This window comes from Knoellia locipacati (genome assembly GCF_007992835.1).
Classification (GTDB): Bacteria; Actinomycetota; Actinomycetes; order Actinomycetales; family Dermatophilaceae; genus Knoellia; species Knoellia locipacati.
Genome location: NZ_BKBA01000003.1, coordinates 733,173 through 932,241, shown reverse-complemented (window position 1 = coordinate 932,241; position 199,069 = coordinate 733,173). Strand labels below are relative to the sequence as shown.

Annotated in this window: 195 protein-coding genes and 1 riboswitch (1 of these 196 running past the window's edge); of the genes, 103 read left to right on the top strand and 92 right to left on the bottom strand. The window is 71.8% G+C overall.

Annotated features, from left to right (window positions below; all coding sequences use genetic code 11):
• Nucleotides 1-44 precede the first annotated feature (44 nt).
• From KLO01_RS05990 to KLO01_RS05970, 5 genes are all read right to left on the bottom strand, one after another.
• Entirely contained in the window at nucleotides 45-380 is a 336-nt protein-coding gene (locus KLO01_RS05990; RefSeq protein ID WP_147063013.1) for a histone-like nucleoid-structuring protein Lsr2, read from the bottom strand.
• A 42-nt stretch (nucleotides 381-422) separates the two neighbouring features.
• On the bottom strand, nucleotides 423-593 hold the full coding sequence (locus KLO01_RS05985; RefSeq protein WP_186827925.1) for a lysyl-tRNA synthetase: 171 nt from the start codon (nucleotides 591-593) through the stop codon (nucleotides 423-425).
• Between the two features lie 2 nt (nucleotides 594-595).
• Nucleotides 596-2,104 carry a lysine--tRNA ligase gene (lysS, locus tag KLO01_RS05980; protein ID WP_147063011.1) on the bottom strand — a complete coding sequence of 503 codons (1,509 nt, stop codon included), beginning with the start codon at nucleotides 2,102-2,104 and terminating at the stop codon, nucleotides 596-598.
• A gap of 81 nt (nucleotides 2,105-2,185) precedes the next feature.
• Nucleotides 2,186-2,716 (bottom strand): OsmC family protein, encoded by a 531-nt coding sequence (locus KLO01_RS05975; RefSeq protein ID WP_246136072.1) that lies wholly within the window; start codon nucleotides 2,714-2,716, stop codon nucleotides 2,186-2,188.
• A 50-nt stretch (nucleotides 2,717-2,766) separates the two neighbouring features.
• On the bottom strand, nucleotides 2,767-3,504 hold the full coding sequence (locus tag KLO01_RS05970) for an AIM24 family protein (RefSeq protein ID WP_147063010.1): 738 nt from the start codon (nucleotides 3,502-3,504) through the stop codon (nucleotides 2,767-2,769).
• 118 nt (nucleotides 3,505-3,622) lie between these two features.
• Here KLO01_RS05970 and KLO01_RS05965 point away from each other — a divergent pair, with 118 nt between their 5' ends.
• Nucleotides 3,623-4,120 carry a hypothetical protein gene (locus KLO01_RS05965; protein WP_147063008.1) on the top strand — a complete coding sequence of 166 codons (498 nt, stop codon included), beginning with the start codon at nucleotides 3,623-3,625 and terminating at the stop codon, nucleotides 4,118-4,120.
• Nucleotides 4,121-4,357: 237 nt separating this feature from the next.
• Here the strand turns inward: KLO01_RS05965 and KLO01_RS05960 are convergent, their stop codons facing one another.
• Both KLO01_RS05960 and KLO01_RS05955 read right to left on the bottom strand, forming a co-directional pair.
• On the bottom strand, nucleotides 4,358-4,870 hold the full coding sequence (locus KLO01_RS05960; protein WP_147063006.1) for a helix-turn-helix domain-containing protein: 513 nt from the start codon (nucleotides 4,868-4,870) through the stop codon (nucleotides 4,358-4,360).
• A gap of 96 nt (nucleotides 4,871-4,966) precedes the next feature.
• On the bottom strand, nucleotides 4,967-5,707 hold the full coding sequence (locus KLO01_RS05955; RefSeq protein ID WP_147063004.1) for a GntR family transcriptional regulator: 741 nt from the start codon (nucleotides 5,705-5,707) through the stop codon (nucleotides 4,967-4,969).
• 89 nt (nucleotides 5,708-5,796) lie between these two features.
• Here KLO01_RS05955 and KLO01_RS05950 point away from each other — a divergent pair, with 89 nt between their 5' ends.
• Genes KLO01_RS05950 through KLO01_RS05915 form a run of 8 tightly spaced genes read left to right on the top strand, consistent with a single transcriptional unit; the run spans nucleotide 5,797 to nucleotide 15,006 of the window.
• Nucleotides 5,797-6,825, top strand: a complete 1,029-nt coding sequence (locus KLO01_RS05950) for a Gfo/Idh/MocA family protein (RefSeq protein ID WP_147063003.1) — start codon at nucleotides 5,797-5,799, stop codon at nucleotides 6,823-6,825.
• Nucleotides 6,822-7,745 (top strand): TIM barrel protein, encoded by a 924-nt coding sequence (locus tag KLO01_RS05945; RefSeq protein ID WP_147063001.1) that lies wholly within the window; start codon nucleotides 6,822-6,824, stop codon nucleotides 7,743-7,745. The genes KLO01_RS05950 and KLO01_RS05945 overlap by 4 nt, the downstream gene beginning before the upstream one ends.
• Nucleotides 7,738-8,703, top strand: a complete 966-nt coding sequence (gene iolC / locus KLO01_RS05940; RefSeq protein WP_147062999.1) for a 5-dehydro-2-deoxygluconokinase — start codon at nucleotides 7,738-7,740, stop codon at nucleotides 8,701-8,703. The genes KLO01_RS05945 and iolC overlap by 8 nt, the downstream gene beginning before the upstream one ends.
• The gene (locus KLO01_RS05935; protein ID WP_147062997.1) at nucleotides 8,700-9,581 is read left to right on the top strand and encodes a Cgl0159 family (beta/alpha)8-fold protein; all 882 of its coding nucleotides are present in this window, start codon (nucleotides 8,700-8,702) and stop codon (nucleotides 9,579-9,581) included. Before iolC ends, KLO01_RS05935 begins: the two co-directional genes overlap by 4 nt.
• Nucleotides 9,578-10,501: a 5-deoxy-glucuronate isomerase gene (iolB, locus tag KLO01_RS05930; RefSeq protein ID WP_147062995.1), complete on the top strand. Its 924-nt coding sequence runs from the start codon at nucleotides 9,578-9,580 to the stop codon at nucleotides 10,499-10,501. The genes KLO01_RS05935 and iolB overlap by 4 nt, the downstream gene beginning before the upstream one ends.
• Nucleotides 10,494-12,437, top strand: a complete 1,944-nt coding sequence (gene iolD / locus KLO01_RS05925) for a 3D-(3,5/4)-trihydroxycyclohexane-1,2-dione acylhydrolase (decyclizing) (RefSeq protein WP_147062993.1) — start codon at nucleotides 10,494-10,496, stop codon at nucleotides 12,435-12,437. The genes iolB and iolD overlap by 8 nt, the downstream gene beginning before the upstream one ends.
• Nucleotides 12,434-13,507, top strand: a complete 1,074-nt coding sequence (locus KLO01_RS05920) for a Gfo/Idh/MocA family protein (RefSeq protein WP_147062991.1) — start codon at nucleotides 12,434-12,436, stop codon at nucleotides 13,505-13,507. The genes iolD and KLO01_RS05920 overlap by 4 nt, the downstream gene beginning before the upstream one ends.
• A complete protein-coding gene (locus KLO01_RS05915) occupies nucleotides 13,504-15,006 on the top strand; it encodes a CoA-acylating methylmalonate-semialdehyde dehydrogenase (protein ID WP_147062989.1) in 1,503 nt (500 codons plus the stop codon). Before KLO01_RS05920 ends, KLO01_RS05915 begins: the two co-directional genes overlap by 4 nt.
• A 95-nt stretch (nucleotides 15,007-15,101) precedes the next feature.
• Here KLO01_RS05915 and KLO01_RS05910 read toward each other — a convergent pair whose 3' ends face one another.
• From KLO01_RS05910 to KLO01_RS05855, 12 genes are all read right to left on the bottom strand, one after another.
• A complete protein-coding gene (locus KLO01_RS05910; RefSeq protein ID WP_147062988.1) occupies nucleotides 15,102-15,599 on the bottom strand; it encodes a DUF427 domain-containing protein in 498 nt (165 codons plus the stop codon).
• Nucleotides 15,596-15,940: a monovalent cation/H(+) antiporter subunit G gene (mnhG, locus tag KLO01_RS05905; protein ID WP_147062986.1), complete on the bottom strand. Its 345-nt coding sequence runs from the start codon at nucleotides 15,938-15,940 to the stop codon at nucleotides 15,596-15,598. Before mnhG ends, KLO01_RS05910 begins: the two co-directional genes overlap by 4 nt.
• Complete coding sequence (locus KLO01_RS05900; protein WP_147062984.1) at nucleotides 15,937-16,230, bottom strand: MrpF/PhaF family protein; 294 nt, start codon at nucleotides 16,228-16,230, stop codon at nucleotides 15,937-15,939. Before KLO01_RS05900 ends, mnhG begins: the two co-directional genes overlap by 4 nt.
• Nucleotides 16,227-16,754, bottom strand: coding sequence for a Na+/H+ antiporter subunit E (locus tag KLO01_RS05895; protein WP_147062982.1), 528 nt, complete (start codon nucleotides 16,752-16,754; stop codon nucleotides 16,227-16,229). The genes KLO01_RS05900 and KLO01_RS05895 overlap by 4 nt, the downstream gene beginning before the upstream one ends.
• Nucleotides 16,751-18,355, bottom strand: coding sequence for a Na+/H+ antiporter subunit D (locus KLO01_RS05890; RefSeq protein ID WP_147062980.1), 1,605 nt, complete (start codon nucleotides 18,353-18,355; stop codon nucleotides 16,751-16,753). Before KLO01_RS05890 ends, KLO01_RS05895 begins: the two co-directional genes overlap by 4 nt.
• Nucleotides 18,352-19,053 (bottom strand): Na(+)/H(+) antiporter subunit C, encoded by a 702-nt coding sequence (locus KLO01_RS05885; RefSeq protein ID WP_147062978.1) that lies wholly within the window; start codon nucleotides 19,051-19,053, stop codon nucleotides 18,352-18,354. Before KLO01_RS05885 ends, KLO01_RS05890 begins: the two co-directional genes overlap by 4 nt.
• Nucleotides 19,053-21,911 carry a Na+/H+ antiporter subunit A gene (locus KLO01_RS05880; RefSeq protein WP_147062976.1) on the bottom strand — a complete coding sequence of 953 codons (2,859 nt, stop codon included), beginning with the start codon at nucleotides 21,909-21,911 and terminating at the stop codon, nucleotides 19,053-19,055. Before KLO01_RS05880 ends, KLO01_RS05885 begins: the two co-directional genes overlap by 1 nt.
• A gap of 232 nt (nucleotides 21,912-22,143) precedes the next feature.
• Nucleotides 22,144-23,166, bottom strand: a complete 1,023-nt coding sequence (locus tag KLO01_RS05875) for a ribonucleotide-diphosphate reductase subunit beta (protein WP_222611926.1) — start codon at nucleotides 23,164-23,166, stop codon at nucleotides 22,144-22,146.
• Nucleotides 23,163-25,544, bottom strand: a complete 2,382-nt coding sequence (locus KLO01_RS05870; protein WP_147062973.1) for a ribonucleoside-diphosphate reductase subunit alpha — start codon at nucleotides 25,542-25,544, stop codon at nucleotides 23,163-23,165. Before KLO01_RS05870 ends, KLO01_RS05875 begins: the two co-directional genes overlap by 4 nt.
• Before the next feature lie 163 nt (nucleotides 25,545-25,707).
• Nucleotides 25,708-25,916, bottom strand: a riboswitch (cobalamin riboswitch).
• Between the two features lie 161 nt (nucleotides 25,917-26,077).
• Nucleotides 26,078-27,379 (bottom strand): fatty acid desaturase family protein, encoded by a 1,302-nt coding sequence (locus tag KLO01_RS05865; RefSeq protein WP_147062971.1) that lies wholly within the window; start codon nucleotides 27,377-27,379, stop codon nucleotides 26,078-26,080.
• Between the two features lie 28 nt (nucleotides 27,380-27,407).
• Nucleotides 27,408-28,520 carry a ferredoxin reductase gene (locus KLO01_RS05860; protein WP_147062969.1) on the bottom strand — a complete coding sequence of 371 codons (1,113 nt, stop codon included), beginning with the start codon at nucleotides 28,518-28,520 and terminating at the stop codon, nucleotides 27,408-27,410.
• A gap of 56 nt (nucleotides 28,521-28,576) precedes the next feature.
• Nucleotides 28,577-29,476: an alpha/beta fold hydrolase gene (locus KLO01_RS05855; RefSeq protein ID WP_186827924.1), complete on the bottom strand. Its 900-nt coding sequence runs from the start codon at nucleotides 29,474-29,476 to the stop codon at nucleotides 28,577-28,579.
• Nucleotides 29,477-29,546: 70 nt separating this feature from the next.
• Here KLO01_RS05855 and KLO01_RS05850 point away from each other — a divergent pair, with 70 nt between their 5' ends.
• On the top strand, nucleotides 29,547-29,873 hold the full coding sequence (locus KLO01_RS05850; protein ID WP_147062967.1) for a hypothetical protein: 327 nt from the start codon (nucleotides 29,547-29,549) through the stop codon (nucleotides 29,871-29,873).
• Nucleotides 29,874-29,972: 99 nt separating this feature from the next.
• Here the strand turns inward: KLO01_RS05850 and KLO01_RS05845 are convergent, their stop codons facing one another.
• The 11 genes from KLO01_RS05845 to KLO01_RS05795 form a co-directional block, all read right to left on the bottom strand.
• Nucleotides 29,973-31,532, bottom strand: a complete 1,560-nt coding sequence (locus tag KLO01_RS05845) for an ABC transporter ATP-binding protein (protein ID WP_147062965.1) — start codon at nucleotides 31,530-31,532, stop codon at nucleotides 29,973-29,975.
• A gap of 2 nt (nucleotides 31,533-31,534) precedes the next feature.
• Nucleotides 31,535-32,524 carry an ABC transporter permease gene (locus tag KLO01_RS05840; protein ID WP_246136071.1) on the bottom strand — a complete coding sequence of 330 codons (990 nt, stop codon included), beginning with the start codon at nucleotides 32,522-32,524 and terminating at the stop codon, nucleotides 31,535-31,537.
• 1 nt (nucleotide 32,525) lies between these two features.
• Complete coding sequence (locus KLO01_RS05835) at nucleotides 32,526-33,731, bottom strand: ABC transporter permease (protein ID WP_147062962.1); 1,206 nt, start codon at nucleotides 33,729-33,731, stop codon at nucleotides 32,526-32,528.
• A 171-nt stretch (nucleotides 33,732-33,902) separates the two neighbouring features.
• Nucleotides 33,903-34,952 (bottom strand): BMP family lipoprotein, encoded by a 1,050-nt coding sequence (locus KLO01_RS05830; RefSeq protein WP_147062960.1) that lies wholly within the window; start codon nucleotides 34,950-34,952, stop codon nucleotides 33,903-33,905.
• 160 nt (nucleotides 34,953-35,112) lie between these two features.
• Nucleotides 35,113-35,604, bottom strand: coding sequence for a cupin domain-containing protein (locus KLO01_RS05825; protein WP_147062958.1), 492 nt, complete (start codon nucleotides 35,602-35,604; stop codon nucleotides 35,113-35,115).
• Between the two features lie 3 nt (nucleotides 35,605-35,607).
• Nucleotides 35,608-37,029 carry an amidohydrolase family protein gene (locus KLO01_RS05820; RefSeq protein WP_147062956.1) on the bottom strand — a complete coding sequence of 474 codons (1,422 nt, stop codon included), beginning with the start codon at nucleotides 37,027-37,029 and terminating at the stop codon, nucleotides 35,608-35,610.
• On the bottom strand, nucleotides 37,026-37,811 hold the full coding sequence (locus KLO01_RS05815) for an S-methyl-5'-thioinosine phosphorylase (RefSeq protein WP_147062954.1): 786 nt from the start codon (nucleotides 37,809-37,811) through the stop codon (nucleotides 37,026-37,028). The genes KLO01_RS05820 and KLO01_RS05815 overlap by 4 nt, the downstream gene beginning before the upstream one ends.
• Before the next feature lie 10 nt (nucleotides 37,812-37,821).
• Nucleotides 37,822-38,922 (bottom strand): ABC transporter ATP-binding protein, encoded by a 1,101-nt coding sequence (locus tag KLO01_RS05810; protein ID WP_147062952.1) that lies wholly within the window; start codon nucleotides 38,920-38,922, stop codon nucleotides 37,822-37,824.
• On the bottom strand, nucleotides 38,919-39,791 hold the full coding sequence (locus KLO01_RS05805) for an ABC transporter permease (RefSeq protein WP_147062950.1): 873 nt from the start codon (nucleotides 39,789-39,791) through the stop codon (nucleotides 38,919-38,921). The genes KLO01_RS05810 and KLO01_RS05805 overlap by 4 nt, the downstream gene beginning before the upstream one ends.
• Nucleotides 39,788-40,684 (bottom strand): ABC transporter permease, encoded by an 897-nt coding sequence (locus KLO01_RS05800; protein ID WP_246136070.1) that lies wholly within the window; start codon nucleotides 40,682-40,684, stop codon nucleotides 39,788-39,790. The genes KLO01_RS05805 and KLO01_RS05800 overlap by 4 nt, the downstream gene beginning before the upstream one ends.
• Nucleotides 40,677-41,825: an ABC transporter substrate-binding protein gene (locus tag KLO01_RS05795; RefSeq protein WP_246136069.1), complete on the bottom strand. Its 1,149-nt coding sequence runs from the start codon at nucleotides 41,823-41,825 to the stop codon at nucleotides 40,677-40,679. Before KLO01_RS05795 ends, KLO01_RS05800 begins: the two co-directional genes overlap by 8 nt.
• Before the next feature lie 191 nt (nucleotides 41,826-42,016).
• Here KLO01_RS05795 and KLO01_RS05790 point away from each other — a divergent pair, with 191 nt between their 5' ends.
• Both KLO01_RS05790 and bglX read left to right on the top strand, forming a co-directional pair.
• Nucleotides 42,017-43,549 carry a gamma-glutamyltransferase gene (locus KLO01_RS05790; RefSeq protein ID WP_246136068.1) on the top strand — a complete coding sequence of 511 codons (1,533 nt, stop codon included), beginning with the start codon at nucleotides 42,017-42,019 and terminating at the stop codon, nucleotides 43,547-43,549.
• 140 nt (nucleotides 43,550-43,689) lie between these two features.
• Nucleotides 43,690-46,017 carry a beta-glucosidase BglX gene (gene bglX, locus KLO01_RS05785; protein WP_222611925.1) on the top strand — a complete coding sequence of 776 codons (2,328 nt, stop codon included), beginning with the start codon at nucleotides 43,690-43,692 and terminating at the stop codon, nucleotides 46,015-46,017.
• A gap of 205 nt (nucleotides 46,018-46,222) precedes the next feature.
• Here bglX and KLO01_RS05780 read toward each other — a convergent pair whose 3' ends face one another.
• Together KLO01_RS05780 and KLO01_RS05775 are read right to left on the bottom strand one after the other, a co-directional pair.
• The gene (locus KLO01_RS05780; RefSeq protein ID WP_147062945.1) at nucleotides 46,223-47,599 is read right to left on the bottom strand and encodes an MATE family efflux transporter; all 1,377 of its coding nucleotides are present in this window, start codon (nucleotides 47,597-47,599) and stop codon (nucleotides 46,223-46,225) included.
• Nucleotides 47,600-47,622: 23 nt separating this feature from the next.
• Complete coding sequence (locus tag KLO01_RS05775) at nucleotides 47,623-48,246, bottom strand: TetR/AcrR family transcriptional regulator (protein WP_147062943.1); 624 nt, start codon at nucleotides 48,244-48,246, stop codon at nucleotides 47,623-47,625.
• A 121-nt stretch (nucleotides 48,247-48,367) separates the two neighbouring features.
• Here KLO01_RS05775 and KLO01_RS05770 point away from each other — a divergent pair, with 121 nt between their 5' ends.
• Nucleotides 48,368-49,012, top strand: coding sequence for an NADPH-dependent F420 reductase (locus tag KLO01_RS05770; RefSeq protein WP_147062941.1), 645 nt, complete (start codon nucleotides 48,368-48,370; stop codon nucleotides 49,010-49,012).
• A gap of 69 nt (nucleotides 49,013-49,081) precedes the next feature.
• The gene (locus KLO01_RS05765; RefSeq protein WP_246136067.1) at nucleotides 49,082-50,812 is read left to right on the top strand and encodes an amidohydrolase family protein; all 1,731 of its coding nucleotides are present in this window, start codon (nucleotides 49,082-49,084) and stop codon (nucleotides 50,810-50,812) included.
• A 33-nt stretch (nucleotides 50,813-50,845) separates the two neighbouring features.
• Here the strand turns inward: KLO01_RS05765 and KLO01_RS05760 are convergent, their stop codons facing one another.
• Nucleotides 50,846-51,175 (bottom strand): DUF202 domain-containing protein, encoded by a 330-nt coding sequence (locus tag KLO01_RS05760; protein ID WP_147062939.1) that lies wholly within the window; start codon nucleotides 51,173-51,175, stop codon nucleotides 50,846-50,848.
• Nucleotides 51,176-51,177: 2 nt separating this feature from the next.
• Nucleotides 51,178-51,525, bottom strand: coding sequence for a YidH family protein (locus KLO01_RS05755; RefSeq protein WP_147062937.1), 348 nt, complete (start codon nucleotides 51,523-51,525; stop codon nucleotides 51,178-51,180).
• Between the two features lie 70 nt (nucleotides 51,526-51,595).
• On the opposite strand from KLO01_RS05755, the gene KLO01_RS05750 reads away from it, so the two are divergent.
• On the top strand, nucleotides 51,596-51,871 hold the full coding sequence (locus KLO01_RS05750; protein WP_147062935.1) for a DUF2277 domain-containing protein: 276 nt from the start codon (nucleotides 51,596-51,598) through the stop codon (nucleotides 51,869-51,871).
• A 13-nt stretch (nucleotides 51,872-51,884) separates the two neighbouring features.
• On the opposite strand, the gene KLO01_RS05745 is transcribed toward KLO01_RS05750, so the two are convergent.
• The gene (locus tag KLO01_RS05745; protein WP_147062933.1) at nucleotides 51,885-52,670 is read right to left on the bottom strand and encodes a thioesterase family protein; all 786 of its coding nucleotides are present in this window, start codon (nucleotides 52,668-52,670) and stop codon (nucleotides 51,885-51,887) included.
• Nucleotides 52,671-53,118: 448 nt separating this feature from the next.
• Here KLO01_RS05745 and dnaB point away from each other — a divergent pair, with 448 nt between their 5' ends.
• From dnaB to KLO01_RS05730, 3 genes are all read left to right on the top strand, one after another.
• Nucleotides 53,119-54,492, top strand: coding sequence for a replicative DNA helicase (dnaB, locus tag KLO01_RS05740; RefSeq protein ID WP_147062931.1), 1,374 nt, complete (start codon nucleotides 53,119-53,121; stop codon nucleotides 54,490-54,492).
• A 10-nt stretch (nucleotides 54,493-54,502) separates the two neighbouring features.
• Complete coding sequence (locus KLO01_RS05735) at nucleotides 54,503-54,838, top strand: hypothetical protein (protein ID WP_147062929.1); 336 nt, start codon at nucleotides 54,503-54,505, stop codon at nucleotides 54,836-54,838.
• Nucleotides 54,839-55,068: 230 nt separating this feature from the next.
• Entirely contained in the window at nucleotides 55,069-55,563 is a 495-nt protein-coding gene (locus tag KLO01_RS05730) for a M23 family metallopeptidase (RefSeq protein ID WP_147062927.1), read from the top strand.
• Nucleotides 55,564-55,636: 73 nt separating this feature from the next.
• Here KLO01_RS05730 and KLO01_RS05725 read toward each other — a convergent pair whose 3' ends face one another.
• The 3 genes from KLO01_RS05725 to KLO01_RS05715 all read right to left on the bottom strand — a co-directional run bounded on the left by KLO01_RS05725 (nucleotide 55,637) and on the right by KLO01_RS05715 (nucleotide 57,549).
• A complete protein-coding gene (locus KLO01_RS05725) occupies nucleotides 55,637-56,236 on the bottom strand; it encodes a GNAT family protein (protein ID WP_147062925.1) in 600 nt (199 codons plus the stop codon).
• An 8-nt stretch (nucleotides 56,237-56,244) separates the two neighbouring features.
• Complete coding sequence (locus KLO01_RS05720; RefSeq protein WP_147062923.1) at nucleotides 56,245-56,967, bottom strand: 4a-hydroxytetrahydrobiopterin dehydratase; 723 nt, start codon at nucleotides 56,965-56,967, stop codon at nucleotides 56,245-56,247.
• Between the two features lie 138 nt (nucleotides 56,968-57,105).
• Entirely contained in the window at nucleotides 57,106-57,549 is a 444-nt protein-coding gene (locus KLO01_RS05715; RefSeq protein ID WP_147062921.1) for a phage tail protein, read from the bottom strand.
• Between the two features lie 124 nt (nucleotides 57,550-57,673).
• Between KLO01_RS05715 and KLO01_RS05710 the strand changes: the two genes are divergently transcribed.
• The 9 genes from KLO01_RS05710 (at nucleotide 57,674) to eda (ending at nucleotide 64,769) form a co-directional block, all read left to right on the top strand.
• Nucleotides 57,674-58,156: a hypothetical protein gene (locus KLO01_RS05710; RefSeq protein WP_147062920.1), complete on the top strand. Its 483-nt coding sequence runs from the start codon at nucleotides 57,674-57,676 to the stop codon at nucleotides 58,154-58,156.
• A gap of 40 nt (nucleotides 58,157-58,196) precedes the next feature.
• Complete coding sequence (locus tag KLO01_RS05705) at nucleotides 58,197-58,667, top strand: META domain-containing protein (RefSeq protein WP_147062918.1); 471 nt, start codon at nucleotides 58,197-58,199, stop codon at nucleotides 58,665-58,667.
• A 54-nt stretch (nucleotides 58,668-58,721) separates the two neighbouring features.
• Nucleotides 58,722-59,057, top strand: a complete 336-nt coding sequence (locus KLO01_RS05700) for a YnfA family protein (protein WP_147062916.1) — start codon at nucleotides 58,722-58,724, stop codon at nucleotides 59,055-59,057.
• Nucleotides 59,058-59,095: 38 nt separating this feature from the next.
• Nucleotides 59,096-59,317, top strand: a complete 222-nt coding sequence (locus KLO01_RS05695; RefSeq protein WP_147062914.1) for a hypervirulence associated TUDOR domain-containing protein — start codon at nucleotides 59,096-59,098, stop codon at nucleotides 59,315-59,317.
• Between the two features lie 3 nt (nucleotides 59,318-59,320).
• Entirely contained in the window at nucleotides 59,321-60,160 is an 840-nt protein-coding gene (locus KLO01_RS05690) for an Fpg/Nei family DNA glycosylase (RefSeq protein ID WP_147062912.1), read from the top strand.
• A gap of 43 nt (nucleotides 60,161-60,203) precedes the next feature.
• On the top strand, nucleotides 60,204-60,707 hold the full coding sequence (locus KLO01_RS05685; protein WP_186827922.1) for a 2'-5' RNA ligase family protein: 504 nt from the start codon (nucleotides 60,204-60,206) through the stop codon (nucleotides 60,705-60,707).
• Nucleotides 60,708-60,748: 41 nt separating this feature from the next.
• Nucleotides 60,749-62,026 (top strand): AAA family ATPase, encoded by a 1,278-nt coding sequence (locus KLO01_RS05680; protein WP_147062908.1) that lies wholly within the window; start codon nucleotides 60,749-60,751, stop codon nucleotides 62,024-62,026.
• Nucleotides 62,027-62,178: 152 nt separating this feature from the next.
• Complete coding sequence (gene edd / locus KLO01_RS05675) at nucleotides 62,179-64,101, top strand: phosphogluconate dehydratase (protein ID WP_147062907.1); 1,923 nt, start codon at nucleotides 62,179-62,181, stop codon at nucleotides 64,099-64,101.
• Nucleotides 64,098-64,769: a bifunctional 4-hydroxy-2-oxoglutarate aldolase/2-dehydro-3-deoxy-phosphogluconate aldolase gene (eda, locus tag KLO01_RS05670; RefSeq protein WP_147062905.1), complete on the top strand. Its 672-nt coding sequence runs from the start codon at nucleotides 64,098-64,100 to the stop codon at nucleotides 64,767-64,769. The genes edd and eda overlap by 4 nt, the downstream gene beginning before the upstream one ends.
• 126 nt (nucleotides 64,770-64,895) lie before the next feature.
• Here eda and KLO01_RS05665 read toward each other — a convergent pair whose 3' ends face one another.
• The 4 genes from KLO01_RS05665 to gntA all read right to left on the bottom strand — a co-directional run bounded on the left by KLO01_RS05665 (nucleotide 64,896) and on the right by gntA (nucleotide 67,304).
• Nucleotides 64,896-65,381 (bottom strand): DUF421 domain-containing protein, encoded by a 486-nt coding sequence (locus KLO01_RS05665; protein WP_147062903.1) that lies wholly within the window; start codon nucleotides 65,379-65,381, stop codon nucleotides 64,896-64,898.
• Nucleotides 65,381-65,902 carry a hypothetical protein gene (locus KLO01_RS05660; RefSeq protein ID WP_147062901.1) on the bottom strand — a complete coding sequence of 174 codons (522 nt, stop codon included), beginning with the start codon at nucleotides 65,900-65,902 and terminating at the stop codon, nucleotides 65,381-65,383. The genes KLO01_RS05665 and KLO01_RS05660 overlap by 1 nt, the downstream gene beginning before the upstream one ends.
• Before the next feature lie 68 nt (nucleotides 65,903-65,970).
• A complete protein-coding gene (locus KLO01_RS05655) occupies nucleotides 65,971-66,588 on the bottom strand; it encodes a DUF1989 domain-containing protein (RefSeq protein WP_147062899.1) in 618 nt (205 codons plus the stop codon).
• A 5-nt stretch (nucleotides 66,589-66,593) separates the two neighbouring features.
• Nucleotides 66,594-67,304, bottom strand: a complete 711-nt coding sequence (gene gntA / locus KLO01_RS05650; protein ID WP_147062896.1) for a guanitoxin biosynthesis heme-dependent pre-guanitoxin N-hydroxylase GntA — start codon at nucleotides 67,302-67,304, stop codon at nucleotides 66,594-66,596.
• A gap of 125 nt (nucleotides 67,305-67,429) precedes the next feature.
• Between gntA and KLO01_RS05645 the strand changes: the two genes are divergently transcribed.
• From KLO01_RS05645 to KLO01_RS05635, 3 genes are read left to right on the top strand one after another with little or no spacing between them, the layout of a single operon-like run.
• Nucleotides 67,430-68,203 (top strand): (Fe-S)-binding protein, encoded by a 774-nt coding sequence (locus KLO01_RS05645; RefSeq protein ID WP_186827921.1) that lies wholly within the window; start codon nucleotides 67,430-67,432, stop codon nucleotides 68,201-68,203.
• Nucleotides 68,200-69,714, top strand: coding sequence for a LutB/LldF family L-lactate oxidation iron-sulfur protein (locus KLO01_RS05640; RefSeq protein WP_147062895.1), 1,515 nt, complete (start codon nucleotides 68,200-68,202; stop codon nucleotides 69,712-69,714). The genes KLO01_RS05645 and KLO01_RS05640 overlap by 4 nt, the downstream gene beginning before the upstream one ends.
• Complete coding sequence (locus tag KLO01_RS05635) at nucleotides 69,711-70,367, top strand: LutC/YkgG family protein (RefSeq protein ID WP_147062893.1); 657 nt, start codon at nucleotides 69,711-69,713, stop codon at nucleotides 70,365-70,367. Before KLO01_RS05640 ends, KLO01_RS05635 begins: the two co-directional genes overlap by 4 nt.
• Before the next feature lie 18 nt (nucleotides 70,368-70,385).
• Here the strand turns inward: KLO01_RS05635 and KLO01_RS05630 are convergent, their stop codons facing one another.
• Nucleotides 70,386-70,760 (bottom strand): PH domain-containing protein, encoded by a 375-nt coding sequence (locus KLO01_RS05630; protein WP_147062891.1) that lies wholly within the window; start codon nucleotides 70,758-70,760, stop codon nucleotides 70,386-70,388.
• A 407-nt stretch (nucleotides 70,761-71,167) separates the two neighbouring features.
• Here KLO01_RS05630 and KLO01_RS05625 point away from each other — a divergent pair, with 407 nt between their 5' ends.
• From KLO01_RS05625 to KLO01_RS05615, 3 genes are all read left to right on the top strand, one after another.
• A complete protein-coding gene (locus KLO01_RS05625) occupies nucleotides 71,168-72,028 on the top strand; it encodes a pyruvate, water dikinase regulatory protein (protein ID WP_147062889.1) in 861 nt (286 codons plus the stop codon).
• 38 nt (nucleotides 72,029-72,066) lie between these two features.
• Nucleotides 72,067-74,475: a phosphoenolpyruvate synthase gene (ppsA, locus tag KLO01_RS05620; RefSeq protein WP_147062887.1), complete on the top strand. Its 2,409-nt coding sequence runs from the start codon at nucleotides 72,067-72,069 to the stop codon at nucleotides 74,473-74,475.
• A 105-nt stretch (nucleotides 74,476-74,580) separates the two neighbouring features.
• Nucleotides 74,581-75,126 (top strand): glycine cleavage system transcriptional repressor, encoded by a 546-nt coding sequence (locus KLO01_RS05615; RefSeq protein ID WP_147062885.1) that lies wholly within the window; start codon nucleotides 74,581-74,583, stop codon nucleotides 75,124-75,126.
• Between the two features lie 40 nt (nucleotides 75,127-75,166).
• Here KLO01_RS05615 and KLO01_RS05610 read toward each other — a convergent pair whose 3' ends face one another.
• Entirely contained in the window at nucleotides 75,167-75,760 is a 594-nt protein-coding gene (locus KLO01_RS05610; RefSeq protein WP_147062883.1) for a TetR/AcrR family transcriptional regulator, read from the bottom strand.
• Nucleotides 75,761-75,903: 143 nt separating this feature from the next.
• Here KLO01_RS05610 and KLO01_RS05605 point away from each other — a divergent pair, with 143 nt between their 5' ends.
• Entirely contained in the window at nucleotides 75,904-77,340 is a 1,437-nt protein-coding gene (locus tag KLO01_RS05605; protein WP_147062881.1) for an MFS transporter, read from the top strand.
• 119 nt (nucleotides 77,341-77,459) lie between these two features.
• On the opposite strand, the gene KLO01_RS05600 is transcribed toward KLO01_RS05605, so the two are convergent.
• On the bottom strand, nucleotides 77,460-77,942 hold the full coding sequence (locus tag KLO01_RS05600) for a hypothetical protein (protein ID WP_147062879.1): 483 nt from the start codon (nucleotides 77,940-77,942) through the stop codon (nucleotides 77,460-77,462).
• A 104-nt stretch (nucleotides 77,943-78,046) separates the two neighbouring features.
• Between KLO01_RS05600 and KLO01_RS05595 the strand changes: the two genes are divergently transcribed.
• The 10 genes from KLO01_RS05595 (at nucleotide 78,047) to KLO01_RS05550 (ending at nucleotide 86,854) form a co-directional block, all read left to right on the top strand.
• Nucleotides 78,047-78,982, top strand: coding sequence for an amidohydrolase family protein (locus KLO01_RS05595; RefSeq protein WP_147062877.1), 936 nt, complete (start codon nucleotides 78,047-78,049; stop codon nucleotides 78,980-78,982).
• Between the two features lie 73 nt (nucleotides 78,983-79,055).
• On the top strand, nucleotides 79,056-79,598 hold the full coding sequence (locus KLO01_RS05590) for a hypothetical protein (RefSeq protein WP_147062875.1): 543 nt from the start codon (nucleotides 79,056-79,058) through the stop codon (nucleotides 79,596-79,598).
• Nucleotides 79,595-80,023, top strand: coding sequence for a hypothetical protein (locus KLO01_RS05585; protein ID WP_147062874.1), 429 nt, complete (start codon nucleotides 79,595-79,597; stop codon nucleotides 80,021-80,023). The genes KLO01_RS05590 and KLO01_RS05585 overlap by 4 nt, the downstream gene beginning before the upstream one ends.
• Before the next feature lie 10 nt (nucleotides 80,024-80,033).
• Nucleotides 80,034-81,119 (top strand): acyl-CoA dehydrogenase family protein, encoded by a 1,086-nt coding sequence (locus tag KLO01_RS05580; protein ID WP_246136066.1) that lies wholly within the window; start codon nucleotides 80,034-80,036, stop codon nucleotides 81,117-81,119.
• A 77-nt stretch (nucleotides 81,120-81,196) separates the two neighbouring features.
• The gene (locus KLO01_RS05575; protein ID WP_246136065.1) at nucleotides 81,197-82,474 is read left to right on the top strand and encodes a bifunctional PIG-L family deacetylase/class I SAM-dependent methyltransferase; all 1,278 of its coding nucleotides are present in this window, start codon (nucleotides 81,197-81,199) and stop codon (nucleotides 82,472-82,474) included.
• On the top strand, nucleotides 82,471-83,169 hold the full coding sequence (locus tag KLO01_RS05570) for a glycosyltransferase family 2 protein (RefSeq protein ID WP_246136064.1): 699 nt from the start codon (nucleotides 82,471-82,473) through the stop codon (nucleotides 83,167-83,169). Before KLO01_RS05575 ends, KLO01_RS05570 begins: the two co-directional genes overlap by 4 nt.
• Nucleotides 83,169-84,254, top strand: a complete 1,086-nt coding sequence (locus KLO01_RS05565) for a glycosyltransferase (protein WP_147062869.1) — start codon at nucleotides 83,169-83,171, stop codon at nucleotides 84,252-84,254. The genes KLO01_RS05570 and KLO01_RS05565 overlap by 1 nt, the downstream gene beginning before the upstream one ends.
• A complete protein-coding gene (locus tag KLO01_RS05560) occupies nucleotides 84,251-85,297 on the top strand; it encodes a glycosyltransferase (protein ID WP_147062867.1) in 1,047 nt (348 codons plus the stop codon). Before KLO01_RS05565 ends, KLO01_RS05560 begins: the two co-directional genes overlap by 4 nt.
• Nucleotides 85,290-86,150 (top strand): glycosyltransferase family 2 protein, encoded by an 861-nt coding sequence (locus KLO01_RS05555; RefSeq protein WP_147062865.1) that lies wholly within the window; start codon nucleotides 85,290-85,292, stop codon nucleotides 86,148-86,150. The genes KLO01_RS05560 and KLO01_RS05555 overlap by 8 nt, the downstream gene beginning before the upstream one ends.
• On the top strand, nucleotides 86,147-86,854 hold the full coding sequence (locus KLO01_RS05550) for a helix-turn-helix transcriptional regulator (protein WP_147062863.1): 708 nt from the start codon (nucleotides 86,147-86,149) through the stop codon (nucleotides 86,852-86,854). The genes KLO01_RS05555 and KLO01_RS05550 overlap by 4 nt, the downstream gene beginning before the upstream one ends.
• On the opposite strand, the gene KLO01_RS05545 is transcribed toward KLO01_RS05550, so the two are convergent.
• Genes KLO01_RS05545 through KLO01_RS05535 form a run of 3 tightly spaced genes read right to left on the bottom strand, consistent with a single transcriptional unit; the run spans nucleotide 86,851 to nucleotide 91,153 of the window.
• Nucleotides 86,851-87,870, bottom strand: coding sequence for an SDR family NAD(P)-dependent oxidoreductase (locus KLO01_RS05545; protein WP_147062862.1), 1,020 nt, complete (start codon nucleotides 87,868-87,870; stop codon nucleotides 86,851-86,853). The genes KLO01_RS05550 and KLO01_RS05545 overlap by 4 nt on opposite strands.
• On the bottom strand, nucleotides 87,867-89,042 hold the full coding sequence (locus tag KLO01_RS05540) for a zinc-dependent alcohol dehydrogenase (protein WP_147062859.1): 1,176 nt from the start codon (nucleotides 89,040-89,042) through the stop codon (nucleotides 87,867-87,869). Before KLO01_RS05540 ends, KLO01_RS05545 begins: the two co-directional genes overlap by 4 nt.
• Complete coding sequence (locus KLO01_RS05535; RefSeq protein ID WP_147062857.1) at nucleotides 89,039-91,153, bottom strand: catalase; 2,115 nt, start codon at nucleotides 91,151-91,153, stop codon at nucleotides 89,039-89,041. Before KLO01_RS05535 ends, KLO01_RS05540 begins: the two co-directional genes overlap by 4 nt.
• Nucleotides 91,154-91,359: 206 nt before the next feature.
• Between KLO01_RS05535 and KLO01_RS05530 the strand changes: the two genes are divergently transcribed.
• The 6 genes from KLO01_RS05530 (at nucleotide 91,360) to KLO01_RS05505 (ending at nucleotide 94,058) form a co-directional block, all read left to right on the top strand.
• Entirely contained in the window at nucleotides 91,360-91,806 is a 447-nt protein-coding gene (locus KLO01_RS05530) for an SRPBCC family protein (RefSeq protein ID WP_147062855.1), read from the top strand.
• On the top strand, nucleotides 91,803-92,255 hold the full coding sequence (locus KLO01_RS05525) for a PPOX class F420-dependent oxidoreductase (RefSeq protein ID WP_147062853.1): 453 nt from the start codon (nucleotides 91,803-91,805) through the stop codon (nucleotides 92,253-92,255). Before KLO01_RS05530 ends, KLO01_RS05525 begins: the two co-directional genes overlap by 4 nt.
• Nucleotides 92,248-92,736, top strand: coding sequence for a pyridoxamine 5'-phosphate oxidase family protein (locus tag KLO01_RS05520; RefSeq protein WP_147062851.1), 489 nt, complete (start codon nucleotides 92,248-92,250; stop codon nucleotides 92,734-92,736). Before KLO01_RS05525 ends, KLO01_RS05520 begins: the two co-directional genes overlap by 8 nt.
• A 125-nt stretch (nucleotides 92,737-92,861) precedes the next feature.
• On the top strand, nucleotides 92,862-93,239 hold the full coding sequence (locus tag KLO01_RS05515; RefSeq protein ID WP_147062848.1) for a DUF1304 domain-containing protein: 378 nt from the start codon (nucleotides 92,862-92,864) through the stop codon (nucleotides 93,237-93,239).
• 18 nt (nucleotides 93,240-93,257) lie between these two features.
• The gene (locus tag KLO01_RS05510; protein ID WP_147062846.1) at nucleotides 93,258-93,626 is read left to right on the top strand and encodes a UBP-type zinc finger domain-containing protein; all 369 of its coding nucleotides are present in this window, start codon (nucleotides 93,258-93,260) and stop codon (nucleotides 93,624-93,626) included.
• Nucleotides 93,627-93,644: 18 nt separating this feature from the next.
• Nucleotides 93,645-94,058, top strand: coding sequence for a PPOX class F420-dependent oxidoreductase (locus KLO01_RS05505; protein ID WP_147062844.1), 414 nt, complete (start codon nucleotides 93,645-93,647; stop codon nucleotides 94,056-94,058).
• Here KLO01_RS05505 and KLO01_RS17085 read toward each other — a convergent pair.
• Genes KLO01_RS17085 through KLO01_RS05480 form a run of 5 tightly spaced genes read right to left on the bottom strand, consistent with a single transcriptional unit; the run spans nucleotide 94,039 to nucleotide 97,636 of the window.
• The gene (locus KLO01_RS17085; RefSeq protein ID WP_186827920.1) at nucleotides 94,039-94,512 is read right to left on the bottom strand and encodes an SRPBCC family protein; all 474 of its coding nucleotides are present in this window, start codon (nucleotides 94,510-94,512) and stop codon (nucleotides 94,039-94,041) included. The two genes, KLO01_RS05505 and KLO01_RS17085, sit on opposite strands and share 20 nt — an antisense overlap.
• 8 nt (nucleotides 94,513-94,520) lie before the next feature.
• Nucleotides 94,521-94,940, bottom strand: coding sequence for a hypothetical protein (locus tag KLO01_RS17080; protein WP_186827919.1), 420 nt, complete (start codon nucleotides 94,938-94,940; stop codon nucleotides 94,521-94,523).
• Nucleotides 94,941-94,968: 28 nt separating this feature from the next.
• Nucleotides 94,969-95,289, bottom strand: a complete 321-nt coding sequence (locus tag KLO01_RS05490) for a hypothetical protein (RefSeq protein ID WP_222611924.1) — start codon at nucleotides 95,287-95,289, stop codon at nucleotides 94,969-94,971.
• Nucleotides 95,286-96,857 carry a radical SAM protein gene (locus tag KLO01_RS05485; protein ID WP_425558306.1) on the bottom strand — a complete coding sequence of 524 codons (1,572 nt, stop codon included), beginning with the start codon at nucleotides 96,855-96,857 and terminating at the stop codon, nucleotides 95,286-95,288. The genes KLO01_RS05490 and KLO01_RS05485 overlap by 4 nt, the downstream gene beginning before the upstream one ends.
• Nucleotides 96,854-97,636, bottom strand: coding sequence for a prolipoprotein diacylglyceryl transferase (locus tag KLO01_RS05480; RefSeq protein WP_147062840.1), 783 nt, complete (start codon nucleotides 97,634-97,636; stop codon nucleotides 96,854-96,856). The genes KLO01_RS05485 and KLO01_RS05480 overlap by 4 nt, the downstream gene beginning before the upstream one ends.
• A gap of 99 nt (nucleotides 97,637-97,735) precedes the next feature.
• On the opposite strand from KLO01_RS05480, the gene KLO01_RS05475 reads away from it, so the two are divergent.
• A complete protein-coding gene (locus KLO01_RS05475) occupies nucleotides 97,736-99,715 on the top strand; it encodes an APC family permease (RefSeq protein ID WP_371860248.1) in 1,980 nt (659 codons plus the stop codon).
• Nucleotides 99,716-99,862: 147 nt separating this feature from the next.
• Here the strand turns inward: KLO01_RS05475 and KLO01_RS05470 are convergent, their stop codons facing one another.
• Nucleotides 99,863-102,775 (bottom strand): helix-turn-helix transcriptional regulator, encoded by a 2,913-nt coding sequence (locus KLO01_RS05470; RefSeq protein WP_147062838.1) that lies wholly within the window; start codon nucleotides 102,773-102,775, stop codon nucleotides 99,863-99,865.
• A 65-nt stretch (nucleotides 102,776-102,840) separates the two neighbouring features.
• The gene (locus KLO01_RS17075; protein WP_186827918.1) at nucleotides 102,841-102,993 is read right to left on the bottom strand and encodes a hypothetical protein; all 153 of its coding nucleotides are present in this window, start codon (nucleotides 102,991-102,993) and stop codon (nucleotides 102,841-102,843) included.
• A gap of 369 nt (nucleotides 102,994-103,362) precedes the next feature.
• On the opposite strand from KLO01_RS17075, the gene KLO01_RS05465 reads away from it, so the two are divergent.
• Both KLO01_RS05465 and KLO01_RS05460 read left to right on the top strand, forming a co-directional pair.
• The gene (locus tag KLO01_RS05465) at nucleotides 103,363-104,157 is read left to right on the top strand and encodes a GVDTG sorting domain-containing protein (protein ID WP_186827917.1); all 795 of its coding nucleotides are present in this window, start codon (nucleotides 103,363-103,365) and stop codon (nucleotides 104,155-104,157) included.
• Nucleotides 104,158-104,169: 12 nt separating this feature from the next.
• Nucleotides 104,170-104,913, top strand: a complete 744-nt coding sequence (locus tag KLO01_RS05460; RefSeq protein ID WP_147062836.1) for a class F sortase — start codon at nucleotides 104,170-104,172, stop codon at nucleotides 104,911-104,913.
• Between the two features lie 86 nt (nucleotides 104,914-104,999).
• Here KLO01_RS05460 and KLO01_RS05455 read toward each other — a convergent pair whose 3' ends face one another.
• Entirely contained in the window at nucleotides 105,000-106,106 is a 1,107-nt protein-coding gene (locus KLO01_RS05455; protein ID WP_186827916.1) for a ScyD/ScyE family protein, read from the bottom strand.
• A gap of 217 nt (nucleotides 106,107-106,323) precedes the next feature.
• Between KLO01_RS05455 and KLO01_RS05450 the strand changes: the two genes are divergently transcribed.
• From KLO01_RS05450 to KLO01_RS05430, 5 genes are read left to right on the top strand one after another with little or no spacing between them, the layout of a single operon-like run.
• Nucleotides 106,324-107,811: an LLM class flavin-dependent oxidoreductase gene (locus tag KLO01_RS05450; RefSeq protein WP_147062832.1), complete on the top strand. Its 1,488-nt coding sequence runs from the start codon at nucleotides 106,324-106,326 to the stop codon at nucleotides 107,809-107,811.
• Nucleotides 107,780-108,469, top strand: coding sequence for a DUF2461 domain-containing protein (locus KLO01_RS05445; RefSeq protein ID WP_147062830.1), 690 nt, complete (start codon nucleotides 107,780-107,782; stop codon nucleotides 108,467-108,469). The genes KLO01_RS05450 and KLO01_RS05445 overlap by 32 nt, the downstream gene beginning before the upstream one ends.
• Complete coding sequence (locus tag KLO01_RS05440) at nucleotides 108,469-108,882, top strand: MmcQ/YjbR family DNA-binding protein (protein WP_147062828.1); 414 nt, start codon at nucleotides 108,469-108,471, stop codon at nucleotides 108,880-108,882. The genes KLO01_RS05445 and KLO01_RS05440 overlap by 1 nt, the downstream gene beginning before the upstream one ends.
• Nucleotides 108,879-109,283, top strand: a complete 405-nt coding sequence (locus tag KLO01_RS05435) for a DUF6855 family protein (RefSeq protein ID WP_147062827.1) — start codon at nucleotides 108,879-108,881, stop codon at nucleotides 109,281-109,283. Before KLO01_RS05440 ends, KLO01_RS05435 begins: the two co-directional genes overlap by 4 nt.
• Before the next feature lie 16 nt (nucleotides 109,284-109,299).
• A complete protein-coding gene (locus KLO01_RS05430) occupies nucleotides 109,300-109,659 on the top strand; it encodes a TfoX/Sxy family protein (protein WP_147062825.1) in 360 nt (119 codons plus the stop codon).
• A gap of 78 nt (nucleotides 109,660-109,737) precedes the next feature.
• Here KLO01_RS05430 and KLO01_RS05425 read toward each other — a convergent pair whose 3' ends face one another.
• Together KLO01_RS05425 and KLO01_RS05420 are read right to left on the bottom strand one after the other, a co-directional pair.
• Complete coding sequence (locus KLO01_RS05425; protein WP_147062823.1) at nucleotides 109,738-111,345, bottom strand: MFS transporter; 1,608 nt, start codon at nucleotides 111,343-111,345, stop codon at nucleotides 109,738-109,740.
• Nucleotides 111,342-111,962, bottom strand: a complete 621-nt coding sequence (locus KLO01_RS05420; RefSeq protein ID WP_147062821.1) for a TetR/AcrR family transcriptional regulator — start codon at nucleotides 111,960-111,962, stop codon at nucleotides 111,342-111,344. Before KLO01_RS05420 ends, KLO01_RS05425 begins: the two co-directional genes overlap by 4 nt.
• 321 nt (nucleotides 111,963-112,283) lie before the next feature.
• On the opposite strand from KLO01_RS05420, the gene KLO01_RS05415 reads away from it, so the two are divergent.
• Together KLO01_RS05415 and KLO01_RS05410 are read left to right on the top strand one after the other, a co-directional pair.
• Entirely contained in the window at nucleotides 112,284-115,535 is a 3,252-nt protein-coding gene (locus KLO01_RS05415) for an AfsR/SARP family transcriptional regulator (RefSeq protein ID WP_147062819.1), read from the top strand.
• A 109-nt stretch (nucleotides 115,536-115,644) separates the two neighbouring features.
• Nucleotides 115,645-116,526, top strand: a complete 882-nt coding sequence (locus tag KLO01_RS05410) for a peptidoglycan-binding protein (RefSeq protein ID WP_147062817.1) — start codon at nucleotides 115,645-115,647, stop codon at nucleotides 116,524-116,526.
• Nucleotides 116,527-116,536: 10 nt separating this feature from the next.
• On the opposite strand, the gene KLO01_RS05405 is transcribed toward KLO01_RS05410, so the two are convergent.
• The 3 genes from KLO01_RS05405 to KLO01_RS05395 form a co-directional block, all read right to left on the bottom strand.
• Entirely contained in the window at nucleotides 116,537-117,244 is a 708-nt protein-coding gene (locus KLO01_RS05405; RefSeq protein ID WP_147062815.1) for a CHAP domain-containing protein, read from the bottom strand.
• A gap of 100 nt (nucleotides 117,245-117,344) precedes the next feature.
• The gene (kynA, locus tag KLO01_RS05400; RefSeq protein WP_147062813.1) at nucleotides 117,345-118,214 is read right to left on the bottom strand and encodes a tryptophan 2,3-dioxygenase; all 870 of its coding nucleotides are present in this window, start codon (nucleotides 118,212-118,214) and stop codon (nucleotides 117,345-117,347) included.
• Nucleotides 118,215-118,245: 31 nt separating this feature from the next.
• Nucleotides 118,246-119,433 (bottom strand): thiolase family protein, encoded by a 1,188-nt coding sequence (locus KLO01_RS05395; protein WP_147062811.1) that lies wholly within the window; start codon nucleotides 119,431-119,433, stop codon nucleotides 118,246-118,248.
• Between the two features lie 76 nt (nucleotides 119,434-119,509).
• Here KLO01_RS05395 and KLO01_RS05390 point away from each other — a divergent pair, with 76 nt between their 5' ends.
• Both KLO01_RS05390 and KLO01_RS05385 read left to right on the top strand, forming a co-directional pair.
• Nucleotides 119,510-121,288, top strand: a complete 1,779-nt coding sequence (locus KLO01_RS05390; RefSeq protein WP_246136062.1) for an ABC transporter ATP-binding protein — start codon at nucleotides 119,510-119,512, stop codon at nucleotides 121,286-121,288.
• Nucleotides 121,289-121,310: 22 nt separating this feature from the next.
• Entirely contained in the window at nucleotides 121,311-122,000 is a 690-nt protein-coding gene (locus KLO01_RS05385) for a sirohydrochlorin chelatase (RefSeq protein WP_186827915.1), read from the top strand.
• Between the two features lie 108 nt (nucleotides 122,001-122,108).
• Here KLO01_RS05385 and KLO01_RS05380 read toward each other — a convergent pair whose 3' ends face one another.
• From KLO01_RS05380 to KLO01_RS05370, 3 genes are read right to left on the bottom strand one after another with little or no spacing between them, the layout of a single operon-like run.
• The gene (locus tag KLO01_RS05380; RefSeq protein ID WP_147062807.1) at nucleotides 122,109-122,501 is read right to left on the bottom strand and encodes a VOC family protein; all 393 of its coding nucleotides are present in this window, start codon (nucleotides 122,499-122,501) and stop codon (nucleotides 122,109-122,111) included.
• 55 nt (nucleotides 122,502-122,556) lie between these two features.
• Complete coding sequence (locus KLO01_RS05375; protein ID WP_307725654.1) at nucleotides 122,557-123,642, bottom strand: GNAT family N-acetyltransferase; 1,086 nt, start codon at nucleotides 123,640-123,642, stop codon at nucleotides 122,557-122,559.
• Complete coding sequence (locus tag KLO01_RS05370; RefSeq protein ID WP_147062805.1) at nucleotides 123,639-124,439, bottom strand: HAD-IIA family hydrolase; 801 nt, start codon at nucleotides 124,437-124,439, stop codon at nucleotides 123,639-123,641. Before KLO01_RS05370 ends, KLO01_RS05375 begins: the two co-directional genes overlap by 4 nt.
• Nucleotides 124,440-124,485: 46 nt before the next feature.
• Between KLO01_RS05370 and fumC the strand changes: the two genes are divergently transcribed.
• Nucleotides 124,486-125,889 carry a class II fumarate hydratase gene (gene fumC, locus KLO01_RS05365; protein WP_147062803.1) on the top strand — a complete coding sequence of 468 codons (1,404 nt, stop codon included), beginning with the start codon at nucleotides 124,486-124,488 and terminating at the stop codon, nucleotides 125,887-125,889.
• 1 nt (nucleotide 125,890) lies between these two features.
• On the opposite strand, the gene KLO01_RS05360 is transcribed toward fumC, so the two are convergent.
• Entirely contained in the window at nucleotides 125,891-126,322 is a 432-nt protein-coding gene (locus tag KLO01_RS05360; RefSeq protein WP_222611923.1) for a DUF5990 family protein, read from the bottom strand.
• 88 nt (nucleotides 126,323-126,410) lie between these two features.
• Between KLO01_RS05360 and KLO01_RS05355 the strand changes: the two genes are divergently transcribed.
• Together KLO01_RS05355 and KLO01_RS05350 are read left to right on the top strand one after the other, a co-directional pair.
• Nucleotides 126,411-127,055, top strand: a complete 645-nt coding sequence (locus KLO01_RS05355) for a hemerythrin domain-containing protein (RefSeq protein WP_186827914.1) — start codon at nucleotides 126,411-126,413, stop codon at nucleotides 127,053-127,055.
• Nucleotides 127,056-127,091: 36 nt separating this feature from the next.
• Nucleotides 127,092-128,912, top strand: a complete 1,821-nt coding sequence (locus KLO01_RS05350) for an alpha-amylase family glycosyl hydrolase (protein ID WP_147062799.1) — start codon at nucleotides 127,092-127,094, stop codon at nucleotides 128,910-128,912.
• Here the strand turns inward: KLO01_RS05350 and KLO01_RS05345 are convergent, their stop codons facing one another.
• Nucleotides 128,913-130,271: an aspartate aminotransferase family protein gene (locus tag KLO01_RS05345; RefSeq protein ID WP_147062796.1), complete on the bottom strand. Its 1,359-nt coding sequence runs from the start codon at nucleotides 130,269-130,271 to the stop codon at nucleotides 128,913-128,915.
• A gap of 281 nt (nucleotides 130,272-130,552) precedes the next feature.
• On the opposite strand from KLO01_RS05345, the gene trxA reads away from it, so the two are divergent.
• Both trxA and KLO01_RS05335 read left to right on the top strand, forming a co-directional pair.
• Nucleotides 130,553-130,933, top strand: coding sequence for a thioredoxin (trxA, locus tag KLO01_RS05340; RefSeq protein WP_147062794.1), 381 nt, complete (start codon nucleotides 130,553-130,555; stop codon nucleotides 130,931-130,933).
• 18 nt (nucleotides 130,934-130,951) lie between these two features.
• Entirely contained in the window at nucleotides 130,952-131,914 is a 963-nt protein-coding gene (locus KLO01_RS05335; RefSeq protein WP_147062792.1) for a GDSL-type esterase/lipase family protein, read from the top strand.
• A gap of 91 nt (nucleotides 131,915-132,005) precedes the next feature.
• Here KLO01_RS05335 and KLO01_RS17070 read toward each other — a convergent pair whose 3' ends face one another.
• Nucleotides 132,006-132,179, bottom strand: a complete 174-nt coding sequence (locus KLO01_RS17070) for a hypothetical protein (protein WP_186827913.1) — start codon at nucleotides 132,177-132,179, stop codon at nucleotides 132,006-132,008.
• Nucleotides 132,180-132,261: 82 nt separating this feature from the next.
• Between KLO01_RS17070 and KLO01_RS05330 the strand changes: the two genes are divergently transcribed.
• A complete protein-coding gene (locus KLO01_RS05330; protein ID WP_147062790.1) occupies nucleotides 132,262-133,173 on the top strand; it encodes a LysR family transcriptional regulator in 912 nt (303 codons plus the stop codon).
• Nucleotides 133,174-133,185: 12 nt separating this feature from the next.
• Here the strand turns inward: KLO01_RS05330 and KLO01_RS05325 are convergent, their stop codons facing one another.
• Complete coding sequence (locus KLO01_RS05325) at nucleotides 133,186-133,536, bottom strand: DUF952 domain-containing protein (protein WP_222611922.1); 351 nt, start codon at nucleotides 133,534-133,536, stop codon at nucleotides 133,186-133,188.
• A 36-nt stretch (nucleotides 133,537-133,572) separates the two neighbouring features.
• On the opposite strand from KLO01_RS05325, the gene KLO01_RS05320 reads away from it, so the two are divergent.
• Nucleotides 133,573-134,049, top strand: coding sequence for a GNAT family N-acetyltransferase (locus KLO01_RS05320; RefSeq protein WP_147062786.1), 477 nt, complete (start codon nucleotides 133,573-133,575; stop codon nucleotides 134,047-134,049).
• A 9-nt stretch (nucleotides 134,050-134,058) separates the two neighbouring features.
• Nucleotides 134,059-135,171, top strand: coding sequence for a hypothetical protein (locus KLO01_RS05315; protein ID WP_147062785.1), 1,113 nt, complete (start codon nucleotides 134,059-134,061; stop codon nucleotides 135,169-135,171).
• Here KLO01_RS05315 and KLO01_RS17065 read toward each other — a convergent pair.
• The 4 genes from KLO01_RS17065 to KLO01_RS05290 form a co-directional block, all read right to left on the bottom strand.
• A complete protein-coding gene (locus KLO01_RS17065; RefSeq protein WP_186827912.1) occupies nucleotides 135,150-135,980 on the bottom strand; it encodes a hypothetical protein in 831 nt (276 codons plus the stop codon). The genes KLO01_RS05315 and KLO01_RS17065 overlap by 22 nt on opposite strands.
• Nucleotides 135,977-137,005 (bottom strand): hypothetical protein, encoded by a 1,029-nt coding sequence (locus KLO01_RS05300; RefSeq protein WP_147062780.1) that lies wholly within the window; start codon nucleotides 137,003-137,005, stop codon nucleotides 135,977-135,979. The genes KLO01_RS17065 and KLO01_RS05300 overlap by 4 nt, the downstream gene beginning before the upstream one ends.
• A gap of 37 nt (nucleotides 137,006-137,042) precedes the next feature.
• Nucleotides 137,043-137,336 (bottom strand): hypothetical protein, encoded by a 294-nt coding sequence (locus tag KLO01_RS05295; protein WP_147062778.1) that lies wholly within the window; start codon nucleotides 137,334-137,336, stop codon nucleotides 137,043-137,045.
• Nucleotides 137,337-137,461: 125 nt separating this feature from the next.
• The gene (locus KLO01_RS05290; protein ID WP_147062775.1) at nucleotides 137,462-138,682 is read right to left on the bottom strand and encodes an endonuclease; all 1,221 of its coding nucleotides are present in this window, start codon (nucleotides 138,680-138,682) and stop codon (nucleotides 137,462-137,464) included.
• Between the two features lie 181 nt (nucleotides 138,683-138,863).
• Here KLO01_RS05290 and KLO01_RS05285 point away from each other — a divergent pair, with 181 nt between their 5' ends.
• The 4 genes from KLO01_RS05285 to KLO01_RS05270 all read left to right on the top strand — a co-directional run bounded on the left by KLO01_RS05285 (nucleotide 138,864) and on the right by KLO01_RS05270 (nucleotide 142,242).
• Nucleotides 138,864-139,763, top strand: coding sequence for an ABC transporter ATP-binding protein (locus tag KLO01_RS05285; protein WP_147062774.1), 900 nt, complete (start codon nucleotides 138,864-138,866; stop codon nucleotides 139,761-139,763).
• Nucleotides 139,760-140,605: an ABC transporter permease gene (locus KLO01_RS05280; protein WP_147062772.1), complete on the top strand. Its 846-nt coding sequence runs from the start codon at nucleotides 139,760-139,762 to the stop codon at nucleotides 140,603-140,605. The genes KLO01_RS05285 and KLO01_RS05280 overlap by 4 nt, the downstream gene beginning before the upstream one ends.
• Nucleotides 140,606-140,764: 159 nt before the next feature.
• On the top strand, nucleotides 140,765-141,373 hold the full coding sequence (locus KLO01_RS05275) for a carboxymuconolactone decarboxylase family protein (RefSeq protein ID WP_147062770.1): 609 nt from the start codon (nucleotides 140,765-140,767) through the stop codon (nucleotides 141,371-141,373).
• Entirely contained in the window at nucleotides 141,370-142,242 is an 873-nt protein-coding gene (locus tag KLO01_RS05270; RefSeq protein WP_147062768.1) for an RNA polymerase sigma-70 factor, read from the top strand. Before KLO01_RS05275 ends, KLO01_RS05270 begins: the two co-directional genes overlap by 4 nt.
• 60 nt (nucleotides 142,243-142,302) lie before the next feature.
• On the opposite strand, the gene KLO01_RS05265 is transcribed toward KLO01_RS05270, so the two are convergent.
• Nucleotides 142,303-144,375, bottom strand: coding sequence for an NAD(+) synthase (locus KLO01_RS05265; RefSeq protein WP_147062766.1), 2,073 nt, complete (start codon nucleotides 144,373-144,375; stop codon nucleotides 142,303-142,305).
• A 57-nt stretch (nucleotides 144,376-144,432) separates the two neighbouring features.
• On the opposite strand from KLO01_RS05265, the gene KLO01_RS05260 reads away from it, so the two are divergent.
• Nucleotides 144,433-145,461: a Y-family DNA polymerase gene (locus KLO01_RS05260; protein WP_246136061.1), complete on the top strand. Its 1,029-nt coding sequence runs from the start codon at nucleotides 144,433-144,435 to the stop codon at nucleotides 145,459-145,461.
• On the opposite strand, the gene KLO01_RS05255 is transcribed toward KLO01_RS05260, so the two are convergent.
• On the bottom strand, nucleotides 145,436-146,014 hold the full coding sequence (locus KLO01_RS05255; RefSeq protein ID WP_147062763.1) for a TetR/AcrR family transcriptional regulator: 579 nt from the start codon (nucleotides 146,012-146,014) through the stop codon (nucleotides 145,436-145,438). The genes KLO01_RS05260 and KLO01_RS05255 overlap by 26 nt on opposite strands.
• Nucleotides 146,015-146,095: 81 nt before the next feature.
• On the opposite strand from KLO01_RS05255, the gene KLO01_RS05250 reads away from it, so the two are divergent.
• Entirely contained in the window at nucleotides 146,096-148,099 is a 2,004-nt protein-coding gene (locus KLO01_RS05250; RefSeq protein WP_147062761.1) for a YhgE/Pip family protein, read from the top strand.
• Entirely contained in the window at nucleotides 148,099-149,271 is a 1,173-nt protein-coding gene (locus KLO01_RS05245; RefSeq protein ID WP_246136080.1) for a DUF5005 domain-containing protein, read from the top strand. Before KLO01_RS05250 ends, KLO01_RS05245 begins: the two co-directional genes overlap by 1 nt.
• Nucleotides 149,272-149,286: 15 nt before the next feature.
• On the opposite strand, the gene KLO01_RS05240 is transcribed toward KLO01_RS05245, so the two are convergent.
• Nucleotides 149,287-150,258: an NADPH:quinone oxidoreductase family protein gene (locus KLO01_RS05240; RefSeq protein ID WP_147062757.1), complete on the bottom strand. Its 972-nt coding sequence runs from the start codon at nucleotides 150,256-150,258 to the stop codon at nucleotides 149,287-149,289.
• A gap of 74 nt (nucleotides 150,259-150,332) precedes the next feature.
• On the opposite strand from KLO01_RS05240, the gene KLO01_RS05235 reads away from it, so the two are divergent.
• From KLO01_RS05235 to KLO01_RS05195, 9 genes are all read left to right on the top strand, one after another.
• Nucleotides 150,333-151,523, top strand: a complete 1,191-nt coding sequence (locus KLO01_RS05235; protein WP_147062755.1) for an MFS transporter — start codon at nucleotides 150,333-150,335, stop codon at nucleotides 151,521-151,523.
• 19 nt (nucleotides 151,524-151,542) lie between these two features.
• A complete protein-coding gene (locus tag KLO01_RS05230) occupies nucleotides 151,543-152,355 on the top strand; it encodes a crotonase/enoyl-CoA hydratase family protein (protein WP_147062753.1) in 813 nt (270 codons plus the stop codon).
• A gap of 4 nt (nucleotides 152,356-152,359) precedes the next feature.
• Nucleotides 152,360-154,516 carry a molybdopterin-dependent oxidoreductase gene (locus KLO01_RS05225; RefSeq protein WP_246136060.1) on the top strand — a complete coding sequence of 719 codons (2,157 nt, stop codon included), beginning with the start codon at nucleotides 152,360-152,362 and terminating at the stop codon, nucleotides 154,514-154,516.
• 90 nt (nucleotides 154,517-154,606) lie between these two features.
• Entirely contained in the window at nucleotides 154,607-156,034 is a 1,428-nt protein-coding gene (locus tag KLO01_RS05220) for an HNH endonuclease signature motif containing protein (protein WP_147062751.1), read from the top strand.
• A gap of 67 nt (nucleotides 156,035-156,101) precedes the next feature.
• Nucleotides 156,102-157,370 (top strand): acyl-CoA dehydrogenase family protein, encoded by a 1,269-nt coding sequence (locus KLO01_RS05215; protein ID WP_147062749.1) that lies wholly within the window; start codon nucleotides 156,102-156,104, stop codon nucleotides 157,368-157,370.
• Nucleotides 157,367-158,158 (top strand): SDR family NAD(P)-dependent oxidoreductase, encoded by a 792-nt coding sequence (locus tag KLO01_RS05210; protein ID WP_147062748.1) that lies wholly within the window; start codon nucleotides 157,367-157,369, stop codon nucleotides 158,156-158,158. The genes KLO01_RS05215 and KLO01_RS05210 overlap by 4 nt, the downstream gene beginning before the upstream one ends.
• Nucleotides 158,151-159,239: a phosphotransferase family protein gene (locus KLO01_RS05205; RefSeq protein ID WP_147062745.1), complete on the top strand. Its 1,089-nt coding sequence runs from the start codon at nucleotides 158,151-158,153 to the stop codon at nucleotides 159,237-159,239. The genes KLO01_RS05210 and KLO01_RS05205 overlap by 8 nt, the downstream gene beginning before the upstream one ends.
• Nucleotides 159,236-159,925 carry a histidine phosphatase family protein gene (locus KLO01_RS05200; protein WP_147062743.1) on the top strand — a complete coding sequence of 230 codons (690 nt, stop codon included), beginning with the start codon at nucleotides 159,236-159,238 and terminating at the stop codon, nucleotides 159,923-159,925. Before KLO01_RS05205 ends, KLO01_RS05200 begins: the two co-directional genes overlap by 4 nt.
• Before the next feature lie 14 nt (nucleotides 159,926-159,939).
• Entirely contained in the window at nucleotides 159,940-160,695 is a 756-nt protein-coding gene (locus KLO01_RS05195) for an SDR family oxidoreductase (RefSeq protein ID WP_222611921.1), read from the top strand.
• On the opposite strand, the gene KLO01_RS05190 is transcribed toward KLO01_RS05195, so the two are convergent.
• Complete coding sequence (locus KLO01_RS05190) at nucleotides 160,688-161,329, bottom strand: class I SAM-dependent DNA methyltransferase (RefSeq protein ID WP_246136059.1); 642 nt, start codon at nucleotides 161,327-161,329, stop codon at nucleotides 160,688-160,690. The genes KLO01_RS05195 and KLO01_RS05190 overlap by 8 nt on opposite strands.
• Before the next feature lie 63 nt (nucleotides 161,330-161,392).
• Here KLO01_RS05190 and KLO01_RS05185 point away from each other — a divergent pair, with 63 nt between their 5' ends.
• Nucleotides 161,393-161,695 (top strand): MmcQ/YjbR family DNA-binding protein, encoded by a 303-nt coding sequence (locus KLO01_RS05185; protein ID WP_147062741.1) that lies wholly within the window; start codon nucleotides 161,393-161,395, stop codon nucleotides 161,693-161,695.
• Between the two features lie 35 nt (nucleotides 161,696-161,730).
• On the opposite strand, the gene KLO01_RS05180 is transcribed toward KLO01_RS05185, so the two are convergent.
• The 4 genes from KLO01_RS05180 to KLO01_RS05165 all read right to left on the bottom strand — a co-directional run bounded on the left by KLO01_RS05180 (nucleotide 161,731) and on the right by KLO01_RS05165 (nucleotide 164,804).
• Nucleotides 161,731-162,087: a YciI family protein gene (locus tag KLO01_RS05180; protein WP_147062739.1), complete on the bottom strand. Its 357-nt coding sequence runs from the start codon at nucleotides 162,085-162,087 to the stop codon at nucleotides 161,731-161,733.
• A 259-nt stretch (nucleotides 162,088-162,346) separates the two neighbouring features.
• Entirely contained in the window at nucleotides 162,347-162,835 is a 489-nt protein-coding gene (locus KLO01_RS05175) for a GNAT family N-acetyltransferase (RefSeq protein WP_147062737.1), read from the bottom strand.
• Nucleotides 162,832-163,545: a lysoplasmalogenase family protein gene (locus KLO01_RS05170; protein WP_147062735.1), complete on the bottom strand. Its 714-nt coding sequence runs from the start codon at nucleotides 163,543-163,545 to the stop codon at nucleotides 162,832-162,834. Before KLO01_RS05170 ends, KLO01_RS05175 begins: the two co-directional genes overlap by 4 nt.
• Nucleotides 163,542-164,804, bottom strand: coding sequence for a saccharopine dehydrogenase family protein (locus tag KLO01_RS05165; RefSeq protein ID WP_147062733.1), 1,263 nt, complete (start codon nucleotides 164,802-164,804; stop codon nucleotides 163,542-163,544). The genes KLO01_RS05170 and KLO01_RS05165 overlap by 4 nt, the downstream gene beginning before the upstream one ends.
• Before the next feature lie 70 nt (nucleotides 164,805-164,874).
• Between KLO01_RS05165 and KLO01_RS05160 the strand changes: the two genes are divergently transcribed.
• The 3 genes from KLO01_RS05160 to KLO01_RS05150 all read left to right on the top strand — a co-directional run bounded on the left by KLO01_RS05160 (nucleotide 164,875) and on the right by KLO01_RS05150 (nucleotide 167,835).
• A complete protein-coding gene (locus KLO01_RS05160) occupies nucleotides 164,875-166,107 on the top strand; it encodes a glucose-1-phosphate adenylyltransferase family protein (protein WP_147062731.1) in 1,233 nt (410 codons plus the stop codon).
• A 103-nt stretch (nucleotides 166,108-166,210) separates the two neighbouring features.
• A complete protein-coding gene (locus KLO01_RS05155) occupies nucleotides 166,211-166,558 on the top strand; it encodes a BatC protein (RefSeq protein ID WP_246136058.1) in 348 nt (115 codons plus the stop codon).
• Nucleotides 166,555-167,835 (top strand): cupin domain-containing protein, encoded by a 1,281-nt coding sequence (locus KLO01_RS05150; protein WP_246136057.1) that lies wholly within the window; start codon nucleotides 166,555-166,557, stop codon nucleotides 167,833-167,835. The genes KLO01_RS05155 and KLO01_RS05150 overlap by 4 nt, the downstream gene beginning before the upstream one ends.
• Here the strand turns inward: KLO01_RS05150 and KLO01_RS05145 are convergent.
• Entirely contained in the window at nucleotides 167,822-169,459 is a 1,638-nt protein-coding gene (locus KLO01_RS05145) for an ABC-F family ATP-binding cassette domain-containing protein (RefSeq protein WP_147062729.1), read from the bottom strand. The genes KLO01_RS05150 and KLO01_RS05145 overlap by 14 nt on opposite strands.
• A gap of 89 nt (nucleotides 169,460-169,548) precedes the next feature.
• A complete protein-coding gene (gene xylB, locus KLO01_RS05140; RefSeq protein WP_147062727.1) occupies nucleotides 169,549-170,967 on the bottom strand; it encodes a xylulokinase in 1,419 nt (472 codons plus the stop codon).
• A gap of 147 nt (nucleotides 170,968-171,114) precedes the next feature.
• On the opposite strand from xylB, the gene KLO01_RS17060 reads away from it, so the two are divergent.
• Nucleotides 171,115-172,824, top strand: a complete 1,710-nt coding sequence (locus KLO01_RS17060; RefSeq protein ID WP_186827911.1) for a hypothetical protein — start codon at nucleotides 171,115-171,117, stop codon at nucleotides 172,822-172,824.
• A 7-nt stretch (nucleotides 172,825-172,831) separates the two neighbouring features.
• Here the strand turns inward: KLO01_RS17060 and KLO01_RS05130 are convergent, their stop codons facing one another.
• Nucleotides 172,832-173,878, bottom strand: a complete 1,047-nt coding sequence (locus KLO01_RS05130) for a zinc-dependent alcohol dehydrogenase family protein (protein ID WP_147062725.1) — start codon at nucleotides 173,876-173,878, stop codon at nucleotides 172,832-172,834.
• A 103-nt stretch (nucleotides 173,879-173,981) separates the two neighbouring features.
• On the opposite strand from KLO01_RS05130, the gene KLO01_RS17055 reads away from it, so the two are divergent.
• From KLO01_RS17055 to KLO01_RS05100, 6 genes are read left to right on the top strand one after another with little or no spacing between them, the layout of a single operon-like run.
• Complete coding sequence (locus KLO01_RS17055; RefSeq protein ID WP_371860252.1) at nucleotides 173,982-174,068, top strand: potassium-transporting ATPase subunit F; 87 nt, start codon at nucleotides 173,982-173,984, stop codon at nucleotides 174,066-174,068.
• 7 nt (nucleotides 174,069-174,075) lie between these two features.
• Complete coding sequence (gene kdpA / locus KLO01_RS05120) at nucleotides 174,076-175,722, top strand: potassium-transporting ATPase subunit KdpA (RefSeq protein WP_147062721.1); 1,647 nt, start codon at nucleotides 174,076-174,078, stop codon at nucleotides 175,720-175,722.
• Nucleotides 175,719-177,752, top strand: a complete 2,034-nt coding sequence (gene kdpB / locus KLO01_RS05115) for a potassium-transporting ATPase subunit KdpB (protein ID WP_147062718.1) — start codon at nucleotides 175,719-175,721, stop codon at nucleotides 177,750-177,752. Before kdpA ends, kdpB begins: the two co-directional genes overlap by 4 nt.
• A gap of 10 nt (nucleotides 177,753-177,762) precedes the next feature.
• Nucleotides 177,763-178,335, top strand: coding sequence for a potassium-transporting ATPase subunit KdpC (gene kdpC, locus KLO01_RS05110; RefSeq protein WP_147062716.1), 573 nt, complete (start codon nucleotides 177,763-177,765; stop codon nucleotides 178,333-178,335).
• A 4-nt stretch (nucleotides 178,336-178,339) separates the two neighbouring features.
• Complete coding sequence (locus KLO01_RS05105; RefSeq protein ID WP_147062714.1) at nucleotides 178,340-180,850, top strand: sensor histidine kinase; 2,511 nt, start codon at nucleotides 178,340-178,342, stop codon at nucleotides 180,848-180,850.
• A 1-nt stretch (nucleotide 180,851) separates the two neighbouring features.
• Entirely contained in the window at nucleotides 180,852-181,538 is a 687-nt protein-coding gene (locus tag KLO01_RS05100; RefSeq protein WP_147062711.1) for a response regulator transcription factor, read from the top strand.
• Here the strand turns inward: KLO01_RS05100 and KLO01_RS05095 are convergent.
• From KLO01_RS05095 to KLO01_RS05075, 5 genes are read right to left on the bottom strand one after another with little or no spacing between them, the layout of a single operon-like run.
• A complete protein-coding gene (locus KLO01_RS05095) occupies nucleotides 181,504-182,580 on the bottom strand; it encodes an NAD(P)-dependent alcohol dehydrogenase (RefSeq protein WP_147062709.1) in 1,077 nt (358 codons plus the stop codon). The two genes, KLO01_RS05100 and KLO01_RS05095, sit on opposite strands and share 35 nt — an antisense overlap.
• Complete coding sequence (locus KLO01_RS05090) at nucleotides 182,577-184,067, bottom strand: mannitol dehydrogenase family protein (protein WP_147062707.1); 1,491 nt, start codon at nucleotides 184,065-184,067, stop codon at nucleotides 182,577-182,579. The genes KLO01_RS05095 and KLO01_RS05090 overlap by 4 nt, the downstream gene beginning before the upstream one ends.
• Before the next feature lie 16 nt (nucleotides 184,068-184,083).
• Nucleotides 184,084-184,980 (bottom strand): carbohydrate ABC transporter permease, encoded by an 897-nt coding sequence (locus KLO01_RS05085; RefSeq protein ID WP_246136056.1) that lies wholly within the window; start codon nucleotides 184,978-184,980, stop codon nucleotides 184,084-184,086.
• Complete coding sequence (locus KLO01_RS05080; RefSeq protein ID WP_246136055.1) at nucleotides 184,977-185,975, bottom strand: carbohydrate ABC transporter permease; 999 nt, start codon at nucleotides 185,973-185,975, stop codon at nucleotides 184,977-184,979. The genes KLO01_RS05085 and KLO01_RS05080 overlap by 4 nt, the downstream gene beginning before the upstream one ends.
• Nucleotides 185,972-187,399 carry an ABC transporter substrate-binding protein gene (locus KLO01_RS05075; RefSeq protein WP_246136054.1) on the bottom strand — a complete coding sequence of 476 codons (1,428 nt, stop codon included), beginning with the start codon at nucleotides 187,397-187,399 and terminating at the stop codon, nucleotides 185,972-185,974. The genes KLO01_RS05080 and KLO01_RS05075 overlap by 4 nt, the downstream gene beginning before the upstream one ends.
• Before the next feature lie 166 nt (nucleotides 187,400-187,565).
• On the opposite strand from KLO01_RS05075, the gene KLO01_RS05070 reads away from it, so the two are divergent.
• The 4 genes from KLO01_RS05070 (at nucleotide 187,566) to KLO01_RS05055 (ending at nucleotide 192,523) form a co-directional block, all read left to right on the top strand.
• Entirely contained in the window at nucleotides 187,566-188,507 is a 942-nt protein-coding gene (locus tag KLO01_RS05070) for a sugar-binding transcriptional regulator (RefSeq protein WP_186827909.1), read from the top strand.
• A gap of 136 nt (nucleotides 188,508-188,643) precedes the next feature.
• The gene (locus KLO01_RS05065; RefSeq protein ID WP_186827908.1) at nucleotides 188,644-189,540 is read left to right on the top strand and encodes a ferredoxin family protein; all 897 of its coding nucleotides are present in this window, start codon (nucleotides 188,644-188,646) and stop codon (nucleotides 189,538-189,540) included.
• 57 nt (nucleotides 189,541-189,597) lie between these two features.
• Nucleotides 189,598-191,331, top strand: coding sequence for an AMP-binding protein (locus KLO01_RS17275; RefSeq protein ID WP_147062701.1), 1,734 nt, complete (start codon nucleotides 189,598-189,600; stop codon nucleotides 191,329-191,331).
• A gap of 7 nt (nucleotides 191,332-191,338) precedes the next feature.
• On the top strand, nucleotides 191,339-192,523 hold the full coding sequence (locus tag KLO01_RS05055) for an NAD(P)/FAD-dependent oxidoreductase (protein ID WP_222611920.1): 1,185 nt from the start codon (nucleotides 191,339-191,341) through the stop codon (nucleotides 192,521-192,523).
• On the opposite strand, the gene KLO01_RS05050 is transcribed toward KLO01_RS05055, so the two are convergent.
• Nucleotides 192,480-194,633: a DUF998 domain-containing protein gene (locus tag KLO01_RS05050; protein ID WP_147062697.1), complete on the bottom strand. Its 2,154-nt coding sequence runs from the start codon at nucleotides 194,631-194,633 to the stop codon at nucleotides 192,480-192,482. The genes KLO01_RS05055 and KLO01_RS05050 overlap by 44 nt on opposite strands.
• A gap of 22 nt (nucleotides 194,634-194,655) precedes the next feature.
• On the opposite strand from KLO01_RS05050, the gene KLO01_RS05045 reads away from it, so the two are divergent.
• On the top strand, nucleotides 194,656-195,330 hold the full coding sequence (locus tag KLO01_RS05045) for an HAD-IA family hydrolase (RefSeq protein ID WP_147062695.1): 675 nt from the start codon (nucleotides 194,656-194,658) through the stop codon (nucleotides 195,328-195,330).
• Here KLO01_RS05045 and KLO01_RS05040 read toward each other — a convergent pair.
• Complete coding sequence (locus tag KLO01_RS05040) at nucleotides 195,327-196,094, bottom strand: peptidylprolyl isomerase (RefSeq protein ID WP_147062693.1); 768 nt, start codon at nucleotides 196,092-196,094, stop codon at nucleotides 195,327-195,329. The two genes, KLO01_RS05045 and KLO01_RS05040, sit on opposite strands and share 4 nt — an antisense overlap.
• A 141-nt stretch (nucleotides 196,095-196,235) precedes the next feature.
• On the opposite strand from KLO01_RS05040, the gene KLO01_RS05035 reads away from it, so the two are divergent.
• Complete coding sequence (locus tag KLO01_RS05035) at nucleotides 196,236-197,888, top strand: FAD-binding dehydrogenase (RefSeq protein ID WP_147062691.1); 1,653 nt, start codon at nucleotides 196,236-196,238, stop codon at nucleotides 197,886-197,888.
• Between the two features lie 31 nt (nucleotides 197,889-197,919).
• Here the strand turns inward: KLO01_RS05035 and KLO01_RS05030 are convergent, their stop codons facing one another.
• Together KLO01_RS05030 and KLO01_RS05025 are read right to left on the bottom strand one after the other, a co-directional pair.
• Nucleotides 197,920-198,855, bottom strand: coding sequence for an acyl-ACP desaturase (locus KLO01_RS05030; RefSeq protein ID WP_147062689.1), 936 nt, complete (start codon nucleotides 198,853-198,855; stop codon nucleotides 197,920-197,922).
• 64 nt (nucleotides 198,856-198,919) lie between these two features.
• On the bottom strand, nucleotides 198,920-199,069 hold the end of the coding sequence (locus tag KLO01_RS05025) for a WD40/YVTN/BNR-like repeat-containing protein (RefSeq protein WP_222611919.1). It continues 930 nt past the right edge of the window; only the last 150 of its 1,080 coding nucleotides appear in the window; the start codon falls outside the window, past its right edge; its stop codon occupies nucleotides 198,920-198,922.

Genomic DNA, 199,069 nt, shown 5'->3' with positions numbered 1-199,069 from the left:
GGCACCCGCATCGGGTGCCGTCGCCTCGGTCTGATCGGTGAAGCTCAGCTGTTGGCCTTGTCGTAGGCCTCCTGGACGGCCGCGGGAATGCGGCCCCGCTCGCTCACGTCGTGCCCGTTGGACCGGGCCCATTCGCGAACTGCGGAGACGTCCTTGCGACGAGCGCCGCCACCACTGGTGCCGCTGCGACCGGAGACCTTGCGGCCACCGGAGCGTCGTGCGTGGCCGACCCACGGGGCGAGCGCGTCGCGGAGCTTGGCGGCGTTGGCCGTGTTGAGGTCGATCTCGTAGGACACGCCGTCAAGAGCGAACGTCACTGTCTCGTCGGCATCGGTGTTGTCGATGTCGTCGACGAGCAGGACCTGAACGCGCTGTGCCATCTTGAATTCCCTTCACACGTCGAATATGACGTGCGAACGATATCAGGGGGAATTGTCCTCATGTGACGTGTTGTGCTCGGATTCCCACTGGCTTTGTGCAAGACGTTCACGACGGTCACCCTCGAGGATCCTCTTCATGAGGAAATAGAAGAGCACCGCGACGATGATCGTCGGCAGGATGGCGGCCAGATAGGGCCAGATGGAGTCCCACATGGTCAGGCCTCCGGCTTGAGGTGGGGGAAAAGGATCGTCTCGCGAATGTTGGCGCCGGTGAAAAGCATGACGAGGCGGTCGACACCGAGCCCGAGGCCACCCATGGGCGGCGCGCCGTACTCGAGCGCTCGCAGGAAGTCCTCGTCGAGCTGCATCGCCTCGGGGTCGCCGCCAGCCGCCTTGCGCGACTGCTCGGTGAGGACGGCCCGCTGGATCTCGGGGTCGATGAGCTCGGAGAACCCGGTGCCGCGCTCGACACCGCCGATGATGAGGTCCCACGCCTCGATGAGGCCGGGCTCGCTGCGGTGCGGGCGGGCCAGCGGCTGGGCGCTCGCGGGGTAGTCGCAGAGGAACGTCGGCTGGAGCAGGGTCGGCTCGACGAGCTCGCCGAGCAGCTCGAGGAAGACCTTGTCGCGGTCCCACTCGGGCGCTAACTCGACGTCGTGCTTCGCGGCGAGGCCGCGCAGGGTCGCAAGCTCCGTGTCGATGGTGACCGTCTCGCCGACGGCCACGCTCACGGCCTCGTGGACGGGCAGCCAGCGCCACTCGCCGTCGAGGTCGATCGTGCCCTTGTCGGTCTCGACCTGGCGCGACCCGAACGCGTCGGCGGCGGCGAGGTAGAGGTCCTTGATGAGGTCGGCGATGGTGCTCTGGTCGCCCCACGCCTGGTAGGCCTCGAGCATCGTGAACTCGGGTGAGTGGGTCGCGTCGACGCCCTCGTTGCGGAAGATGCGCCCCATCTCGTAGACGCGGTCGACACCACCGACGACGGCCTTCTTGAGGTTGAGCTCGAGCGCGATCCGCAGGGTCATCTCCTGGTCGAACGCGTTGAGGTGGGTCCGGAACGGCCGGGCCGCGGCGCCGCCGTGGATGAGCTGGAGGATCGGGGTCTCGACCTCGAGGTAGCCCTGGTCCTCGAGCTCGTGACGCATGGCGCTGAGGATGCGGGCCTTGGTCCGGACCATGTCGCGCGCCTCCTGGCGCACGATGAGGTCGGCGTAGCGCTGGCGCACCCGGCTCTCCTCGGAGAGCTCCTTGTGCAGGGTCGGCATGGGACGCAGCGCCTTCGACGCCATCGTCCAGCTCGTCGCCATGACCGACAGCTCGCCGCGCCGGCTGCTGATGACGCGGCCGGTGACGGAGACGTGGTCGCCGAGGTCGACGTGGGACTTCCAGTCGGCGAGCGACTCCTCGCCCACCTCGGCGAGGCTGAGCATGACCTGGAGCCGGACGCCCTCGCCCTCCTGGAGGGTGGCGAAGGCGAGCTTGCCGGTGTTGCGGACGAAGACGACGCGGCCGGCGACGGAGACGACGTCGTCGGTCTCCTCCCCGGTCTCGAGGTGGCCCCACTCCTCACGCACGTCGATGAGCGCGTGGGTGCGGTCGACCGAGACGGGGTATGCCGCCGTCCCCGACTCGAGCAGTCGGGCGCGCTTCTCGCGGCGGATGCGCTGCTGCTCCGAGAGGTCGAGCTCGGGGGCGGTGACGGTGCTGGTGGGGGTCTCGCTCACACGCTCAAGGGTACGAGGGTTGGCTGGGTACTCCCGACATGCCCGCTGTGAGCCCGCGGGCGGTGCTCCCGGCTGGCGAGATCAGCTGCCGGCGCGACGGATCCTGATCGTCGGGGGGACCGCCAGGCTCTGGCCCACGACGCAGTAGCGCTCGGTGGCGCTGGCGAGCCGGGCGAGCGCCTCGTCGTCGGCGTCGGTCTCGAGGGTGGCGGTGATGCTCATCCCGGTGAGCCCGACCGGTGCCTCGCGGTCGACCCCGAGGGTGCCGCGGGCGTCGAACTCGCCGTCGGCCCGCAGGTTGGCGCGCCGGATGGTGAGCTTCATGGCCGTGGCGACCGACCGCATCGTCACCCCGGCGCAGGCGAGGACCGCCTCGAGGAGCATGTCTCCCGAGCAGGCGTCGTCGCCGTCACCACCGGTCGACGGGTGGAGTCCGGCGCGGGTGCGGCCGGACCAGACGTCGACGCTCGTCGTGATGCCTGGGTCGCGCCAGTCCGCGCGGGCGGTGAGGTGCACGACCGCTTCGTCCGGGTCCTCGCGGTAGAGCTCCTTGAGGGGTGCTTGAAGAGCCCGCAGCGTGGCGGCGTCCATCGGTTCGTGCAGCTCGTGCATGGGGGAAGTCTGCCGCAGGTGATGCTGGTCCCGGCCGTGCAGCCTGTCCGTCAGTTGCCGAGCAGGTTGCCGAGGCCGCCGGCGAGGCCGCCGCCGGACTGTCCGGCCTGCGCGTGGCTGCCCTGCTGCACCGACTCGCTGGGCTGGACGAGGACGTAGCCCTCACCCGAGAACGACATCTGGAGCATCTCCCCGGACCCGCCGCGGAGCATCGACTTGAGGCCGCCGGTGTCCACTCGGATGTCGCTGCGCACGCCGGCGGTCCACATCACGACGGCCTGGGCATCGGCGTAGGTGTTGCCGCCGGCCACGTTGAGGGCCACCGGCTCGCCCTCGGTCGTGATCGCGACGTAGCCGGTGCCGCGCAGCGAGACGTTGTAGAGGCCGCCGGTCATGGCCGCGCCCCGGGCCTGGATGCGGTGGATGTCCCAGTCGATCGACCCCGAGAAGGCCAGCACGTTGTTGCCGTTGACCGAGACCATGTCGTCCTGGAGGTAGATGACCTGGATCTCCTTGGCCTGGTCCGCGACGAAGAGCTCACCCTGGCCCTCGCACTTCATGACGCTGACGCCCTCGCCCGTCATCGCGGACTTGACGAACTTCGACATCCCGCCGGCGCCGGTGTTCTGGAAGCGGACGTCGCCCTGGTAGGCCACCATGCTCCCCGTCTTGGCATAGACCGCGCCGAAGCCCATCTGGATCTTGAGCAGCTTCTTGTTCTGGTGCGAGAACGGGTCCTGCGACGCGTTCTCCTGGTGGTCGGTGAACAGCGAGCCGTGGATGGGCATCGTCGGAACCTCTCTGAGAGGGCTGGAGTTCCTTCAAAGTTACGGCTCGCGGCGACCGCGGACCTATCGTTTGAGGGAACACGTCGCCGCCGGGACGACGGGGCTTCAGGAGGCAGTCATGGGATTCCTCGACAAGGCCAAGGCCGCAGCGAACGACCTCGCCGCGAAAGCCGACGGAGCGATGGCGCAGGCCGGGATCAACACCCCCGGCTCGACGTCGGGCACCTCGGCCGCCACGGACCGCCTGCTGCGGGACCTCGGGGTCCTCGCCTACCTCGACGCCACCGGTCGCGCCGCGCCGGAGGGTGAGCGGGACCGTGTCATGGCCGGGCTCCGCGAGGCCGAGCAGCAGGGTGGTTTCTCGTCGTTCGCGCTGCGCACGACACCGCCTCCGCCGCCGGGGATGGGCGGGGCTCCAGGTGCTCCGGGTATGCCGTCGAGCCAGTCGGCACCCCCACCGCCCCCGCCCGGTCAGCCCGAACAGGCACCGCCACCCCCGCCGCCCGCGTCAGCCCCGCCGAGCGCGCCGTCCCAAGGCCTGCCGCCGCAGAGCATGCCGCCGGCCCCCGGCCAGGGCACGCCGCCACCACCGCCCCCGCCGCCGGGCTGGTCCTGAGCCAGCTCGCGCTGGCCACGATCTGCCCGTCCGGCGCTGTGCACTGCTGCGCCCCGGTGCAGCAGTGCACTGTCCAGCCGCAGGTGGCCGGCCGACACTGTGCATTGCTGCACCCCGGTGCAGCAGTGCACTGTCCAGCCGCGGGTGGCCGGCCGACACTGTGCATTGCTGCGCCCCGGTGCAGCAGTGCACAGGGGTGGCGAAGGAGATGGGGAGGCAGTGGCGGCCCGGGCCCGTTCAGGAGGCTTCCTGCGAGGTGGCTCGCCCGGCAGGTGGATCCGCGGCGCGGAGGGCATCCTGCTCGGCGGCCAGCTGTCCTTCGTCGGCGACCGCCTGAGTCCGGGTCCGGCGTCGGAACGAGGTGAGCCCGGCCAGTGGTGAGGGCTCGCTGCGGTGCCGTGTCCAGTTCCACGTGGTCGACACGTCCTCCTCGCAGAGCTCCAGGTGAGCCGGGAACCGGCGCTCGGCACGGTCGACGATGTGCTCGGCGGGATCGTCCCAGCCGGTCCATCGACGGGCGTCCGGGTCGATCAGCTCGAGCCCGAACCCGAGGATCCGCAGGAGCGCGACGACCTCGTCGAACCCCTCCGGTGTGCCTCCGCACTCCCACCTCCCGACCTTGGACCGGTCCCAGCCCAGGGCGTCAGCCAACGCCCGCTGGCTCAGGCCGAGTCGTCGGCGAGCCACACGCATCGCTGCTCCCACGGCGTGACCGTCGACGACGGGGTCGGGCCATCGTTCACCGCTCATCCGTCGACAAGACCGCACCTGCGCGCGAACGTCCACAGCGCCAGCTCCGGGTTGTGGAGAGCGGCTGGCCTCTCGGCGCCCTGTGGACGGCGATGGTCAGCGCTCGTCGACCATGAGGTCGATCGTGTAGTCCTCGGCGCGATAGCTGTGGTCGCCGTACTCCACGGCGCCCCCGGACCCGTCGAACGCCATCCGCGTCATCGTCAGCACCGGTTGGGTGCCCCGGATCCGCAGGTGACGGCGCTCGGCCGCCGTCGGCATCCGGGCCGCGATCGACTGGTGCGCCACGACCGCGTGCACGCCACGGGCGCGCAGGGCGGCATACAGACCGGTCGCCTCGAGCTCGTCGCGTGAGATGTCCCCGTATGCCGGCGGCAGCCAGTTCCGCATGACCGCCAGTGGCGCGTCGCCCGCGAACCGGAGGCGGACGATGGCGAGCAGTGGGGTGTCGGACGGGAGGTCGAGGGCCGCGGCTGCATCGGCATCGGCGACGGTGTCGTGCTCGAGGAGCACGGTGCGTGGGGCGCGACCCTCACGCGAGAGGTCGTCGAAGAGGCTGCTCAGGGCGACCCGGCGGTGCACCTTGCGGTTGGCGACCGTCGTGCCGAGGCCCCGGCGCCGGACGAGCAGGCCCTTGTCGACCATCTCCTGGATGGCCCGGCGCACGGTCGGGCGCGAGAGCGAGAGCCGTTGTGCCAGAGCCACTTCGTTCTCGAAGGGGTCGCCGGGCTGGAGGCGTCCGTCGGTGATGGCAGCGCACAGCTGCTCGGACAGCTGGTGGTAGAGCGGGACCGGTGACGTCCGGTCGATGCTCACGTCCACGAGCTGGGCTGCCATGTCGGGCAGAGTAGCCAACGGACGACCAAATGACCATATGTCCTGACAAAGGTTGACATGAGGGGAGGCGGCGCGGAACAGTTCTCGGCATGAGGATCGGACTGGCCGGTGTGGGCCGTATCGGCGCCTTCCACGCAAGCACCCTCACGGGGCTCGACGCCGTCGACGAGGTGGTCGTCGCCGACCTCGACGCGGCCCTCGCGGAGCGGGTCGCCACCGAGCAGGGCCTCCAGCACGCCCCCGACATCGACACGCTCCTGGGCTCGGGCCTCGACGCGTTCGTCATCACGACGGCGACGACAGCGCACGCCGCGCTGCTCCGACAGGCGCTCGCGGCCGGCATACCCACGTTCTGCGAGAAGCCGGTCGCCGCCACGCTCGACGAGACCATCGCCCTCACCGAGCTGAGCGAGGCGAGCGAGGTCCCCGTGCACATCGGGTTCCAGCGCCGCTTCGACACCGGATACCGGCGGGCCAGGGCGGCCGTCGAGTCCGGCGAGCTGGGGACGATCCACGCCCTGCGTGCGCTGACCCACGACCAGGAGCCGCCGCACGCGGCCTACATCCCGACGAGCGGCGGCATCTTCCGCGACTGCTCGGTGCACGACTTCGACATCGTCCGCTACGTCACCGGTCACGAGGTCGCCACCGTCTATGCGACCGGCGAGAACAAGGGCGCCGAGTTCTTCGGTGCCGCGGGCGACGTCGACACCGCCGCGGCGGTGCTCACCCTCGACGACGGCACGCTCGTCACCGCGACGGCGACCCGCTACAGCGGCGGCGGGCACGACGTCCGCCTCGAGGTCATGGGCTCCGACGGCAGCATCGCCGTCGGGCTCGACGACTCGCTCGCGCTGCGCTCGGCGGAGGAGGGCGTGACCTTCCCGGCCGGGCCCGCGCACCGGTCGTTCATGCAGCGCTTCCTCGGCGCCTACCGTGCCGAGCTCACGGCGTTCTGCGACGTCGCCGCGGGCCGTACCCCCAGCCCGTGCACCGTCCGGGACGCGCTCCAGGCGTTCCGCACCGCCGAGGCCTGCGAGCTCTCCCGCGCCCAGCGCCGCCCCGTCGCCATGTCCGAGATCCCCGATGCACCCGCCCGAACGAAGGCCACAGCATGAGCACCACGACCACCCGTCCGCCGCTGGCCGAGCGCATCGCCGGCGCCCCGATCTCGTGGGGTGTCTGCGAGGTCCCCGGCTGGGGCTTCCAGCTCGACGTCGACACCGTGCTGCGCGAGATGCGCGAGGTCGGGATCGTGGCCACGGAGTTCGGGCCCGACGGCTTCCTGCCCGACGAGCCGGTCGCCAAGGCGGACGCCCTCGCCGCCGCCGGGCTGAGCGCGGTCGGCCAGTTCGTCCCGGTCGTCCTCCACGACGCGGGCCACGACCCGCTGCCCGAGGTCGAGAGCGCGATGGAGGCCCTCACCGTCGCCGGGGCGACCACCGTCGTCGTGGCCGCCGCCACCGGGGTCGAGGGCTACGACGCGCGGCCCGAGCTCGACGACGAGCAGTGGGACACGATGCTCGCGAACCTCGACCTCGTGACCGCAGCCGCCGAGGCCCGCGGGCTCACCGCCACCGTCCACCCGCACGTCGGCACGATGGTCGAGTCGGGCGCCGAGGCCGAGCGGGTCCTCGCGGGGTCGCGCATCGGCCTCTGCCTCGACACCGGACACCTCCTCATCGGCGGTGGCGACCCGGTCGCGATCGCCCGCAGCCACCCCGACCGGATCGGCCACGTCCACCTCAAGGACGTCCGCCTCGACCTCGCCTCCAGGGTGCAGTCGGGCGAGCTCAGCTACACCGACGGCGTGAGCGCGGGGATGTACGTCCCGCTAGGCGAGGGCGACGTCGACATCGCCGCCATCGTCGGCTCGCTCGAGGACGCCGGGTATGCCGGGTGGTACGTCCTCGAGCAGGACACCATCCTCACGGGGTCGCCGTCGCAGACCGGGGTGGACCCGCTCGCGGACGTGCGCGCCTCGATCGCCCACATCACCGCGCTCGCGGAGCGGCTGGGAGGACGAAGCGATGGGTGAGCGCACGGCATACGACCTCGTGGCCATGGGCCGGACGGGCGTCGACATCTACCCGCTCCAGCACGGCGTCGGGCTCGAGGAGGTGAGCACCTTCCAGAAGTTCCTCGGGGGGAGCGCCACCAACGTCGCCGTGGCCGCGGCCAGGCACGGGCGGCGGGTCAGCCTCGTCACCAAGGTCGGGCAGGACCCGTTCGGGCGCTACGTGCGGCTCGAGGCCGAGCGGCTGGGGGTCGACCCCGTCCACATCAGCGCGGTCGAGGGCGAGGGGCCTCCCACGCCGGTGACGTTCTGCGAGGTCTTCCCACCCGACGACTTCCCGCTCTGGTTCTACCGCTATCCCACCGCGCCGGACCTGCTCCTCACCGAGGACGACCTGCCGGTCGACGCCATCCGGGAGGCCTCCGTGTTCTGGTCGACCGTCACCGGTCTCTCGCAGGAGCCCTCTCGCGCAACGCACTTCGCGGCGTGGGGACACCGGGCCCGCGCCCGCCACACGGTGCTCGACCTCGACTACCGCCCGATGTTCTGGGCCGACCCGGCCGAGGCGAGCGCGCAGGTCGGCCGCGCGCTCGAGCACATGACGATCGCCATCGGCAACCGCGAGGAGTGTGAGGTCGCCGTCGGCGAGACCGACCCGAACCGCGCCGCCGACGCCCTGCTCGACCGCGGGCTCGAGGTCGCCGTCGTCAAGCAAGGACCGCGCGGGGTGCTCGCCGCCACCCGGGACGAGCGGGTCGAGGTCGCGCCGTTCCCCGTCGAGGTCGTCAACGGCCTCGGTGCCGGTGACGCCTTCGGTGGGGCGTTCGTCCACGGGCTGCTCTCCGGGTGGGACCTTCGGCGCGTCCTCGAGTTCGCCAACGTCGCCGGTGCGATCGTCGCCGGCCGGCTCGAGTGCTCGACGGCCATGCCCACGACCGCCGAGGTCGACGACGCGCTCAGTGCGGCGGTGCGGCCGTGAGCGACCTCGCCGAGATCACCCGCATCCGGGCGACCGAGCCCGGCCGGATCGCCAGGCTCTGGGCCGAGCGTCGGCGCCGCCCGCTCGTCGCCGACGACGGCCGGATGCTGCTCGTGGCCGCCGACCACCCCGCCCGCGGGGCGCTCGGCGTCAGGGGCAACCCGACCGCGATGGCCAGTCGCAGCGACCTGCTCGACCGGCTCGTCACGGCGCTCCGCCGACCCGGCGTCGACGGCGTGCTCGGCACACCCGACGTCCTCGACGACCTGCTGCTCCTCGGCGCCCTCGACGACAAGGTCGCCATCGGCTCGATGAACCGCGGCGGGCTCCAGGGCGCGGCGTTCGAGCTCGACGATCGCTTCACGGCCTACACCGCCGCCGAGCTCGCCGCGCGCGGGATCGACGGCGGCAAGATGCTCACCCGGATCTGCCTGTCCGACCCCGGCAGCCTGGCCACGATCGAGGCCAGCGCCCACGCGGTGACCGACCTCGCGACCCACGGGCTCATGGCGATGGTCGAGCCCTTCCTCTCGGTCGTCGAGGACGGCCGCGTCCGCAACCTTCTCGACCCCGACTCGACCATCGCCTCCATCGCCGTCGCCAGCGGGCTCGGTGCGAGCAGCGCCCACACCTGGCTCAAGCTCCCGGTCGTCGACGACCTCGAGCGGGTCATGGACGCCACGACCCTGCCGACCCTGCTGCTCGGCGGGGACCCCCAGGGTGATGCGCAGGACACGTATGCCGCGTGGTCCGACGCGCTGCGGCTCCCGTCGGTCTCGGGGCTCGTCGTCGGACGCGCGCTGCTCTATCCCCCCGACGGTGACGTGGCCGCCGCCGTCGACATCGCCTCCGGCCTGGTACACGGGGGTGGCTCGTGAGCCCGTCCGGGCGCGGCGCCGACAACGGACGCTGGGTGCTCCCGTTCGGTGAGGCGTCGGACGGGGCGTTCGCCGTGACCGTCACCGACGCCGTCGACGGGTGGCAGCACACCTCGCTGCGCGTCGCCCACCTCGACGCCGGAGGCTCGCTCACCCACGACACCGGGGACGAGGAGCTCGTCGTCGTGCCCCTGCAGGGGTCGGTGACGATCGAGGTCTCGGGCTCGGAACCCATCCGGCTCGACGGGCGGGCGAGCGTGTTCGACGGACCGAGCGACACGGCATACCTGCCGCGGCAGCGCACGATCACGCTGCGCGACAGCGGAACCGGATCACGCGTGGCCCTCTGCGGTGCCCGCGCGAGCACCGACCGCGAGCCCCGACGGATCGCCGCGGAGGACGCTCAGCCTGAGCTGCGCGGTGCCGGGCGGGCAAGCCGCGAGGTGCGCGCGTTCGGGCTGCCTCCCGTCCTCGACGCCGACGCGATCCTCGTCTGCGAGGTCATCACGCCCGCCGGCAACTGGAGCTCGTGGCCCCCGCACAAGCACGACGAGGACCGGCCGGGTGTGGAGTCCGAGCTCGAGGAGATCTACTACTTCGAGACCCGCTCGACCGACTCCCGCGGCACGGACCCGGTGGGCTACCAGCGCGTCTACGGCACCGACGACCGACCGATCGACGTCCTCGCCGAGGTGCGCACCGGCGATGTCGTCCTCGTCCCGCACGGCTGGCACGGACCGGCGATGGCGGCTCCCGACGCCGACCTCTACTACCTCAACGTCATGGCCGGTCCGGGCGCCGAGCGTGCCTGGCTCATCTGCGACGACACCTCCCACGCGTGGGTGCGTGAGGGGTGGACGGACGAGCCGGTGGACCCCAGACTTCCCTTCAGCGACGACAGAGGTGACGACGATGAGTGAGACCGTGCGGCTCACGGTGGCGCAGGCGACGGTCCGCTTCCTCGGGCAGCAGTGGTCCGAGCGCGACGGTGACCGACAGCGGCTCTTCGCCGGCTGCTTCGGGATCTTCGGGCACGGCAACGTCGCCGGCATCGGGCAGGCGCTGCTCCAGGAGGAGCTCGCCGCCACGGAGTCCGGTGGGGTCGCCGACCTGCCCTACGTCCTCGTCCGCAACGAGCAGGCCATGGTGCACACCGCCGTCGGCTTCGCGCGCCAGCAGGACCGCCTCCAGACCTGGGCCTGCACCGCGTCGGTCGGCCCGGGCTCGACGAACATGCTCACCGGCGCCGCCCTGGCGACGATCAACCGGATCCCGGTGCTGCTCCTGCCCTCGGGCACCTTTGCGACGCGCGTCTCGGCCCCAGTGCTCCAGGAGCTCGAGGCACCGTATGCCGGTGACGTCACCGTCAACGACGCCTTCCGTCCGCTGTCGCGCTTCTTCGACGAGGTGAACCGCCCCGAACAGCTGCCGTCGGCGCTCCTGTCAGCGATGCGCGTTCTCACCGACCCGGTCGAGACCGGTGCCGTGACGATCTCGCTGCCGCAGGACGTGCAGGCCGAGGCGTTCGACTGGCCCGTCGAGCTCTTCGACGAGCGGGTGTGGCACGTGGCCCGTCCCCTGCCCGAGACCTCGCGGGTGGAGGCGGCGGCCGAGGTCATCCGGTCGGCGCGCAAGCCGCTCGTCGTCGCCGGTGGGGGTGTGCACTACTCAGGCGCCGAGGACGCGCTGGCTGACTTCGCCTCTGCCACAGGCATTCCCGTCGCCGAGACGCAGGCCGGCAAGGGGTCGCTGCTGCACGGTCACGCCCAGCTCGTGGGTGCCGTCGGGTCCACCGGCACCACCGCGGCCAACGCGCTGGCCGCGGAGGCCGATGTCGTCATCGGCATCGGCACCCGGTGGTCGGACTTCACGACCGCCTCGCGGACGGCCTTCGCGCGCAATGGTGTTCGCTTCGTCAACCTCAACATCGCCGGCTTCGACGCGGGCAAGCAGTCGGGGCTGACGGTCGTCGCCGACGCGCGTGAGGCCCTCGTGGCACTCACCGACGCCCTCGACGGTTGGTCGGTCTCGGACACCTACCGCAAGCGGCAGGGCACCCTGTGGCGCCGGTGGGACAAGGCCGTGGCGACGGCATACGCACCGCCTGCCTCGGTCACCGATGCGCTGGTCGACGGTCTGCTCACCCAGGCCTCGGTCATCGGAGCCGTCAACGAGCTGAGCGATCCTCGCGACGTCGTGCTGTGCGCCGCCGGATCGATGCCCGGCGACCTGCACAAGCTGTGGCGGGTGCGCGACCGCAAGGGCTACCACGTCGAGTACGGCTACTCCTGCATGGGGTACGAGGTGCCCGCGTCGATCGGGATCCGCCTCGCCGACCCGACCCGGGACGTCTTCGCGATGGTCGGCGACGGCGGCTACCTCATGATGCCCACCGAGCTCGTCACCGCCGTCCAGGAGCGGGTCAAGGTCATCGTCGTCCTCGTCCAGAACCACGGGTTCCACTCGATCGGGTCGCTGTCGGAGGGGCTGGGCTCGCAACGGTTCGGGACGGCATACCGGATGCGTGGTGAGGGTTCGCACCGCCTCGACGGCGACGTCCTGCCCGTCGACCTCGCCGCGAACGCCCGCAGCCTCGGGGCGCACGTCATCGAGGTGCACTCGCGCGAGGAGCTCACGGAGGCGATCGCCGCCGCAAAGGCGTGGCCGTCCGACGGTGGCCCCGTCGTCATCCACGTCGAGACCGACCCGCGGGTCTTCGCGCCCGACAGCGAGAGCTGGTGGGACGTGCCGGTCGCCGAGGTGAGTGACCTGTCGTCGACGCAGGCGGCACGGGCCGACTACGTCGCGCACAAGCAGGGCCAGCGGTCCTTCCTCGCGACGGGGGAGCGCTCATGAGCGCCGTCGTGCGGGTCGGTGTCGTCGGCGTCGGGATCATGGGCGCCGACCACGTCGAGCGGCTGGCCGGGCGCATCGCCCACGCCGAGCTCGTCGCCGTCGCCGACCCCGACGAGGTGCGCGCCAAGGAGCTGGCCTCGCACCACGACGGCGTGCGCTCGACCGGGGACGCGTTGGAGCTCATCACCTCCGACGACGTCGACGCGGTCGTCCTCGCCTCGCCCGGGTTCGTCCACGAGGAGCAGGTGCTCGCCTGCCTCGCCGCCGGCAAGCCCGTGCTCTGCGAGAAGCCGCTGACGATGGACTCGGAGTCGTCGCTGCGGATCGTCCGGGCCGACCGCGAGGTGGAGGCCGCCACCGGCCGCCCCCTCGTCCAGGTCGGGTTCATGCGGCGCTTCGACCCCGAGTACGCCCGGCTCCGGTCGGTGCTCGCGGGTGGGTCGCTCGGCCGGACGCTCCTGCTGCACAACGTGCACCGCAACGCCTCGGTCCCCAACCCCGACTTCCGCTCCGAGATGATCGTGCGCGACAGCCTCGTCCACGAGGTCGACGTCGCCCGCTTCCTCTTCGGCGAGGAGGTCGTCTCGGTTCAGGTCCTGTCACCCGCGCCCACGTCGCTCGCCGCTGCGGGGGTGATCGACCCGCAGGTCGCCCTCTTCACGATGGCCGGCGGCGGCATCGTCACCAACGAGGTGTTCGTCAACAGCCAGGTCGGCTACGAGGTGCGGTGCGAGGCGGTGGCCGAGCGTGGCTCCGTCGTCATCGGCCGCCCGTCGTCCGGTGCCTACTCGACCGCCCTCGCCATGGACGGCGTCGGACAGTGGGGCGGCACGGTGCCGGCGGACTACCGCGAGAGGTTCGCCACGGCATACGACCTCGAGGTCCAGGCCTGGGTCGACTCGGTGCGCGCGGGCACCTCCGTCGGTCCCACCGCCTGGGACGGGTATGCCGCCACGGCCGTCTCGACCGCAGGCATGGCCTCACTCGCCTCGGGTGAGCGCGTCCCGGTCGACCTCGTCGACCCACTCACGTTGTCCCAGAACGCCTCCAGCACGAAGGAACCGTCATGAGCACTCCCACCCGCATCACCCACCACGTCGCCGGTCGCACCTGGGACGGCCCGGTCGGCCGCACCAGCCCGGTGTTCAACCCGGCGACGGGTCAGGAGACCGGGGCGCTCGACCTCGCGACCGCCGACGAGGTCGGTCAGGTCGTCGCGACCGCCAAGGAGGCCTGGGCCTCGGGTTGGGGCAGCTCGTCGCTGTCGAAGCGCACCCAGGTGCTCTTCCGGTTCCGCGAGCTGCTCAACGAGCGCAAGGAGGACATCGCCGCCCTCATCACCGCCGAGCACGGCAAGGTGCTCTCGGACGCGCTCGGCGAGGTGACGCGTGGGCTCGAGGTCGTCGAGTTCGCCTGCGGCATCCCGCACCTGCTCAAGGGCGGGTTCACGGAGAACGCGTCGACCAAGGTCGACGTCTACTCGATCCGGCAGTCGCTCGGTGTCGTCGCGGTGATCTCGCCGTTCAACTTCCCCGCCATGGTGCCGCTGTGGTTCGTCCCGGTGGCGATCGCGTGCGGCAACACGGTCGTGCTCAAGCCCAGCGAGAAGGACCCGTCGGCCACGGTCGCCATCGCCGACCTGTGGCGCGAGGCCGGGCTGCCCGACGGCGTCATGAACGTCGTCCACGGCGACAAGGAGGCGGTCGACGCGCTGCTCACCCACCCCGACGTCAAGGCCGTGTCCTTCGTCGGGTCGACGCCCATCGCGCGCTACGTCTACGAGACGGGCACCGCGAACGGCAAGCGGGTCCAGGCCCTGGGTGGCGCCAAGAACCACATGCTCGTGCTGCCCGACGCCGACCTCGACCTCGCCGCCGACGCGGCGGTCAACGCCGGGTTCGGCTCGGCCGGGGAGCGCTGCATGGCCATCTCCGCCCTGCTCGCCGTCGAGCCGATCGCCGACGACCTCATCGAGAAGATCAAGGACCGCGTCGGCAAGCTCGTGACCGGCGACGGCACCCGCGGCACCGACATGGGCCCGCTCGTGACCCAGCAGCACCGCGACAAGGTGGCGTCCTACCTCGACGCCGGCGTCGAGGCGGGGGCGGAGCTCGTCGTCGACGGTCGCGAGGCCGACTTCGACGCCGACGGCGACGGGTTCTTCCTCGCGCCGACGCTCTTCGACAAGGTGTCGCCGGAGATGTCGGTCTACCAGGACGAGATCTTCGGGCCGGTGCTGTCGGTGCTGCGGGTGCAGTCCTACGACGAGGGCCTCGAGCTCATCAACTCCAACCCGTACGGCAACGGCACCGCGATCTTCACGAACGACGGGGGCGCCGCCCGGCGCTTCCAGAACGAGGTCGAGGTCGGGATGGTCGGCATCAACGTGCCGATCCCCGTGCCGATGGCCTACTACTCGTTCGGCGGCTGGAAGAACTCGCTCTTCGGCGACAGCCACGCGCACGGGATGGAGGGCGTGAACTTCTTCACCCGCGGCAAGGTCGTCACCTCGCGCTGGCTCGACCCGAGCCACGGCGGGCTCAACCTGGGATTCCCCCAGAACACCTGACCGTTCGACCTATTGCCCCATTGGGCCATCTTCGCTCGTCCGGCACCTTCGCTGGAACGGGCCCAATGGGGCAATAAGTCGCAGGTGAGTGGGGGTCACCAGCCCCAGGTGCCGGGTGCTCCCTTGAACGGCCCGACGACCCGGCTCGTGATCCACCCGCCGTAGAACCCACCCTGCTGCGGAGTGACGACCTCGTCGTCGACGCGGCACTCGTCCATCGCGCCAGGCATGACCGCGACGTGGCCGACGAGTGCCTCGAACCCCGGCATGGGCGACGGGTAGGTCCACGCCGCCGACCGGGCCACCGACCCGTCGGCACCGACGACGTCGAAGTACGCGGCGTCGCCCTTGAACTCGCACCGCGTCGACCCCTGCGCCGGACGCAACGTGCCGGGCGCGAAGTCCGCCTCGGGCACGTAGTAGGTCGGCGGGTGGCTCGTCTCCAGCACCCGCAGCGAGCGGGTCGAGCGGGCGACGACACCACCGCCGAAGCGGATCTGCACGACCTCGTCGCTCACCTCGACCCGGGGCGGTCGCGGGTAGTCCCACACCGACTCCTGCCCGGGCCCGGGGACCTCGCGCGCGACGGTCATGCGGGCTCGCCGGGCTCGCCGGACTCGTCGGACAGGTCGTCGCGGGTGAGCCGGGTGCGGTCGATGTGGCCGGCCCGCAGCGCCGCGCGCCCGAGCATGTGGGCCGAGACGGGGGCGGTGACGAGCTGGAAGACCGCGGCGACACCGATGACCGTCAGGGTGCTGCGGTCCTCGACGCGCAGGGCCAGGCCGAGCAGCACGAGCAGGATCCCGAGGGTCTGCGGCTTGGTCGCGGCGTGCATGCGGGTGAGGACGTCGGGGAAGCGGACGAGGCCGATCCCGGCGACGAGGGCGAGCAGCGAGCCGAGGATGAGGCAGGTGCCGGCGAGGATGTCGATCACTGGTGCTCACCCTCCTCGAGGTGCGGGCCGCCGTCGCCGTCACGGGCGGCGAACCGGGCGATGCTCACCGAGCCGAGGAAGCCGACGAGCGAGAGCGCGAGCAGCACCGAGACCGTGCTCGAGTAGCGACCGACGGCGGCGTGGACCCCGACCGCCCCGACGATCGAGGCGACGAACACGTCGGTGGCGACGGTGCGGTCGAGCATCGACGGTCCGCGGACGACTCGGATGAGGCAGAGCACGCCGCTCACGGCGAGGAGCACCGCGCAGACGATGCCGACGGCGGTCATGGCGCCACCTCCTGGCTGCACACGGCGTCGCGCTCCTCGCGGGGGGCGAACGCCTTGACGACCCGCTCCTCCTGGTCGAGGACCGACTGGTGGAAGGCGGCGACCCGCTCGGGGGTGTGGGCGTCCATGACGTGCAGGTAGATCGCACCCTCCTCGGGCTCGAGCTCGACGAGCAGGGACCCGGGGACGAGGCAGACGAGCTCGGAGGTGATCGTCATGACGAGCTCGGACCGCGTCCGCAGCCCGACCCGCAGGATGGCGCTCGGCGGCGGACCGGCTGGGCGCAGCGCGAACCACGACACCTCGACGCTGGCGCGCGCGAGGTCCCAGAAGAAGCGGGCCGCGAGCACGAGCGTCGGCCACGGACGGATGACGAACGTCCATGGCGCCGTCGGGAACGGGAAGACGGTGACGACGAGGACCGCCGCGAGGACGCCGCCCACGACGATGGTCGGGGAGACCGACCCCCACAGCAGCACCCAGATGATGGTGAGCCCCACGACCATCGGCACCGGCCCGCTCACGGCGACCCCCCGAGGACGGCGGTGATGTAGGGCGTGCGCTCGAGCAGCTCGGCGGCGGCCCGGTCGGTGATGCCGAACAACGGCCCGGCGAGCACGGTGAGCCCGACGCTGAAGATCACGAGCAGCGCCGTCGGCAGTCCCATGGCCAGCGGCAGCCGCTGCTTCGTCGCGACCTTCTGCCACATCGTCGTCATGAGCGTGCCGCCCGAGTTGGCCACCGCGCCACCGCCGTGGAGCGGGCCGTGGGACCAGTCGTCCTCGTCGTCGTGCTCCTGGTCGGCGTCCGGGGCGGGCTGCCAGAACGCGCGGTTCCAGACCTTGGCGATGGCGTAGAGGGTGAGCAGGCTCGTGAGGATCGACGCGGCCACGGTGGTGATCGCGAGCCAGTCGCCGTCGGCGATGCCGGCCTGGCCGAGTGCCACCTTGCCGAGGAAGCCGGAGAACGGGGGGATGCCGGCGAGGTTCATCGCTGGGATGAAGAAGACCACCGAGAGCACGGGTGCCGAACGCGCCAGACCACCGAGGCGGCTGAGGTTCGTCGTGCCGCTGCGGTACTCGATGAGCCCGGCGACGAGGAAGAGCACGGTCTGCACGGTGATGTGGTGCGCGATGTAGAAGATCGCCCCGGAGAGCCCGAGCTGGCTCGCGAACGCGATGCCGAAGAGCATGTAGCCGATGTGGCTCACGAGGGTGAAGGACAGGATTCGTTTGATGTCCGACTGCGCGACGGCGCCGAGGATCCCGATGACCATCGTGAGGATCGAGGCCCACAGCAGGAGGCTGCGCAGCCCGTCGCCGGGGAAGAGCAGCGTCTGGGTGCGGACGATGGCATAGATCCCGACCTTGGTGAGCAAGCCGGCGAACACGGCCGTCACCGGCGCGGGCGCCGTCGGGTAGGAGTCCGGCAGCCAGGCCGACAGCGGGAAGACCGCCGCCTTGATGCAGAAGGTCGTGAGCAGCAGCAGCTGGAGCATCTGGGCCACGCCGGGCGGCAGCTCGGCGATCCGCCCGGCGAGCTCGGCGAAGTTCACGGTGCCGGTCGCGGCGTACACGCACGAGATGGCGACGAGGAAGACCGCCGACGAGACGAGGCTGACGATGACGTAGATCGTGCCGGCGCGGATCCGGGCCTCGGTGCCGCCGAGGGTGATGAGCACGAAGCTTGCCGCGAGGAGCACCTCGAACCCGACGAAGAGGTTGAACAGGTCTGCCGAGAGGAAGGCGTTGGACACCCCGGCGCTGAGCACGAGGAACGTCGGGTGGAAGACGGACAGCGGTGTCTCGCGGCCGTACTCGACGATGCCCTGGCCGAACGAGTACAGCAGGACGCACAGCGTGACGAACGTCGACACGAGCAGCATGAGCGCCGAGAGGCGGTCGGCGATGAGCGAGATGCCGATGTCGGGGCCCCACCCGCCGATCTGCACCGACTGCGGGCCGTAGCGGTCGGCGCGCACGAGCAGGGTCGTCGCGGTGACGACGACGGTCGTGAGCACGACGACGGAGATGAGCCGCTGGGCGCGGGCCGACCGGCCGAAGACGAGGCAGAGCCCGGCGCCGAGCAGCGGCAGCAGGACCGGGAGGACGACGATCTGGGTCATCGCTCCTCCTCCGTGGTTCGGGGCGCGGGTTCGCGCAGGTCGGGGTCGGTCGGGTCGGACTCGGCGGCGTCCACGCGTTCCTCGTCCGGGGTGCGCCCGTCGGCCCCCCGCTCACCGTCCGCGGGGGTCGGGTCCCCGGCGGGCGTATGCCGTGTGGTGTCGCGGTCGCGCGGGTCCACCCACTGCGACCGGGTCGCCGCCCTCTCCTCGTGCGCGTCCTGCACCTCGATCTCTGCGGCGAGCTCCTCGTCGGTGACCCCGGTGGGCGGGGACGGCTGGTCCTCGCCCTCCTCGTCGGGGATGCCGGCGGCGATGTCGTCGAACGACGCGGACGGGTGGTCGAGGTCGGCCCGCCGGCGCACGAGGTCGTCCTCGAGGTCGTCCTGCACGTCGTCGTGGCCGGTGAGCTGCCAGGCGCGGTAGGCCAGGGCCAGCCCGAACGCGGTGACGCCGAGCGTGATGACGATGGCCGTGAGCACCATCGCCTGGGGCAGGGGGTCGGTCATCTCGCCCTTGCCCATGCCGATGATCGGGGCGTCCCCGGAGGGGCCGGAGGCGACGAGGTAGGTGAGGTTGACGCCGTTGCCGAGCATGACGAACCCCACGAGGATGCGGGTGAGGCTGCGCTCGAGGACGAGGGTCGTGCCGCAGGCCACGAGCACGACGATGGCGATGATGAGGACGTAGTTGGTGGCCATCAGGCGATGGACACCTCCCCGGTCGCTGTCTCGACGTCGCCCGTCTCCTCGCCCTGCTTGTCGATGCCGCCACCCAGGCTGCGCAGGACGTCGAGCGAGAGCCCGACGACGACGAGGTAGACGCCGAGGTCGAAGAAGAGCGACGTCACGAGGTGGACCTCGTAGCCGAACAGCCCCGTGGGGACGTCGAAGATCCCGCTCTGGAAGGCGTTGTAGCCGAGCAGCGCCGGCACGACACCGGACAGTGCGGCGATGACGAGGCCCGAGCCCAGGACGACACCGGCGTCGACGGGAGCGGCGGAGTCGAGCTCGGCGCGGCCACCGGCGAGGTAGCGGACCATGAGCGCCAGCCCGGCGATGAGCCCGCCGGCGAAGCCGCCACCGGGCAGGTTGTGGCCGGCGAAGGTGAGGTAGATCGAGAACGTCATGAGCACCGGGAAGACGATGCGGGCGACGATCTCGAAGACGACCGAGCGGCGGCGGTCGGCGATGAGCCCGGCACCGCGCAGCCAGCCGGCGTCCGAGGAGGCCCTGTCGCGACGGGCCTCGCGGTGCGAGGTGGCGCGGTCGGTGAGCAGGAAGATCAGGCTGGCGACGCCGGTGGCCGCGACGACGAGGACGGCGATCTCGCCGAACGTGTCCCAGACGCGGATGTCCACGAGGGTGACGTTGACGATGTTGTTGCCGCCGCCGTAGTCGTATGCCGGCTCGGCGAAGTCGAGTCCCACCGGGCGGGCCGTGCGGGCGTTGGCGGCCATGAGGGCGTAGCCCCCGACGGCGAGGCCGACGAGGCAGCCCACGGCCACCCGGATCCGCCGGGCCGAGGTGAACGGCCGGTCGGAGAAGAACGGGGGGAGCCGGCGCATGACGAGCACGAACGTCACGACCGAGAACGTCTCGACGAGCACCTGGGTCAGGGCGAGGTCGGGGGCGCCGTGGGCGACGAAGAGCAGCGCCGTGCCGTAGCCGGTGACGCCGAGGAGCAGCACGGCGCGCAGCCGGCGGCGCGAGCGGACGGTGAGGATCGCCGCGAGGACGACGACCACGACGATCGCCACTTGGAGCAGGTTGTCCGGGCCGCGCAGCCGCACGCCGTCCCACGTCCGCACGAGCGCGATGCCGGGGATCGTGACGAGGACGAGCAGGGTGATGCCGACGTAGACCGGGAGCGAACCCCGCTGCGTGCGACCGGTGACCTCGATCGACGTGCGGTCCACGCCGCGGATGATGCCGTGGTAGACCAGCTCGGCGTCGGGGACGTGCATGCTCTCGACGAACCGGCGCTGGGCCGAGGCCACGGCGCGACGGGCCACCCAGAGCAGCAGGCCGGCGGTGACGGCGAGGACCGAGAGCCCCAGGGCCGGGGTGACGCCGTGCCACAGCGTGAGCAGCGGCTCGTGGGCCCCGGCAGGTGCGTCACCGGCATACGCCATGAGTCGTGGCGTGAGGAAACCCCCCGCGAAGCCGCCGACGAGCGAGAGCCCGGCCAAGAGCGCCGGGGCCACGACGAAGCCGAGGCGTTGCGGCGTCACCGTGGGCGGCGTGACCGAGCGGACGCCGAACGCGCCCCACACGAAGCGGGCGGTGTAGGCGACGGTGAGCGTCGAGCCGAGCACGAGCCCGACAAGCGCGACCGTGCCCCACACCCCGAGGCCGGCGTCGGCGTCGAGGTCGAGGAACGCGGCGAGCGCGGCCTCCTTGGCGGTGAACCCCAGGAGCGGGGGCAGGCCGGCCATCGAGGCGGCGGCGAGGAGGGTCGCGACGAAGACGACCGGCAGCTTGCGGTGCAGGCCGGTGAGCTCGCGCAGGTCGCGCGTGCCGGTGCTGCGGTCGATGACGCCGACGACGAGGAAGAGCGTGGACTTGAACAGCGCGTGGCCGAGGACGAGCGCGAGCCCGGCGAACATCGCCGCCTGCGTCCCGGCGCCCACGACGGCGATGAGGAAGCCGAGCTGGCTCACGGTGCCGTAGGCGAGGAGCAGCTTGATGTCGTGCTGACGCAGCGCCCGCAGCCCGCCGATGACCATGGTGACGATGCCGGTGCCGAGCAGCAGCGGCCGCCAGCCGGGGATGTCGGAGAACGCCGGCGCGAGCAGCGCGACGAGGAAGACGCCGGCCTTGACCATCGCGGCGGCATGCAGGTAGGCGCTCACCGGCGTCGGCGCGGCCATGGCGCCGGGGAGCCAGAAGTGGAACGGCACGAGCGCGGACTTGCTGATCGCGCCGACGAGGATGAGCAGGACGGCGATCGTCGTCGCGGTGCCCTGCGGCGGTGAGGCGAGGATCTCGGAGATGCGCGCCGTGCCGGCCTCGTGCCCGAGCACGAACAGGCCGAGGAGCATGACGAGGCCACCGAAGGTCGTGACGATGAGGGCGTTCATCGCGGCCCGGCGGTTGGCCTTGCGCTCGGGGTTGTGACCGATGAGCAGGAACGACAGGACCGTCGTGAGCTCCCAGAACACGAAGAGCACGTAGAGGTTGTCCGAGACGACGAGCCCGAGCATGGACCCGGCGAACGCCGTGAGCACCGACGAGAAGCGCCACATCTCGCGGTCGCCCTCACGGAAGTACCAGCGGCAGTAGAACAGCACGAGCGCCCCGACACCGGTGACCACGAGCGCCATGACCGCGTTGAGCGGCGTGAGGGCGAGGTCGATCTGGAGGTCGATCGTCGGGATCCACTGGACCCGTTCGGTGCGGACGTCGCCGTCGAAGGCCGCCTCCGCCTGGCCGAGCAGCCACAGGAACGACCCGAGCGGCACGAGCGCGAGGACGAGGAAGGTGCGTCGTTCGAGGCGCCGGACGAGTGCCGGTGCGATGGCAGCCGCGAGGAAGTGCAGCGTCACGATCGTGATCATGAGTGCCTCCATCCGCGCAGTGGGCCTGTGGGTATGGGGGTTGACTTGAGGTCAGTCGTCGCAACAACCTCCCCGGGACAACATCCCTGGTTGCCGTCAATTATGACGGTTCACCCTGTATGCCGGTGACGCCGGTCCACGGCAGGCCTCCACGACGCACGTATGCCGTGTGCTCCCCCCTGCGGGAGCTCACGGCATACGCGCGTCGTCGGCTTCTTCGGGAGGCCCCGGGTCAGAAGTCCTCGTCGAACCCGACCGAGCCGCTCACACCCACTTGGTAGGCCGAGACGCGGCGCTCGAAGAAGTTCGACAGCTCCTGGACGTCCTGCAGTTCCATGAACGCCAGCGGGTTGGGCGAGCCGAAGATCGGGTCGAGGCCGAGCCGCTGCATGCGCCGGTCGGCGACGTGCTCGAGGTAGGAGCGCATGTCGGCGACGGACAGGCCCGCGACCCCACCGCCGAGGAGGTCCTCGGCGAACTGCGCCTCGGCCTCCACCCCCTCGACGAGCATCTGGCGGACCTGCGCGGCCATCTCGTCGTCGAAGAGGTCGGGCTCCTCCTCGCGGACGGTGTCGACGACGTCGAACGCGAACGCCATGTGCATCGACTCGTCGCGGAAGACCCAGTTCGTCCCCGACGCGAGGCCGTTGAGCAGGCCGCGGGAGCGCAGGAAGTAGACGTAGGCGAAGGCGCCGTAGAAGAACAGGCCCTCGATGACCGCGGCGAAGCAGATGAGGTTGAGCAGGAACGCCCGACGGTGCTCCCGGGTCTCCAGGGCGTCGAGGTCGAAGACCGAGTCGATCCAGCGGAAGCAGAAGTCGGCCTTGTGCTTGATCGACGGGATGGTGTCGACCGCTGCGAACGCCTCGTGCCGCTCGGCCTCGTCGGGGACGTAGGTGTCGAGCAGCGTGAGGTAGAACTGCACGTGCACGGCCTCCTCGAAGAGCTGGCGGCTGAGGTAGAGCCGCCCCTCCGGCGAGTTGATGTGCTGGTAGAGGTTGAGCACGAGGTTGTTCGCGACGATCGTGTCGCCGGTGGCGAAGAACGCGACGAGCCGTGACACGAGGTGCCGCTCGGCCGCCGTGAGCTTGCGCAGGTCGGCGAGGTCAGAGTGCAGGTCGACCTCCTCGACCGTCCACGTGTTCTTGATGGCGTCGCGGTAGCGGTCGTAGAAGTGCGGGTAGCGCATCGGCCGCAGGGTGAGGTTCATCCCCGGGTCGAGCAGCATCCGGGTGTCGGTGTGGGACAGGGTCATTCGCAGGCCTCGCAGGTCTCGGGGTTCTCGAGGGAGCAGGCCACTGCCGCCTCGTCGGTGATGGTGAGGGCAGGGGTCGACGGCGTGATGCTCGTCGTCGCCTGCTGGATCCGGGTCGCGGGGCGCGACCGGAGGTAGTAGGTCGTCTTGAGACCGGACTTCCACGCGAACAGGTACATCGAGCTGAGCTTGCCGATGGTCGGCGAGGCCTGGAAGAGGTTGAGGCTCTGGCTCTGGTCGATGAACGGCTGACGTGCGGCGGCGAGCTCGATGAGCGCCCGCTGCGGCAGCTCCCACGCGGTGCGGAACAGCACGCGCACGTCCTCGGGCAGACCGGTGAGGCCCTGCACCGAGCCCTCGGCCCGCTTGATCTGCTCGCGGATCTCGGGGCTCCACAGGTCGCGCGCCTTGAGCTCGCGCACGAGGGCGTTGTTGACCTGGAGGAACTCGCCGCTCAGCGTCTCGCGCTTGAAGAGGTTCGACACCTGTGGCTCGATGCACTCGTAGCAGCCGGCGATGGACGCGATCGTCGCCGTCGGGGCGATGGCGATGAGCAGGCTGTTGCGCAGCCCGTGCGCGGCGATGCGCTCGCGGACCGCGGCCCAGCGCTCGGTCTGGGTGCCCGTCACGTCCCACAGGTCGGGCTGCAGGACACCGGCGCTCGCCCGCGTCGTGTCGTATGCCGGGTGCGCACCCTCGCGCTCGGCGAGCTCGTTCGAGACCTCGAGCGCGGTGAGGTAGATCTCCTCGGAGATCCGGGTCGACAGCTCCTTGGCCTCGGGGGAGTCGAACGGCAGCCGCAGGGCGAAGAAGACGTCCTGCAGGCCCATGAGCCCGAGGCCGACCGGGCGCCAGCGGGGGTTGCTCGCCGCCGACTCCGGCGACGGGTAGAAGTTGATGTCGATGACCCGGTCGAGCAACGGCACCGCCGTGCGGACGGTCTCGCGCAGCCGCTCCCAGTCGACCTCCGTGCGGTTGGCGGTGAGGTGGGCGGCGACGTTGACCGAGCCGAGGTTGCACACGGCCGTCTCGCCGTCGGAGGACACCTCGATGATCTCGGTGCACAGGTTGGAGAGGTGCACCATCGGGGCACCGACCTCGCCCGAGTCCGAGGTCTGGTTGCACGTCCGGTTGGACGCGTCCTTGAACGTCATCCAGCCCTGGCCGGTCTGGGCGAGGGTGCGCATCATCCGCGCGAAGAGGTCGCGGGCCCTGACCTGCCGGACGTAGCGACCCTCGGCCTCGGCCCGCCGGTAGGCCTCGTCGAACGCCGCGCCCCAGAGGTCGACGAGCTCGGGCGCCTGGTCGGGGTCGATGAGCGACCACTGCTCGTCGGCCTCGACCCGCCGCATGAACTCGTCCGGGACCCAGTGGGCGAGGTTGAGGTTGTGCGTGCGACGTGCGTCCTCACCGGTGTTGTCGCGCAGCTCGAGGAACTCCTCGACGTCGGGGTGCCACGGCTCGAGGTAGACGCAGGCCGCGCCCTTGCGGCGCCCGCCCTGGTTGACCGCGGCGACCGACGAGTCGAGCGTGCGCAGGAACGGCACGATGCCGTTGGACTGCCCGTTGGTGCCGCGGATGAGCGCGCCACGGCTGCGGATCCTCGAGAAGCCGATCCCGATGCCGCCGGCGAACTTCGACAGCCGGGCCACCTGCTGGTAGCGCGAGTAGATCGAGTCGAGGTCGTCGCGCGGGCTGTCGACGAGGTAGCACGAGCTCATCTGCGGGTGCGCCGTGCCGGAGTTGAACAGGGTCGGGCTCGAGGGCAGGTAGGCCAGGCTCGACATGAGCCGGTAGAAGCCGATGGCCTCCTTGGCCGAGGTCGCCAGGCCGCACGCCACGCGCAGCAGGAAGTACTGCGGGGTCTCGATGACGAGCCGCGACGTGGGGTGGCGCAGCAGGTAGCGGTCACCCACGGTGCGGATGCCGAAGTACTCGAACCGGTTGTCGCCCAGCGGGTCCACGGCACGGTCGAGCTTTCGCGCGTGGTCCTTGACGAAGCGGGCGGTGTCGTCACCGATGAGCCCTTCGGCGTGCCCGAGGGCCACCGACTGGCTGAACGACGCGACGCCCTGACCGCGGACCTCCTTGTCGATGTAGGCCGACAGCAGCCGCCCGGCGAGCCGCGAGTACTGCGGCTCCTCACCGATCATCTGGGCCGCCGTCTGGATCGACAGCTGGTCGAGCTCCTGCGTGCTGGCGCCGTCGTAGAGCCCGCTGATCGTGCGGGTCGCGACCCGCAGCGGGTCGACCTCGAGCAGGTCACCGCTGACCCTCTCGACGGCGCGCACGATCTTGCCGACGTCGACGACCTCGTGGTCGCCGTTGCGCTTGCGGACGTGCATCTGGGGACGTGTGGAGGCTTCCACCACTGTCATGACTCTCTCCTCGCGAGATCAGACCTCAGGGGGTCCGGGTCGCGCGGGGAGGACGACGAGGGGAGCGGACGGCATACGCCAGGAAAGGGGACGCCGAGCACGCGAAACCTGCCGTCGGCCGTCCCGCGCGGCGTCGGACCACCGTGCCCGTCGGGCACGGTGCGCTGGCAGGTCTTCGGACTCGCGGGCTCGGTCCGGTTGTCACCGGGCCGCCTAGTGGCCATCGCTTCCCACACCCGGAGGTGCAGTGCTTCAGACACGGCGTATGCCGTGCGAGATGGCGGTCGTTCCCACTCACCGCTGCGGGGCAGTCCCGGAGTCACACCGGGTTCCCTCTTGCCTCGACGCGCCTGGGTGGAGCGCCGAACCAGCTGCGGCACCCACCGTATGTGGTGCCCGGCCGGGCGGTGGGAACCACATGTGGTGTCGGCGTGTCGCCTCTCCCAGGGGCAGGGAATGGGAAGGTCCCACGGAACGCGATGTCTATGCCGCGATCCGTGGGACCTTCGTCAAGCGTGCCCGCTCAGGGGGCGTCAGTAGCGGCGGCCCTGACCGCCCTTGCCCTTGATGGCCTTCCTGGCGGCCTTGAGGATGGTGTCGCGGCGGCGACGGCCCTCGACCTTGTTGGGCAGCGAGAGCTCGACGACCTTCCAGTAGACGCCGCCGACCTGCTTGGCGAGCGAGCCGGTGACGTACTTGAGGTCGTTGCGCTCCATGAGGTCGCGGATCTTGGGCGCGATCTCGGCGTAGCGGTTGCTCGGCATGTCCGGGAAGAGGTGGTGCTCGATCTGGTGGCTGAGGTTGCCGGTCATGACGTGCATGGCCTTGGACCCGGAGATGTTGCCGGAGCCGAGCATCTGCCGGAGGTACCAGTCACCGCGGGTCTCGCCCTCGATCGAGGTCTTCTCGAAGGTCTCGATCCCGGGCGGGAAGTGGCCGCAGATGATGACGGTGTTGGTCCACACGTTGCGGACGAGGTTGGCCACGATGTTGGCGGTGAGGGTGTGCCGGGTGGAGCCGGTGAAGGTCGCGGCAGCCATCGCCGGGTGCACGACGTAGTCCTTGGTGGCCTGGCGCTTGATCTTGGCGAGGACCTCGTCGGCCTCCTTCCTGAACTTCGCCTTCTCCTCGGCGCTGAGCCGCTTCTTCTTGGCGAGGTAGCCGCCGAGCTCGAGGTCGTAGGCGGCGATGGAGTACTCGAACATCAGCGCGTTGGCGACGTGCCAGATCGGCTGGAACAGGTAGAAGAGGGTCCACTTCTGGTCCTCGTCGACGCGCAGGATCCCGTAGCCGAGGTCGTTGTCGCGCCCGAGGACGTTGGTGAAGGTGTGGTGGATCTCGTTGTGGCTGTGCTTCCACTGGCTCGACGGGGAGGCGTTGTCCCACTCCCACGCCGTCGAGTGGATCTTGGGGTCGCGCATCCAGTCCCACTGGCCGTGCATGACGTTGTGGCCGATCTCCATGTTCTCGAGGATCTTGGAGACGGACAGGCCAGCGGTGCCGATCCACCAGAACGGGCGGACGCCGCGGTACTTCACGCCGGAGAACAGCAGCGCGGCACGGCTGCCCATCTCCAGGTAGCGCTGGGTCTTGATGACCTTGCGGATGTATGCCGCGTCCTTGGCTCCGCGGGAGTCCATCACCTCGGCGCGGATCGCGTCGAGCTCGCGCCCGATCTCCTCGATCTGCTCGGGGGTGAGGTGGGCGGCGGGATTGGGGCGACCGGACTTCTTGAGCTCGGGGCGCTGCGGGCGCGGCTCGGTGCTCGTCACGGACAGCCGCGAGTTGACGCCGGTGCGGGTGGCGGTGCTGGTGCGTTCGGGGGCGAGGGTCATGGGTGTCTCCTTGGGTCTCTCGCGGTGGTCAGAGGTCGATGGCGCAGGCGCCGGCGGCGGCGCTCACGCAGGTCTGGATCGGGACGGCGCCCGAGTTCTCGTCGGTCGAGGTGATCTCGCCGGTGCGCAGGTCGCGCACGGCGCCCTCACGCAGCGGCACGACGCAGCCGAAGCAGATGCCCATCCGGCAGCCGCTGGGCATGAGGACACCGGCGGCCTCGCCGGCGTCGAGGATCGGGGTGCCGCCGTCGGCGTCGACGGTGACGGTGCTCCGGTCGAAGGTCACGGTGCCGCCGTCGCCGGGCTCGACGACGCTCGGGCGGAAGCGCTCGACGTGCAGGCGGTCGGCGAGGCCGGCCGCTTCCCAGTGCGCCTCGGCGGCGTCGAGCAGCCCGGTGGGTCCGCAGACCCACACCTCGCGCTCGCGCCAGTCGGGCACGAGGGTGTCGAGCGAGGCGAGGTCGAGGACCCCGGCCACGTCGTCGTGGTTCTCGTGGAGCGTGAGCCGGCTCGCGACGGCATACGACAGCAGCTCGTCACGGAACATCACGTCGCGCTCGCTCGGCGCGCAGTGGATCTGGACGACGTCGCCCAGGTCGTCGAGCGAGTTGCGCAGCATGCCGATGACCGGCGTGATGCCGGAGCCGGCGGTGATGAAGAGGGTGCGCTCGGGCAGGGTCGCCGGGAGGGTGAAGTCGCCCGTCGCCTGGTCGAGCATGACGAGTGTGCCGGGGGTGGTGGCGCGCACGAGGTGGTTGCTCACCTTGCCGTCGGGGATCGCCTTCGGGGTGATCGAGATGAGCCCGTCGGCGGCGTCGGCGCGGTGCGTGAGCGAGTACGCACGCCAGTGGCGGACACCGTCGATGTCGATGCCGATCCGGATGTACTGACCCGGCGCGTGACCGTCCCAGCCGCGGCCGGGCTGGATCGTGATGGTCGCGGAGTCGGCGGTCTCGGGGGTGACGTCGACGATGCGGCCGCGCAGGTCGGCGCCGGCCCGCAGCGGGTCGATGAGGTCGAGGTAGTCGGCGGGCACGAGCGGGGTGGCCAGTGCGTGGGCGACCTTGCGTGCGCCGTCGAGGAGACCGGCGAGACGAGGCGTGTGCCGGGTCGCGGAGGTTCGGTTCAGCGTTGCAGTCACGTACGCCAGCGTAACCTACGTATGCGTAGGTTACGAGTCCGTAGGTATGGGTCTCGTCACACGGCGGCGTCGAGCAGCTCGCGCAGGCGCGCGCCGAACTCGACCGACTTGCCCGGCCACGGCCCCTCGGCGCTCGCGAACCCACCGTGGTGGCTGGGGAAGATGACGAGCGGCAGCCCGAGCTCCGTGGCCACACCGCGGGCCGCCCGGGCGGTGACGGCCTCGCCCGTCTCCTCGCCGACGCCGATGACGATGCGGGTCCCCCCGCTGCGCAGTGCCTCGAGGTCCGGTCGCGACGACGTCACGGTGGCCGACCGGTCGGAGAGCAGCGGGTCGTCGCGCGAGCCGTCGTCCTCGGGCGGGAGTCCGAACTCGGCCAGGTCGGCGGGCGGCTGCGCGAGGAACTCCTCGGTGAACTCGCCCTGCCACCCGGACATCGCGATGAACTCGGCCATGCCCGCGCCGAAGCCGCGTTCGGCATAGGTCGAGGTCACCCGGTCGACGGCCCGGGTCGCCGCCTCGGCGTCGGGCAGCGCCCACAGCGACGGTGGCTCGTGGGCCACCACCGTGGCGAGGTCGTCGGGGTGGGTGGCCGCCCACTCGAGCGCGGCCACGGCGCCGCCGCTGCTGGCGAACACGTCGACCGGGCCGGCGCCGAGGTGCTCGACGAGCGCGTGGAGGTCGGCCGCCTGGTCCTGCGGCGTCTGGTCGTCGCGACCGTCGCGCCGGGTGGTGCTGCGCCCCAACCCACGCGGGTCGTAGGTCACGACCGTCCGGTCCGGGAACTCCCGGGCCAGGGCCTCGAACCCGTCGGCGCACATCGGCTGGCCGATCATGAGCAGCGGCGGCCGGCCGTCGGCGGTGGGGAGCGGCCCGCGCACGTCGTGGACGAGGTCCACGTCGGGGAGCTCGAGGGTGGCGGTCAACACGTCCGGCTGCGAGGTCTCGGTCGTCATGGCACCAGCCTGTCAGCGACGGCCCGGCGTTGTCAGCCACGGCTCAGGAGGCGTTGGGACACTTCGGCCCATGACCCGTCACCTCGCCGTCACCGTCCTCGCCAGCGCCGCCCTCCTCGGCGGGTGCTCAGCGGCCGAGGGCGTCGCCTCCGATGCCGCGTCCGCGGCGACGTCCCAGGCCAAGGAGTCGGCCGTGCGCGAGCTGCGCGGCACCGTGTGCCCGCTCGCCGACCGCGACCTCAGCGAGTCCGACCGCGCCACGCTCGGCTCCGCCATCGACCTCGCCCAGGGCCTGGGCGTCGAGTCCGAGCTGCTCACCGCGGCCGAGGACGTCGTCGCCTCCGACGGCACCCCGCCCGAGTCGTCGCTCGCGAAGATGGCCGACGCCTGCCGCTGAACGGCCGGACTCGGGCCCGAGCCCCCCAAGCGTCGCGGCTGGGACGTGAGAAACCCCGGTGTGCCGGGTGGCCGGCATACCGGGGCCATCTCCGAGACGTCAGTGGGAGTCGGTGTCGCCTGCCATGAGACGGCCGATCTCGGTGCGGTCGGCGTCCTTGCCGGCGACCTCGGCGACGACCTTGCCGCCGTGGATCACGGCGATCCGGTCGGCCAGCGAGAGGACCTCGTCGAGCTCCGCCGACACGAGCAGGACCGCAGCCCCGGCATCGCGGGCCTCGACGATCCGGCGGTGGATGAACTCGATCGACCCGACGTCGACACCACGCGTGGGCTGTGCCGCCATGAGCAGGCGGGGACGAGCCGACATCTCGCGGGCGACGACGACCTTCTGCTTGTTGCCACCGGACAGCGAGCCGGCGGGCACGTCGACGCTGGGTGAGCGGATGTCGAACTCCTCGCGGAGCGTGACGGCGTGCTCGCGCACCGCGCCGAAGTCGCGAACGAAGCCCTTGGCATAGGGCGCCTCGTCGTAGCAGTTGAGGACGAGGTTGTCGGCGATCGACCAGCCGCCGACGATGCCGTGCTTCTCACGGTCCTCGGGGATGTGCCCGACGCCGGCGTTGTTGGTGTCGTGGGCGTTGGACTTCGTGATGTCGTCGGCGCCGAGTCGCACCGAGCCACCGATCGAGGGACGCATGCCGGCGATGCTCTCGACGAGCTCACGCTGGCCGTTCCCCTCGACACCGGCCAGACCGACGATCTCGCCGGCGCGCACGTCGAGGTCGAAGCCGTCGACGGCGGGGAGGCCGCGGTCGTCCTTGACCTGGAGGCCCTTGATCGACAGGACCGTGTCACCCGGCGTGGCCTCGGCCTTGTCGACGCGCAGGACGACGTCGCGCCCGACCATCATCGAGGCGAGGTCGCTCGTCGTCGTGCTCGAGAGGTCGTCGACGCCGCCGACGACCTTGCCCTGGCGCAGGACGTAGCAGCGGTCGGCGACCGCCAGCACCTCGCGCAGCTTGTGGGTGATGAAGACGATCGACGTGCCGCCGGCGGCGAGCTCCTTCATGACGCCGAGCAGCTCGTCGGTCTCCTGCGGGGTGAGCACCGCGGTCGGCTCGTCGAGGATGAGCAGGTCGACCCGGCGCGAGAGCGCCTTGAGGATCTCGACGCGCTGCTGCGTCCCGACGGGGAGGTCCTCGATCTCGGCGTCGGGGTCGACGCTGAGGTTGTGCTTGGCCGAGAGCTCCCTGACCATCTGGCGGGCACCGTCGAGGTCGAGCAGGCCGCCGCGCGCGGTCTCGTGGCCGAGCATCATGTTCTCGGCGACCGTCATGACGGGGACGAGCTGGAAGTGCTGGTGGACCATGCCGATGCCGCGACGGATCGCGTCCTTGGGGTCCTTGATCCGGCTCGAGTCGCCCTTGATGGTGATCGTGCCGGCGTCCGGGGTCATGAGACCGAAGATCTGCTTGACCAGGGTGGACTTGCCGGCGCCGTTCTCACCGAGGAGCGCGACGATCTCGCCGCGGTCGACCCGCAGCGAGACGTCCTGGTTGGCGTGGACGGTGCCGAAGGACTTCGACAGGCCCTCGATCTCGAGCAGCGTCTCGCGGGGCCCGGGGGTCTCGCCGGCCTGGGACTGGGTCTGGGTCATGGTCAGTCGCCCTTCACGAACGGTTGCCCGACGGCGCCCGGTGCCCGGACCCGGCCCGCGGCCGCGGCGAGCACGACGAGGGTGAGGACGTAGGGCAGCAGGTTGATGAACTGCTGGGGGATGTTGACGACGTTGCTCGCCTGGAGCTGCGAGGCCGACGCCGACATGAAGCCGAAGAACAGCGCCGCCGCGAGGGCCCGCAGCGGACGCCACGCGCCGAAGATGAGGATGGCCAGGGCGAGGAAGCCTCGGCCCGAGCTCATGCCCCGCTCGAAGGTGCTCGTGGCCTCCATCGACAGGTAGGCACCGGCGATGCCGGCGAGGGTGCCGGCCATCGTCACGTTGAACAGCCGCAGCGCGATGACGTTGATGCCGGCGGTGTCGGCCGCCGACGGGTACTCGCCGACGGCGCGGGTCCGCAGGCCCCAGCGGGTCTTGAACAGCAGGAAGTGCAGCACGATGACGATGACGAGCGCGAAGAGCGCGATCGGGCCGTCCGAGAAGAAGACCGGGCCGATGAGCGGGATCTTCGACAGCAGCGGCACGTCGAAGTTCGGCAGGCCACGCGGGATGGTCTTGCCGGACTCGTAGTAGAACGACGTGATGCCCGTCGCCACGATGTTGATGACGACACCGGCGATGATCTGGTCGAGCTGGCCCTTGACCGTCGTGAACGCGAGGAACGCGCCCATGGCGATGCCGGACAGCGCGCCCGCGATGACACCGATGAAGACCGACTGGGTGGCCGCGGCCGCGAAGAAGCCGGCGAAGGCGCCGACGAGCATCTGGCCCTCGATGCCGATGTTGACCACACCAGAGCGCTCGCCGATGACACCGACCATGGCGCCGAGGACGAGCGGGACGGCGAGGAACCACGCGTTCGAGAACATCGAGACGGCGATGTTGGGGTTCGCGAAGTAGAAGGCGTATGCCGCGACGAGGACGACCAGGGCCGTCCCGGCGGGGATCTTGTTGCGCTGCAACCAGGTCATCTCAGGCACCCCAGCTTCCGGCGAGCTGCGTCTGCTTCACGGTGTGGCGCCGGAAGATCCACTTGGCGATGACGGGCAGCGACACCATGAGCAGGGTGATCGCGAGGAGCACGTCGACGACCTCGGGACGGATCCCGAGCTCGAACTGCAGGGTCGGGGCCCCGGCGCGCATGGCGCCGACGAGGATCGCGGCGGGGATGGTGCCGAGCGGGTTGCCGCGGGCGAGCAGGGCGATGGTGATGCCGTCGAACCCGAGCGAGCCGGCGATGCCGTTCTGGTAGCGCCACGGCTCGATCTGGAGCAGCTCGAAGGCTCCGGCGAGACCGGCCAGCGCACCCGACATCGCCATGGCGATGAGCGTGGTCCGCGTGGTCGAGATGCCGGCATACCCGGCTGCGAACTTGTTGCGGCCCACGGTCTGGAGCTCGAAGCCCAAGGTCGTGCGGCCGAGCATCCAGGCGACCGCCACGGCGAGGATGAGCGCCACGGGCAGGCCCCACGGGATGACACCGAACGGGTCGAGGCGCGCGGCCTCCGGGACGGCGTGCGAGGCGGGGAAGGGCTGGCCCGGGTCCGAGAGGGGACCGCCGTTGATGAGCCAGTCGATGATGCCCACGGCGATCGAGTTGAGCATGATCGTCGAGATGACCTCGTGGACGCCGCGGGTCGTCTTGAGCAGCGCCGCGATCGAGGCCCACATGGCACCGAAGAGGACGGCCACGACGACGGCGACGATGACGAGGAGGGGGGCGGGCAGGTCGCGCATCGCGTAGCCGACCCACGCGGCGCCGATGCCACCGGCCATGAGCTGGCCCTGGCCACCGATGTTGAACAGACCCACCTTGAGCGGGATCGCGACGGCGAGGCCCACGAGGATCAGCGGGGTCGTCTTCTGCAGCGTCGCGAGCAGACCCGACTCGGTGAGGAACGAGTGGGTGAAGAGCCGCTGGTAGGCGTACGTCGGGTTGAAGCCCTGCGCCCGGATGAGGATCGCACCGATGGCGAAGGCCAGGACGACCGCGATGAGCGGGACGACGATGGCCTGGTGGCGGACGAGGAAGCCCAGCAGCCCGGTGGGGGGCGGCGGCGCACCGCGCTCGGCGACGACGGGGACCGTGGGCGCGGCCTTGGCGGGCGCGTCGGACGCGGGGGCGTCCGGCGCGGGGCTGGGCGCGTCCTTCGCCGGTGGGCGGTCGGGGTCAACCATGACTCTCCGTGGGTGTCGTGACAGGGGTCGGAACGGAGGAACGGGTGCCCTCCGGAGAGGGCACCCGTTCCGTCGAAATCATGCTCGGACTGTATCCGACCGGGTCATCGGGCCAACAGGTTCGACGGGGCCGGTGCGGTCGTGCCAGACAGTGCCGAGCGGGTGCTCGGGTCAGGCCACCTTGAGGGTGCCGTCCTCGAGCTGCTTGACGATGTCGGCGACCTTGGTCTTGACGTCGGCGGGGATCTTCGAGTCGAAGTCGTGGAACGGCGCGAGACCGGTGTCACCCACGAAGTTGCCGCCCTTGATCGAGCCGTCCTTGGCCTGGGTGAGCAGGTCGGTGGTGCCCTTGGTGAGCTTCTTCTCGGCCGAGGTCACGAGGCACGGGTGGGCCTCCGGGACGGTGTCCCACTGGTCGACGTCGACGCCGATGCAGAAGATCGAGCTGCCCGCACCCGAGGTCTTGGCGGCCTCGCCGAGGGCGCCGTTGCCGGTGCCGCCACCGGCGCCGAAGATGAAGTCCGCACCCTGCGCGAGCATCTTCTTGGCCTCGCCGGCGCCCCACGGGGAGTCGGAGAAGGCGTTGTCGCCGGCGGGGTGGTAGACCTTCGCGACCGAGGACTTCGGGTTGGAGGCCTTGGAGCCCTGCTCGTAGCCCTTGGCGTAGGCCTGGGTCGGGGGGATCTCGGCGCCGAGGACGATGCCGAGCTTGTTGGTCTTGGTCATGAGACCCGCCATGTAGCCCGCGGCGTAGCCGGCGTTGGCCTCGGGGAAGATCAGGCCGGTGACGTTGGGCGCGGTGGCCTTGTCGTCCTGGAACTGGTCGACACCGATGAACTTGATGTTCGGGTTGGACTTCGCAGCGGTCACCGTGGCCTCGGCCATGAGGAAGCCGACCGTGACGATGGCGTCGTACTTCTGGTCGGTGAACTGCTTGAGGTTGTTCGCGTAGTCCTTGGCGTCCTTGGTCTCGATGTACTTCGTCTGGACGCCGTCGCCCTCGAGGGCCTTGACGCCCTCCCAGGCGGCCTGGTTGAAGTTCTTGTCGTCGACCGAACCGGTGTCGGTGACGAGACCGATGCAGAACACCTCCGTCGAGGAGCAGTCCTTGGGGGCGGCCGAGCTGCCGTCGGAGCTGTTGTCACCGGTGCTGCCGCCACAGCCAGCGAGGACGAGGGCGAGGGCGGCGGGTGCCGCGACGAGGAAAGGCTTGGCCTTCATAGGGGTCTACTCCTTGGGGGTGTGCAGGATGCCCCCGAATGCTAGCGGCCAGAACCACGACCTGAGACCGGGTTGAAAATCCGTTGCCGTGTCGTTACTGGCCGGTCCATCAGTGCAGGTCAGCACGCTCCCGCGAGGGCAGCCGAGGCGGTCGGCGGGCTCAGGAACGCCCGTCACCGACGGCCGGCAGCGCCTCGGGTGCCGTGTCCCGGGTGAGGGCGGCGATCTCGGTGGCGTAGGCGGGGAAGGCGGTCGAGAGCTGCTCGCGGTCGCCGAGGGTGAAGTGGTGCGGCCGGAAGGCCGGGCTGCACCAGCACGAGAGCAGCGTCCACGCGCCCATCGTCGCGGCGCCCTGCCACACGCCGGAGCGCACGAGCATCTGGCGACGCTGCGGGTTGAGCAGGGTGAGGGTGCCGTGGTTGCGTCGCGGGCCCTCCTTGAGCCGCAGCAACGCCGCCGGTGCGCCCTCGAGCCACTGCCAGCCCTCGTCGACCCCGAGCCGGTGCATCGCGGAGAACCCGTCCGGCGCCGAGGTGAGGAGCACGAGGATCGAGGACAGTCCCTGGGTCCGCGGTCCCTCGACGAACCAGGCCCCCTCGTCGGGGATCGGCTTCATCTTGTGCTCGGCGATGATCTGCTCGGGCGTACGCATCGATCAGGCTTCCTCGACCTCGTGTGCGGCGGCGGCGGCATCGCGAGCGCGGTCGCGGCACCGGTCGAGCAGGTCGGACGTGTCGATCAGGGTGCTGCGTCGCTCGCGAACCACGATCCTGCCATCCACGAGGACGTCGGTGACGTCGCCCCTGCCCGCGGCGTGGACGAGCAGCGCGGGGACGTCGTGCACCGGGGTGAGGTGGGGCTGGTCGAGGTCGAGGAGGACGAGGTCGGCGCGCTTGCCGACCTCGATGCTGCCGACGAGGTGCTCGAGGCCGAGGGCGGTGGCGCCGTCGATGGTCGCCGCCCGCAGGATCTGGGCGGCGTCGACCTCGGGGTGGCCGCTGGTGAGTGCCGCGAGGTGGGCGGCCTGGCGCATGGCCTGCCACATGTCGAGGTCGTTCGAGCTCGCGCACCCGTCGGTGCCGATCCCGAGGCGTATGCCGTCCGCCCGCCAGCGCTGCCAGTCCAGCGCGCCGGAGGCGAGCTTGAGGTTGGACCCGGGACAGTGGGCGACGGTGACGTCGGCGGGTGCGGCGAGGGCGCGGTCGGCGTCGGAGAGGTGCACCCCGTGCCCGAACACGACCTTGGGCCCCGTCGAGACCCTTTCACCTTCGTGCGTCTGCGGATTCGGTTGCTCTAGCGACCGAATCCGCAGACGCAACCAGCCGGCCCGGGCCAGCAGCTCGGTCGGGGTCGCGCCGAACCGGGCCAGCAGGTCGGTGTTCTCGGCAGCGTTCTCGGAGACGTGGGTGTGCAGGATTGGATCCAGCCGGCGATCATTCGTGACCAACTGGTCAGGAAGTGCGCGCAGGACGGAGGCGACCTCGGCGAGGTGCTCGACGGAGTTCGTGTAGGTCGCGTGGGGCATCGCGGCCACCGGCACCTCGGGGCCGCCGGTCTCGCGCAGCACCTCGGGCCAGGCCCGCAGCCCGGCCATCCGCTCGTCCCAGGAGAGGCCGTCCGGACCCGGGCCGTCGAAGAAGGTCGGCCCCCCGACGTGACGCGCCCCGGCCGTGACCGCCCCGCGGTGGGCGGCCTCGTGGTGGAAGTACATGTCGAGCTGGGTCGTGCAGCCACCGAGCAGGGACTCGAGGGCCCCGAGGGTGGCGCCGAGCTCGACGGTCGCGGGGTCCATGACGGCGCCCTCGGCCGCCCACACCCGCTCGAGGAAGCCCTGGAGGTCCACGCCCTCGGCGATCCCGCGGAGCAGGGTCATCGGCAGGTGGGTGTGGAGGTTGACCAGGCCGGGGAGGGCGAGACGGCCACGCCCGTCGACGACCTCGTCATCCTCGCGCGGGTCGACCTCGCCGATCTCGGTGATGACACCGTCCTCGACGGCGACCGACACGTCGCGCAGCACCGAGTCGCCGGCGTCGACGGTGACGACGAGCGCGAGGTCGCGCAGGACGAGGCGGCTCACGACGTGACCGTGTCGGAGTCGACGGTGCGGAAGACCGACCGGGTGTGCACCAGCTCGTCGACGACCGCGAGCACCTTGGGTGCACCCGTCGCCAGCACCTCGTTGATCTCGTCCATCGTGATCGGCTCACCCGGCCGGACGCCCGCCGCAGGGTTCACGACGAGGCTGATGGCGGCATACCGCAGTCCTGCCTCGGCGGCGAGGGTCACCTCGGGGACGCCGGTCATCCCGGCGACCGTGCCGCCCGCGAGCGCGGCGAGCCGGATCTCGGCGGGCGACTCGAAGCGCGGCCCGTCGAAGCACACGTAGGTGCCGCCGTCGATGATCGGCTGCCCGATGGCGCTCGCGGCGTCGAGGATCTCGCGGCGCAGCACCGGGTCGTAGGCGTTCGTCATGTCGGTGTGCACGACGCCGCCGGACCCGTCGCCGTCGTGGAACGTGCCCTCCCGGCGCCGTGTGAGGTCGAGGAAGTCGTCGAGGCAGACGAGCTCGCCGGCCTCGAGGTCGGGGTCGATGCCGCCGGTGACGTTGACCGCGAGGACGTCGTGGACGCCGAGGTCAGCGAGCGCCCGGATGATCCCGCGGTAGTTGACGCGGTGCGGCGGCACCTCGTGGCCCGCGCCGTGACGCGTGACGAAGACGACCAGCTGTCCGTGCCACGTCCCGCGCGTCACGGACACGCTCCCGTATGCCGTCCCGACGCTCTCGTGGTGCGCGTCGTCGAGCGCGTCGAGGGCGTAGAAACCGGTGCCGGCGAGGATTCCCAACGGTGGGCTGGTCACAGGGAGGAGGCTACTTCGAGCCGGGGGTCCCCATCGAGTCGGAGCCGTCGTGCACCGCGAGTGCGGCGTCGCCGCGAGGGGTGAGCCGGACGCGGTCGCCGGGGCGGTAGTCGGGGACGTCGACGTTGGCCACCTGCACGTGGATCGTCTCACCGTCGGGCGTGCTCGCCACGACCCTGCCGGTCGCACCGAGGAAGCTGGCGCTGACGACCGTCGCCTCGCCGTCGTCGGAGCGCTCGATGCGCACGCCCTCGGGACGCACGAGCACGACGGCAGGACCCTCGGTCACCGAGCCCGGCAGCACCGGCACGCTGCCGCCGAGGACCTCGGCGCGGCCCTGCGACACCCGGCCGGCGAGCCGGTTGCTCAGTCCGACGAAGTCGGCGACGAAGGCCGTCGCCGGGCTGGCGTAGAGCTCGTGGGGCGCGGCGAGCTGCTCGAGCCGGCCGCCACTCATCACGCCGACCCGGTCGGCGACGGCCAGGGCCTCCTCCTGGTCGTGCGTGACGAAGAGGGTGGTCGTGCCGACCTCGAGCTGGATGCGCCGGATCTCGTCGCGCAGCTGGCTGCGGACCTTGGCGTCGAGCGCCGAGAGCGGCTCGTCGAGCAGCAGCACCTGCGGCTCGATGGCCAGGGCGCGCGCCAGGGCGACGCGTTGCTGCTGGCCGCCGGACATCTGGTGGGCGAACTTGTCGACCTGGCTGCCCAGGCCCACGAGGTCGAGCATCTCTCCGGCCCGAGTGCGTCGCTGGGCACCGGAGCCGCGGCGCAGCGACAGCCCGAACTCGACGTTCTGCCGGGCGGTGAGGTGGGGGAAGAGGCTGTAGGCCTGGAACACCATCCCCATGTCGCGCTTGTTGGTCGGCACCCGGGTGAGGTCCTTGCCGGCGACGGTGACCGTGCCGCTGTCGGGGTCCTCGAGCCCGGCGAGGCACCGCAGCGCGGTCGTCTTGCCGCAGCCCGAGGGCCCGAGCAGGGCGACGAACTCGCCGGGTGCGAGGTGCAGGGTGAGGCCGTCGAGGGCGTGGACGCCGCCGTAGGTCCGGCGCAGGTCGGTCAGCTCGACGGCGACCCCCCGGTCCGTGGCTCGCTCGCTCGCGACGGTGCTCATGCGGACTCCTTGCGGGAACGGAGGCGGCGCGTGAGGGCGCCGCCCTGGCCGGCGCTGCCGACGAAGGACATGGCGAACAGGATGAGGAAGGCGAAGACGAGCGACACGAGCCCGACGGCGACCGAGATCTGCGCGTCGCTCTTGCCGAGGAGGTACATCGCGACCTGGAGGTTGTTGCGGCTGAACAGGTTGGCGATGGTGAACTCGCCGAGCACCAGGGCGACGGTGAGGAACGACGCGGACAGCACGGCCGAGCGCAGGTTGGGCAGGATGATCCGCCACATCACGGTGGGCCACCCTGCGCCGAGCGAGCGGGCGGCCTCGCTCAGGGTCCGGACGTCGATCGAGCGCAGCCCGGCGTCGATGGCGCGGTAGGAGTAGGGCAGGACGAGCACGACGTAGGCCAGCGAGAGCCACAGCGTCGACTCGCTGATCGCGGTCCCGAAGAAGTAGCGCAGCCACCCCGTGAGCCACGTGTAGATGGGGGAGAGACCGACGACGAGCACGATGGCGGGCACGGTGAGCGGCAGCAGGCAGACGAACTCGACGAGGCGCTGCGCCCGCGGCACCCGCAGGCGCACCCACGTCATCGTCGGCACGAGGAGCAGGAGCATCACGGCGACGGTGAGCACGGCCAGCCCCACCGACGTGACGACGCCGTCGTTGAGGGTGGGGTAGTCGGTGGCGACGGCCCCGAAGTCGGCGAGCGTCCGCCACGTCTGGCCGCTGCGCCCCACGCCACCCGGGCCCCGGGTCGTGAAGTCGAGCATGCCGAGCAGGGGCAGGGCGAAGAAGGCGCTGACGAGCGTGACGACCCCCCACCGGAAGGTCCGCTGCCGCCGGCGGATCCGGGCGCGTTGCCCGCTCATCGGACGAGCCACCGGCTCGCGCGACGGTCGAGGACGGCATACAGGGTCATGACGAGGGCGACGACGACGATCATCGCGAGCGCCATCGCCTTGGCGACGGCCTGCTGACCGAGCAGGACCTCGGAGCTCAGGGCGTCACCGATCTGGAGCGGGACGATCGGGGACCCCTGGCTGACCAGCGCGCGAGCCGTCGCGTACGCGCTGAGGGCGTTGGTGAACAGCAGCAGCGTGGCACCGATGAACGAGGGCAGCAGGATCGGCCCGGCGACCCGCCGCCAGTAGGTCCACGTCGTGCCGCCCAGCGTCTCGGTCGCCTCGCGCCACTGCGGCTTGAGGCCCTCGACGGCGGGCAGGAAGACGATGAGCATGAGTGGGACCTGGAAGTACAGGTAGACGAGCATGAGGCCCTTGTCCCACTCGTAGAGCCAGAGCCCGGACCCGTTCTCGACGCCGACGCGGGCCAGCCACGACGTGAGCAGCCCCGTCGCACCGAAGCTCGCGGTGAACGCGAAGGCGAGCGCCACACCACCGAACTGGGCGAGCACCCCGCACAACGAGGTGACGAACCGCTTGAGGACGCCGGTCGGGGAGGCGGTGCTCACGGCATACGCGAGCAGGGAGCCCAGCACCGCGCCGGCGACCGCGGTCACGGCCGACAGGACCAGCGACTGCCGCATCGCCTTGAGGAAGCTGGGCTCGCCGAGCGCCGAGAGGTTGCTCAGGGTCGGCCGCCCGTCGGCGCCGAGGAAGGCGCCGACGACGACGACCAGCGTCGGGATGAGCAGGAACACGGTCGTGTAGGCGAAGAACGGGAGCACCCCGGCGCCGGCGAGGGAGGGCCGTCGGCCGCGCCTCGCCCTCGCCGGGGTGGTCGTCGTCGGCTGGTCAGCCAATGGCGTTGGCCCATTCCTTGGCGAGGATCGCCTTGGCCTTGTCGGTGTCCTGCGCCGAGGGGATGACCGGCGTGCCCGTCTTGGGCAGCGCGCCCTCGGCGGTCTTGTCGAGGGTGCCGGCGGTCGACATGGCGTCGAAGAGGACCGGCTTGGCGCCGCCCTTGAGCCAGGAGTTCTGCCCGTCGGCGCTGTAGAGGTACTCCTGCCACAGGCGGGCCGCCGCCGGGTGCGGAGCCTCCTTGTTGATGGCCTGCACGTAGTAGGTCATGAGCGGGGCGTTCTCGGGTGCCCAGAGCTTCCACGTCGCGAGCTTCGGCGTGATCGAGACCTGGTTGTAGGACCAGTCGACGACGACCGGGGTCTGGCCCGACACGATCGTCGCGGGGGTGGGGTCGAGCGGCAGGAAGTTGCCCGCGTCCTTGAGCTTCTTGAACCACTCGATGCCCTTGGTCGGGTCGGCGGCCGACCCGCCCTCGGCGATGGCGACCATCTGCACGCCGGCGAACGCCGCACCGTCCTTGACCGGGTTGCCGTTGAGGGCGACCTTGCCCTTGTACGCCGACCCGAGCAGGTCGGCGAGCTTGGTCGGCGCCGGCACCTTGGCCGAGTCGTAGCCGACGGTCATGAGGCCGCCGTAGTCGTTGACCCAGGCCCCACCCGGGTCCTTGAGCTCGGCGGGGATCTTGTCGAAGTCGGTGACCTTGTAGGGCGCGAACATCGCGGTGTTGGCCAGCGCCACCGCGGGTCCGAGGTCGAAGACGTCCGGGGCGGTGCTCTGCCCGGCGAGGCGCTTGGCCGCGTCGATCTCGTCGGCGCTGCCCGCGTCGGGCTGGGCGCTGGTGATCTTGATCTCGGGGTACTTCGCGGCGAAGTTCTTGAGGATCTCGCCGTAGTTGGCCCAGTCCGGCGGGAGCGCGATGACGTTGAGGGCCCCCTCCTTCTTGGCGGCGGCCTCGAGGGCGGCCATGCCGCCCAGGGCCTCGGCGGAGGTGGCCGTGGCGGGGTCGGCGGCGGCGGACGTGCCGCTGGCCGTGGACGACGAGGTGGAGTCCTTGCTCTCGGGCGCGGCGCAGGCCGCGAGCGAGAGGGCGCAGGCACCGGCGACGGCAGCCAGGAGTGGACGGGGGAGACGAGTGGACACAGCGTGATCCTTCCGACGGGCGGGCCCGGCGCGACGGCCGCAAGGGACCCGCTCTCGACTGTAGGGCTCACGGCGCGCGCCCATACGGTGTTCACGACGTGTTGTCGCAGCCGTGGCCGGACCGCGCCCGACCCGCGACCCTCCCGAGATCACTCGCCGCCCCTGCCGCCGCCGGTGCGAGGATGCCTCTCATGGGTGCGACGAGGCAGGTGGCGATCGCGGCGACCGGTGCCGCGTCGCTCGGCGCCGGGGAGGCGGTCGTCGCCGAGGGTGGCAACGCCGTCGACGCCGCCATCGCCGCGGCGATCACCTCGATGAGCACCGAGCCGGGCATCGTGAGCCTCGCCGGCGGTGCCTTCGTGACGATCTGGCCCGCGTCGGGCCCGCCGGTCGTCCTCGACGGCAACGTCGCCATGCCGGGACGCGGCCTCCCGCGTGGGGCCTTCGGTGGGGGAGTGCGCGAGGTCGTCACCGACTACGGCGGCGGCGTGACGATGTATGCCGGCCACGGCTCGGTCGCGGTGCCCGGGGCCCTCTCGGCGTACGAGGCGGCCGTGACGCGCTTCGGCTCACGGCCGTGGGCCTCGGTCGTGGCGCCTGCCGCCGGGGTGTGCCGCGACGGCTACCCCATCGGTGGGGCCGCCACGCGCTACCTCGGGTACGTCGCGGACGGCCTCTTCGGCCTCGACCCCGGTGCCCGGGCGCTCACCCGTCGACCCGACGGATCCCCTTTTGTCGCAGGCGATCTCGCCCACAACCTCGAGCTGGCAACGGTGCTCGACGCGGTGGCCCGCGAGGGTGCGTCGCTGCTCATGACCGGTGACCTCGGGCACGCGCTCGCGGCCGACATGGCCGCGAACGGTGGGCTGGTCACGCAGGCCGACCTCACGGCATACGAGGTCGTGGAACGCACGCCGGTGCGCCGACGGGTCGGCGACTGGGACGTCGCGGTCAACCCACCGCCCTCGGTCGGTGGGCCGATGCTCGCGGTCATGCTCTCCGAGCTCGAGCGCACCCACGGGTTCTCGTGGGACGACGTCGTCCGGATCCAGCGGGCGGTGCTGGCCTACCGGCTCGCCGTCCACGACGTCTCCCGCGACCTCGACGCCGACGGGCACGCGCTCCTCGCGGCGGTCGAGCGGCACGGGCTCGCGGGCCTGCCGACGTCGGCGTCGACGGCGCACGTGTCGGCGGTCGACTCCGACGGGCTCGCCTGCGCGGTGACGATGTCGAGCGGCTACGGCGCCGGCGTCACCATCCCCGGGACGGGGATCCTGCTCAACAACGCGCTCGGGGAGCCCGAGCTCAACCGGCTCGGGCTGCACGCCCTCGAGCCGGGCACGCGGCTCGCCTCCAACATGGCGCCGACGGTCGCGCGCGCCGAGGACGGTCGCGTGCTCGCCGTCGGCTCACCGGGGGCCGACCGGATCACGACGGCGCTCATGCAGGTGCTCGCCCAGCTGTGCCTGCACGGCGCCGACCTCGACACGGCGATCCAGGCGCCGCGGGTGCACGTCCGCTTCGCCGAGGACGGCGAGGCCGTCGTCGAGCACGAGGCGAGCCCCGAGATCGAGGCGGCGGTCGCGGCGGCCGGGCTGCGCGGTCTCGACCACGGCGAGCTCTCGATGTACTTCGGTGGGGTGGGTGCGGCATACCGGGGCAGTGACGGTGGCCTGCGTGCGGCGGGCGACCCGCGTCGCGAGGCCGCGGTCGGGGTCGCATAGTCCGTCTGGGCCCCTGGGTTGCACCTTGGGACCAGCAGGTCGACCATCGGGGAAGCGACGCCGACGTCGAGACCCACCGCCGGCGCCCTCCCGGCCGGCGACGGTTCGGTCGGGGCCGATCCCGGAGGTGGACCAGACCCATGAAGCGCATGCTCACAACACTCACAGCCGTCGCGGCAGCGGCGGCTCTCCCGTTCGTCCAACCACACGGCCTGCCCGGCAAGGCCGACGCCAGCACGACGTCGACGACGGCCGCCCAGCAGGCAGCCGACCAGGCCCGCAGGCGTGACCCGGTCGAGCGCCGCATCGACGCCCTCATCCGTGCGATGACGACGACCGAGAAGCTCCAGCAGGTGCAGCTGCTCTCCGACGGCCAGATCACCGAGGCCGACGCGAGGGCCGGTGTCGGAGGCGTCTTCAGCCTCACCGACCCCGACAAGATCAACCAGTTCCAGAAGGTCGCGGTCGAGCAGTCCCGGCTGCACATCCCGATCCTCTTCGCCTACGACACCATCCACGGCTACCGCACGATCTTCCCGGTGCCGCTGGGTGCGGCCAGCTCGTTCGACCCCGAGGTCGGCGAGATCGACGCGGCCATCGGTGCGCGCGAGTCGGCGACGGTGGGTCTCAAGCAGATCTACAGCCCGATGGTCGACGTCTCCCACGACCCCCGCTGGGGCCGCATCGTCGAGGGCGGCGGTGAGGACCCGCTCCTCAACTCGGCCTTCTCGGCGGCGCGGGTGCGCGGTGCGCAGGGTTCGGACTACTCCAAGCCGGACAAGGTCGCGGCCTCGGTGAAGCACTTCGTCGCCTACGGCCAGCCCGAGGGCGGACGCGACTACAACACGACGGACATGTCGGAGCGACGGCTGCGTGACCTCTACCTGCCGCCGTTCAAGGCCGCCGTCGACGCCGGTGTCGCCTCGGTCATGTGCTCGTTCAACTCGCTCAACGGCGTGCCCGGGTGTGCGAACCACGAGACCGAGACCGACATCCTCAAGAAGGAGTGGGGCTTCGACGGGTTCATCGTGAGCGACTACACCGCCGTCGCCGAGACCCGGGCCTGCCCGCCGGTCAAGCCCGAGTCCGGCTCGTGCGGTCACGGCACCGCCGCCGACGGGCCGAGCGCCGGGGCGAACGCCCTCAACGCCGGGACCGACCAGGAGATGGTGAGCACCTTCCTGCGCGACTACGGCGCCGGGCTGCTGCGCAGCCGCGACATCTCGATGGCCCGTCTCGACGACGCCGTCCGACGGATCCTGCGGGTGAAGTTCCGTGCCGGTCTCTTCGAGAACCCCTACGTCGACGTCGCCAAGGCCAAGGACCCCGCCAGCTTCCTCACCCCCAGTGACCGGGCAGCCGCCCGCAAGGCCGCCGGCGAGTCGATGGTCCTGCTCAAGAACGCCTCGGCCACCCTGCCGCTCTCACCGGCGAAGAAGACCGCGGTCATCGGGCCGCTCGGCAACGACCAGCACAACATGCTCGGCCCGTGGTGGGGCCGCGGCGAGGACGCCGACGCCGTCAGCGTCTTCACCGGCATCAAGGCGGTCAACCCGACCGCGACCTACACGCCGGGCTGCACGCTGGTCGACAGCGAGCCGCCGAACATCAAGCCCACCGACTACTGCGCCTCGGACGCCGGGTTCGACGCGGCGGTCGCGGCGGCGCAGGCGGCCGACCAGGTGGTCATCGCCGTCGGTGAGACCCGTGGCATGAGCGCCGAGGCGGCCTCGCGCAGCGACATCTCACTGCCCGGGCGCCAGCAGGAGCTCATCGACCGGATCAAGGCCACGGGCAAGCCGTTCGCGGTCGTCCTGTTCAACGGCCGACCGCTCACCATCCCGGACGTCGACGCCACCGCGCCGGCGATCCTCGAGGCCTGGTTCCCGGGTGTCGAGGCGGGCAACGCCGTCGCCGACGTCGTCTTCGGCAAGGTCAACCCCGGTGGCAAGCTGCCGGTGTCCTTCCCGGTCACCGTCGGCCAGGTCCCGATCTACTACAACCACGAGCCGACCGGGCGTCCCTGCGACATCACCCAGAAGTACGTCTCGCGCTACCGGGACCTCGACACCTGCGACCCGCTCTACGTCTTCGGTCACGGCCTGAGCTACACGACCTTCACGACGAGCACGCCGCGGCTGGACCGCACCAGCGTCCGTCGCGACGGCAGGGTCACGGCCACGATGACCGTCACCAACACGGGTGCGGTGGCGGGTGACGAGGTCGCCCAGCTCTACCTGCACGACCCGGTGGCCAGCCTGTCGCAGCCGGTGCGCCGGCTCGTCGGCTTCGAGCGGGTCACGCTCGCGCCGGGGCAGAGCAAGGTCGTGAGGTTCACGCTTGACCGCAACGCCTTCGGGTTCCACGACAACGACGGTCGTCTCGTCGTCGAGCCGGGCACCATCGAGCTCTACGGCGGCAGCTCGTCGAAGGCCGACAAGAAGGTCACCTTCACGGTCACCCGCTGACCGCGCGTCGGGCCGGATCCGAGCGATCCGGCCCGGCGCCGTCTGCGAGCAGGTGCCCGACGTGCGCTGTGCACTGCTGCGCTGGAGTGCAGCAGTGCACAGTCCGTCGGGCACCTGACAGTGCACTGCTGCGCCAGGGAGCAGCAGTGCACAGTGACCGCCCACGCGGTCCGGACACGGCCGGCTGGACGCCGGCGACACCGCCTCACCGGGTGGCGCCGGTGACCATCCAGCCGTCGGTGCGCACCCGCGCCCACATGAGCACTCCCCGGATCGCCATGAACCCGGTGAACGCCAGCCACAGCCACATCACTGCGTTGCCGGTCGCCCGGGCGCTGCCTTCCTCGAGGAGCCAGTCGCCCATGAGGTGCACGCCGAGGATGAGCGGCAGGTAGGCCACGAGGTTGGCGAGCATCGCCCGCGCCAGCCACGGCCCGTCGCCCGCGCCGATGAGGACGCCGTCGATGACGAAGACGTAGCCGCTGAGCGGCTGCGTGAGCGCCACGATGATGAGGGCCGCGGCGATGGCCGTCTGCACCGCCGGGTCGCCCGTGAAGAGCTGCGGGAGGACGGTGCGCAGCAGGAGCAGGACGATGCCGAGCGCGAAGCCGGCGATGATGCCCCACCGCACCATGAGCGTGGTGACCGAGCGGGTCCGCGCGAGGTCGCCCTCGCCGAGCGACTTGCCGGTGAGCGCCTGGGCCGCGATGGCGATGGCGTCGAGGGCGAACACGAGGAAGCTCCAGATCGTGGCCGACACCTGGTAGGCCGCCAGCGGCACGTCGCCCAGTCCGGCGGCCACCCACGTGGTCACGAGGAGCACGGCCCGCAGCGCGAGGGTGCGCACGAGCAGCGGTATGCCGGTGCGTGCCGCCTTGAGGATCCGTCCCGGATGCGCCCGGAGGGTGACCTCGTGGCGCCGTGCCTCGCGCATGAGCACGACGACGAGGGCGGCGGCCATGCCGGTCTGCGCCAGGACGGTGCCGAGTGCGGACCCGGCGATGCCCCAGCCGAAGCCGTAGACGAACAGCAGGTTGAGCGCGATGTTCGACGTGAACCCGAGGGCGCTCGCGGCCAGGGGGGTGCGGGTGTCCTGGAGCCCGCGCAGGACACCGGTCGTGGCGAGGACGACGAGCATCGCCGGGAGGCTGATCGCCGAGATCCGCAGGTAGGTCACGGCGTGGCCGAGCGCCTCGGGCGAGGCCCCGAACACGCGACAGATGGGTCCGGCCGCGACCGCGATGACGACGGCGGTCACCGCCCCGAGACCGACCGCGAGCCACGTGCCGTCGATGCCCGCGGCGATCGCGCCGTCGCGGTTGCCGGCGCCGAGCTGGCGGGCGACGACGGCGGTCGTGCCGTAGGCGAGGAACACGAAGATGTTGGCGGCGGTGAGGAGCATCGCGCTCGCGACGCCGAGGCCGGCCAGCTGCGGGGTGCCGAGGTGGCCGACGATGGCGGAGTCGGTGAGGAGGAAGAGCGGCTCGGCGACGAGCGCGAGGAACGCCGGGAGCGCGAGCCGTAGGACCTCACGGTGCTGGCTCGGGGTCTCCTGGCCGTCGGCCGGCCTCTCGTCGCGCACAGGGCGACGCTAGCGGCAGGCGGTCAGGCCCGCCCCCGCGTCTTGCCCGCGGCGCCACGGCGCGTCGGGCCGACCGCTGCCCCGACGAGGGCCTGCGCCGAGGCCTTGGCGACGACAGCCGCATCGGGGGAGGCGTCGAGGGCGCCACTGGCGAGGCCGCCGTCGAGCAGGAGCGTGAGGGCTCGGGAGAGCGCGTCGGGATCCTTCGCGCCGGCGTCCTCGGCGACGTCTCGGACCCACGCCCTCACCGACGTCTTGTGCGCGACGGTGCGGTCGTGCACGCGGCTGCCGGGAGCGGTCTCGGCGGCGGCGTTGATGAAGCCGCACCCGCGGTAGCCCTCCCGGCGGCAGGCGTTGCCGAGCGCGTCGAAGAGCCCGACCAGCTGGTCGGCAGGTGCCGGTCCGGCAGCCTCGGCGGCAGCGTGCAGCTGCCCCGACCACGCCTCGTCGACGACGTCGAGGTAGGCCACGACGAGGTCGTCCTTGGACGGGAAGTGCTTGTAGAAGGTCGCCTTGGCGACGCCTGACTCGGCGATGATCAGGTCGATCCCGGTGGCGCGGATCCCGTGGGCGTAGAAGAGCCGGAACGCCGTCTGCACGATGCGGTCGCGCGCTGACGGCGGAGGCACCTTCGACGTGCTCGACATGCTCGCTCCTTGGAGATAGACAGAACTGTCTGTTAGGTTACCGCACACCACGAGATAGACAGACCTGTCTACCTTCCGGACCGGTGGGCCGAGAGCCCACCGCCGACCAGCAGGAGCACCCATGAAGATCGCAGTCCTCGGCACCGGCATGGTGGGGCAGGCCCTCGCCGCCCGTCTCGACGAGCTGGGCCACGACGTCATCGTCGGAACCCGCGACCCCGAGGCCGCCCGCACGCGTGACGAGTCTTTCTTCGCGGCCCACCCGGGCGTCGGGCTCGCCTCCTTCGCCGACGCGGCTCTGGCCGCCGAGGTGGTCCTCAACGCGACGAACGGCGCCGCGTCCCTCGCCGTGCTCGACGCGGCCCGCGACGGCCTCGGCGGCAAGGTCCTCGTCGACGTCGCCAACCCCCTCGACGTCTCGGCGGGCATGCCGCCCACCCTCACGGTCAAGGACACCGACTCCTTGGGGGAGCAGATCCAACGCGCGCACCCCGACGCCCGGGTGGTCAAGTCGCTCAACACCCTCACCGCCGGCCTCATGACGCACCCCGGTGCGCTCGGTCGCGACTCGTCCGTCTTCGTCTCGGGTGACGACGCCCAGGCCAAGGAGGTCGTGTCCGGGCTGCTGCGCGAGTTCGGGCACACCGACGTCATCGACCTGGGCGACATCACCACCGCCCGCGGCACGGAGATGTGGCTCCCGCTGTGGCTGCGGCTGTGGGGCGCCCTCGGCACGCCGGAGTTCAACCTCCACATCGTGCGCTGAGCGCGCTGAGCGAGCGGACCGGGCGGGACTTGGCTACGCTTCGGTAACCACCGTCTGCTGGAGGTCTCGATGACGAGTTCCCGCCTGGTCCCACGCGCCCGCACGTCCCGCCGTGGCCGCCCCCGACGGACCAGGTATGCCGTCCTCGCAGCGGTGCTCGCGTCGCTCGTCGCGCTCATGGCGGCCGCTCCCGGTGCGGCGAGCGCCGGTCGGGAGTGGTGGGAGCCGGTCGCGCCGCAGACCCCCGACTCGCAGGTCGACGTCGTCGGTGCCCCGTTCACCGGAACGACCGCGGCCGGCGAGGTGCGCGGGCTCGTCGACGCCCACACCCACATGTTCAGCGACGAGGGCTTCGGCGGCAACGTCGTGTGCGGCAGGACGTTCAGCCCGCACGGCATCGCCGACGCACTCAAGGACTGCCGGGCGCACCAGCCCAACGGCAACCTCGCGCTCATCGAGAACCTCACCAACGCACGGCAGGGCGGCAACCCCTTCGCGAGCCACGACACGGTGGGCTGGCCGACGTTCCGGTTCTGGCCGGCATACGACTCCTTCACGCACCAGCAGATGTACTACAAGTGGGTCGAGCGGGCCTGGCGTGGCGGGCAGCGGATCCTCGTCAACGACCTCGTCTCGAACTCCGGGCTGTGCACCATCAACGGCGTCGTCAACCCGCCCAACACGAGCTCGTGCAACGACATGGACGCCGTCCGCCGCGAGGCGGAGAGGACCCGTGAGCTCGAGGCGTTCGTCGACGCGCAGTACGGCGGCGCCGGCAAGGGCTGGTTCCGGGTCGTCACGACACCTGCCCAGGCGCGCTCGGTCGTCGAGCAGGGCAAGCTCGCCGTCGTCCTCGGCGTCGAGGTGTCCGAGCCGTTCGGCTGCAAGCAGACCCTGACCATCCCGGCCTGCGGCAGGGCCCAGATCGACCGCGGCCTCGACGAGCTCAAGGCGCTCGGGGTCTCGTCGATGTTCCTCTGCCACAAGTTCGACAACGCGCTGTGCGGCGTGCGCTACGACGAGGGCACGACCGGCGTCATCGTCAACCTGGGGCAGTTCCTCACGACCGGCACCTGGTGGAACCCGCGCACGTGCCGGCCGGGCGAGGTCCCCGACCACACGGTCGCCGGAGGCGTGCTGCCCAAGGAGCTCGCGGTCGCCTTCCCGCTCGCGGTGCTGCCGGTGTATCCCGCTGGGCCACACTGCAACCCGCGTGGTCTGTCGTCGCTGGGCGAGTACGCCGTGCGCGGTCTCGTGAAGCGTCACATGATGGTCGAGGTCGACCACATGTCGGCGAAGGCGGCCGCGCGCACCTTCTCGATCCTCGAGGAGACCCGGTATGCCGGCGCGCTCAGCTCGCACTCGTGGATGGCCGAGCCGTTCATGGAGCGCCTGTACTCCCTCGGCGGTTTCGCGACCCAGTACGGCCACGGCACAACGCAGTTCGTCGCCGACTGGCGGGCGAGCAAGGCCCAGCGGGACCGGTTCGGGGTCGGCTATGGCTTCGGCATGGACATGAACGGGTTCGGTGGGACACCGCCGCCGAGGGAGGGCGCGGCCACGTCGGCTGCCGGACCCGTCGTCTATCCGTTCCGGTCCGCCGACGGAGGTTCGGTGCTGTCGCGCCAGCGCACCGGCGAGCGGGTCTGGGACGTCAACGTCGACGGCGTCGCCCACTACGGGCAGGTGCCCGACTGGGTGGAGGACCTCCGGCTCGTCGGCGGTCAGGAGCTCGTCGACGACCTCATGGCCGGGGCCGAGTCCTACCTCCGGACGTGGGAGGAGGCCGCCGCCCACTGAGGTCCCGCGCCGACGTCCCCACCGCGCGCAGGCTCAGGTCGCGAGGGTCACCCAGAGCGCCGCCACCGCGAGCAGGGCCGTGGCGATGGTGACGACGAGGACCTCGCCCACCGCGGGCTCGAGCCCCGGCGCCGGGAAGTGGTGGGCGACCCGGCGCAGCCTCGTACGGGTCGAGAAGAAGAGCCACGTGGCGATCACCGCGGCGAGGACCACGACGACCGTGACGACCGGGCCGTGCTGCGCGGCCCACCGCAGGAACAGCAGCGACGCCGCCGCGAAGGAGACCGCCGTCCGCTGCCACGCCAGCGCGGTGCGCTCGGGCTGCAGGCCCGCGTCGTCGCGGGGTGTGGGACGGTCGGTCACGGCTACCTCGTGGCGACGAGCACGAGCAGGGTGGCGGCCACGACGACGCTGCCCAGGACGAGGAACGGGATGAGCGTCGGGAAGGGAAGCGGTCGCCCGTGCCGCATCGCCTGCTCGACCCGCAGCCACCGCACGCCGGCGCCGACCGCGACGGCGACGCCGAGCAGGGTGAGGCCGACGGCGACGATCCCGCGGACGGTCTCGTCGAGGTCGATGCCGAAGCCCTCGATGGCGACGGCCCCGGCGATGAGCGCGAGGCCGGTGCGGATCCACGCGAGGAAGGTCCGCTCGTTGGCGAGCGTGAACCGCGGATCGGGCTCGCTGCCGTCACGCAGGACCTCGGGGCGCATGCCCACGACCCTAGCCACGACGGCACGAGAGGGGTGTCGGGAGGCGAGCGGGCGGCATACATTGACAGGCATGTGCCGAAACATCCGTCAGCTGCACAACTTCGAGCCTCCCGCCACGGACTCCGAGGTGTATGCCGCCGCGCTCCAGTACGTGCGCAAGGTGAGTGGGTCGACCAAGCCGTCGCAGGCGAACCAGGAGGCGTTCGACGCGGCGGTGCGCGAGGTCGCGGACGCGACCCAGCACCTGCTCGACCACCTCGTCACAGCCGCGCCGCCCAAGGACCGTGAGGTCGAGGCCGCCAAGGCGCGGGCGCGGTCCGCGGAGAGGTACGGCCGGGCGGGCTGAGCCTGCTCTCCCGTCAGCCCTGCGGCCGGACGGTGAGGATCTGCGCCAGGGTGCCGACGGGTCCGTCCTCGTCGTGCAGGATGCTGCTCGTGAGGCCGATGCCGTCGTCGCCGAAGGTCACGGAGGTGTCGAAGCCGATCCAGCCGGCGCGAGGTTCACGCACGAGGTGCGCGGTGAGGTCGAGGTTGGGGAAGGCGACGCTGTCGGGGTCCTCGCGCACGGTCATGCCGTTGGCGATGTCGAGCAGCCCGACGGCAGCGGCGGTCGGTGACACGGGTTCGCCGTCGACGAGGGGTTCGTCGGTGCGCACCCAGAAGTGGGCGCGGCCGGGCGCCACCTGGCTCCGACGGAGGTGGGCCGTCGCGATGAAGCCACCGGGCCAGACGGTCGTGGGGTCCCACTCGGGGGTGTCGGCGGGGGCCGGGATCGTCGCGGTGGGGGTGCCGGCGATACCGGTCGTGTCGCGCTGCTGGACGAGCCAGGCGCGCAGGAGGACGGCAGGTCGGCCGCCGTGGCTCAGGGTCGCCTCGACGAGCTCGATCGTGCGGCCGGGTCGCAGGACCCGGACGTGGGTCTCGACCTCGTCGATCGGGAGCGTGCCGAGGATGTCGAAGGAGAGCCGGGCCACGGGGAGCCGGTTGGTGCCGGTCTCGGGTCGGCGTCCGTCACGGTCGGTCTCGACGACGTGGGCGAGGAGTCCGAGCGCCGGGGCGATGTGCTGCTCGTCGAGCGTCCAGGCCCCGCCGGTGTGGCGGGTGGCCCGGAACGTGGTCGGTCCGGTGCGCTCGAAGTAGGCCATGTGGTCGATCCTGTCGCACCCCTGAACGGGGATGGCACGACCCCTTGACAAACCGGCGATCTACTGCCGAGTAAGGGCCAACCCCGGAGGGGTCCTGCAGGGCCATGGGGGCCAGCGGTGTGACGTGGTTCATGTGGACGAGACACGCCCGGATATTTCTTCTGCACACATGGGGTGGACGGCAAACCCGCAGGTCAGCGGGTTGCATCATGGGGGATTGGTGGCTTGTCCACAGGCCTTTCCACCGACTGTGCACAACAGGGGTCGGCGTTTTCCACCCCTTGTCCACAGGTTGTCCCCACCCCGTGTTGGGGTGGAGTCGGTGGAGGTCCTAGGTTGGGCCGATCCAGTCGTTCCCGGGCCCGTCGGTGGCCCGTACGCAGTCCCTGTCGGACCGCGGTGGTGCACTGGTCACCACGGCAGACGACGGTACGGAAGGGGTGGGCGGGTGTCGATCGCGGAGCTCAACAGCACCTACACGGGCTCGAGCGACGGTCCCCCCGACGACCGCCTCCCGCCGCAGGACCTCGGCGCCGAGCAGTCCGTCCTCGGCTCGATGCTCCTCAACAAGGACGCGATCGCCGACTGCCTCGAGGTGACGAAGTCGGCCGACTTCTACCGACCGGCGCACGAGCTCATCTACGACGCGGTGCTCGACCTCTACGGCCGCGGCGAGCCGGCCGACGCCATCACCGTCGCCGACGAGCTCGGCAAGCGTGGCGACCTCACCCGGGTCGGCGGCCAGGCCTACCTCCACCAGCTCATCCAGTCGGTGCCGACGGCGGCCAACGCCGGCTACTACGCCGAGATCGTCCACGAGCGGGCCGTGCTGCGGCGTCTCGTCGAGGCGGGCACCCGGATCGTGCAGATGGGATACGGCCAGGGTGAGGGGGACGTCGACGAGATCGTCAACCGGGCCCAGGCCGAGGTCTACTCCGTCGCCGAGAAGCGCGGCGGCGAGGACTACCACCAGCTCGGCGAGATCCTCAACGCGACGATGGAGGAGATCGAGGCCGCGGCCGGGCGCACCGACGAGATGACCGGTGTGCCGACCGGCTTCCTCGAGCTCGACAACCTCACCAACGGCCTGCACCCGGGCCAGATGATCGTCGTCGCCGCGCGTCCCGCGGTCGGCAAGTCCACGCTCGGGATCGACATCGCCCGCGCCGCCGCGATCAAGCACAACATGGCGACCGCGGTGTTCTCGCTCGAGATGAGCCGCACCGAGATCACGATGCGCATCCTCTCGGCCGAGGCCACGATCCAGCTCCAGGATCTCCGCAAGGGCCTCAAGGGCCAGGAGCAGTGGAACAAGCTCGCCCGCATCATGGGCAAGATCTCCGACGCACCGCTCTTCATCGACGACTCGCCCAACATGTCGCTCATGGAGATCCGCTCCAAGTGCCGCCGGCTCAAGCAGCAGCACAACCTGCGAATGGTGATCATCGACTACCTCCAGCTCATGAGCTCGGGCAAGAAGGTCGAGTCGCGTCAGCAGGAGGTTGCCGAGTTCTCGCGTGCGCTCAAGCTGCTCGCCAAGGAGCTCGAGGTCCCGGTCATCGCGATCTCACAGCTCAACCGTGGTCCCGAGCAGCGCACCGACAAGCGTCCGCAGATGTCCGACCTGCGTGAGTCCGGCTCCATCGAGCAGGACGCCGACATGGTCATCCTGCTCCACCGCGACCGCTCCGACCCCGAGCGCGACGGCGAGGCCGACGTCATCGTGGCCAAGCACCGAAACGGCCCGACCGCCGACATCGTGCTCGCCTTCCAGGGTCACTACAGCCGGTTCAGCAACATGGCCCGCGACGGCGGCTTCTGACCCACCGATGATGACCGAGCTGAGGTCGCGGTCGTGGGTCCTGTCCGGGTGGGCCGCCCTGCTGGGAGCGGCCGCCGGAACTCTCGTCACGGCATACCTTCATCCGGCTCGCAACGACACGTGGCTCAACCTCGCGATCGCAGCCGTCGTGCTGCTGTCGCCCCTTCTGGCCCGACCGCCGTGGACCCGGCTGCGGCTGGTCGTCTGCGCGGGCGTGTGGCTCGTGGTGGGGCTGCCCGGTAGCTACGTGTTCGGTGTGCCGGTCTTCCTCGCGGGCGCGCTCCTCGGGATCGGCGTCGGGGTCTCCTTGGTCAGGCAGCTCCTCGTAACCCCTGCGTCGGTCTGACCGGAGCGGCCGAGTCATTCGGCGCGCGGCCACAGGGCCCCGCAGTGGTTTCGCAGTGGTTTCGCAGCGCCGTTGGGGACGGTCTGTCTCGTGCAGCTGGGTGAGTGCACGAAGGGACCAAGACACGCGAGCGGGGGATGGTGGGCCTGAGGCTTCCTCAGGCCGATCAGCTCCCGGTCAGACACAGAACCGGGAGAACAGTCATGACAGACCACCAGGAATCGTCGAGCATGCCCAGTCGACGGCTCATCCTCGGCGGAGGCGCCGCGGTTGCCGGGCTCGGCATCACCGGCATCGTCGGTGCGCCCGCAGCCAACGCCGCGTCGTACGTGCGACCCGTGAAGAACCCGACCGCGCACCCGATCACCGCCCAGTGGAGGCAGCCCGGCAACTGGGCGGCCGGCTACCACACGGGCGTCGACATCGGCTGCCCCACCGGCACCCCCGTCTACGCGACCATCGGCGGCGACGTCCGCACCGGTCGTGCCAACTGGGGTTCGGCCTACGGCACGATGATCCTCATCAACGACAACGTCGACGGCTCCGACTGGGGCTACTGCCACCTGTCGCGTCGAGTCGTGAGCGACGGCCAGCGGGTCGCCACCAACCAGCTCATCGGCTACTCGGGCAACACCGGCAACACCACGGGCCCGCACCTGCACCTGGAGCGTCGCCCGCGCTACGGCGGCTACGGCTCGGACAAGAACCCCAACCTGTGGCCCTGACCGACAGGTGAGGACCTCCGGGCGAGGTGTGGACTCAAGGTCCGACCTCGCCCGGAGGTCTCTGTCCGTCCGGCTAGCCCCGGATCGCGGGCGCCACGGTCGTGACCATGACGCAGTTCTTGAGCCCCTTGGGCCGGTCGTAGGTGAAGCCGAGCCGCTCGTAGAGCCGCCGGGTGCCGTTGTAGAGGAACGACGACGACATCTTCTTCGTCCGCTCGGTGAGGTCGTGCGGATAGCTCTCGACCCGCCCGCCGCCGGCCTGCGCGATGAGGTCGAGGGCGCCGGTGATCGCCAGCTCGGTGACGCCCTGGCGCCGGTGGCGCTTGTCGACGAAGACGCACGTGATCCGGTAGTCCGGCTCGACCGTCGACGTCGCGTCGTACTCCTTGCGGTGGTGCAGCGTCGGCAGCTCGTCCGGTGTGCCGTACTCCGCCCACGCGATCGCCTCGTCACCGTTCATGACCAAGGCCGCGTGCGCCTTGCCCTGCTCGACGTACGACTTCTTGAGCGCGCGGTTGGCCTCGGCGCCCTGACCTCGCTCGGGCCCGTCGGGGTGGAACCAGATGCACCAGCACCCACCGAAGATCCCGTTGTGCCGCACCACCATCGCGTCGAAGGCCGGCCACGTCTGCGCGCTGAGCGGCACGACCTCGTATGCCGTCTCCTCGCCCATCGCTCGCGTCAGTCCTTCGCAGCCGCGGAGGTGTCGACGCACACGACGCCACGGTTGCCGTCCTGGTCGGCGACCACCGTGAGGCCCGGTGCCTCGCTGTCGTCGACGACGGTCCCGCCCGCCGCGACGGCGGCGGCGATGCGCGACTGCGCCACCTCCGGTGCGAGGTAGACCTCGACGTGGAACCGCTGTCCCGGGCCGTCCGTGGCCACGTCGTCGGCGGCCGGGGCGTCGCCGAACCACAGGTTCGGCGTCCGGACCGTGGCGTCGCGCACCTCGTCGCTGGGCGAGCCCCGGCCCTGGGACTCGGGGTCACCGGTGAGCAGCGCCGCCCACACCGGGGCGATGGTCGCGGAGTCCGCCGTGTCGAGGCCCAGCTCGACCTCGCTGACCGACGCGGGGTCGGCCTCGAGACCCAGCTCGGAGGCGATCTCGGAGATCCGTCGGGCGAGGTCGACGTCCTGCTGGGTCACCCACTCGACGACGTACTCGGTGCCCTCGTCGTCACGGTAGATGGCATCGGGGGTCACCAGCTCGAGGTCGACGTGGCCCCGGCCCATCGACACCCGCGGGTGGTGGCCGACCTCGTCGCCGGCCGCGGCCACCGCCGTGACGAACCGGGCCCCGGCGCTGAAGCCGTCGACGAGCCAGCGTCCGTGCAGCCCCTGCGCCAGCTTGCGCCAGTCGGTGAGGTGGGCCTCGGCGATCCGGTCGCCCCGCAGCATGTCCATGGATCGCCCTCCTTCACCGGGAGCCAAGGCCCCGGGTCCCCCTCGGAAAGTCGAGGCCGACCCCGTTGTCGACCCCGCGAGAAGAGTTCCACAGTGGGTCGGGCTGGACAAGGTCGCGACCTCGACGGCGCGCGCAGGTCAGGTGCGCGCGATGCCCTCGTGGACGAGGGTGAGGCGCTCGGTCAGCGGCTCGCCAGCGCCAGCGCGCAGACCGGCATACTCGAGCTTCCTCGGCCATGCGCGGCTGAGGGTGAAGGTCGCGACGCGTTGACCCCGGCGGTCGAGGACGAGGACCGCCGCGTTCCTGCGGGCGGCGGCGACGTCGTTCGTCACGTCGTTCATCCACTGCTCGAAGGCCTGGTCGACCGTCAGGCCGCGGCTCACCGTGACCTCGCCGGGCTTGAGGCGCCCGGGCAGCTGCCGCACGACCTGCGTTCCGTCGGCGCCACCCTCGCGCAGCTCGATGACGTCGCGCTCGACGGTCAGTCCGGTGACCTCGGTGAGCATCGCGACGCGGACGCCGTCTAGCTCCAGCCCGAAGCTGTGGCCGACCGCGCCCTCGGGCTCTCGACGACCTGGCATGACGGCCTCCCATCGACGGTGCACCTCGTCCGTGCAGGGTGACAGCACCCGATCGAGGCGGTCAATGGTCACGACCCGCGGGCATCTGGGCGTGCGTCCGCGGCGCGTGCGTCATCCTGTGCCCATGGCCCCCGACACCCGTGCGCTCGACCTCACCGGCACCTGCGCCTTCCGCCTCATGCCCCACGACCCGCTCGCCGAGGGGCCGTCGTCGGCTGCGGTGACGGCCGTGGGCGAGCAGGGCTTCACGCTGCACTACACGTGGGTCCACCCCACCGACGGTGCGCAGCGTGGTGTGGTGCTCGTCGGTGGCACCGGCGACGACGGCGCCGTCGAGGGTGCGCTCTTCGACACGTGGCACCAGCAGCCGGGCCTGATGCCGTTGTCCGGCAGGCGTTCCGGGGACCGTGTCGAGCTGGCCGGCACCTACATGGAGGAATGGGGGTGGATGGTGGCGATCGAGCTCGCCGACGACGCGGCGACGATGACGATGTGCAACGTCGTGCCCGAGTCCGCGCTCGCCACGGCGCCACCGGACGGCCCGTCCATGAGCGCTGGTCCCTACGACGTCATGGTCGCGTCGTGGCAGGCGAGCCCGAGCACCTGAGCGCGGGAACCGCACCCGTGCCCGCCGCCGTCCAAGTGCCATGAGAAGCCCGTGGAGGTGGCTCGCGCTCGCGGTGGTCGTCGCGCTCGTGGCAGGCGGCTCCCTGTATGCCGTCCGGCTCGCCCAGGAGCGTGCCGCGGACCGGAGCGCGGGCTGGCTTCACTCGCTGGACGAGGTGCAGGGGGTCTGGGTCTCGCGCACCGGGTTCACCTACGACGGGAGCACCCCGTGGACGAGACCCGTCACGGTGACCGTCGACGGCGACGAGCTCCGCTTCGACGTGGGGTGCAACCGGATGAGCGCCACCGTCACCGTCGAGGACCACCGGCTGCGGTCCGAGCAGGGCGTGGTGACGACGGAGATCGGCTGCCCGCCCGACGTGGCGGCCACCGAGGCCTGGCTCATGGCCCTCGTCGCCGACCGGGCGCAGGTGCAGCTCAAGGGTTCGACGCAGGGCCCGATGTTCAGCCTCGACACGAACGCCGGCTGGATCGGCTTCCTCCGCCGCTGACCCGGTGGGGCCCGGCTGGACCGGAGCCCGGGCCCGGCCTGCCACGATGGCGGCGTGGACACCCTGAGGTCGATGCTCCTGTTCGTCGCCGCCGCCATCGCCGAGATCGGTGGTGCATGGCTCGTCTGGCAGGGCGTGCGCGAGCACCGCGGCTGGGTCTGGATCGGCGCCGGCGTCATCGCGCTCGGTCTCTACGGCTTCGTCGCCACGCTGCAACCGGACGCGCACTTCGGACGGATCCTTGCGGCATACGGAGGGGTCTTCGTCGCGGGCTCACTGGCGTGGGGGATGGCGCTCGACGGCTTCCGGCCCGATCGCTACGACGTCACGGGTGCGCTGCTGTGCCTCGCCGGGGTCGCCGTGATCATGTACGCACCCCGCTCGGCCTGAACGGCCACGATGTCAGCCCGGTGGGACATGCTGGGCCCATGACGATCCGCACCGGCAGCGCAGTGACGTGGACGTGGGGCTCCTCGACCGCGCAGGGCAAGGTCACCGAGGTCCACCACGACACGGTCACCCGCACGACCAAGGGTGAGGAGATCACCCGGCACGGGAGCGACGACAACCCGGCCTACGTCATCGAGCAGGAGGACGGCACGGTCGTCCTCAAGCTCGCCAGCGAGGTGCAGCGGGCGGACGGCGACTGACCGGTGGCCGAGGGTCACGCGGTCCACGGCATGGCCGGGCGGCTGCGACAACTCGCAGGCCAGCCGGTGCGCTCGAGCTCTCCCAACGGCGCCCTCGACGCCGCGCTCTTCGACGAGCGGGTCGTCGCCGACGCCCAGGCCGTCGGCAAGCACCTGCTCGTGTCCGCCGTCGACGTCCCCCTCACCGTCCACCTCCACCTCGCCATGGATGGCGCCGTCTCGGTCCGCCGGCACGCGCGTGCCCTCGCCGGGGCATACCCCCGCACCGAGCCGCCGATCCACGGCAACGTCGCGTGGCGGCTGCTGTCGGCGACCCACCACGCCGAGGTCACCGACCCGGCCGTCTGTGAGCTGCTCGACGAGGACGGCGTGCTCGCCCTGCGGGCACGGCTCGGCCCCGACCCGCTGCGCGACGACGCCGATCCCGACCTCGCCAGGCGACGGATCCAGAACTCTCGCAGACCGATCGGCGCGCTCCTCATCGACCAGAAAGTCATCGCCGGCATCGGCAACGTCTATCGCGCCGAGCTCCTGCACCGCGCCAGGCTCGACCCGTTCACTCCCGGCCATGACATCGACGACGACACCTTCGCGGCCCTGTGGCAGGACGCCGTCGACCTCATGACGCTCGGCCTCGGCGCCGGCTGGATCGTCACCGACGAGGCCCAGATGGCGGCCGCCCGCGAGGTGCTCGTCCGCGGCGAGCGGGTCCCCCGTTGGCCCAAGCGGTATGCCGTCTACGGCCGTGCCGGGAAGCCGTGCCCCGTGTGCGGGACGACCGTCAGGGCCGAGCGGATGGGTCTGCAGCGCCTCTTCTGGTGCCCGGGCTGCCAGCACTCCTGAGTCACGGGGCGCCGAGGACTCGACGTCGGGGCACGATGGGGTCATGCAGGCACTCGAGCTCATCCTCGACGACGACACCGGCGCGGTGGTGCGCGAGGAGTGGGCGGCGTTGCGGGACAGCGGTCTCCCGAGCCAGGCCGACCACACGGGTGAGACCAACGCGCCCCACGTCACCGTCCTCGCGACCGAGCGCCTGCCCGCCACCGACGAGGACCTCGGCTCGGCGCTCGCGCCCCTGCTCCCGATCCGGGTGCGTCTGGGGCCGGCGATCGCGTTCCCCGGTCGACGCGTCGTGCTCGCCCGGCTCGTCGTCGTCGACCCCGCGCTGTTGCGGCTCCACGAGGCTGCGGTCTCGACGAGCCGGGCCGAACCCACCCCGCTGACCGCGCCCGGGCGTTGGGTCCCGCACGTGACGCTCGCCCGCGGCATCCCGCTCGACCGTGTCGGCGAGGCCCTGTCGCTCGTGCGCGCACCCGGGCACGACGGCACCGCCACCGTGCTGCGCCACTGGGACAGCGAGGCCAGGAGAACCACCACGCTGACGTGAGCCGGCGAGGGGTGTCGGCGGGACGGCATACGTTCGGGTCCGTGCTCACCGCCGTCGCCGTCTCGGGATACCGCTCGCTTCGCGACGTCGTCGTGCCGTTGCACGGACTCGACGTCGTCACGGGCGCGAACGGCACCGGCAAGTCGAGCCTCTACCGGAGCCTTCGGCTGCTCGCCGGGTGCGGTCGCGGCGACGTCATCGGCACCCTCGCGCGTGAGGGCGGGCTCCAGTCCGCGCTGTGGGCCGGGCCCGCCACCCTCGACGGCGCGCGCAAACGTGGAACTGCCGTCCACGGGACCGTGCGCAAGGGTCCGGTCAGCCTGCGGCTCGGGTTCGCGAGCGACGAGTGGGGCTACCTCGTCGACCTCGGTCTGCCGCAACAGGCGTCGGGCTCGGACGCCGGTGTCTCCGCGTTCCTGCGCGACCCGGAGATCAAGCGCGAGGTCGTGTGGTCGGGGCCGGTGATGCGCCCGGGTTCCGTGGTGGCCCGACGGAAGTGGGGGACGGTTGAGGTCCGCACGGATGACACGACACCCGACCGCGGCTGGGACGACGAGTGGGACACCGGCCGCCCGGCTGGCTGGGAGTCCGACCCCGAGCCGAGCGAGACGGCCTCGGGCCGGAGGCAGACGCGCGGATGGACCACCCTCACGGGGTCGCTGCGGCCGTGGGAGTCGATGCTCACCGAGCTCGCCGACCCCGACCGCGCGCCGGAACTGCTGCAGGTGCGCCGCCTCATCCGCGGTTGGCGGTTCTACGACGGGTTCCGCGCCGACCCGGCAGCGCCCGCTCGACAGTCCCAGATCGGTACGAGGACACCGGTGCTCGCCGACGACGGGTCCGACCTGGCCGCGGCGCTCCAGACGATCCGGGAGAGCGGCCGGTCCGTGCTGGATGCCGCGGTCGCCGACGCCTTCGACGGGGCGATCCTCGACGTCCCGGTCTCCGACGGACGCTTCGACGTCCACCTGCACCAGCCGGGGATGCTCCGGCCATTGGCGGCGGCCGAGCTCTCCGACGGGACGCTGCGCTATCTCTGCCTGATCGCAGCTCTGCTCACCGTCGACCCGCCGCCTCTCCTCGTCCTCAACGAGCCCGAGACCTCACTGCACCCCGACCTGCTGCCACCGCTCGCCCGGCTCATCACGGCGGCCTCCGAACGCAGCCAGGTCATGGTCGTCTCGCACTCGGAGGCGCTGGCCCGAGAGCTCGGCGACGACGCCACCGGCGTGACGCTGGTCAAGGACCTCGGTGAGACCTTCGTCGAGGGTCAGGGCCTGCTCACGACGCCGTCGTGGAACTGGGGCAGCCGCCGCTGACCGCGAGCATGCGAGTGGTGCCGGCTGTCCGGATGGCGGGACGGTCGTTGCGCCGCGGGCCGTCCTCGCCACACTTGTGACCTGGATCACAACGCGTGCGTCAGCGACGCCGTTCGCGCCATCCGTCCTCATCGTCACCTTCCAGGAGACCCATGGCGCCCGTCATCCGTCCTGCCATCAACCCTGTCCTGTCCCAGGTCACCGCCCGCGTGACCGAGCGCAGCCGCGCCAGCCGCACGGCATACCTGCAGCGCACGGCCCGGGCCGCGTCCGAGCTCAGCCTTCGCCCCGCCCGCACCGACCTCGGCTGCTCGAACCTCGCCCACGCCGTCGCGGCCTGTGGTGGCAGCGACCGGGCGGTGATGTCCGCGACGACCGGGGTCAGCCTCGGCGTCGTCACGTCCTACAACGACATGCTCTCGGCCCACGCGCCCTTCGAGCACTACCCCGAGCGGATCAAGCAGACCGCGCGCGACCTCGGTGCCGTCGCCCGCGTCGCCGGCGGGGTGCCCGCCATGTGCGACGGCATCACCCAGGGCCGGGCCGGCATGGAGCTCAGCCTGTTCAGCCGCGACGTCATCGCGATGTCGACGGCCATCGCCCTCTCGCACGACGTGTTCGACGGCGTCCTGCTGCTCGGCGTCTGCGACAAGATCGTGCCCGGGCTCGTCGCCGGCGCCCTCGCCTTCGGCCACCTGCCGATGGCCCTGGTGCCCGCCGGGCCGATGGCGTCGGGCCGGTCCAACGCCGACAAGGCCGAGACGCGCCGCGCCTTCGCCGCCGGTGACGTGGGCCGCGACGAGCTGCTCGGCAGCGAGGTCGCGTCGTACCACTCGCCCGGCACGTGCACGTTCTACGGCACCGCGAACTCCAACCAGCTCCTCATGGACGTCATGGGCCTGCACCTGCCGGGCGCCGCCTTCGTCCACCCCGACGACCCGCTGCGTGACGCGCTCACCACCGCCGCCACCGCGCGCGTCGCCGAGATCGCCGCGTCCGACTCGCCCTACGGCATCGGTCAGGTCGTCTCGGAGAGGTCGGTGCTCAACGGAGTCGTCGCCCTGCTCGCGACCGGCGGCTCGACCAACCACACGATGCACCTCATCTCGATGGCGGCCGCGGCGGGGATCGACCTCACCTGGGACGACTTCGACGAGCTCTCGGCGGTCGTCCCGTCGATCGCCCGGATGTATCCCAACGGCACCGCGGACGTGAACCACTTCCACGCGGCCGGAGGCACGGCATACACCGTGGCGACGCTCCTCGACGCGGGTCTGCTCCACGACGACGTCCTCACCCTGGCCGGCGAGGGGCTGCGTCACTACACCCAGCGTCCCGTCCTCGTCGACGGCCGGCTCGAGTTCGTCGACGTCGGGCCCACGTCCGGTGACCCCACCGTGCTGCGCGGCGCCGACGACCCGTTCGCCGTCGACGGCGGGCTGCGGGTGCTCCGCGGGTCGCTCGGGCACGCGGTCATCAAGGTGTCCGCCGTGGCCGACGAGCACCGCGTCATCGAGGCGCCGGCGCGCGTCTTCACCGACCAGGTCGGCTTCCTCCAGGCCTTCTCGCGGCGCGAGCTCGACCGCGACGTCGTCATCGTCATCCGCGAGCAGGGCCCGAGCGCGAACGGCATGCCCGAGCTGCACGCCCTCACTCCCTCGCTCGGTGTCCTCCAGAAGCGCGGGTATGCCGTGGCGCTCGTCACCGACGGGCGCATGAGCGGCGCTTCGGGGGCCATCCCGGCGGCGATCCACGTCACCCCGGAGTCCGTGCACGCCGGCCCGATCGCCAAGGTGCGCGACGGTGACGTCATCCGCCTCGACTCGGTCACCGGGCGGCTCGACCTGCTCGTCGACGCCGACGAGCTCGCCGCCAGGCCCTCGGCGCCGCGCGTCACGAGGGACGAGCCCGGCACCGGGCGCGAGCTGTTCGCGCCCCTGCGGGCGGCGGTGGGCCGCGCCGACGAGGGCGCCCACGTCTTCGGAGCGATGGCGCTCGTGCCTGACCTCGAGGACCTCGGCGGCAACGCCGACCTCACCACCAGCCACACCCTGACGTCCGAGGAGACCCGATGAGCCCCCTGCTGACCACCGAGACGACCGCGCCCGTCCGCAGCGGTGCCGACGTGCTGGACCTCGCGCCGGTCATCCCCGTCGTCGTCGTCGACACGGTCGAGCAGGCCGTCCCGCTCGCCCGGGCGCTCGTGCGTGGCGGGATCCCCGTCATCGAGATCACCCTGCGCAGCGAGGCGGGCCTCGGTGCCATCGAGGCCGTCGCCACCGAGGTCGAGGGCATGGTCGTCGGGGCCGGGACCGTGGTCACGCCCGAGCAGGTCCAGCAGGTCAAGGACGCCGGTGCGCAGTTCATCGTCACCCCCGGTTCGCCGCCGCGGCTGCTCGAGGCGGCGCTCGACAGCGGGCTGCCGCTGCTCGCCGGCGCCTCGACGCTCACCGAGATGCTCACCCTGGCCGAGGCCGGTCTCGAGGCGATGAAGTTCTTCCCCGCCGAGGCCAGCGGCGGACGACCCTATCTTTCGGCCGTCGCCGGGCCGTGCCCCCAGCTGCGTTTCTGCCCGACAGGCGGCATCACGCCGCAGACGGCGCCGCAGTGGCTCGCGCTCGACAACGTCGGCTGCGTCGGCGGGTCGTGGCTGACGCCCAAGGACGCGGTGGCACAGGGGGACTGGGCTCGCATCGAGGCCCTCGCCGCCGAGGCCGCGGCGCTGCGCCAGCCGACCGGCTGAGGCGAGCCCGCCACGGTAGGCGGGCGGACGGCATACGCAGGGGTGTGCCGTGACATGGTCCCGCGGGTCGCGACAACGAGGTCGCGGTCCGTGGGGCTTTGCCGGAGCGGACGTACCCTCCGCGGGTCACTGCAGTGTGTGGTCCTCGGTCGCGCCCTCGCGCTCGTCGGGCTCGTCGACCGTGAAGAACGAGAAGCCGCCGTCGACCTCGAGGACACACAGCTCGATCTCACGAAGCCGGCGGATCCCCTTCTCGCGAGCGGCCTCCTCCACGTCCTCGATCGTGAGGTGCTCGGACGACAGCACCTCGAGGATGGGCTCGCCGTTGCGGACGACCACCCGCGCCCGGCCCGACAGCAGCGGCCGGGTCACGGGGAAGCGGAAGTGGGTCCACGCGAGGACCAGGCTGAGGACGCAGAACGTCGTGACCGCCAGCGCGGCGGCACTGAGCGAGTAGTCCTCCTGCACGACCCCCTGCGCGACGAGGTCGCCGAGCGTGACGACCATGATCATGTCGAAGGCCGACAGCTGCGCGACCTCGCGCTTGCCGGTGACCCGGATGACGAGCCACAGCAGGAAGAAGACGACGGTGGCCCGCAGCACGATGTCCATCAGGGCACCACCCGTACGCCGAACTCCACGCCCACGACGGGCGCGTCGTCAACGAGGACCGTCGCCCGGCAGTGCTCGTAGCCGCCCCACTGGCCCGGCGCCGCGCGGGCGTCGAGGCTGACCTCGAGGACAGGCCCCGAGGGCGGGTCGAACTCGTAGAGCAGCCGGCCCGGCGAGCTCGTCTCTGCCGAGGGGTTGGGGTACCAGTTCTGGAAGTCGAGGTGGTCGAAGAGGTTGTCGCACAGGTCGATCTGCACCGGCGTGGTGAAGCCGTCGGGGTGCTCGACCCTGAGGTGGAGCGGCGCCGGCTGCCCGGCGCGCGTCACCGAGGCGTGCTCGACGGTGAGCCGCCAGCCACCGGCGCTCGCCGTCTCGGTGCTCGTGCGCGGACCGAGGAACCCCGCGAGCCCCGCGACGAGGATGAGGACGACGATGCCCAGCCCGGTCCGGTGCGCCAGCTGGCCACGGAAGCCGCGAGGCGCCTCGACCAGGTCCTCGGTCGTCGAGTCCGTGCGAGCCACGACTCGACGCTAGGACCTGGGCAGGGGCGCGGCACCACGCCACGCGGGTCGGCGCCGCACCGTTTCGGTCAGGAGCCGGCTCGGGTGACCTGCCAGTCGATCGGCTTGCAGACCCCGCCGTTGGACTTCTCGGCGGAGCACGCCGTGATGCCGACGTGCAGGTCCATCTCGGCCCGCACCGAGAAGCGGTCTCCCGCCACGCTCTTGGGCGGGTCGATGTGCAGCTCGCCGGACTCGTCGGGCCAGACGTTCATGAAGACGTTGAGCGTGGTGCCGATGTCGTCCCGACGCACGCCGTGCGGCTCGAGCGCGCCGACGAGGTTCGCGAAGCAGCTCGGGTGCTCGGCGCCCTCGAGGTCCGGGTAGAGGATGTCGAAGGTCTGCTGGCTGCACGGGGTGAGGAGGAAGTCGTGGCTGCCGCACGTGTCCTCGACGACCGTCATCATCGGGCGGCTCCGGTTGCTCCACAGCCGGGAGCCGGTGGTGAACGAGATGGTGTTCTCGAAGTCGATCGACCGGCCCGACGAGAGCCGTTCGGCGACGTCGTCGGCGCTGACGCAGTAGAGGTCGCTCACCTGAACGCCCGTGGGGTCGAGCAGGGTGAGGACGTCACCCGGGGCGAGCCGGACGTGGGTGCCGGTCTGCGGGGCGAGTCGGGAGAAGCCGTCGGCGGGGTCGGTGGTCACCGACGTCACGGTGCCATGCCCTCGCGGTCGAGCGGCGCCTGCCACGAGGAGTCGACCTTGCGGCCGGAGTACTGGAGGGCCTCGGACTGCTCGCCGTGGTCGGCCACCATCGGGTTGACCGAGCCCTGGAGGTCGAAGTCGCGGCTGCGGATGAGGTCGCGCATGTGCTCGTAGCGCCCCGAGGCCTTGAGCTCCTCGAACTGCGAGTGCAGGTTGAACACGAGGACCGGCCACGGGGTGCGGCGGGCGTCGCGCGAGGCCTGCGGGTGCAGCCCGACGACGAAGTAGGCGACGCCGCCGATGCTGAACGAGAAGTCGACGTCGGCCGGGTCGCTCGACACCTCCGGGTTCCACGGGGTGTCGTCGAAGTCGTGGAGGTGCTGCAGCGTCGTCCAGAGGCGGTCCTCGAACGCGCGCTCGGTGGCCGGCGCCTGTCCACCGAACGCCGCGACGAGCGAGGTGAACCCCTCGTCCGGGTTGGCGTCGTCGCCGAAGTCGCGCAGCGCCTGGTAGACGTCGAGGCTGCTGCTCGCGCTGCCGAGACGGCCGGTGGTGACGACGGTGGCGCGGTCGCGGTTGAAGACGGCGCGGGCGCCGAGGCAGGGGTACTCGGGGTCGAGCACCCACTGGGCGAGGTGGTCGTGGACCGCGTCGACGGTGGGCTCGGGCGCAGGGGTGGGCGCCGCGGTGCTGGCAGGGGTGAGGGTGGTGCTCATGTGGGCCTCCTAGGCACGTTGCCTCGACGGTAGGCAGCGGCGAGAAGGAGCCACTACCTCCCTACGGGTGCTCGGCCGTGCGACGCACCTCACACCCGGCGACTCCACGTCCTAGGGTCGGAGCCATGGATGCGCCCGCACCACCTCCTCGCACCGACCTGCGGGTTGCGCTCTTCGCGACGTGCTTCAACGACACGATGTGGCCGGAGACGCCGAAGGCGACGGTGCGCCTCCTCGAGCGGCTCGGGTGCCGGGTCGAGTTCCCTGCCGCGCAGACCTGTTGCGGCCAGATGCTCACGAACACGGGGTATGCCGGCGAGGCCGTCCCGCTCGTCCGTCGCTTCGTCGACGTGTTCGGGGACTACGACGTGGTGGTCGCGCCGTCGGGGTCGTGCGTCGGCTCGGTCCGGGAGCAGCACGCGATGGTCGCCCGGCGCGCAGGCGACGAGGGCCTGGCGAGCGAGGTCGAGCGGGTCGCGCCACGGGTGCACGAGCTGTCCGAGTTCCTCGTCGACGTCCTCGGCGTCACCGACGTGGGCGCGTGGTTCCCGCACCGCGTGACCTACCACCCGACCTGCCACTCGCTCCGGCTGCTGCGGGTGGGGGACCGGCCGCTGCAGCTGTTGCGAGCCGTCGAGGGCATCGACCTCGTCGAGCTCCCCGGGGCGGACGAGTGCTGCGGCTTCGGTGGCACCTTCGCGATGAAGAACTCCGACGTGTCCGTCGCCATGGGCACCGACAAGGCCACGCACGTCGTCGAGACCGGCGCCGAGGTCGTCGTCGCCGGCGACAACTCCTGCTTGGCGCACATCGGAGGGATCCTCGGGAGGCAGCGGGCCGGCATACGGAGCATGCACCTCGCCGAGATCCTCGCGTCGACGAAGGAGAGTCCGGCATGAGCGCCCCTCCGGTCCAGCGCACGTCACCGACCTTCGTCGGTATGCCGTCCTTCCCCGAGGCCGCGCGCGAGGCGCTCGCGAACACGCAGCAGCGCGAGAACCTGCACCGCGCCACGTCGACGATCCGGGCGAAGCGGGCCGCCGTCGTCGCCGAGGTCCCCGAGTGGGAGGCGCTGCGGGTGGCGGGCGCCGACGCCAAGGACGAGGCACTGACCCACCTCGGCGACTACCTCGAGAAGCTCGAGGCCAGCCTCACCGCGAACGGCGCGACCGTGCACTGGGCGCGTGACGCCGACGAGGCCAACCGGATCGTCGTCGACATCGCGCGCGCCAAGGGCGTCGACGAGGTCGTCAAGGTCAAGTCGATGGCGACCCAGGAGATCGAGCTCAACGAGGCCCTCGAGGCGGCGGGCATCGCGGCGTGGGAGACCGACCTCGCCGAGCTCATCGTCCAGCTGTTCGGCGACCGGCCGAGCCACATCCTCGTGCCCGCCATCCACCGCAACCGCAGCGAGATCCGTGAGGTCTTCGTGCGCGAGATGGGCAAGGTCGGCCGTCCCGCGCCGGACGACCTCACCGACGACCCGGCCCGGCTCGCGGAGGCCGCACGGCTGCACCTGCGCGAGAAGTTCCTGCGGGCACGCGTCGCCGTGAGCGGGGCCAACTTCGCGGTCGCCGACACCGGGACCCTCGTCGTCGTCGAGTCCGAGGGCAACGGGCGGATGTGCCTCACGCTGCCTGAGACGCTCATCTCGGTCGTCGGCATCGAGAAGGTCCTGCCGACGTGGGACGACCTCGCGCCGATGCTCCAGCTGCTGCCGAGGTCGAGCACGGGGGAGCGGATGAACCCCTACACGACGATGTGGTCCGGGGTGCATGACGGCGACGGCCCGCAGGAGGTCCACGTCGTCCTGCTCGACAACGGGCGCAGCCACGTCCTCGCCGACACCATGGGCCGGCAGGCGCTGCGGTGCATCCGGTGCTCGGCCTGCCTCAACGTGTGCCCGGTCTACGAGCGCACGGGCGGGCACGCCTACGGCTCGGTCTACCCGGGGCCGATCGGTGCCGTGCTCAACCCGCAGCTGCGCGGGACGGCGAGCGAGGTCGACCAGTCGCTGCCCTATGCGTCGTCGCTGTGTGGCGCGTGCTTCGACGCCTGCCCGGTGCGGATCAACATCCCGGAGCTGCTCGTCGAGCTGCGCGGCACGGTGGCCGAGCAGGGAGGACACCGGGCCGAGTCCGCCGCGATGAAGGCCGCCGCGTGGGTGCTGTCGGACCCCCGTCGGCTGGCGCTCGCGCAGCGCGGCGCCACGACGGCGGGGCGCCTCCTCGGCGACCGGACCGTGCGACGGGTGCCCGGACTGGGTGCCTGGACCGACGCCCGCGACGTGCCGAACCCGCCGAAGGAGACCTTCCGGCAGTGGTGGGCCCGCGAGAGGGGCGACGCGGCCACGCAGGTGGGCGGACGGCATACCGGGGACCGACCGGACCGAGCGGGAGGCGAGCCGTGAGCGCGCGCGACGAGATCCTGGCCCGGGTCCGCGCCGCGACCGCCGACGTCACGACCCCCGTGGGCGCCCGCGCCAACAATCGACCAACTGGTCACGAAGTGTCGCCGGGGAGGACGCGGACGCTGGACCTGTTCGCCGAGAACGTCGCCGACTACCGCGCGGAGGTGCTGCGCGTGCCGGCCGGCGAGGTGGCCGCGACCGTGGCCGAGGTCCTGCGGGCCCGCGGCCTCGGGTCGGTCGTCGTGCCGACCGGTCTCGACACCGGGTGGCGGACGGCGCTCGCGGAGGTCTCCACCGTCGTCACCGAGGGCGAGGCCGGCTCGGCCGCCGAGCTCGACCGGGTCGACGCGGTCGTCACCGCGTGCGCCGTCGGCATCGCGAGGACCGGCACGATCGTCCTCGACCACGGGCCGGACCAGGGCAGGCGCGAGCTCTCCCTCGTCCCGGACACGCATGTCTGCGTCATCCGGGCCGACCAGGTCGTCCACGACGTGCCGGAGGCCCTCACCCGGCTCGGCGCCCCGCCCCACCGGGGCCGACCGCTCACCTGGGTCAGCGGACCGAGCGCGACGAGCGACATCGAGCTCGAGCGGGTCGAGGGTGTCCACGGACCACGCACCCTCGTCGTCGTCATCGCCGGGGCAATTCCTTGAGGGGCCCGATCGGCGACATCAGTGTGACTTGAGGACTGCCCATGCGATGAGCTGGTCGATTCGCCGCACATCGGCCCCCTTGCCGAGTTTGATCTTGATGTGACCGGCGCGAGTCCACAGCTCGATTTCCGCGTTGATGTCGAAGATCTTGCCGGCGTTCTCGGACGACCACATGTTGATGGCGTTGTAGGGGAGCGAGTAAATCTCCACCTTCTTGCCGGTCAACCCCTGCGCATCGCGCACGATGAGCCGCTTCGTGGTGAAGATGGCGCTGTCGCGGAACGTCTTGAAGGCCGTCACCGCCTGCTCGCCATCAGTGAGGATCTCCTGCACGTCCTCGGGGACGGGAACTTCGTTCATGAACGTCCATGCCGCAATGACGCTGGCTTCCATGTTCTCTTCCTTTGGTGAGGCGGGCAGGGTCTGGCCCGGGGACCCGGAGCTGGCACTGATGGGCCCGCATGCGTGGTGGTGACGCGACACGAGAAAAGCAGAGGCGATGCATCTCCGTCCCCCAGCACGCCGCCCATGAATGCGCGGTCAGATTACGTGGGATAGCTGTCTTGCGCCGGACTACCGCGAATACCGACGTTTCGAGGCAGGGAGTCTCGGGCAACGACAGTGCGGTGGGCTCCGCCCAAAGGCTTCGCCTCGCTCGGCTGTGCCACGATCAGGACCCATGAGCCCTGTGCAGATCCGTCCGGTCGGTGGCGCCTCCGGCTGCCTCGTCATGATTCTCGTCTCCGTCGTCCTGTCGGTGGTCCTCACCGTCGTCCTCAACCTGCTCGTCCGCTGAGACCATGACGACCCCGACGGTCCCGACGACCCCTCACAGCACGCCGGACCAACCGGCGACGCCGGTCTTCTTCCTCGCCGGCGGCACCGGCATCTCGGCCGAGACGCTCGGCAACCTGCTGCTGGCCCAGTTCCCCGGGCTCGCCTTCACCCGCCGCAAGATCCCCTTCATCACCACCGTCGAGAAGGCGAGCGAGGTCGTGGCGCAGATCGACGGCGCCATGACCGACTCGGTGACCCCGCTGGCGTTCTCCACGGTCTCCGACGACGAGATCCGCCAGGAGCTACAGCGTACGCAGGCCGCGTTCATCGACCTCTTCGGCTCGCACCTCGACACCGTCGAGCGCGTCCTCCACGTCAACGCCACCCACAGCGCCGCCGCCCTCCACGGGGTCGGCGACACCCTGCGCTACGACCGCCGGATGAAGGCGATCGAGTTCGCGATGGAGCACGACGACGGGGCCAGCCTGCGCAACCTCGCGCAGTCCGACCTCATCCTCGTGGCGCCCTCGCGGTGCGGGAAGACGCCGACCTCGATGTACCTCGCTCTCCAGCACGGGCTCAAGGTCGCGAACTACCCGCTCGTGCCCGAGGACTTCGACACCGGCGACCTGCCCCGACCGCTGCGCGACCTCGGCGACAAGTGCTTCGGCCTGCTCTCCACGCCCGCCCGTCTCAGCCAGGTGAGAGGGGAGCGCAGGCCCGGCTCGACCTATGCCACGCTCGCCCAGTGCAGCTTCGAGCTGCGCAGGGCAGAGACGATGTACCGGGCCCATCGGATCCCGGCGATCAACTCCGCCAAGATGTCCGTCGAGGAGATGGCTGCCGTCATCATGCAGAGCAGCCGGCTGCCCGACCTCGCTTGAGCTCACGAGGGCGACGACGCCCCGACGAAAGGACCATCATGACCGCCACCTCGCAGGGGACCGCCGGCACCAACATCGCCTGGTTCGCCGAGCTCGGCCTCGACGACGTCGAGCACGTGGGTGGCAAGAACGCCTCCCTCGGTGAGATGGTCCAGCACCTGTCCAAGGCCGGGGTCCGCGTGCCCGACGGCTTCGCGACGACCGCCGACGCCTACCGCCGCTTCCTCGCCCACGAGGGGCTGGCCGACCGGATCAACGGCATCCTGTCCGAGCTCGACGTCGAGGACACCCGGGCGCTCGCCGCGGCCGGTGCCGAGATCCGCGACGCCGTCGAGAAGCAGCCGTTCCCGGCCGACCTCGAGGACGAGATCCGGACGGCATACGAGCGTCTCGTCGGTGAGGCGGGAGCGGCGGCCGACGAGGTGAGCTGGGCCGTGCGCTCGAGCGCGACGGCCGAGGACCTGCCCGACGCGAGCTTCGCGGGGCAGCAGGAGACCTTCCTCAACGTCAAGGGCATCGACAACATCCTGCTCGCCATCAAGCGGGTCTTCGCATCGCTCTACAACGACCGCGCGATCTCCTACCGCGTGCACAGCAACTTCGACCACGAAGCCGTCGCCCTGTCCGCCGGCATCCAGCGGATGGTCCGCTCCGACATCGGCTCCTCGGGCGTGATGTTCACCATCGACACCGAGTCCGGCTTCAGCGACGCGGTGTTCATCACGAGCAGCTACGGCCTCGGCGAGGCGGTCGTGCAGGGCGCCGTGAACCCCGACGAGTTCTATGTCCACAAGCCGTCCCTGCGTGCGGGTCGCCCGGCGATCCTCAAGCGCGGCGTGGGCAGCAAGGCCACGAAGATGGTCTACACGCAGGACTCCGAGGTCGGCCGCTCGATCGACTTCGTCGACGTCGACCCCGCCGACCAGGGACGCCTGAGCCTCACCGACGCCGAGGTGACCGAGCTCGCCGAGCACGCCCTCAAGATCGAGGAGCACTACGGCCGACCGATGGACATCGAGTGGGGCAAGGACGGCGTCGACGGCGGCCTCTACATCCTCCAGGCCCGCCCCGAGACGGTGAAGTCGCGCCAGTCCGGCTCGACCCTGCAGCGCTTCCGGATGGACCAGCCCGGCGAGGTCGTCGTCGAGGGTCGCGCCATCGGCCAGAAGATCGGCGCCGGCGCCGTGCGCGTCCTCGGCACCCCCGAGGCGATGCACGACTTCAAGGCCGGCGAGGTCCTCGTCGCCGACATGACCGACCCCGACTGGGAGCCGGTGATGAAGCGCGCCAGCGCCATCGTCACCAACCGCGGCGGCCGCACCTGCCACGCGGCGATCATCGCCCGCGAGCTCGGCATCCCCGCCGTCGTCGGCACCGGCACCGCGACCCGTGACCTCGCCGACGGGCGCGAGGTCACGGTCTCGTGCGCCGAGGGTGACACCGGCTTCGTCTACGACGGGCTGCGCGAGTTCTCCGTCTCCGAGACCGAGCTTGACGCCATGCCCGAGCTGCCCGTGCGCATCATGATGAACGTGGGCACCCCGGAGCAGGCCTTCGAGTTCTCGCGCCTGCCGCACCAGGGGATCGGTCTGGCCCGGCTCGAGTTCATCATCAACCGCCAGATCGGGATCCACCCGCGCGCGCTGCTCGAGCTCGACGACCAGGAGCCCGAGCTCAAGGCCGAGATCGAGAGCCTCATCGCGGCATACGACTCGCCTCGCGACTTCTTCGTCAAGCGCGTCGCAGAGGGCATCTCGATGCTCGCGGCGGCCTTCGCACCCGAGCCGGTCATCGTGCGGATGAGCGACTTCAAGTCGAACGAGTACGCCCACATGCTCGGCGGCGAGCGCTACGAGCCGACCGAGGAGAACCCGATGATCGGGTACCGCGGCGCCGCCCGCTACCTGTCCGAGGACTTCGCCGAGTGCTTCGCGATGGAGGCCGAGGCGCTCAAGTTCGTCCGCGACGAGATGGGCCTGACCAACGTCAAGATCATGATCCCGTTCGTGCGCACCCTCGCCGAGGCCGAGGGCGTCATCGACCTGCTCGGCCAGCACGGCCTCGTGCGCGGCGAGAACGACCTCCAGGTCGTCATGATGTGCGAGGTCCCGTCGAACGCGGTCAACGCCGACGCCTTCCTCGACCACTTCGACGGGTTCTCGATCGGGTCCAACGACCTCACCCAGCTCACCCTCGGTCTCGACCGCGACTCGGCGCTCGTGGCCGGCTCCTTCGACGAGCGCGACCCGGCGGTCAAGAAGATGCTGAGCATGGCCATCGAGGCGTGCAAGGCGCGCGGCAAGTACATCGGCATCTGCGGTCAGGGACCCTCGGACCATCCGGACCTCGCCGACTGGCTGCTCGACCAGGGCATCGAGTCGATGTCGCTCAACCCCGACACCGTCGTCGACACCTGGCTGCGGCTCGCCAAGCGCGCCGAGGCCTAGCCGCTCTCCCGCCGCCTCACGTCCCCCAGCGTCTGCGGATCCGGTCGCTCTAGCAGCCATTTGCGCAGACACTGCGGCGGCGAGGGTGAGGGCTACGCTGCGAGCGTGACCACGACACTCGTCCTCTCCGTCATCGGCAACGACCGCGCGGGCCTCGTCAAGTCGCTCGCCGACGTTATCGAGGCCAGCGGCGGCAACTGGGAGCGCAGCCACCTCAGCGAGCTGGCGGGCAAGTTCGCCGGCATCGTCGTCGTCACCGTGCCAGAGAGCCGCGCCGACGAGCTGCGCGCTGCCCTCGCGCCGCTCCAGGGTCTGCTCGACGTGTCGGTGCACGACGGTGCGAGCGGCGACGAGACCGGAGTCGACACCGCCGGTGCGCGCCGCGAGGTCCGGGTCGAGCTGCTCGGCAACGACCGCCCCGGCATCGTGGGTGCCGTCTCGGGCGTGCTCGCCAGGCACGGGCTCAGCGTCGCCGAGCTCGAGAGCGGCACCCGCGACGCCCCGATGGCCGGTGGCCGGCTGTTCGAGTGCACCGCGGTGGCGACGGTGCCCGCCGGCACCGACCTCGAGGCACTGCAGGCCGACCTCGAGGAGCTGGCCACCGAGATCATGGTCGACGTCTCGCTCACGACCGGGGACCCGACCGACTGACCGACTGACCGGCGGCCGGCGCCGGGGTGACGGACCGGCCTCAGTCGAGCGGTGCGACCGCTCCCATGGCCTGGTCGAGCAGGGTGCTCAGCCGGAGGTCGTCGTCGAGGGCCCACGCGCCCTGGGCGGCATCGAGGCAGGCCAGCGCACTGGCCGTCACCGCGGCCGCGCGCACGTCGGCGCCCCGTCCGCGTCGGGGCTCGAGCCGCTCGGCCACGAGCGGGGACAGCAGGCCGACGAGCCGCCGGCGCCACTCGACGACGGTGCTGCGCAGCGCCGGCTCGTGGTGGAGCATCACCTGGAGCGGGTGCGACTTCTCGGCGTTGGCCTCCATCCGGGTCACCGACTCGTCGAACGCCGCACGCAGTGCGACCCAGGGCGACTCCTCGGCGGGGCGGGCGGCCAGGGCCGCGGCGACGGCGCGCCCCGACTCCGCGAGCTGCTCGAGGACGAGCTCGTCCTTGCTCTCGAAGTAGCGGAAGAACGAGCGGCGCGACATCCCCGCCGCCTCGGCGATCTGGTCGATGGTCGTCGCCTCGAAGCCCTGGCTCGCGAAGAGCGCCCAGGCCTGACGCATCACCTCGTCGCGCACGGCGCCGCGCGTCCGCTCCCTCAACGACATGACCTCACCCATGTGCGCATCCTAGGCGCGGCTGACGCTCGAAGCCAAAAGTGGCACTCAGTGCCACAAAAGGCGTACAGTGCCTGTCGGTCGGTCGTCGCCAGAGCCGTCGCACGCCACCACCCCCCTTCGTTCGTCCCCGGAAGGACCTCGTCATGTCCGAAAGCGTTCTCACCGACGCGCCGCACCCGACCGAGGCCGCGGTCGCGCCCTCACGCAGTCGGGCCAACCTTGAGCTGTTCGTCGTCGGCCTCGGCGCCCTCGTCGTGTCGCTGTCGCAGTCGGTGCTCGTCCCCGTCCTCGGCACCCTCCCCGCCGCACTCGACACGTCGGCCGGCAACGTCAGCTGGCTGCTCACCTCGACCCTGCTCGTGGCCGCCGTCTCGGTGCCGATCATGGGCCGTCTCGGTGACATGTTCGGCAAGCGCCTCATGCTGCTCGTCGCCATGGGGGCACTCACCGTCGGCTCGCTCCTCACGGCCGTGACCGACAACATCGGGCTGCTCATCGCCGGTCGCGCCATCCAGGGCGCCGCGGCGGCCGCCGTCCCGCTCGGCATCAGCCTGCTCGCCGGTCTCATGCCCAAGGAGAGGGTCGGCTCGTCGGTCGCCCTCATCAGCGCCATGCTCGGCGTCGGCGGCGCCCTCGGCCTGCCCTTTGCGGGCTTCGTGGCCGAGCACGCCGACTTCCACATGCTCTTCTGGGTCAACGCGGTCGCCGGGCTCGTCGCGTTCGTCGGGATCCTGACGATCGTCCCCGAGTCCACCGTGCGCACCGGCGGGCGGGTCGACCTCGTCGGCTCCGTGCTGCTCGCAGCCGGTCTGGTCTCTCTCATGCTCCCGCTCGCCCAGGCATCGAGCTGGGGCTTGGCCTCGGCGAAGGTGCTCGGTCTGCTCGCCGCGTCGGTCGTCATCCTCTGCGTCTTCGTGTGGTCGCAGCTGCGCATCACCGACCCGCTGGTCGACCTCAACGCGCTGCGCCGCAAGCCCATCGTGCTCACCAACCTCGCGTCGGTCCTCTTCGGGTTCGCCCTCTTCGCGTCGTTCATCGGCACCGCCGCCTACGTCGAGGCGCCGGAGGTGAGCGGCTACGGCTTCGGCTCCAGCCTGCTCGTCGGTGGTCTCGCCATGCTGCCCAGCGGTATCGCGATGCTGCTGCTCTCGCCGCTGGCCGCCAAGCTCATCGCCGTGCGGGGTGCGCCGTTCACGCTCGCCCTGGGTGCGGTCGTCGTGGCCCTCGGCTGGCTCATGCGCATCGTCTGGTCCGGCAACCTCACCGAGGTCATCATCGGCGCGACCGTCGTCGGCATCGGCACGGGCGTGGGCTACGCCGCCATCCCGTCGCTCATCAACGAGCACTCACCGGCGTCCGAGATCTCCGCGGCCAACGGCCTCAACGCGCTGTTCCGCAGCCTGGGCAGCTCACTCGCCAGCGCCATCGGCGGCAGCATGCTCGCCGCCAACACGGTCATCCTCGGGGACTTCGCTGTCCCCTCGATCGACGCCTACCGCGAGCTCTTCGCGCTCTGCGCCGGCGCCTCCGTGCTCGCCGCCGTGATCGTCCTGCTCATCCCACGCCGACAGGTCGCCTGAGCCAGGACCTTCCGGCCGGGCACCTTCCGAGAGCCGGTATGCCGTGTCTCGACACGGCATACCGGCTCTCCCCGGGAGCGGGCCGCCTCAGGGACGGCGGACCCGTCGGTGCAGCGGGGTCAGCGGGAGTTGAAGACGTAGCAGAGCCAGATGTTCGGCGCCCAACGGTCGCCGATCCGGCCGTCGACCTTGCGGCAGTAGTAGTCGCGGTCGGGGTTGGCGGGGTTCGCGCCGCCCACGTGGATGTCGTAGGAGCCGTTCCAGTCGCCGGAGGTGCGGATGGCGCCGGCGTACTGCGAGTAGTCGCCGCGGTCGTAGAGGCTGCCGATCGAGACCATCGTCCAGAGGGACTTGCCGACCGTGCTGCCGACGTGGACGTTCTTGACGCAGACCTCGGACAGGCGGGCGCTGCCGTACTCCCAGATCTGGACGCGGCTGAGGACCGTGCCGCCGGCGCTCGTGATCGGCACCGACCGGCTGAGGGTGCCGCGGCAGCCGGAGTAGGTCGTGGTGTTGCTCTCGGCGCTCGCCGAAGGTGCCGAGGCGAGGATGGCGCCGATCGCGGCCGTGCTGGCCAGGAGGGTGGTGGCGAAGCGCTTCATGGGAGGTCCTCTCGCGCGGGGTGGGTCGACGTGAACGGTGCCGGGGCGCGCTGCGGATCGGCTGCGATTTCGCTGCGGCCGCGGGGCTCGGGGACGATGCCGGTATGCCGTCCGCCCCCGTCCTGCTGCCCGCCCACGAGGCCGCGCTGGTGCGCTCCCGGCTCGACGCCCTCGGGCTGCCCGGGATGGTCGACGTCCACACCCACTTCATGCCGGCCCGGGTGCTCGACAAGGTCTGGGCGTACTTCGACCGTGCGGAGGAGGCGTTCGGCCGCCCGTGGCCGATCGCCTACCGGACCGGCGACGACGAGCGGGTCGCGACGCTGCGGGCGTTCGGGGTCGAGGCGTTCACGGCGCTGAGCTATCCGCACCGGCCTGGCATGGCGCAGTGGCTCAACGGGTGGGCCGGGGCATTCGCCGACACCCACCCCGACTGCCTGAGGTCGGCGACGTTCTTCCCCGAGCCCGGCGCGGGCGCCTATGTGCGAGAGGCGATCTCGTCCGGCGCCCGGGTGTTCAAGGTGCACGTGCAGGTGGGCGCCTTCGACCCGAACGACCCGCTCCTCGACGACGTGTGGACCGCCCTCGAACGCAGCGGGACGCCGGTCGTCATCCACGCCGGCAACGGCCCGGCACCCGGCGAGCACACCGGCGTCGACGGGGTCCGGGTGCTCCTGCGTCGCTTCCCGGGGCTCACGCTCGTCGTCGCACACGCGGGGATGCCGGAGTACCGCGAGTTCCTCGAGCTGTGCGTGGCGCACCCGCGGGTCCACCTCGACACGACCATGGTGTTCACGCGGTTCACCGAGGCGATGCACCCGTTCCCGGCCGAGCTGCGCGACCTGCTCGGCGAGATGGGGGAGCGCGTCCTCTTCGGCAGCGACTTCCCCAACATCCCCTATCCCTACCTCGAGGCCGTCGACTCGGTGCTCGACCTCGGCCTGGGGGAGCAGTGGTCGCGCAACGTGCTGCGTGAGAACGCACGGCGGTTGTTCGACCTCGACGACGCGACCACCCCCGGGCGCTCGCCGCGGACCTGACGACACCGGCCGTCCGGGCCTTCCGCCCATTGGGGTGAGCCGGTGGCGCCGGTTCGTCCATAGCGTCACAGGCATGACCGTCTTCAGCACTGCCGTCCGGGCGACCCACCTCGTCACCAACGCTGCGTGGTTCGGTGGCTCCCTCATGGGTGCGGTGGGGCTCAACCCCGCGGCCCGAGAGGGCGACGACGACAGGGAGAGGGCGCAGATCTCCGACCGTGGCTGGACGGCCTGGGGGCCCGTGCAGGGTGGGGCCATCGGGCTGCACGTCCTCAGCGGGCTCGCCATCGTCGCCGACAACCGTCGCCGCACCCTGGCCCACCCACCGACCACGGCCGCCGTGGTCCTCAAGACCGCGCTGACCGGCGCCGCGCTCGCGGCCAGCGCCGCGGCCTACCTCAACGGCGCCCGACTGGGACAGGCCCAGGAGGCGGCCGCGAAGGACCCGGCTGCCTCGGCCCGCAAGGACGCGCTGGTCCAGCGCATGCGGTGGCTGCAGTGGGCGACACCCGCCACGACGGCTGGGCTGCTCGTTCTCGATGCCTACCTCGGTGAGCAGCAGCGCGGCCCGGCCGGGCTGCTCGACCGCCCGATGTCCCTGCTGCGGCGCCGATGAGACGCCGCTTCGACTTCGCGTTCGCGCCGGCATACCGGCTTCCCGCGATGCTCTTCGGGATCCGGCCCGAGACCGCCTGGGTCGACGTCGGCGACGACGAGCTCCGGGTCCGGTTCGGTCCGTGGCGCCTCACGACCGCGCTCGAGAACATCACGGGGTGCGAGGAGAGCGGTGGCTTCGCCTGGATCAAGACCGCCGGGCCACCCCACCTGTCCCTGACCGACCGCGGGGTGACGTTCGCGACCAACGGTGACCGGGCCCTGTGCGTGACGTTCCGCGACCCGGTCCCCGGCATCGACCCCACGCGCACCATCAAGCACCCCGGGGCCACCCTCACCGTCGTCCGACCCGACCTGCTGCGCGACGTCCTCACCGACCTCACCGGCGGATCAGCCGCGGGCACGACGTCGCCGACGAATGGCTGAGGGGGGCGTCGTGGCGGAGTTCCCCAACGAGCCCAGGCAGAGCGCACCGGTGGAGCCCCAGGAGCCCTCGGGCTTCCTCGGGTGGTCCGATCCGACGCTGGTGGCCCTGGCGCGGTCGGTCGGCACCGACCTCGACGCCGCCCTCGAGGTCGCCCGGTCGCTGAGCCCGGTCGCCGGCGCCCTCGGCGGGGCGACCTGGTCCTGGGTGCGGACCCTCGCCTCGCTCGGCGCGGGCGACCTCACCGTCGCGCGGGTCGTCGAGCCCCACCTCGACGCCTTGGCCATCCTCGACCAGGCGGCGCAGCACGACCGCGCCACGGACGACAGCTGGCCGAGCCCGGTCCCCACGCGTGGCAGCACCTGGGGCGTCTATGCCGCCCACGCCCCCGGGCAGCACCTGCAGGCCGTCGCGTGCGGGGGTGAGTGGGCACTCACCGGGAGCAAGCCGTGGTGCTCGCTCGCCGACCGGGTCAGCCACGCCGTCATCACCGCCCACGTGGACGAGCACCGGCGACAGGCCTTCGCGGTCGACCTGGGGCACGCCGGCGTGCGGGTCAGCGAGGACCCGTGGGTGGCGAGAGGGCTCGCCCACGTCCGGAGCACGTCGATCACGCTGACCGACGTCCCGGCCACGCCGGTCGGGCCACCGCAGTGGTACCTCGAGCGTCCCGGGTTCGCCTGGGGCGGCATCGGTGTCGCCGCCGTGTGGTTCGGGGCCGCCTGCGCCCTGGCGCAGTCGGTGCTCGACAGCGCCCACAGGCGCGACCCGGACCAGCTGGCCCTGACTCACCTCGGCCGCCTCGACACGGCCCTGCACACCACGCTGCTCTCGCTGCGGGACGCCGCCGAACGGATCGACGCCGGGGAGGCCCGTGGATCCGTGGGTGAGCTGCTTGCCGCCAGGGTGCGGGCGACGTCCGCAGCGACGGCCGAGCTCGTCCTCGCCGAGACGGGTCGTGCCCTCGGGCCCGGTCCCCTCACCTCCGACGAGGAGCACGCCCGTCGGGTCGCCGACCTCACGGTCTACGTCCGGCAGCACCACGGGGAGCGCGACCTCGCCCGGATCGGCGCCCAGCGCGTCAGGGAGCAACGGTGAACGCCGGCGCGTCGGCACCCCGGCTCGACCACCCGGACGGTGAACGCCGGTGGGTGAGGGACCCACGGTGGTCCGCGGTGACGCGGACCGACATCGAGACCGTGCGCACGGCATACGACCGCCTGCTCGTCGTCGCCGCCCACCCCGACGACGAGTGCCTCGGGGCCGGCGGGCTCATCGCCGACGCCTGTGACCGGGGCGTCGAGGTGGTCGTGCTCGTCCTCACCGACGGCGAGAGCTCGCACCCGGGGTCGCCGACGGTGGCGCCCGCGCGGATGCGGGAACGCCGCGCCCTCGAGGCCGACCGGGCCGTCGCGGTGCTCGCCCCCGCGGCGCGGGTGGTCCACGCGGGACTGCCCGACGGCGGACTCGCCGCCCGCCACGACCTGGTGGTCGAGCACGTGCGCGCCCTCCTAGGGCCGCGAACCCTCGTCCTCGCACCGTGGAGCGCCGACGGCCACCCCGACCACGACGCCGCCGGTCGCGCGTCAGCCGAGGCGGTGCAGGCCGTCGCCTCGGCCGGGCTGGCGCACTACCTCGTCTGGCTGTGGCACTGGAGCGAACCCGACGACCTGCCGTGGGACCGTGCCGTCGTCCTCGACGTCTCACTGACCGCCATGAACCGCGCGGCCGAGGCCCTCGGCGAGCACCGCACCCAGGTCGCGCCGCTCTCGTCCGCCCCCGGGGACGAGCTCATGCTCACCGACGGAGTGCTCGCGCCCGCACGACGGGGGTTCACGACCCTGGTCCTCGCCGAGGGCACGGTCCTTCCCGCTGCGCGTGGCGACGACGAGCGCCGGGAGGCCTCCTTCGACGCGATGTTCGCCGACGGTGACGACCCGTGGTCGAGCGCGAGCTGGTACGAACGCCGCAAGCGCGCCCTCACCCTCGCCCTGCTCCGGCGCGAGCGCTACGCCCGGGTCCTGGACCTCGGGTGCTCGACCGGCGTCCTCACCCGGTCGCTGGCCGAGCGCGCCGACCACGTCGTCGGTGCCGACGTGAGCGCGCAGGCGCTGGAGGTCGCCCGGCGTGACGGCCCGACGACCGTCGACTGGGTCCGTGGCCGGGCCCCGGGTGTCGTGGAGGGCCTCGAGGGCCCCTTCGACCTCGTCGTCCTGTCGGAGGTGGGCTACTTCCTCACACCGTTCGAGCTGTGGCTCACGCTGGCCGCGGTGCTCGCACGGCTCGCCCCGGGGGGCGAGCTGGTGCTCGTCGACTGGCGCCACCCCACCGAGCACATCCCGCTCGACGGACCGGCCGTCCACGCCCTGGTCCGCTCGGTCTGCCACGAGCAGGCCACCGTGACCCATGTCGAGCCAGACGTGCTCCTCGACTGCTACGAGGTGGCGACGTGATCCGCGCGGTCCATGTCGTCATCCCCGCCCGCGACGAGGAGGCGCTGCTGCCGAGGTGCCTGCTCAGCGTGGACCGTGCGCGACGGGTGCTGCGGGCCTGCCGCCCCGACCTGCTCATCGACGTCACCGTCGTCCTCGACGGCTGCGCCGACGGCTCGGCCGACGTCGTCGAGGCCGCCAGGATCGGCAGCCTCGTCGTCGACCACGGTCTGGTCGGAGCCGCCCGGCACGCCGGGGTGAGCCGGGCCGTCGACGCCGCTGCCGAGTCCGGCGTCGCCGCCGACGACCTCTGGGTCGCCTGCACGGACGCCGACTCCGTCGTCCCACCCCACTGGCTGGTCGCGCAGGTCGGTCTGGCCACGACGCGCGACCTCGTCATCGGCACCGTCGAGCCGATCGGGCTCGCCGACACCGCCCTCCTCGAGGCCTGGCGTGAGCGCCACGAGCTGGCCGAGGGGCATGCGCACGTTCACGGCGCCAACCTCGGGTTCCGCGCCAGCACCTACCTCGCCGTGGGCGGCTTCAGGGCCACGGCCCTGCACGAGGACGTCGACCTCGTCCGCCGGATCCGTGCCCACACCACACGCTGGGTCGCCACGGACTCGACCCGGGTGGGCAGCTCGGCCCGTGGCCAGGGCCGCACCCCGGGCGGCTTCGCGGGCTTCCTCGCGACCCTCGCCGACGAGGTGGGCTGATGCGCATCGCCATGCTCGCGACCTCGCGCAACCCGATCGTCGAGCCGTATGCCGGGGGTCAGGAGTCGCACACCGCCATGCTCGCGCGTGGGCTCCGTCGCCTCGGTCACCACGTCCGTCTCTATGCGCGGGCCGGGACCGACCCGGAGCTGTGCGACGAGCTCGTGCCCTACGTCGACCTCCCCGCACTCAGCGAGGTCGCGGCGATGGACCACCAGCTGCCCGAGCCGGACTTCCTCAGGGACCACGCGGCATTCACGGGCGCCGTCGCCGACCTGCTCACCCGCGGGGATGTCGACGTCGTCCACAACCAGAGCCTGCACTTCCTCCCGCTCGCGTTCAGCGCGGCACTGACGGTGCCGGTCGTGACGACGCTGCACACGCCGCCCTTCCCGTGGATGGAGGTGGGGGTGGCCCTGGCCGGTCCCGGGTCGAGCTATGTCTGCGTCTCGCGGGCGAACGCGGGTCTGTGGACCTCGCTCCCGAAGGCGCCCAGGATCATCCACAACGGTGTAGACGACGACGGGCGCGGCCCCGGCCCCGGTGGTCGCTCCCTCGTGTGGACGGGCCGCCTCACTCCGGAGAAGGGTGCCGACCTCGCGATCCGCACTGCCCGGCGCGCCGGCCTCCCGCTGCGCCTCGCCGGGCCGGTGAGCGACCCCGCCTGGTTCGACGACGTCGTCGCCCCCGAGCTGGGACGCGACGTCGAGCACGTCGGGCACCTCTCCCACGCCGAGCTCGCCGACCTCGTGCGCGAGAGCGCCGTCACGCTGGTCACCCCGAGGTGGGACGAGCCGTTCGGCCTCGTCGCGGCGGAGTCGGCCATGTGGGGCACCCCCGTGGTCGCGCTCGACCGGGGTGGCCTCGGCGAGTTCGTCACGCCCGACATCGGCGTGCTCGTGGGCCCGGAGGGTGACGACGAGGCGGTCGTCGGAGCGCTCGCGGACGCGGTGCCCGTGGCGGCCGCGTTGCCACGGGCGCAGGTCCATGCCGCGGCTCGTGCCGCACTGGGCTCGGACCGCATGGTCGAGGACTACGTCGGGGTCTACCGCGACCTCGTCATCCGGCAGGGGGCCCTGACATGAAGGTCGGTTGGTACGTCCACCACCACGGCGCAGGTCACCGCACCCGTGCGACGGTCGTGGGGCGCGAGCTCATGGGCCGAGGCGCCGACGTCACGCTGCTCGGGTCGGCTCTCGAGGGGGATGCGGCCCGGCCAGGACCCGTGACGTCGGTCCGGCTCGCGCTGGACGCCCCGCTGCCGCAGCCGGTCTCCGAAAGCTCGGCGGACGTCACGGTGCACGGGTCGATGCACTGGGCTCCCCTGTGGCACAGCGGATTCCGCGAGCGGATGACGACCATTGCCCGATGGGTCCAGGTCGAGGAGCCCGACGTGGTCGTGGTCGACGTCTCCTGCGAGGTGGCGGTCATGGTGCGGCTGCTCGGCGTCCCCGTGGTCGTCGTCGCGCAACCCGGAGAACGCACCGACTCGGCCCACGCCGCGGCATACGACGCCGCCACCGCGGTCCTCGCGCCCTGGCCCGCGTGGGCCACCGACGACATCTGGCACACGTCCCGGGACTCGACCTGGACGACCGGACCGGACCCGCGCGTGGTCGCCGTCGGTGGGATCGCGCGACGGCCCGACACCGGGTCGTCGGTGTCGACGGCCACCCCGACCGGCCGCCCGCGAGGACTTGTGCTCGCCGGCTCCGACGGCTTCGACGACCCCGGCCTGGCCGGCCTCATCACCGCTGCCGTGCCCGACATCGACTGGACCGTCGTCGGAGGACGGGCCTGGGTGCCCGACGTCCAGGGCCATCTCGCGAGCTCGGACGTCGTCGTGACGCACGCGGGACAGAACGCCATCGCCGACGTCGCCGGCTGGGGGCTCCCGGCCGTCGTCCTCCCGCAGAGCCGTCCCTTCGAGGAGCAGCACCACATGGGTGCCGTCCTCGCACGCTCGGGGATCGCCCAGGTCGTCCAGCGGGACCGGGTCGAGGGGGCGCCCTGGGGCGAGCTCGTGCAGCAGGCACGCAACCACGGCGGGCACGGCTGGTCGACGTGGGGCTGCGACGGCGCAGCCTCACGGGCGGCCTCGCTCGTCGAGGTGGTGGCGGGTGTCTGAGCCGGTGACCGTGGTGACGATCGTCAAGGGACGTCACGAGCACCTCCGTGAGCAGCGCCGGGTGCTGCGCGCGGTCGCTCCGCGGACCCCGCACGTCGTCGTCGCGATGGGTGACCCGGCCATAGACGACGTGGTGGGCGAGGACGACCTGACCACCGTGGTGCACGTCGACGTCGACCCGTGCGGGCTTCCGCTGGCGAGGGCGCGCAACACCGGCGTGTCCACCGCGCTCGCGGCCGGCGCCGAGCTGGTCGTCCTGCTCGACGTCGACTGCGTCCCCGGGCCCGACCTCGTGGAGTCCTACCGGCGGGCTGCCCGGCTCGCGCCGGGGGCCCTGCTCGCGGGCCCGGTGACCTACCTGCCCGAGGGCGTGGAGGTCCCGCAGGACCCCCGAGACCTCACCGCGCTGCGCGCCCCGCACCCGGCTCGACCCGACCCACGCCCCGGGTCGCTCGAGCGTGCGGGCAACCACGACCTCTTCTGGTCGCTCAGCTGTGCCGTGTCGGCGAGCACGTGGGTCACCCTCGGCGGGTTCCACGAGGGCTACGTCGGCTACGGCGCCGAGGACACCGACCTGGGCCGGGTGGCGCGCTCGCGCGGGGTCGAGCTGGTCTGGGTCGGCGGGGCGGATGCCTTCCACCAGTTCCACCCCGTCTCGCACCCCCCGGTGGAGCACCTCGACGACATCGTGCGCAACGCCACGACCTTCCACGCGCGGTGGGGGGACTGGCCGATGGAGGGGTGGCTCGTCGAGTTCGAGCGCCGCGGGCTGCTGCTGCGGAGTGCTGGGCGCATCACGGCCACGGCTGACGGGCAGGTGTCGGCCGGGGACGGAGGTAGCGTTCACCCATGACCCCTGTGCCCGACCGTCCCGTGAACGTGGCGGTGATCAACGACCACGAGCTCATCGTGCGGGGCGTCGCCTCGATGCTGCTGCCGTACCCGGACCTGGTCCGCGTGGTCGAGCTGGACTCCGACCTCATGCCGGTCACGCCGGTCGACGTCGCGCTCTACGACACCTTCACCCACACGAGCCTCGACGAGCCCGACCTCGACGACCTCGCCGCGAGCCCCCGGGTCGGCCGGCTCGTCCTGTTCACGTGGGTGCTCACCGAGGAGCTCATCGCGACCGCGCGCGCCCGTGGTGTGCACGCCGCCCTGCCCAAGTCCCTCGACGGTGCGGGCCTGGCCGCGGCCCTCGTCAAGGTGCACCAGGGCGAGCTCGACCTCGTCACGGTCAACGAGGAGCCGGTGATCCCCAGCCAGTCCTGGCCGGGGCGCGACCACGGCCTCACCCCACGAGAGTCCGAGATCATCGCCCTCGTCACCTCGGGTCTGAGCAACAACGAGATCGCCGAGCGGACCTACCTCAGCATCAACTCGGTGAAGTCCTACATCCGCTCGGCCTACCGCACCATGGGCGTCACGAGCCGAAGCCAGGCCGTCCTCTGGGGGATCGACCACGGCATGGCGCCGACGCGCATGCGGGTCCTGCTGCCGGCGGCGGGGACCGAGTCGTTGTCGGTCGGATCGACGCCGACCCCCGCCGAGGGCTAGAGGTCGCGCGACCCCGTCCCGTTGAGCCGTCGGGCGGCCCGGTCACCCAGCACGCTGACGCCGTCGACCACGCGGGACCCGAGCATCCGGCGCGCCTGCGCTCCGTCGACGTGGCCCGCGGTGGCACTCATCGAGGGTGCGCGGTCGTCACCGCGTGGCAGGGCCCGGGCCACGAGCCCGAGCAGGCGGGAGGTCGTGCCCGGGAAGAGCCCGTGCACCCAGCGTCCGACCCACGTCACCGGGGTGAGCTCCACCTGCGAGCGCCCGGCGAGCACGCCGTCGACGATCCGCCGGGCAGCGCGCTCCGCCGACACCGACAGCAGTGGCAGCGACGCACCGGGCGCGAACCATGCGTAGTCCTTGGGTGCGTCACCGACGAACTGCGCGTGCAGGTGACCGCCCGTGCGCATGAGTCCCGGCACGATGGTCGTCGCGGTGACACCCGTGCCGCTGAGCTCGGCGTGCAGCCCTTCGGTCAGGCCGACGGCGCCGAACTTGGCGACCGAGTAGGGCAGGAGGTGGGGCACGGAGACGACCCCGCCGACCGAGCTGACCACACCGATCCGCCCGGCGCCCGCGTCGAGCATCGTGGGCAGGACGGCGAGGCAGAGATGGACGGGTCCGAGCAGCATCGTGTCGATGGCGGCCCGGAAGTGCCCGAGCGTCGTCGACTCCACCGGTCCCACCTGGATGATCCCGGCGACGTGGATCGCGACGTCGAGCGACCCCTCGCTCGCCACCACCTCCTCCACCCACGTCGAGACGGCCTCGGCATCGGTGACGTCACAGACGTGACCGACGAAGCCGCCGCGCGTGACGGCGCCGGCCGCGGGACGCCCCCCGGTCCCGCGCACCGCACCGACCTCACCCCGTGCGATGAGGTCTGCGGCCCGGTCCAGCTCGGCCCGGTCGCGCGCGCAGCCGTGCACCGTGTGCCCCCGGGCGACGAGCTCTGCACTGATGAGCAGGCCGAGGCCCCGGGAGGCGCCGGCGACGAGCGCGACCGGCCGGGTCATGGCGTGAGGACGACCTTGATGCAGCCGTCCTCCTTCTTCTGGAACATCGAGTAGGCCGAGGGCGCGTCGGCGAGCGGCAGGCGGTGGGTCGCGAGCGACTCCAGACCCAGCGGGTCGCCGTCCTCCATGACCACGGGCACGATGTCGTCGATCCAGCGCTTGACGTTGCACTGCCCGAACCGCAGCGAGAGCTGCTTGTCGAAGATCTCCATCATCGGCATCGGGTCGGCCATGCCGCCGTAGACGCCGCTGACCGACACGGTGCCCCCGCGGCGGACCGCGGCGATGGACGACCTCAGGGCCGCGAGCCGGTCGATGCCGGCCCGCTCCATGAGCGGCTTCGCGAGGGCGTCGGGCACGAAGCCGACGCCCTTGATCGCGGCCTCGGCGACCGGGCTGCCGTGGGCCTCCATGCCGACGGCGTCGAGGGTGCCGTCGACACCTCGACCGGCGGTGAGCTGGATGATCTCCGCGGCCGGGTCACCGTCGGAGCTCACCACGGTGGCGCCGTAGGCCTCGGCCCTGGCCATCCGCTCGGGCACGTTGTCGACGCCGATGACGCGCAGCCCGCGGTGGACCCCGATCGCGACGGCGAGCAGTCCCACCGGGCCGAGCCCGAACACCGCGAGGCTGCCACCCTCGGGCACCGCTGCGTACTCCACGCCCTGCCAGGCGGTCGGCAGGATGTCGGAGAGGTAGAGGAACCGCTCGTCGGGCACCCCCTCGGGCACGGGGATCGGCCCGAACTGCGCCTGCGGCACCCGGAGGTACTCCGCCTGGCCACCCGGCACCGAACCGTAGAGCTCGGTGTAGCCGAACAGCGCCGCTCCCTTGCCCTGCGACCGCACCTGCGTCGTCTCGCACTGCGACATGAGACCGCGCTCGCACATCCAGCAGTGCCCGCACGAGATGTTGAAGGGGATGACGACGCGGTCGCCGGGCCTGATGTTCGTGACGTCGGCACCGACCTCCTCGACGATCCCCATCGTCTCGTGTCCGAGGACGTCACCCTTGGACAGGAACGGCCCCAGCGGGTCGTACAGGTGCAGGTCCGAGCCGCAGATCGCCGTCGACGTGACCTTGATGACGGCGTCGGTCGACTCCTGGATGCGGGGGTCGGGGACGTCCTCGACGCGCACGTCGCGCTTGCCGTGCCAGGTCAGCGCCTTCATGCGGTCACCGACCGGTCCCAGTGCCGCGGACCTGCGAGACGGTCGACGTATGCCGTCGTCTCGGCTGCCGTGCCCACGGGCAGGCAGGCGTCGTCGAGCTTTCCGTCGAGACCGGTCGCCGCCACGAGGGCGTCGGTCTCGCCGCCGAGCCCGATGACCTTGTAGTGGGTGAAGGCGTCGGTGAGGAAGTCACGTGCCGCCGGCTCGTCGGCGAGCCCGGAGCCCCCGTCGGGTCCCGCGAGGATCGCGACGGCGTCGTAGAGCACCGACGGGGCCCCGGCGACGGCCTGCTTGGCCTCGAGGGTCGCCCCGTCCGAGAGGGTGGCGCCGCCGACCTTGGCCGCGATGACCTCGACGACGCCTCCGGCCTTCTCGACCGCCTTGGTGAGCCGCTTGACCGCGGCAGCGTTCGCACCGTCTCCGACGAGCAGCCCGAGCTTGCGTCCCTCGAAGGTCTCCTTGGCGTTGGCGAGGATGCTCAGGGCCGGCGACACCTCGGTCTCCACGACGGGAGCCGCGGGCGTCGAGGCGGCGGGCAACGGCATACCGAGTCCGTCCGCGACGCGACCGGCCAGGGACTCGTCGACGTTGCGCAGGTTCGCGACCATCCGCTCGCGGATGGCCGGGACCTCGCACTTGCCGAGCTCGAAGACGTAGGCCGCGACGATGTGGTCCTGCTCGACCGGGGTCTGGCTCAGCCAGAACTGGCGGCCCTGGCTGTAGTGGTCCCTGAAGGACTCGGCGCGGATCCGCCGCGTCTCGCCCTCGACCGGCGCGGGGAACGGCACGTGCCCGTCGGACCCGGCCTCGCGTGGCCCGCGGTCGTCGCCGGTGAAGGAGTTCGGCTCGTATGCCGCCCGCCCCGGTTGCGTGGACGTCTGCATGTGCCCGTCGCGCTGGAAGTGGGCGACGGGGCATCGGGGGGCGTTGACCGGCAGCTGGCTGAAGTTCGTGCTGCCGAGCCGCTTGAGCTGGGTGTCGAGGTAGGAGAAGTTGCGGCCCTGGAGCAGCGGGTCGTTGCTGAAGTCGATGCCCGGCGGGACGTTCTGCGTCATGAACGCCACCTGCTCGATCTCGGCGAAGACGTTGTCCACCACCCTGTTGAGCGTCATCGTGCCGACCGTCCGGATCGGCACGAGCTCCTCGGGGATGAGCTTGGTCGCGTCGAGGACGTCGAAGTCGAACTCGTCGGCGAAGGCGTCGTCGAAGACCTGGACGCCGAGCTCCCACTGCGGGAAGTCGCCCGCGGTGATCGCGTCGAAGAGGTCGCGGCGGTGGAAGTCGGGGTCGGCGCCGTTGATCTTCACGGCCTCGTTCCACACGACCGACTGCATGCCGAGGACGGGCTTCCAGTGGAACTTCACGAAGGAGCTCTCACCGGCGTCGTTGACGAACCGGAAGGTGTGGACGCCGAAGCCCTCCATCATCCGGAACGAGCGGGGGATGGCCCGGTCCGACATCGTCCACAACGTCATGTGGGTGGCCTCGGGCATGAGGGAGACGAAGTCCCAGAAGGTGTCGTGCGCCGAACCGGCCTGCGGGAAGCCGCGATCGGGCTCCTCCTTGACCGAGTGCACGAGGTCGGGGAACTTCACGGCGTCCTGGATGAAGAACACCGGGATGTTGTTGCCGACGAGGTCCCAGTTGCCCTCGTCGGTGTAGAACTTCGTCGCGAAGCCGCGCACGTCGCGGGCCAGGTCGAACGAGCCGAGGTTGCCGGCGACAGTCGAGAAGCGCACGAAGGTCTCGGTCTGCTTGCCCGCCTCCGCGAAGACGCTGGCCCTCGTCACGTCGGCGAGCGACTCGGTGCACTCGAAGACACCGTGGGCGCCGTAGCCGCGGGCGTGGACGACGCGCTCCGGGATGCGCTCGTGGTCGAAGTGGAAGATCTTCTCGCGGAACGCGTGGTCGGCCATGAGCGTGGGCCCGCGGTCACCGGCACGCAGCGAGTTGTTGTCGTCCTGGACGGGCGCGCCGTGCGCGGTCGTCATCACCGGGCTGTCGCCTCCGGCCAGCTGGTGCAGCTCGCCGCCGTTGCCGAGCTCCTCGGGCGCGGCCGAGGCCGTGCCCCGGGCCTTGCCGGTGGTGGTGGCCTTCTTCTTCGTCGCCATGCGTGGTGCTCCCTCTCGCGGGTGTGTGCCCGGGAGCGACCGCTCCGCGAGCATGCGGACGTCTTCACGACGCTAGGCGGCGCCCCGAGGTCCCGTCACCTCCCTGGGGGTGTAGCGCGACGAGCCGCTGATTGGCAGCGTTCTCGCAGGTCACCGCCCTGATGTCGTGACCTAGGGTGAAAGCCCACAACTGGAGGAGGACCGCCATGGTCCACATCGTTCGAGAGTTCGAGGTGCCCTGCCCGCAGGACGCCGCCGTCGCCTACCTGGCCGACTTCGCCAACGCCGTCGAGTGGGACCCGGGCACCGTGTCCTGCGTGCGCGACGGCGACCCCGCCGCTCCTGTCACCCCCGGTGCGACCTGGACCAACGTCAGCAAGGTGCTCGGTCGTGAGACGACGCTGACCTACAGGCTCGCGACCCTCGAGGACGACCACGTCATTCTGCGGGGGAGCAACAAAACCGCCGACTCCACGGACGACCTCACCGTCACAGCAGTCGACGCGGGCACCAGCCGGATCCGCTACGAGGCGACCATCACGTTCAAGGGGCTGGCGAAGCTCACCGACCCGCTCATGGCGCTCGTCTTCAAGGGCATCGCCGACGAGACGGTCGACGACATGACCGCTGCCCTCACCCGCGTCGGCTCGTGACCGCCACCGCCCACACCGCCGCCACGCTCGGCGCCGAGGACTTCGTGCTGCTCACGACCTTCCGCCGCAGCGGCGAGGGCGTGCCGACCCCGGTCTGGGTCACCGGCCTGGCGGACGGCCGTCGGGTCGGCTTCTACACGACCATGGGCACCGGCAAGACCAAGCGCCTGCGGCGCACCCCGCGGGTCACCGTGCAGCCGTGCAGCCGCAGGGGCACCCCGACCCCGGGCACGGAGCCGATCGAGGCCACCGCCGAGATGGTGCAGTCCGGTCCCGAGTTCGACGAGGTGCAGGCAGCCATCCGCGCGAAGTACGGCTGGCAGACCACGCTCTTCGCCGTCGTCGCCGGCCTGGCCACCCGCCGCAAGGGCCTCACCTACCGCGACACCGTCGTGCTCATCAGCCCCGAACCCCGCAGTTCCGACCGAGAGGACACTCCCCATGCCTGACACGGACCCCCGAGAGCTCACCGCCGAGATCATGAAGGACACGCGGATCGCGACGCTGACCTACGTCGACGGCGAGGGCCGTCTGGTCTCGACCCCGATGGGCACCCAGGACTTCGAGGACCCGGGCACGGTGTGGTTCATCACCGAGCTCGACACCGACAAGGTCGCGGCCATCCGCCAGCGCCCCGAGGTCAACGTCGCCTATGCCAGCGACAAGGGCTGGGTCTCGCTCTCGGGCCGTGCGGTCGTCAACACCGATGACGCCAAGCTCGAGGAGCTGTGGGACCCGTCGGTGTCGGCGTGGATGAAGGGCGACGCGAAGGACCCCAACAACGGTCTGCTCGAGATCACGGCCGAGACCGCGGAGTACTGGGAGTCCCCGGGCAAGGCGGCCCTGCTCGTCCAGCTCGTCAAGGGGCTGGCGTCCAAGGACAAGGCGGCCGACGAGGACGACGACAGCAGCGGGGTCGTCCAGCTCTGACGCACCACCATCGGGAGCACCTGGCATCCTCCGCGCCATGACGGTCGCCGTCATCGGTGTGGCCGGTTCGCGCCTCCGCAGCGCTTGACCCGCGTCACCCTGCCGCCCGGGCCTACGCTTCGGCCATGCTCACCCTCGCGTACGTGTTCGCCGCCGTCGCCGCCCTCATCCACGTCTACATCTTCCGGCTCGAGTCACTTGCGTGGACCGACCCGGCGACCCAGAAGGTCTTCGGCACCACCCCCGAGACCGCGGAGGTGACCAAGGGCCTTGCTTACAACCAGGGTTTCTACAACCTCTTCCTGGCGGTCATCGCGGTCATCGGCATCGTCGTCTCCGCCGCCGGACCGGACGACGTGGGCGCTGCGCTCATCTATGCCGCCTGTGGCTCGATGCTTGCCGCCGCCCTCGTCCTCGTGACGAGCGACGGGAGCAAGCTCCGGGCCGCTCTCATCCAGGGCGTAGCTCCGGCCCTCGCCGTCGTCGCGCTGCTGCTTGCCTGACCGGCGTAGCGTCGACCCATGCCCGCACCAGCGCAGTTCCCCGAGTCCGCCGACGTCGACCCGAGCGTGCCGCCCTCGGGGCCCGGTTGCGCCGAGTGCACTGCGGCACAAGGGTGGTGGGTCCACCTGCGGCGCTGCGCCGCCTGCGGCCACGTCGGGTGCTGCGACACCTCTCCCGAGCAGCACGCCACGGCGCACTTCCGCGAGACCGGGCACCCGGTCGTGGCGAGCTACGAACCCGGTGAGTCCTGGTTCTGGAACTACGAGACCGAGCAGACCGGTCGGGGTCCGGCCCTCGCCGAGCCCTCAGCCCGCCCCGACGACCAGCCGGTGCCGGGGCCACAGGGTCGTGTGCCCGACAACTGGCGCGACCTCATCCACACCTGAGCGGACGGCATACCTGTCATGGACGACGCGACCCGGTTCCTCGGCGCACAGCAGTACGTCGAGCTGACCACCTTCCGCCGCAACGGCAAGGGCGTCTCGACGCCGGTGTGGATCGCGCCCGACGGCGAGGACCTCCTCGTCGTCACCGTCGACGACACCGGCAAGACCAAGCGCCTCGCGCACACCGCGCGCGTCGAGCTGCGCCCGTGCAGCGTCCGCGGCGAGGTCGCTCCCGACGCACCCCGGTATGCCGGCCGCGCGAGCGTGCACCGTGACGCCGCGGCCGTCGCTCGGGTCAAGCGGGCGATCGGCGCGAAGTACGGCTGGTGGTACCGCGCGCTCACCCTCGTCGAGCCGGTGATGGACCGGCTGCCCGGTCGCAAGCCGCGCGCCTCGATCGTCGTCACCGGCGTCACCCGGCTCGAGCCCTGAGCTCCTTCTCGATCGAGCGTGCGAAGCCCGCACCCATGACCTCGAGGACCCCGTGCATCGAGGCCTGCACGGCGGGTCGAGTGATTCCTGGGAACGGGAGCTCGACGGTGACCTTGAGCTCGATCCGCAGGTGGGTCGACGACCCGCCGTCCGCGTCCGCGAGGTCGTAGCGGCCGTCGGTGCCGGCCCGTTCGTGGCCGTCGGGGTCGTGGCTGAAGGTGATCCGGGTCTTCGGCTCGTGGCTCATCCGCTCCGTGAACCCGAGCTCGAAGGACTGCCCGAGGACTGGGATCCGCACGAGCTGCCAGTGCCACCGGTCACCCGTGGCCGTGATCGACCGGACCATCGGGGTGAGGCGGGCGACCGCGGTCGGGTCGGTGAGGACGTCCCACACGAGGGCGCGTGGGTGGGCCACGGTCGCCTCGGAGGTCTTCGTTGCCGAGAAGGTCGCCACAAGAGCTCCTAGTAGCCGCTGGAGTCGATGATCGAGACGCAGGCGCCGCCGAGGACGAGGCTGCCGACGGCCAGACCGATCATCAGCCCGACGCCCCAGGGACGGGTGCTGCGGGCGATGAGGAACGGGACACCGAGCAGCATGGGGATGACCGTGACGAGGAAGACCTTGAGCTCCGTGGGGCCCGGCGTACCCAGCCCCACGATGGCGAAGGCGAGGATCGGTGAGGCGACCGAGGCGACGAGCCCGATGAGGGCGCCGAAGAGGGTCTTGGCCCAGTTCGGCAGTCCGGGCGCCGGGGGGTGGGGGCCGGGGCGTCCGTAGGGACCGGTTGGTCCGTGGGGGCCGGGGGGTCCGGGGGGTCCGTAGGGCCCTCCCGGTGGAGGGGGCGGTGCACCCGGAGGTGGGCCGGGCGGTGGCTGGGTCATGGTTCCTCCCGAGGGTCGGTCGCGGCGGTCACCAGAGCCGCCAGGGTCCGAAGCCGACGACGAGCGCGGCGATGGCGACGACGACGAGCAGCGCGAGGTAGCCCAGCACGAGCCGGGTGTCGCCGAGCAGGCACTTGGACCTCAGCAGTCCCGCACGGCGGGCCCTGGCGTAGCCCACGGCTCCGAGCCCTGCGAAGAACGCCAGCGCGAGGGGGCCGAGCAGCCACCCCAGCAGGGCGACGGTGGCGAAGATGCACAGCCGCAACGGGTCCGGCGCCTGGTCGGCGGTGCCGCCCCCGGCCGTGTCCATGGCCGGGACGTCGGTGGGGACGATCCTCGGGTCGGTCATGTCCGGCCACCCGTCGCCGTCGAGATCCGGGTGCGCGACAACGGTGCCCACGCCTGCACGGCGCAGAACGGCGCGCACTGGTGGGCGTCGGTCTCGGCGTTGACCGTGGCGACGTGCACGCAGCACTGCGTGAGCCGCTCCTCGATCATCGTGTTCATGTCCATGAACGGCTTGACCGTCACCCGCAGCACGCGCTCGCCGAGCATGGCGCGCAGCCTCTCGTGCCGGCCGGGCAGGCGGGAGGAGGCGAGCGTGGCGAGGGTCCCGATCCCGATGTCGCAGTTCGTGCAGATGTCCTTCCAGATCGTCGACATCGACGGGTGCGACAGCGACGACTGCTCGCTGAGCAGGTCGAGGAGCGAACCCTTGACGACGGCCTTCATCGCGTCGGGGATGGTGTCGTCGGCGATGCGGTTGGCGAGCAGGTCGGGCTCGAGGTCGAGCCACTCCTTGAGCCGGTCGTGCCCGATGAGGCTCGTGAGGGAGCGCCACTCGCCCGCGTCGTCGCGCAGGAGGTAGCCGACCGAGCAGCAGTGCGGGTGGCTGCACGGCAGGGCGGTGAGGTCGCGCCACGTGACGTGGCCGCCGGTCTGGCCCTCGAGCCTGGCGAGCACGCCGGTGTGGGTGAGCCGGTCGAGCGGGTCCACGCCGCTGCCGCGGCCACTGCCGAAGACGGGCTGGATCGTCACGCCGCCGACGTAGGGCGTGTCGAGCGCACGCTTGACGACGTGACCGATCTCGTCGTCGTTGACGCCGAGGGCCGCCGTCATCGTCAGCGTGGTGAACACCCCTGCGGCGGAGAGCCGCTCGATCGCCCGGTCCTTGAACCTGCGGATGTCGGCGCCGCGGTGGGTGATCGACGCCTGCGCCGACTCGCCGTCGTACTGCAGGTAGACCTCGACCCGCTCACGGTGACGGCGCAGCAGGGCGACGAGCTCGTCGTCCTGGGCGATCCGCAGCCCGTTGGTGTTGACGAGGATCCGGACGATGGGCCTTGCGATGACCGCGTCGAGCAGCTCCTCGAGCTGCGGGTAAAGCGTCGGTTCGCCACCCGAGAGCATGAGGACGTCGATCCGGCCGTTCTCGCGGGAGAGCCGGGTGTCGATCGACGCGAGCACCTGCTCCAGGGGAGCGACCGAGGCCAGCGCCGGCGAGGACTCGGCGAAGCACGTCGGGCACTTGAGGTTGCAGTGGTCGAGCAGGTCCTCGAGCAGGATGCAGGTGTGCTGCGTCTGCATCTGCGGCAGCCCGTCCTCGTAGGCGCTGGGGACCGGCTTGAAGTTGCCCGTGGCGTCGGGCTGGTGGACCTTGGTCGGCGCGGTCCACTGCTCGAGGTAGGTGAGGATCTCCGGCGACTCGTCGTAGAGCGTGCGCACGAGCCCGTGGTCGGGGCAGCCCCGCTCGAGCCACACGCGGTCGTCGCGCACGGCGAGCCACCCGCTGAGCCGGCGCACCTCGGCGAGCGGCCGGTCCGGGGCCTCCTCGTGGCACAGCGGGCAGAACGCGTTGACGTAGCGGTGCACGCGGTAGTCGCGCAACGGCATACCGGGTCCTCGGGGTGCGCTCACGCGCTCACCTCCACGGGCTGGTCGGGACGGGCGGGTGCGTAGGCGCCGGACCGCCAGCGCCACGCGATGCGGGCGAGGACGACCGGGACGGTCACCGCGAGGAAGAGCTGGGGCCGGGTGAGGCCCATCCAGACGACCTCGTTGCCGCGCACCGTCTCGACGAGGAACCGGAAGATCCCGTATGCCGCGACGTACCAGACGAACGTCTCTCCCGGAGGGGTGTCGCGGTGTCGCAACCAGAGCCACAGGACGGCGAACGCGGCGGTGTGGAAGGCGATCTCGTAGACGAACGACGGGTGCAGCGGCACGCCGGCGACGCTGTCGGTGCGGGAGGCCTGCACGGTGTCGAGGGTGATGCCCCAGCCGTGCCCGGTGGGGGTGCCGGGCTTTTCGGTGAGCAGGCAGCCGACCCGGCCCACGGCCATGCCGAGCGCGACCGCGGGGGCGAAGAGGTCGCCGGTGCGCAGCCGGTAGCCGGTGAGGCGTTTGGCGACGTGCACCCCGAGCCAGGCGCCGACGAGGCCGCCGAGGATCGACCGGTTGCCATAGAGCCACTGCTCGGCGACGGACGCGTTCTCGCGCAGGTCGACGTGCTGGAGCCAGGTCCCCATCCGCATGAAGACCGCACCCCCGACGACCGCGCCGAGGACGACGTGGAGCAGGCGTTCGTCGCGGTGCCCGCGGCGGCGTGCCTCGAGGACGAAGACCGCGGCGGCCGCCACCACACCGAGCGCCACGAACAGCTCGTGGGCCGGGACCGGGCCGAGGCGGGTGATCACGCCCACACCCTTCCATCCGGGCCCGCGTTCTGCCCGAGTATCGCCACTCAACCGTGAGGTGTGCCGGCGGGGCGTCAAGATCGCGTCAAGATGTCCGCGATGCGGCGCGGTGCCGCTAGCGTGCTGGCAGTGACGACGAACTCGCAGCGGCGATCCGTGAGGAACTGGCTGCTCGAGGTGGAGGACTCCGACCCGGGCGGCTACTACGAGGGCGAGCGCGAGGCCCTCGAGAAGGACCACGTCCAGCCGTGGTGGCGGGTCATGTGCCTCACGGGTGTCGACTACTTCTCGACGCTGGGCTACCAGCCGGGCATCGCGGCGCTCGCCGCCGGCGCCCTGGCCCCCGTCGCGACGCTCGTCCTCGTCCTCGTCACCCTCTTCGCCGCGCTGCCGATGTACCGCCGGGTGGCCGTCGAGAGCCCGCACGGCGACGGCAGCCTCTCGATGCTCCAGCGCCTGCTGTCGTACTGGCCGAGCAAGCTGCTCGTGCTCTCGCTCCTCGGCTTCGTGGCGACCGGGTTCATCGTGACGATCACGCTGTCCGGCGCCGACGCCGCGGCGCACCTCACCGAGAACCCGTTCCTGCGTGATGCCCTCCACGGCAAGGAGGTGCTCATCACGCTCGGGCTCATCGCGCTGCTCGCCGGCGTCTTCCTCAAGGGGTTCAGCGAGGCCATCGGGGTCGCCGTGGTGCTCGTCGTCGCCTACTTGGGGCTGAGCGCCGTGGTGCTCGTGCGTGGCGTCTACGAGGTCTACACCCACCCCACCGTCGTCGGGGACTGGACCGACCACATGACGGCGACCCACTCGATGCCGTTCGGGATCATCGCCGCGTCGCTGCTCGTCTTCCCCGCCCTCGCGCTCGGCCTGTCCGGGTTCGAGACCGGTGTCGTCGTCATGCCGCTCGTCAAGGGCGACCCGACCGACACCGCCGAGGACCCCGCCGGGCGGATCCGCAACGCCAAGAAGCTGCTCACCACCGCCGCCCTCATCATGAGCGTGCTCCTCGTCGGGTCCTCGCTCGTCACGACGATGCTCATCCCGTCGGAGGCGTTCCAGACCGGGGGTGAGGCCAACGGTCGTGCCCTGGCCTACCTCGCGCACCAGATGTTCGGCGACGGGTTCGGCACGGCATACGACGCCGCGACGATCGGCATCCTGTGGTTCGCGGGCGCCAGCGCGATGGCGGGCCTGCTCAACATCGTCCCCCGCTACCTGCCCCGCTACGGCATGGCGCCGGACTGGGCGAGCTCGACGCGTCCCCTCGTCCTCGTCCTCGCGTTCATCGCGGCCGTCGTCACGATCCTCTTCAAGGCCGACGTCGACGAGCAGGCCGGCGCCTACGCCACCGGTGTCCTCGCCCTCATGACCTCGGCGGCGATCGCGGTCTTCCTCACCGAGCTCCGGCGACGGCACCGCGGGGCGGCGGCGTTCTTCGCGGTCGTCAGCGCGATCTTCGTCTACACGTTCGTCGTCACCGTGGTCAAGCGCCCCGAGGGTCTCATCATCGCGCTGCTCTTCATCGCGATGATCCTCGCCGTCTCGGTCGCCTCGCGGATCTCGCGCAGCACCGAGCTGCGGGTGCGCGAGGTCGAGTACGACGACGGGGCGAGCGCGCTCATCGAGCGCACGAGCGACGGCCGCAACCCGCTGCGGTTCATCGCGAACAAGCTCAACGCCGGCGACGACGCCGAGTACGACGGCAAGGACCTCGAGGTCCGCGTCGACAACCACCTCAAGGGCTGGCAGAAGGCCCTGTTCATCGAGGTCGAGATCACCGACGCGAGCGACTTCGACTCACCCGTGACGGTGCGAGCCGTCCGGGTCGGCCGCCACGAGATCCTGCGCGCCACGGGGACGTCGGTGCCCAACGTGCTCGCCGCCGTGCTCCTCGACATCCGTGACCGGACCGGCATCCCACCGCACGCCTACTTCGAGTGGAGCGAGCGGGCGCCGGGGGCCAACGTGCTCCGCTTCCTGCTCGCCGGTGAGGGGGACGTCCCGCCGCTGACCCACGAGATCCTGCGCCGCGCCGAGCCGGACGAACCGCGCCGCCCGCGGGTCCACGTCGGCGGCTGAGGCGGGTCGGGAGGAGCCTCGTCCATGTGCGTGATCGGGTCGGTCACCTATAGGTGTCCAGCCTGGACACCTATAGGTGACCGACCCGCACGAGGGCACATGCTGGGTGCCAGGGAGGAACGACGCGGGACTGCTCCACGGGCGATGTCAGCGGATGAGGCGACGCTCGTGGGCGATGGCCGCCGCCTCGGTCCGCGAGGACGCGCCGAGCTTGGCGAGGATCCGGGACACGTGGACGCTCGCCGTCTTGGTCGAGATGAACAGCTGCGCACCGACCTGGCCGTTGCTCAGCCCGCGGGCGACGAGCTCGAGGACCTCCTGCTCGCGCGGGGTCAGGGCATCGGGTGAGTCCGGCGTGGTGGCGGCCGGTGCCGAGAGCTCGTCGAGCTCACGCAGCAGGGGCGCCGCCCCGAGCCGGGTCGCGACCTCACGGGCCAGTCCGGCCTCGTCACGGGCGGCGGCGGTGTCGCCGGCAGCCCTGAGCGCCGCGGCCAGCCGGGCGCGCGAGCGTGCCGTCTCGTAGGGGTGGCCGTAGCGCTCGAACGCCTCGACCGACTCGCGCCAGGCGGCGACCATCGCCTCCGGGTGCGGCGGGGACCCCTGGCCGGCCCGCCACTGCAGCCGCAGCAGCTCGGCTCGCAGCCGCCGGTCCCAGGCCCACGTCTCGGTGTTGGTCTCCTCGATGACCTCGCTCGTCGGCTCGCGTACGCCTCGCTGCGGCTCGGCGACGATGGCGTCGACCTTGGCCGTCATCGACTCGAGGTCGGCGTCGGCGCGGCGGAGCAGGGTCGCGTCGAGGTGGGGGGCGTTGCCGGCGGCCTGCCCGGCCACGAGGGCGGCGAGACGGACGACGGCGTGGAAGCGCCCCCACGTGCGCTCGAGCTCGCCGACGGCGTCCTCGGCGATGTCGAGGGCGCGGGCGAGGTCGCCGGCGTTGCCGTAGTGCTCCACTGCGGGCATGACGAGCTGCACGATCCCGAAGCCGTCGACGTGCCACCAGTCGCGCACCGCCGCGATCTCGTGGTCGTTCAGGGTCTCGCCGCGTCCGACCCGCACCGCCATGAGGGCGGCGTCGAAGAACGACCGGCCCGGCTGGGGCAGCAGCGGGTCGCTGACGTCGAGCCGTCGGGCTGCGCCGTCCCAGTCACCGATCTCGTATGCCGTGAGCCCACCGAGGAGACGCGAGTCGAGTCCGAACGGGGCCCAGTCGATGTGCAGCTCGGCGGCGAGGGCGGCACCCTTGTCGTAGGCCTCGAGGGCCTGCCGGAGGCGGCCCCGCCGGTGGTGCATCGTCGCGGCCTGGTGGTGGATGCGGACGCGCAGCGGGTCAGGGCGGTCGCCGAGGTCGGCGAGCAGGGCGTCGATGTGGCGCTCGAGGGCGTCGAGGTCGTCGTGGACCTCGATGACGCGCGACATCACCGTGCGGATCTCGGTCAGCGCCCCGGGCAGGTCCAGGCGCGCGGCGAGGGCGCTCGCCTCCTCGCCGAGGGCGGCGGCCTCGGTGTACTGGCGGGTGTCGACGAGCTGCTGCATGTGGGCCGTGACGACGAAGAGCCGGTCCGCGCTGTCCCCGGCCGGGACGATCGCCATCGCCTCGGTGGTCATGTCGAGCGCGGTCTCTGCGAAGACGAGGTCGACGAGCCGGCACCGGTTGGCGCAGGTCGCGAGCAGGCGGGCGCGGGTCACGGGGGACTGGGCCGGCCCCGGGTGCTCGATGCGGTCGCGCAGCAGCTGCACCGAGCGGACGATGTCGCCTGCGGTGAGGGCGGCATCGGAGGCCTCGAGGCTCACCTCGTCACGCTCCTCGCTCTCCTCGGGCAGCCACCCGAGGGCGTCCTCGAGGTGCTGCAGCGCGTTGGCGGGGCCGCCGACGGCGAGGTCTGAGCGAGCCGCCTCACGGGCCGCGCGCACTGCCGTCGCCAGGTCTCCCGAGGCGGCCGCGTGCCGGGCCAGCTCGGACGGTGGACCGAGCGTCGGATCGGCAGCCAGCGCACCGGCATACGCGCGGTGCAGCCTGATCCGCTGTCCCGGGAGGAGGTCGCTCGTCGTCGTCTCGGCGAGGAGGGCGTGGCGGAAGGCGTAGGCGGGCGGCCAGCGGGTCTCGATGACGTGCCGCTCGACGGCCTCGGCGACTGCGGCCTCGAGCTCGGGCTCGGTGAGGTCGAGCAGCCGCACGAGGAGGTCGTGGCTGATCGTCCGCCCACCGATGGCCATGGTCCGCACGACCTCCTGGGTCGGCGCGGAGAGCTGGTCGACGCGGGCCCAGAGGACGCGGCTCAGGCCCCCCGAGATGGGCTGGCCGGACACGGTGCTGGCCGCGAGCTCCTCGGCGAAGAACGGGTTGCCCTCGGCGCGCCGGGTGATCTCGCGGGTGGTGCGGTCATCGGGTGCGAGCGAGCCCGCGGCCACGACGATGTCGCGAATGGCGCTGTCGCCCAGCGGTTGCAGGTCGACGTGCTCGACGCCGGCGATGCGTGCCCAGACGGCGAGCGTCTCGTGCAGCGGGTGGCGTCGGTGCAGGTCGTCGGAGCGGTAGGTCACGACGAGGGCGACCGGCGAGGCGAACCCCCGGGTCAGCAGCAGCGTCATGAGGTCGCGCGATGAGGGGTCGGCCCAGTGGGCGTCCTCGAGCACGACGAGCAGTGGCGAGCGCTCGCCGACGGCGGTCAGCAGGGCGTGGACGGCCTCGGCGACCTGGCCGGGGGAGGAGGTGGGGGCCGCGGCCTCCCGGCGTCCGGGCAGGAGCACGGCGAGGGCGGGGCGGGTGGCGACGACCTGCTCGACGGCCTCGGGCTCGAGCAGCTCGAGACGGCCGACGAGCTCGGTGAAGGGGAGGTAGGCGACGCCGCTGCCGGACTGGCCGACGCAGTGCCCCCACGCGACGCCCCAGCCGGCGGTCTCGGCGTCGGCGGACACGCGCGCCAGCAGGCTGGACTTGCCGATGCCGGCGTCACCGGACACGACGACGCCGACCCCGTGGGGCGCGTCGAGTCCGAGGATCTCGGCGAACCTGACGAGGTCGGCGTCGCGTCCGACAAGCTCGCGCACGGGGGGAGTCATGAGTCGAAGTATCGACGACTGCACCGACTCCCCGCTGGCGAGCAGCGCTGCGGTGGCCACCCGGCTCAGCGAGAGCGGCGGGCGGCGTCGACGCGAGCCCGCACCCGGCGGATCACGTGGAGCGAGGACCCGGGACGCTCCTGCGTCTCGGGGAACTGGCCGTAGCGGGCGTGCATCTCGGCCCGGACGGCTTCGGGGGTGAGGAACGAGGTGTTCATGGCTGGTCCTTCCGACCTGTGCTGTTGCTGACTCCTCAACAGTCGTCGGGTGAGGTAGCCGCCCACATCGGTCAGGTGCCGTATTTCGTGCGTGGCACCTACCTCAGTCGGGTCCCGTCTCCTACCTCAGGAGCCCGTATGCCGTGTGCTCAGAAGGGGATCGCCTCGGGGTCGGCTGTCGACGGGTCCGGGTGGTGGCGTCGGTGCGGCAGCTCGAGCACGAGGGTGTGGTGGCGTCCGGTGGTGGGGCCTCTCCAGGACAGCCGTGCCCGAGGCCGGACCAATCCGTCCGACCCCACGGTGGCGAACCCCCACATGCAGCAACTCGCCGGGCCGACCTCCGGTCCGGACCGACGAAGGAGCGCAACGATGCGAATGACCACGAAGGCAGCCCTGGCCCTCCCGGGTACGGCCCTCCTCATCCTGGCGGGTGCGACCGGCGCCAACGCCGCGGACTCCTGGAACATGAAGCTCACCGACACCATGGGCAACGACAGCGGGTCCAGCTCGACCGCCAAGCTCACGCTGGACGGTGACAACCTCAAGGTCTCGATCAAGGGCACGGGCTTCACCCCCAACTCCCCGCACGCGCAGCACTTCCACGGCTCCTTCAGCGGAGACAAGAAGTTCACCTGCCCCGACTCCTCGGCCGACAAGGACGGAGACGGCCAGGTCAACGTCGAGGAGGGTCTGCCGATGTACGGCGACGTCATCCTCTCGCTCACCACCTCCGGCGACACCAGCCCCAAGAGCGGTCTGGCCATCGAACGGATGCCCAAGGCCGACGCCAAGGGCAACCTGTCCTACGACCGCACGATCGCGCTGCCCGCCGGCGCGGGGGCCAAGCTCAAGAACCTCCACATCGTCCAGCACGGTCTCGACGCCAACGGCAACGACAAGTACGACCTCGACGCCCTCGGCGAGTCGACGTTCGCGAAGTCGCTCGGCGTCAACGGCATCCCGGAGGAGGCCACGAACCCGGCCACCTGCGGCACGGTCTCCAGCGCGTCCGCGGGCGAGATGCCCTCGGGTGGTGTCGACACCGGTGACGGCACGACCGACGGCGTCGAGGCCGGTGGAGCCTTCGGTCTCGCCGGTGCCGCGTTCGCCGCTGCCGGTGGTGCACTCCTCTACCGTCGTCGGCTCGCGGCGGCCAAGGTCTGATCGGTCCTTCCCATGACTGACGACAGCACGGGCCGCAGCCGGCGCCTCACGGTGTCGGCTGCGGCCGTCATGGCCTTCGGGCTGCTCGGGGTCGGCGCCACCGGCTACGCGCTGTCCCAGCAGTCCGGGCCGCCTCCCAAGATCGCCGCCGGCCAGGGTGGCCACGAGGGCCACGGCGGCATGGCGCCCTCGACGACCCCGTCCCCCTCGAGCACGACCTCCCCCTCCGGTGCTGCCGCGAGTCCCCACGCGGGACACGGCGCTGCGCCGGCGGGTGCGGCATACGAGACTCCGAAGGGCCCGGTCCTCGAACGGTCCCGTCCCACCCGGGTGACCCTGCCCGGCCTGGGCGTGAGCGCGCCGATCATCGACCTCGATCTCAAGGCCGACCGGCGGATGGAGGTCCCCGGCAACGGGACCGACGCCGGATGGTTCACGAGCAGTCCCACCCCCGGCGAGCTCGGGCCGGCCGTCATCGCGGCCCACGTCACCCACCGCAGCAAGCCCGCGGTCTTCTTCAAGCTGAGCGGCATGCGCAAGGGCGACAAGATCCAGGTGGCGCGCGAGGACGGCACGACCGCGACGTTCGGCGTGACGAGCGTGGGGCAGTACCCCAAGGCGAAGTTCCCCACCGAGGAGGTCTACGGGCCGGTCGACCGCGCGGCCCTGCGCCTCATCACCTGTGGTGGCGTCCTCGACGGCGAGACCGGCAGCCACGTCGACAACGTCGTCGTCTACGCCGACCTCATCGGGTAGTCCCACCAGCACGACGGCGACGTCACGACGACTCGAGGAGCCGCCGTGACGTCGTCACTCCGTGACGCTGCGTCGCAGCGCGAGGGTCAGAGCCCGAAGGTCACCACCGACCCGCCGGCGGGGCAGACCGCGCACGTCGTGACGTACGCCTTGCCCGAGCGGATCGCGAGTCCGTAGGGCGCCGGCAGGTTGCCGGCGACGACCGTCGGCGACATGGAGCCGCGAGGCACCTTGACCAGCGACCCCATCGGGAGACCCGGGGTGAGGAGACCGGTCGTGGCGATCTGCACGGCATACAGCTGGTTGCCCTTGAACGCGAGGTCGGTGACGTTGGTCAGGCCGGTCGCATAGACCGTCGGCGTCGAGGAGTGGCGAGCGATCCGCCAGATCGTCGAACCGCCGACGGGGAACGGGAAGCCGGTGAGCTGGCTGACGTAGATCGCCCCGTCAGGACCGATGGCGACCGAGGTCGGCACCGCCTGCATGGGCATCATCCCGCCACCGGGGGCGGCGACCATCGTGTCGGGGAAGACCGCCACCGTCGAGGTGGCTCCCCAGGCACGCACGCGGTTCACGGCGTTCGCTCCCGCGTCCGCCACGAGGAACCCGCCCTTGTATGCCGCGAGGCCCACGGGGTTGGAGTCGACCTCGCCCTTGTCGGGGTTGGCCGTCGTCTCGTAGTCCCCGAGGTCGGAGAGCGTGAGCATGCCGCGGCCGAACTTGCCGATCTGGATGGTGTCGAGCTTCTGTCCGCCGGCGGGCAGGCTCGCGCGGACGGCCGGGTCGGCGCCCAGACCCATGCTCAGCGCGAACTTCTTCGAACCCATGACGAGGATGTCGGCGGGACCGATGGCGCCGCCGCCCTCCTTGGAGGCCAGGGAGGGCAGGCCGGTGAGCACCCGGCTCTGCGTCCCCCGGTGGACCTTGGTCACCGAGCCGCTGAGGCCGAAGCAGGTCTCGCCCTCGGGCCCGGCCATGCACGGCCCGGCGCCGCCGGTGCCTGCCTCGGCGATGTAGAGGTCGCCGTCGGGTGAGAAGGAGAGCTGCCGTGGGTTGTTGAGGCCGGTCGCGATGACGGTGCTGTGGCTGCCGTGGTGGCTGCCGTGGGCCGAGGCCGGCGGTGCAAGGACGACGAGGGTGGGCAGGGTGAGGGCGGCGACAGCGGTCGCTGCCCGGCGCAGTCTCAGGGACATGGGAGCTCCATCGTGTGAGGGCGCGGGCGAGGGCCACGAGGCCGTGGGAGGACTACCTGCCTCCGTGCTGTGAGATGGGCCCGCACGGTCCCGCGACCCGGCGACCCATGCCTCGACACTGGCCCGGCCCCCATGCCGGGTCAACGGCCCAGACGTGTCAGATCTCGGGGGGTCACGACGTTTCAGGACGCGGGTCCCCGCCTGCGAGGATGCGTGCATGCCCGACTACGGTCTCGACCTCGAGTTCGGCGTCTTCCCGAGCCCGGAAGCGGCGCGCCACCACGAGGTGCTCGAGCTCGCCCAGCTCGCCGACGTCCTCGGCCTCGAGCACGTGAGCATCCAGGACCACCCCTACCAGGCCAAGCACCTCGACACGTGGACGCTGCTGTCGGCCATCGGGGCCCGCACCAGCCAGGTACGGCTCTCGACGAACGTCGCCAACCTGCCGCTGCGACCGCCCGTCGTGCTCGCCAAGGCGGCCGCGAGCCTCGACGTGCTCACCGGGGGCCGGGCGGAGCTCGGCCTCGGGGCCGGTGCGTTCTGGGACGCCATCGAGGCGGCCGGTGGCGGACGCAAGTCACCCAAGGAGTCGGTCGACGCCCTCGTCGAGGCGATCACCATCCTGCGTGGCTTCTGGGCGGGGGAGCCCGGACGGCTCCGGGGTGAGCACTACTCCGACCACGGGCTGCGGCCCGGCCCGCGACCGGCGCACGACATCCCCATCTGGCTCGGCGCCTACAAGCCTCGGATGGTTCGGCTCACCGGTCAGCTCGCCGACGGCTGGGTGCCGAGCATGGGCTACGCCGACCCGGCCGACCTGCCCGACCTCAACGCGCGGCTCGACGAGGCCGCCGTCGCCGCCGGCCGTGCGCCACAGGACATCCGGCGCATCTACAACGTCTTCGGGCAGTTCGGCACCGGCTCGGGGCTCCTGCGCGGCACCCCGACCGACTGGGCCGAGCAGCTCACCGACCTCGCCGTGGGTGCCGGGATGAGCACCTTCATCGTCGGGACCGACGACCCCGACTTCCTGCGGCGGTTCGCCGAGGAGGTCGTCCCGCTGGCCCGCGAGCTCGTCGCGGCCGAGCGCGAGGGTGGGGAGAGTGCGCCCGCACCCGTGGACGCGGCGCCTGAGGCGGGCGGTGCCTCGCAGTCGCAGCGGACCGCAACCGTTGCGGCACAGGCCGACTCGGGCTTCACCGCGCAGCAGCTCGCCATCCCCGCACACCTCGTCGAGGTCCACGACTACCTGCGGGCCGAGCTCGACCAGGTCCGCGACATCGTCCGGCAGGTCCGTGCGGGCCACACGAGCGTCGGCTCGGCCCGGTCGGTCATCAACACGATGACGATGCGCCAGAACAACTGGACCCTCGGCGCCTACTGCGAGTCCTACTGCCGGATCGTCACCGGCCACCACACTAACGAGGACCGTGGCATGTTCCCCCACCTGCTGCGCTCCGACCCGGACCTCGCGCCGGTCATCACCCGCCTGCACGACGACCACGAGGTCATCGCCGGCCTGCTCGACGCGCTCGACCGCGCGCTCGTGGCCCTCGTCGGTGACCCCGGCTACGGCAGCGACGGCTCACGCGCCCTCGACGCCCTCTCCGATGCCGTCGACGAGCTCACCGAGTCGCTGCTCACGCACCTGTCCTACGAGGAGGAGGCGCTCCATGACGCCCTCGCCACCCACGGCTTCGGCTGAGCCCGCCGACGTCCCCGGCATCCCGCTCGACGCGGTCGAGTTCTACCGAGCGCTCGAGACCTCGAACTCGCGCGAGTGGTGGGCCGCCCACAAGGAGCGGTATGCCGTGAGCGTCCGTGAGCCGATGGCTCACCTCGGCGACGTGCTCACCGAGGAGTTCGGCGAGCCCAGGCTCTTCCGGCCCCACCGGGACGTCCGCTTCAGCAAGGACAAGAGGCCGTACAAGGACCACCAGGGCCTCTTCGTCCCGACCTCGGCCCGCATGGGCTGGTACGTCCAGGTCGGCGCCGACGGCCTCCGCACCGCCGGCGGGTTCTATGCCTCCGAGTCCGACCAGGTCGCCCGCTACCGCGCCAGCGTCACCGACGACGTCGCGGGCGCGCGGCTGCTGGCCATCCTCGAGGCGTTGTCCGACAGCGGTTTCGAGATCGGCGGCGACGTGCTCGCGACGCGACCACGCGGCATACCGGCTGACCATCCGCGACTGGAGCTGCTGCGCCACCGGACCCTCACCGCGACACGGGACCACGGCATCCCCGACTGGCTGGAGTCCGACGACGTCGCCGAACGGGTCCGCGCCGACTGGGTGGCGATGCGACCCCTGGTCGAGTGGTGCGACCAGTACGTCGGAGCCACCGAGAAGCCCGGACGTCGCTGATGGTCCGGCGGGCGAGAGCGAGCGACGTCGACGAGATCGCGGGGTCGCTGCCCGAGACCGAGCTCGGGATCTCGTGGGGGGACCGGCCGACCTGGAAGGTGCGCGGCAAGGGGTTCCTTCTCTACCGGATGCCGCACAGGACGGCGGTCGACCCCGAGACCGGGGAGATGTGGGACGACCTGCTCGTCGTGACGATGCCCGACATGGGCGCCAAGCAGGCGATCGTCGAGGCCGACAACCCGTTCTTCGACATCCCGCACTTCCGCAACCACACGGGCGTCCTCGTCCGGCTCTCGCGCCTCGGCGAGATCGACCGCGACGAGCTCGAGGAGGTCATCGTGGAGGCGTGGGCGGCCCGGGCTCCGGCAAAGCTCGTCCGCGAGCACCTCGGTCCTGAGACACTGGCCCCATGAGCGGCGACGGCACCGAGGAGTCGCCCTGGGAGCTCACCACGGCCCCCGGGACGTCGGCCTACACGATGTGGCGCGACGAGGCCGGCGACCCGCCCGCGCTCGTCTGCCAGGTCGGGTCCACGACGCTGAGGTACCACCTCGGTGCCGTCGAGGACCTCCACGCCTGGCTCGTCGAGCAGGGAGACTGGGTCGACCTCGGCGCCGCCGACGAGAAGAAGGACGCCAAGGACGGCACCATCGAGGCGTGGGGTCGCGCGGACGACAACCCGGTCGGTGGCTGGTACGGCCTGCGCAAGGGCTACCGCGGGCGGTTCGGGATGTACCTCCCGCCGCTGCTCGAGGAGCTCGGGCTCGTCGAGCTCGAGCACCACCCCCGCAACAACCGCGCCCGCGCGCTCTGAGCCGGGACGGTCCGTCATGCAGATGCCGAAGCACACCGACGAGGCGAAGGCGCACTTCCGCACCCTCGTGCCCGACGCGCCCGACGTCGAGGTCAGGCCGATGTTCGGTTCGGTGGGAGCCTTCGTGGGTGGCAACATGTTCGCCGGCCTGTTCGCCGAGTCGCTCGGGGTCAAGCTCGACGAGGAGGGGCTCGTGGAGCTGCGTGCCCTGCCCGGCAGCGGTCCCTTCGGACCGGCGGAGCGCCCGATGAACGGCTGGCTGTCGCTGCCCGCCGACATGTCCGACGCCGACGCCGCCGACTGGTTCGAGCGGGCCCGCGCGCACATCGCGACCCTGCCGCCCAAGGTCCGCAAGGGGCGCACACCGAAGACGTAGCCGCTCAAGGCTCCCCGGAGACGCCAGAGGGCGGGGTGCGCGTGATGCGCAGCCCCGCCCCGTGGTCGTGCCGGACGCTCAGCCCATGTGCACGGGCTCCGGGCCGTCGGTGGCCAGCTCCTCGTGCTTGACGCCGAGGAAGATCCAGATGACCGCGGAGGCCGCGAGCATGAGGAGCGAGCCGACGAGGAAGGCCTGCGTCGAGCCCTCGGTGAAGACCTGGAGGCGGGCGACCGCCTCCATCGCCTGCACCTGCTCGGGTGAGGGCGTGGGCCCACCGGCCGCCGCGGCCGCCGCGCCGGCACTGGCCAGCTCCGCGCCACGGTCGGTGAAGGTCTGGGTCGCCACCGTCGCCAGCACGGCGAGACCGAGCGCGCCACCGACCTGCTGCGCCGTGTTGAGGACGCCGGAGCCGATGCCCGACTCCTCGGGGCGGAGGTGGTGCACGGCGGTCAGGGTGACCGGGACGAAGGTGAGCCCCATGCCGAAGGCCATCATGACGACGAACGGCAGGATGTCGGCGACGTAGGTGCCCGTCACGGCCTGGACCGGGAACGTCGTGTCGTAGGGCAGCGTCGAGAAGCCGTAGAGCGCGCCCGCCGCGATGAGCGTGCCCGTGCCGGAGATGAAGCGCGGGTTGACCCGGTTGAGCAGGTTCGACGCGAGCCCGGCGCCGACGACGATGCCGACGGTGAACGGCAGGAAGGCGACACCGGCCTTGAGCGGGCTGTAGCCCATGACGTTCTGGATGTACTGGCTGAGGAAGTAGAACATCGCGAACATCGCGGCCGGGGCGAAGAACATCGCCACGAAGCTCGCGGCCCGGGTCCGGCTGGTGAAGATCCGGAAGGGCAGCAGCGGGTGCGCGACCCGTCGCTCGATGAGCCCGAAGACGACGAGCATCGCGACGCCGGCGGCGAGGCTGGCGAGGGTCAGGCCGTCGGTCCACCCCTCGGTGCCGGCGCGGGAGAGGCCGTAGACGACACCGAGCAGGCCAAGGGTGCCGGTGAGGGCGCCCGGCAGGTCGAGCTCACCGGGGTGGGACTCGGACTCGTTGAGGAAGCGCGGGGCGAGGAACGCCGCGGCGAGCCCGATCGGGAAGTTGATGAGGAAGGTGAGGCGCCATCCGTCGATCGCGGTGCCGAGGATCTCGGGGGAGGTGCCGGTGAGCCAGCCCCCGAGGATGAGGCCGACGGCTGCGCCGGCACCCGACATCGCGGCATACACGGCGAAGGCACGGTTGCGCGCCGGCCCGGCCGGGAAGGTCGTCGTGATGAGCGCGAGGGCGGCCGGTGACGCGAGGGCGGCACCCAGACCCTGCAGGCCACGGGAGGCGAGGAGCAGCGGCTCGCTCGTCGCGAACCCGCCGAGCAGCGAGGCGACGCCGAACACGACGAGCCCGACCATGAAGACCCGGCGACGACCGTAGAGGTCACCGAGGCGGCCACCGAGGAGCAGCAGGCTGCCGAACGCCAGCGCGTAGCCGGTGACGACCCACGTGAGGTTGGCCTGGCTGATCTCGAGGTCGTGCTGGATGTAGGGCAGGGCGATGTTGGCGATGGTCCCGTCGAGGACGATCATGAGCTGGGCGATCGAGATGAGCACGAGTGCCCAGGTGAGGTTGAGCTCGCGTGGTGGCTTCGCGACGTCTGCCGCGGGTTCGTCGAGGGGTCGTACGTCGGTCATGCGTGGTCCTTGTCCTGGGGCTGGGCTGACGTGTGGGTGGCGTGACAGGCCGGGAGGACGACCTGGTCGATGAGCGCGGCGATGGTCGCCTTGCTGGGGGGTTCGCCGAGCAGGTGGGTGCGGTGCAGCACCATCCCGGCCAGGGCGGGGGCGATGAGGTCGAGGTCGACGTCGTCGCCGATCTCGCCGCGCTCGCGGGCCCGCTCGAAGACGGCACGGCCGGCTGCGACCTTGGGGCCGATGAAGTCGCGCCGGAACGCGGTGGCGAACTCGGGGTCGATGTTGACCGCGGTGATGACCGAGGCGAGCACGCTCATCGCGCGCTCATCGGTCACGCCACCGGCCCCGCAGTGCATCTGCAGCAGGTCCTCGCGCAGGCTGCCCGTGTCGGGCGCCGTCGTCGGGCCCTTCTGGGCGAGCACGGCGTCGATGACGAGTGCGGACTTGCTGCTCCACCGCCGGTAGAGCGTGGCCTTGGACGCCTTGGCCGCGGCAGCGACCGCGTCCATGGTCAACCTGTCGTAGCCCACCTCGGCGAGGACGTCGAGCGTCGCGTGCAGGATCTCCTGCTCGCGCTCGCCCTCGACGCGGGGGCGGGGATGGGTCTCGGGCGTCATGTGGTGGGTCGACCTCCGGCGGTGATGGAACGATGTCGTTCCAAACGATAGAACGAAACGGTTTCGTTTCGCAAGCGGGTTGTGGCGGTGGCGGTCTGGCGGGGGCGCCGCAGCGAAACCGCAGCGACTTCGCAGCGCGGCCGGGAAGCCTGAGTGGAGAGCACCGGCCGCTGGGACCGGTCCGACGAGAAGGTGGTGACCACCGCGGCGACGACGTCCTGACGCCTGGCCCTCACGGGTCAGGGCCGACACCCCCCACAGGGGGAGGCCTCCCCGGCTCCTCCTGATGACAGCCATGCCCTCCATGGATAGCCTCGCGGTGTGGTCACACCACCGGCACAGGACATCCAGGAGCGCGGCCCCGACACGGGCTCGCGGCCCGAGCTGGGTGCGTGCGTGCTCGGGATGGTGCGCCTCGTCCGGGGCACGCAGGACGTCCCGCTCACCCCGTCGGAGCGCGCGCTCGTCGCCGGTCTGGCCGTCGCGGAGCACCGGGTGGTCACGGTCGACGCCCTCGCCGAGTGGATCTGGGGCGGCCGGTCGCACGCCTCGCCCCGCAACCGGGTGCAGGCGGTCGTGTCCGGTCTGCGCCGCAAGGTGGTCCCGGCACCGCTCATCGTCACCCACGAGGCCGGCTACCGCCTCGACGACGCCGTCTGGACCGACCTCGGTCACCGCGCCTCCCTCACGCGGCGCGCGCTCAGCCTCGACCCGGCCAGTGCCGAGAAGCACGCCCTGCTCCACGAGGCCGAGTCGCTCAACCTCGGTGCCGCCCTCGGCGGGGTCACCGACAGCCCCGACGTCGAGGCGCGTCGTCGCAGGATCGACGAGGAGAGCCTCGAGGTCACCCTCCAGCGGATCGAGGCCGACCTCGAGACCGGTCACCTCGACGGGGTGGCCAGCGCACTGGCTCACCTCAGCGAGAGCCACCCGTTCCACGAGCAGGTGCACGCGCTCCTCATGCGCGCCCTCGTCCGGGTCGGCCGCCAGGCCGAGGCGCTGAGCGTCTACCGCGACGTCCACACCCGGCTCGACGAGGACCTCGGCGTGCGACCCGGCCCGATCCTCGCGGCCGCCCACCACGAGGTCCTCACCTTCGACAAGCCGGTCGCCTCCACGCCCACGAGGTCGTCCCCCCCCTCGACCTCGCCCGCCGGACCGACCGACGACGCCGCGCGCGTCACCGACCCGGCCGCGCCCACGACCTCCTCACCGGACCCTGCCCCGGCGACCTCGTCCGCGCCGGTGGCCCTGCGACAGATCCCCGCCCCCCGCACCGCTCCTCGTAGCGTGGCCCACCTCGTCGGGCGCGAGTCCGAGCTCGAACGCCTCGTCGCCGCCGCCACGCGACCGACCGGCACCGCCCCCGTCGTCGCCGTCACCGGGCTCGGCGGCATGGGCAAGACGACCCTCGCGGTCGAGGCCGCCCACCGGCTGCGCGACGACTTCCCCGACGGCACCCTCTATCTCCACCTCGACAGCGAGACCGGCCGGGCCGGGGTGTCGAGCGTCCTCGCCCACTTCCTCCAGCTGCTCGGTGTGCCGGCCGACGTCCTGCCGACGAGCCACGACGCCCGGGTGGCGATGTACCGCTCGATCCTCGACACCAAGCGCCTCCTCGTCGTCCTCGACGACATCGGCCCGGGGGTCGACGTCCGCGACCTCCTGCCCACGCGCGCACCGTCGGCGGCGATCCTCACGAGCCGGCTGCCGCTCACCGAGTGCGAGCCCACCCTCCGAATCGTCGTCACCGCACTGGGTGACCGCGAGAGCGCCCAGCTGCTCGGCGGTCTCGTCGGCGACGACCGGGTCGAGGGTGAGGCCGACGGTCTGCGCCAGCTCGCGCAGGCGTGCCTGGGCCTGCCGCTCCTGCTGCGCATCACGGCTCAGCGGGTCGCCTCCCGTCCCGACCTCACGCTGCGCCGGGCGGCGTCGTCGCTGAGCAGCGAGATCCGTGGGCAGTCCGACGGCGAGCAGTCGGACCGGGCGATCTATGCCGGTCTCGGCCTGGCCGAGGCGCCCCTGAGCGACGCCGCGCGCGAGGTGCTCGGGCGCTTCGCCGGGCTGCCGTTCCGCGCCGCGAGCCGCTGGCTGCTCGCGTCCCTCGTCCACGGCACGGGTGAGGGCAGCCCCCGCGACGGTGACGCTGCCGTCGACGAGCTCCACGCGGCATACCTGCTCGAGACGGAGTCCCGCGAGGGCCTCTCGACGCAGTTCGTCCTGCACGACCTCGTCCGCCTGTATGCCGTGCAGTCCGAGACGCCGGCCGACGTCACCGACGACGTCGGTCGCGTCGCGAGGACGCTGCTGCGCACGGCGCTCCCGCAGGCGCAGGGCTACCCCGTGCAGTTCCTCCCGCTCCCGCCCTGCCCCGACGGCAGGCGCCTGCCGCGCTCGAGCGGTCGGGTCGACCCCGAGGAGGCGCTCGCGTTCCTCCGCACCGAGCAGGACACCTTCCTGCTGTGCGCACGGGCGGTGGCCGCCACCGACGCCGCGACGGCCTGGCGCCTCATGGTCGTCCTCGGCCAGCACGCCCAGAACGGCCTCGAGCTCGAGCGCTGGTTCGCCGTCGTCGAGACGGTCCGCGAGCACCTCGACGCCGACCTCGTCGACGACCGGCGGGGCCTGGCCCACCTCGACCTCGTCGAGGCCCACCTGCGTCACGAGTCGGCCCACTCACGGCTCGCGGCCACCCTCGCGACCCACGCCCGGCGCACGATGCTCCTCGACGGTGACGTCGACGGGGCGGTCGTCGCCGCGGTGGTGCTCGGTCGGGCGCACCGCGCCAACGGCGAGCGGGCCGCCGCCGAGGAGGCGCTCGAGTGGGCGACCCGGAGCAGCGGCGAGGACCTCGACGGCGTCGTCCGCGCCTACGTCGCCCTCGCCTGGGGCAGCCTGCTCGACGACTACGACGTCCTCGAGGCCGGGCGCGAGCACCTCTTCGAGGCGACGCGGCTCTTCGGTGAGGTGGAGGACTGGTCGGGGTCGGCCACCGCGCTCTTCGCGCTCGCCCGCATCCACCGTCGGCTCGGCGAGTACGCCGCCGGCCTCCCGCTCTGCGACGCGGCGATGGACCTCTTCACCCGGCTCGGCGACGTCAACGGCCTCACCGCGGTCATCGACACCCGGGCCGACATCCTCGTGCAGATGGGCGAGCCGATGCAGGCGCTGCCGGGCGCCGTCCAGGCCGTCGAGCAGGCGGCGATCCGTCACGACGACTTCATGCTGCACCGCGCGCAGCGCACCCTCGGCCGGGCCCACGCCGCCCTCGGCCGGCTCGTCGAGAGCGAGGCGGTGCTGCGCGACAGCATCGCCGGGTTCGAGAGGCTCGACCGACCGTTGAGCCGGGCGGCCAGCCTGCGAGACCTCGGGCGGGTGCTCCAGCTCCAGGGCCGGCTCGGTGAGGCCATCGAGGTGCTCGAGTCCGAGCGCGACTGCCTCCTGCGATCCGGGCTCACCGACAACGCCGAGCTCGACGGCATCCTCGCCCGTCTCGACGCGAAGGTGAGGGCGCAGGGCGGGTACGCCCCACGGGACGTGCACGATGGCCGCGGGGGATCCGGCGTCGCCTGACGCCCACGGGCGCCGAACCGCAGCCGATCCGCAGCGGGTTCGCAGCACGCGTTGGAAGCCTCCGGCCAGAGGCCGATGCGGCCCCACCCCCAGGGAGAGGACAACCCCCATGAGCACCCTTCGACGTGGCGCGGCCGTGGCCGTCGCCACTGTGGCCGCCGCGGTGTCCGTCGGCCTGGCCGGCGGCCCTGCCGCCGGCGCACCCGCTGGTGCGCCCGCCGGTGCGCCTGCCGGTGCAGCCGCCGGGGTCACGGCGCTGCCGGTCGTCGACCACGAGCGTCTCCTGCTCGCCGCCCAGCTCGACCCGAGCAAGCCCGACCGCGGGCTGACCTCGGGCGCGGAGGCGTCGGTGAAGACGGTCAAGGCGGCGCTGCGGGCCAAGGGGCTGCTCGCGTCGAGCGACACCGACGGCCACTTCGGCCGCGCCACCATGGACGCCTGGCGCGCCTGGGAGAACAGTGTGCACACGACGGCGAACCCGTGGTCGACCAACGGGCTGCCGAGCCTGTTCGAGCTCGGCAAGCTCGCCCCCAACAGGTTCACCCTCTCGAACGAGGTCGACCAGGGCTCGTGGGTCACCGAGGACGGTGAGGCCGTCAACGAACGGACGAGGGCGATGTTCCGCAGGGCCGAGGCGCTGAGCAGCAACATGACGATCACCCAGGGGCGCGGCGGAGCGGACGCGTCCGTGGGCACCCACATGGGTGGCGGGGTCATCGACATCCGGGTCAATGACGCACCGTCGCAGACGAGCGCGCGGCTGGCGGCGCTGCGCAAGGTCGGGTTCGCGGCCTGGTTCCGCAACTGGAGCGGCAACGAGCACATCCACGCGATCGCCGTCGGCGACCCGTGGGTGGCCTACGGCTCGCACCGCAGCCTCTGCCAGATCTACCAGTTCCGCTTCGGAGGTGAGGGCGGCTCGTGCAGCGACTCGACCGCCGGCGCCGACCGCCCGCTCGTGTGGTGGGAGCAGTACCAGCGCTCCCTCTGACGCGTCCGCCTCACTCGCGCGAGGTGTGTCCCATGAAGTGCTTGCCGTCCTTGGTGGGGCCGTCGCTGTCCCACGCGTAGGTGTAGCGGCGGATCTCGTCGCCCTCGACGTTGCCCTCGACGCTCGTGACGACCTTGGTCGTGGTGTTGACGGCGGTGACGACGCCGACGTGGCCCGTGGCCGTGCCGTTGTCGACCCCAGCGGTGCCCGCGCCGTTCTGCCAGACGAGGACGTCGCCGGGCTTGGGCAGCAGGCTCACCGAGAATCGGTGGTAGGGCGTCCTGGACTCCGTGCGCCACGCCTGGGAGCGCATGTAGTAGGTGGGGATCCGCGGGTATGCCGTGGGTGCCGGGGTGTTGGCGCCCGTCCAGGTCCGCGCGACGAAGTAGCCGCACCAGTCGAGCCCGTTGTAGCCGTTGAGGACGTTGCTGTTGGTGTTGCTGCCGCCCCACGACAGGAGGTTGCGGTTGCTGCTGGGCTGGGTGCTCGTGCGCACCGTGCCCGCAGCGTCCTTGAACTTCAGGTCGGCGGCGAGCAGGGAGTTCGCCCGGTCGACCGTGTCCTGCCGCAGCGTCGACAGGGCCGAGGCGGCGCCCTGGACGGTGGTGCTCGCGGTGCCGTCGGCGGCGTTCTGCTGCGCCTGCGCGGTGGGGACCGCGGCGACGAGCCCGGCGGTCGTGGCCGCGGCGGCGAGTGCGGCGATGGTGCGTGCCTTCATGTCAGCCCTCCCTGTCGTGGGTGCGGGCGCGGTGCCCACGACAGGCACGGTGCTCGTCGGCGCTGCGAAACCGCTGCGATTCCGCTCCGGGAGGCGCTGGTCAGTGGCGTGGCTCGCGGATCGAGGTCCGCACCGAGAACAGCTCGGGGAAGAAGGTGAGGTCCAGGGCCCGCTGGAGGAAGCCGACCCCGCTCGAGCCGCCGGTCCCGGTCTTCATCCCGATGACCCGCTGGACGGTCTTGAGGTGGCGGAAGCGCCACAGCTGGAAGTTGTCCTCGAGGTCGACGAGCTCCTCGCACGCCTCGTAGAGGTCCCAGTGCTGCTCGGCGTCCTCGTAGATCTCGGTGAGCACGGCGACGAGCTCGTCGTTCGGGACGTGGGCGACGCTCACGTCGCGCTCGAGGATCGACTGCGGCACGGCATACCCGCGTCGGGAGAGGTAGCGCAGGAACTCGTCGTAGATGCTCGGCGCCTCGAGCAGCTCCTCGAGGATCGCGTGGGCGGCGGGGTCGGCCTCGTGGACCTTGAGCATGCCGCGGTGCTTGTTGCCGAGCATGAACTCCACGGCGCGGTACTGCCACGACTGGAAGCCCGAGGCGTGGCCGAGGTAGCCGCGGAACTGGCTGTACTCCGTCGGGGTGAGCGTCGCCAGGACGGACCACTGGTCGGTGAGGGTGCGCTGGATGTGCTTGACGCGGGCGATCCGCTTGAGCGCGATCCGCATCTCGTCCTGTGCGAGCAGCGCTGCGGCAGAACGCAGCTCGTGCAGGACGAGCTTGAGCCAGAGCTCCGACGTCTGGTGCTGGATGATGAAGAGCAGCTCGTCGTGGTGCTCGGGGTCGCTCACCGGGTGCTGGGCGCTGAGCAGCTCGTCGAGCGAGAGGTAGGAGCCGTAGCTCATCTCGCGGCTGAAGTCGGTGTGGATGCCCGACTCGATCGGCCGGGTGTTGCCCGCGGAGGTCTCGCTCATGCCGCTCACCCTAGAGCCCGCGGCAGGGTCCTCAGATGCGGCGGAAGAGGGCGGCGAGGGCCTGGCCGCCGCCGATGCACATCGTCACGACGCCGGTCTCGAGGTCGCGCCGGTGGAGGTCCTTGGCGACGCGCAGCGAGAGGATCGCGCCCGTGGCGCCGACGGGGTGGCCCAGGGCGATCGCCCCGCCGTAGGGGTTGACCCGCTCGGGGTCGAGCTTGGCGTCGCGCACGACGGCGACGGCCTGCGCCGCGAACGCCTCGTTGACCTCGTAGGTGTCGACGTCGTCGGGTGCCAGCCCGGTCTGCTCGAAGAGCTTCTCGAGGGCGATGACCGGGGCGTAGCCCATGAGCTCGGGCTCCATCGCACCCGTCGTCACGGCCTCGAGCGTCACGAGACCGCTGAGACCGCGCTCCGCCGCGACCGACTCACGGGCGAGCACCACGGCGGCGGCGCCGTCGTTGATGCCGGAGGCGTTGCCGGCGGTGACCGTGCCGTCCTTGGCGAAGACGGCACGCAGCCCGGCGAGGGCCTCGAGCGTCGTGCCCGGCTTGGGGTGCTCGTCCTCGGTGGCGGTGAACGGCTTGCGACCGCCGACCTCGACCGCGGTGATCTCCTCGGCGAACGCGGCCCGGCCGGCCTCGCTCGTGGCCCGCTGCTGGCTGCGCAGGGCGAACTCGTCCTGCTCCTCACGGCTCACGCCGTACTTCGCGGCGACGTTCTCGGCGGTGACCCCCATGTGGATGCCGTGGAACGGATCGGTGAGCATCATGACCGTGCCGTCGACGAGCTCACGGTTGCCGAGGCGGTAGCCCGCGCGGGCACCGAAGTCGTAGAACGGCATACGGCTCATCGACTCGTCGCCGCCCGCGAGCGCGAGGTCGACGCCTCCCCAGCGCATCTGCATCGCTGCCGACCAGATCGCCTGGAGTCCCGATCCGCAGAGCCGGTTGACCGTGTATGCCGGTGCCGACCTCGGGAGCCCGGCCGCCAGGGCCACGCGTCGCGCGTTGTAGGCGTCGGGACCGACCTGGCCGATGCAGCCCATGACGACCTCGTCGATGTCCTCGGCGGCCACACCCGCGCGGACCAGGGCCTCGCGCGCGGCCGTCGCTCCCAGCTCGTGGGCGGGGACGTCCTTGAACATCCCGCCGAAGCTGCCGACGGGGGTGCGGGCGCCGTCGACGAGGACGATCTTCTCTGCGGTGGAGTCGGTCATGGGGCCATCGTAGGAAGGCGTCCCGGTGGGGGACAGGGCTGTGGGGTGTGACGTGGGCGGGACCTAGGGTTGCCCGGTGACCCGCACCGCCAGCCCCGACCGTCCGCTCGCCGCCCTGTGGCAGCGGCACCGCCGCTACCGGGGCCGCCTCGTCGCCGCCGTGGCGATGTCGACGGTCAACAAGGTCGCCGACGTCGTGCCCGAGCTGCTCATCGGTGCCGCCGTCGACGTCGTCGTGCGGGGTCAGGACTCCTTCGTCGGCGCGGTGCTCGGCGTCGAGTCGCGCTACTCCCAGCTGGCGTGGCTGGCGGTCATCAACGTCGTCGTCTGGGTCATCGAGTCGGTCTCGCAGTACGTCGCCGACGTCCTCTGGCGAGGTCTGGCCCAGGGCGTCGAGCACGACCTGCGGGTCGAGGCGTACGACCACGCCCAGCACCTCGACATGTCGTGGCACGAGGGCCGGGCCAGCGGCACGACCCTGGCCACGCTCAACGACGACGTCAACCAGCTCGAGAGGTTCCTCGACGTCGGGGCCGCGGCCATCCTCCAGACGGCGCTCAACGTCGTGCTCGTCGGTGCCGTCTTCGCGGCGTCGAGTGTCCAGCTCTTCGTCCTCGCGTTCCTGCCCATCCCGGTGGTCATCGCCGGCTCGCTCGTCTTCCAGCGGCGACTCGAGCCGCTCTATGCCAGGGTGCGTGAGACGGTCGCGGACCTCTCGGGTGCCCTCAGCGCCAACCTCGCCGGCATCTCGACGATCAAGGCGTTCACCGCCGAGGCGCGCGAGCGGGACCGGATCGCGGCGCTGTCCACGGCATACCGGCAGGCCAACGTCGACGCGATCCGCTCGAGCGCGGCGTTCGTCCCGCTCGTCCGGATGGCGATCCTCGCCGGGTTCACCTGCACCCTCCTCTTCGGCGGGTGGGCGACGCTGCGCGGTGACCTCGAGGTCGGGCTGTACTCGGTCCTCGTCTTCATGACGCAGCGGCTGCTCTGGCCGCTCACCGAGGTGGCGACCGTGCTCGACCTCTACCAACGCGGTCGCGCCTCCGCCGGCCGGATCCTGCGCCTGCTCGACGAGCCGGTCACCGTCCCTGCAGGGACCGACGCCCTGCGGCGACCCGTGCGCGGTGTGGTCGAGCTGCGTGGGGTGCGCGCGGGCTACGGCGAGGGGCCGACGGTCCTGCACGGGCTCGACATGGTCATCCCCGCCGGCGAGACCCACGCGATCGTCGGCTCGACCGGCTCGGGCAAGTCCACCCTGTTGCGCCTCGTGCTCCGCTTCGACGACCCGCGCGAGGGCGCGGTGCTCCTCGATGGGCGCGACGTGCGCGAGCTCGACTGGGACTCGCTGCGCGGCTCGATGGGCTACGTCGCCCAGGACGTCTACATCTTCTCGGGCTCGATCGCCGACAACATCGCCTACGGGCGCCCGGAGGCGAGCCGCGCGGAGGTCCGCGAGGCGGCGGTCGCCGCTGCGGCCGTCGACTTCATCGAGGCCCTGCCCGACGGGTTCGACTCCCTGCTGGGCGAGCGCGGCGTCAACCTCTCCGGCGGGCAGCGGCAGCGCATCGCCCTCGCCCGGGCCCTGCTGCGTGACCCCGCCGTGCTCGTGCTCGACGAGGCGACGAGCGCGGTCGACAACGAGACCGAGGCGGCCATCCAGGCGTCGCTGCGCCGGGCCACGGTCGACCGCACGGCGATCGTCGTCGCCCACCGGCTCTCGACCGTCCGGCACGCGCACCGCATCTGGGTCCTCGACGCCGGCCGGGTGGCCGAGGCCGGGACGCACGACGAGCTCCTGGGCGCGGGTGGCACCTATGCCGCGCTGTGGAAGGTGCAGACCGGCGAGCTGTGAGCGGATGTGCTGGACTTCGGGCATGGAGTCCACCGCAGTCGTCCTCGTCGCCCACGGCACCCGCGACGCCCGGGGAGCAGAGACCGTGCGGCGCCTGGCCGGCCGGGTCGCCGAGGCGCTGCCGAGCCGCGAGGTGGCGCTGGCCTACGTCGACGTCCAGTCGCCCCTCGTCGGTGAGGTGCTCGACGACGTCATGACCCGGCACGCGTCGGTGGCCGTCGTCCCGATGCTGCTGAGCCGCGGGTTCCACGTCGACGTCGACATCGCCGACGCGGTCGCCGCCCACCCGGGATCGCACGCCGTGGCCCAGCTCGGCCCGGACCCTCTGCTCGCCGCCCTGCTCGTCGAGCGCCTCCGGTCGGCCGGGATCCCGGAGCAGGCCCACGTCGTCCTCGCGGCCGCCGGCTCGAGCCGGGCCGAGGCGGCCGAGGACGTCGAGGTCGCCGCCGAGCAGCTCGACCAGGAGTGGGCCGGGCCCGTGAGCGTCGCCTACGCCACCGGGACCGAGCCGTCGGTGCCGGATGCGGTCGCCGCGGCCCGCGCGGACGGCGCCACGTCGGTGGCTGTGGCGTCCTACCTGCTCGCCGAGGGCTTCTTCCACGACCGCCTGTCCGACGCGGGCGCCGACGTCGTCACGGCACCGCTCGCGGCGAGCCCCGCGGGCGAGGACGCCGTCCTCGCGGTCGTGCTCACCCGCCTCTCCGCCGGCTGACACCTCAGGTCCTCGTCGGGCGTCGGACACCTATAGGTGTCCATGTCGGACACTTATAGGTGTCCGACGTACCTCGACCCCCCACTGCATTACTGCCTCTCAGCGGGCTCAGGCGCTCGGGAGGTCGTGGGCCGTCGCGTGGTGCGGCTCGTAGAGCATCATGTCGTCGGCGCCGGGCACGGCCATGAACACGACGATACCGAAACCCCGGTCGACGGGGTCGGTCGTGAACACCGCACCCCGCGACTGCAGCTCGTCCATCGTCGCCACGAGGTCGTCGCACAGCAGCGAGATGGAGTGGTGCCTCGGGGCGTGGTCGCCGCCCTCGCCGGTCGTCGGGTGCACACCGAGCTCGCTCGGTCCGGAGCGGAAGATCGGCCACTCCTGCTCGCCGTCCGCGACCTCGTCGGCAGCCGACGGCCACCGCAGGACGTCGCGGAAGAAGGCCCGTGTCGCCACGGCGTCGTCCGAGTAGACCAGGGTGTGGACCGCGGTGATCATGCCTCCACGCTAGGCCTGCGACGACAGCCGCAACAGGCCCATCGGGGGCACTCCCTCAGGTCGTGATGTCGCGGTGCCAGGACTCCGTCTTGTATGCCGTGACCCACCCCATCGAGTCGTACAGACCGTCCGCGCCCGTCGGGGAGTCGGCGTCGACCTCGAGCCCGACACGGTTGTGGCCACGCGTGGCCGCATCGGCGATGACGGTGTGCAGCAGCGCCTTCGCGACACCGCGACCACGCGAGAGCCGGTGGACGCCGATGTAGTCGACGTAGCTGCCGTAGGCACCGGACGAGTCCGGCGGGAGGATCGTCGCGACGAGCGCGCCACCGGGGACGGTCTCGCCGTCGACGTCGAGCTCGGCGATCCACCAGTGGTCCCACCGGTGGCCCGGGTCCTCGCGCAGCCGCGAGAGGAACTCGGGGAAGGACTCCCGATAGCTGTTGAAGTGGTCGGCGAAGGACTCCTCGAGCATCCGGTGCACCGTCTGCAGGTCGGCTGCGACGGGCAGCCCGTTGTCGTGCTTGGCCACGCGCCGGATCGTCACGCCCTCGCGCGGACCGGGCAGGACGCCCTCCTCGCCCTCGGCAGCGGTGACGGGACGGGACATCTGCAGCCAGGTCCGGGTCTGGCGGTAGCCCGCTGCCGCCAGCCAGCGGCGCTGGCGCTCGTCGTCGGCATAGGCGCCCGAGTCGAGCTGGGTGCCGTCGAGCTCACGGCCGGAGGCGATGACCCGCCCCGCCTCCTCGCTCCAGGCGAACAGCGAGGTGGCCAGCGCGTCGGCCTCGTCCTCGGTCAGCCCCTCCACGGCGACGGTGACCTCGACGAGGGTCCGGCCGCCCGCACGGTCGTGGATCGACGCCCAGCCGATGACCGTCCCGGTGGCGTCGGTGACGAGGGCCTGGTGACGGGTCCACGACCCGGTGCCGGCGACGGTGCTCTCCACCGTGTCGACGTCCACCGAGCCCGAGCCCTTGGCCATCCGCTGGTGTGCCTCCGCCAGTGACACCAGGGCCGTGACGTCCTCACGCGCGGGGACGCGCGCGACCCAGCCGGACGGCATACCCTCCAGATCCGGGAGACCGGACTGGTGTGGCGGGATCCCGGTCTCGGACAACGGATCTGGCGTCTGCGACGTCATGCGATGGGTCCTCCGGACTCCACGATCTGGACAAGGTCGGCGATCGAGTCCATCACGGCGGTGGGGCGATAGGGAAACAGCTCGACGTCGGCGGGCCTGGTTGACCCGGTGAGGACGAGCACGGTGCGCAGGCCCGCCTCGAGACCGGAGACGACGTCGGTGTCCATCCGGTCGCCGATCATCACCGTGGTCTCGGAGTGCGCCTCGAGCCGGTTGAGGGCGCTGCGCATCATGAGCGGGTTGGGCTTGCCGACGTAGTAGGGCTGACGACCGGTCGCAGCCGAGATGAGCGCGGCGACCGACCCGGTGGCGGGCAGCGTGCCCTCGGTCGACGGCCCGGAGACGTCGGGGTTGGTCGCGATGAACCGGGCGCCCTTCTCGATGAGCCGGATCGCCTGGGTGATCTGCTCGAACGAGTAGGTGCGGGTCTCGCCGAGCACGACGTAGTCGGGCTTGCGGCTCGTGAGGATGTAGCCGACGTCGTGCAGCGCCGTGGTGAGTCCGGCTTCGCCGACGACGTATGCCGTGCCCTGCGGTCGTTGGTCGGCGAGGAACTGCGCCGTCGCCATCGCCGAGGTCCAGATCGACTCCTCGGGCACGTCGATGCCGCTGGCGAGCAGGCGGGCCCGCAGGTCGCGTGCGGTGTAGATCGAGTTGTTGGTGAGCACGAGGAAGGGGCGGCCGGCGGACTTGAGCGCCTCGATGAACTCGGTGGCGCCGGGGATGGCGTGCTCCTCGTGGACGAGGACGCCGTCCATGTCGGTCAGCCACGTCTCGATCGGCTGGTGCTCGCTCATCGGGGGTCCTCTGTCATTCCGCCATTGTGGTGCCTACGGTGGAGCCATGGCGGAAGCACAGGCATCGAGGACCGAATCCGACACGATGGGCTCGGTCGAGGTACCGGCCGACGCGTACTGGGGAGCGCAGACGCAGCGCAGCATCGAGAACTTCGACATCGGGCGCGACACGTTCGTGTGGGGTCGTCCGATGATCCGGGCCCTCGGCATCCTCAAGAAGGCTGCGGCGCAGGCCAACGGCGAGCTCGGTGAGCTCCCCGCCGACGTCGCGGACCTCGTCGTGCGGGCGGCCGACGACGTCATCTCGGGCTCGCTCGACGCGCACTTCCCGCTCGTCGTCTTCCAGACCGGCTCGGGCACGCAGTCCAACATGAACGCCAACGAGGTCGTGTCGAACCGCGCCATCGAGCTGGCCGGCGGCGAGCGCGGGTCCAAGACCCCGGTCCACCCCAACGACCACGTCAACCGCGGCCAGTCGAGCAACGACACCTTCCCGACGGCCATGCACATCGCCGTCGTCCTCGAGGTCGTCGAGCGTCTCGAGCCGGCCGTCGCGGAGCTGCGCGAGGTCCTCGACGGCAAGCGGACGGCATACAAGGACGTCGTCATGGTGGGCCGCACCCACCTGCAGGACGCGACCCCGGTGACGCTCGGCCAGGTCTTCGGTGGCTGGGTCGCGCAGCTCGACGACGCGATGCTCGCCCTGTCGTATGCCGTGGAGGCCACCCGGGCGCTCGCCATCGGTGGCACCGCCGTCGGGACCGGGCTCAACGCGCACCCGAGGTTCGGTGCCCTCGCGGCCGAGAAGATCGCGGCCGAGACGGGTCAGGCGTTCCGGCAGGCGCCCGACCTCTTCGCGGCGCTGTCGGCGCACGACGCGCTCGTCGGGGTGAGCGCCGGGCTGCGCACCCTCGGCGGGGTGCTCATGAAGCTCGCCAACGACGTCCGCTGGTACGCGTCGGGGCCGCGCAACGGCCTCGGCGAGCTGCGGATCCCCGAGAACGAGCCGGGCAGCTCGATCATGCCGGGCAAGGTCAACCCGACCCAGGCCGAGGCGCTCACCATGGTCGCGACCCGCGTCTTCGGCAACGACGCGACGGTGGCGTTCGCCGGGTCGCAGGGCAACTTCCAGCTCAACGTCTACAAGCCCGTCATGGCGCACGCGGTGCTCGAGTCGACCCGGCTGCTCGCCGACGGGTGCCGGTCGTTCACCGAGCACTGTGCCCGCGGGATCGAGCCCAACACCGAGCGGATCGAGGCCAACCTCGAGAGCAACCTCATGCTCGTCACCGCCCTCAACCGCCACATCGGCTACGACAAGGCGGCAGCCATCGCCAAGAGCGCCCACAAGCAGGGGCTGTCGCTGCGCGAGGCCGCGCTGGCGTCGGGGCACGTCACCGGCGAGCAGTTCGACGAGTGGGTCGTCCCCGAGGACATGACCCACAGCTGAGTCAGGGGCGTTCGAGCGTCCACCGGATGGCGGGCGGCCGGACCGCGGCGCACACCGGCCCGCCCCGGGGGTCGACGAGCGACAGCCGTCCGACGAGCACGTCGTCCTCAGCCGCATCGAGCAGGTCCGCCGGGTCGAGCACGCCGAGCATGAGCTTGGCCCGTCGGACCGTGTCGACGTCGCCCGGGTCGCGGCCCGCGTGCCCCCAGCAGAGATAGAGGAACCGGTCGCCGCGCCGCCCCTGCACCCACGGACCGCGCAGGTCCACCCCGTCGGAGGTGACGACGACGTCGAGCGAGACGTCGAACGCCATCGAAGACCCCTCGACCGGCCGCGGGTCCACGACGACCCTGCCGCGCTGCATCCCGACGAGCAGCCCCCGCCCACCCAGCACGGGTGGTGGGAGCGGCTCCCCGACGATGCGCACGTCCACGACGCCATCGTGGCAGCCCGTGCGCACCCCCGCCGCGGGATGTCGCAAACGGCCGTCGCGTCCCGCCGCCCGGTCCTACCCTCGAAAGATGGCTGATGCGGACCTCAACATGAACGCCATCGTCCACGCCGCCGTCCGGCGTGACCTCGCCCGGATGGAGACCGCGCTGCGCGCGTTCCCCGCCGGGGACCAGCAGCGGGCGCGAGCCCTGCAGCGCGCCTGGTCGACCCTGTGGAACCAGCTGCACCACCACCACGTCGGGGAGGACACCCACGTCTTCCCCTACGTGCGCAGCCTCGGCCCCGCCGTCCTCGACCCCGCGCTCGTCGACGCGATGGAGGCCGAGCACGAGGCGATGAGCTCGTCCATGCAGGGCGCCACCGCGGCGATCGACGCGCTGGCCACGGACCCGAGCGCCGCCAACGCGTCGGCTGCGGCCTCTGCCGTGGCCGCCGCCGCGCAGGTCACCGACGCCCACCTCGTCCACGAGGAGACCGACGTCGTCCCGGTCATCGCCGCCCGGATGGAGACACCCGAGTGGAAGGCGGTCGAGAAGCAGCTGCGCAAGGGGAGCCCACGGCATACCGGCGAGATGTTCGCGTGGCTCCAGGACGGCGCCGAGCCACGGGTCCAGCAGTCCCTCGGTGCCCTCGTGCCGGCGCCGGTGCGGTTCGTGCTCAGCCGGGTGTTCGGCCGGTCCTACCACCGCGAGGTGGCCCCGGTCTGGCGCTAGGGGCCGTGGCGGTCCGGCCGCCACTAGGTTGGCGCCATGACCTTCACCGCACCCTCTCCCCATGACGGCATGGGCGCCACGCTGGCCGACGACGGCGTGACCTTCCGGGTGTGGGCACCGCACGCGCAGCACGTCTGGGTGGTCGGCGACTTCAACGAGTGGGACAGCGGCAACAACCCGCAGCTCGAGCGCGACGGGGACGGCGAGGCCGGCACCTGGTCGGTCCACGTCCCGGGCGCGCACGCGGGGCAGGAGTACCAGTTCCAGGTCGACACCGGCTCCGAGGTCGTCTGGCGCGCCGACCCCTACGCCCGCCAGATGACGAGCTCGGTGGGCAACTGCGTCATCTACGACCCGGCCTCCTTCGACTGGGGCGAGAACGGCTTCCGTATGCCGTCCTGGGACGACGTCGTCATCTACGAGATGCACGTGGGCACCTTCGGGGGTGACGGCAACGGTGGTCGCGGCAGCTTCGACTCGGCCGTGCACCGGCTGGACCACCTGCGCGACCTCGGCGTCTCGGTCATCCAGGTCATGCCGCCGTTCGAGTACGCCGGCGACATCTCGTGGGGCTACAACCCCAGCCACATGTTCGCCGTCGAGTCCGGCTACGGCGGGCCCGACGCGTTCAAGGCGTTCGTGCGCGCGGCCCACGAGCACGGCATGGCCGTCATCGTCGACGTCGTGCACAACCACATCGGGCCCTCCGACCTCGACCTCTGGCGCTTCGACGGCTGGTTCGAGGGCGAGGGTGGCGGGATCTACTTCTACAACGACTGGCGGGCCGAGACCCCGTGGGGCGCGACCCGGCCCGACTACGGCCGCCCCGAGGTGCGCGACTTCCTGCGTGACAGCGCGCTGCTCTGGCTCGAGGAGTTCCGGTGCGACGGGCTGCGGTTCGACGCGACGAACTACATCCGCTCGACCACGGGTGGCACCTGGGACGGCGGGGCGGCGATCCCCGACGGCGGCAGCTACCTCGCCTGGCTCACCTCCGAGATCCGCGACCGCCAGCCGTGGAAGCTGCTCATCGCCGAGGACCTCCAGAACGACCCGCTCGTCACGACGGACAGCGACGAGGGCGGACTCGGCTTCCACGCCCAGTGGGACGCCGGCTTCGTGCACCCCGTGCGCCGGGCGCTCACCGAGCTGAGCGACGAGCACCGCGACCTCGCGGCGGTGGCTGCGGCCCTGCTCGGCGAGGACCGTGGCCCGGCCGGCACCCGCGTCATCTACACCGAGTCCCACGACGAGGTGGCCAACGGCAAGACCCGCCTCCCCGAGGCCGTGGCTCCGGGCGACGCCGACTCGTGGGCGGCCAAGAAGCGCGCCGCGCTCGGCTTCGTCACCGTGATGTGCTCACCCGGCATCCCCATGCTCTTCCAGGGGCAGGAGTTCCTCGAGGACCGTTGGTTCGACGACTCGGTCGCCCTCGACTGGGACAAGTCCGAGGCCCACTCGGGCATCGTCGCCCTGCACCGCGACCTCATCCGGCTGCGCCGCAACTCCGACAGCGTCAGCCGCGGGCTGCGCGGCTCGGGCACGAGCGTCCTGCGCCTCGACGACGAGGACAAACTGCTCGTCGTCCACCGGTGGGCCGAGGGTGGGGCGCACGACGACACCCTCGTCGTCCTCAACTTCTCCACGCAGGTGCACCGCGAGCTCGCGGTCGGCATGCCGGCGCCGGGGTCGTGGAAGGTCCGCTTCAACTCGGACTCGCCGCTCTACGCCCCCGAGTTCGGTGGCGTCGACGCATTCGACGTCGAGGCCGACGGCCCGCCGATGGACGGGTGCGAGCAGAGCGCCGTCCTCGCGCTCGGCCCCTACAGCGCGGTCGTCCTCACCCGCGAGGAGTAGTCAGCCGGTCGTGTGGCGGTCGGCGACGTCGAGCGCCGCGTCGAGCATCTCGAGGCCCTCGCGCATCTCGGCCGCGGTCGTCGTGCACGGCGGCACGACGTGGGTGCGGTTGAAGTGGACGAAGGGCCACAGACCGTTCTCCTTGCACGCCGCTGCGAACTCCACCATCGGCTTCGCCGCGGCGCCGGAGGCGTTGAACGGGACCAGCGGCTCGCGCGAGCCGCGGTCGCGGACCAGCTCCACGGCATACATGAACCCGACTCCGCGGACCTCGCCCACCGACGGGTGCCGGTCCGCGATCGCCTCGAGGCCGGGGCGCAGCACCGTCTCCTCGACGCCGCGCACGTGCTCGAGGATGCCCTCCTCCTTGAAGATGCCGATCGACGCGACGGCCGAGGCGCAGGCCAGCGGGTGGCCCGAGTAGGTGAGGCCGCCCGGGTAGGCGCGGTCGGCGAACGTCGCCGCGACGTCCGCGGAGATGACGACCCCGCCGAGCGGCACGTAGCCCGAGTTCACGCCCTTGGCGAAGCAGATGAGGTCCGGCGTGACGCCCCACCGGTCGACGGCAAACCACTCGCCGCAGCGGCCGAACCCCGCCATGACCTCATCGGCGATGAAGACGATGCCGTGCTCGTCGCAGATCTCACGCACCCCGGCGAGGTAGCCCGCCGGCGGGACGAGCACGCCGTTGGTGCCGACGACCGTCTCCAGCATGATCGCGGCGATCGTCGAGCCGCCCTCGACCATGATCGTGTCGCGCAGGTGCTGCAGCGCCCGCGCGCACTCCTCCTCCTCGGTCGTGGCGTGGAAGGCGGAGCGGTAGAGGTAGGGGCCCCAGAAGTGGACGATCCCGGGCACCGACGGCTCGGAGGCCCAGCGCCGCGGCTCACCGGTCGCCGCGATCGCCCCGGCCGTCGCCCCGTGGTAGCTGCGGTAGGTCGTGAGGACCTTCTGGCGGCCCGTGTGCAGCCGCGCCATCCGCATGGCGTTCTCGGTCGCCTCGGCGCCGCCGTTGGTGAAGAAGACCGAGTCGAGGTCGCCGGGTGCCAGCTCGGCGATGAGCCGGGCCGCCTCGGAGCGGACATCGTTGGCGAAGGCGGGCGAGACGGTGAGCAGCCGGCCGGCCTGCTCCTGGATGGCGGCGACGAGCTTGGGGTGCTGGTACCCGATGTTGACGTTGACGAGCTGGCTCGAGAAGTCGAGGTAGCGGCTGCCGTCGGCGAGCTCGAAGTGCGATCCCTGCGCACCCACCACCTCCACGGGGGAGATCTGGCCCTGCGCGGACCACGAGTGGAAGACGTGCTTGCGGTCGGTGTCGGTCGTGGTGGTCTGGCTCGTCGTCGTCACCCTCGGCAGCATATGGGGCCCGCCGCGCGACGCGGCAGGCGTCACACGTCAAAGACTGTTCAACCACCGGCCATCTTCGCTACGCTCGGCAACAGCCGGGCGCGCGTCGTGAACTCCCTGTACCGACGCGCGCCCGTGGCGTGTCCCGGCCCGGGCGTGACGTCCGTCGGCGCACACGGCGCGTGGGACCCGCGCCCTGCGTGGATGATCCGCGCGGCCTGCGGTGTTGACCCCCTCGAAGAACATGGACCAGACACCCCTGACATCCCCCTGACTGCTGAGGAGACCCCTGCATGGCAACCGTCGAGCTGACCGCCGAGACCTTCGAGAAGACCGTGACGAGCAACGGCATCGTCCTCGTGGACTTCTGGGCCGAGTGGTGTGGCCCGTGCAAGCGCTTCGCCCCCGTGTTCGAGGAGGCGTCCGAGAAGCACCCCGACGTCACCTTCGGCAAGATCGACACCGAGGCCGAGCAGCAGCTCGCCGCCGCGGCGCAGATCACGTCGATCCCGACGCTCATGGCCTTCCGCGACTCGATCCTCGTCTTCTCGCAGCCCGGCGCCCTCCCCGCCCCGGCGCTCGATGGCATCATCGAGCAGATCAAGGGCCTCGACATGGACGACGTCAAGGCGCAGCTCGCCGCAGCCCAGGAGGGCGAGACCGCTCAGTCCTGAGCCTGCTTGGATGGCGGGATGTCGCTCCCGTACGTCGCCCTCGGAGACTCGTATGCCGCCGGCGTCGGCGGGGGTGACCGGGTCAACGACTGCTGGCGCGCGGTCGAGGGCTACCCCGTCCTCGTCGCCCGGGCGCTCGGGCTCGGCCTCGCCTACCAGGCGTGCCTCGGCGCCACGATCCGCGACGTCGAGGCCGCCCAGCTGGCGGCGCTCGGACCGGGGACGACGCACGTCTCGCTGACCGTCGGCGGCAACGACATCGGGTTCGTGCCCGTGCTCGTCGAGTGCGCCAAGCCCGCCTGGATGGGCGACTCCGACCCCGTCATCGACGCGGCGATCGCGACCCTGCGCACCGAGCTGCCGTCCTCGCTGGGGTCGCTGCTCGCGCGCATCGCGCAGGGTGCGCCGGACGCGGAGGTCGTGGTCACGGCATACCCCGTCCTGTTCAACGGGCAGGACTGCAACGCCCTGACGTTCTTCAGCCCTCACGAGAGGGCCCGGATCGAGGCGGGTGTCGGCGAGCTGGCCACGGTGGTCGGCGACGCGGCGCGCGCCGCCGGGGCCGGGTTCGTCGACCCGCGCGCGGCGTTCGAGGGGCACGCGGTCTGCGACGGGCAGGAGTGGCTCAACGGGGTGTCGTGGCCTCTCGAGCAGTCCTACCACCCCAACGCCGACGGGCACGCGGCCTACGCCCGGCTCGTCACGTCCGCGTTCGGTGTCGAGGAGGAGGCGGCCGCCCGCGCCGGTGAGGTCCGGGTCGACCAGGGGCCGGCCTCACGCGGGGAGGCGCCGACGTTCAGCCTGCCCGACCTGCTCTCGGCCGAGAGCCTCGACGGGGCGCGCCGGCATGGGCTGGACGTCGACCACGTGGCCGACCTCGCCCGCCGGGCCGAGGCCACCGCCCTCGGGGAGGACGCCGAGACGGCCCGGGCCGAGCTCCAGGCGCTCGACCGGGTCGTCCGGGAGCGCCTGGGGAGATGAGTCAGCGCCGAACCGTGACACGGTTCAGCGCTGTCGGGTGCGCCCGGTGCCGGGCGCGGATGGAGCCGTGGAGCAAGTGGGTCGGGTCGGCTCAGATCGAGCGCGTGTGCTGCTGGAACTGCGAGGCGACCATGAGCTCGTGGTTGGCGCGGGTGTTGTCCATGTCGACGGTCGTGGACCAGCCGGAGGTGCCGGGGCGACGGAAGTTGCGCAGGCGCTCGGCGATGCGGTGGGCGGCGGTGAAGGTCTGGGTGCGGGGGATCATGTCGTCAATGATCCGCGCTTCAACTGCTTAGCACAACGTGACTTTGCTAAGGGGTTGTTAAGCAACACTGTAGAGTCGAGTTATGCTCGACCCCCACCGCCTCAGGGTCTTCCGCGCCGTGGTCGGCAGCGGGTCCGTGCAGGCCGCCGCCGACAACCTCGGGCTCACCTCGAGCGCCGTGAGCCAGCACCTCAGCGCCCTCGCCCGCGAGACCGGTCTCGTGCTCTTCCAGCGCCAGGGCCGGGGCATCGCGGCCACGCCCGCGGGCCTCGAGCTCGCGACGCAGACCGAGGAGGCGATGCGCCAGTGGGACCGGCTCGACTCGGTCGTCACCGACCTGCGTGACGGGCGCAGTGGCCGGATCACGGTGGGCTACTTCGCGTCGGCGGGGTCGGCCTGGATGCCGGCGCTGGTCAAGCGGCTCACCTTCGAGCAGCCCGACCTCACCGTCGACCTCGTCCTCACCGAGGTGACGAGCCGCAACGTCACCCCGGACATCGACGTCGTCATCGACCCGCCGGACGGGGGTGGCCGCGCCGGCTACCGGCGGGTGCACCTCGCGAGCGACCCGTTCGTCGCGGTCGTGCCGAGCGACTCCGAGCTGGCGACCCGGCGCAGCGTCGCGCTCGCCGACCTGCGTGGCGAGACGTGGGTGTCCAACGACCTCACCGGCAGCCTCGGCCACCGCATCGTCATGTCGGCCTGCGCCGCCGCGGGGTTCACCCCGCGCTTCACGGTCCAGGCGCAGGAGCACCACTCGGCGATCCAGTTCGTCGCGGCCGGCGTCGGGATCTCGGTCATGCCGCGGCTGGCGGCCCGGGCGCTGCCGCCGGAGGTGCTGCGGCTGCGGATCACCGACCCCACTCCGGTCCGCGAGATCTCGGCGCTCGTGCGCGAGACCGGTCGTCCGAACCCCGCGGCCGAGCGGCTGCTCGAGATGCTGCTCGAGCTTAACACGCACCCGTCGCGGCGTGGCCGCCCCGGCGGCGGCTGAGCCCGTCGGAGGTCAGGGCTCGACGGGTGCCCCGTGCGGCGGCGTGAGCAGGCGGGTCCCGACGACGGCGTCGGGGTTGATGGGGCCGTAGACGTGCGGGAACTCCTCGCCCGTCTCGGGGTTGCCGACCTCGCGCACGAGGCGTGACTCGAGCAGCTCGGGGTCGATCGTGAGCAGCAGCAGGTCGTGCCCCACCCCGGCATAGAAGGTCGCCAGGACGAAGTCGAGCTGGGCCGGGTCGCAGCAGTGGATGAACCCCTCCTGCTCGAGCGACCGGTCCAGCGTGGACTCGGTGAACGTGCCCTCGGCGACGGCTCGCTCCCAGGTCCGTGGCGAGGTGACGTGGTGGATGGGGGAAGCCATGGCTCCCAACCTACGCCGCGGCATACGCTTCCCGGCATGACGATCCGCGAGGCCACCCCCGACGACGTCCCCGCGATCCTGGAACTGGTGCGCGACCTCGCGACCTACGAGAAGGAGCCGGACGCGGTCAGGGCGACCGAGCAGCACTTCACCGCAGCGCTCTTCCCCGCCCAGGGCTCACCGACGACGTTCGCCCACGTGGCCGAGGTCGACGGCGAGGTCGTGGGCATGGCGGTCTGGTACCTCACCTTCTCGACGTGGACCGGCGTCAACGGCATCTGGCTCGAGGACCTCTTCGTCCAGCCCGAGCACCGTGGCAGCGGCCTCGGGCGCGAGCTCCTCGCCACCTTGGCCCGGACCTGCGTCGAGCGTGGCTACCAGCGGCTCGAGTGGTGGGTGCTCGACTGGAACGAGCCCTCGATCGGGTTCTACAAGAGCCTCAGTGCGGTCCCCCAGGACGAGTGGACCGTCTTCCGTATGGACGGCGACGAGCTCGCCGACCTCGGCGGCTGACGGGGCACGATGACGGCCGACCCTGCTGCGTATGCCGTGGACCTGGGTCCCCGGCGTCGCCCCACCTTCGTCGTGTCGGCGTCGCTGTGCTCGTGGGACCTCGTCGTGTTCCGGGTCGAACCCGTGGCCGGTGGACGCCCGGTCTTCGTCGCGAAGGCCAGTGGGGCCGTGCCGGGGTTCCTCGCCGACCTCGACCGTGGCGTCCTGGACGACGACCTCGCCAGGGCGCTCGCGCGACCTCCCCGAAGGGGTCTCGTCCGGCCGCCCCGCCGGTCCCGCGGCGTGCGTCTCGGGGTCGAGCACGAGTTCGTCGTGAGCGGCGCCGACGGGGTGCTCGACTTCCGGACCCTCGGCGCCGACCTCGAGCTCGGCGTGCGGGCCGACCCGACCGACCCCAACGCGCAACGCTGCTCGTGGGGCGGCGTGGTCACGGCCGACGGGCGCGAGGCCGAGGTCGCGACGCCCCCGGTGCCCCTGGGCGTGGGCGGCGCAGCCACCGTGCGAGGCCTCGCGGAGATCGGGCGCGACGTGCTGGCCGATGCCCTGCACGCCGCCCACGGCCCGGACGTCACCCTCACCGGCTACAGCACCCACCTCAACGTCAGCGCCGCACGACGCGGCGCCCGCACCCACGCGCGCAGGTTCGCCTCGGTCTTCGCCCCCTCGCTCATGCTGCTCCTCGACCGGCCCACCTCCCCGGGCCTGCTCGTCCGCCCCCGCCCGGGTCGCCTCGAGCTGGGTGGCGAGTACTCCGCGGGCACCGAGCTCGAGGTCGCCCTGACGTTCGCCGCCGGCGCGGTCTTGGCCTCGCGCGGGCCGGGGTGGCTGCGAGCCCGCCGGCTCCAGGTCGCCGTCGTGCTCGAGCCCGCCCGCGAGCGCTACGGCTGGTACGTCGACCGCCGAGCCGTGGGGTGCGACCTCTACGAGCTGGGACGGGCGGCACCGTTGCACCGGACGCGGACGGGAGTGACGGTCACCGCCGGGCAGCACCTGGAGCAGACGTGGGAGCTGGCCCGGGCCGCCCTCACCGGACGGGTGTCCGGCGAGGAGCTGGCTCTCGTCGACGCCGTGGTCGGCGCGGACGAGCCACTGCCCCGGCCTCAGGACGGCGTCGCGTCGTAGACGTAGGTCTGCTCGGCTCCGAGGCAGTTCACGGTGGGGAACATCTCGGGCACCCTGCTCGTGTGTGCGACGCCGACCAGTCTTGCTGGGTGCCGGATCCCCTCTGTGACGGCTTCGCCCACGGGGGTGAGTCTGATGTCCCACGAGGTCTGCTGGCAGCCGTCGGTGATCGCCTTCGTCCTGCCCGCCATCGTCAGGGGGCCGGTGAGCGGTCCCTCCTTGATGTAGTAGACGGTGCATCCGTCCGCGGTGCAGCGCACGGTCAGAGGGTCGTAGTCGTCCGGGAACTTGGTGCACTTCCCTTTGCCCGACAGGTCGGTGCACCGGTCGACGGTGAGCTTCCCCCCTGAGTACTCCAGCGTGATCGCCGTCGCGGCCGCCGGGGGAGCGACGGTGGCCGAGGCGCCTCCGGCGGGTCCGGTGGCGCCTCCCGGACCGCCGGTCGAGCCCGCCCCGGGCGCACCCGGAGCCCCGGGGGTCGGCACTCCCGCCGCACCCGTGGACGTCCGTCCCGCGTCGTCGCCGGATCCGCCGAGGGCGCGGGCGCCGAGCAGGCCCCCGACGCCGACGACCGCCACGACGGCCACCACCACGGCGATGACGGCAGGCACCGAGGCGGATGACGAGAGAGTGGCCAACGAGCGCCCGGAGGTCGAGACCCCTTGCTGCGACAGCCCGTCGGAGTCGGCGTCGTGCTGGTCGTCGTGCCGCTTGTCGTCGCGCTGGCCGGTGAGCCGCCCGGTGACGACGTCCCGTTCGCGCGGCACCAGGCGGCGCCAGTCCGGGACGTCGCCGTAGACGTCGTTCACGGCCCAGCGCCCTCCGGGACGAGGAGCAGGCGTCCCTCGTATGCCGTGAGGCTGCATGCTCCCGAAAGGCCCGTCGCGTTGGGGTTGAGCCGGTCCTTCCACGTCCCGGCGAAGATCGGCTTGCCGTCCCCGGTCAGGGCGACCGCGTGCAGTGCGTCGAAGACCTCCTGCGCGTCGGCGCCCTTGGGCACCATGGTCCCCGAGACGGCCCGGCAGTCGTTCGGTGTCGCCGGCGGGGAGGCCGACCATCCGGCCGACGAGGCGGTGAGCGGCCCGGGCTTCCCGGTGAGGCCGGTGATGGTCTGGGTGCTGCCCGTGCCGGCGGTGCTCATCGCTCCCAGCCACAGCACGCTCCCGACCGCGGCGACGCTCCTGGGGGTGGCGCTCCTCGTCGTCATGGACGCGTCGTAGCGGCCCGACAGCGGGGTCTTGACGTCCAGCGACCCTGTGGGGACGCCGCCGACGGCCTCGGTCTCGACGAAGTCGGTGCATCCCTTGGCCTTGCCCGCGGGGGTGCCCTTGGCGGTGTGGACGACGGTCCCGCGAACTCGCGACGGGGCGTCACCCTGCTTCGGGACGAAACTCAGCGAGAAGCTGCTGGCCTGGACGTAGCCCTCGGGCACGGTGGTGCCCTCCTTGGTGAGGCACGACGTGACCCGCTCGGGTGACCCACCGGCATACGCCCTCCCGTCCCAGGTGAGGTCGATGGCGGCGGTGGTCGGTGTCGACCCCTCCGCGACGGGCGCCTCGGCCTCACGGAAGGTGCCGTTGCTCCCGCCCGGCGCCATGGTGAGGTCGCACGGTCCGCTGGGGCAGCCGGGGGTGAAGACCCCGAGGATCGTGCGTGCCATCCGTTGCTCGACGGTGAGGTCCGAGCGCTTCACGGTCCACGCCACGAGCGTCCACCGGCCCTCGGGGCGGAGGTCGGAGGTCCGAGCGCTCGGCGAGGCGCTGGCCGCGTCCTCGCTGGCGGCCGGGCTGCCCCCACAACCGGCGAGGGCGACGGCGAGCGTGCCGAGGAGCACCGGTGCGACACGACCCGGGCGTCGCCTACGGCGCGGCCTAGGGCCTGGGGCCGTCATCCCCGCCGTCCAGGTCCGGTGCCGGCTGCTCCGCCGGTGCGGTGGTGCCGTCCGGTCGCCGCAGCCGACGTCGCGCCTCGTCGATCGTCGCGTCGGCGCCCTTGTCGAGTGCCTTGTCCTTGACCGAGGACAGCGCGTCCTTGCCGACGCCCAGGAGCGTCTCGGAGGTCGTCGTCGTCACCCGCTCGATCACCGACGGCTCGCTCGCCAGCCCGGCCGACGCCGAGGCCACCGCGGCCAGTCCGCCGTCGAGCCCGTTGCCCTTCTCGCCCATGCCACACACCTCTCCGTGGTGCGCGCACCAAGCCCGTGCGTGTCGGGACCTCGGCACGCAGGGGGTGCGGTGAGAGCGACTCTAGGACTGCGGTCCCGGCGCCGATGTGGCTTTGGCGTGATTGGTCAGGGCCAGATGGACATGACCCATTCGGGGTGGTCGACGAACGGGTTGCGGTTGCCCTGCCACTGCGCGTGGATGCGGTCGTTGCGGCGCTTCTCGAACGCGTCCGGCGGGTCACCCGAGCTCCACGCCTTGAGGACGGACAGCTTGCCGATGGAGGGGGCGCTGCCGTTGGCGACCGACTCGTTGGGCTCGAGGTCGGGCCAGCCGTCGCCGCCCTCGTAGCGGACCGCCATGTAGAGGATCATCCGGGCGACGTCGCCCTTGACGGCGTCGCGCGGCTCGAACGAGTCGGCGTCGCGCCAGCAGTCGGAGCACTGGTTGACCGCCGAGCCGCCGTTGTCGAAGTCGAGGTTGCCGCGGTCCGAGTTCACGGTGACGTCCTCGGGGCGCAGGTGGTGCACGTCGGTGCCGGGGCCGTTGGCGGTGCCGAAGTCACCGTGGCTCTTGGCCCAGACGTGCTCGCGGTTCCACTGGTCGACGCCACCACCGTTGTTGGACTTGGCGATCGAGCGACCCGAGTAGATCTCGATGACGTTGTTGGAGTTGGCCGGGTCCTGGTCGGTGTCCTTGAGGGCGTCCCAGACCTGGTCGTAGGTGAGGACCGTCTGCTTGCTGATGATGCCGTGGAGCGCGCTGCGCAGGGCGGTGCCGGACTTGCCGAGGGCGGCGGCGTAGTAGGTGTCGGTGCCGCCCGTCGAGGTGGGGGTCGGCGTGGGGGTGGGGGTCGCGGTGCCGGTCGGCGTGGGCGTCGGCGTCGAGCCCACCGAGGAGATGGCCGTCGGCGACTTGAGGCCGGCGTGGGAGAAGTAGGCGGTGAGCGGACCCGTGGTGTCGATGAGCCGGCCCATGAGCGACGGGTTCGTCCTGAGCCCCCACGCGCTGCGCCACTGCGTCGTCAGCTGGACGTAGAGCATCTTCGTCGTGTCGGTCTGGCTCGCCGTGTCGGCGATGGCGATGGCGAGGTCGCCGGTGAAGCCGCTGCGGTTCACCGTGCTCGTCGCGACCGGCTCGCCGACGACGTAGCCGCGCACGGTCTGCGACGTGCCGTTCTGCGTGGCGATCGCCTGGCTGACGGTGAGCGGCGCGGCGGCCGACGCGGTCCGGGCCGTGGCGGCGCCGAGCGCGATGACGGCGACGAGTGCCGCGAGGAGCAGCGCGGTGAGGGTGGTGGCGCGGACCCGGGTGGCGGGCCGGACGGCGAGGGGCGCGGTCGTGGGCATGACGCACAGCCTGAGGCCGGCATACGGGAGGTGGGGCAAAGCCCGTGTCCGGGTTCGGCAAGGGTTTCGCAAAGGCGTCTCGGCTCGGGGTGGACCCCGAGGCCCCTCGGGGTCGGCCAAGGGGTCGGTCGGGTCCCGTCCCCGATGTGCGCGGGTGCGTCCCGGCGCGAGGGTTGCGGTCATGATCACCATCGACTCACTGACCAGGAAGTACGGCGACCACGTCGCCGTCGACGACGTCTCCTTCACCGCCCGCCCGGGGCGGGTCACCGGCTTCCTCGGTCCCAACGGCGCCGGGAAGTCCACGACGATGCGCGTGATGGTCGGGCTCACCCCGCCCACCAGCGGGTCGGCCACCATCGAGGGCAGGCGCTTCGTCGACCTGCCCAACCCGGGTCTCGAGGTCGGCGTCCTCCTCGACGCCTCGGCCCAGCACGCCGGACGCACCGGCCGCGAGATCCTCACCGTCGCCGCGAGGACGATGGGCCTGCCCGCGTCCCGCGTCGACGAGATGCTCGAGCGGGTGAGCCTCACCCCGACCGAGGCCGGCCGGCGGGTGCGCAACTACTCGCTCGGCATGCGCCAGCGGCTCGGCATCGCCACCGCCCTCATCGGGGACCCCCACGTGCTCATCCTCGACGAGCCCGCCAACGGCCTCGACCCCGCCGGCATCCGGTGGATGCGCGACCTCCTGCGCGGCTACGCCAACGACGGGGGCACCGTCCTGCTGTCCTCGCACCTCCTGCACGAGATTGAGGTCGTCGCCGACGACATCGTCGTCATCGGCAACGGCCGCATCGTCGCCCAGGGGACCAAGGACGAGCTCCTCGCGGCCGCCGGCACCGTCGTCCGCACGCCGGACCGGGTCGAGCTCGCCGACGCCCTCACCCGTGAGGGCGTGGAGTTCACGTCGTCCGACGACGGTGCCCTGCGCACCGTCGCCGATCCCGCACTCGTCGGCCGGATCGCCCGGGCCGCCGGGTGCGCCCTCACCGAGCTCAAGTCCGCGGACGGCGCGGGCCTTGAGGAGATGTTCCTCGAGCTCACCGCCGACACGCAGCGAGAAGGAGCAGCAGCATGACCGCCACGACCGCCCCGACCAGCACGACCGCCACGACCCCGGCCGGGGACCGCACCGCCACCCCGGTCGCTGCACGTCGCCGTCCGGTGCCCGCCGCGATCCCCACGAGCCGGCTGCTCGGGGTCGAGCTGCGCAAGATGTTCGACACCCGGTCCGGGATGTGGCTCATGGCCAGCATCGGCATCCTCGCCGTCCTGGCCACGACCGCAGTGATCCTGTTCGGTCCCGAGGCGGACCAGACCTACGACAACTTCGGTGCCGCCGTCGGCTTCCCGATGGTCATCATCCTCCCGATCATCGCCGCCCTCTCCGTGACGAGCGAGTGGAGCCAGCGGAGCGGTCTCACGACGTTCACGCTCGTGCCGCACCGTGGCCGGGTCATCACGGCCAAGCTCGTCGTGGCGGCCGCGGTCGGTGTCGTCGCCATGGTCTTCGCCCTGGCCGTCGGCGCCGTGGGCAACCTCGTCGGAGCCGCGATCGCCGGCATCGACCCCGTGTGGGACATCTCCGTGAGCCAGGCGCTGACCATCACCCTTGCCACCGTCCTCAACATGCTCATCGGCTTCATGCTCGGCGTCCTCATCCGCAACTCGCCGGGCGCCATCGTGGCCTACTTCGTCTACAACTTCGCCCTGGCGCCGCTGTCCATGGTGCTGGCCGCGAGCCAGTCGTGGTGGCGCGACCTCCAGCCGTGGATGGACTTCAACTTCACCCAGGGCTTCCTCTTCGAGGGCGACCTGACGACCCGTCAGTGGTCCCAGCTGGGAGTCACCGGACTCTTCTGGCTGGTCATCCCGCTCGCGGTCGGGCTGCTCCTCATCCGTCGCTCCGAGGTCAAGTAGCCCCACTGCGGCACGCACCGCGAGCCGGCAGCACCCCCGCAGGGAGGGAGTGCTGCCGGCTCCGCGGCGTCGAGAAGGCCTGTCACAGACACCGGGCGGGCGGCGTCTTCATGGTGAGGGCAGCACCAGCGCCGCCCTCGACGACGACGAGGAGAAGCCATGAGCAGCACCGCCAGGATCCCCAGCGCCGAGGTCGACGGCCTCTTCGGCACCGTGGTCAAGGTGGCCACCCGCCGGATGTTCGGCAAGGTCCCCGAGTCCGTGGGCGTCATGTGGCACCACAAGGACGTGCTCAAGGCGTCGATGGGCTACGGACGCAAGGTGGACTCGTGGGACCGGCTCGACAGGAACCTCGCGACCTACGCCGCGATGGCGGCCGCGGCGTCGATCGGCTGCAGCTTCTGCCTCGACTTCGGCTACTTCATGGCGCACAACCACGGCCTCGACGAGGGCAAGGCGCGGGAGGTGCCGCGGTGGCGCGACTCGTCCATGTTCACGCCGGTCGAGCGGCGGGTCATGGAGTACGCCGAGGCGATGTGCCAGACGCCGGTTGCCGTGACCGACGAGCTCTCTGCCGCGCTGCTCGACGACCTCGGCGCCGCGGGGCTGGTCGAGCTCACCGCCCGGGTCGGCTTCATGAACGCGACCGCCCGCGGCAACATCGCGCTCGGGATCTCCAGCGAGGAGTTCGCCGACGCGTGTGGCCTCGCCCCGCTCGCCGCGCCGAACGGCACGGCAGCCGCCGCGGCCGTAGCCTCGGGCGCATGACCGTCGTCGACGAGTTCACGGCCCACCGGAGCCTGCTCTTCACCGTCGCCTACGAGATGCTCGGCTCGGCCGCCGACGCCGAGGACGTCGTCCAGGAGGCGTGGCTCAAGTGGGACCGGGTCGACCGGGGCGAGGTGCGCGACCCCCGCGCCTACCTCGTCCGTGTCGTGAGCCGGGCCGCCCTCGACCGGCTCCGGACGGTTGCGCGCCGGCGTGAGGACTATGTCGGACCGTGGCTGCCCGAACCGCTCGTCACCGCCCCGGACGTCGCCGAGGACGTCGAGCTGGCGGACAGCCTGTCGATGGCGATGATGCTCGTGCTCGAGACCCTCACGCCGACCGAACGCGCGGTCTTCGTCCTGCGCGAGGTGTTCGCGCTCGACTACGACGAGCTGGCCGAGGCCGTCGGCAAGTCCCCGGACGCGGTGCGCCAGATCGCCCACCGCGCCCGGTCCCACGTCCAGGCGCGGCGCCCCCGTGGTGACGTCACGGCTGGCCAGGCCCGGAGCGCGTTCGAGGCGTTCCAGCAGGCGGTCGTGACGGGTGACCTGCAGGCCCTCGTCGACGTGCTCGCCCCCGACGTCGTCATGCTCGGCGACGGCGGCGGCATCAAGCAGGCGCTCGCGCACCCGGTCGTCGGGGTCGACAAGGTGTCGCGCCTGCTCATCGGCGGGTTCGGCAAGTTCGGCGCGCTCACCTTCACCGGGGTCGACGTCAACGGGCGCCCCGCCCTCATCGTCCACCTCGACGGCGAGGTCGACAGCATCGTCACCGTCGAGGTCGAGGGCGGTCTCATCACCGGGGTCTACGCGGTCCGCAACCCCGACAAGCTCTCGCGGATCGCCGCGGAGACGACCCTGACCCGCTGAACCCGCCGCGTGGAGGATCGCCGGTGTCCTGGCACCGGCGATCCTCCACCCGGGCCGGAGTCAGGCGGTCGGGACGTTGCGCTCGATCTCCGCGAGCCAGGCAGCGGACGAGACGTCGGACGGCATGCGCCAGTCGCCGCGAGGCGACATCGTGCCGCCGGCGACGACCTTGGGTCCGTTGGGCAGCGCGCTGCGCTTGAACTGGTTGGAGAAGTAGCGCCTGACGAAGACCTCCAGCCAGTGCCGGATCGTCTCGAGGTCGTATGCCGGCCGCTCACCCTCGGGGTAGCCCGCCGGCCAGTCGCCGGTCGCCGCGTCGGACCACGCGTGCTGGGCGAGGAAGGCGATCTTGCTGGGCCGGTAGCCGCGACGGAGCACGTGGTAGAGCGTGAAGTCCTGCAGCGCGTAGGGCCCGACCGAGTCCTCGGTGGACTGGATCTTCTCGCCCTCCTTGGTGGGGACGAGCTCGGGGCTGATCTCCTGGTCGAGGATCTCGGTGAGCGTCCCGTTGACCTCTCCCTCGAACTGGCCGGACGAGACGACCCAGCGGATGAGGTGCTGCATGAGCGTCTTGGGCACACCGGTGTTGACGCCGTAGTGGCTCATCTGGTCGCCGACGCCGTAGGTGCACCAGCCGAGTGCGAGCTCGGACAGGTCACCGGTGCCGAGGACGATGCCGCCGCGCTGGTTGGCCGCGCGGAAGAGGTAGTCGGTGCGCAGCCCGGCCTGGACGTTCTCGAAGGTGACGTCGTAGACCTCCTCGCCGTCGCCCGCGGGGTGGCCGAGGTCCTTGAGCATCTGCGTCGCGGCGGGCCGGATGTCGAGGGTCTCGAATGTGATGCCGAGGCTCTCCATGAGGTGGATCGCGTTGGACTTCGTGCCGTCCGAGGTGGCGAACCCCGGCATGGTGAAGCCGATGATGTCGGTGCGCGGGCGGCCGAGCCGGTCCATCGCCTTGGCCGCGACGATGAGGGCGTGGGTGGAGTCGAGGCCACCCGAGACGCCGATGACGATCCTGGGCTGGCCGATGGCGCGCAGCCGCTGCTCGAGCCCGGACACCTGGATGTTGTAGGCCTCGTAGCAGTCCTGTGCCAGCCGGGCCTCGTCGTCGGGGACGAACGGGAAGCGGTCGACCTTGCGACGCAGCCCGATGTCGCCGGTCGGTGGTTCGAGCTCGAACGCGACGACCCGGAACGACTCGCCGCCGGGCTCCCCGATCCCCTCGACCCGGCGGTTGTCGTCGAAGCTGCCCTGCCGCAGGCGCTCCTGGCGCAGCCGGTCGAGGTCGACGTCGACGACCGTGGCCTGCGGCCCGCTGGGGAAGCGCTCGCTCTCGCCGAGCAGGTCGCCCATCTCGTAGACCATCGTCATGCCGTCCCACGACAGGTCGGTCGAGGACTCGCCCTCGCTCGCGGCGGCATACAGGTAGGCCGCGTTGCACCGCGCGCTCGCGGACCGGGCGAGGAGGTGGCGGTCGTCGGCCCGCCCGACGGTGATGGGGGAGGCACTGAGGTTGAGCAGGACGGTCGCTCCGGCGAGGGCCGCGCGCGAGCTCGGCGGGATGGGGACCCAGAAGTCCTCGCAGATCTCGACGTGCACGGTGAGGCCGGGGACGTCGGTCGCCTCGAAGAGGAGGTCGGTGCCGTAGGCGAGGTCGCCGTCCTCGTCGGCGCCGGGCCAGTGCGGACGGTTGATGAGGGTGTCGACCGCGTCGTCGCCGGCGGCGAACCAGCGCTTCTCGTAGAACTCGCGGTAGTTGGGGAGGTACGACTTCGGCGCCACCCCGAGGACCTCGCCGGCGTGGATGACGACGGCGCAGTTGAGCAGCCGGTTGCCGATGAGCAGGGGCGCGCCGACGACGACGACCGGGGTGAGCCCGGCGGTGGCCTTCGCGATCGCCACGACCGCGCGGTCGACCTCGTCGAGCAGGACGTCCTGCATGTGGAGGTCGTCGATGGCGTAGCCGCTCAAGCCCAGCTCGGGGAAGAGGGCGACCGCGACGCCGTCGTCGTGGAGCCTGCGGACCTGCTCGATCGTCGCCTCGGCGTTGCGGGCCGGGTCGGCCATGACGACGGGGAGGGTGCAGGCGGCGACGCGGGCGAACCCGTGCGCGTAGGCGTTGCGGAAGTCCATGCGCCCGAGTCTGTCAGGTGGGCCGCGGTGTCGGGGGTCGGTGGCAGCGTGGACGCCGTGCTGATCCACGCCGACGCCGACGCGTTCTTCGCCTCGGTCGAGCAGCGCGACTTCCCCCACCTGCGCGGGCGCCCGATGGTCGTCGGTCCGCAGGTGGTCGCCTGTGCGAGCTACGAGGCCCGAGCGCTCGGCGTCCATGCCGGTATGCCGTTGCGCCAGGCCGTGCGTCGCTGGCCCGAGCTCGTGGTCGCGGACTTCCGGGGCGAGGTCTACGAAGCCGTGAGCGCCGAGCTGCTGGCGATGTTCCGCGACGTCACCCCGCTCGTCGAGCCCGGGTCGATGGAGGAGGCCTTCCTCGACGTGTCGGCCCTCGACGGTGGGTCGGTCGAGGAGGCCGGCCGGATCGCGGCGGGGCTGCGCGAGCGGGCACGGCGCGAGCTCGGGCTGCCGGTGTCGGCGGGGGTCGCGCGGGCCAAGCTCTTCGCCAAGCTGGCGTCGCGCCGGGCCAAGCCTGACGGGCTCGTCGTCGTCGATGCCGAGACCGAGGCCCGGGTGCGACCCCGGCTGCCGGTGTCCGACCTGTGGGGCGTCGGGCCCGCGACCACGGCCCGGCTGCACGATGCCGGGATCGTCCACGTCGCCGACCTCGTCGGCTGGAGCGTCGACGGGCTCGTCGAGCGCCGCGTCGCCAGGGCGATGGCGCGCAACCTCGTCGCCATCCGCGACGGTGTCGACGACGCGACGATCAGGCTGCCCGGCCCACGCAAGTCGATCTCGTCGACCCGGTCACTGGGGCGCGCCACCCGTCAGCGGTCGGTCGTCGAGGAGGCCCTGCGGGACAACGTCGTGCGCGCCATGGAGCGGCTGGGTGACGACGCGAGGGAGCCGACGCGTCTCGACGTCCACCTCCGCTACGACGACCAGCACGCTGTCATCCAGCCCGGGTCGCTCGACGAGCCGACCCGCGACGTGCCGACCCTCGTCGGTGCGGCGCTCGCGGCACTGGGGCGGACGGCATACGAGGAGGACGGTCGCGGCGTCGCGATGGTGGGGGTCTCCTTCACGTTGCCGACACGAAGGCCGTGATGAAGGCGACCGCGGACTCGAGGTGGTCGGCGCCGTCGAGCGGCTCCTCGTCCATGACCGCCCGCAGCGTGAGCTCGGTGAGGCCCGCCACGACCCCGACGGACTCCGGGCCGGTGAGGGCGCGCAGCTCGGGGTGGTGCACGCGGGCGTCGTCGACGAGCCGGCGCAGGTAGGCCGCGTGCCCGTCCATGAGTGAGCGGCGGGCCCGCAGGCCGAGGTCCCCGAGCCCGTGCGACTCGAGGATGTGGGCGCGGGCGAGCTCGGGGTTGTCGGCGAGGAAGCCGAGGTAGGCCGCGACCCCGACCCGGATCTGCTGCTCGATGGGGGCGGCCGGGTCGGTGACGACGTCGGCGATGGCACCGATGAGCTGCTCGGCCCGGGCGGCGTAGAGCGCGAGGAACGCCTCGTCCTTGGTGGAGAAGTGCTCGTAGAACGTGCGCTTGCTCGTGCCCGCGATCCGGGCGACGTCGGCCACGGTCGTGCGGGCCAGGCCCTGCTCGACGATGGCCGCGCCGAGGGCGTCGAGCAGACGAGTGGCAGCCGGTGCGGTCATGGTGGTACGGTATCGTACCGAAGATGGTACGGCAACGTACCACCGCCCGAATGCCCCCTCGTCCACCACCGTGGAGATGACATGACCGCAGTCCGCATCGCCCTCACCGAGCTCCGTCGGCTCACCGACTCGACCTTCGCCAAGGTCGCGCTGGTGGCGATGGTGCTCGTCCCGTCGCTGTATGCCGGGCTCTACCTCTATGCCAACAAGGACCCCTACGCACACCTCGACGGCCTTCCCGCGGCCGTCGTCGTGCAGGACCGTGGCACCACCCTCGCCGACGGCCAGCGGCTCCAGGTCGGTGACGAGGTGGCCTCGACGCTGGTGAAGGCTCACGACCTCGACTGGCACGAGGTGGACGCGGCGAAGGCCGCCGACGGGCTGCGCGAGGGCGACTACGCGTTCGTGCTCGTCGTGCCCGAGACGTTCTCGGCCGACCTCGCGTCGAGCGCCGACTTCACCCCGCGCCGGGCCATGCTCGAGATCGACACGAACGACTCGACGAACTACCTCGCCGGCACCATCGGGGACCGCGTGGTCGAGCAGGTGCAGGACTCGGTCGCCGCCCAGGTGAGCCGGACCGCGGCGGGCCAACTGCTCGGCGGGCTCTCGACGATCCACGCGCAGCTCGGTGAGGCCGCCACCGGAGCCGGACAGCTCGCCACCGGCGCCTCCGACGCGCACGCCGGCTCGACCCGCCTGCGCACCGGGAGCGCCCAGCTCGCCGCCGGCCAGAAGGACCTCGCCGCGGGCACCGCGCAGCTGTCGTCCGGCGCCCACGAGCTGAGCTCCGGTCTCGCGACCCTCGACTCCCGCACCGACGCCCTGCCCGCCCAGACGGCGAAGCTCGCCGCTGGCGCCCGCCAGGTCGCCGACGGCAACGCCGAGGTCGCCGCCGCCGGGCGGCGCGCCGCTGCAGCCGGCTCGCGCCTCACGAGCGGCCTCGACGCTCTCGACAAGGAGCTCCCGGCGCGGCTCGCGGCGGCCGGGCTCACCGATGAGCAGGTGTCGGCGGTGCTCGCCGAGACCTCGCAGCTGCGTGCGCCCATCACCGAGGCGAATGGCACGCTCCAGTCGACCTCGAACGACCTCGACCGGCTCTCGACCGGTGCCGACCAGGTGGCCGACGGCGCCGAGCAGCTCGCCACCGCGTCGGTCGGTCTCGAGTCGGCGATCGACAAGGCGGCCGCGGGCAGCGCGAGCCTGGCGAAGGGCGCGGACCGTCTCGACTCAGGGCAGCGCAAGGCCCTCGCCGGCGCCGAGCAGCTCTCCTCGGGGGCGACGGCTCTCGACTCCGGCCTGGCCAAGATCGACACCGGTGCCGCGACGCTCGGGACCTCGCTCGCCGATGGGGCGGCCAAGGTGCCCAACCCCACGGCAGCCCAGCGCAAGGCCGTCGCCCAGACGATCGGCGCCCCGGTCGGCATCAGCTCGGACTCGCTGGCGAAGGCAGGGTCCTACGGCGCCGGGCTCGCACCGTTCTTCCTCGCGCTCGCACTCTGGATCGGCGGGTTCACGCTCTTCACCCGGGCCCGCCCGCTCGTCGAGGAGGCCATCACCAGCCGCTGGGCCGTGCTGCCCGTCGCCCTCGGTGGCTGGCTGGCGCCGGTCGTCATCGGCTTCGCCCAGGCCCTCCTCACGTGGGCGGTGGTGAGGTTCGCCGTGGGCATCGACATGGCCCACCCGTGGCAGATGCTCGGCTTCATGCTGCTCGTGTCGATGACCTTCATGGCGATCATCCACGGGCTCATGGCCCGGCTCGGCGACTCCGGCCAGTTCCTCGCGCTCATCCTCATGGTGGTCCAGCTCGTGAGCGCCGGCGGCACCTTCCCGTGGCAGACCCTCCCCGGTCCGCTCCAGGCACTGCACCACGTCCTGCCGATGTCGTATGCCGTCGACGGCCTGCGCGCGCTGGCCTACGGCGGACCCGGGCTCCACCTGGGGCTCGACGTCGCGGTGCTGCTGGCGTGGGGTGCGGGTGCGCTCGTGCTCTCCACCGCGGCCGCCCACCGCGTCCACCGGGCCCGGCGGCAGGCGTTCGTCACGGGCGCCGGGGGCGTGGGCGCCGAGCCGGTGCCCGCGTGATGCGACGCCGGATACGGGTCGTCCTCGCCGCCGCCCTCGTCGGCCTCACGACGCTCGGTTTGCTCGGCGGGTGCTCGCTCCTGCCCGGTCGCGATGGTGACGCGGCTGCGGGAGGTGGGCACGCGGCATACGAGATGTCGGTCGACTGCCCGGACGCCCCGGCGGAGCAACGGATCGAGCCGACCGTCGCGCAGCTCAACTCCGTTGTCGCACAGGCGGACCTGCCCTACTGGCAGGCAGGTGACATCGGCGCGAGCGCGCGGCTCACCGACGGGCGGCTCGTCTGGATCTTCGGTGACACGCTGCGCCGCACCGGTATCGCTCCCGGGATGGTCGCGAACTCGATGCTCGTGTCGTCGGGGCTCTGCGTCAGCCAGCTCATGGCCACCGCGCGCGGGCCGATCATCCCCGACGTCGAGCCGGGGGTCGTCCGCTGGCCGATGTCGGTGAGCGTCGTGCGCGAGGGCGACGAGGACGTCATCGTCGTCTTCACCGGTCGCATCCGGCGTGGCAGCGGGACCGACGTGTGGGGGTTCAGCTACCTCGGCTCGGACGCGGTGACGTTCCGGGTCCGCGGCGGGCAGGCGCCCCAGCTCGACGAGATCCTGCCGCTCACGGCCGACGACGAGAGCGCGCACCAGGTGAACTGGGGCTCGGCGTCGATGGTGTCCGACGGCCACATCTACGTCTACGGCACGGAGCTGCCCAGGGGCGCGGCGTTCGGCCGGTCGCTGCGGGTCGGCCGTGGCTCGCTCGGCGACCCCGAGGACCGGCGGCAGTGGGAGTTCTGGGACGGCACCCGCTGGCAGTCCGACCCCGACCGAGCGGTGCCGGTGATCCCCGCCGAAGGAGGTGTCTCGCAGACGCTGTCGGTCGACCGGGTCGACGGGAGCTATGTCGCCGTGTCCAAGAAGGACGGCGACCTCGGGTCCACCGTCGCCACGTGGACGTCGTCGTCACCGGTCGGGCCGTGGACGGTGAGTGCCGCCCTCGATGCGCCGTTCCTCACGGGCCGGGACGAGTTCGCCTACGCGCCGCTGGCGCACCCCGAGATCTCGCTGGCGAGCGGCACCCTGCTCGTCTCGATCTCACGCAACACGACCGACCTCGCCCGGCTGCGGCAGGACCCGACGATCGGCCGCCCGAGGTTCGCCGAGATCCCGCGCCCCTGAGGGCGGCGGCACCCGTCAGGGCGTCAGCAGAATCTTGCCGGTCGCCCGGCGCTCGTCGATGTCGCGCAGCGCGACGGCCACCTCGTCGAGCGAGCGCACCGTGCCGATGACGGGGTCGAGCCGGCCGTCCTCGAGCAGCGGCACGAGCTCGTCCCACTGGCGGCGCACGAAGCCCGGACCACCGGCCCCGGTCCAGTAGGCACCCCACCCGACACCGACGACGTCGACGTTGTTGAGCAGGAGCCGGTTGACCTTGACCTCGGGGATGGCGCCGGCGGTGAAGCCGATGACGAGCATCCGCCCCAGAGGTGCGAGCGAGCGCAGGGAGTCGGTGAAGCGGTCGCCACCCACCGGGTCGACGACGACGTCCACGCCGTGTCCGGAGGTGAGGTCGGCGACCGAGTCCTTGAACCCCTCGGCCAGCACCACCTCGTCGGCCCCGGCCGACCGCGCGACGGCCGCCTTCGCGGAGTCGGACACCACGGCATACACGGTCGCCCCCCACGCCTTCGCGAGCTGGATCGCGGCCGTGCCGATCCCGCCGGCGGCACCGTGGACGAGGACCTTCTCGCCCTCGGCCAGCCGGCCGCGCGTGCGGAGGGCGAAGTGACAGGTGAGGTAGTTCATCGGCAGCGCCGCGCCCTGGTCGAACGTCACGCCGTCGGGCAGCGGGAAGACCATCGCTGGGTCGCACACGACCTGCTCCGCGAACCCGCCGAGGAACGGGAACGCCGCCACCCGGTCACCCTCCTCGAGGCCGCTGCCGGCGGGCGCCTGCCGCACGAAGCCGGCCACCTCGGCGCCGGGCACGAAGGGCGTCGGAGGCTTGATCTGGTACTCGCCACGGGTGAGCAGCACGTCGGGGAACGACACCCCGGCCGCGGCCACGTCGATGAGGACCTCGCCCGCCGTCGGTTCGAGGTCCGGGACGTCGACCACCTCGATGGCGTCGGGTCCGTCGAGTCGGGTCACGAGGGCTGCACGCATGCTCCCGATCCTAGGAGGCAGGGTCCGTGACCCCCGGGAGGGAATGTCCCGGGCGCCTCGTGCCTTGTCCTTGTGTGCCCGAGCCTCGCCATGCCCTCCTTGCCACGATCGCCCTCGTCGTCGGCGGCTTCGCCATCGGGACGACCGAGTTCGTGACGATGGGCCTGCTGCCCGACGTCGCGCAGGGTGTGTCGGTGTCGATCCCGACCGCGGGGCACGCCATCTCCGCCTACGCGGCCGGTGTCGTGGTCGGCGCCCCGCTGCTCGCGATGCTCGGGGCCACGTGGCCGCGCAAGGCGCTGCTCGTCGGGCTCACCGTCGCGTTCGTCGTCGGCAACGTGGGGACGGCGCTCGCGCCCGACTACTCGTGGCTGCTCGTGGCCCGCTTCGTCGCCGGTATGCCGCACGGCGCCTTCTTCGGCGTGGCCGCCCTCGTCGCCGTCGACATGGCGGCCCGCGGCCAGCACGGCCGCGCGGTGAGCCGCGTCATGCTCGGCATCCCGATCGCCAACGTCGCCGGGGTGCCCGGGGCGACCTGGCTGGGCCAGCACTACGGCTGGCGCTCCGCGTACTGGCTCGTCGCCGTGCTCGGGGTGCTCACCATCGGGCTGCTCCTCGCCTACGTCCCGCACATCGAGCGCAACCTCGAGAGCACGATCAAGCGCGAGCTGCGCGGGTTCGCCACGACCCAGGTCGCGCTCACGCTCGCCGTCGGCGCGATCGGCTTCGGCGGCATGTTCGCCATGGCGAGCTACATCGCGCCGACCGTCACCGACGTCACCGGGCTCGACGCGAGCGCGGTCCCGATCTTCCTGCTCGCCTCCGGCATCGGTGGCCTCGTCGGCACCCCGCTCGCCGGCCGCCTCGGCGAGTGGTCGGTGCTGCGGTCGATCACCATCGGGTGCGTGGGCATGGGCGTGAACCTCGTCGCGTTCGCCCTCACCGCGCAGTGGTGGGCACCGGCGATCTTCTTCTATTTCCTGTCGTCGGTGCTCGCCGGGATCCTCGTCGTCAACCTCCAGCTTCGCCTCATGCAGGTCGCCGGTGAGGCCCAGACGCTCGCCGCCGCGAGCAACCACGCGGCCCTCAACACGGCCAACGCGCTCGGCGCCTGGCTCGGTGGCCTCGTCATCGCGGGCGGCTACGGCTACACCGCCCCGAGCTGGGTGGGTGCCGGCCTGTCGGTCCTCGGCGCAGGCGTCCTCGGCCTCAGCCTGCTCAAGCACCGCTCGGACACCCGGCCCGCCCCGGTGCGCGCTGCCTGACCGGGCCTAGTCTGCGGGGATGACCGAACTCGTCACCTGTCGCACCGAGGACGGCGTCGCCCACGTCGCCCTCAACCGGCCCGACAAGCTCAACGCGCTCACGCTCGACACGCTCGAGCAGCTGGTGGCGACGGCCCACCGCCTCCGGGCGGACCGCACGCTGCGCTCGGTGGTCCTCTCCGGCGAGGGTGACGCGTTCTGCGCCGGGCTCGACTTCGCGACCGTGCTGCGCGAGCCCCGTCGCGTCGCCGCGGCCTTCGCCCCGCGCCCGTGGCGTGGCACCAACACCTTCCAGGAGGCGTGCTGGGCCTGGCGCCGGCTGCCGGTCCCGGTCATCGCCGCCGTCCACGGCCACTGCCTCGGTGGCGGGCTGCAGATCGCGCTCGCGGCCGACTTCCGCATCACCGCGCCCGACGCGAAGTGGAGCGTCCTCGAGGCCAAGTGGGGGATCATCCCCGACATGTCCGGCATCCAGGCGCTGTCGCAGCAGGTCGGGATGGACGTCGCGAAGCGCCTGACGATGACCGGCGAGACGCTCTCGGGCACCGAGGCGGTCCGGGTCGGCCTCGCCACGGAGGAGAACCTCGACCCGTATGCCGGTGCGCTGGCCCTCGCATCCACCCTCGCCGAGCGCTCGCCGGACTCCGTCGCGGCGGCCAAGCGCCTCTTCAACCGGACGTGGTCGGCGAGCGACCGCCGCACCTTCCGGTGGGAGCGGCTCGAGCAGGCGCGGCTGCTCATGGGTGCCAACGCGGCCGAGGCTCGGCGCGCGGCCACGCGACGGGAGCGGCCGGCATACCAGCCCCGTGCCGGGATCGACCCGCGGGGCTGACCCGGTGACGACCCCTGTGGCTGGACCCCGCGACGACGCGGCGACGACGACCCGGCACATCACCTGCGTGCTGTGCGAGGCCTCGTGCGGCCTGCAGGTCGCACTGCGCGGGACCGAGATCGTGAGCATCAAGGGGCACGCCGAGGACCCGCTCTCACGCGGGCACATCTGCCCCAAGGGCGTCGCCCTCCAGGACCTGCACACCGACCCCGACCGGCTGCGTCGACCGGTGAAGCGGGTCGGGGACACGTTCGTCGAGATCGGGTGGGACGAGGCGATCGAGCTCGCCGCCGGGCTGCTCCACGGGGTCCAGCAGCGGCACGGACGCGACGCCGTCGCGACCTACCTCGGCAACCCCAACGTCCACAGCGTCGGAGCCTTGACCCACGTCACCGCCATCCCGCGCACGCTGCGGAGCCGTCACGTGTTCAGCGCGACGAGCGTGGACCAGCTGCCGCACCACCTCGTGGCGTGGGCGATGTACGGCCACCAGTTCCTCCTGCCGGTGCCCGACATCGACCGCACGCGGCTCCTCGTCCTCGTCGGGACCAACCCGATGGCGTCGAACGGGTCTCTGTGGACGGTCCCCGACTTCCCGGGCCGCCTGCGCGAGCTGCGTTCTCGCGGTGGGCGGCTCGTCGTCCTCGACCCGCGTCGCACCGAGACGGCGGCTGTCGCCGACGAGCACCACTTCGTCCGACCCGGCACCGACGCGACCGTGCTGCTGGCACTGGTCAACGTCGTCCTCGGCGAAGGCCTGGCTCGACCGGCGGCGTACGTCACCGGGATGGACGAGCTGCGCGTCGCGGTCGCGGACTTCACGCCCGAGCTCGCCGAGTCGGTGAGCGGCGTTGCGGCGGAGGCGATCCGGAACCTGGCGCGTGACGTGGCCGCGGGTTCGGCGGCGGTCCACGGTCGGATGGGGGTGTCGACGCAGGAGTTCGGCGTGCTGTGCCAGTGGGCGATCCAGTGCCTCATGGCGATCACCGGCAACCTCGACCACCCCGGCGGAACGATGTTCACCTCGCCGGCGATCGACATCGTCGGACGCGGGTTGGTGGGACGCGGTCACCGGGGCCGGACGCACTCGGCGGTGCGGGGGCTGCCGGAGTTCGGGGGTGAGCTCCCCGTCTCGGTGATGTCCGAGGAGATGGAGGGGCCACGGCCGGCGATCCGCGGCATCATCACGGTCGGCGGCAACCCGGTGTCGTCGACTCCTGCTGGTGGGCGCCTTTCCGAGCGGATGGCCGAGCTCGAGGCGGTCGTCGCGATCGACCCCTACATCAACGAGACGACGCGGCACGCCCAGGTCATCCTGCCGCCGACGGGTCCGCTCGAGCGCGACCACTACGACCTGATCTTCCACACCCTCGCGGTGCGCAACACCGCCCGCTGGTCGCCGGCGCTGTTCGAGCGTGGGGAGGACCAGCGACACGAGTGGGAGATCGCGCGCGACCTCGTCCTCGCGCTGAACCGGAAGGCTGGACGTCGCGTGCCGCTCAAGGCCCTGGTGCGTCTGCGGGCCTCGCCGCGCCTCACGGTCGACGTCCTGCTGCGGTCGAGCCGGCGGGGGCTCTCGGTCCGGCGGCTGGCGCGGACTCCGGGTGGGGTCGACCTCGGGCCCCTGGAGCCACGCCTTCCGGAGCGCCTGCGGACCCCCGAGCAGGAGGTCGTGCTCACACCCGCGGTCGTGACGGACGGGCTGGCGGCGCTGCGCTCGCGGCTGCCCGCGCTCCGGCGGGCGGCGCACAGCGACGACCTTCTGCTCATCGGCCGGCGCCACCAGCGCGACAACAACTCGTGGATGCACAACACCGAGCGGCTCACCCGTGGGCGGCCACGCCACCAGCTGCTCATGCACCCCGACGACGCCGCGTCGCGCGGGATCGAGGACGGCTCACTCGTCACGGTCACCTCGGAGGTGTCGTCGCTCCAGGTCGAGGTCCGGGCCAGCGACGAGGTCATGCGTGGGGTTGTCTCTCTGCCGCACGGTTACGGGCATCGGCGCCCAGGGGTGCGCCTGAGCCGGGCCGTCGAGGTGCCGGGTGTGACGATGAACGACCTTACCGACCCGGCCCAGGTCGAAGGCGTGTCGGGCAACGCCGTGCTCAACGGCATACCTGTCGTCGTCACTCCCGCCACGCTCATGGCAGGTGGCTGAGTCGCCTCGCAGTCCATATCCCCTGTGCGACAGGGGAATTCGGTGTGGACAACTCTAGAGTCTGTCATCGAACAGGTGTACTATTGGTTCATGGGGACGGGGAGAGAGTCGAGCGAAGGACCACAGGTCCGGATCCGCTCTGTCGTGTCCTCGCTGGCCGCGCTCTCCGCCGAGGGACTCACCGAGGTAGAGAGGGTCGAGGCCGTCGCGGCGCTCGAGTCACTTAAGGGTGCGACCGCGGCTGCGCAGGCCCGGTTGACGGCCGCCGCCGTCGTGGACCGTGAGCAGCTCGGTGAGGACTCGCGGAGCGTGCGCGCAGACCTGGCCCTGGCGAGGCGGTGCTCGCCGACGTTGGCCGACCAGCACGTCGGTGTCGCACGCGCTCTGGTCGAGGAGATGCCGTCGACGATGGCCGCGTTGGAGCGCGGTGAGATCAGCGAGCGGCGCGCCACGATCGTCGTCCGCGAGACTGCCTGCCTGAGCCGGGATCACCGTGCCGAGGTCGATCGGCGGCTGGCCGACTGCATCGGGTCGATGGGCGACAAGGCCCTCGCGGCCGCCGCGCGTCGCGCGGGTGCGGCCCTGGATGCCGAGTCGCTCGCCGAGCGCAACCGCCGCGTCGTCGCCAGTCGGCGGGTGTCGGTGCGGCCGGCGGCGGACGGGATGGCGTGGTTGTCGATCCTCGGCCCGCTGAAGGAGGTCGTCGGGGCGCACGTGGCGCTGACCGCCGAGGAGGGCCGACGCCACGTCATCGACCCCGACCTGCCCGCCGACGAGTGGGAGGCCGCTGCTGCGGCGGCCCGCGCCGACACCCGTGGCAAGGGCGCCTGGCTGGCCGACCGCGCCCTCCAGCTCATCTCCGGGCGCGCACCGGATCAGCCGCAGCCGGTCGAGGTGCACCTCGTCATGACCGACCGGACATTGCTGCCTGCTGCCTTCGGCGGCACCGCGCCCGTGGACGACGTGGCAGTCCTCCCCGGCTGGGGGCCCGTGCCCGGGTGCGAGGCTCGCGCCTCCGTCGCCGATGCTCTCGACTCGGGGGCCGGAGTCTGGCTGCGTCGCCTCTTCACCGACCCGAGCGGCCGCGACCTCGTCGGCATGGACTCGACACGGCGCCGGTTCCAGGGCGGGCTGCGCCGGTTCCTCGAGCTGCGCGACCCAGCCTGCCGGATCCCGTGGTGCGACGCGCCCGCCGTCCAGACCGACCACACGACAGCCGTCCATGCGGGCGGGGCCACCTCGGCGGCCAACGGTGAAGGCCTCTGCCAGCGGCACAACCTCGTCAAGGAGCTCAACGGCTGGCACGTCAGGGTGGAGTCCACCGGGCTAGACGGGACCGGACCACACGGCATACGCATCCAGACCCCGACCGGACGCGTGCACGACTCGACGGCACCTCCGATCCTCGGTGAGGGGTGGGTCGCGCCATCGGCCGACCTGCCGACCACCGACGACGTCGGTGAACGTTTCGACGACTGGCTCGAGCACGCCCACGAGGGCCACTTCTGGGCGGCGTGACGCCCGCAGACCCACTCGTGAGCCATCCCACTACCCGCCTAAGCAACCGCTCACCTAGGGTCGGGGGATGGACTTCTCACCGTCGGAGCGTTCACTCGACCTCGCCCAGCGCGTCCGCGCCTTCATCGACGCCGAGATCGAGCCGGCCGAGCGAGTCATGGCTGCCGACGTCGCTGCCCGCCGCGCGGCCGGCGAGGACCCGTGGCCCGCGCACCCCCTGATCGCCGAGCTCCAGGCCAAGGCGCGCGAGCAGGGCCTGTGGAACCTCTTCCTCCCGGCCGGTCACGAGGGCCCGTATGCCGTGCAGTTCGGCACCGACGGCGGCTCCGGTCTGTCGAACGCGGAGTACGCCCCGATCGCCGAGCAGATGGGTCGCTCGTTCTCCGCGCCCCTGGTGTTCAACTGCAACGCCCCGGACACCGGCAACATGGAGGTCCTCCTCAAGTACGGCAGCGACGAGCAGAAGGCCGACTGGCTCGAGCCGCTGCTCGACGGACGCATCCGCAGCGCGTTCCTCATGACCGAGCCCGGAGTCGCCTCCTCGGACGCGACCAACATGGAGGCCACCGCCGTCATCGACGGTGACGAGGTCGTGCTCAACGGTCGCAAGTGGTGGTCGACCGGCGTCGGGAACCCGGACTGCAAGGTTGCGATCTTCATGGGCGTCACCGACCCCGAGGCGTCGCGCCACTCGCGCCACTCGATGGTGCTCGTGCCCTTCGACCACCCGGGGGTCAAGGTCGAGCGGATGCTCTCGGCGTTCGGCCAGCACGACGAGCCGATCGGGCACGGCGAGGTCTCGCTCACCGACGTCCGGCTGCCCGTCACCAACATCATCGCCGGACCCGGCCGGGCGTTCGAGATCGCCCAGGGCCGCCTCGGCCCCGGTCGCGTCCACCACTGCATGCGCCTGGTCGGCCTCGCGGAGCGCGCGCTCGAGATGGCCTGCGAGAGGGCCACGACGCGCACCGCCTTCGGCAAGCCGCTGGCCAACCTCGGCGGCAATCGTGAGCGGCTCGCCCACGCCCGCATCGCCATCAACCAGGCCCGGCTCCTCGTCCACCACGCCGCGTGGAAGCTCGACACCGTCGGCTCCCTCGGCGCGATGAGCGAGGTGAGCGAGATCAAGGTGGCCGTGCCGCAGATGGCGTGCGACGTCATCGACATGGCGATCCAGCTCCACGGTGGCGCGGGGATGTCCGAGGACTTCCCGCTGTCGGCGGCCTATGCGAACGCCCGCTCGCTGCGCCTGGCCGACGGTCCCGACGAGGTCCACCTCGGCGTCATCGCCAAGCTCCTGCTCCACCCCTACGCAGAGAAGGCGAGCCGCGCATGAGCCGTCGCGTCCTCATCACCGGCGGCGCCTCGGGGCTCGGCCTCGCGCTCGCCAAGGCGTTCGCCGCCCGCGGCGACCAGGTCCTCGTCGGGGACCTCAGCGAGAGCCGCCCCGACAGCGTGCCTGGCGACACGGCATACCTGCGTCTCGACGTCCGCAGCCAGCAGGACTGGGACGCCGCCCTCGCCCACGTGCGCGAGACCTGGGGCGGGCTCGACGTCCTCGTCAACAACGCGGGCGTCGCCACCGGCGGTCGGATCGATGTCGAGTCGATCTCTGACTGGGAGCGGGTGCTCGACATCAACCTGCTCGGTGTCGTGCGCGGCTGCCAGACGTTCACCCCGATGCTCAAGGAGCAGCTCTCGGGCCACATCGTCAACACCGCCTCGCTCGCCGGGCTCGTCCACGGCCCCGGCATGTCGTCCTACAACGCCGCCAAGGCCGGGGTCGTCGCCCTGTCCGAGACCCTCGGCTTCGAGCTGGCGCCGTGGGGCATCCACGTCTCCGCCGTGTGCCCGGCCTTCTTCCGGACCAACCTGCACGAGTCGCTCCAGGGCAAGGACACCGCCATGGAGGAGACCGCGCTCAAGCTCATCACCAAGGCGACGATGAGTGCCGACGAGGTCGCTGAGACCGTGCTCAAGGGCATCGACAGGCACAAGAAGGTCATCCTCACCGACCGGCTCGGCCGCCAGGCGTACTGGACCAAGCGACTCGTGCGGCCGGCATACGACCGGGTGGCGACGCAGGCGGGACAGAAGCTCGCGCGGAAGTCCCGCGATGCCTGACGAGCTGGGATCACCCGTCCGGGACGAGGACTCCTTCGACGTCGGGGCGCTGGCGGCCTGGCTGCGCGAGCATGCGACGGACGAGCCGGGGCTCGAGGCGACGCCCGAGGTGCGCCAGTTCAAGGGTGGCGCGTCCAACCTCACCTACCTGCTGCGCTACCCGACCCGCGACCTCATCCTGCGCCGGCCGCCACGAGGCACCAAGGCAAAGGGTGCGCACGACATGCGCCGTGAGAGCGACATCCAGCGGGCGCTCGGCAGCGTCTACGACCGGGTGCCGCGGATCGTGGCGTGGTGCGGCGACGAGTCCGTCATCGGCTCGGAGTTCTACGTCATGGAGCGGCTCGTCGGGACGATCCTGCGCCGGGACGTGCCGGCGTCGCTCGGGCTCTCGCGCGACGGCGTGAACCTGCTGTGCCGCAACGCTCTCGACACCCTCGTCGACCTGCACCAGGTGGACGTCGAGGCAGCCGGGCTGGGTGGGCTCGGCAAGGGCCCCGGCTACGTCGAGCGCCAGGTGACCGGCTGGTCGGCGCGATACCGCAAGGCCCGCACGCCCAACGTCGGGTCGTTCGAGGGCGTCATGGAGTGGCTCGAGGCGAACCGGCCCGACGACGTCGGCCAGGTCCTCATCCACAACGACTTCCGCTTCGACAACCTCGTGCTCGCGGAGGACGACCCGACGCGCATCGTCGGAGTCCTCGACTGGGAGATGGCGACCGTCGGCGACCCGCTCATGGACCTCGGTGGGGCCATGGCCTACTGGGTCCAGGCGAGCGACGACCCGGTCGCGAAGGCACTCCGGCTCCAGCCGACGCACACCCCCGGGATGCTGTCGCGCATCGAGGCCGTCCGTTACTACTGCGACCGCATGGGCATCCCGATGGACGCCGAGCGGTGGGCCTTCTACGAGGTGTTCGGGCTCTTCCGCCTCGCCGTCATCGCGCAGCAGATCTACCTGCGGACCTACCGCGGCGAGACGACCAACCCGCAGGCCAAGCGGATGCGCTGGTTCGTCCTCTACCTCGACCTGCGCTGCCGCGTGCTGCTGCGCCGCGCCCGCCGCGGGGCCGACCGATGAGCCGGATCATCCTCGTGCGTCACGGGCAGGCTTCCTGGGGCAAGAAGGACTACGACAAGCTCTCCGACCTCGGGCACGAGCAGGCGCGCACCGTCGGCGAGGAGCTCGCCGCCCGCGGCATCGAGGCGTCCCGGGTCGTCACCGGGGCGATGCGTCGCCAGCGCGACACCGGGGCCGGGCTCGTCGAGGGCGCCGGCTGGTCGATGGAGACCGAGACCGACGGCGCGTGGGACGAGTACGCGCACTCGGCGATCCTCACGGCCTACAAGCCGGCCTACCGCTCGATGGCGCTCATGAAGGCCGACCTCGCACGCACGCTGCGTCCCCACCGCGCCTTCGACGAGATGTATGCCGTGGCGACCGAACGGTGGGTGGCCGGCGCTCACGAGGACGACTACGACGAGCCGTTCTCGGCGTTCGGGGAGCGCGTGCTCGCCGGGCTGAAGTCGTTGGCGGAGAACGTCGGTCGCGGAGAGACGGCTGTCGTGGTGAGCTCCGCGGGGGCGATCTCGTGGGTCGCGGCTGCGCTGCTCGGCGGGGGCTCGCCGGTCTGGACGTCGCTCCAGCGCGTCATCGCCAACGCCTCGCTCACCACCCTGTCCGTCGGCGCGACCGAGCCGGTGCTGCGGACCTTCAACGACACGTCACACCTCGAGCGGGTTCCCGACCTGCTCACCACCCGCTGAGGAGAACCCTGCTCATGACCACGACCCTCATCACCGGCGCCAGCTCCGGCATCGGCGCCGAGCTCGCCCGCCAGCTCGCCGCACGTGGTCACGACCTCGCGCTGTGTGCCCGCCGGACCGACCGCCTCGAGGAGCTGCGTGCCGAGATCGTTGCGGCACACCCGGATCGCACCGTCGGGATCAAGGCGCTCGACGTCACCGACGACGAGGCGGTGTTCCGCGTCTTCCACGAGTTCGACGAGGAGCTCGGCGGCGTGGACCGCGTCGTCGTCAACGCCGGGCTCGGCAAGGGCGCACCGATCGGCGTCGGGGGCTACGCCGCCAACAGGGCGACGGCGATGACGAACTTCATCGGCGCCCTGGCGCAGTGCGAGGCGGCGATGGAGATCTTCCGCCTGCGCAAGCGCGGCCACCTCGTCGTCATCTCGTCGATGTCGGCGATGCGCGGGATGCCCAAGACGGTGACGACGTATGCCGCGACGAAGGCGGGGATCGCCCACCTCGCCGAGGGGATCAGGGTCGAGATGCGCGGCAAGCCCGACCTCGACATCACCGTGTCGACGATCTACCCGGGCTACATCCGCTCGGAGATGAACGAGAAGGTCGAGCAGCGCACCAAGTTCATGGTCGACACCGAGACCGGGGTGCGCGGCATCGTCGAGGCGATCGAGAAGGGCGTCGAGTCGGCGCGCGTGCCGGCGTGGCCGTGGAAGCCGCTCGGCACCGCGATGCGCCACCTGCCGCTCGGGGTCGTCCGCAAGCTCACCTGACGAAGAGCAGGGCCGCCTGGTCGTCGCGCTCGTTGCCGGTGGCGCGACGCACCATGCGGGCGGTCTCGGTGAGTCCCGCGTCGGTGGCCCAGGCGGCGACCTCGTCCGGTGTGAAGAGGTGCCGCTCCAGCTCGATGTCGTGTCCGAAGCGCGCGTACGCCACTGAGACGTCCCTCGTGCCGTGGCCGGCCTGGAAGGCGACGAGCAGGTGACCGCCGGGGGCGAGGACGCGCACGGCCTCGGCGAAGACGGCGGGCTGCCCCTCGGGTGGTGTGTGGATGGTCGAGTACCAGAGCAGGACACCGTCGAACGTCGCGTCCGGGTGGGGGAGAGCAGCGAGCTCGGCGACGTCGAAGCGGAGGTCGGGCTGGGCGCGGCGTGCCTGCTCGACCATGCCGGGCGAGAGGTCGACACCCTCCACGTCGCACCCGCGGTCGGCGACGTAGCGGCTCATCCGACCCGTCCCGCACCCTGCGTCGAGCACGCGGTGGTGCTGGCCGGTGCCGACTGCGCCGGCGAACGCGTCGACCATGGCGAGGTCGAGCGGCGCCTCGGGTTCCGTGCCCGGGAAGTGGGCGGCATACGTCGGCGCGACGACGTCGTAGGCACGCTGCACGGAGTCCGGGGTCGCCATCCGGCCATGCTCCCACCCGTCCTTGCCCGGGCCCGTATGCCGTCCCGCCACTACCGTGGGACGGTGACGCTTGACGAGATCGACGCGTTCGCAACCTCGCTGCCGGGGTGCCGGCGCAAGGGGCATCCGGGGCGGGTGGCGTGGTACGTCGACGACCGTCTGGTCGTGCGGCAGGACGAACCCGGGACGGTGCTCGTCAGGGTGACGTTCGAGGACCGCGAGAGGCTGCTCGAGGCACATCCCGAGACGTTCGGTGTCCCGCCGCGGTTCGAGGCGCACATGAAGGTGCAGGCCGACCTCGACGGCGACCCCGACGCGATCAGGGAGTCCATCCGGCTCGCGTGGACCTCCCAGAGGCGCAGCTGACCTGCCCCTGGTCCACCCCTGGCCCTGCGGCCCTGTCAGTCCTCGTCGACCGGGCGGATCTCGACGACGGGGTGTGCACGCACGAGCACCTGCGCAGCCTCGACGAGCGCGTCGTAGTCGTCACAGCGGACGAGGAAGAAGCCGGAGATCTGCTCGGCGGACTCCGCGAACGGACCCTCGGTGACCATGACGCCCGCGTCGGCCGCGCGTCGCAGCGTCCGGGCCCCGCGACTGTGGGTGAGGGCGGCGCCACCGGTGATGGCTCCACCACGGTCCTGGAGGAGTCGGCCGAACTCGGCGTCGATGTCGAAGGTGGCCTGGTGATCGGCCTCGGTGCCGGCCTCCCACCGGGCCTCGTCGTCGGAGGGGAACAGGATGACGTAGTCGGTCATGAGGGTCCTTTCGGTCGTGGTCTGACATGGGGGTGACGAGCGGAGCCCGGCGTCATCGACAATCCTCACGTGGATTTCTCGGCAGGCCGGGCGCCGCGGTCGGCGTCGCCGACACCAACCCAACGAAACCGCGGACTTCGGCTCCGGATGCTGCGTGGCGGGCGAACCGCTGGCAGGCTCGGTGACGGCAGCGCCTGCGCTGTCCAGAGTCGTCAGGCACCCGGCGCGTGGAGGGGCGCGCCGGGCGTCACGGCGAACGTCAGAGGCGCTGGTGCATGACGTGCAGCCCGACCCGGCCGTGCTCGCGGCTGTCGAACGCCTCCGGCACCGTCCCGATGACGCTGAAACCGAGCGACTCCCAGAGCTTCACCGCAACGGTGTTCGTCTCGACGACGGCGTTGAACTGCATTGCGGCATAGCCCTGCTCGCGTGCCCAACCGAGCACCCACTCGCCCAGCGCACGCCCGACCCCACGCCCACGCGCGGCCGGCGTCACCATGAACGAGGCGGTCGCGACGTGCGAACCGCGACCCGGCCGGTTCGGCCCGGTCTTCGCCGATCCCAGCAGCTCGCCCTCGTCCGACACCGCGACGACGGTGGTGCCCGGCGGCGACTCGAGCCACCAGCCACGGGCCTCGTCGAGGGAGAGCCCGACCGGGAAGGCATAGGTCTCACCGGCCTCGACGACCGCGGCGAACGTGGGGAAGAACGCGACCCAGTCGGCCTCGGTCATCGGGCGGATGTTCATGCGGGGGTGGCCTCCGGGACGTCGGGCAGGTGGTCGGGCTCGTCGCGCAGGCCGTGGACGAGAAGGGCCAGGGCAGCGGCATACGTCGCCATGATGGTGCCGGAGACGAGCGCCCGCTGTCGCGGCGTTTTCGCGAGGTGCTCGCCGACGATGATCGTCGCGTCGGACAGCAGGAAGAGCCCGCCGCCCCACACGAGGCCCCGTCGCCCCGAGCTCGTGGCCAGCGCCGACATCGAGCCGAGCAGCAGCCCGTATGCCGTGAGCACCGGATCCGGGCGCCCGGCACCCCCCGCGTCGAGCACCGCCAGACCCGCGAGCGTGCCGCCGACGACCGCAGCCGGCGCCCGACGGGGCCGCACCCCGTCGGCGAGGAGTAGCCGGACGAGGCCGGTCTGCTGCACCGCGAACGCCGCGGCCCCACGTCGCATGAGCACCCGCCGCCGCGTCGAGTCGTCGGCCCGGCCCGACGCGTTCATGAACCAGTCGCCGACCGTCGACCCGACGAGCGCGGCCACCAGGGTGGCGTGCCGTCCGGGGGGACGTGAGCCCCGGGTCGCCAGCACCCCGGCAGCCAGGCTCGGCGCCAGCAGCATCTTGCTCGCCAGGTGCGTCCGCTCACGACCGGCCATGGCAGCAGCCGTCGTCACGATCGCGGCCGGCACGAACGCCAGCAGGTCGCCCCGGGACCCCGCGGCGGCGTGGAGTCTCATCGACGTGTCGTCGTGAACTCGAAGTCGTTGCCCTCCAGTCGCGACACGAGCGCCTCCCCGAAGGCCACCGACGGGGTGAGCACCCCACCGCCGGACTCGAGACCGTCGAGCACGAGCGACAGCCCTGCCTGGCCGAGCATGATCGCGGTGCCGGAGTAGCCAGGGTCGTAGGGAGCAGCCACCCGCGTGCGGTAGCGGGCACCGGTCGTCGTGGTCGTCTCGATGTCCATGACGAACCGGCCGCGCTCCATCGTCTCCTGCGACGGGCCCTCGCCGGGCTTGGGCAGGACGACGTCGAGCAGGCGGCGCGTCGGTGCGGTCGACATCCCCGCGAACAGCCCGCCCAGGACGGCGGTCGTGAGGCCGGCCTTGACCGCCCCGACGGGCCCGCTGCCGGTGTCCATGACCTCGTCGTAGCGGAACTCCCGGCCGTAGGACCAGTCCGTCAGGGCGTTGCTGCGACGCACGATCCGCGTGTTGAACGACGCCATGAAGAACGGCGCGACCCACCGCTTGGTCACCGAGTCGTAGCGCGTCCCCGTCGCCGCCTGCACCTTGTCGAGCAGCCCGAACTCGTCGGAGGCGGGGCGGTTGCGCGACGGCGGCTCGGCCGACCGGTCCGGGGACAGCCCGTGCGGGTCGGTCACCGCGCGGCGCCGGGCCGGGTCGGAGACCTCGATCGCCTGCTGCCGCATGGAGTCGATCGTCCCGCCGCTCACGCCACCACGCAGGGTCCGGACGTGGAGCACGGTCTCGCCGAGGGTGCCCTCCCCGTCGGCTGCCACCTGCTGCGCGAGCGTCCACACGCCGAGGTCGGAGGGGATGGAGTCGAAGCCGCACGAGTGGACGATCCGGGCCCCGGTCCGCTCGGCCTCGCTGTGGTTGGCGTCGATGCTGTCGCGCACGAAGAGCACCTCGCCCGTGAGGTCCGCGTAGTGCGTGCCCGCGGCGGCACAGGCGGAGGCCAACGGCATACCGAGCTTCGCGTAGGGACCCACCGTGGTGACCACGACGCGCGTGCGCGCCGCGAGGTCGGCCACCGCCTCGGCGTCCGTCGTGTCGACGACGAGCAGCGGCCAGTCCTGCACCCGGTGGGGGAGGAGCGACGCGCGCACCTCGGTGAGACGCTCGAGCGACCGGCCGGCCAGCGCGATCCGGACGGAGGACGGCGCGTGCTCGGCGAGGTGGGCGGCGGTGAGGCGCCCGACGAAGCCGGTGGCGCCCACGAGGACGAGGTCGAACTCTCGGTCGGTGCTCATGTCCCGAATCTAGGCGATGCCCTTGGGGCCAGACCACGGCCGAACGAGCAGGTGGGGCAGAGTGAGACGCATGTCGCGACGACCCCGGGTGCTGGCCATCGTCCAGGCGGGTGGCAAGGGCTCCCGGATGGACGTCCTCACGCGCGAGCGCGCCAAGCCGGCGCTGCCGTATGCCGGTCAGTACCAGCTCGTGGACTTCGCCCTGTCGTCGTTGGCGCACAGCGGGATCAGCGACGTGTGGCTGTCGGTGCAGTACCTCGCGACGAGCCTGCACAAGCACGTCGCCAACGGCCGCCCGTGGGACCTCGACCGGACGCGCGGAGGGCTCCAGTGGCTGCCACCCGAGGAGGGCAGCGGCGCCGTGTCCCAGGACGGGTTCAGCGCCGGCAACGCCGACGACCTCTATCGCAACCTCTCGAGCATCAACGACTTCGGGGCCGACGTCCTGCTCGTGCTCAGCGCCGACTCGGTCTGCTCGGTCGACCTGCGCGACGTCGTCGACCAGCACCTCGACCGCGGCTCGTCCTGCACCGTCGTCACGGCCGAGGTGACCCGGTCGCAGGCGAGCGCAAAGGGCGTCGTCCGGCTCGGCAGGGGTGGCCGGGTCACCGGGTTCGACGACAAGCCCGAGGACCCTGCGACGACCACCGTCGCGGCCGAGATCTTCGCCTACGACCCGGCCCGCCTCACGCAGGCGCTCGAGGACCTGCGGGCCGAACGCGTCGACGACGCCGACGGCGAGGACTCCGGGCTCGGCGACTTCGGGGAGCACCTCCTCCCACGGCTCGTGTCGGACGGGGACGTCCACGCCTTCCCGCTGCGCGGCTACTGGCGCGACGTCGGGACGCCCAGCGAGTACGTCGCCTCCCACCGCGACCTCCTCGCCGGCCGGGTCGACGTCCTCGACGACCCCGAGTGGCCGATCCTCACCCGCTGGCCCGAGCTCCCGTCGGCCCGCATCCGCAAGGGCGCCGTGGTGGAGGCGTCGGTCGTCAGCGCGGGCGCCGACGTCTCCGGAACGGTCCGTCGCAGCGTCATCGGTCCGGGCGTGCGGATCGGCAGGGGCGCGGTCGTCGAGGACTCCGTCATCTTCGCCCGGACGACGATCGAGGGCGGCGCCGAGGTGCGCGCCGCGGTCGTCGACTCGCAGTGCACGATCGCCCGTGGGGCGCGGGTCGGCGAGGCACCTCCTGGCACCCGGGTCGGCGACGACCGGATCGTCCTCGTCGGCCACGAGAGCACGGTCGGGCGGGGTGTCGTCGTCCCGCCGGGAGCCAGGCTCGAGCCCGGTTCGACCGCCTGACCTGCGAATTTGCCCTGATGCTCCCCGCCGTCGCGCGGCCTCCGAAGGGGTAGACAGGACGGACCGGTGCCGACCGGCCCCGGACGACCACAGGAGGTACGCGATGACGCAGGACCAGACGAGTGGCACGGATCCCGAGGGCGGGCTCAACATGGGACAGGGTGCCGACGACGTCTCTGGCAGCCAGTCCGGCACCGACGCCGAAGGGCCCGCCGACAGCGGTGCCGGTGAGCAGGGTGCACCCGGCGAGCACGACGGTGGTGCCGACGGCGGCGCCGACGGTGCCGACGGTGGCGTCCTCAGCGGTGACGGTGGCGACGGCCTGAGCGGTGCCGGTGGCGGCGACGCCTCCGACGACACCGAGGGCCCGGCCGACAGCGGCGCGGGCGAGCCCGGTGCGCCCGGCGAGCACGACGGTGGCGCGGACGGCGGGGCCGACGGCTCCCGGTGACCCCACCTCCTGAGAGCCCGCGGCCGGAGGCGACGTCCTCGGCCGCGGGTTCTCCTGCGCTGACGCGCCTCGTCGGTATGCCGTCCGCGGACTTCGCGTCCCGGGTCTGGTCGCACGCCCCTCACCTCACCCGCGGGTCCGAGCTCGACCGGGACTTCACCGACCTCTTCGGGCCCGACGCCGTCGACGAGCTCGTCGCCCGCCGTGGCCTGCGCACCCCGTTCGCCCGGATGGCCAAGGAGGGCTCGACCCTCCCGGAGCGCCAGTTCACGCTCGGCGGCGGGGTCGGCGCCGGCATCGGGGACCAGCTGAGCGAGGACCGGATCCTGCGCGAGTTCGCCTCCGGCGCCACCCTCGTGCTCCAAGGGCTGCACCGCACGTGGTCACCGGTGCGTGAGTTCGCCGCCGTGCTCGCCGACGACCTCGGCCACCCGGTGCAGGTCAACGCCTACGTCACGCCTCCGCAGAACCAGGGCTTCTTCGACCACTACGACGTCCACGACGTCTTCGTCCTCCAGGTCTCCGGCGAGAAGCGCTGGCGGATCCGCGAGCCCGTCATCGACGCGCCCCTGCGCACGCAGCCGTGGGAGCAGCGTCGCGCCGCCGTCGAGCAGGCCGCGACCGGCGACCCCCTCCTCGAGGAGACCCTGCGCCCGGGCGACTGCCTCTACCTTCCCCGTGGCTACCTGCACTCCGCCACGGCCCTCGGTGGAACGAGCATCCACCTCACCATCGGCGTCCACGCCTGGACCCGGCGCCACCTCGTCGACGCCGTCCTTCGCCGCATCGGCGACCGCCTCACCGACGACGTCGAGGCGCGCCGGTCGCTGCCCCTGGGTGCCGGTCGGTCGTCGACCTCCGAGGTGGCGTTCGGCGACGACGCCGAGGTCGTGCGCTCCCTCGTCGCCAAGGCCCTGCAGGACGTCACCGTCGACGAGGTCGTCGAGGCGCTGCGTCCGGCCGTGCGTGGCGCGCAGCGCGCCGAGCCCCTCGGCGTCCTCGACCTCGTCGAGCGCGCCTCCCGCATCGACGGGCACGACGACGCGGACGGCACGACGTGGCGGGTCCGACGCCATCTCGCCGCCCACTGGGAGCCCGTCGGCGACGCGGCCACCCTCGTGAGCCGCGTCGGACGACTGCGCGTCACGGCCGACGAACGCGACGCGGTCGCGGAGGTGCTGGACGGCATACGGGATACTGCGGACCTCGACCCCGAGCTGAGGCGACGGCTCGCGCTCGCCGGGCTCCTCGTCCCGGAGGACGTCAGCGGCGCGTGACCCGACCGGCCTCGACGTGCCATCGCTGGTCGAGGTCGACGTTCTCGAGGAGGCGCCGGTCGTGCGAGACGAGCAGCAGCGCGCCGTCGTAGGACGCGAGAGCCTCCTCGAGCTGCTCGATGGCCGGCAGGTCGAGGTGGTTGGTCGGCTCGTCGAGCACGAGGACGTTGACGCCGCGGGCCTGGAGCAGCGCCATCGCCGCTCGGGTGCGCTCGCCCGGCGAGAGCCGTGACACGAGGCTCGTCACCTGGTCGGCGCGCAGCCCGAACTTCGCGAGCAGCGTGCGGCGGTCGGCGGGGGTGAGGTCGGGTACCGCCTCGCCGAACGCGTCGTGGAGGGTGAGGTCGTCACGCAGCCCCGTGCGGGCCTGGTCGATCTCGCCGATGGCGACGCTGGCGCCGAGGCTCGCACGACCCACGTCGGGGGTGAGCCGGCCCAGCAGGAGGCGCAGAAGCGTCGTCTTCCCCGCCCCGTTGGGTCCGGTGATGCCGATCCGGTCGCGCGCGTCGACCTGGAGCGAGACGGGTCCGAGGGTGAAGTCGCCGCGCCGCACGACCGCCTCGTCGAGGGTCGCGACGACCGAGCTGGAGCGCGGCGCGTCCCCGATCGAGAACTGCAGCACCCACTCCTTGCGCGGCTCCTCGACCTCCTCGAGCCGCGCGATCCGCGACTCCATCTGACGGACCTTGCGGGCCTGCTTCTCGGCGGAGTCGATGCTCGCCGCGCGCCGGATCTTGTCGTTGTCCGGGCTCTTCCTCATCGCGTTGCGCACGCCCTTGCTGCTCCACTTGCGCTGGGTGCGGGCGCGCGCCTGGAGGTCGGACTTCGTCTCGGCGAACTCCTCGTAGGCCTCGCGCGCGTGACGGCGGGCGATCTCGCGCTCCTCGAGGTAGGCCTCGTAGCCGCCGTCGTGCACGGCCACGGAGTTCTGCGCGAGGTCGAGCTCGACGATCCGGGTCACGACGCGTGAGAGGAACTCGCGGTCGTGCGAGACGAGCACGACGCCGCCGCGCAGCCCGGTGACGAACGCCTCGAGCCGCTCGAGCCCGGCGAGGTCGAGGTCGTTGGTGGGCTCGTCGAGCAGGACGATGTCGAAGCGGCTGAGCAGCAGGGCGGCCAGGGCCGCGCGCGCCGCCTGCCCTCCGGAGAGCGAGGTCATGAGCGCCTCGCCGCCGACGTCGAGCCCCAGCTCGGCGAGCATCGCGGGGATGCGGTCCTCGAGATCCGGGGCGCCGCTCGCGAGCCAGTGGTCGAGGGCGGTCCCGTATGCCGTGTCCGCACCCGGGGTGTCCTGCCCGAGTGCCGTGGCCGCGGCCTCCATGGCCTCGGTGGCGGCCGTGGCTCCGGTGCGGCGGGCGATGTAGTCGTTCACCGTCTCGCCGGGCAGGCGCTCGTGCTCCTGCGGCAGCCACCCGACGAAGGCGTCGCCTGGCGCGGTCGTGATGCTGCCCCCGAGCGGTGCGGACTCGCCCGCGAGCAGGCGCAGCAGGGTGGTCTTGCCCGCACCGTTGGCGCCCACGACGCCGACGACGTCACCCGGGGCGACGGTGAGGTCGAGGTGCTCGAAGAGGGTGCGGTGGGCGTGACCCCCGGACAGGTCCTTCGCGACGAGGGTGGCACTCACCCGGACAGACTAGGCGGAGCCGGGGAAGGGTCGCTCGCGAGCTTGCGAGCGACCGACGCTTCAATCCGGACGGGCGTGGAAGCCTCGGCTCAGCCGTGCAGGCGCCCACGCAGCTCGGCGTAGCGCCCGCGCAGCTCGGCGCTCGCCCCGCGCGCGGCGGCGTCCGGCTCGACGACGGTCTCGGTGCGCACCTCCCACTCGGGCAGGTCCGCGCCGGCGAGGGTCGCGGCCGCCTGGCGGGCGGCACCGAGGGCGACGTACTCACCGGACGCGGGCACGTGCACCGGCACCCCGAAGAGGTCCGCGGCCATCGAGCGCACCGCCGTCGACGCCGCGGCGCCACCGATGAGCAGCACACGCTCGACCTCGACGCCCTGGCCGCGCAGGGCGTCGAGCGCCTCGGCGAGGTTGGTGACCATGCCCTCGACGACGGCGCGGGCGAGGTTCTCGGGGGTGGCGTTGGCGCGGGTCAGGCCCGACAGCGTGCCGGTGGCGGTGGGCAGGTTGGGGGTGCGCTCACCGTCGAGGTAGGGCAGGAGCGTGAGCCCGTCAGCGCCGCGGGGGGCCGTGCCGGCGAGCCGGTCGAGCTCGGCGAGCTCGACGCCGAGCATCGCGGCGCCGGCCGTCATGACGCGTGCGGCGTTGAGGGTCGCGAGCAGGGGGAGGAAGTCTCCGGTGGCGTCGGCGAAGGAGGCCACCGCGCCCGAGGCGTCCGCGACGGCGGCACCGTGGCGGGCGAAGGCCGTGCCGCTCGTCCCCAGCGAGATGACGGCGTCACCGGGCCGCAGCCCGAGGCCCAGTGCGGCGCCCGCGTTGTCGCCCGTGCCGGGGCCGAGCACCATGCCGGACCCGGTGCGCCCGGCCGCCTCGGTGGGAGCGAGGACGCGCGGCACCTCGAGCGAGCGACCGACGGCGAGGTCGAGGAGCTCGGGGAGGTAGGCGCCGGAGCCGGCCGACCAGTAGCCGGTGCCGGAGGCGTCGCCGCGGTCGGTCGTCCAGCCCTCGAACCCGTCGCCCTGCTTGAGGATCTGCCCGGTGAGCCAGTCGTGGGGGAGGACGCAGGCGCGGGTGCGGTCCAGCGACTCGGGCTCGGCGCGGCGCAGCCACCGGAGCTTGGTGATGGTGAACGACGCGACCGGCACGACCCCGACCTCGTCGGCCCAGCGCTGGGCGCCACCGAACTCCTCCGTGAGGTCGGTGGCGTCCTGCGCCGAGCGGGTGTCGTTCCACAGCAGCGCCGGCCGCACGACCTCGTCGGCGTCGTCGAGCGTCACCATGCCGTGCTGCTGGCCACCGACAGAGAGCGCCTCGACGCCGTCGAGCAGGCCGCCGGCCGTCGCCGCCTCGTATGCCGTCCACCACTCGCCTGGGTCGACCTCGGTCCCGTCGGGGTGCGGCGCACGCCCCTGGCGGACCACCTCGCCGGTCTCGGCGTCGCAGACGACGACCTTGCAGGACTGGGTGGACGAGTCGACGCCCGCGACGAGCTGCTGCTGCTTCGTGGCCATGCCAGCATCCTTGCCGACCGGCGGGGTCGGCGCACGGACGCGTCCGGTGGGGAGTGCTCCCCACTGACCCCGACGCCGATCCGTGCTTGGATTCGGGGAGGCGTCGGTCGACCGCGCCTCGCGGTCGTCATGAGGGAGGGAGCGCTGGTGGTCGATCCGGAGGACCTGTTCCGCGAGCTCGTCTCAGGCAACCCCGCCACGGTCCGGGGGCAGGCCGACACCGTCGGCGACGCGATGAAGAAGGTCTCCGAGGCCGCCTCACGGGTCGAGGAGGCCGCCGACCGACCGACGTGGATGAGCGCCGCCTCGGCCGGCTACAAGGTCCGCACCGCCGGGGTGAGCCAGGGCATCGAGGTCAACTACTTCGTCCTCGGCCGGATCCGGACCGCGCTGACGACCGGAGCGAGCCGGTGCGCCTCGATGGAGACCAGGGCGCGTGAGGTCATCGGCACCTGGCGCAACCGTCCGGCCGGCCTCAACCCGCTCGTCGAGGAGATCCTCGCCCTCGTCGTCCACGGGCAGCTGCTCCAGGTGTCCGCCGACTACAACACGGACCTCGCGACCGTCGCCGCGTTCGCCAAGGGCGAGAAGATCGACACCGACGAGCTCGACGCCGACACGCGCGAGTGGCTCGAGCGCGGCATGGACAAGACCGCCGACTGGCTGCGCGAGAACGGTGGTGGGCTGGGGCCGCTCATCCCCAACCTCGGCCTGGGCGGCGACACCCGTGGCCTCATCCCGCAGGGCCTGGGGATCGACCCCGAGACGGGCTGGATCATCCAGACGAGCTACTCCAAGGACGGCGACCAGCCCTCGGTCCTGTCCATGGTCGACCCCCGGACCGGCCGGGAGATGGTCGACGTCGAGCTCGGCGGATACGGCGACATCCCGACGCCCGACCACGCCGGTGGTGTCTCCTCCGACGGCACGTACACCTACGTCACCTCCAGCGGCAACCCCTCGCACGTCTTCACCTACCTCACGTCCGAGCTGAGGAACGGTGGCAGCACGCCGGTCGACCCGATCGGCCCGCCCACCGAGCTCCCCGACGGCGCCGGGGCCTACGGCACCGTCAAGGACGGCGTCCTCTACGTCGGCACCCACGTCAGCGACATCGGCGGCGGGGGCAACCAGTACGACGGCGCCGACGACGACGGCAAGCTCTACGCCTACGTCTCCGACGGCCACGGCGGGTGGGTCCGGGACACGAGCTTCGGCGGTGGCGCCGGATACGTCCACACGCCACCGCAGGCGCAGGGCGTCGTCGTCCGCGACGGCGAGTACGTCTTCAGCACCTCGCTCGGTCGCGACAAGGCCGGCCGCCTCATCGTCCAGGAGCGCCAGGACGACGAGCCCGGCAACGGCGACCGTGGCGAGGCCTACGAGCTGCCCTACATGTCCGAGGGCATCATCGAGCTCGACGGCGAGATCCTCACGACCTACGAGTCGGGCTCGGACCACTACGGCCCGGACGGCTCCGACGACGAGGACCTGTGGGCCAACCCCTACATGACACGCACGTCGCTCGAGGCCCTCGGCCTGAGCGAGGACATCGACGTCGACCCCGAGTCCCTCAAGGGGGCCGCCAAGGACTTCGACACCGCCGCGGGGCCGCTCAGCCGGGCCGCCAACCTCGTCGGCGGGATCACCGTCAACGCCGCCGACTTCGGCAAGGTCCCCTCGGCGAGCACCCTCGCCACCGCCGTCAACACCGAGCTGGGCAAGGGCGAGACGAGCCTCGACACCGGAGCCAAGGCCGTCCACCGCACCTCGGCGCTACTCACCGGCAACGCCCGGACCTACACCGACACCGACGACTACGCCGCGGACACGATCCGCCGGCCCGGCATGCCCTGAGGCCGCCTCAGTCCCAGGTGATGACGACCTTGCCGGAGGCACCTGCTGCCGCGACGGCATACGCCTCGTCCGCGTCGGCCAGGGCGAAGCGGTGCGAGACGACGCGTTCGGGGCTCTCGCCCCACCGCGCGAGCAGGTCGAGGAGCTCGGCCATGTGACCGAGCGAGGTCACCCACGAGCCGTGCAGCGCGACCTGCTTGTGGATGAGCAGGTCCGAGACCGGGAAGTCGATCCGGCCGCCCTCGCCGACCATGACGCACCGTCCGCGCGCGGCCGTGTGGGTCAGCGCGGCGAGTCGGGCATGCGCGTTGCCGCTGCAGTCGAGGCTCACCTCGCAGCCGCGCCCGCCGGTCGCGTCACCCACGGCGTCGGCGAGGTCGGCGGGGTCGGTGATCACGACGTCGACGAGGCCCAGCTCGGTTGCGAGAGAGGCGCGCTCGGCGTTGGGCTCCAGCCCGATGACCGTGCTGGCACCGAGGTGCTTGCCCAGCATCGCGGCGGCGAGACCGACCGGCCCGAGTCCGGTGACGAGCAGCCGGTCGCGTCCGCTGACGCCTGCACGCAGCAGACCTTCGTATGCCGTCCCGAACCCGCACGAGACCAGCGCACCGTCGACGTGGCTCACGCCCTCGGGCAGGCGCAGGCACGACACCGCCTCGGCGAGCATGAACTCGGCGTGGCCGCCGTCGCGCTGCCAGCCGTGGGCGGCGCGGGTCGGTGAGGTGCAGCCGATGGGGTAGCCGATGCGGCACTCGTCGCAGGACCCGCAGCCGGTGATGTGGTAGACCGCGACCGCGTCGCCGACCTCGAGCGTGCGCACCCCCGGACCCAGCTCGACGACGTCGCCACAGGGCTCGTGCCCGGCGACGACGCCCTGGTAGGCCTCGGCTCCGTGGCCGAGGTGCTCGCGGTAGATCGCTCGGATGTCGCTCCCGCAGATGCCGGAGGCGCGCATCCGCAGCAGGACCTGCCCGGGTCCGGGCGAGGGCACGTCGACCGTGACGTGCTCGACCGTGCTGTCACCGGGAAGCCGCACAGCGCTCATCGTCGTCATTCCTCGATCCTGTCACCGCGGCCGCGTCAGGATCGCGTCAAGACCGGTCAGGGGAGCGTCAGCACCGGGTCGGCCGAGGCGTCCCGGTGGTTGCGTGGACGGCATGTGGCAAGACCTCCTCGCGGGCACGATCGCCCTGCTCCTCCTCGCGTACCTCACCGTCGCGCTCCTCCACCCCGACAGGTTCTGAGGCCGTCATGGGCACCGCACTCCAGACGGCCACCGCCGTCCTCCTCGTCGCCGCGATCCTCGCCGCCCTGCACGTCCCCCTCGGGTCCTGGATCGCGCACACCTTCACCGACGAGGCCGACTGGCGCGTCGAGCGACTCCTCTACCGCGTCGTCGGCGTCGACCCGCGTGCCGAGCAGCGCTGGACGGGGTATGCCGGCTCGGTCCTCGCGTTCTCGGCCGTCGGCATCCTCGGCCTGTTCGGGCTCATCCTCGTGCAGGGCCTGCTGCCGTGGTCGTTCGGCCGGTCGATGGACTGGCACACCGTGCTCAACACCGCGGTCTCCTTCGTGACGAACACCAACTGGCAGTCGTATGCCGGTGAGGCCGGCACCGGGCACACCGTCCAGCTGCTCGGCCTGACCGTCCAGAACGTCGTCTCCGCCGCCGTCGGTCTCGCGGTCGCCATCGCGCTCGTGCGAGGCCTCGCAAGAGAGGGTGCGGGGCGGATCGGCAACTTCTGGGTCGACCTCGTGCGGGGGACGGTGCGGGTCATCCTGCCGCTCGCGGCCGTGGCCGCGATCCTGCTGCTGCTCGGTGGGGTCATCCAGAACCTCGCAAGACCGCACGTCGTCGAGACGCTCGGCGGTGCCCGACAGGTGATCCAAGGTGGACCGGTCGCGTCGCAGGAGGCGGTCAAGCTCCTCGGCACCAACGGCGGTGGCTTCTTCAACGCCAACTCGGCCCACCCGTTCGAGAACCCGGGGCCGTGGACCAACCTGCTCCAGGTCGTCCTCGTCCTCGCCATCCCGTTCTCGCTCCCGCACGCCTACGGACGCATGGTCGGTGACCGGCGCCAGGGTGTCGTGGCGGTCGATGTCATGGGCACCCTCCTCGCGGCGAGCATGGCCCTCGCCGTCTGGGCCGAGACGGCGGCGGCCTCGTCGCCGCTGGGGTCGATGGAGGGCAAGGAGCAGCGCTTCGGCATCGTCTGGTCCTCGCTCTTCGGCGCCGCGACCACCGGCACGTCGACGGGTGCGGTCAACGCGATGCACGACAGCCTCAGCCCGCTCGGTGGCGGCGTCGTCCTGCTCAACATGATGCTCGGCGAGGTCTCACCCGGTGGTGTCGGGACGGGGCTGTACTCCTACCTCGTCCTCGTCGTCATCGCGGTCTTCCTCGCCGGGCTCATGGTCGGGCGCACGCCCGAGCTGCTCGGCAAGACGATCGGCCGCGCGGAGGTGACGAGCGCGGCGCTCGTCACGCTGACGATGCCCGCTCTCGTCCTGCTCGGGACCGGCCTCGCGGTCAGCGTCCCGGTGTCGGTGGGTGCGCGCCTCAACGACGGTCCGCACGGGCTGAGCGAGCTGCTGTATGCCGTGACCTCCGCCGCGAACAACAACGGCTCGGCCTTCGCGGGGCTCTCGGCCGACCAGCCCTTCCTCAACCTGCTGCTCGCCGCCTGCATGCTGCTCGGCCGCCTCGTCCCGATCGTGCTCGTGCTCCGGCTGGCGGGCTCGCTCGCCGCACAGGGACGCCGCCCGGTCACCGCCGGGACCATGCCCACGGCCACGCCCCTGTTCACGGTCCTCGTCCTCGGCACGGTCCTCATCGTCGCCGGACTGACCTTCTTCCCGTCCCTGGTCCTCGGACCCCTTGCGGAGGCACTGTCATGACCTCGTCCCTCGTGCGCACCGGCTGGCAGGCCCTGCCCGCGGCGTTCGCCAAGCTCGACCCCCGCCACCTCTGGCGCAGCCCGGTCATCCTCGTCGTCTGGGTGGGCTCGGCCCTCACGACCTTCCTCTCGGTGCTCGAGCCCACGGTGTTCTCCGTGTCGGTGACGATCTGGCTGTGGGCCACCGTCCTGTTCGCCAACCTCGCCGAGGCGGTGGCGGAGGGGCGTGGCAAGGCCCAGGCGGAGACGCTGCGTCGCACCCGGACCGAGACGACCGCCCGTCGTCTCCTCGCCGACGGCAGCGAGGAGGACGTGCGTGGGACCGAGCTGCTGCTCGGCGACCTCGTCGTCGTCGAGGCGGGACAGGTTATCCCGGGCGACGGCGACGTCGTCGAGGGTGTGGCGACGGTGGACGAGTCGGCCATCACGGGGGAGTCCGCTCCCGTGGTGCGGGAGTCCGGTGGCGACCGGTGCGCCGTCACCGGCGGCACGACCGTCCTGTCCGACCGCATCGTCGTGAGGGTCACGAGCAGGCCGGGCGAGACCTTCATCGACCGGATGATCGCGCTGGTCGAGGGTGCCTCGCGGCAGAAGACGCCCAACGAGGTCGCGCTGTCGATCCTCCTCACGACGCTGACGATCATCTTCGTCCTCGCCGTCTCGGCGGTGCAGCCGATGGCGGTCTACTCGGGCGGGCGCCTCTCCCTCGTCGTCCTCGTCGCCCTGCTCGTCTGCCTCATCCCCACGACGATCGGCGCCCTGCTGTCGGCCATCGGGATCGCCGGCATGGACCGCCTCGTCCAGCGCAACGTCCTCGCGATGTCGGGCCGGGCCGTCGAGGCCGCCGGCGACGTGAGCACACTCCTGCTCGACAAGACCGGCACCATCACCTTCGGCAACCGCCGGGCGAGCGCGTTCGTCGCGGTGGGCGGCACCGATCGGGCGGAGCTGGCCGCCATGGCCCACCTCTCCTCGCTCGCCGACGAGACGCCCGAGGGCCGGTCGGTGGTCGAGTTCGCCCGCGAGGAGGAGGGCGTTGCCGACGGTGGGGACGTCGTCACCCTCGGGCGCAGCGGAGCGACGTTCGTCCCCTTCTCGGCGACGACCCGCATGTCCGGCGTCGACCTCGCCGACGGGTCGCGGGTCCGCAAGGGTGCCGCGGACGCGGTGCTCGGCTGGACCCGGGCGGAGGGCGGCGAGGTCCCCGGTGACCTCGAGGTGCACGTCGCCGGCATCAGCGCCTCGGGTGGCACCCCGCTCGTCGTGGCCGCCGCGGACCCGGGGGCGTCGCCGACGGTCCTCGGGGTCATCCACCTCAAGGACGTCGTCAAGCCCGGGATGCGTGAGCGGTTCGACCAGCTGCGGGCCATGGGCATCCGCACGGTGATGATCACCGGCGACAACCCGCTCACCGCCAAGGCGATCGCCGACGAGGCCGGTGTCGACGACTACCTCGCCGAGGCCACCCCCGAGGACAAGATGGCGCTCATCCGGCAGGAGCAGGAGGGCGGGCGGCTCGTCGCGATGACCGGTGACGGCACCAACGACGCCCCCGCGCTCGCCCAGGCGGACGTCGGGGTGGCGATGAACACCGGCACCTCCGCGGCCAAGGAGGCGGGCAACATGGTCGACCTCGACTCCGACCCCACGAAGCTCATCGACATCGTCGCGATCGGCAAGCAGCTCCTCATCACCCGCGGCGCCCTCACGACGTTCTCGATCGCCAACGACGTCGCGAAGTACTTCGCGATCGTGCCGGCGATGTTCGTCGGGATCTTCCCGGGTCTCGGAGCGGTCGACGTCATGCGGCTGTCCAGCCCGGAGTCGGCGATGCTCTCGGCCGTCATCTTCAACGCCCTCGTCATCGTCGCGCTCATCCCGCTCGCCCTGCGGGGGGTGAGGTACCGACCGCTGTCGGCCTCCCGGCTGCTCCGCCGCAACCTGCTCGTCTACGGGCTCGGTGGCATCGTCGCGCCGTTCGTCGGCATCAAGGCCATCGACCTCCTCGTCTCACTCCTCCCAGGCCTCTGAGGTGACCTCCATGACCCGACAGCTCGTCGCCGCGACCAAGGCCCTGCTCGTCCTCACCCTCGTGTGCGGGGTGGGCTACCCCGGCGCCGTCCTCCTCGTCGCCCAGCTCGTCCCCGGCCGCGCCGCGGGGCAGCCGGTGCTCGTCGACGGCCGGGAGGTCGGCTCGCACCTCCTCGGCCAGCCGGCCGGCGGGCCGGGGTGGTTCCAGGGCCGCCCGTCGGCCTCCGACGCCTCGGGGGAGCTCAGCGGTGGGTCGAACCTCGGACCGTCCAACCCCGACCTCGCCGCGGTCGTCGCCGACCGGGCGGCGTCCCTGCGGGCGGCCAACCCGGACGCAGCCGCGGCGATCCCGCCCGACGCCCTCACCGCCTCGGCGAGCGGTCTCGACCCCGACATCTCACCGGCATACGCGCTCTGGCAGGTGCCGAGGATCGCCAAGGTGCGCGGTCTCGACGAGTCGGCCGTGCGCCGCATCGTCGCCGCCCACGTCGAGGACGCGCCACTGGGGATGCTGGGCCAGCCCCGCGTCAACGTGCTCGCGCTCAACGTGGCGCTGGACGCCCGCACGGCCGGGGAAGAATGACCCCATGGCACGTGGACGGTTGCGCATCTATCTCGGGGCTGCTCCCGGCGTGGGCAAGACGTTCGCGATGCTCGACGAGGGCCACCGTCGCCTCGAGCGCGGGACCGACGTCGTGGTGGGCTTCGTCGAGACCCACGGCCGCGCCCACACGACGGCCGAGCTCGACGGGCTCGAAGTCCTGCCCCGGGCCCGGGTGACCCACCGCGGCGCCACCCTCGAGGAGCTCGACCTCGACGCCCTCCTGGCCCGGCGACCGCAGGTGGCGCTCATCGACGAGCTCGCGCACACCAATGCGCCCGGCGGCCGCCACAGCAAGCGGTGGGAGGACATCGAGGACGTCCTCGACGCGGGCATCGACGTCATCAGCACCGTCAACATCCAGCACCTCGAGTCGCTCAACGACGCGGTCACCTCGATCACCGGGGTGGTCCAGCGCGAGACCGTCCCGGACGAGGTCGTCCGCCGTGCCGACCAGATCGAGCTCGTCGACATGTCGCCCGAGGCCCTGCGGCGGCGGATGGCGCACGGCAACGTCTATCCGCCCGACCGGGTGGACGCCGCCCTCGCGAACTACTTCCGCGTCGGCAACCTCGGGGCGCTGCGCGAGCTCGCCCTGCTGTGGCTCGCCGACCGGGTCGACGAGGGCCTGGGCCGCTACCGCGCCGAGCACGGCATCGAGACGACCTGGCCGACCCGCGAGCGGGTCGTCGTCGCCGTCGCGGGCGGACCCGAGGGAGAGACGCTGTTGCGCCGGGGTGCGCGCATCGCCGCACGCGGCGCCGGTGGCGAGCTGCTCGTCGTGCACGTCGCGCGGACCGACGGGCTCGCGGGCCCCGCGCTGCCCGACCTCGTGTCGCAACGCCGCCTCACCGAGGAGCTCGGCGGCACCTTCCACACCGTGACCGGCGACGACCTCGCCGAGGCGGTGCTCGACTTCGCGCGCGGTGTCAACGCGAGCCAGGTCATCATCGGCAGCTCGCGCAGGCCGCGGTGGCGCACCCTCGTGACCCCGAGCACCACCGAGGAGGTCATCGCCGGCTCCGGCGACATCGACGTCCACGTCGTGACCCACCGCTTCGCCGCGGGCCGGGGCTGGCGCACCCCCCGCCGTGGTCTGCCACGCAGGCGCGTCCGCGCAGGGTATGCCGTCGCGCTCGCCGGGCCGTTCGTCCTCACCGAGCTGCTCGCAGCCCTCCCGGACGACCCCGAGCTGCCGCTCACCGTCCCGCTCTTCCTGCTGCTCAGCGTGCTCATCGCCCTGCTCGGGGGCATGGGGCCGGCGCTGCTCGGCGCGGTCGCGTCGTCGCTGTTCCTCAACTGGTTCTTCACCCCGCCCACGGGTGGGCTGACCATCTCGCAGCCCCAGAACGCCGTCGCGCTCGCGGTCTTCGTCGTCGTGGCGGCGGCGGTCGCCTTCGTCGTCGACCGCAGCGCCCGCCGGGCCGACCGGGCGGTGCGGGCACAGGCCGAGGCGTCCTCGCTCGCCGCCCTGAGCCACACCCTCCTGGGCTCGACCGACCAGATGGGCCTGCTGCTGCGCGAGGCGCTCGACATGTTCGGAGCGGAGGCGGCGGCGGTGGTGCGCCGGCCCACGCCCGGTCACCCGGCGGAGGTGGTGGCCGGGACCCGTCCGGCGCTGGCGCCCGACGACCTGCGGGGTCCCGGGCTGCCCCGGGAGGAGGTCGACGACGACCACGACCTCGTGCTCGTCGGTGCGAGCCTGCCGGCCGGGCAGCAGCGACTGCTCGCGGCGTTCGCCGCCCACGCCGGGGCCATCCTCCAGCGGCGTTCGCTGCGGGCTGCGGCGGCCGAGGCGGCCACCCTCGCCCGGGACAACAGCGCCCGGACCGCCCTGCTGTCGGCCGTGTCGCACGACCTGCGGACCCCGCTCGCCGGCATCAAGGCCGCGATCGGCAGCCTGCGCTCGACGGAGGTCACCTTCAGCCCCGAGGACGAGGCCGAGCTCCAGGCGGCCATCGAGGACTCGGCCGACCGGCTCGAGGCGCTCATCGGCAACCTCCTCGACATGTCGCGCCTCCAGGCGGGGGCGCTCGTCGCCCACCCGCGCCCCGTCGACCTCGGCGAGGTCGTGCCCGGCGTCGTGCGCGAGACCGCGGATCCCGACCGGGTGCAGTGGCACCTCGACGAGCGGGCGCGGGTCGTCGTCGCGGACCCGGGCCTGCTCGACCGTGTCCTCGGCAACATCGTCGAGAACGCGTTGCGCCACCAGCCGGCACCCGGAGCGGTCCGGGTCTCGTCGTCCGGCCTCGGCGACCGGGTCGAGATCCGCGTCGTCGACACCGGACCCGGCGTCCCCCAGGGCGACCGTGACCGGATCTTCCTGCCCTTCCAGCGGCACGGCGACGCGCCGAGCGGCGACGGCGTCGGCCTCGGTCTCGCCGTGGCGCGCGGTCTCGCCGAGTCGATGGGTGGCACCGTGGTCCCCGAGGACACGCCCGGCGGTGGCCTCACCGTCGTCGTCGACCTGCCCGCCGCCCGGACGGAGAGCCCCTGACATGGCCCAGCGCATCCTCGTCGTCGACGACGACCCCACGATCCGCCGCACCCTGCGCATCAACCTGCGGGCCCGCGGCTACGAGGTCGAGGAGGTCGGCAGCGGGGCCGATGCGCTCGCGACCCACGCCGACGCGCCGGCGGACCTCGTCGTGCTCGACCTCGGCCTGCCGGACCTCGACGGCGTCGAGGTGCTGCGGCGGATCCGGTCACGGTCGCAGGTCCCGGTGGTCGTCCTCTCGGCCCGGCACCAGTCGGACGACAAGGTCGAGGCGCTCGACGAGGGCGCCGACGACTACGTCACCAAGCCGTTCGGGATGGACGAGCTCATGGCACGCATCCGCTCGGCGATGCGTCGCGGCACGGGCGAGGCCGACACCCTGGCCGGGGTCGCGCCCGTCGTCACCGAGGCCTTCACGGTGGACTTCGCCACCCTCGACGCCACGCGTGGCGGCGAGCCGGTACACCTCACCCCGACCGAGTGGCGCCTGCTCGCCGAGCTCGCACGCCACCGGGGCACGGTCGTCACCCAGGCCGACCTGCTCCGCGCCGTGTGGGGGCCGGGCTACGGGCGGGAGTCGAACTACCTGCGCGTCTACAGCAACCAGCTGCGCCGCAAGCTCGAGGCCGACCCGGCCCGGCCGGTGCACATCGTCACCGAGCCGGGGATCGGCTACCGCCTTCTCTGACGGGGTGGATGATCGACTTGATCGCCTCGGGGTCGGTGCGGGCGGCGGTGAGCGCGGCCTCGGTGTCCTCGAGCTCGAAGTGCCCGGTGGCCAGCGGTCCCAGCGTCACCCGGCCGGACGCGACGAGGTCGATCGCCGTCGGCCACGTGTTCGCGTAGCGGAAGACACCCGTCACCCACAGCTCGCGGTTCTGGACGTCGCCGAGGGGGAGGGCGAGGGTGTCACCCCCCATCCCGATGAGCACCACCCGGCCCGCAGGTGCGGCCACTCGGATGGCGGCCTGGGTCGAGCCCTCGTGGCCCGAGCACTCGAGGACGACGTCGGGACCGGGGCGGCCGGCATACAGGTCTGCGAGCGACGTCGACGAGACATCGACGACCTCGGTGGCCCCGAGCGACGACGCGACCGAGAGGCGGTGCGCGTTGACGTCGGCGACGACCACCTCGGACGCGCCGAAGGCCGTGGCGACCTGTGCGGCGAGCTGCCCCACGGGTCCGGCGCCGGTGACGAGGACCCTCACACCGGGCGCGACACCTGCGCGACGGCAGGCCCAGATCCCGACCGAGAGCGGCTCGAGCATCGCACCCTCGTCGAGGGAGACCGAGTCGGGCAGCGCGAACGTGAAGGCCTCGTGGTGGGTGACGTACTCGGCGAGCGTCCCGTCGACCGGCGGCGTCGCGTGGAAGACCATGTCGGGGCAGAGGTTGTAGTGGCCCGAGAGGCACTGCGCGCACGACCGGCAGGGCACGCCCGGCTCGATCGCCACGCGCTCGCCGACCCGCGACGCGTCGACGTCCGCACCCACGGCGACGATGACTCCGGCGCTCTCGTGCCCGAGGACGAGTGGGCCGGTGACGACGTGGTCACCGATCCGCCCGTGGTCGAAGTAGTGCGTGTCCGAGCCGCAGACCCCGACGGAGCGCACCTCGATGACCACCTCGTCCGGCCGCGGCTCGGGCACCGGGCGGGACTCGACGACGACCGTCCCCGGCTCGGTGAGGACGGCGGTCCGCATGGTGGCGGCGGGGGCGGCTGTGGTCATCGGTTGGACTCCAGGTCCTCGAGAGTGGCGCGAGCGCCGTTGTCGTGCAACGACTTGAGGAACGCGACGTATGCCGTGGTGAACGGCTCGCTGTCGATGAGCGTTCCGAAGAAGTCGCTGTCACGCAGGAAGGCGAGCTCGTCGGTCGGCCACGCCCTGGCTGCGGCCATGACGCGGTCCTTGTGGCGGTCCACGACCTCGATCGGCTCGCCGGACTCGTCGACGCCCTCGGCGTAGCGCGCCCACGACGCGACGACGAGGGCCGAGCGCTCGAACTGGCCGCCCGCCTCGAGGTTGGCCTGGATCACGGGCACGAGCCACTTGGGGATGCGGTCCGAGCTCTCGGCGCACAGGCGGGCGAGGGTGTCGCGCACCTCCGGGTTGGCGAAGCGCTCGAGCAGCTGGCGGCGGTAGACGTTGAGGTCCACGCCGGGCACCTCGGGCAGTGTTGGTGACCCCTCCTCCTCCATGTAGCCGAGGAGGAAGCCGGCGAAGAGCGGGTCCTGCGCGACCTCGTGGGCGTAGCGGTAGCCGGAGAGGAACCCGAGGTAGCAGAGCGCCTGGTGGCTCGCGTTGAGCAGCCGCAGCTTCATGAGCTCGTAGGGCACGACGTCGTCGACGATCTGGACTCCGACGTCCTCGAACGGCGGTCTGCCCGTGGGGAAGTGGTCCTCGAGCACCCACTGCGTGTAGGGCTCGCACACGACCGGCCACGCGTCCTCGACGCCGAAGGTGTCGGCCAGTGCTGTGATGTCGTCCTGCGAGGTGACCGGAGTGATGCGGTCGACCATGCAGTTGGGGAACGCGACGTTGGCCTCGACCCAGTCGCCGAGCTCGGCATCGCGGAGCCGGGCGAACGCGACGATCATCTTCTTCGCGACGTCACCGTTGCCGGGCAGGTTGTCGCACGACATCACCGTGAACGGCTCGACCCCTGCCTCCCGGCGACGCCGTGCGGCCTCGACGACGAAGCCGAACATGCTCTGCGGCATACCTTCACCGTTGTCGGGAAGCGCGAGGTCCGCCTGCAGGACGGGGTCGTTCGCGTCGAACTCACCCGTCACCTGGTTGACGTGGTAGCCGCCCTCGGTGACGGTGAGCGAGACGATCCGCGTCGCCGGGTCGACGAGCCGGTCGAGCACCGCACCGGGGTCGTCGGGCGCGAAGAGGTAGTCGACCATCGACCCGATGACGCGCGGCTCGAGGTGCCCGTCGGGGTGCTTGACGACGAGGGTGAACAGGTTGTCCTGCGCGGCCATCGCGTCGCGCATCCGCGAGTCACCGGGCAGGAGGCCCACGCCGACGATGCCCCAGTCGAGGGCCTCGCCCTCGTTCATGAGCGCGTCGAGGTACATCGCCTGGTGGGCCCGGTGGAAGCCACCGACCCCGAAGTGGACGATGCCGGGGGTCACCGAGGAGCGGTCGTATGCCGGCCGCCCCACCTCCGCGGGCAGGTCGCCGAGTGTTGCCTGGCTGAGCGTCACCACTGGGGAGCTTCTCCGATCACTTGACGGCACCCATGGACAGGCCCTGGACGAGCTTGTCCTGGGCCGCGAACCCGGCCGCGAGCACCGGCAGCGAGACGACGAACGACGCCGCGCAGACCTTGGCGAGGAAGAGTCCCTGGCTGGTCACGAACCCAGTCAAGAACACCGGCGCCGTTCCGGCAACGGTGCCGGTGAGGACGCGCGCGAGGAGCAGCTCGTTCCAGCTGAAGATGAAGCAGATGAGCGCGGCAGCGGCGATGCCCGGCATGACGACCGGCGCGATGACCTTGCGCAGCGTCGTCATGAGCGAGGCGCCGTCGACCTGGGCGGCCTCGAGCATCTCGACGGGCACCTCCGCGAGGAAGGAGCGCAGCATCCACACGGCGATCGGCAGGTTCATCGACGTGTAGAGGATGATGAGCAGCCAGATGTTGTCGAGCAGGTTGACCTTCTGCGCGAACAGGTAGATCGGCAGGATGCCCGCGACGATCGGGAGCATCTTGGTCGACAGGAAGAAGAACAGGACGTCGGTCCACTTCTTCACCGGCCGGATCGACAGGGCGTAGGCCGCAGGGAAGGCCAGCAGCAGCACGAGGATCGTCGAGACGACGCTCGCCGTGAGCGAGTTGGCCAGGGGCGGCCACGGCCCGGCGTCGAAGAACGACCGGTAGCCGTCGAGGCTGAGCGGTGCGAAGAGGCTGGGCGGGTTCGTCGCGGCGTCCTCCTCCTTGTGGAACGACGTGAGGATCATCCACGCGACGGGCAGGGCGAAGAGCAGCCCGCACAGCCATGCCGCGAGGGTGAGCAGGATGTGCGACTTCGGGCTCTTGTGGTGGTTGATCGCCTGGGGCTCCCGATTCGGGTCGGCCACCTCGGCTCCGTCCTCGAACGTCCGGTCGGTCGTGGCGCTCATTTCGCTCCTCCCTCGTCCTTGAACAGGCTGAACGCTGTCCTCAGTGCGGCGGTCGCGATGAGGATCGTCCCGATGACGACGACGACGCCTGCGGCAGAGGCGCGTCCGTAGTCCTGGGCCGTGTAGAAGGTCTGGTAGATGAAGTACGGCAGGTTCGCCGTGCCGAGGCCACCGGACGTGATGGTGAAGACGTGGTCGAAGTTCTGCACGACGTAGATCGCGCCGAGCAGGCCGCTGAGCTCGATGTACTGGCGCATGTGCGGGAGCGTCATGCTCCTGAAGATCTGCCACGAGCTGGCCCCGTCGATCCGGGCAGCCTCGACGACGTCGAGCGGCCGGGACTGCAGGCCCGCCAGCAGGATGAGCATCATGAACGGCGTCCACTGCCAGACGAGGGCCGCGACGATCGAGATGAGCGGGTTGTTGCTGATCCAGTCGGGCTGTGGCGCGTCGTCGCCGAACACCGCCTTGAGGGTGCCGTTGAGCAGGCCGTACTCGGGGTTGTAGAGCGCGTGCTTCCACAGCAGTGCCGCCGCGACCGGCACGACGAGGAACGGCGTGATCATGAGCGTGCGAACGATGCCCCGGCCCATGAACTTGCGGTCGAGCAGGAGGGCAATGGCCATGCCCAGCACGAGGCTGATGCCGACGACGAGCACCGTGAGCAGGATCGTCACGAAGACCGCGCTGCGCGTGTTGCTGTCGGTGAAGACGCGGGCGAAGTTGTCGAAGCCGGCGAAGCCGCGCTCGTCGGGGTAGTACGCGTTCCAGTTCATGAACGACACGACGAGCGTGGCGACGAACGGGAGCTGGGTGAGCACGATGACGAAGATCAGCGCGGGCAGCAGCGGCGCCCGGCGCGACCAGTCACCGGCCTTCGCCAGCCGGGTGGCGCGCTCGGTGTTCTCGCCCGGCGTGCGTCCGCGAGGTGCGCCGGACTCCTCGGCGGGACCGTCCGGCATACCGGCTTCAGCCTGGGAGACGTCGGAACTCATGACCCGCTCCTCTTCTGGTAGCGCTCGGCGACGTCCTCGGCGAGGTCCTGCCCCTTGTCGAGCGCCTCCTTGACGGTCGTCTTGCCGGCGATGGCCGAGCTGACGTCCTGGCTCACCTGCGTGCCGAGGTCGGGGAACTCGGGGATGTCGACGAACTGGATGCCGATGGCCGGTCGCGGCTGGGCGCCGGGGTTGGTCGGGTCGGCGTTCTCGATCGCGGACCTCGTCGGCTCGGCGAACGCCTTGGCGACCTCGAGGTACTTCGGGTTCTCGTAGGTCGAGGCGCGCTTGCCGGCGGGGACGCGGGTCCAGCCGAGCTCCTCACCGACGAGCTGCTCGTACTCCTTGCTCGACGCCCACGAGATGAACTTCCACGCGTTGTCCTTCTTCGCGCTCGCCTGCTGGATGCTCCACGACCACGCGTAGAGCCAGCCGGCGGAGTCGGTCTTGACGACCGGGGCGGGGGCGTAGCCGAACTTGCCCTTGGTGGGTGAGTCGTCGGCCTCGAGGGTGCCCGCGGCCGACGTCGCGTCGTACCACATGGCGACGTTGCCCTGGACGAGGTTGTTGAGGCACTCGGTGAAGCCGGCCTGCGGTGCACCGTTCTCGCCGTGCTTGCGGACGAGGTCGACGTAGAACTGCACGGCCTCGGTGAACTCGGGCGCGTTGACCTTCGGCGTCCAGTCCTCCTCGAACCACGTGCCGCCGAAGGTGTTGACGACGGTGGTGAGCGGTGCGAACAGCTGCCCCCAGCCCGGCTGCCCGCGCAGGCAGATGCCCTTCATGCCGGGCTGCGCGCCGTCGACCTTGGCCGCGATGTCCGCGACCTCCTGCCACGTGGGCTTGGCCGGCATCGTGATGCCCTTGGCGTCGAGGACGTCCTTGCGGTACATGAGGAACGAGCTCTCGCCGTAGAACGGCTGGCCGTAGACCTTGCCCTCGCTCGACAGCGAGGTCGTCATCGGCTTGAGGATGTCGCCCTGGTCGAACGCGGTGTCCTTGGCGATGAAGTCGTCCATCGGCGCGATCCACTTGGCCTTGGCGTAGATCGGGATCTCGAAGTTCGACAGGGTCGCGACGTCGTACTGCCCGGCCTGGCTCGAGAACTCCTGGCTGATCTTGTCGCGCACGTCGTTCTCGGGCAGGACGGTGAAGTTGACCCGGATGCCCGTCTCGGCGGTGAAGTGCTTGGCGGTGAGCTGCTGCAGGTCCACCATCTGCGGGTTGTTGACCATGAGGACGTCGATCGAGTCGGCGCCCCCGCCCCCGACGCTGCCTCCGCCCCAGCCGGCGCACCCGGTGAGTCCGATGGAGACGGCCGTGGCGGTGGCGGCGGCGAGGACGCGTCCCCTCCGGCGGTGATGTCGCGTATGCCGTGGTGCGACCGGGTCGTTCGGCTCCAGTGGCGATTCGGTGGGGGGCATCGTTGCCTCGTTCTCGTTCGTCTGCTTCGGCGTCGGATCTGCGGTTCCGCTCGTGCCGCTCATATGAGCGCGTATGCTGCACACATGAGCCTGTCCGAACCGTGGCGCCCTGTCAACAGGTCACGTCGTGCCCGAGACGGCGACGCCGTGAAGGAGGATGTGCCGCGTGCCTGATGCGCTCGGTCCCTCGGAGGCCGTCCTCGCCGCGGCGGTGGCCCGCCGCCACCTCCTCGACGGCGAGTCCAAGGTCGACCTCGCGACCTCGCTGGGGATCAGCAGGTTCAAGGTCGCCCGCCTGCTCGAGGCGGCGCGCGAGAGCGGCATGGTGCGCATCGAGATCGTCTCGCCGGTCGGCATCGACACCGACCGGTCGGCTCGGCTGCGCGAGGCACTCGGGCTCGAGCACTGCGTCGTCGTCCCGGGGTCGGCCGCCGAGGCCGACCCGGGGGTCTCCGCCGCCGCCGCGGCGCTGCTCAGCGAGGTCGTCACCGACCGCGACGTGCTCGGCCTGCCGTGGAGCCGCTCGGTGAGCCGGATGGTCGACGCCCTCGAGTCGCTGCCCAAGATCCCGGTCGTCCAGCTCAGCGGAGCGATGGTCACGCCCGAGGAGGACAGCAGCTCGGTCGACGTCGTGCGGCGTGCGGCGCGCATCGCCGGCGGCGGCAGGCACGTCTTCTACTCGCCGCTCCTGCTCGACGACGCGGCGAGCGCCGACGTCATGCGCCGCCAGCCGCCGGTCCGCGCAGCGCTCGACCACGTCGACGACGTCACCCTGGCCGTCATCGGGCTCGGCGCCTGGACGTCCGGCACCTCGACCATCCACGACGTCCTCAGCCCGGCCGAGCGCAAGGCCCTGACCCGGGCCGGGGCGATCGGCGAGGCGGCGGGTGTCTTCTTCGACGCCGACGGGACTGTCGTCGAGACCACCCTCACCGCACGGATCGTCGGTCTCACCGGGACCCAGCTGCACGGCATACGCCACGTCATCGGCATCGCCCACGGAGCCGCGAAGGTCGACGCGATCGCGGCCGCCGTGAGGGGCGAGCTCATCGACTCGCTCGTGACGACGGCCGAGACCGCGGACGCCCTCCTCGCCCGGCGGCGGTGAGCGACGGGGCCGCGCCAGGTGTCGGGTACCCGGGGCCATCGGCTCGGCGATGACCCCGAATCCCCGACACCCGATGGCGGCGTTGGCGGGCACCGTGACGCCGGGCCCGGCACCCTCCCGACGTAGCATCGGGCGCGTGAGTCCCGAGACCGTGCGCTGCTCCAACGTTTCCCGTGAGAGCGGGGAGCCGATGCTCGGCTCCGCCCCCGTCGCCCGTCGCTGGCTGCTCATCGAGCACCCCGGCCCGTGGGCGAAGAACCACCTCGACACCCCGCCGCTCTCGGGCGCGCTCGCCGAGCTCATCGACACCGGTTGCGCCGAGCTCCAGGGCCGCTCGCTCCTCGTGCGCCGTCACGGCCGTCGCGCTGCCGGAGAGGCTCCGGCCTGGTATGCCGTCGACTCGGCCCACGGGACCTGGGTCACCGGGACGTGGCGCACGAGCGAGGACCTGCGTGCCGCGGTCGCCGCGATGGGCGAGCCGCTGACGCAGTCCGAGACCTTGGCCGAGCCGATGCTGCTCGTGTGCACCCAGGGCACCCGCGACGCCTGCTGCGCCCTGCGCGGCCGGCCGATCACCGCGGCGCTGGCCAAGGTCTGGCCCGACGAGGTGTGGGAGTGCACCCACCTCAGCGGCCACCGGTTCGCCGGCACGTTCCTCTCCATGCCCGACGGCACCTGCTACGGCGGGGTCGACATGGCCGAGGCCGTCGACATCGTCAAGGCTCACCGGGCCGGCGAGGTCGACACCTCGCACCTGCGCGGGGTGTCGCGCTGGTCGTCCGCCGTCCAGGCAGCGACGGGCTCCGTCCTCGCCGAGCACGGGCCCGCACCGATCACCTCCGCGCGCCCCGGTGCCGTCGAGGTCCTCTCCGAGACGGTCACGCGGGTCGAGGTCCTCGGCGACGACCCGCTGCCCGAGAGCACCTGGGTCGAGGTCACCGCCGAGGCCCTGCCGCCGGCACCGCTGTCGTGCGGCAAGGGCCCGGGTGAGCACACGGCATACCGGAGCGTCGTCGTGCCCGCTCCGTACTGACCGACCGGGCCGAACAACGGGTGGCGCGCGGCGCCCCGGCGGGGCAGGGTGAGCCCCATGACACCTCCGGCGCCGTCGGCGCTCCCCGCGAACCCTGCCACCGACCGCTACCGCGCCGCGCGCGACCAGATCCTCGGCTGGCGCGGCCGGCACGAGGAGGCCGTGCGGGAGTTCGTGTGGCCGGACCTGGGCGAGCGGTTCAACTGGGCGGTCGACTGGTTCGACGTCATCGCCCGCGGCAACGACTCCACGGCGCTCGTCGTCGTCGAGGAGGACGGCTCGTCGATGGAGATCACCTTCGACGCGATGGCCAACCGCGCCGACCGGGTGGGTCGCTGGCTGGTCGATCGTGGTGTGGCGCAGGGCGATCCGGTCATCCTCATGCTCGACAACCAGGTCGAGCTCTGGGACTGCATGCTCGCCGTGATGAAGGTCGGCGCGGTCATCATGCCCACGACCTCCGCGGCGGGGGCGGCCGACCTCGAGGACCGCGTCGCCCGCGGCGGCGCGCGACACGTCATCACCAACGCCTCCCAGGTCGACAAGCTCGCGGGCGTCCCCGGGGACATCACCCGGATCAGCGTGGGTCCCGCAGAGGGCTGGCACGACCTCAGGGACGCGTATGCCGTCGACTCGCCTCCGCTGCCCCACCCCGGCACCGCGCCGGGTGACCCGGTGCTCCTCTACTTCACCTCGGGCACGACGAGCCGGCCCAAGCTCGTCGAGCACACCCAGGTCTCCTACCCGCTGGGTCATCTGTCGACGGTGTTCTGGCTCGGGATCCGGCCCGGCGACGTCCACCTCAACATCAGCTCGCCGGGCTGGGCCAAGCACGCCTGGTCGTGCTTCTTCGCGCCGTGGATCGCCGAGGCCACGATCCTCGTCTACAACTACGCCCGGTTCGACGCCCCGGCCCTGCTCGGGGTCCTGCGGGAGCACCAGGTGACGACGTTCTGCGCGCCACCGACGGTGTGGCGGATGCTCATCAACGCCGACCTGTCCGACGGGCCGGGCTCGCTGCGTGAGGTCATCGGCGCCGGTGAGCCGCTCAACCCCGAGGTCATCGCACAGGTGCAGGACAAGTGGGGCCTGCCGCTGCGGGACGGCTACGGCCAGACCGAGATGACCGCCGCCGTCGGCAACACCCCCGGGTCACCGCTCAAGCCGGGGTCGATGGGCCGGCCCCTGCCCGGGTGCCCCGTCGTTCTCGTCGACCCGGCGAGCGGGGAGCGGGTCGTCGGCGCCGGGGAGGGCGAGCTCTGCCTCGACCTGTCGGCGTCACCGCTGCCCCTCATGACCGGCTACCAGGGCGATGCCGAGCGCAACGCCGAGGCGATGGCCGACGGTTTCTACCACACCGGCGACGTGGCGAGCGTCGACGAGGACGGCTGGATCACCTACGTCGGACGCACCGACGACGTGTTCAAGGCGAGCGACTACAAGATCAGCCCGTTCGAGCTCGAGTCGGTGCTCATCGAGCACCCCGCGGTGGCGGAGGCGGCGGTCGTCCCGGCGCCCGACGAGGTGCGGCTCGCCGTGCCCAAGGCCTACGTCGTGCTCGCCCCCGGGCACGAGCCCGACGAGGAGACGGCCCGGTCGATCCTCGCCTACGCGCGCGAGCACCTGCAGCCGTGGCAGCGGGTGCGCCGGCTCGAGTTCGGCGAGCTGCCCAAGACGATCTCGGGCAAGATCCGCCGGGTCGAGCTCCGGGGGCGCGAGGAGGAGCTGGCCGGCGGCGCGGTCGAGCGGTCGACGACGGAGTGGCGGGACGACCTCCTCCGGACGGACTGAGGGGGTCGTGGAGGCCGACATCGTCGTCGTCGGTGCGGGTCCGGCCGGCGCCGCCGCCGCGTTGGGTGCGCTGCACGAGGACCCGTCGCTGCGCGTCCTGCTGCTCGACCGGAGCGACTTCCCCCGCGACAAGTCCTGCGGCGACGGGATCGCGCCGCACGTCCTCACGGCCCTGGCCGAGGTCGGCGCCGATGACGTCGTCGACGGCTGGACGCCGCTGACCCGGCTCGAGCTGTCCCACGGCGACGTGCGCGTCGAGGGCGCCATGGAGCGCGAGGTCCACGTCGTCCCGCGGGCCGTCCTCGACGCGCGGCTGGTCGAGCGCGCGGTGGCCGCCGGCGCCGAGCTGCGACGCCACCGCGTCACCTCCCTCGCCACCGACCCGCTCGTCGTGTCCGGCGAGCTCGGGGCGCGGGTGGTCGTCGGGGCCGACGGCGCCCACTCCCTCGTGCGGGAGCGGCTGCTCGGCCGTCGCAGGGAGTCGCGCGCGCTGGCGATCCGTGGCTACGCACCCGTGACGCCGGCGCTGCGGGGCCGGCAGGTCATCCGCTACGGCGACCGCCGCCAGCCCTCGTACGCCTGGGCGTTCGACCGCGGCGACGGTCTCGCCAACGTCGGCTACGGCGAGCTGCTGCCCGGCGAGGGCCGCGGGGGCGGATCCGGTGCGGGCGCCGCACCCAGCCGGCGGCTCCTCCTCGACCAGCTCGAGCACCTCATCCCCGGTGCCGCGCAGACGGGGGAGGGCTGGCTCGGTCACCACCTGCCGCTGAGCACCTGGCGCTGGGACCAGCCCGACGGGCCTGTGCTGCTGGCCGGTGACGCCGCGGGGCTGGTCAACCCGATGACCGGCGAGGGCATCTACTACGCCGTCGCCACCGGGATCCTCGCCGGGCGCACCGCAGCCCAGGCCGTGCGGCGTGGACGGCCGGACGCCGCGGGCGCCGTGCACCGCACGCGCGTGAGGGGGCTGCTCGGCCGCCACCTGCGGCACACCTGGCTCGCGTCGCGTCTGACCCAGTCGCCCCGGGTCGTCGACGCCGGGATCACCGCCGCCACCCGCGACCGCCGGGTCTTCGACACCCTCGTCGAGATCGGCCTGGGCGACGGGCTCATCGACCGGCACCTCGCGACAGGGCTCGCCTCGGCGCTCACTCGTCCGCAGAAGGCTTCGCGGGCACCTGGGTCAGGGTGAGCGAGCCGAGGGGGCCGGTGCCCGGTTCGGGGCGCGCGCACGTGCGTTCGGGGTCGGTCACCGTGTCGATCCGGCTCCCGTTGACCAGACTGACGTCGTCGTATGCCGGCCGCCCCTCGATGACGTTGCGGAACCGGTAGCGGGTCACCGAGGTGAGGCGGCAGGTCTCGCCGAAGCTCAGGACGTCGAAGGCGGACGGCTGCCCGACGAGCTCCTCGCCGTTCTCCTCGCCGACGAAGTGGGTCAGCGGACCGCCGCCGGTGAAGGTGCCCGCTTGGATCCGGTTCCCCTCGAGGTCGGGGGTGTGCATGTGGCCGTTGACCGCGACGTCGGCCCTCGGTACGTCCTGGACGGCCCACGGCTCGTGGGAGACGAGCAGGTCGAGCGGGTCCTGCTTCTCGAACGCCGACACGAACGCCTTCTTGGCCGGCTGCTGCTTGTCCTTGCTGCGCTTGCCGTCGTCGCCGAACCACCGCGGGTCGTTGAACCCGCCGATGCGCAGGCCGCCCGCGTCGACGACGGTGTAGGTCTCGTCGTCGGGCTGGAGCAGGACGACGTTGGGGAGGGTGGCCATGCGGTCGAGGACGGCGCGGTCGGTCGCCGAGGTGGCGTCGTGGTTGCCGCGGACGAAGACGTAGGGCACCGGCACCGAGGCGATCCCGGCGAACATCCCCGACGCCTCACCCTCGGCCACGGACCCGAAGTTCACGAGGTCGCCGGCGTCGACGACGAGGTCGATGTCCTCCTCCTCGATGATCGTGCGCATCAGCGAGTACTGGTTGCCGGCGTGCAGGTCCGAGACGAGGAGCACCCGCAGCGCCGTGGGCTGGGCGAGCTCGGTGGGGGAGTACTTGTCCTGCAGGGCGGACGACAGGGCGATGAGGTTGCGCAGGTAGGGCGAGACCTGCGCCGTGCGTGCCTCGACGTCCGAGAGCAGCGACTGGTTGCGCTGCACCGTGCCGAGGACACCGGTCGAGGTGAACTCGTGCTGCCTCTCGGGCTGGTAGGTCTGCCACATGCCCAGCCCCGTCGCGGCACAGGCGACCACCCACGCGGTGGTGGCACCGGCCCAGGCCCAGCCGCCGGGACGCCGTCGCTTGACGAGGGCGCGCACGAGCAGCCAGAGGGCGACCACGACGAGTGCGCCGATGCCGAAGCGCAGACCGACGTCGCGTGCGGCCTTGACGATGGCGGCGTTGAGCTCGAGCGGACCCGGCTGGAGGCTCGAGACGGTGATGCCCGGCCGGCTGAGGAGGTCGGCGATCGACGCCTTGACCTGGGGGGTGGCCTCGATGCCGGGCGCCAGCCCGGTGAAGCCGACGTCGATGTCACCGAACAGGGTGCGGGCGACGAGGCGGGTGGACTCGCGTGGGTCCATCGAGAGCTGGACCCGCGCGGAGTAGTGCGTCGTCTCGGCGGTGGCGGGCGCGAGGCGGGTGGCCGCGACGCCGCCGGCGGCGCTGGCGAGGGCGAGCACGCCGACGGTGAGCACCCGTCGGGCCCGCCGACCGCCCACGCGGTGGCCGAAGGCCCACCACGCCGCGACCGCCGTCGCCAGCGGCCAGAGTGCGAGCAGCGCTGCGACGACGCGCTCGTGGGCACCGAACGGCATACCGGCTCTCACTCCCAGCGGGAGCGAGGCGACGAGGGCGAGCAGGACGACGGACGCGGTCCGGGCGACCGGGGGCCGCAGCAGAGGGGTCGCGTCCGGGTGCGCCGCGAACCACGGCCACACCGCGAGCAGGACGAAGCTCAGCGTGGCGACGACGGTGTGGACGGGCGAGCCGTCCGAGCGCGAGGGCAGCGGGACGAGCGCCACCGCGAGGGTCGCGATGCCGGCGGCGCCGAGCACGAGACGACCCGTGCGGCGCATGCCCTGCAGGAGCACGGCCGAGCCGACGTGGGCGAGGCCGGTGAGGACGAGCGCGACGGTCATGATCCACCGGTGCGGCGTCTCCGAGGCGGCGAGCGCGCTGATCGACTCGCGCACCGCGTCGTAGCCGTCGGGCTGCTCCCTCGCCGCCCAGGTCCAGCCCCCGACGAGCGCCACGACCGCGGCGGTGGACGTCACGAGGGCGCCGCGCACGTGTCCCGAGGTCGGTGGCGCCATGACCCAACCCTAGGCTGACCCGATGAGTGCACCCCTGGCAGGACTGCTCCCGGATCGTACTTTCGGCGGCGTCCTCTTCGACATGGACGGCACCCTCATCGACTCGACGGGCGCCGTCGAGAGGTCGTGGCTGCGGTGGGCCGAGGAGTTCTCGGTGACCCGGGAGGCGCTCGCGGGATCGCACGGCCGCACGAGCATCAACACGATCCGCGCGGTCATGGCCGACCGCACCGAGGCCGACCAGCTGGCCGCGCACGCCCGCATCCGCGAGCTCGAGCTCGCCGACACCGAGGGCGTCGTGGCCCTCGACGGGGCGCGCGAGACGTTCGAGCTGCTCGACGAGCTGGGGGTCCCCCATGCCATCGTCACGTCCTGCGAGCACGAGCTGGCAGGCGTGCGGATCGCCGCGGCCGGGCTGCCGCGCCCGACCGTCGTCGTCACCGCGAGCGACGTGTCGCACGGCAAGCCCGGACCCGAGCCCTACCTGCTCGGTGCCTCGCTCGTCGGCCTCGCACCCGAGGACTGCCTCGTCGTCGAGGACGCGACGGCCGGGCTCGTCTCCGGTCGCGCGGCCGGCGCGGGTGGGCTGGTGGCGGTGCTCGGGACGACGCCGGCGCAGGTGCTGGCACCTGACGCCGACGTCGTCTACGAGAGCATCGCCTCCGTCCCCTGGCGCTCCCTCCTCGCCCGTCCCTAGGGGCGACCGGTGCGCTTGGCGCGCTCGATCGTCACGCCGCCCGCGGGTGCGCCGTCCTGCTCGGTGCCCTCCGCGCCCGGGTCGATGCCGCCCGCGGCGATGGTGTCGAGCACCTTCATGCCCTCCTGCGTGACGTGCCCGAAGACGGTGTAGTCCGGGCGCAGCCGCGAGTCGGCGTAGACGAGGAAGAACTGGCTGCCGTTGGTGTCGGGCCCGCCGTTGGCCATCGCGAGGGTGCCGCGCGGGTAGACCTTGCGGCTCCCGTCGGGGAAGCCGGGCCAGTTCTCGAGTGCCCTGGCCGAGTCGAGCTCGTCCGCGAACGCGTAGCCCGGGTCTCCCCACCCGGTCCCGAGCGGGTCACCGCACTGGAGGACCGACAGTGCCGCAGGCGGAGTCGTGTATGCCGTGAGCCGGTGGCAGTCCGTGCCGTCGAAGTACTTCTTGCGGGTGAGGAACTCGAAGCTGAGCACCGTGCACGGGGCCTTGGACCGCTCGAGCACGATGGGGATGTCGCCGTGGTCGGTCTCGAGGACGACGTTCGAGGTGCCGCGGCTCGGGGTGCGGGCCGGGTCGCTCGGCAGGCCGATGAAGGTCGAGTAGGTCTGGTCCTCCAGCGGGGCGAACCCGCACGCCCCCTTCGTGGGCTGCGTCGGGACCTCGCTCGGTGGTGCGGCGAGGGCCGGGGCCGCGGTGAACGGCAGCGCGCTCGCGAGCAGTCCACCGGCGACGGCGAGGGCTGCGGAGCGGACGAGGGATCGGGTCATCGTTGACCTCCTGTGAGGGGTGGGGGTGCTTGCGACGATAGGTGTGGCGCGCGGACGGCGCCTGTCGAGCAGGTCCGGGCGCCGCCGGACGGGGTCGGGAGACGGGTGGTACCGGCGGGTAGCGAGCACTAGGGTCACGGCATGGACGCTGACGCCCTTGTCGTCGGGGCCGGTCTCGCCGGTCTCGTCGCTGCCAACGAGCTCGCCGACGCCGGACGATCCGTCGTCCTCCTCGACCAGGAGAGCGAGGCGAACCTCGGGGGCCAGGCGTGGTGGAGCTTCGGCGGGCTGTTCCTCGTCGACAGCCCCGAGCAGCGGCGCATGGGCATCAAGGACAACCTCGACCTCGCCTGGCAGGACTGGGAGGGCACCGCCGGCTGGGACCGCGACGAGGACTACTGGCCCCGCAGGTGGGGTCGCGCCTACGTCGAGTGGGCCGCCGGTGAGAAGCGGGAATGGTTGCGGCAGTTCGGGATCAGCTTCTTCCCCGTCGTCGGGTGGGCCGAGCGCGGTGACGGTCGCGCCGGCGGCCACGGCAACTCGGTCCCGCGCTTCCACATCCCGTGGGGGACGGGCACGGGCGTGGTGTCGCCGTTCATCGAGCGCGTCCGCCAGCACATCAGCGGCGGGCGCATCATCTATCGCCCCCGGCACCGGGTCGACGCTCTCGTCACCACCGGTGGCGCGGTGACCGGTGTGCGGGGGTCCATCCTCGCAGAGGACCACTCGGCCCGCGGGGTCGCGACCAACCGCGACGTCGTCGGCGACTTCGAGTACGCCGCACCGGCCGTCCTCGTCACGAGCGGCGGCATCGGCGGCAACCACGACCTCGTGCGGGCCAACTGGCCCGACCGCCTCGGCTCCGCGCCCGAGCACATGATCACCGGCGTCCCGGCCTACGTCGACGGACGCATGCTGGCGATCACGGAGGAGGCCGGCGGCACGGTCATCAACCGCGACCGGATGTGGCACTACGTCGAGGGCGTCAACAACTGGGACCCCGTGTGGCCCGACCACGCCATCCGGATCCTGCCGGGCCCGTCGTCGCTGTGGTTCGACGGCAACGGCGACCGGCTGCCGCCACCGAACTTCCCCGGCTTCGACACCCTCGGCACGCTGTCGCACCTGCGCACGACCGGTCACGACCACTCGTGGTTCGTCACCAACCGCACGCTCGTCGGCAAGGAGTTCGCCCTCTCGGGCAGCGAGCAGAACCTCGACCTCACCGACCGCAGCTACCGCGACATCGCCAGGCGACCGATCACCGCGGTGCAGCCGTCGATGCAGGCCTTCCTCGACCACGGCATCGACTTCGTCCAGGCCGGCACCCTGCGCGAGCTCGTGGCGAAGATGAACGAGCTCACGCCCGACGCCCCGGTCGACTTCGCCCACATCGAGCGCCAGGTGCTCGAGCGCGACCGGCAGGTCGAGAACCCGTTCACCAAGGACGCGCAGGTCGCGGCGATCCACGTCGCCCGTCAGTACCGCGGCGACAAGCTCACCAAGCGCGCCTTCCCGCTGCACCGGATCCTCGACCCGAAGCGCGGCCCGCTCGTCGCGGTCAGGCTCAACATCCTCACCCGCAAGTCGCTGGGCGGGCTGCAGACCAACCTCGACTCACAGGTCATCGGGGCGAACGGCGATCCCGTCCCGGGCCTGTATGCCGCGGGCGAGGTCGCGGGGTTCGGCGGCGGTGGGGTGCACGGCTACCGCTCGCTCGAGGGCACCTTCGTCGGCGGCTGCCTGTTCTCGGGTCGCGCAGCGGGACGCGCGGCCGCACGAGAGGCCCGCTGACCGGCATACCGACGCGGTGGACCGCCGGGCGTCAGAGCTTCATGCGGGCGGCGAGCGTGTCGCGCTTGTCCTCGAAGCGGGAGGCCTTGGTGTCGAGGTCGTCCATGAACGCCGACAGCTCGAGCCGGGCCTGCTCGCCCTCGGCCGAGAGGTTCTCGAGGTCCCAGACCTTCCAAAAGCGCAGGACCGGCGCGACGACGTCGTCGCGGTGCTGGCGCAGGTCGTAGATCCCGGCGACGGCCATCTCGACGGCCTTGCGCTGGAAGCCGGGGATGTCGGTGCCCGGCATGGCGAAGTTGAGGACGACGTCGCGGATGGCCATCATCGACGCGCTCGGGTCGAGCTCGAGCGCGGCGCCGAGGAGGTTGCGGTAGAAGATCATGTGGAGGTTCTCGTCGGCCGCGATCCGCTGGAGCAGCTGGTCGGCCATCGGGTCCTCGGTGAAGCGCCCGGTGTTGCGGTGCGAGACACGGGTCGCGAGCTCCTGGAACGACACGTAGGCCAGGGAGTGCAGCAGCTCGCCGCTGTGCGCGGACTCGTAGCCCTGCGACATGTGCGTCATCCGGAAGTCCTCGAGCGCCTTCGGGTCGACCATGCGCTTGACGAGCATGTAGTCGCGCATGGCGATGCCGTGCCGGCCCTCCTCGGCCGTCCAGCGGTGGACCCACTCGCCCCAGGCGTCGTCGCGCCCGAAGATGATCGCGATCTCGTGGTGGTAGCTCGGGAGGTTGTCCTCGGTGAGCAGGTTGACGATGAGCGCCGAGCGGGCGACGTCGGAAATCGGCGCGTCGTCGGGGCTCCACGCGTCACCACCCATGAGGCCGTCGAAGTTGCGGCCGTCGCTCCACGGGATGAACTCGTGTGGGTACCAGTCCTTCGCGACACCGATGTGCCGGTTGAGGTTGGTCTCGACGACCTGGTTCATCTCGCGCAGGAGGTCGGTCTGGCTCCACGTCGTGGCGGTCATGGCGCCCAACCTACGCTCGCGTAGGTTGGGCCCGCCAGTTACTCGGCAGTTCGATTTCGGACCCTCAGAGGCGGCCGACGCGGCCACCGCCACCGGCCGCCCAGCACGACCCGTCGCGGGTGCAGTCGAGGGTGTGGAACGCCTCCGGGCTGAACTGACGCCACGTCCGGCCGTTGTCCTTCGAGACGCTGCTGCCACCGATGGCGCCGCCCTG

What these genes read in the sequence shown, in the direction of transcription:
- kdpA (WP_147062721.1), top strand. Translation starts at nt 174,076, where the DNA reads ATGGGCACCGCACTCCAGACGGCCACCGCCGTCCTCCTCGTCGCCGCG.
- KLO01_RS05955 (WP_147063004.1), bottom strand. Translation starts at nt 5,707, where the DNA reads ATGGCAGCCCAGCTCGTGGACGTGAGCATCGACCGGACGTCACCGGTC.
- KLO01_RS05750 (WP_147062935.1), top strand. Translation starts at nt 51,596, where the DNA reads ATGTGCCGAAACATCCGTCAGCTGCACAACTTCGAGCCTCCCGCCACG.
- KLO01_RS05420 (WP_147062821.1), bottom strand. Translation starts at nt 111,962, where the DNA reads ATGACGCCCGAGACCCATCCCCGCCCCCGCGTCGAGGGCGAGCGCGAG.
- KLO01_RS05155 (WP_246136058.1), top strand. Translation starts at nt 166,211, where the DNA reads ATGACGCAGGACCAGACGAGTGGCACGGATCCCGAGGGCGGGCTCAAC.
- KLO01_RS17055 (WP_371860252.1), top strand. Translation starts at nt 173,982, where the DNA reads ATGTGGCAAGACCTCCTCGCGGGCACGATCGCCCTGCTCCTCCTCGCG.
- KLO01_RS05945 (WP_147063001.1), top strand. Translation starts at nt 6,822, where the DNA reads ATGAGCACCACGACCACCCGTCCGCCGCTGGCCGAGCGCATCGCCGGC.
- KLO01_RS05355 (WP_186827914.1), top strand. Translation starts at nt 126,411, where the DNA reads ATGGCTGATGCGGACCTCAACATGAACGCCATCGTCCACGCCGCCGTC.
- KLO01_RS05950 (WP_147063003.1), top strand. Translation starts at nt 5,797, where the DNA reads ATGAGGATCGGACTGGCCGGTGTGGGCCGTATCGGCGCCTTCCACGCA.
- KLO01_RS05315 (WP_147062785.1), top strand. Translation starts at nt 134,059, where the DNA reads ATGACGGCCGACCCTGCTGCGTATGCCGTGGACCTGGGTCCCCGGCGT.
- KLO01_RS05590 (WP_147062875.1), top strand. Translation starts at nt 79,056, where the DNA reads ATGACCGTCTTCAGCACTGCCGTCCGGGCGACCCACCTCGTCACCAAC.
- KLO01_RS05450 (WP_147062832.1), top strand. Translation starts at nt 106,324, where the DNA reads ATGCCCGACTACGGTCTCGACCTCGAGTTCGGCGTCTTCCCGAGCCCG.
- KLO01_RS05165 (WP_147062733.1), bottom strand. Translation starts at nt 164,804, where the DNA reads ATGAGCACCGACCGAGAGTTCGACCTCGTCCTCGTGGGCGCCACCGGC.
- KLO01_RS05915 (WP_147062989.1), top strand. Translation starts at nt 13,504, where the DNA reads ATGAGCACTCCCACCCGCATCACCCACCACGTCGCCGGTCGCACCTGG.
- KLO01_RS05410 (WP_147062817.1), top strand. Translation starts at nt 115,645, where the DNA reads ATGAGCACCCTTCGACGTGGCGCGGCCGTGGCCGTCGCCACTGTGGCC.
- KLO01_RS05370 (WP_147062805.1), bottom strand. Translation starts at nt 124,439, where the DNA reads ATGAGCGAGCACCAGCCGATCGAGACGTGGCTGACCGACATGGACGGC.
- KLO01_RS05080 (WP_246136055.1), bottom strand. Translation starts at nt 185,975, where the DNA reads ATGAGTTCCGACGTCTCCCAGGCTGAAGCCGGTATGCCGGACGGTCCC.
- KLO01_RS05985 (WP_186827925.1), bottom strand. Translation starts at nt 593, where the DNA reads ATGTGGGACTCCATCTGGCCCTATCTGGCCGCCATCCTGCCGACGATC.
- KLO01_RS05265 (WP_147062766.1), bottom strand. Translation starts at nt 144,375, where the DNA reads ATGGACTTCCGCAACGCCTACGCGCACGGGTTCGCCCGCGTCGCCGCC.
- KLO01_RS05205 (WP_147062745.1), top strand. Translation starts at nt 158,151, where the DNA reads ATGCCTGACGAGCTGGGATCACCCGTCCGGGACGAGGACTCCTTCGAC.
- KLO01_RS05330 (WP_147062790.1), top strand. Translation starts at nt 132,262, where the DNA reads ATGCTCGACCCCCACCGCCTCAGGGTCTTCCGCGCCGTGGTCGGCAGC.
- KLO01_RS05210 (WP_147062748.1), top strand. Translation starts at nt 157,367, where the DNA reads ATGAGCCGTCGCGTCCTCATCACCGGCGGCGCCTCGGGGCTCGGCCTC.
- KLO01_RS05595 (WP_147062877.1), top strand. Translation starts at nt 78,047, where the DNA reads ATGCCGTCCGCCCCCGTCCTGCTGCCCGCCCACGAGGCCGCGCTGGTG.
- KLO01_RS05040 (WP_147062693.1), bottom strand. Translation starts at nt 196,094, where the DNA reads ATGACCCGATCCCTCGTCCGCTCCGCAGCCCTCGCCGTCGCCGGTGGA.
- KLO01_RS05960 (WP_147063006.1), bottom strand. Translation starts at nt 4,870, where the DNA reads ATGAGCGGTGAACGATGGCCCGACCCCGTCGTCGACGGTCACGCCGTG.
- KLO01_RS05460 (WP_147062836.1), top strand. Translation starts at nt 104,170, where the DNA reads ATGACTGACGACAGCACGGGCCGCAGCCGGCGCCTCACGGTGTCGGCT.
- KLO01_RS05195 (WP_222611921.1), top strand. Translation starts at nt 159,940, where the DNA reads ATGACCACGACCCTCATCACCGGCGCCAGCTCCGGCATCGGCGCCGAG.
- KLO01_RS05890 (WP_147062980.1), bottom strand. Translation starts at nt 18,355, where the DNA reads ATGACCCAGATCGTCGTCCTCCCGGTCCTGCTGCCGCTGCTCGGCGCC.
- ppsA (WP_147062887.1), top strand. Translation starts at nt 72,067, where the DNA reads ATGACCGCCACCTCGCAGGGGACCGCCGGCACCAACATCGCCTGGTTC.
- KLO01_RS05035 (WP_147062691.1), top strand. Translation starts at nt 196,236, where the DNA reads ATGGACGCTGACGCCCTTGTCGTCGGGGCCGGTCTCGCCGGTCTCGTC.
- KLO01_RS05840 (WP_246136071.1), bottom strand. Translation starts at nt 32,524, where the DNA reads ATGACCTGGTTGCAGCGCAACAAGATCCCCGCCGGGACGGCCCTGGTC.
- KLO01_RS05465 (WP_186827917.1), top strand. Translation starts at nt 103,363, where the DNA reads ATGCGAATGACCACGAAGGCAGCCCTGGCCCTCCCGGGTACGGCCCTC.
- KLO01_RS05270 (WP_147062768.1), top strand. Translation starts at nt 141,370, where the DNA reads ATGACCGTCGTCGACGAGTTCACGGCCCACCGGAGCCTGCTCTTCACC.
- KLO01_RS05875 (WP_222611926.1), bottom strand. Translation starts at nt 23,166, where the DNA reads ATGACCCTGTCCCACACCGACACCCGGATGCTGCTCGACCCGGGGATG.
- bglX (WP_222611925.1), top strand. Translation starts at nt 43,690, where the DNA reads ATGAAGCGCATGCTCACAACACTCACAGCCGTCGCGGCAGCGGCGGCT.
- KLO01_RS05920 (WP_147062991.1), top strand. Translation starts at nt 12,434, where the DNA reads ATGAGCGCCGTCGTGCGGGTCGGTGTCGTCGGCGTCGGGATCATGGGC.
- KLO01_RS05320 (WP_147062786.1), top strand. Translation starts at nt 133,573, where the DNA reads ATGACGATCCGCGAGGCCACCCCCGACGACGTCCCCGCGATCCTGGAA.
- KLO01_RS05830 (WP_147062960.1), bottom strand. Translation starts at nt 34,952, where the DNA reads ATGAAGGCCAAGCCTTTCCTCGTCGCGGCACCCGCCGCCCTCGCCCTC.
- KLO01_RS05215 (WP_147062749.1), top strand. Translation starts at nt 156,102, where the DNA reads ATGGACTTCTCACCGTCGGAGCGTTCACTCGACCTCGCCCAGCGCGTC.
- kdpB (WP_147062718.1), top strand. Translation starts at nt 175,719, where the DNA reads ATGACCTCGTCCCTCGTGCGCACCGGCTGGCAGGCCCTGCCCGCGGCG.
- KLO01_RS05770 (WP_147062941.1), top strand. Translation starts at nt 48,368, where the DNA reads ATGAAGATCGCAGTCCTCGGCACCGGCATGGTGGGGCAGGCCCTCGCC.
- KLO01_RS05880 (WP_147062976.1), bottom strand. Translation starts at nt 21,911, where the DNA reads ATGATCACGATCGTGACGCTGCACTTCCTCGCGGCTGCCATCGCACCG.
- kynA (WP_147062813.1), bottom strand. Translation starts at nt 118,214, where the DNA reads ATGAGCGAGACCTCCGCGGGCAACACCCGGCCGATCGAGTCGGGCATC.
- KLO01_RS05850 (WP_147062967.1), top strand. Translation starts at nt 29,547, where the DNA reads ATGACCCGTCACCTCGCCGTCACCGTCCTCGCCAGCGCCGCCCTCCTC.
- gntA (WP_147062896.1), bottom strand. Translation starts at nt 67,304, where the DNA reads ATGAGCACCACCCTCACCCCTGCCAGCACCGCGGCGCCCACCCCTGCG.
- KLO01_RS05180 (WP_147062739.1), bottom strand. Translation starts at nt 162,087, where the DNA reads ATGACCGACTACGTCATCCTGTTCCCCTCCGACGACGAGGCCCGGTGG.
- KLO01_RS05530 (WP_147062855.1), top strand. Translation starts at nt 91,360, where the DNA reads ATGGTCCACATCGTTCGAGAGTTCGAGGTGCCCTGCCCGCAGGACGCC.
- KLO01_RS05095 (WP_147062709.1), bottom strand. Translation starts at nt 182,580, where the DNA reads ATGACCACAGCCGCCCCCGCCGCCACCATGCGGACCGCCGTCCTCACC.
- KLO01_RS17075 (WP_186827918.1), bottom strand. Translation starts at nt 102,993, where the DNA reads ATGAACACCTCGTTCCTCACCCCCGAAGCCGTCCGGGCCGAGATGCAC.
- KLO01_RS05435 (WP_147062827.1), top strand. Translation starts at nt 108,879, where the DNA reads ATGAGCGGCGACGGCACCGAGGAGTCGCCCTGGGAGCTCACCACGGCC.
- fumC (WP_147062803.1), top strand. Translation starts at nt 124,486, where the DNA reads ATGGCGGAAGCACAGGCATCGAGGACCGAATCCGACACGATGGGCTCG.
- KLO01_RS05295 (WP_147062778.1), bottom strand. Translation starts at nt 137,336, where the DNA reads ATGGGCGAGAAGGGCAACGGGCTCGACGGCGGACTGGCCGCGGTGGCC.
- KLO01_RS05050 (WP_147062697.1), bottom strand. Translation starts at nt 194,633, where the DNA reads ATGGCGCCACCGACCTCGGGACACGTGCGCGGCGCCCTCGTGACGTCC.
- KLO01_RS05605 (WP_147062881.1), top strand. Translation starts at nt 75,904, where the DNA reads ATGTCCGAAAGCGTTCTCACCGACGCGCCGCACCCGACCGAGGCCGCG.
- KLO01_RS05280 (WP_147062772.1), top strand. Translation starts at nt 139,760, where the DNA reads ATGACCGCCACGACCGCCCCGACCAGCACGACCGCCACGACCCCGGCC.
- KLO01_RS05585 (WP_147062874.1), top strand. Translation starts at nt 79,595, where the DNA reads ATGAGACGCCGCTTCGACTTCGCGTTCGCGCCGGCATACCGGCTTCCC.
- KLO01_RS05725 (WP_147062925.1), bottom strand. Translation starts at nt 56,236, where the DNA reads ATGGGCGAGGAGACGGCATACGAGGTCGTGCCGCTCAGCGCGCAGACG.
- KLO01_RS05550 (WP_147062863.1), top strand. Translation starts at nt 86,147, where the DNA reads ATGACCCCTGTGCCCGACCGTCCCGTGAACGTGGCGGTGATCAACGAC.
- KLO01_RS05870 (WP_147062973.1), bottom strand. Translation starts at nt 25,544, where the DNA reads ATGACAGTGGTGGAAGCCTCCACACGTCCCCAGATGCACGTCCGCAAG.
- KLO01_RS05755 (WP_147062937.1), bottom strand. Translation starts at nt 51,525, where the DNA reads ATGCGCCCCGAGGTCCTGCGTGACGGCAGCGAGCCCGATCCGCGGTTC.
- KLO01_RS05255 (WP_147062763.1), bottom strand. Translation starts at nt 146,014, where the DNA reads ATGACCGCACCGGCTGCCACTCGTCTGCTCGACGCCCTCGGCGCGGCC.
- KLO01_RS05220 (WP_147062751.1), top strand. Translation starts at nt 154,607, where the DNA reads ATGGGGACGGGGAGAGAGTCGAGCGAAGGACCACAGGTCCGGATCCGC.
- KLO01_RS05705 (WP_147062918.1), top strand. Translation starts at nt 58,197, where the DNA reads ATGAGAAGCCCGTGGAGGTGGCTCGCGCTCGCGGTGGTCGTCGCGCTC.
- KLO01_RS05610 (WP_147062883.1), bottom strand. Translation starts at nt 75,760, where the DNA reads ATGGGTGAGGTCATGTCGTTGAGGGAGCGGACGCGCGGCGCCGTGCGC.
- KLO01_RS17275 (WP_147062701.1), top strand. Translation starts at nt 189,598, where the DNA reads ATGACACCTCCGGCGCCGTCGGCGCTCCCCGCGAACCCTGCCACCGAC.
- KLO01_RS05745 (WP_147062933.1), bottom strand. Translation starts at nt 52,670, where the DNA reads ATGGCCTACTTCGAGCGCACCGGACCGACCACGTTCCGGGCCACCCGC.
- xylB (WP_147062727.1), bottom strand. Translation starts at nt 170,967, where the DNA reads ATGGCCACGAAGCAGCAGCAGCTCGTCGCGGGCGTCGACTCGTCCACC.
- KLO01_RS05250 (WP_147062761.1), top strand. Translation starts at nt 146,096, where the DNA reads ATGACCGCAGTCCGCATCGCCCTCACCGAGCTCCGTCGGCTCACCGAC.
- KLO01_RS05190 (WP_246136059.1), bottom strand. Translation starts at nt 161,329, where the DNA reads ATGGCGACCCCGGACTCCGTGCAGCGTGCCTACGACGTCGTCGCGCCG.
- KLO01_RS05245 (WP_246136080.1), top strand. Translation starts at nt 148,099, where the DNA reads ATGCGACGCCGGATACGGGTCGTCCTCGCCGCCGCCCTCGTCGGCCTC.
- KLO01_RS05175 (WP_147062737.1), bottom strand. Translation starts at nt 162,835, where the DNA reads ATGAACATCCGCCCGATGACCGAGGCCGACTGGGTCGCGTTCTTCCCC.
- KLO01_RS05325 (WP_222611922.1), bottom strand. Translation starts at nt 133,536, where the DNA reads ATGGCTTCCCCCATCCACCACGTCACCTCGCCACGGACCTGGGAGCGA.
- KLO01_RS05600 (WP_147062879.1), bottom strand. Translation starts at nt 77,942, where the DNA reads ATGAAGCGCTTCGCCACCACCCTCCTGGCCAGCACGGCCGCGATCGGC.
- KLO01_RS05565 (WP_147062869.1), top strand. Translation starts at nt 83,169, where the DNA reads ATGCGCATCGCCATGCTCGCGACCTCGCGCAACCCGATCGTCGAGCCG.
- KLO01_RS05990 (WP_147063013.1), bottom strand. Translation starts at nt 380, where the DNA reads ATGGCACAGCGCGTTCAGGTCCTGCTCGTCGACGACATCGACAACACC.
- KLO01_RS05510 (WP_147062846.1), top strand. Translation starts at nt 93,258, where the DNA reads ATGCCCGCACCAGCGCAGTTCCCCGAGTCCGCCGACGTCGACCCGAGC.
- KLO01_RS05030 (WP_147062689.1), bottom strand. Translation starts at nt 198,855, where the DNA reads ATGACCGCCACGACGTGGAGCCAGACCGACCTCCTGCGCGAGATGAAC.
- KLO01_RS17070 (WP_186827913.1), bottom strand. Translation starts at nt 132,179, where the DNA reads ATGATCCCCCGCACCCAGACCTTCACCGCCGCCCACCGCATCGCCGAG.
- KLO01_RS05375 (WP_307725654.1), bottom strand. Translation starts at nt 123,642, where the DNA reads ATGACGTCGCAGACGCCAGATCCGTTGTCCGAGACCGGGATCCCGCCA.
- KLO01_RS05535 (WP_147062857.1), bottom strand. Translation starts at nt 91,153, where the DNA reads ATGGCGACGAAGAAGAAGGCCACCACCACCGGCAAGGCCCGGGGCACG.
- iolC (WP_147062999.1), top strand. Translation starts at nt 7,738, where the DNA reads ATGGGTGAGCGCACGGCATACGACCTCGTGGCCATGGGCCGGACGGGC.
- KLO01_RS05475 (WP_371860248.1), top strand. Translation starts at nt 97,736, where the DNA reads ATGCGGCGCGGTGCCGCTAGCGTGCTGGCAGTGACGACGAACTCGCAG.
- KLO01_RS05490 (WP_222611924.1), bottom strand. Translation starts at nt 95,289, where the DNA reads ATGACCGACCCGAGGATCGTCCCCACCGACGTCCCGGCCATGGACACG.
- KLO01_RS05710 (WP_147062920.1), top strand. Translation starts at nt 57,674, where the DNA reads ATGGCCCCCGACACCCGTGCGCTCGACCTCACCGGCACCTGCGCCTTC.
- KLO01_RS05735 (WP_147062929.1), top strand. Translation starts at nt 54,503, where the DNA reads ATGACCGAGCTGAGGTCGCGGTCGTGGGTCCTGTCCGGGTGGGCCGCC.
- KLO01_RS05105 (WP_147062714.1), top strand. Translation starts at nt 178,340, where the DNA reads ATGGCACGTGGACGGTTGCGCATCTATCTCGGGGCTGCTCCCGGCGTG.
- KLO01_RS05805 (WP_147062950.1), bottom strand. Translation starts at nt 39,791, where the DNA reads ATGAGCGGGCAACGCGCCCGGATCCGCCGGCGGCAGCGGACCTTCCGG.
- KLO01_RS05275 (WP_147062770.1), top strand. Translation starts at nt 140,765, where the DNA reads ATGAGCAGCACCGCCAGGATCCCCAGCGCCGAGGTCGACGGCCTCTTC.
- KLO01_RS05520 (WP_147062851.1), top strand. Translation starts at nt 92,248, where the DNA reads ATGCCTGACACGGACCCCCGAGAGCTCACCGCCGAGATCATGAAGGAC.
- KLO01_RS05730 (WP_147062927.1), top strand. Translation starts at nt 55,069, where the DNA reads ATGCCCAGTCGACGGCTCATCCTCGGCGGAGGCGCCGCGGTTGCCGGG.
- KLO01_RS05640 (WP_147062895.1), top strand. Translation starts at nt 68,200, where the DNA reads ATGAGCGCCCCTCCGGTCCAGCGCACGTCACCGACCTTCGTCGGTATG.
- KLO01_RS05665 (WP_147062903.1), bottom strand. Translation starts at nt 65,381, where the DNA reads ATGGACATCGTGCTGCGGGCCACCGTCGTCTTCTTCCTGCTGTGGCTC.
- KLO01_RS05430 (WP_147062825.1), top strand. Translation starts at nt 109,300, where the DNA reads ATGCAGATGCCGAAGCACACCGACGAGGCGAAGGCGCACTTCCGCACC.
- KLO01_RS05170 (WP_147062735.1), bottom strand. Translation starts at nt 163,545, where the DNA reads ATGAGACTCCACGCCGCCGCGGGGTCCCGGGGCGACCTGCTGGCGTTC.
- KLO01_RS05335 (WP_147062792.1), top strand. Translation starts at nt 130,952, where the DNA reads ATGTCGCTCCCGTACGTCGCCCTCGGAGACTCGTATGCCGCCGGCGTC.
- KLO01_RS05440 (WP_147062828.1), top strand. Translation starts at nt 108,469, where the DNA reads ATGGTCCGGCGGGCGAGAGCGAGCGACGTCGACGAGATCGCGGGGTCG.
- KLO01_RS05765 (WP_246136067.1), top strand. Translation starts at nt 49,082, where the DNA reads ATGACGAGTTCCCGCCTGGTCCCACGCGCCCGCACGTCCCGCCGTGGC.
- KLO01_RS05345 (WP_147062796.1), bottom strand. Translation starts at nt 130,271, where the DNA reads ATGCTGCCGAGGGTGACGACGACGAGCCAGACCACCACGACCGACACC.
- KLO01_RS05810 (WP_147062952.1), bottom strand. Translation starts at nt 38,922, where the DNA reads ATGAGCACCGTCGCGAGCGAGCGAGCCACGGACCGGGGGGTCGCCGTC.
- KLO01_RS05200 (WP_147062743.1), top strand. Translation starts at nt 159,236, where the DNA reads ATGAGCCGGATCATCCTCGTGCGTCACGGGCAGGCTTCCTGGGGCAAG.
- KLO01_RS05965 (WP_147063008.1), top strand. Translation starts at nt 3,623, where the DNA reads ATGGGATTCCTCGACAAGGCCAAGGCCGCAGCGAACGACCTCGCCGCG.
- KLO01_RS05900 (WP_147062984.1), bottom strand. Translation starts at nt 16,230, where the DNA reads ATGACCGCCGTCGGCATCGTCTGCGCGGTGCTCCTCGCCGTGAGCGGC.
- KLO01_RS05515 (WP_147062848.1), top strand. Translation starts at nt 92,862, where the DNA reads ATGCTCACCCTCGCGTACGTGTTCGCCGCCGTCGCCGCCCTCATCCAC.
- KLO01_RS05715 (WP_147062921.1), bottom strand. Translation starts at nt 57,549, where the DNA reads ATGCCAGGTCGTCGAGAGCCCGAGGGCGCGGTCGGCCACAGCTTCGGG.
- KLO01_RS05790 (WP_246136068.1), top strand. Translation starts at nt 42,017, where the DNA reads ATGGGTGCGACGAGGCAGGTGGCGATCGCGGCGACCGGTGCCGCGTCG.
- KLO01_RS17080 (WP_186827919.1), bottom strand. Translation starts at nt 94,940, where the DNA reads ATGACCCAGCCACCGCCCGGCCCACCTCCGGGTGCACCGCCCCCTCCA.
- KLO01_RS05545 (WP_147062862.1), bottom strand. Translation starts at nt 87,870, where the DNA reads ATGACCCGGCCGGTCGCGCTCGTCGCCGGCGCCTCCCGGGGCCTCGGC.
- KLO01_RS05240 (WP_147062757.1), bottom strand. Translation starts at nt 150,258, where the DNA reads ATGCGTGCAGCCCTCGTGACCCGACTCGACGGACCCGACGCCATCGAG.
- KLO01_RS05855 (WP_186827924.1), bottom strand. Translation starts at nt 29,476, where the DNA reads ATGACGACCGAGACCTCGCAGCCGGACGTGTTGACCGCCACCCTCGAG.
- KLO01_RS05505 (WP_147062844.1), top strand. Translation starts at nt 93,645, where the DNA reads ATGGACGACGCGACCCGGTTCCTCGGCGCACAGCAGTACGTCGAGCTG.
- KLO01_RS05455 (WP_186827916.1), bottom strand. Translation starts at nt 106,106, where the DNA reads ATGTCCCTGAGACTGCGCCGGGCAGCGACCGCTGTCGCCGCCCTCACC.
- KLO01_RS05130 (WP_147062725.1), bottom strand. Translation starts at nt 173,878, where the DNA reads ATGACGACGATGAGCGCTGTGCGGCTTCCCGGTGACAGCACGGTCGAG.
- KLO01_RS05395 (WP_147062811.1), bottom strand. Translation starts at nt 119,433, where the DNA reads ATGACCGACTCCACCGCAGAGAAGATCGTCCTCGTCGACGGCGCCCGC.
- KLO01_RS05380 (WP_147062807.1), bottom strand. Translation starts at nt 122,501, where the DNA reads ATGATCACCGCGGTCCACACCCTGGTCTACTCGGACGACGCCGTGGCG.
- KLO01_RS05350 (WP_147062799.1), top strand. Translation starts at nt 127,092, where the DNA reads ATGACCTTCACCGCACCCTCTCCCCATGACGGCATGGGCGCCACGCTG.
- iolD (WP_147062993.1), top strand. Translation starts at nt 10,494, where the DNA reads ATGAGTGAGACCGTGCGGCTCACGGTGGCGCAGGCGACGGTCCGCTTC.
- KLO01_RS05630 (WP_147062891.1), bottom strand. Translation starts at nt 70,760, where the DNA reads ATGGAAGCCAGCGTCATTGCGGCATGGACGTTCATGAACGAAGTTCCC.
- KLO01_RS05975 (WP_246136072.1), bottom strand. Translation starts at nt 2,716, where the DNA reads ATGCACGAGCTGCACGAACCGATGGACGCCGCCACGCTGCGGGCTCTT.
- edd (WP_147062907.1), top strand. Translation starts at nt 62,179, where the DNA reads ATGGCGCCCGTCATCCGTCCTGCCATCAACCCTGTCCTGTCCCAGGTC.
- KLO01_RS05405 (WP_147062815.1), bottom strand. Translation starts at nt 117,244, where the DNA reads ATGAAGGCACGCACCATCGCCGCACTCGCCGCCGCGGCCACGACCGCC.
- kdpC (WP_147062716.1), top strand. Translation starts at nt 177,763, where the DNA reads ATGACCCGACAGCTCGTCGCCGCGACCAAGGCCCTGCTCGTCCTCACC.
- KLO01_RS05470 (WP_147062838.1), bottom strand. Translation starts at nt 102,775, where the DNA reads ATGACTCCCCCCGTGCGCGAGCTTGTCGGACGCGACGCCGACCTCGTC.
- KLO01_RS05285 (WP_147062774.1), top strand. Translation starts at nt 138,864, where the DNA reads ATGATCACCATCGACTCACTGACCAGGAAGTACGGCGACCACGTCGCC.
- KLO01_RS05385 (WP_186827915.1), top strand. Translation starts at nt 121,311, where the DNA reads ATGGAGTCCACCGCAGTCGTCCTCGTCGCCCACGGCACCCGCGACGCC.
- KLO01_RS05695 (WP_147062914.1), top strand. Translation starts at nt 59,096, where the DNA reads ATGACGATCCGCACCGGCAGCGCAGTGACGTGGACGTGGGGCTCCTCG.
- KLO01_RS05540 (WP_147062859.1), bottom strand. Translation starts at nt 89,042, where the DNA reads ATGAAGGCGCTGACCTGGCACGGCAAGCGCGACGTGCGCGTCGAGGAC.
- KLO01_RS05045 (WP_147062695.1), top strand. Translation starts at nt 194,656, where the DNA reads ATGAGTGCACCCCTGGCAGGACTGCTCCCGGATCGTACTTTCGGCGGC.
- KLO01_RS05230 (WP_147062753.1), top strand. Translation starts at nt 151,543, where the DNA reads ATGACCGAACTCGTCACCTGTCGCACCGAGGACGGCGTCGCCCACGTC.
- KLO01_RS05865 (WP_147062971.1), bottom strand. Translation starts at nt 27,379, where the DNA reads ATGACCCTCGCCCCCGAACGCACCAGCACCGCCACCCGCACCGGCGTC.
- KLO01_RS05075 (WP_246136054.1), bottom strand. Translation starts at nt 187,399, where the DNA reads ATGCCCCCCACCGAATCGCCACTGGAGCCGAACGACCCGGTCGCACCA.
- KLO01_RS05560 (WP_147062867.1), top strand. Translation starts at nt 84,251, where the DNA reads ATGAAGGTCGGTTGGTACGTCCACCACCACGGCGCAGGTCACCGCACC.
- KLO01_RS05085 (WP_246136056.1), bottom strand. Translation starts at nt 184,980, where the DNA reads ATGAGCGCCACGACCGACCGGACGTTCGAGGACGGAGCCGAGGTGGCC.
- KLO01_RS05970 (WP_147063010.1), bottom strand. Translation starts at nt 3,504, where the DNA reads ATGCCCATCCACGGCTCGCTGTTCACCGACCACCAGGAGAACGCGTCG.
- KLO01_RS05645 (WP_186827921.1), top strand. Translation starts at nt 67,430, where the DNA reads ATGGATGCGCCCGCACCACCTCCTCGCACCGACCTGCGGGTTGCGCTC.
- KLO01_RS05445 (WP_147062830.1), top strand. Translation starts at nt 107,780, where the DNA reads ATGACGCCCTCGCCACCCACGGCTTCGGCTGAGCCCGCCGACGTCCCC.
- KLO01_RS05100 (WP_147062711.1), top strand. Translation starts at nt 180,852, where the DNA reads ATGGCCCAGCGCATCCTCGTCGTCGACGACGACCCCACGATCCGCCGC.
- KLO01_RS05835 (WP_147062962.1), bottom strand. Translation starts at nt 33,731, where the DNA reads ATGGTTGACCCCGACCGCCCACCGGCGAAGGACGCGCCCAGCCCCGCG.
- KLO01_RS05290 (WP_147062775.1), bottom strand. Translation starts at nt 138,682, where the DNA reads ATGCCCACGACCGCGCCCCTCGCCGTCCGGCCCGCCACCCGGGTCCGC.
- KLO01_RS05720 (WP_147062923.1), bottom strand. Translation starts at nt 56,967, where the DNA reads ATGGACATGCTGCGGGGCGACCGGATCGCCGAGGCCCACCTCACCGAC.
- KLO01_RS05845 (WP_147062965.1), bottom strand. Translation starts at nt 31,532, where the DNA reads ATGACCCAGACCCAGTCCCAGGCCGGCGAGACCCCCGGGCCCCGCGAG.
- KLO01_RS05685 (WP_186827922.1), top strand. Translation starts at nt 60,204, where the DNA reads ATGCAGGCACTCGAGCTCATCCTCGACGACGACACCGGCGCGGTGGTG.
- eda (WP_147062905.1), top strand. Translation starts at nt 64,098, where the DNA reads ATGAGCCCCCTGCTGACCACCGAGACGACCGCGCCCGTCCGCAGCGGT.
- KLO01_RS05625 (WP_147062889.1), top strand. Translation starts at nt 71,168, where the DNA reads ATGACGACCCCGACGGTCCCGACGACCCCTCACAGCACGCCGGACCAA.
- KLO01_RS05425 (WP_147062823.1), bottom strand. Translation starts at nt 111,345, where the DNA reads ATGACCGACGTACGACCCCTCGACGAACCCGCGGCAGACGTCGCGAAG.
- KLO01_RS05775 (WP_147062943.1), bottom strand. Translation starts at nt 48,246, where the DNA reads ATGTCGAGCACGTCGAAGGTGCCTCCGCCGTCAGCGCGCGACCGCATC.
- KLO01_RS05160 (WP_147062731.1), top strand. Translation starts at nt 164,875, where the DNA reads ATGTCGCGACGACCCCGGGTGCTGGCCATCGTCCAGGCGGGTGGCAAG.
- trxA (WP_147062794.1), top strand. Translation starts at nt 130,553, where the DNA reads ATGGCAACCGTCGAGCTGACCGCCGAGACCTTCGAGAAGACCGTGACG.
- KLO01_RS05825 (WP_147062958.1), bottom strand. Translation starts at nt 35,604, where the DNA reads ATGCGTACGCCCGAGCAGATCATCGCCGAGCACAAGATGAAGCCGATC.
- KLO01_RS05885 (WP_147062978.1), bottom strand. Translation starts at nt 19,053, where the DNA reads ATGGCCACCAACTACGTCCTCATCATCGCCATCGTCGTGCTCGTGGCC.
- KLO01_RS05910 (WP_147062988.1), bottom strand. Translation starts at nt 15,599, where the DNA reads ATGACCGTCGCGCGCGAGGTCCCCGGGCCCGGGCAGGAGTCGGTGTGG.